At 70.0% G+C, this 230,686-nt stretch carries 186 protein-coding genes, 1 tRNA gene, 4 pseudogenes and 2 riboswitches (2 of these 193 cut by a window edge); of the genes and pseudogenes, 109 read left to right on the top strand and 82 right to left on the bottom strand.

The genetic code is table 11. From position 1 onward, the window contains the following. Positions 1–342: the 3' portion of a hypothetical protein gene (locus OG963_RS17175; RefSeq protein WP_256223412.1), read on the top strand. Its footprint begins 189 nt before the window's first position; the window shows 342 of its 531 coding nt (coding positions 190–531); the start codon falls outside the window, past its left edge; its stop codon occupies positions 340–342. Here OG963_RS17175 and OG963_RS17170 read toward each other — a convergent pair. Continuing rightward, complete coding sequence (locus OG963_RS17170) at positions 284–1,024, bottom strand: hypothetical protein (protein WP_371127897.1); 741 nt, start codon at positions 1,022–1,024, stop codon at positions 284–286. The genes OG963_RS17175 and OG963_RS17170 overlap by 59 nt on opposite strands. Positions 1,025–1,259: 235 nt before the next feature. On the opposite strand from OG963_RS17170, the pseudogene OG963_RS17165 reads away from it, so the two are divergent. Further along, positions 1,260–1,442 (top strand): annotated as a pseudogene (locus OG963_RS17165) (XRE family transcriptional regulator); the annotation flags it as partial. A 21-nt stretch (positions 1,443–1,463) separates the two neighbouring features. Then, positions 1,464–2,619 (top strand): annotated as a pseudogene (locus tag OG963_RS17160) (tyrosine-type recombinase/integrase). Positions 2,620–2,626: 7 nt separating this feature from the next. Here the strand turns inward: OG963_RS17160 and sodN are convergent. Further along, positions 2,627–3,022, bottom strand: coding sequence for a superoxide dismutase, Ni (gene sodN, locus OG963_RS17155; protein WP_030915726.1), 396 nt, complete (start codon positions 3,020–3,022; stop codon positions 2,627–2,629). Between the two features lie 154 nt (positions 3,023–3,176). Between sodN and sodX the strand changes: the two genes are divergently transcribed. Further along, positions 3,177–3,623, top strand: coding sequence for a nickel-type superoxide dismutase maturation protease (gene sodX / locus OG963_RS17150; RefSeq protein ID WP_093929394.1), 447 nt, complete (start codon positions 3,177–3,179; stop codon positions 3,621–3,623). Here the strand turns inward: sodX and OG963_RS17145 are convergent. After that, positions 3,527–4,156: an ABATE domain-containing protein gene (locus OG963_RS17145; RefSeq protein WP_030915729.1), complete on the bottom strand. Its 630-nt coding sequence runs from the start codon at positions 4,154–4,156 to the stop codon at positions 3,527–3,529. The genes sodX and OG963_RS17145 overlap by 97 nt on opposite strands. Before the next feature lie 94 nt (positions 4,157–4,250). On the opposite strand from OG963_RS17145, the gene OG963_RS17140 reads away from it, so the two are divergent. The 3 genes from OG963_RS17140 to OG963_RS17130 all read left to right on the top strand — a co-directional run bounded on the left by OG963_RS17140 (position 4,251) and on the right by OG963_RS17130 (position 6,414). Then, complete coding sequence (locus tag OG963_RS17140; protein ID WP_093772610.1) at positions 4,251–5,012, top strand: trans-aconitate 2-methyltransferase; 762 nt, start codon at positions 4,251–4,253, stop codon at positions 5,010–5,012. 146 nt (positions 5,013–5,158) lie between these two features. Continuing rightward, the gene (locus OG963_RS17135; RefSeq protein ID WP_093772608.1) at positions 5,159–5,647 is read left to right on the top strand and encodes a SigE family RNA polymerase sigma factor; all 489 of its coding nucleotides are present in this window, start codon (positions 5,159–5,161) and stop codon (positions 5,645–5,647) included. Further along, on the top strand, positions 5,644–6,414 hold the full coding sequence (locus OG963_RS17130; protein ID WP_093929393.1) for a hypothetical protein: 771 nt from the start codon (positions 5,644–5,646) through the stop codon (positions 6,412–6,414). The genes OG963_RS17135 and OG963_RS17130 overlap by 4 nt, the downstream gene beginning before the upstream one ends. Before the next feature lie 65 nt (positions 6,415–6,479). Here OG963_RS17130 and OG963_RS17125 read toward each other — a convergent pair whose 3' ends face one another. Genes OG963_RS17125 through OG963_RS17115 form a run of 3 tightly spaced genes read right to left on the bottom strand, consistent with a single transcriptional unit; the run spans position 6,480 to position 9,205 of the window. Next, positions 6,480–7,247, bottom strand: coding sequence for an amino acid ABC transporter ATP-binding protein (locus tag OG963_RS17125; protein ID WP_093772604.1), 768 nt, complete (start codon positions 7,245–7,247; stop codon positions 6,480–6,482). Continuing rightward, positions 7,244–8,191 carry an amino acid ABC transporter permease gene (locus OG963_RS17120; protein ID WP_093772602.1) on the bottom strand — a complete coding sequence of 316 codons (948 nt, stop codon included), beginning with the start codon at positions 8,189–8,191 and terminating at the stop codon, positions 7,244–7,246. Before OG963_RS17120 ends, OG963_RS17125 begins: the two co-directional genes overlap by 4 nt. 48 nt (positions 8,192–8,239) lie before the next feature. Beyond that, positions 8,240–9,205: an ABC transporter substrate-binding protein gene (locus tag OG963_RS17115; protein ID WP_030915741.1), complete on the bottom strand. Its 966-nt coding sequence runs from the start codon at positions 9,203–9,205 to the stop codon at positions 8,240–8,242. A gap of 524 nt (positions 9,206–9,729) precedes the next feature. Between OG963_RS17115 and OG963_RS17110 the strand changes: the two genes are divergently transcribed. From OG963_RS17110 to OG963_RS17095, 4 genes are all read left to right on the top strand, one after another. Further along, complete coding sequence (locus OG963_RS17110; protein ID WP_030915743.1) at positions 9,730–10,941, top strand: NADP-dependent malic enzyme; 1,212 nt, start codon at positions 9,730–9,732, stop codon at positions 10,939–10,941. A gap of 211 nt (positions 10,942–11,152) precedes the next feature. Then, positions 11,153–12,118 carry a zinc-binding dehydrogenase gene (locus tag OG963_RS17105; protein WP_030915745.1) on the top strand — a complete coding sequence of 322 codons (966 nt, stop codon included), beginning with the start codon at positions 11,153–11,155 and terminating at the stop codon, positions 12,116–12,118. 342 nt (positions 12,119–12,460) lie between these two features. Beyond that, positions 12,461–12,670 (top strand): sigma factor-like helix-turn-helix DNA-binding protein, encoded by a 210-nt coding sequence (locus OG963_RS17100; RefSeq protein ID WP_030915748.1) that lies wholly within the window; start codon positions 12,461–12,463, stop codon positions 12,668–12,670. After that, positions 12,670–13,248 (top strand): Clp protease N-terminal domain-containing protein, encoded by a 579-nt coding sequence (locus OG963_RS17095; RefSeq protein ID WP_093929391.1) that lies wholly within the window; start codon positions 12,670–12,672, stop codon positions 13,246–13,248. The genes OG963_RS17100 and OG963_RS17095 overlap by 1 nt, the downstream gene beginning before the upstream one ends. An 85-nt stretch (positions 13,249–13,333) precedes the next feature. Here the strand turns inward: OG963_RS17095 and OG963_RS17090 are convergent, their stop codons facing one another. Together OG963_RS17090 and OG963_RS17085 are read right to left on the bottom strand one after the other, a co-directional pair. Next, positions 13,334–14,350: a helix-turn-helix transcriptional regulator gene (locus tag OG963_RS17090; RefSeq protein WP_319738739.1), complete on the bottom strand. Its 1,017-nt coding sequence runs from the start codon at positions 14,348–14,350 to the stop codon at positions 13,334–13,336. Position 14,351: 1 nt separating this feature from the next. Then, positions 14,352–15,209, bottom strand: coding sequence for a DUF4097 domain-containing protein (locus OG963_RS17085; RefSeq protein WP_371799215.1), 858 nt, complete (start codon positions 15,207–15,209; stop codon positions 14,352–14,354). Positions 15,210–15,362: 153 nt separating this feature from the next. Between OG963_RS17085 and OG963_RS17080 the strand changes: the two genes are divergently transcribed. Then, the gene (locus OG963_RS17080; RefSeq protein ID WP_093772594.1) at positions 15,363–16,208 is read left to right on the top strand and encodes a hypothetical protein; all 846 of its coding nucleotides are present in this window, start codon (positions 15,363–15,365) and stop codon (positions 16,206–16,208) included. Positions 16,209–16,262: 54 nt separating this feature from the next. Here OG963_RS17080 and OG963_RS17075 read toward each other — a convergent pair whose 3' ends face one another. Next, complete coding sequence (locus OG963_RS17075; RefSeq protein WP_007266501.1) at positions 16,263–16,448, bottom strand: DUF6104 family protein; 186 nt, start codon at positions 16,446–16,448, stop codon at positions 16,263–16,265. 164 nt (positions 16,449–16,612) lie between these two features. Here OG963_RS17075 and OG963_RS17070 point away from each other — a divergent pair, with 164 nt between their 5' ends. From OG963_RS17070 to fxsT, 8 genes are all read left to right on the top strand, one after another. After that, the gene (locus tag OG963_RS17070) at positions 16,613–17,194 is read left to right on the top strand and encodes a CU044_2847 family protein (protein WP_093929388.1); all 582 of its coding nucleotides are present in this window, start codon (positions 16,613–16,615) and stop codon (positions 17,192–17,194) included. Continuing rightward, the gene (locus tag OG963_RS17065; RefSeq protein WP_093772590.1) at positions 17,191–19,272 is read left to right on the top strand and encodes a trypsin-like peptidase domain-containing protein; all 2,082 of its coding nucleotides are present in this window, start codon (positions 17,191–17,193) and stop codon (positions 19,270–19,272) included. The genes OG963_RS17070 and OG963_RS17065 overlap by 4 nt, the downstream gene beginning before the upstream one ends. A gap of 118 nt (positions 19,273–19,390) precedes the next feature. Further along, positions 19,391–20,437 carry a MoxR family ATPase gene (locus tag OG963_RS17060; RefSeq protein WP_093772588.1) on the top strand — a complete coding sequence of 349 codons (1,047 nt, stop codon included), beginning with the start codon at positions 19,391–19,393 and terminating at the stop codon, positions 20,435–20,437. Positions 20,438–20,444: 7 nt separating this feature from the next. Next, positions 20,445–23,918 carry an SAV_2336 N-terminal domain-related protein gene (locus OG963_RS17055; protein ID WP_371799214.1) on the top strand — a complete coding sequence of 1,158 codons (3,474 nt, stop codon included), beginning with the start codon at positions 20,445–20,447 and terminating at the stop codon, positions 23,916–23,918. Between the two features lie 99 nt (positions 23,919–24,017). Continuing rightward, positions 24,018–24,221: an FxSxx-COOH cyclophane-containing RiPP peptide gene (gene fxsA / locus OG963_RS17050; protein WP_093772584.1), complete on the top strand. Its 204-nt coding sequence runs from the start codon at positions 24,018–24,020 to the stop codon at positions 24,219–24,221. Positions 24,222–24,506: 285 nt separating this feature from the next. Beyond that, positions 24,507–25,652, top strand: coding sequence for an FxsB family cyclophane-forming radical SAM/SPASM peptide maturase (locus tag OG963_RS17045; protein ID WP_371126361.1), 1,146 nt, complete (start codon positions 24,507–24,509; stop codon positions 25,650–25,652). Then, positions 25,649–27,034 carry an HEXXH motif-containing putative peptide modification protein gene (locus OG963_RS17040; RefSeq protein WP_371799213.1) on the top strand — a complete coding sequence of 462 codons (1,386 nt, stop codon included), beginning with the start codon at positions 25,649–25,651 and terminating at the stop codon, positions 27,032–27,034. The genes OG963_RS17045 and OG963_RS17040 overlap by 4 nt, the downstream gene beginning before the upstream one ends. 90 nt (positions 27,035–27,124) lie before the next feature. Next, entirely contained in the window at positions 27,125–30,118 is a 2,994-nt protein-coding gene (gene fxsT, locus OG963_RS17035) for an FxSxx-COOH system tetratricopeptide repeat protein (protein WP_371799212.1), read from the top strand. 95 nt (positions 30,119–30,213) lie between these two features. Here the strand turns inward: fxsT and OG963_RS17030 are convergent, their stop codons facing one another. From OG963_RS17030 to OG963_RS17015, 4 genes are all read right to left on the bottom strand, one after another. Beyond that, complete coding sequence (locus OG963_RS17030) at positions 30,214–34,044, bottom strand: multifunctional oxoglutarate decarboxylase/oxoglutarate dehydrogenase thiamine pyrophosphate-binding subunit/dihydrolipoyllysine-residue succinyltransferase subunit (protein WP_093773359.1); 3,831 nt, start codon at positions 34,042–34,044, stop codon at positions 30,214–30,216. A 259-nt stretch (positions 34,045–34,303) separates the two neighbouring features. Beyond that, on the bottom strand, positions 34,304–35,380 hold the full coding sequence (locus OG963_RS17025) for a HAMP domain-containing sensor histidine kinase (RefSeq protein WP_030915787.1): 1,077 nt from the start codon (positions 35,378–35,380) through the stop codon (positions 34,304–34,306). Then, positions 35,377–36,114: a response regulator transcription factor gene (locus OG963_RS17020; protein ID WP_006127534.1), complete on the bottom strand. Its 738-nt coding sequence runs from the start codon at positions 36,112–36,114 to the stop codon at positions 35,377–35,379. The genes OG963_RS17025 and OG963_RS17020 overlap by 4 nt, the downstream gene beginning before the upstream one ends. A gap of 235 nt (positions 36,115–36,349) precedes the next feature. Next, on the bottom strand, positions 36,350–37,042 hold the full coding sequence (locus OG963_RS17015) for a hypothetical protein (RefSeq protein WP_093773357.1): 693 nt from the start codon (positions 37,040–37,042) through the stop codon (positions 36,350–36,352). A 606-nt stretch (positions 37,043–37,648) separates the two neighbouring features. On the opposite strand from OG963_RS17015, the gene lon reads away from it, so the two are divergent. After that, complete coding sequence (gene lon, locus OG963_RS17010; RefSeq protein WP_030915793.1) at positions 37,649–40,069, top strand: endopeptidase La; 2,421 nt, start codon at positions 37,649–37,651, stop codon at positions 40,067–40,069. Between the two features lie 373 nt (positions 40,070–40,442). Here lon and OG963_RS17005 read toward each other — a convergent pair whose 3' ends face one another. Beyond that, a complete protein-coding gene (locus OG963_RS17005; RefSeq protein ID WP_093772578.1) occupies positions 40,443–41,291 on the bottom strand; it encodes a lysozyme in 849 nt (282 codons plus the stop codon). Between the two features lie 225 nt (positions 41,292–41,516). Here OG963_RS17005 and OG963_RS17000 point away from each other — a divergent pair, with 225 nt between their 5' ends. Further along, complete coding sequence (locus OG963_RS17000) at positions 41,517–42,014, top strand: MarR family winged helix-turn-helix transcriptional regulator (RefSeq protein WP_371126319.1); 498 nt, start codon at positions 41,517–41,519, stop codon at positions 42,012–42,014. Between the two features lie 122 nt (positions 42,015–42,136). Here OG963_RS17000 and OG963_RS16995 read toward each other — a convergent pair whose 3' ends face one another. Continuing rightward, positions 42,137–42,922 carry a hypothetical protein gene (locus OG963_RS16995; RefSeq protein WP_371799211.1) on the bottom strand — a complete coding sequence of 262 codons (786 nt, stop codon included), beginning with the start codon at positions 42,920–42,922 and terminating at the stop codon, positions 42,137–42,139. A 365-nt stretch (positions 42,923–43,287) separates the two neighbouring features. Here OG963_RS16995 and OG963_RS16990 point away from each other — a divergent pair, with 365 nt between their 5' ends. The 6 genes from OG963_RS16990 (at position 43,288) to OG963_RS16965 (ending at position 50,236) form a co-directional block, all read left to right on the top strand. Beyond that, on the top strand, positions 43,288–46,245 hold the full coding sequence (locus OG963_RS16990; protein WP_371800301.1) for a nitrate- and nitrite sensing domain-containing protein: 2,958 nt from the start codon (positions 43,288–43,290) through the stop codon (positions 46,243–46,245). Then, positions 46,242–46,721 (top strand): roadblock/LC7 domain-containing protein, encoded by a 480-nt coding sequence (locus OG963_RS16985; protein WP_030915812.1) that lies wholly within the window; start codon positions 46,242–46,244, stop codon positions 46,719–46,721. The genes OG963_RS16990 and OG963_RS16985 overlap by 4 nt, the downstream gene beginning before the upstream one ends. Then, entirely contained in the window at positions 46,721–47,131 is a 411-nt protein-coding gene (locus OG963_RS16980; RefSeq protein WP_030915815.1) for a DUF742 domain-containing protein, read from the top strand. Before OG963_RS16985 ends, OG963_RS16980 begins: the two co-directional genes overlap by 1 nt. Then, on the top strand, positions 47,112–47,762 hold the full coding sequence (locus tag OG963_RS16975; RefSeq protein WP_030915818.1) for an ATP/GTP-binding protein: 651 nt from the start codon (positions 47,112–47,114) through the stop codon (positions 47,760–47,762). The genes OG963_RS16980 and OG963_RS16975 overlap by 20 nt, the downstream gene beginning before the upstream one ends. A 43-nt stretch (positions 47,763–47,805) precedes the next feature. Continuing rightward, on the top strand, positions 47,806–49,053 hold the full coding sequence (locus tag OG963_RS16970; protein WP_030915821.1) for a styrene monooxygenase/indole monooxygenase family protein: 1,248 nt from the start codon (positions 47,806–47,808) through the stop codon (positions 49,051–49,053). A 199-nt stretch (positions 49,054–49,252) separates the two neighbouring features. Continuing rightward, a complete protein-coding gene (locus OG963_RS16965) occupies positions 49,253–50,236 on the top strand; it encodes a tetratricopeptide repeat protein (protein ID WP_093929384.1) in 984 nt (327 codons plus the stop codon). A gap of 361 nt (positions 50,237–50,597) precedes the next feature. On the opposite strand, the gene OG963_RS16960 is transcribed toward OG963_RS16965, so the two are convergent. From OG963_RS16960 to OG963_RS16935, 6 genes and pseudogenes are all read right to left on the bottom strand, one after another. Continuing rightward, positions 50,598–51,068 carry a hypothetical protein gene (locus OG963_RS16960; protein ID WP_319738718.1) on the bottom strand — a complete coding sequence of 157 codons (471 nt, stop codon included), beginning with the start codon at positions 51,066–51,068 and terminating at the stop codon, positions 50,598–50,600. Between the two features lie 217 nt (positions 51,069–51,285). Beyond that, positions 51,286–52,458: a C40 family peptidase gene (locus OG963_RS16955; protein WP_256223405.1), complete on the bottom strand. Its 1,173-nt coding sequence runs from the start codon at positions 52,456–52,458 to the stop codon at positions 51,286–51,288. A gap of 146 nt (positions 52,459–52,604) precedes the next feature. Then, positions 52,605–55,295, bottom strand: a complete 2,691-nt coding sequence (locus OG963_RS16950) for a PQQ-binding-like beta-propeller repeat protein (RefSeq protein ID WP_371799210.1) — start codon at positions 55,293–55,295, stop codon at positions 52,605–52,607. A gap of 84 nt (positions 55,296–55,379) precedes the next feature. Further along, the gene (locus OG963_RS16945; RefSeq protein ID WP_030915852.1) at positions 55,380–55,646 is read right to left on the bottom strand and encodes a hypothetical protein; all 267 of its coding nucleotides are present in this window, start codon (positions 55,644–55,646) and stop codon (positions 55,380–55,382) included. Positions 55,647–55,680: 34 nt separating this feature from the next. Then, complete coding sequence (locus tag OG963_RS16940) at positions 55,681–56,433, bottom strand: TetR/AcrR family transcriptional regulator (protein WP_030915855.1); 753 nt, start codon at positions 56,431–56,433, stop codon at positions 55,681–55,683. A gap of 41 nt (positions 56,434–56,474) precedes the next feature. Beyond that, positions 56,475–57,409, bottom strand: a pseudogene (locus OG963_RS16935) (diiron oxygenase). 178 nt (positions 57,410–57,587) lie between these two features. Here OG963_RS16935 and OG963_RS16930 point away from each other — a divergent pair. The 3 genes from OG963_RS16930 to OG963_RS16920 all read left to right on the top strand — a co-directional run bounded on the left by OG963_RS16930 (position 57,588) and on the right by OG963_RS16920 (position 60,673). Continuing rightward, complete coding sequence (locus OG963_RS16930) at positions 57,588–58,691, top strand: ferritin-like domain-containing protein (RefSeq protein ID WP_093772564.1); 1,104 nt, start codon at positions 57,588–57,590, stop codon at positions 58,689–58,691. A 233-nt stretch (positions 58,692–58,924) separates the two neighbouring features. Next, on the top strand, positions 58,925–59,809 hold the full coding sequence (locus tag OG963_RS16925) for an ADP-ribosylglycohydrolase family protein (protein ID WP_371126317.1): 885 nt from the start codon (positions 58,925–58,927) through the stop codon (positions 59,807–59,809). A 54-nt stretch (positions 59,810–59,863) separates the two neighbouring features. Continuing rightward, entirely contained in the window at positions 59,864–60,673 is an 810-nt protein-coding gene (locus OG963_RS16920) for a hypothetical protein (protein WP_371799209.1), read from the top strand. Here the strand turns inward: OG963_RS16920 and OG963_RS16915 are convergent, their stop codons facing one another. From OG963_RS16915 to ligD, 8 genes are all read right to left on the bottom strand, one after another. Further along, positions 60,674–61,153, bottom strand: a complete 480-nt coding sequence (locus OG963_RS16915) for a DUF3291 domain-containing protein (RefSeq protein WP_093772558.1) — start codon at positions 61,151–61,153, stop codon at positions 60,674–60,676. A gap of 86 nt (positions 61,154–61,239) precedes the next feature. After that, positions 61,240–62,697 carry a penicillin-binding transpeptidase domain-containing protein gene (locus OG963_RS16910; RefSeq protein ID WP_371799208.1) on the bottom strand — a complete coding sequence of 486 codons (1,458 nt, stop codon included), beginning with the start codon at positions 62,695–62,697 and terminating at the stop codon, positions 61,240–61,242. Next, on the bottom strand, positions 62,694–64,070 hold the full coding sequence (locus tag OG963_RS16905) for an FtsW/RodA/SpoVE family cell cycle protein (RefSeq protein ID WP_030915874.1): 1,377 nt from the start codon (positions 64,068–64,070) through the stop codon (positions 62,694–62,696). Before OG963_RS16905 ends, OG963_RS16910 begins: the two co-directional genes overlap by 4 nt. A gap of 36 nt (positions 64,071–64,106) precedes the next feature. Next, positions 64,107–65,474, bottom strand: coding sequence for a sensor histidine kinase (locus OG963_RS16900; RefSeq protein WP_319326030.1), 1,368 nt, complete (start codon positions 65,472–65,474; stop codon positions 64,107–64,109). Beyond that, a complete protein-coding gene (locus OG963_RS16895; RefSeq protein WP_093929379.1) occupies positions 65,471–66,235 on the bottom strand; it encodes a hypothetical protein in 765 nt (254 codons plus the stop codon). The genes OG963_RS16900 and OG963_RS16895 overlap by 4 nt, the downstream gene beginning before the upstream one ends. A 113-nt stretch (positions 66,236–66,348) precedes the next feature. Next, complete coding sequence (locus OG963_RS16890; protein ID WP_030915883.1) at positions 66,349–66,663, bottom strand: zinc-ribbon domain-containing protein; 315 nt, start codon at positions 66,661–66,663, stop codon at positions 66,349–66,351. After that, positions 66,660–68,807 carry a HEAT repeat domain-containing protein gene (locus OG963_RS16885; protein WP_371799207.1) on the bottom strand — a complete coding sequence of 716 codons (2,148 nt, stop codon included), beginning with the start codon at positions 68,805–68,807 and terminating at the stop codon, positions 66,660–66,662. The genes OG963_RS16890 and OG963_RS16885 overlap by 4 nt, the downstream gene beginning before the upstream one ends. A gap of 150 nt (positions 68,808–68,957) precedes the next feature. Beyond that, on the bottom strand, positions 68,958–69,854 hold the full coding sequence (gene ligD, locus OG963_RS16880) for a non-homologous end-joining DNA ligase (RefSeq protein WP_093772548.1): 897 nt from the start codon (positions 69,852–69,854) through the stop codon (positions 68,958–68,960). A gap of 90 nt (positions 69,855–69,944) precedes the next feature. Between ligD and OG963_RS16875 the strand changes: the two genes are divergently transcribed. Then, positions 69,945–71,030 (top strand): Ku protein, encoded by a 1,086-nt coding sequence (locus OG963_RS16875; protein ID WP_371799206.1) that lies wholly within the window; start codon positions 69,945–69,947, stop codon positions 71,028–71,030. Positions 71,031–71,103: 73 nt separating this feature from the next. Beyond that, the gene (locus OG963_RS16870; RefSeq protein WP_093929378.1) at positions 71,104–73,791 is read left to right on the top strand and encodes a SpoIIE family protein phosphatase/ATP-binding protein; all 2,688 of its coding nucleotides are present in this window, start codon (positions 71,104–71,106) and stop codon (positions 73,789–73,791) included. 127 nt (positions 73,792–73,918) lie between these two features. Here the strand turns inward: OG963_RS16870 and OG963_RS16865 are convergent, their stop codons facing one another. Together OG963_RS16865 and OG963_RS16860 are read right to left on the bottom strand one after the other, a co-directional pair. Then, positions 73,919–75,862, bottom strand: coding sequence for a protease pro-enzyme activation domain-containing protein (locus OG963_RS16865; RefSeq protein WP_371799205.1), 1,944 nt, complete (start codon positions 75,860–75,862; stop codon positions 73,919–73,921). A gap of 208 nt (positions 75,863–76,070) precedes the next feature. Then, a complete protein-coding gene (locus OG963_RS16860; protein WP_256328073.1) occupies positions 76,071–77,696 on the bottom strand; it encodes a hypothetical protein in 1,626 nt (541 codons plus the stop codon). Positions 77,697–77,839: 143 nt separating this feature from the next. Further along, positions 77,840–77,965: riboswitch (ZMP/ZTP riboswitch) on the top strand. Between the two features lie 14 nt (positions 77,966–77,979). Here OG963_RS16860 and glyA (OG963_RS16855) point away from each other — a divergent pair. Next, on the top strand, positions 77,980–79,278 hold the full coding sequence (gene glyA / locus OG963_RS16855; protein WP_371799204.1) for a serine hydroxymethyltransferase: 1,299 nt from the start codon (positions 77,980–77,982) through the stop codon (positions 79,276–79,278). On the opposite strand, the gene OG963_RS16850 is transcribed toward glyA (OG963_RS16855), so the two are convergent. Continuing rightward, complete coding sequence (locus OG963_RS16850) at positions 79,248–81,362, bottom strand: SpoIIE family protein phosphatase (RefSeq protein ID WP_371799203.1); 2,115 nt, start codon at positions 81,360–81,362, stop codon at positions 79,248–79,250. The genes glyA (OG963_RS16855) and OG963_RS16850 overlap by 31 nt on opposite strands. A gap of 238 nt (positions 81,363–81,600) precedes the next feature. On the opposite strand from OG963_RS16850, the gene OG963_RS16845 reads away from it, so the two are divergent. Then, positions 81,601–81,849 carry a hypothetical protein gene (locus tag OG963_RS16845; protein ID WP_319738704.1) on the top strand — a complete coding sequence of 83 codons (249 nt, stop codon included), beginning with the start codon at positions 81,601–81,603 and terminating at the stop codon, positions 81,847–81,849. A gap of 376 nt (positions 81,850–82,225) precedes the next feature. Here OG963_RS16845 and OG963_RS16840 read toward each other — a convergent pair. Beyond that, positions 82,226–82,297: transfer RNA gene (locus tag OG963_RS16840), tRNA-Arg, on the bottom strand. Positions 82,298–82,470: 173 nt separating this feature from the next. On the opposite strand from OG963_RS16840, the gene OG963_RS16835 reads away from it, so the two are divergent. From OG963_RS16835 to OG963_RS16715, 25 genes are all read left to right on the top strand, one after another. Next, on the top strand, positions 82,471–82,953 hold the full coding sequence (locus tag OG963_RS16835; RefSeq protein ID WP_078852688.1) for a response regulator: 483 nt from the start codon (positions 82,471–82,473) through the stop codon (positions 82,951–82,953). 55 nt (positions 82,954–83,008) lie between these two features. Beyond that, a complete protein-coding gene (gene nrtL / locus OG963_RS16830) occupies positions 83,009–84,073 on the top strand; it encodes an ArgS-related anticodon-binding protein NrtL (RefSeq protein ID WP_093929375.1) in 1,065 nt (354 codons plus the stop codon). A gap of 26 nt (positions 84,074–84,099) precedes the next feature. Continuing rightward, positions 84,100–85,491: a diaminopimelate decarboxylase gene (gene lysA / locus OG963_RS16825; protein WP_030915917.1), complete on the top strand. Its 1,392-nt coding sequence runs from the start codon at positions 84,100–84,102 to the stop codon at positions 85,489–85,491. A gap of 99 nt (positions 85,492–85,590) precedes the next feature. Then, positions 85,591–86,889, top strand: coding sequence for a homoserine dehydrogenase (locus OG963_RS16820; RefSeq protein ID WP_093773347.1), 1,299 nt, complete (start codon positions 85,591–85,593; stop codon positions 86,887–86,889). Positions 86,890–86,895: 6 nt separating this feature from the next. Further along, positions 86,896–87,969 (top strand): threonine synthase, encoded by a 1,074-nt coding sequence (gene thrC / locus OG963_RS16815; protein ID WP_030915921.1) that lies wholly within the window; start codon positions 86,896–86,898, stop codon positions 87,967–87,969. A gap of 255 nt (positions 87,970–88,224) precedes the next feature. After that, entirely contained in the window at positions 88,225–89,142 is a 918-nt protein-coding gene (thrB, locus tag OG963_RS16810; RefSeq protein WP_030915923.1) for a homoserine kinase, read from the top strand. 384 nt (positions 89,143–89,526) lie between these two features. After that, the gene (rho, locus tag OG963_RS16805; RefSeq protein WP_030915924.1) at positions 89,527–91,560 is read left to right on the top strand and encodes a transcription termination factor Rho; all 2,034 of its coding nucleotides are present in this window, start codon (positions 89,527–89,529) and stop codon (positions 91,558–91,560) included. 368 nt (positions 91,561–91,928) lie between these two features. Next, positions 91,929–93,032, top strand: a complete 1,104-nt coding sequence (locus OG963_RS16800; protein ID WP_030915926.1) for an LCP family protein — start codon at positions 91,929–91,931, stop codon at positions 93,030–93,032. Between the two features lie 182 nt (positions 93,033–93,214). Beyond that, positions 93,215–93,439, top strand: coding sequence for a 50S ribosomal protein L31 (gene rpmE / locus OG963_RS16795; protein ID WP_030915942.1), 225 nt, complete (start codon positions 93,215–93,217; stop codon positions 93,437–93,439). A 188-nt stretch (positions 93,440–93,627) separates the two neighbouring features. Next, positions 93,628–94,704: a peptide chain release factor 1 gene (prfA, locus tag OG963_RS16790; RefSeq protein WP_030915945.1), complete on the top strand. Its 1,077-nt coding sequence runs from the start codon at positions 93,628–93,630 to the stop codon at positions 94,702–94,704. A gap of 42 nt (positions 94,705–94,746) precedes the next feature. Next, positions 94,747–95,592: a peptide chain release factor N(5)-glutamine methyltransferase gene (gene prmC / locus OG963_RS16785; RefSeq protein ID WP_030915948.1), complete on the top strand. Its 846-nt coding sequence runs from the start codon at positions 94,747–94,749 to the stop codon at positions 95,590–95,592. Positions 95,593–95,659: 67 nt separating this feature from the next. Then, the gene (locus tag OG963_RS16780; RefSeq protein WP_093772532.1) at positions 95,660–96,307 is read left to right on the top strand and encodes an L-threonylcarbamoyladenylate synthase; all 648 of its coding nucleotides are present in this window, start codon (positions 95,660–95,662) and stop codon (positions 96,305–96,307) included. Further along, positions 96,304–96,945 carry a low molecular weight phosphatase family protein gene (locus tag OG963_RS16775; protein WP_030915954.1) on the top strand — a complete coding sequence of 214 codons (642 nt, stop codon included), beginning with the start codon at positions 96,304–96,306 and terminating at the stop codon, positions 96,943–96,945. The genes OG963_RS16780 and OG963_RS16775 overlap by 4 nt, the downstream gene beginning before the upstream one ends. A gap of 97 nt (positions 96,946–97,042) precedes the next feature. Beyond that, on the top strand, positions 97,043–98,308 hold the full coding sequence (glyA, locus tag OG963_RS16770) for a serine hydroxymethyltransferase (protein ID WP_093772530.1): 1,266 nt from the start codon (positions 97,043–97,045) through the stop codon (positions 98,306–98,308). Positions 98,309–98,400: 92 nt separating this feature from the next. Next, on the top strand, positions 98,401–99,777 hold the full coding sequence (locus OG963_RS16765; RefSeq protein ID WP_093772528.1) for an MraY family glycosyltransferase: 1,377 nt from the start codon (positions 98,401–98,403) through the stop codon (positions 99,775–99,777). A 262-nt stretch (positions 99,778–100,039) separates the two neighbouring features. Further along, a complete protein-coding gene (locus OG963_RS16760) occupies positions 100,040–100,477 on the top strand; it encodes a hypothetical protein (RefSeq protein WP_327422042.1) in 438 nt (145 codons plus the stop codon). Between the two features lie 225 nt (positions 100,478–100,702). Further along, complete coding sequence (gene atpB, locus OG963_RS16755) at positions 100,703–101,530, top strand: F0F1 ATP synthase subunit A (protein ID WP_030915972.1); 828 nt, start codon at positions 100,703–100,705, stop codon at positions 101,528–101,530. Between the two features lie 74 nt (positions 101,531–101,604). Then, positions 101,605–101,835 (top strand): ATP synthase F0 subunit C, encoded by a 231-nt coding sequence (gene atpE, locus OG963_RS16750; protein WP_030915976.1) that lies wholly within the window; start codon positions 101,605–101,607, stop codon positions 101,833–101,835. 51 nt (positions 101,836–101,886) lie between these two features. Then, positions 101,887–102,420 carry a F0F1 ATP synthase subunit B gene (locus tag OG963_RS16745; protein ID WP_371126360.1) on the top strand — a complete coding sequence of 178 codons (534 nt, stop codon included), beginning with the start codon at positions 101,887–101,889 and terminating at the stop codon, positions 102,418–102,420. Continuing rightward, the gene (locus tag OG963_RS16740) at positions 102,417–103,232 is read left to right on the top strand and encodes a F0F1 ATP synthase subunit delta (RefSeq protein WP_093772526.1); all 816 of its coding nucleotides are present in this window, start codon (positions 102,417–102,419) and stop codon (positions 103,230–103,232) included. Before OG963_RS16745 ends, OG963_RS16740 begins: the two co-directional genes overlap by 4 nt. Positions 103,233–103,365: 133 nt before the next feature. Continuing rightward, entirely contained in the window at positions 103,366–104,937 is a 1,572-nt protein-coding gene (atpA, locus tag OG963_RS16735) for a F0F1 ATP synthase subunit alpha (protein ID WP_030915983.1), read from the top strand. A 3-nt stretch (positions 104,938–104,940) separates the two neighbouring features. Then, on the top strand, positions 104,941–105,855 hold the full coding sequence (locus OG963_RS16730; protein ID WP_093772524.1) for a F0F1 ATP synthase subunit gamma: 915 nt from the start codon (positions 104,941–104,943) through the stop codon (positions 105,853–105,855). After that, positions 105,855–107,297 carry a F0F1 ATP synthase subunit beta gene (gene atpD, locus OG963_RS16725; RefSeq protein WP_030915987.1) on the top strand — a complete coding sequence of 481 codons (1,443 nt, stop codon included), beginning with the start codon at positions 105,855–105,857 and terminating at the stop codon, positions 107,295–107,297. The genes OG963_RS16730 and atpD overlap by 1 nt, the downstream gene beginning before the upstream one ends. A 110-nt stretch (positions 107,298–107,407) precedes the next feature. Beyond that, positions 107,408–107,782: a F0F1 ATP synthase subunit epsilon gene (locus OG963_RS16720; RefSeq protein WP_030915989.1), complete on the top strand. Its 375-nt coding sequence runs from the start codon at positions 107,408–107,410 to the stop codon at positions 107,780–107,782. 137 nt (positions 107,783–107,919) lie between these two features. Beyond that, positions 107,920–108,366, top strand: a complete 447-nt coding sequence (locus OG963_RS16715; RefSeq protein ID WP_093773345.1) for a DUF2550 domain-containing protein — start codon at positions 107,920–107,922, stop codon at positions 108,364–108,366. Positions 108,367–108,548: 182 nt separating this feature from the next. Here the strand turns inward: OG963_RS16715 and OG963_RS16710 are convergent, their stop codons facing one another. Together OG963_RS16710 and OG963_RS16705 are read right to left on the bottom strand one after the other, a co-directional pair. After that, positions 108,549–110,420, bottom strand: a complete 1,872-nt coding sequence (locus OG963_RS16710; RefSeq protein ID WP_030915994.1) for a glycoside hydrolase family 18 chitinase — start codon at positions 110,418–110,420, stop codon at positions 108,549–108,551. Positions 110,421–110,739: 319 nt separating this feature from the next. Next, a complete protein-coding gene (locus OG963_RS16705; RefSeq protein ID WP_093772522.1) occupies positions 110,740–111,312 on the bottom strand; it encodes a cob(I)yrinic acid a,c-diamide adenosyltransferase in 573 nt (190 codons plus the stop codon). 302 nt (positions 111,313–111,614) lie between these two features. Between OG963_RS16705 and OG963_RS16700 the strand changes: the two genes are divergently transcribed. The 3 genes from OG963_RS16700 (at position 111,615) to OG963_RS16690 (ending at position 115,726) form a co-directional block, all read left to right on the top strand. Beyond that, positions 111,615–112,463, top strand: coding sequence for a 3-hydroxyacyl-CoA dehydrogenase family protein (locus OG963_RS16700; protein ID WP_371799202.1), 849 nt, complete (start codon positions 111,615–111,617; stop codon positions 112,461–112,463). A gap of 226 nt (positions 112,464–112,689) precedes the next feature. Beyond that, positions 112,690–113,013: an STAS domain-containing protein gene (locus tag OG963_RS16695; RefSeq protein WP_030916001.1), complete on the top strand. Its 324-nt coding sequence runs from the start codon at positions 112,690–112,692 to the stop codon at positions 113,011–113,013. Between the two features lie 232 nt (positions 113,014–113,245). Next, complete coding sequence (locus tag OG963_RS16690; RefSeq protein ID WP_371799201.1) at positions 113,246–115,726, top strand: ATP-binding protein; 2,481 nt, start codon at positions 113,246–113,248, stop codon at positions 115,724–115,726. Positions 115,727–115,815: 89 nt separating this feature from the next. On the opposite strand, the gene nucS is transcribed toward OG963_RS16690, so the two are convergent. Beyond that, entirely contained in the window at positions 115,816–116,487 is a 672-nt protein-coding gene (gene nucS, locus OG963_RS16685; protein ID WP_030916012.1) for an endonuclease NucS, read from the bottom strand. A 271-nt stretch (positions 116,488–116,758) separates the two neighbouring features. On the opposite strand from nucS, the gene OG963_RS16680 reads away from it, so the two are divergent. Beyond that, the gene (locus OG963_RS16680) at positions 116,759–117,151 is read left to right on the top strand and encodes an SCO5389 family protein (RefSeq protein WP_030916014.1); all 393 of its coding nucleotides are present in this window, start codon (positions 116,759–116,761) and stop codon (positions 117,149–117,151) included. A 78-nt stretch (positions 117,152–117,229) separates the two neighbouring features. Here OG963_RS16680 and OG963_RS16675 read toward each other — a convergent pair whose 3' ends face one another. After that, positions 117,230–118,282: an LLM class flavin-dependent oxidoreductase gene (locus tag OG963_RS16675; RefSeq protein WP_093772518.1), complete on the bottom strand. Its 1,053-nt coding sequence runs from the start codon at positions 118,280–118,282 to the stop codon at positions 117,230–117,232. A 211-nt stretch (positions 118,283–118,493) separates the two neighbouring features. On the opposite strand from OG963_RS16675, the gene OG963_RS16670 reads away from it, so the two are divergent. Next, a complete protein-coding gene (locus OG963_RS16670) occupies positions 118,494–118,823 on the top strand; it encodes a hypothetical protein (protein WP_030916018.1) in 330 nt (109 codons plus the stop codon). 26 nt (positions 118,824–118,849) lie between these two features. Here the strand turns inward: OG963_RS16670 and OG963_RS16665 are convergent, their stop codons facing one another. From OG963_RS16665 to mce, 7 genes are all read right to left on the bottom strand, one after another. Then, positions 118,850–119,743, bottom strand: coding sequence for an ABC transporter permease subunit (locus OG963_RS16665; protein ID WP_093929370.1), 894 nt, complete (start codon positions 119,741–119,743; stop codon positions 118,850–118,852). Then, positions 119,740–120,891 (bottom strand): ABC transporter ATP-binding protein, encoded by a 1,152-nt coding sequence (locus OG963_RS16660; RefSeq protein ID WP_371799200.1) that lies wholly within the window; start codon positions 120,889–120,891, stop codon positions 119,740–119,742. Before OG963_RS16660 ends, OG963_RS16665 begins: the two co-directional genes overlap by 4 nt. Before the next feature lie 191 nt (positions 120,892–121,082). Beyond that, positions 121,083–121,862, bottom strand: coding sequence for an ABC transporter permease subunit (locus tag OG963_RS16655; protein WP_030916033.1), 780 nt, complete (start codon positions 121,860–121,862; stop codon positions 121,083–121,085). 5 nt (positions 121,863–121,867) lie between these two features. Then, complete coding sequence (locus OG963_RS16650; RefSeq protein WP_093772512.1) at positions 121,868–122,866, bottom strand: ATP-binding cassette domain-containing protein; 999 nt, start codon at positions 122,864–122,866, stop codon at positions 121,868–121,870. Between the two features lie 86 nt (positions 122,867–122,952). Continuing rightward, positions 122,953–123,891 (bottom strand): cellulose-binding protein, encoded by a 939-nt coding sequence (locus OG963_RS16645; protein ID WP_371799199.1) that lies wholly within the window; start codon positions 123,889–123,891, stop codon positions 122,953–122,955. Positions 123,892–124,076: 185 nt separating this feature from the next. Continuing rightward, positions 124,077–127,868, bottom strand: a complete 3,792-nt coding sequence (gene scy / locus OG963_RS16640; protein WP_093772508.1) for a polarized growth protein Scy — start codon at positions 127,866–127,868, stop codon at positions 124,077–124,079. A gap of 165 nt (positions 127,869–128,033) precedes the next feature. Next, on the bottom strand, positions 128,034–128,462 hold the full coding sequence (gene mce / locus OG963_RS16635; protein WP_030916038.1) for a methylmalonyl-CoA epimerase: 429 nt from the start codon (positions 128,460–128,462) through the stop codon (positions 128,034–128,036). Between the two features lie 135 nt (positions 128,463–128,597). On the opposite strand from mce, the gene OG963_RS16630 reads away from it, so the two are divergent. Next, positions 128,598–129,800 carry an acetyl-CoA C-acetyltransferase gene (locus OG963_RS16630; protein ID WP_030916039.1) on the top strand — a complete coding sequence of 401 codons (1,203 nt, stop codon included), beginning with the start codon at positions 128,598–128,600 and terminating at the stop codon, positions 129,798–129,800. A 44-nt stretch (positions 129,801–129,844) separates the two neighbouring features. Further along, positions 129,845–130,801 carry a methylmalonyl Co-A mutase-associated GTPase MeaB gene (gene meaB / locus OG963_RS16625; RefSeq protein WP_030916040.1) on the top strand — a complete coding sequence of 319 codons (957 nt, stop codon included), beginning with the start codon at positions 129,845–129,847 and terminating at the stop codon, positions 130,799–130,801. Positions 130,802–131,063: 262 nt separating this feature from the next. On the opposite strand, the gene OG963_RS16620 is transcribed toward meaB, so the two are convergent. Beyond that, positions 131,064–131,558 (bottom strand): PepSY domain-containing protein, encoded by a 495-nt coding sequence (locus tag OG963_RS16620; protein ID WP_093772506.1) that lies wholly within the window; start codon positions 131,556–131,558, stop codon positions 131,064–131,066. A 120-nt stretch (positions 131,559–131,678) separates the two neighbouring features. Between OG963_RS16620 and OG963_RS16615 the strand changes: the two genes are divergently transcribed. Further along, on the top strand, positions 131,679–132,341 hold the full coding sequence (locus OG963_RS16615) for a response regulator transcription factor (protein WP_030916043.1): 663 nt from the start codon (positions 131,679–131,681) through the stop codon (positions 132,339–132,341). Then, complete coding sequence (locus OG963_RS16610) at positions 132,338–133,816, top strand: HAMP domain-containing sensor histidine kinase (protein WP_093929368.1); 1,479 nt, start codon at positions 132,338–132,340, stop codon at positions 133,814–133,816. Before OG963_RS16615 ends, OG963_RS16610 begins: the two co-directional genes overlap by 4 nt. 168 nt (positions 133,817–133,984) lie before the next feature. On the opposite strand, the gene OG963_RS16605 is transcribed toward OG963_RS16610, so the two are convergent. The 4 genes from OG963_RS16605 to OG963_RS16590 form a co-directional block, all read right to left on the bottom strand. Next, a complete protein-coding gene (locus tag OG963_RS16605) occupies positions 133,985–134,461 on the bottom strand; it encodes a MarR family winged helix-turn-helix transcriptional regulator (RefSeq protein ID WP_030971487.1) in 477 nt (158 codons plus the stop codon). A gap of 137 nt (positions 134,462–134,598) precedes the next feature. After that, a complete protein-coding gene (locus OG963_RS16600) occupies positions 134,599–135,381 on the bottom strand; it encodes an AIM24 family protein (protein WP_030916047.1) in 783 nt (260 codons plus the stop codon). Further along, entirely contained in the window at positions 135,378–136,028 is a 651-nt protein-coding gene (locus OG963_RS16595) for an AIM24 family protein (RefSeq protein ID WP_030916049.1), read from the bottom strand. The genes OG963_RS16600 and OG963_RS16595 overlap by 4 nt, the downstream gene beginning before the upstream one ends. Then, a complete protein-coding gene (locus OG963_RS16590; protein ID WP_093772502.1) occupies positions 136,028–136,660 on the bottom strand; it encodes an AIM24 family protein in 633 nt (210 codons plus the stop codon). The genes OG963_RS16595 and OG963_RS16590 overlap by 1 nt, the downstream gene beginning before the upstream one ends. Before the next feature lie 211 nt (positions 136,661–136,871). Between OG963_RS16590 and OG963_RS16585 the strand changes: the two genes are divergently transcribed. Further along, the gene (locus OG963_RS16585) at positions 136,872–137,222 is read left to right on the top strand and encodes a DUF3817 domain-containing protein (protein ID WP_093772501.1); all 351 of its coding nucleotides are present in this window, start codon (positions 136,872–136,874) and stop codon (positions 137,220–137,222) included. After that, entirely contained in the window at positions 137,219–137,512 is a 294-nt protein-coding gene (locus OG963_RS16580; protein WP_093772499.1) for an MTH1187 family thiamine-binding protein, read from the top strand. The genes OG963_RS16585 and OG963_RS16580 overlap by 4 nt, the downstream gene beginning before the upstream one ends. Before the next feature lie 58 nt (positions 137,513–137,570). Here the strand turns inward: OG963_RS16580 and OG963_RS16575 are convergent, their stop codons facing one another. Then, entirely contained in the window at positions 137,571–138,569 is a 999-nt protein-coding gene (locus OG963_RS16575; RefSeq protein ID WP_093772497.1) for a DUF5937 family protein, read from the bottom strand. Positions 138,570–138,642: 73 nt separating this feature from the next. Here OG963_RS16575 and OG963_RS16570 point away from each other — a divergent pair, with 73 nt between their 5' ends. The 4 genes from OG963_RS16570 (at position 138,643) to OG963_RS16555 (ending at position 142,869) form a co-directional block, all read left to right on the top strand. Further along, the gene (locus OG963_RS16570) at positions 138,643–140,133 is read left to right on the top strand and encodes an MFS transporter (protein ID WP_177309199.1); all 1,491 of its coding nucleotides are present in this window, start codon (positions 138,643–138,645) and stop codon (positions 140,131–140,133) included. 10 nt (positions 140,134–140,143) lie between these two features. Continuing rightward, a complete protein-coding gene (locus OG963_RS16565; RefSeq protein WP_030916064.1) occupies positions 140,144–140,653 on the top strand; it encodes a MarR family winged helix-turn-helix transcriptional regulator in 510 nt (169 codons plus the stop codon). A gap of 97 nt (positions 140,654–140,750) precedes the next feature. Then, a complete protein-coding gene (locus OG963_RS16560; RefSeq protein ID WP_030916066.1) occupies positions 140,751–141,083 on the top strand; it encodes a DUF3817 domain-containing protein in 333 nt (110 codons plus the stop codon). 85 nt (positions 141,084–141,168) lie between these two features. Continuing rightward, the gene (locus tag OG963_RS16555) at positions 141,169–142,869 is read left to right on the top strand and encodes a methylmalonyl-CoA mutase (RefSeq protein ID WP_030916069.1); all 1,701 of its coding nucleotides are present in this window, start codon (positions 141,169–141,171) and stop codon (positions 142,867–142,869) included. A 25-nt stretch (positions 142,870–142,894) separates the two neighbouring features. On the opposite strand, the gene OG963_RS16550 is transcribed toward OG963_RS16555, so the two are convergent. Continuing rightward, positions 142,895–143,524, bottom strand: coding sequence for a TetR/AcrR family transcriptional regulator (locus OG963_RS16550; RefSeq protein ID WP_093772495.1), 630 nt, complete (start codon positions 143,522–143,524; stop codon positions 142,895–142,897). 316 nt (positions 143,525–143,840) lie between these two features. Between OG963_RS16550 and OG963_RS16545 the strand changes: the two genes are divergently transcribed. The 4 genes from OG963_RS16545 to OG963_RS16530 all read left to right on the top strand — a co-directional run bounded on the left by OG963_RS16545 (position 143,841) and on the right by OG963_RS16530 (position 147,981). Then, positions 143,841–144,821, top strand: coding sequence for a tetratricopeptide repeat protein (locus tag OG963_RS16545; RefSeq protein ID WP_176902135.1), 981 nt, complete (start codon positions 143,841–143,843; stop codon positions 144,819–144,821). Positions 144,822–145,419: 598 nt separating this feature from the next. Further along, on the top strand, positions 145,420–146,058 hold the full coding sequence (locus OG963_RS16540; protein ID WP_030916080.1) for a DUF6230 family protein: 639 nt from the start codon (positions 145,420–145,422) through the stop codon (positions 146,056–146,058). Between the two features lie 98 nt (positions 146,059–146,156). Beyond that, positions 146,157–146,744, top strand: coding sequence for a DUF6114 domain-containing protein (locus tag OG963_RS16535; RefSeq protein WP_030916084.1), 588 nt, complete (start codon positions 146,157–146,159; stop codon positions 146,742–146,744). Further along, positions 146,734–147,981, top strand: coding sequence for a hypothetical protein (locus OG963_RS16530; protein WP_093929367.1), 1,248 nt, complete (start codon positions 146,734–146,736; stop codon positions 147,979–147,981). Before OG963_RS16535 ends, OG963_RS16530 begins: the two co-directional genes overlap by 11 nt. Positions 147,982–148,080: 99 nt before the next feature. Here OG963_RS16530 and pyk read toward each other — a convergent pair whose 3' ends face one another. The 3 genes from pyk to pta all read right to left on the bottom strand — a co-directional run bounded on the left by pyk (position 148,081) and on the right by pta (position 152,953). Next, positions 148,081–149,511, bottom strand: a complete 1,431-nt coding sequence (pyk, locus tag OG963_RS16525) for a pyruvate kinase (protein WP_030916090.1) — start codon at positions 149,509–149,511, stop codon at positions 148,081–148,083. Between the two features lie 74 nt (positions 149,512–149,585). After that, complete coding sequence (locus OG963_RS16520) at positions 149,586–150,875, bottom strand: acetate kinase (protein ID WP_093772489.1); 1,290 nt, start codon at positions 150,873–150,875, stop codon at positions 149,586–149,588. A 5-nt stretch (positions 150,876–150,880) separates the two neighbouring features. Continuing rightward, a complete protein-coding gene (pta, locus tag OG963_RS16515; RefSeq protein WP_093772487.1) occupies positions 150,881–152,953 on the bottom strand; it encodes a phosphate acetyltransferase in 2,073 nt (690 codons plus the stop codon). A gap of 263 nt (positions 152,954–153,216) precedes the next feature. Between pta and OG963_RS16510 the strand changes: the two genes are divergently transcribed. Then, positions 153,217–154,242 (top strand): ATP-dependent 6-phosphofructokinase, encoded by a 1,026-nt coding sequence (locus OG963_RS16510; RefSeq protein ID WP_030916099.1) that lies wholly within the window; start codon positions 153,217–153,219, stop codon positions 154,240–154,242. A 76-nt stretch (positions 154,243–154,318) separates the two neighbouring features. Here OG963_RS16510 and OG963_RS16505 read toward each other — a convergent pair whose 3' ends face one another. The 6 genes from OG963_RS16505 to OG963_RS16480 form a co-directional block, all read right to left on the bottom strand. Continuing rightward, complete coding sequence (locus OG963_RS16505; RefSeq protein WP_319326066.1) at positions 154,319–154,942, bottom strand: helix-turn-helix transcriptional regulator; 624 nt, start codon at positions 154,940–154,942, stop codon at positions 154,319–154,321. Between the two features lie 151 nt (positions 154,943–155,093). After that, on the bottom strand, positions 155,094–155,942 hold the full coding sequence (locus tag OG963_RS16500) for a carbohydrate ABC transporter permease (protein WP_037821749.1): 849 nt from the start codon (positions 155,940–155,942) through the stop codon (positions 155,094–155,096). Beyond that, positions 155,939–156,829, bottom strand: a complete 891-nt coding sequence (locus OG963_RS16495) for a carbohydrate ABC transporter permease (protein WP_256223398.1) — start codon at positions 156,827–156,829, stop codon at positions 155,939–155,941. Before OG963_RS16495 ends, OG963_RS16500 begins: the two co-directional genes overlap by 4 nt. 50 nt (positions 156,830–156,879) lie before the next feature. Beyond that, positions 156,880–158,241 carry an ABC transporter substrate-binding protein gene (locus OG963_RS16490; protein WP_093772483.1) on the bottom strand — a complete coding sequence of 454 codons (1,362 nt, stop codon included), beginning with the start codon at positions 158,239–158,241 and terminating at the stop codon, positions 156,880–156,882. Positions 158,242–158,415: 174 nt separating this feature from the next. After that, positions 158,416–159,090, bottom strand: coding sequence for a response regulator (locus OG963_RS16485; protein ID WP_093772481.1), 675 nt, complete (start codon positions 159,088–159,090; stop codon positions 158,416–158,418). After that, on the bottom strand, positions 159,087–160,835 hold the full coding sequence (locus tag OG963_RS16480; RefSeq protein ID WP_371799198.1) for an ATP-binding protein: 1,749 nt from the start codon (positions 160,833–160,835) through the stop codon (positions 159,087–159,089). Before OG963_RS16480 ends, OG963_RS16485 begins: the two co-directional genes overlap by 4 nt. Positions 160,836–160,966: 131 nt before the next feature. Between OG963_RS16480 and OG963_RS16475 the strand changes: the two genes are divergently transcribed. After that, the gene (locus OG963_RS16475; protein WP_093772477.1) at positions 160,967–162,331 is read left to right on the top strand and encodes a cation:dicarboxylate symporter family transporter; all 1,365 of its coding nucleotides are present in this window, start codon (positions 160,967–160,969) and stop codon (positions 162,329–162,331) included. 159 nt (positions 162,332–162,490) lie between these two features. Here the strand turns inward: OG963_RS16475 and OG963_RS16470 are convergent, their stop codons facing one another. Next, positions 162,491–163,906: a family 16 glycosylhydrolase gene (locus OG963_RS16470; RefSeq protein WP_093773341.1), complete on the bottom strand. Its 1,416-nt coding sequence runs from the start codon at positions 163,904–163,906 to the stop codon at positions 162,491–162,493. 292 nt (positions 163,907–164,198) lie between these two features. Between OG963_RS16470 and OG963_RS16465 the strand changes: the two genes are divergently transcribed. Both OG963_RS16465 and trxA read left to right on the top strand, forming a co-directional pair. Next, entirely contained in the window at positions 164,199–164,603 is a 405-nt protein-coding gene (locus OG963_RS16465) for a MerR family transcriptional regulator (protein WP_093772475.1), read from the top strand. Between the two features lie 3 nt (positions 164,604–164,606). Continuing rightward, the gene (trxA, locus tag OG963_RS16460; protein ID WP_030931101.1) at positions 164,607–164,948 is read left to right on the top strand and encodes a thioredoxin; all 342 of its coding nucleotides are present in this window, start codon (positions 164,607–164,609) and stop codon (positions 164,946–164,948) included. Between the two features lie 10 nt (positions 164,949–164,958). Here the strand turns inward: trxA and OG963_RS16455 are convergent, their stop codons facing one another. Further along, the gene (locus OG963_RS16455; protein WP_371799197.1) at positions 164,959–165,906 is read right to left on the bottom strand and encodes a TIGR04222 domain-containing membrane protein; all 948 of its coding nucleotides are present in this window, start codon (positions 165,904–165,906) and stop codon (positions 164,959–164,961) included. A 439-nt stretch (positions 165,907–166,345) separates the two neighbouring features. Between OG963_RS16455 and OG963_RS16450 the strand changes: the two genes are divergently transcribed. Beyond that, on the top strand, positions 166,346–168,556 hold the full coding sequence (locus OG963_RS16450; RefSeq protein WP_093772469.1) for a UvrD-helicase domain-containing protein: 2,211 nt from the start codon (positions 166,346–166,348) through the stop codon (positions 168,554–168,556). Here OG963_RS16450 and glgB read toward each other — a convergent pair. From glgB to OG963_RS16430, 4 genes are all read right to left on the bottom strand, one after another. Continuing rightward, a complete protein-coding gene (gene glgB / locus OG963_RS16445; protein WP_093929361.1) occupies positions 168,513–170,960 on the bottom strand; it encodes a 1,4-alpha-glucan branching enzyme in 2,448 nt (815 codons plus the stop codon). The two genes, OG963_RS16450 and glgB, sit on opposite strands and share 44 nt — an antisense overlap. 95 nt (positions 170,961–171,055) lie before the next feature. Next, entirely contained in the window at positions 171,056–172,474 is a 1,419-nt protein-coding gene (locus OG963_RS16440; RefSeq protein ID WP_093772465.1) for a phosphotransferase, read from the bottom strand. Between the two features lie 331 nt (positions 172,475–172,805). Beyond that, on the bottom strand, positions 172,806–174,512 hold the full coding sequence (gene treS, locus OG963_RS16435; RefSeq protein ID WP_093772463.1) for a maltose alpha-D-glucosyltransferase: 1,707 nt from the start codon (positions 174,510–174,512) through the stop codon (positions 172,806–172,808). Beyond that, a complete protein-coding gene (locus tag OG963_RS16430; RefSeq protein WP_319738671.1) occupies positions 174,509–176,572 on the bottom strand; it encodes an alpha-1,4-glucan--maltose-1-phosphate maltosyltransferase in 2,064 nt (687 codons plus the stop codon). The genes treS and OG963_RS16430 overlap by 4 nt, the downstream gene beginning before the upstream one ends. 860 nt (positions 176,573–177,432) lie before the next feature. Between OG963_RS16430 and glgP the strand changes: the two genes are divergently transcribed. Beyond that, on the top strand, positions 177,433–180,036 hold the full coding sequence (gene glgP, locus OG963_RS16425; protein ID WP_177309197.1) for an alpha-glucan family phosphorylase: 2,604 nt from the start codon (positions 177,433–177,435) through the stop codon (positions 180,034–180,036). 201 nt (positions 180,037–180,237) lie between these two features. After that, positions 180,238–181,470: an alginate lyase family protein gene (locus OG963_RS16420; protein WP_093929359.1), complete on the top strand. Its 1,233-nt coding sequence runs from the start codon at positions 180,238–180,240 to the stop codon at positions 181,468–181,470. A gap of 109 nt (positions 181,471–181,579) precedes the next feature. On the opposite strand, the gene OG963_RS16415 is transcribed toward OG963_RS16420, so the two are convergent. The 5 genes from OG963_RS16415 to OG963_RS16395 all read right to left on the bottom strand — a co-directional run bounded on the left by OG963_RS16415 (position 181,580) and on the right by OG963_RS16395 (position 191,712). Beyond that, complete coding sequence (locus OG963_RS16415) at positions 181,580–183,604, bottom strand: M4 family metallopeptidase (RefSeq protein WP_319325931.1); 2,025 nt, start codon at positions 183,602–183,604, stop codon at positions 181,580–181,582. Between the two features lie 471 nt (positions 183,605–184,075). Beyond that, positions 184,076–185,881, bottom strand: coding sequence for an ABC transporter ATP-binding protein (locus tag OG963_RS16410; RefSeq protein ID WP_093772453.1), 1,806 nt, complete (start codon positions 185,879–185,881; stop codon positions 184,076–184,078). Continuing rightward, positions 185,878–187,668 (bottom strand): ABC transporter transmembrane domain-containing protein, encoded by a 1,791-nt coding sequence (locus tag OG963_RS16405; protein WP_371799196.1) that lies wholly within the window; start codon positions 187,666–187,668, stop codon positions 185,878–185,880. Before OG963_RS16405 ends, OG963_RS16410 begins: the two co-directional genes overlap by 4 nt. 61 nt (positions 187,669–187,729) lie before the next feature. Continuing rightward, positions 187,730–189,799, bottom strand: coding sequence for an ABC transporter ATP-binding protein (locus tag OG963_RS16400; protein ID WP_256223396.1), 2,070 nt, complete (start codon positions 189,797–189,799; stop codon positions 187,730–187,732). Further along, on the bottom strand, positions 189,796–191,712 hold the full coding sequence (locus OG963_RS16395; protein WP_371799195.1) for an ABC transporter ATP-binding protein: 1,917 nt from the start codon (positions 191,710–191,712) through the stop codon (positions 189,796–189,798). Before OG963_RS16395 ends, OG963_RS16400 begins: the two co-directional genes overlap by 4 nt. 142 nt (positions 191,713–191,854) lie before the next feature. On the opposite strand from OG963_RS16395, the gene OG963_RS16390 reads away from it, so the two are divergent. From OG963_RS16390 to OG963_RS16375, 4 genes are read left to right on the top strand one after another with little or no spacing between them, the layout of a single operon-like run. Further along, positions 191,855–192,787 carry an ABC transporter ATP-binding protein gene (locus OG963_RS16390; RefSeq protein ID WP_030931056.1) on the top strand — a complete coding sequence of 311 codons (933 nt, stop codon included), beginning with the start codon at positions 191,855–191,857 and terminating at the stop codon, positions 192,785–192,787. A gap of 1 nt (position 192,788) precedes the next feature. Further along, on the top strand, positions 192,789–193,568 hold the full coding sequence (locus OG963_RS16385; protein WP_093772445.1) for an ABC transporter permease: 780 nt from the start codon (positions 192,789–192,791) through the stop codon (positions 193,566–193,568). 30 nt (positions 193,569–193,598) lie between these two features. After that, complete coding sequence (locus OG963_RS16380; protein WP_093772443.1) at positions 193,599–194,879, top strand: sensor histidine kinase; 1,281 nt, start codon at positions 193,599–193,601, stop codon at positions 194,877–194,879. A gap of 53 nt (positions 194,880–194,932) precedes the next feature. Then, positions 194,933–195,583, top strand: coding sequence for a response regulator transcription factor (locus OG963_RS16375; RefSeq protein ID WP_030931050.1), 651 nt, complete (start codon positions 194,933–194,935; stop codon positions 195,581–195,583). A gap of 32 nt (positions 195,584–195,615) precedes the next feature. Here OG963_RS16375 and glgX read toward each other — a convergent pair whose 3' ends face one another. Beyond that, the gene (gene glgX / locus OG963_RS16370; RefSeq protein ID WP_371799194.1) at positions 195,616–197,883 is read right to left on the bottom strand and encodes a glycogen debranching protein GlgX; all 2,268 of its coding nucleotides are present in this window, start codon (positions 197,881–197,883) and stop codon (positions 195,616–195,618) included. A gap of 152 nt (positions 197,884–198,035) precedes the next feature. On the opposite strand from glgX, the gene OG963_RS16365 reads away from it, so the two are divergent. From OG963_RS16365 to OG963_RS16340, 6 genes are all read left to right on the top strand, one after another. Further along, positions 198,036–199,295, top strand: a complete 1,260-nt coding sequence (locus OG963_RS16365) for an Ig-like domain-containing protein (protein WP_371799193.1) — start codon at positions 198,036–198,038, stop codon at positions 199,293–199,295. Between the two features lie 232 nt (positions 199,296–199,527). Continuing rightward, complete coding sequence (locus tag OG963_RS16360) at positions 199,528–200,781, top strand: Ig-like domain-containing protein (protein WP_093772439.1); 1,254 nt, start codon at positions 199,528–199,530, stop codon at positions 200,779–200,781. Between the two features lie 87 nt (positions 200,782–200,868). Further along, the gene (locus OG963_RS16355; RefSeq protein ID WP_093772437.1) at positions 200,869–201,636 is read left to right on the top strand and encodes an enoyl-CoA hydratase/isomerase family protein; all 768 of its coding nucleotides are present in this window, start codon (positions 200,869–200,871) and stop codon (positions 201,634–201,636) included. A 251-nt stretch (positions 201,637–201,887) separates the two neighbouring features. Beyond that, the gene (locus OG963_RS16350; RefSeq protein ID WP_030931035.1) at positions 201,888–202,403 is read left to right on the top strand and encodes an ATP-binding protein; all 516 of its coding nucleotides are present in this window, start codon (positions 201,888–201,890) and stop codon (positions 202,401–202,403) included. A gap of 422 nt (positions 202,404–202,825) precedes the next feature. Next, the gene (locus OG963_RS16345) at positions 202,826–203,662 is read left to right on the top strand and encodes a polysaccharide deacetylase family protein (protein ID WP_093772435.1); all 837 of its coding nucleotides are present in this window, start codon (positions 202,826–202,828) and stop codon (positions 203,660–203,662) included. Then, positions 203,662–204,861: a YncE family protein gene (locus OG963_RS16340; RefSeq protein WP_093772433.1), complete on the top strand. Its 1,200-nt coding sequence runs from the start codon at positions 203,662–203,664 to the stop codon at positions 204,859–204,861. The genes OG963_RS16345 and OG963_RS16340 overlap by 1 nt, the downstream gene beginning before the upstream one ends. 50 nt (positions 204,862–204,911) lie before the next feature. On the opposite strand, the gene OG963_RS16335 is transcribed toward OG963_RS16340, so the two are convergent. Further along, complete coding sequence (locus OG963_RS16335) at positions 204,912–205,553, bottom strand: GNAT family N-acetyltransferase (RefSeq protein WP_030931026.1); 642 nt, start codon at positions 205,551–205,553, stop codon at positions 204,912–204,914. Positions 205,554–205,692: 139 nt separating this feature from the next. Here OG963_RS16335 and OG963_RS16330 point away from each other — a divergent pair, with 139 nt between their 5' ends. After that, positions 205,693–205,908 (top strand): EF-hand domain-containing protein, encoded by a 216-nt coding sequence (locus tag OG963_RS16330; RefSeq protein ID WP_018102550.1) that lies wholly within the window; start codon positions 205,693–205,695, stop codon positions 205,906–205,908. 304 nt (positions 205,909–206,212) lie between these two features. Here the strand turns inward: OG963_RS16330 and OG963_RS16325 are convergent, their stop codons facing one another. The 8 genes and pseudogenes from OG963_RS16325 to OG963_RS16290 form a co-directional block, all read right to left on the bottom strand. Then, complete coding sequence (locus tag OG963_RS16325) at positions 206,213–207,193, bottom strand: terpene synthase family protein (RefSeq protein ID WP_093772431.1); 981 nt, start codon at positions 207,191–207,193, stop codon at positions 206,213–206,215. A 455-nt stretch (positions 207,194–207,648) separates the two neighbouring features. Further along, complete coding sequence (locus OG963_RS16320) at positions 207,649–208,530, bottom strand: peptidase S1 (protein WP_093772429.1); 882 nt, start codon at positions 208,528–208,530, stop codon at positions 207,649–207,651. A gap of 344 nt (positions 208,531–208,874) precedes the next feature. Then, the gene (locus tag OG963_RS16315; RefSeq protein WP_177309196.1) at positions 208,875–211,274 is read right to left on the bottom strand and encodes a SpoIIE family protein phosphatase; all 2,400 of its coding nucleotides are present in this window, start codon (positions 211,272–211,274) and stop codon (positions 208,875–208,877) included. 300 nt (positions 211,275–211,574) lie between these two features. Continuing rightward, complete coding sequence (locus OG963_RS16310) at positions 211,575–212,957, bottom strand: L-serine ammonia-lyase (protein ID WP_030931010.1); 1,383 nt, start codon at positions 212,955–212,957, stop codon at positions 211,575–211,577. A gap of 157 nt (positions 212,958–213,114) precedes the next feature. Next, positions 213,115–214,374, bottom strand: coding sequence for a serine hydroxymethyltransferase (glyA, locus tag OG963_RS16305; RefSeq protein WP_030931007.1), 1,260 nt, complete (start codon positions 214,372–214,374; stop codon positions 213,115–213,117). 20 nt (positions 214,375–214,394) lie between these two features. Continuing rightward, positions 214,395–214,772: a glycine cleavage system protein GcvH gene (gene gcvH / locus OG963_RS16300; protein WP_030931004.1), complete on the bottom strand. Its 378-nt coding sequence runs from the start codon at positions 214,770–214,772 to the stop codon at positions 214,395–214,397. 69 nt (positions 214,773–214,841) lie between these two features. Continuing rightward, positions 214,842–215,957 carry a glycine cleavage system aminomethyltransferase GcvT gene (gene gcvT, locus OG963_RS16295; protein ID WP_093772425.1) on the bottom strand — a complete coding sequence of 372 codons (1,116 nt, stop codon included), beginning with the start codon at positions 215,955–215,957 and terminating at the stop codon, positions 214,842–214,844. 141 nt (positions 215,958–216,098) lie between these two features. Continuing rightward, positions 216,099–216,196, bottom strand: a riboswitch (glycine riboswitch). A gap of 70 nt (positions 216,197–216,266) precedes the next feature. Next, positions 216,267–217,899 (bottom strand): annotated as a pseudogene (locus OG963_RS16290) (IS200/IS605 family accessory protein TnpB-related protein). A 255-nt stretch (positions 217,900–218,154) separates the two neighbouring features. Here OG963_RS16290 and OG963_RS16285 point away from each other — a divergent pair. The 10 genes from OG963_RS16285 to OG963_RS16240 all read left to right on the top strand — a co-directional run bounded on the left by OG963_RS16285 (position 218,155) and on the right by OG963_RS16240 (position 229,226). Continuing rightward, positions 218,155–218,835, top strand: a complete 681-nt coding sequence (locus OG963_RS16285) for an AAA family ATPase (RefSeq protein ID WP_093772423.1) — start codon at positions 218,155–218,157, stop codon at positions 218,833–218,835. Between the two features lie 80 nt (positions 218,836–218,915). Beyond that, positions 218,916–219,686, top strand: a complete 771-nt coding sequence (locus OG963_RS16280; RefSeq protein WP_093772421.1) for an enhanced serine sensitivity protein SseB — start codon at positions 218,916–218,918, stop codon at positions 219,684–219,686. A gap of 186 nt (positions 219,687–219,872) precedes the next feature. Then, positions 219,873–220,655: an enhanced serine sensitivity protein SseB C-terminal domain-containing protein gene (locus OG963_RS16275; protein WP_030930993.1), complete on the top strand. Its 783-nt coding sequence runs from the start codon at positions 219,873–219,875 to the stop codon at positions 220,653–220,655. Between the two features lie 503 nt (positions 220,656–221,158). Continuing rightward, positions 221,159–222,157, top strand: coding sequence for an ABC transporter permease (locus OG963_RS16270; RefSeq protein WP_093772419.1), 999 nt, complete (start codon positions 221,159–221,161; stop codon positions 222,155–222,157). A 57-nt stretch (positions 222,158–222,214) separates the two neighbouring features. Next, positions 222,215–223,972, top strand: a complete 1,758-nt coding sequence (locus tag OG963_RS16265; protein ID WP_093929352.1) for an ABC transporter substrate-binding protein — start codon at positions 222,215–222,217, stop codon at positions 223,970–223,972. A 145-nt stretch (positions 223,973–224,117) separates the two neighbouring features. Beyond that, positions 224,118–225,128 (top strand): ABC transporter permease, encoded by a 1,011-nt coding sequence (locus OG963_RS16260; protein WP_030930984.1) that lies wholly within the window; start codon positions 224,118–224,120, stop codon positions 225,126–225,128. Then, positions 225,125–226,213, top strand: coding sequence for an ABC transporter ATP-binding protein (locus OG963_RS16255; protein WP_030930981.1), 1,089 nt, complete (start codon positions 225,125–225,127; stop codon positions 226,211–226,213). Before OG963_RS16260 ends, OG963_RS16255 begins: the two co-directional genes overlap by 4 nt. A gap of 47 nt (positions 226,214–226,260) precedes the next feature. Further along, the gene (locus tag OG963_RS16250) at positions 226,261–227,601 is read left to right on the top strand and encodes an ABC transporter ATP-binding protein (RefSeq protein ID WP_256223456.1); all 1,341 of its coding nucleotides are present in this window, start codon (positions 226,261–226,263) and stop codon (positions 227,599–227,601) included. An 18-nt stretch (positions 227,602–227,619) separates the two neighbouring features. Continuing rightward, on the top strand, positions 227,620–228,291 hold the full coding sequence (locus OG963_RS16245) for a trimeric intracellular cation channel family protein (RefSeq protein WP_093929351.1): 672 nt from the start codon (positions 227,620–227,622) through the stop codon (positions 228,289–228,291). An 89-nt stretch (positions 228,292–228,380) separates the two neighbouring features. Next, positions 228,381–229,226 carry a thioesterase family protein gene (locus tag OG963_RS16240; RefSeq protein WP_030930970.1) on the top strand — a complete coding sequence of 282 codons (846 nt, stop codon included), beginning with the start codon at positions 228,381–228,383 and terminating at the stop codon, positions 229,224–229,226. 299 nt (positions 229,227–229,525) lie between these two features. On the opposite strand, the gene OG963_RS16235 is transcribed toward OG963_RS16240, so the two are convergent. After that, positions 229,526–230,155 carry a TetR family transcriptional regulator gene (locus OG963_RS16235; protein WP_319738650.1) on the bottom strand — a complete coding sequence of 210 codons (630 nt, stop codon included), beginning with the start codon at positions 230,153–230,155 and terminating at the stop codon, positions 229,526–229,528. Between the two features lie 135 nt (positions 230,156–230,290). Here OG963_RS16235 and OG963_RS16230 point away from each other — a divergent pair, with 135 nt between their 5' ends. Together OG963_RS16230 and OG963_RS16225 are read left to right on the top strand one after the other, a co-directional pair. Next, on the top strand, positions 230,291–230,452 hold the full coding sequence (locus tag OG963_RS16230; protein WP_030930964.1) for a hypothetical protein: 162 nt from the start codon (positions 230,291–230,293) through the stop codon (positions 230,450–230,452). A 57-nt stretch (positions 230,453–230,509) separates the two neighbouring features. After that, a protein-coding gene (locus OG963_RS16225) for a DUF4190 domain-containing protein (protein WP_256223395.1) crosses the window boundary here: on the top strand, positions 230,510–230,686 show its 5' portion. It continues 156 nt past the right edge of the window; the window shows 177 of its 333 coding nt (coding positions 1–177); its start codon is at positions 230,510–230,512; its stop codon lies beyond the right edge, outside the window.

Here is a 230,686-nt window from a genome sequence, read left to right as displayed (position 1 = left end):
TTCGCGGTCGAGGTCGGCGTCCTCGACCGCGCTGTCGCGAAGAGCAAGCAGCGTCGTGACGATGAGATGGATGCGGAAGGCTCGGACGGTCCGGCGGTGCTGAGCCCGGCCGAGCGATCGGTGGCCGACGCAGTGTCGGCGGACGCTTCGTCGTCCGCCGAGTTCGCCCGGTTCATCGCGCAGCGCAATGCCGACGAGCTGATCGTCGAGCAGCTGGAGGCTGACGTGGCGCGGCTCGCGCGCTCGTACGTCAGCCACCCTCTGCTGGAGCTGTACACCGAGATTAGGCAGCTACGGGATGGCATCTTCGGCCTATTGCGCGGGCGTCAACGGCCCCGATAGGCCAGTGACTTGTACGTCTCGGCCTCACGGCTTCCGTCAGACGCGAGGCCAGCTCGCGTGGGGTCAGACCTTCGGGCGATGCCTGCACGAGGGCCAGTGGGTCGAGGGTCTGCTCGACGTAGGAGGTGCCGCGCTCGTGGTTGTGGATCACGGGCAGCGGACCGATCTCCCCGGTCGGGGTCTTGAGGTGGTGGACCTTGACCGCCGGGTCGCCGGCCTCACCGGCGATGAACAGCACGCTGCCCGCGCCGCCGACGAACCAGGTCGAGCCGTACACCCGGTCCAGGACAGGGCGTTGGTCGCGTGGGGCCTCGGCGGTGGACTTGCGCTGGTGGTGCAGCTCCAGGACCTCGGCACTCTCGCGCAGTGCGTGCTGGCGGGCGTTGTTGTATGCGATGGCGGCCTCGTCCTCGGTCAGGCGGCTGACCGCGTCCTTGAGGCTGTCGATCACGATGGCGTCCGCCTTGTGGTGCGCTGCGAGTTCGGCGAGCAGGTGCGGCTCCTTGTCGAGGGTGGTGGGCAGCGGACCGGACCACACGCGCAGCCGGTCACGCAGCATCGGCTCGTCCCTCGGGTTGAGGTGACGGCGCAGGGCTCGGGCGATCTGCGGCGGCCGGTCCAGGGCGAGGTACAGCACGCGCTCGCCCTCGGTCACCGGCAGGTCCAGTACGGCCTCGTACACGCCGAGGCGGGCGAGGACGACCTGGTGGGCGAGCGTGGTCTTGCCGACCCCGGAGGGCCGACGATCATCAGGCTCTCGCCTTTGGCCCAGGCGGTCTGCTCGGACGTACCCAACACGGGGTCGGCCGGCGCACCGGCCTCGGTGACGAAGTCCCACCCGTCGCTCATGTACCGGTCCAGGCGCGAGCCACCTGTCGTGGAGGAACGCTCGCGCTGGGCGCGGACCAAGTCCTCTAGCGTTCTACGAGTCCCGTGACGCCCAGGACCGCCTCCATCGCGCGGTGGTCGCCACCGCCGAGTACATCGAGGCCCACCCCGACGGGTCGAGGGCCATCCATAAGCAGTGCCTCCGCCTCATGGGCGAAGAGCGCGACGCACGCACGCTCACCGAGAACATCGAGGGCGGCTATTACCAGTAACCACCCATAAGGAGAACCGACTTGGCCAACATTCAGAAGCGCCCCAACGGCAAGTGGAGCGTGCCCGCTACCGCGACGTCGACGGCAAGGAGCACGCCCGCCACTTCGACCGCAAACTCGACGCCCAGCGCTGGCTCGACGAGGTGACGACCAGCATGGGTCACCGGCCTGTACGTCGATCCCCGCGCGGGCAAGATCTCCTTCGAGAAGTATGCGACGAAGTGGGAGGGCGAGCAGATAGCCGGTGAGGCCGGGGCCCGAATCACCGACAACGCCCTACGGGTTCACCTCATACCCGCGCTCGGCTCCCACGCGATGTCGTCCCTGCGCCGGACGCACATCCAGGCCCTCTTTAAGCAGCTTTCCGAGCTGCTGGGCCCCGGCAGCGTGCGCAACGTCTACGACGTCCTGGTCCGCGTCATGACGGCCGCTGTCGAGGACAAGGTCATCGCGGCCAGCCCCTGCAAGCGGTCGCGCTTCCGGCCATGCCCGACGAGGAGATCACTCCGCCGACCGTCGCGCAGGTCGGAGCGATGGCCGGCGTCATGCCGCCGTACATCCGCCCGCGATCGTCGTCCTGGCCGGATCGGGCTTGCGCATAGGTGAGTTGCTGGGCCTCAAGGTCTCGGACGTCGACTTCAAGAACGGCACCATCCGCGTCGAGCGGCAGCGACTCCAGTCCGGCCTGATCGGACCGCCCAAGACCAGCAAGTCGCGGCGTACCGTCCCGGTCGGAGAGGTCGTCACCGACGCGCTCCTCGGGCACCTCGCCGCGCGCCCCTCCACGGAGTGGCTGTTCACGATGGAGGAGGGGGAGCCGCTGAACTACCGGCGGTGGAAGACCGAATGGAACTGCGCCCGCAGGGGGCTCCAGGCGGAGGAGAAAGAAGCGGCCGGGCGCGAGGGTCGCAAGCCCGTCACGCTGCCGCACATGGTGACCCACGACCTGCGGCACTTCTACGCCTCCGCGCTGATCGCCGGCGGGGCGAGCGTCAAGCAGGTGCAGCTGGTCCTCGGCCACGCGTCCGCCGTCATCACCCTGCGGATCTACGCGCATCTGTGGCCGGGAGAAGAAGACCGCACCCGGTCCGTGATGGACGCCGTTCTCGGCGGCCTGCGGACCGGGTGCGGACAGGTAGCCGATCTGACCAACGAAACCGCAGGTCAGACGGCCTAACCAGAGATCAAGCCTTCTTGGTCTCCCAGAAGATCTTGTCGATCTGGGCGATGTAGTCCAGCGCCTTCTGGCCCGTCGCCGGGTCGGTGGAGGCCTTCGCGGCCGACAGCGCCTTCAGGGCGTCGTTGACCAGCTGGTGCAGCTCCGGGTACTTCTCGAAGTGCGGGGGCTTGAAGTAGTCGCTCCACAGCACCGAGATGTGGTGCTTCGCGAGCTCGGCGCGCTGCTCCTTGATGACCACCGCGCGGGCCCGGAAGTGCGGGTCCTCGTTGGCCTGGAACTTCTCCTGGACGGCCTTGACGGACTCCGCCTCGATGCGGGCCTGGGCCGGGTCGTACACGCCGCAGGGCAGGTCGCAGTGGGCGCTGACCTTCACCTTGGGGGCAAACAGGCGGGAAAGCATTGAGCTGTCCTTCCTCGTGATCGTCTTCTCAGGTGGGACATTACTCCGTGAGGGACGCGTTTTAGTGGGTGCCCCCATGGGCTTAGGCCAAAAGTCCGGGGTGAGGATGGGACCAGTGGCCGAATGTGCGGAACGGACCGGGGAGGTGCCGGAAATGCCGGAGGGGTCGGAGCTGACACAGGAGCCCGCGCGCGGGCTGGCGGCGCGAGTGCCGTTCCAGGTGGTGGAGGTGACGGGGCCTTCGATGGTGCCCACGCTCCACCACGGGGACTGGCTGCTCGTACAGCACGGGGCGCCCGTGCGGCCGGGTGATGTGGTGATTCTGCGCCATCCGTTCCAGCAGGACCTGTTGGTCGTCAAACGGGCCGTCGAGCGCCGTGCGGGCGGCTGGTGGGTGCTGGGCGACAACACGTTCGCGGGCGGGGACAGCACGGATTACGGGACGGTGCCCGAGGAGCTGGTGCTGGCCAGGGTCCGGGTCCGCTACCGGCCGTTGAGGAAGGATCAGAGGTCGGTGCTCGGGCTGCTGGGCTGGGCGGTGACCACGCTGCGGCCGGTGTCGGCCGTGCGCTCCGCCTCCAGGCGTTTGCGGGCTCGGTAGGCGGCCACGTTGGCGCGGGTCGCGCAGCGGTCCGAGCAGTAGCGCCGGGACCGGTTGGTCGAGGTGTCGAGATAGGCGTTGCGGCACGGCGCCGCCTCGCACAGACCGAGTCGGTCCACGCCGTACGACGTGAGGTGGAAGGCGAGCCCCATCGCCGCGATGGCGGCGTATCCGGCCGTCGCGTTCGACGGGTGGTCGGCCAGGTGCATGTGCCAGTCCGGTTTGCCGTCCTCGTCACGGGTGTCGTGACCGGAGATCTGCGGGCTGACCGGGAACTCCAGCAGCAGCGAGTTCAGCAGGTCGACGGCGAGCGTCTCGTCTCCGCTGTCGGCGGCTTCGAAGACGGCGCGCAGCCGTGCCCGTACCGACCGGAAGCGGGTCACATCCGCGTCGGTGGCACGCCTCGCGGCCTGCGCGTTGACGCCGAACAGCTCGCGGACCGCCTCGACGGAGGTGAGGACGTCCTTGTTGCGGGCCGGCTCCTCGGTGTTGACCAAGCGCACCGCATAGTCCGAGTAATAGGCCAGTTCCACTTGTAGTCCTTACCGGGTCGGTCTAGGGTCGTCGTGCGGGCGATCGAAGTAATAGGCGTTTGCAGTTTCAGGGTATTACATCGGAGGGATTCTCGTGACGGAGACAGCGGCAGGGACCGACTGGCAGGCCTGGCAGCGGAGCTGGGACCGACAGCAGGAGTGGTACATGCCCGACCGCGAGGAGCGGTTCCGGGTGATGCTGGACATGGTCGAGGCCGTGGTGGGGCCCGAACCAAGGGTGCTCGACCTCGCGTGCGGTACGGGAAGTATTACGGACCGGCTGCTCAAGCGGTTCCCCGAGGCCACCGGTACCGGCGTCGACCTCGACCCCGCGCTGCTCGCCATCGCCCGCGGTTCCTTCGCCGGCGACGAGCGCGCCACGTTCGTAACCGCCGATCTCAAGGACCCGGAGTGGGTGGAGCGGCTGCCGCACGACACCTACGACGCCGTCCTCACCGCCACCGCCCTGCACTGGCTGCACAGCGAACCGCTCACCACGCTCTACGGGCAGCTCGCCGGGCTCGTCCGGGACGGCGGGGTGTTCATGAACGCCGACCGCATGATCGACACCGCGACCCCCCGGATCAACGCGGCCGAACGCGCCCACCGGCACGCCGCCATGGACCGCGCCAAGGCCGCGGGCGCCCTCGACTGGGCGGACTGGTGGGCCCTCGCCGCTGAGGACCCGGTCCTCGCCGCACCGACCGCCGAACGGTACAAGATCTACGGCGAGCACGCGGACGGCGACATGCCGTCCGCCCGCTGGCACGCGGAGACGCTGCGGGCGGCGGGTTTCGGCGAGGCACGGGCCGTCTGGGCCTCGCCCTCCGACTCCCTGGTGCTCGCGGTGAAGTAGCGGGCAGCATGCCCGCGACGGGGCGGTACGGACTCCGGTCCGTACCGCCCCGACTTTCTGTCCGGCCGCTGCAACCCGCCGCGCACCCCGGCGCACTGGAAGGGTGAGACGGTCCGCACCCGCGGACCCGGGAAGGGGCGCCGACGATGCGGATCGCTGACGATGCCGCGCTGCACGCCTTCGTCGAAGGCAGGCGTACGGCACTGTTCCGCAGCGCCTATCTGCTCTGCGGCGACCGGCACGAGGCCGAGGACCTGGTCCAGTCGACACTCGTGAAGGTCGTCCTCGGCGGACGGCGGTACGGACGGCTCGACAACATCGAGGCGTACGCGCGCAAGACCCTGGTCAACACCTTCATCGCCGCCCGCCGCCGGTTCTGGCGGCGGGAGCAGGCGTACGGCGAAGTCCCCGACCGGGCGGGCGACTCTCCCGACACGGACACCGGCCTTGCGGTGCGGGCGGCTCTCGCCCGGCTCACGGCCAGACAGCGTGCCGTGCTGGTGCTGCGCTACTGGGAGGACCTGAGCGTCGAGGCCACGGCCGAGCTGCTCGGGATGCGGGAGAACACGGTCAAGAGCCATACGGCTCGGGGGTTGGCGGCGCTGCGCGCCGAGATGGCGGAGGAACTCGTATGAACGACGTCAGGGAGCTGCTGGGGCGGGCCGCCGAGCACGCGGGGCAGCCGGTCATCAGCGTCGAGGTGGTGTACTCCAGGGCCGCCAGGGTGCGCCGGCGGCGCCGGGCCACGGTTGCGGCGGCCGCATTCGCGGTCGTCGCGGCCGGAGCGGTCGCGGTGCCCGGATTCGCGTCGCAGACGAAGCAGGAGCAGAACGCCTCGGTGGGCGCCCCGGCCGAGGCGGCCGGCGACAGCGGCCGGGCGAAGCAACTGGTCAAGCTGTTGCCCAAGGGCGTCGGCCGGGTCGAGCAGGTCTCCCTCGCCGTGATCATCAAACACGCCACCGCAGCCCAGGCGAAGGAGCATCCGGTGGGGCCGCTGGACGGGCAGTACTCCGTTCGCAGGGACGGCGGAGTCGGTTACCTCGTCGTCGACGTCAGGACGGGCAAGCAGGTCCGGCAGAAGTCCGGCGGAGTCGACCCCGCCGTGAACCTCTGCGAGCCCACCAACGGGGAGCCCCGCCCGGCGCAGTGCGTACGCGAAGAGCTCCCGGACGGGCGGATCCTGACGATCTGGAGCGACCCGATGAACTACGGGGGCACGCCCCTGTGGGGGCCCGAGCTCGTCGCCCGGCTCACTCTCAAGGACAGCGGGCTGCTGTCCGTCCGCGACAGCACCGGTCTCAAGAGCGAGCAGGCGCAGGGCCCGCTCCTCAAGACCCCGCCGCTCACCCGTGCGCAGCTGCGCACGCTGATGCTCAGCCCGGAGCTGCTGGCGAAGCAGTAGCCGGGGATGCGGAAGAGGGCGGTACGGACCGGAGTCCGCACCGCCCTCTCGTCATGCCCGTACCGCTACAGCACCTTTGACAGGAACGACTTCGTCCGGTCGTGCTGAGGGTTCGTCAGTACGTCGCGCGGGTGGCCCGCCTCGACCACCACGCCGTCGTCCATGAAGACCAGCGCATCGCCGACCTCACGGGCGAAGCCCATCTCGTGGGTGACGACGATCATCGTCATGCCGTCCTCCGCGAGACCACGCATGACGTCCAGGACGTCGCCGACCAGCTCGGGGTCGAGCGCCGACGTCGGCTCGTCGAAGAGCATCAGCTTCGGCTCCATGGCCAGGGCACGGGCGATGGCCACCCGCTGCTGCTGGCCGCCGGAGAGCTGCGACGGGTAGTTCTTCGCCTTGTCGCCGAGCCCGACCCGGTCCAGGAGCCGCTCCGCGCGGGCCCGGGCGACGGCCTTCGCCTCGCCCTTGACCTGGACGGGTGCCTCCATGACGTTCTCGATGGCCGTCATGTGCGGGAAGAGGTTGAAGCGCTGGAAGACCATGCCGATGTCCCGGCGCTTCAGGGCGACCTCGCTGTCCTTGAGCTCGTAGAGCTTGTCGCCCTTCTGGCGGTAGCCCACCAGCTGCCCGTCGACGTAGAGCCGCCCGGCGTTGATCTGCTCCAGGTGGTTGATGCACCGCAGGAACGTCGACTTGCCGGAACCGGACGGACCGACCAGGCAGAAGACCTCCTGGGGGGCGACCTCCAGGTCGATGCCCTTGAGGACCTCGACGCTGCCGTAGGACTTGTGGACGCCCTCGGCCTTCACCATCGCGTGGGTGCTCATGCGATGCCTCCCTCGGAGCGGGCGGAGCGGCGGCCGAGCGTGGTGCGCAGTCGCTGGAGCGGGGTGGGCGGTAGGGCGCGGGTCGAGCCGCGTGCGTAATACCGCTCCAGGTAGTACTGGCCGATGCTGAAGATCGAGGTCAGCACCAAGTACCAGGCGGCGGCGAGGAAGTACATCTCCACCGGGGACCCCGATGTCTGCCCGATGTCCTGCGCGACCTTGAACAGATCGAGGAATTGCACCGCCGAGACGAGTGAGGTCGTCTTCAGCATGTTGATGACCTCGTTGCCCGTGGGCGGCACGATGACCCGCATCGCCTGCGGGACCACGATCCGGCGCAGGGTCTTGGAGTGGCTCATGCCGAGCGCGTGGGCGGCCTCGGTCTGGCCGTCGTCGACCGCAAGCAGACCGGCGCGGCAGATTTCGGCCATGTACGCGGCCTCGTTGAGCCCGAGCCCCAGCAGCGCCGTCAGCAGCGGCGTCATGAAGCTGGCCCAGTAGTCCTTGTAGAGCGGTCCGAGGTTGATGTACTCGAAGACCAGACCCAGGTTGAACCAGACGAAGAGCTGGACCAGGACCGGCGTGCCGCGGAAGAACCAGATGTAGAACCAGGCGATGGAGCTGGTCACCGGATTCTTGGACATCCGCATCACGGCGAGCAGCAGACCGCCCGCGATACCGATGGCCATGGAGAGCAGGGTCAGCTCGAGGGTCTTCCACACGCCGGTGACGATCCGGTCGTTGAAGAAGTAGTCGGGGATGGTGCCCCAGTTGATCTTGCCCTGCGAGAAGGCGTACACGATCCCCACGAGGAGGGCGATCGCGACGGCTGCGGACACATAACGCCCCGGGTGCCGGACCGGGACGGCCTTGATGGCCTCCGATCCGGCGGCGGGCGGCGGAGTGTCGGCGGGGCCGTCCGTCTTGCTGACGTCAACAGTCACCGATGGTGCCTTTCAGTTCCCCCGTTGAGGAGCGATATGGAACGCGGGTCAGGAGCCACCGTTGATCTTCGCGTCGTGGTTGGCACCGGCCTCGACGCCCCACTTGGCGATGATCTTGTCGTACTCACCGTTCTTGATGATCGCCTGCAGAGCGGCCTGGATGGCATCCCGCAGCTTGTCGTTGCCCTTGGCGAGCGCGATCCCGTACGGGCCTGCCTCGACCTGGTCGCCCACGATCTCGAAGTACTTGCCGTCGCCGGAGTGCTTGACCGAGTACGCGGCGATCGGGAAGTCCGCGGACACCGCGTCGACGCCCTTGGAGCGCATCCGCGTCTCGGCCTCGGGGTTGGTCGGGAAGTCCTCGATCTTCACGGTCTTCTTGCCGGCCGCGGTGCACTTCTTGGCCTGGGCCTTGGCGAGGTCCTGCGAGAAGGTGGCCGTCTGCACGCCGATCGACTTGCCGCAGAGGTCGTCCCACGTCTTGATGCCGTTGTCGGCGCCCTTGTTCGTGTAGATCGAGACACCGGCGGTGAAGTAGTCGACGAAGTCGACGCCCGCGCCGACCTTCTTCTTGGTGTCGCCGTCGATGCCGTTCTGACGGTCCTTGGTGTCCGTCATGGCCGACATGGCGATGTCGTACCGCTTTGCCGCGAGACCGGCGATGAGGTCGGCGAACTTGCCGTTCTGGAACTCGAACGTCACCCCGAGCTGCTTGCCGAGGGCCTCGGCGATGTCCGGGTCGATGCCCACCGTCTTGCCCGAGGCGTCCGTGGATTCGACCGGCGCGTACGCGATGTCGGAGCCGACCATGATCTTGCCCTTGGCCTTGATGTCGGCCGGCAGCAGGTTGGCGAGCGGCGCGGCGGACTTGGAGGAGCCCGTGCTCTTCTTCGTGTCGTCGCTCTTGGTCTGGTCGCCGCAGGCGGTCAGCAGCATGGTGCCGGCGACCGCGATGGCGCAGACCGCTGCAATCCTGGATGTTGCGGCCGTGCGACGGGTGGTGCGTGCGGTCATGATCGGGTTCCTCCGGCAGGTAAGGGTGGAGTTGCCAGGCGGTATGGCACACATCGTCGGATGTCGCCGCCTCGTGCGATTAGGGGCATCTTGCCATTCGGACTAGCCCATTCAGGGTGCCAGTCATGTCAAAATCGGGTAACGGGCGATCCCCGCACCCCAAGAGGCCGGTACATCAAGGCCGGACCTTCCAAGGGGTTTCCTTCTTCCGGCCGGAGAATCTACGGCGTGTCTCACATGCTGGCCCATATTTCGTGTGTTGGCGGACTTGTCCAGATATTCGAATATGAGGCACGTCACCGCGCCGGTATGGACTCGTCCGTGAAGCGGTCCGTCCGGTAAGAAAGACGTTTACACCCCTCATCCGGGGCCCAGGGCGCGTGTGCGGCGCGCCCGCGCGTACGTACCTCCCCCTGCCGGGGCGGGCCAATCGCCCGGCGCAGGGAACGTACGCGGTGCCCGCCCACCCCTCCTCAATCAGGAGTGGCCACCCTCAAACGTTGAAGACTTAAGGGGTCAACACCATGGCAGCGGAGATCGTCAATCCTCGCAGCGACAGCAACACCGACAGCAGCACCGACGAGCCGTTCGATCCGGCCTTCGCGCTTCACCGCGGCGGAAAGATGGCCGTGCAGGCCACCGTCCCCATCCGGGACAAGGACGACCTGTCCCTCGCGTACACGCCCGGCGTCGCCAAGGTGTGCAGCGCCATCGCCGAGAACCCCGAGCTGGTCCACGACTACACCTGGAAGTCGCAGGTCGTCGCCGTCGTGACGGACGGCACCGCGGTGCTCGGACTGGGCGACATCGGCCCCGAGGCGTCCCTTCCGGTGATGGAGGGCAAGGCGATCCTCTTCAAGCAGTTCGGTGGCGTCGACGCCGTGCCGATCGCGCTCGCCACCACCGACGCGGACGAGATCGTCGAGACGGTCGTCCGCCTCGCGCCGTCCTTCGGAGGCGTGAACCTGGAGGACATCTCGGCGCCCCGCTGCTTCGAGATCGAGCGCAAGCTCAAGGAGCGGCTCGACATCCCGGTCTTCCACGACGACCAGCACGGCACCGCCGTCGTGACGCTGGCGGCCCTGCGGAATGCCGCGAAGCTGTCCGGGCGGACCCTCGGCGATCTGCGCGGTGTCATCTCCGGCGCCGGTGCGGCCGGGGTGGCCATCGCGAAGTTCCTGCTGGAGGCGGGGCTCGGGGACGTCGCCGTGGCCGACCGCAAGGGTGTCGTCAGCCGGGACCGTGAGGACCTGACGGACGTCAAGCGCGAGCTCGCGGAGCTCACCAACAGGGCCGGTATCTCCGGCTCGCTGGAGACCGCCCTGGTCGGCGCGGACGTCTTCATCGGTGTGTCCGGCGGTACGGTGCCGGAGTCGGCGGTCGCGTCGATGGCGCCCGGTGCCTTCGTCTTCGCCATGGCCAATCCGGACCCCGAGGTCCACCCCGACATCGCGCACAAGTACGCGGCCGTGGTGGCGACGGGACGCTCCGACTACCCGAACCAGATCAACAACGTGCTGGCGTTCCCGGGCATCTTCGCGGGGGCGCTGCAGGTGCGGGCGTCCCGGATCACGGAGGGCATGAAGCTCGCCGCCGCGAACGCGCTGGCGGATGTCGTGGGTGACGAGCTGGCCGCGGACTACGTGATTCCGTCACCGTTCGACGAGCGGGTCGCTCCGGCCGTGACGGCGGCGGTTGCCGCGGCGGCGCGGGCGGAGGGCGTGGCTCGACGCTGAGATTCGGGGCGGGGCGGGGCCGGGTGCTTGTGGGGCCCGTTCCCCGACCTCGCCCCTTTCCGTGGCAAGGGCCGCCCGGCCCCCGCGCCGCGGACGACGGCGAGGCCGGATCTCCGCCCGCGAAGTTCCGCCGGGGGCGACCTGTACGCGCGGCACGCGTCACACCCGTGATCGCTTACGTCGGCGCGCCCCCCGGCCTATCGTCAAGGCCATGTTCGCCGCCTACGCATCCCGCATCGACCGCGACCAGCCCCTCAACGGCCTTGAGCTGGGCGAGCGCCCCGCCCCCGAGGCGCGTCCCGGCTGGACCACCGTCAACGTCCGCGCCGCCTCCCTCAACCATCACGACCTCTGGTCGCTCCGTGGTGTCGGCCTCGCCGAGGACAAGCTGCCGATGATCCTCGGCTGTGACGCCGCCGGCATCGACGAGGACGGCAACGAGGTCGTTCTGCACTCCGTCATCGGCCAGACCGGGCACGGTGTCGGCCCGAAGGAACCCCGCTCCATCCTCACCGAGCGCTACCAGGGCACGTTCGCCGAGCAGGTCACCGTTCCCAGCTGGAACGTGCTGCCCAAGCCGAAGGAGCTCACCTTCGAGCAGGCCGCCTGTCTGCCGACCGCCTGGCTCACCGCGTACCGGATGCTGTTCACCAACGCCGGTGTACGGCCCGGGGACTCGGTGCTCGTGCAGGGCGCGGGCGGCGGTGTCGCCACCGCCGCGATCGTCCTCGGTCGCGCCGCGGGCCTGCGGGTCTACGCGACCAGTCGTGATGAGGCCAAGCGCAAGCGGGCCGTCGAGCTCGGTGCGATCGAGGCGTACGAGCCGGGCGCGCGGCTGCCGCAGCGTGTCGACGCCGTCATCGAGACCGTCGGCGCCGCAACCTGGTCGCACTCGGTGAAGTCGCTGCGTCCCGGCGGCACCCTGGTCATCTCCGGTGCGACCAGCGGCGACCGGCCCTCGCACGCCGAGCTGACCCGGATCTTCTTCCTGGAGCTGAAGGTCGTCGGTTCGACGATGGGGTCCAAGGACGAGCTGGAGGACCTGCTCGCGTTCTGCGCGACGACCGGTGTGCGGCCCGTCATCGACGAGGTGCTGCCGTTGGACCGGGCCCGTGAAGGGTTCGAACGTCTTGCCGCGGGCGACCAGTTCGGGAAGATCGTGCTCACCGCGTCCTGAGTCCGTCCGCTCTCCCGGCGTGCCCTTGACGGCGCGTCAGTCCTTGGGTGGGGTCTGCGCCGTGCGTAGGGGCGGCGCACCCATGGCGGTTGTCACCTCACCCGTGCCGGCGGCGGGGCCTCTCGCCCCGCCGCCCACGCGCGTCCCCGTCGGTGGTCCGCGACCGCACGTGGCCGAACGTCCTCACGGCCCGACCCTCGCTCGCCGTCTCCGGGAGGGGTCTCGGCGATCTGCGTGCCAAGAGGCCCCGAATCGGGCACCCACCAAATCTCCCGGGACGACTCGCCACTCTCCATGTCAACCACGGTTGACATGGAGAGTGTGTCAACGTAAGTTGACATCATGACCGAAGCAACGGATCTCGCCGCACGTGCGGGCGATCGCGACCCGCGCGTCGGGTTGCGGGCCGTCGTCGCGCTGCGGCGGCTGCTGGAGCAGCTCGAAGCCGTCCAAGTCAGAAGCGCTCGCGTCCAGGGTTGGTCGTGGCAGGAGATCGCCGCCGAACTGGGCGTCAGCCGACAGGCCGTGCACAAGAAGTACGGGAGGAATTGATGTTCGAACGATTCACTGCCGATGCCCGCGCCGTCGTGACCGGAGCAGTGGACCAGGCACGAAGGGCGGGCTCCCGCTCCGTCACCGAGGAGCACATGCTGCTCGCCCTGCTGGATCGGCCGGGCGGCAGCCGGTCCTCCTTCGCCGTCACCGCGCTCGGTCTCGCCGACCGTCGCGCATCGGTGGAGGCGGCGCTCGCCGACGCGGCCCGCCGGGGCGGCCTGACCAAGGCCGATACGGACGCACTCGCCGGTATCGGTATCGACCTGACGGAGATCGTCGCCCGGATCGAAGGTGCCCACGGCGAGGGTGCGCTGGTGGGCGACCGGAAGGACCGCCGGGGGCGGTCGGGGCGACCGTCCTTCGGTCGTGGTGCGAAGACCGTCCTGGAGAAGTCGCTGCGGATCGCGCTCGGACGCGGCGACCGGTTCATCGGTGAGGAGCACATCCTGCTGGCGTTCACCGTCATCCCCGGTGTGGTCGCCGATGTGCTGGCGGAGCACGGGGCGACGCACGGCACGGTGACGCGTGCGCTCTACGGGGACGGGGGAGCGGAGGGGCAGGCAGAGGCGAGCTGAGGGGCGGGAGGGATCGGGGCTTCCTCCGGCCGGTGCGGGTGATCACGAGGTGGCATGACCCGTGCGGCATGCCACCTCGTCCCGCTCACCGGGAGTCGTCCGGGCCCTCGGTGCCGGTGCTCCTGGTGCCGGTGTCCTTCCGCAGCAGTGTGCCGATGTGGGCTGCCGCCGTCGACAGATGGCGGCGGGCCTCCGTCAGCTGGGCCTCCGTGACGCCCTGGTCCCGGGCCGCGTCACGGATGTCGTCGCGGAAGCGGTCCAGCAGGCGGTCCAGGTCACGCGCCGGGTCGCCCGTACCGGCCGTGTCCTTGCCCCATTCGGGATCCGCTTCGGCCGGGTCCGGCTTGATGTACGGGGGCCAGCCGCCCGTCGCGGCGAAACCGCCCAGCCGACCGGTGATCTCCGCCAGCCCTTCCCGTACGCCGGTCGGCCAGTCGCCCCGGGCGAAGTGCTCCTGGACCTGCCGGGCCGCGTTCTGCATCTGCTCGCGTGCCCGCTCCTGGGCCTCCTTGGCCTGGCGGCGGGCCTGCTGAGCCTCCTCGCGGGCGCGGCGCGACTCGTCCTTCGCCCGGCGGGCCTGCTCCTTCCACTCCTGCTTGGCCTTGCGAAGCTCCTCCTTGGCGGTGCGCCACGCCTCGTTGTCGCCGAAGTCACCGAAGTCGCCGAACGGGGATCCCCGTTCGCCCTTCGCGCCGGTCCCGGTGGCGGACGTGTGACGGGTCTCCCCTGCAGCGGCCCGCATCTCGCTGCGCAGCTTGCCCGCCGCGCCGCGCACGTCGTCCCGCATCTCGGCAGCCAGTTCGGAGACCGATTCGCGGATCTCCAGTTCCAGATCGGCCAGTTCGCCGGTGCGGCCCGCCAGCTCGGCGCGGCCCGCGTCGGTGATCGAGTAGACCTTGCGGCCGCCCTCGGTGGCATGCGTGACCAGGCCCTCGGCCTCCAGCTTGGCCAGCCGGGGATAGACCGTGCCGGCCGACGGTGCGTACAGACCCTGGAAGCGTTCCTCCAGGAGCCGGATCACCTCGTAGCCGTGGCGTGGGGCCTCGTCCAGAAGCTTCAGCAGGTAGAGGCGCAGGCGCCCATGGGCGAATACGGGGGGCATGTCAGAGCACCTTTCCGGTCGGCTCGGCGTCGTACGGATCTTCCTCGGCCGGTGGACGGCGGAGCACGGCGATCGATCCCGAGACGGTCGTGGCCTTCAGCGTTCCGGTACCGGCGCCGAGCGTTCCGGTGATCTTCTTCGCCCCCCACTGGCCGCTGACCAGCAGGTCCTCGAAGCCGTTGGAGACGGTGCCGCTCGCCGTACTCGCCTCGACCCTCGCGTCCGCCGGGTGCGGCAGCCGGATCGCCACCTCGCCGGAGACCGTGGTCAGCCGGATGTCCGTGGGCTTCCCGGTCGGGTCCAGGTCCAGCACCATGTCTCCGCTGACCGAATCGGCCCGTACGGAGGCCCCGGCGCCCTCGACGACCGTCAGATCGCCGGAGACCGACTTGAAGCGGAGGTCGCCGGTGACGGCCTGGGCCTCCACATTGCCCGAGACCGTGTCCGCCCGGACCGCCCCGGCCAGGCCGGCAAGCGTGGTGTCGCCGCTGACGCCCCGCACGTCCGTACGCCCCCGGATGCCGGACACGAACGCCCCGGCTCCCACCACGCCGACCTCCACCGTCGACCCGGCCGGCACGGCGAGCGAGACGACCGCGCTGCGGTGCCACCCCTTGCGGTCGAACCACTTCAGGAAGCCGTGCCAGGGCAGGTCCTCGTAGGCGACGGAGAGGGTGCCGCCCTCTTGCGTCACTATGAGCGGCGGGCCCTCGATCCCGGAGACCTCCAGCCGGGCGGTCGGCTCCTCGGTGCCCACGACATTGACCGTGCCGTTGACGATGCGCACATTCAGCGACGTCACCGGTTCGTCGAAGGTCAGCTTCTGAGGCGCGGTGATGGCCCACGTCGACACAGGCATGGATCTGACCTCCCGGGGAACGCGGCGCGACGCAACATATCGCGTCTCTTGCGCAACACGATATATCGCGGATAGGGGAAGTCAAGAGGGATGGGGTGCCGCGGATCGATCAAAGGCCGCCAAATCCGGGCAAATTGCCATACGGTGTGGGGCATGAACGCGACATCATCCGTGGGCGCGCTGCTGCTGTGCCGGGCCGGGCCCGGATCCGTGCGGCCGGTGGCCCATCTGCTGCGCGAGCGGATGCTGCTCGCGCCCGCCGGGGACGAGTGGAGCGTCCTCGTCCCGGAGGGCACGCCCTGGCAGGACAGGCAGGAAAAGCTGAGCGTGGCGGAGGCGGAGGGGGAGCAACCGGTCGACAGTGTGCTGGCCGGCTGGGCCACCGCACTCGCGGTCGGTTCGACCTGGCCGGTGCTCGCGCTGTGGTGGGACGGCGACCGGGCGGGCTACACACTCGCGTCCGGCTTCCGGCGGCCCGTCGGCTACGTCTGGCTGACGGACGGCACCCCGGCCGGGGAGGACGAGGCGATGCGTACGTTCGCCGCCCGGCTCGGCCTCGATCCCGTGATGGACATCCAGCAACTCGAAGCGCTGACCCGGCCCGACCCCGGGGCGGACGCCCGTACCCGGCTGCGCGGGCTGATCGCCGTCCTCGCCCGCATCGGCGTGATGCTCCCGCCGGGCCTCGAACCCGGCGAACCCGCCGACCGGCTGCACACCGCGGCCGACGGCCGGCCCGAAACGCAACGGATCGCGTGGGCGGGCTGGCTCGATGCGGTGAAGCTGGAACTCGACGCGGTCGAGAACAGCGGCCTCGGCCCGTGGGTGCGCGGCCCCAGGGCACGTGCACTCGCCGCGGCCCAGCTCGCCGCGGGTCTCCCGCTCGTCGCCTGGGGGATCGGGCGACGCAGTGGAGGGTGGGCCTTCGCGGGGGCACTGCTGCTCGCGCACGGGACGGCCGGCCTCGCGTACGACCGGATCCGGGACGGCGGACCCTAGTGCCGTGACGGGGTGAAGCTTGCCGACGGGGGCACCAGGGCTCCTCGCGTCGCTCTACTCGTCGTCCTCGTCCTCGTCGTCGAGCCGGGCGAGCCAGGTCGCGAGGCGCTCGACGGGAACCTCGAAGTCGGGGTTGAGATCGACGAAGGTACGCAGCTGCTCGGCGAGCCACTCGAAGGTGACCTCCTCCTCGCCGCGCCGCTTCTCCAGCTCCTCGATGCCACGGTCGGTGAAGTACATGGCGGCAAGTTTAATGCCTGGTGAGCGCCCCCGACCGGGCCCCGCGCGACGATGAGGACGGCCCCTGGAACCGGCGTGCCCCGACCAGGTGTCATGACCGATGTGCCTCGCGTCGGTCACGTACTGCCGTTAGCCTGCGGGGAGTTCAGGGAACGGGGGGTGCCATGAGCGACAGCGAGGCCCGTATCACGCGCATCGAGCTGCCGGACGGTACGCCGGTCTGGGCGCGGATCTCCGGGGCCGAGGAACTTCGGCGAACGCCGGCCGGCAGCGGCCTGTCCTACACGGACACCGGCTTCTCGGACTTCGCCGACCAGGTGCAGGCCCGGGTGGAGAGCCTGCAGGGGGTGGTGACCGGCGTCGCGCGGTCGCTCGCCGGGCCGCTGCGGGCCGTGCAGCCGGACGAGGTCAGTGTCGAATTCGGCATCGAGCTCACCGCCAAGGCGGGCAAGGTCGTCGGGCTCCTCGCGGACGGGGAGGCCAAGGGCGCCATCAAGGTCACGCTCACCTGGAACGGCGGCGGACCGCCCGTCGATCCGCCGATCACGCCCCAGGTGCCCGCACAGGCCGCCGCACCGGCCGCGCCCCCGATCCCGTCCACGCCACCTGCGGCCCAGGCGCCCCCGGTGCCTTCGGCTCCCCCCGTACAACCGGAGCCCGCGCCCCCGTCGCCGCCCGCCGGGGCACCCGCCGGCGCACCGGCGCATCCCGATGCGGCCGCGGCCGCTGACGGCGGCGGGTCATGACGCAGGAGGCCGGCGGGGGCGCGGAGGGGGGTCCGGGCCAGGCTGAGACCGCGCTCATGGACCTCGTGCGGGACGCCACCGTACGCATCCATCGCCCGGGTGCCGGGTATGCCACTGACGGACCCGGCCAGGGATTCCTGGGAAGCGGCTTCTTCATCGCCCCGAGCTGGGTCCTCACGTGCGCGCATGTGGCCATGCGGGGGGAGGGGCGCGAGGTGAACGTGTTGTTCAGGGCCGATCCGTACAGCGCCGAGCTCACCGAGGTGCCCGGTGTGGTGCTCGCCGCACTGCCCGAGAGCCGGCCCGCCGGGGCCACCGGCTGGCCCGCTCCCGACCTCGCGCTCATCCAGCTCCGGCGGCCCGTCGAACACACCTGTGTGTACGTCACCGAGCGCTCGGAGGCCATGCTCCGCGGCCGCAAGGTCCGCTGCGTGGGCTGGGCGCCCTCGCCGGGCGGCGGGCTGACGACGCTCAGCGGTGACTGCGAGGTGAAGGGCACGTACGGCGGCTGGGCCGACGCCGACCAGCAGATCCGGCTCGACGGGGACTGGCTGGAGCCCGGAATGTCCGGCGGCCCCGTCGTGGACGTGGCCCGGGGCGAGGTGGTCGGCGTGATCAAGTCGCGGCTCGACGACCACCAGGGCGGCACCGCCGTAGGCATCGAGCGGCTGCGCTCCCTGACGGTCCCCGCAGGCCCCGTGGAGACCGAGTCGGACGATACGTACCAGGCCGTCTTCCACGCCCACGACCGCTACCACGCCGACCGGCACAACAGCCCCGCCTCCACCGAGCGGACCTGGGCCGATGTGCAGAGCGACCTGCCCGGGCCGCCCGGCCGGGTGCTCAGCCCCAAGCGGCGGATCGATCTGCTGGGCAGGCTCGCCGAGTTCCCGCCCCCGGTCAGCACCCGCAATCTGCTGGCGCTCCTCGACGGCCTGCCGAACGTCCACGCGCGCGACCTCCGCCCGGCGCCGCGCGGGTGGCGCGACGGCCTCGGCTCGCTGTACGACGCACGCGTCCGCGACCGCGACGCCGCGCTCGAACTCGTCCTGCGCTACTGCATGGGCGTCCTCGCCGCCGACCGCCCCTTCGACGTGCCTTCCACCCGCACCGCCACGAAGTCCCTCTGGGAATGGGTGAAACGGGTCGCCGACGAGGACCTCTCCCGGGATTTCCGGCAGGAACTCGTGCTGCACTGGCGCGCCGTACGGCAGCGCCGGGACCAGGAGCACCAACGGGCCCCCGCCCCGACGAACGAGCCCGCCCGGTACGGCGAACGCGCCTTCGTCCTGCTGGAGCTGGAGCCGCGGGGCTGGGAACGGGACCTGTACGACTGGCGGATCGGCGTCGCCCGCCCCACCGGGGAGGTCCTGCCCGTCGCCGAGGACAGCCAGGGCACGGGGCTCGGCGCCCTGCCGGAGCGGCTCGCCGCCCCGCTCGCCGAGGCCTTCAGGCGGTGCGACGAACCGGACAGCCCCGCCGTGCTCCAGGTCGCGGTCGTACCGGCGCTCTTCGGCCTGGACGTCGACGGCTGGCAGGTGACCCCCGACGGGCTGCCGCTCGGCGTCGTACGTCCGGTGGTCGTCCGCCGCTCGGAGCGGGGGCAGCCGACCGATGAACTGGACCGGCTGCGCCGGACCCGCTGGAACAGCACCAGGAACTCCTCGATGCAGGCCGAGGTCGTCGACTGCGAGGACGGGATGGCCGTCCGCGTACCGGAGTTGACGGCGCTGCACGCCCTGGCGCACGAGACCGTGCCGGTGCTCTGCCGGTACGGCGACCGGCCGGGCCCGGAGACCGCGGCCGGACTGGTGCGGGTGCTCGAAGGCGGCTTCGGTGTGGCCCTGTGGCGGCGGACGGGTGAGGCCGACGCGGTCTGTACGGAATTCCACCGGCGCGCGGCCGACACCGTCGCGGAGGTCCGCACCTCCGACCGGTTGCCGCAGAAGATCCACGAATTGAGACAGGGCGTGCGCGCGGGTCGCACGGAGACGTACTGGTCGGACGGTATTGCCCTGTTCTATGACGATCCGCACTATTCTCTGCCCGGCTCGGGTCAGCTCCTGGAGGCGCCGTGAACGGGCGCGCCGGTGCGCCCCTTACGGGGGAGTGCCCGGATCGCTACCGTGAGGCACGGTCGACGGCTGCTGCCCCTCAAAGACGCCTTGGCGGACGAGTGACGACGAGGAACACGCTATGAATGAACCGAGCGAGTGGCTCATCTACCGAGGGGCCGGCGAACCGCACGGGGGTATCGAACAGCTGCCGCCCCCGCCCCCGTGGCGTGACTTCGCGGGCCGCGGCGCCCCGGACTCCGACGACGCGGACGATGACGGTGCGCTCACCGACGGCTCGGCCACCCGACGGCTCGGCGGCCACCGGCACCTCGCCGAACTCCACCGGCCCGGCGCCGAGGAGCTCGAAATGATCAACGCCGCGCTCTATCTGCGTCGTCCGCTGCTGGTCACCGGCAGCCCCGGTGCCGGAAAGAGCACGCTGGCGCACTCCGTCGCCCATGAACTCGGGCTCGGCCGGGTCCTGCGCTGGCCCATCGTCAGCCGCTCCACCCTCCTTGACGGCCTCTACCACTACGACGCGATCGCCAGGCTGCAGGACGTGCAGATCGCCGCGCACAGCGCCGCTACCGGAAGGCCCGGAGCCGACGCGGCGGACAACGTCGGCAGTTATATCCGCCTCGGCCCCCTCGGCACCGCACTGCTGCCCTCCGACCGGCCCCGTGTGCTGCTCATCGACGAGCTCGACAAGAGCGACATCGACCTGCCGAACGACCTCCTGAACGTGCTGGAGGAGGGCGAGTTCGGCATCCCCGAACTGGAGCGGATCGCCGACCGGCTGCCTGACGGGGAGGCCGAGGTGCTGACCGACGACGGCACCAGAGTGACGGTCAAGGACGGCCGGGTGCAGTGCGCGGCCTTCCCGTTCGTCGTGCTCACCAGCAACGGCGAACGCGACTTCCCGGCCCCACTGATGCGCCGCTGCATCCACCTGGAGCTGGGGCGCCCCGACCACCAGCGGCTGGCCACCTTCGTCCGCGCCCATCTCGGCGACGAGGCGGCGCGTTCCGGGGATGATCTCATCGCCCACTTCCTGGAACGGTCACGCAGCGAACTCCTCGCCACCGACCAGTTGTTGAACGCGATCTACCTCACCGACGCCGCTGCCCCGGCCGGCCGGGACCGGCTCGCCGACCTGCTGATCCAGCGACTCGACCGGCCGAGGTGATGAGCTGATGCCCCATGCCGCGGCACGGCATGATCCGGAAGGCGGTCCACTTCCGGGTTCGGAGCCTGGCTCGGAGCCGGAAGGGCGGGCGCCGGAGCCTTACGCGGGAGATCTGCTGCCCGCACTCGTGGCCCGGCTGCGCGAGGCCGGACTCGACCCCGATGCCGAACAGCTCTGCGACGCCCTCTGGCTCGCCCGGTGGACCCGCCGACCCGACGCACCCGAGGGGGAGGAGGAGAGCGGCGTCACCGGTGCGTCCTCACACGGTCGGCTGCCCGGCGAACGGCCGGCCACGCCGTCCGTCCGGCCCGCGAACGCGCATGGCGTCACCACGGACACCGCACCGGTCGACGACGGCGCCGCGCAGGAGGACCCCGGGGACACCGACCACCGCATCTCCCTGTACCCCGTACCGCTGCCGAACGCGGCGGCACAGGACGGCGTGCGCAGCGATGAGGAGGACGGCTTACGCGGCCGTGCGGGCCGCACCGCCACCACCCTCACCCTCGGCGTGCCTGCCGCACCCGCACTCCCCGCGCCCCTCGAACTCCAGCGTGCCTTACGCCCCTTGCAGCGCTACCGCCCCGCCTCGCCCCCCACGCGCCGCGTCCTGGACGAGACGGCCACCGCGGAACTGAGCGCCAGGGCAGGCGGGTTGATCATTCCGGTGTTCCGTGGTGTCTCCCGGGCCGACGCACTCCTGCAGTTCGTCATGGACGCCTCGTCGTCGATGCGCGTCTGGGACCGGATGTTCGGTGAACTCCAACAGGTATTCAGTCAGTTGGGGGCATTCAGAGATGTCCAGGTGCGCTATCTGCACCGCGGGCCCGACGGCTCCTGCGCGGTCAGCCGAAGTCCGGACCCGGCCGCCGCACCACTGAACTCTGCGGACCGGCTCAGCGATCCGACCGGCCGCCGGGTCACCGTACTCGTCAGTGACTGCGCCGGACCGCTCTGGCACAGCGGGCGGGCCCACCGACTGCTGCATCAGCTGGCCCGGCAGGCCCCGACCGCCGTACTGCAGCCGCTGCCGCAGCGCATGTGGAACCGCACCCGACTGCCGGTCACCTACGGCGCGCTCTCCCGTGGCGAAGGGCTCTCCGGCGCCGCCGTGCTGAAAGTCACCGAGGAGGCCGGCGGTGTGCCCACCACCCGTCCCGGCGCCCTCGCCGTCCCCGTACTGCCGCCGGTGGCGGGCGCGCTCGCCGCCTGGGCCAGGCTGCTCTCCGGCACCGGCGCCGGTCGCATCTCCGGAGCGGTCGGCTGGGTCAGGGGAGACCAGCCCGCGGCCCCCGCGCCGCGTCCGGGCGACCGGATGTCGTCGCTCCAGTTGGTCAGCCGCTTCCGTTCGACGGCCTCCCCGGTCGCCGGACAGCTGGCGGTCTATCTCGCCGCGGCCCCGCTCTACCTACCGGTGATGCAACTGGTGCAGCGGACGATGCTGCCCGATTCGGGCCCCTCCGAGCTTGCCGAGGTGCTGCTCAGCGGCCTGCTGTCGCGCAGCAGGGCCGACGTCACGGGCATGGGGCAGTGGTACGAGTTCGCACCCGGTGTCCAGGAGGCGCTGCTCGGACCGCTGGGACGGGATGAGGCACTGCTCGTGCTCAAGCACTGCTCGGAGTACATAGAACAGCGGTTCGGCAAGGGCGGGCCGAACTTTCCCGCGCTGGCGTACGCACAGCTCGGGGAGGGCAGGGGCACCTCCTCGTACGTCACGGACATCGGGCCGCGCACGCACGGCGGCGGCTTCGGCGAGCACGGGGAGAGCGAAGAGGGTGACGAGAGCGGGGAGAGGGGTGGAAGCGGGTCGCGCGTCCCTCACCCCTTCGCCGAGGTCGCGGCCCGCGTACTGGAGCGTTTCATGCCCTTGCCAGAGCAGTTCGCGCTCTACGGCGACCGGCGCGGCCACGGCGCCACCGACCGCACGACGCACACGGCGGTGGAGAGCGCCCGCGCGCTCCTGCGCCATTTCGACACGGACAGCATGGTGCAGTACCTGATCGACGCCGTGCAGCTGCTGCGGGGCGCCACCGAACACGAGGAGCGGCCTGGCGCCGACCCGGAACTCTGGGCCGAGTACGCCCGGTGCGTGCTGCGGCTGTGGGAGGTCCAGGGCGGCAGTGAGCTGCTGCGCGAGGCCGAGCACGCCGCGGAACTCGCCGCCGCGCAGCCCGGGGCGGCACGCGAGCGGGCCGTGCTGGCCAAGGTGCTGCACGCCGCGGCCGACGACCGGCGGCGGCGCGGCGACCGGCGCGGGGCGCTGAATCTCCTGCGCCGCGCCGACGCCGAGTACACGATCGCCTGTGCGGCGGCCGGGCTAGACCCCGCCGAGGCGCTGCGGCTCACCCTGGAGCGGGTGCGGGCGATGGAGGCGCAATGGCGGCTCAGCGGCGACAGCTCCCTGCTGCAGGGGGCGGTGGGCATGCTGGAGGCGTTCGCCGACGTCTGGCCCGATCAGGAGAACCGCCCGATGAGCCTGGCGCTGGCGCACGGCCGCACACTTCTGCATCTGGCCCGGGCGACGGCCGACCCCGAGCAGTCCCGGCTCTACGCGGGACAGGGGGCCCGGTCGCTGCGCAAGGTGCTCTCCGGGGAGGGGGGCGAGCACACCATGGGCGGCGCGCAGACACGCATCCTGCTGGACCTGGTGGACGCCCTGCTGGCCTCGGGCACCGAGCCCGATGAGGCAGCGACCCTGGTCGAGCAGGCACTTGCGACCGTACGCGACCAGCGCACGCGCGCCTTGCTGCAGCTCAGAGCGGGCCGGGTTAGCGCGGCCCGGTACGAGCACACCGGTGACGCGGACGAACTCGGCCTCGCGGCGGAGTGGTTCGGCCGGGCCGCCCGCGGGATGCCGAGGGACTCCCGGGCCCACGCGGATCTGCTCGCCGAATGGGGCGAGATCATGCTGCGTCGTGCCGAACTGCCCGACGGGCGGCCGTACATCGGCACGGCAGTGCGCATCCTGCGCGACTGCCGCACAGAGACCCCTTCGGACAGCGACAGCCAGGCGGACCGGCTGCTCATGCTCGGCCGGGCTCTCATGCTGCGCCACCGGGCCACCGAGGACCGGGTCGATCTGCGGGAGGCCGAGCATCTCTTCGGGCTCGCGGCCCGGGAAGCGCGCGATCCGCTGACCGCCGCCCGGTGTCTGCTGGAACTCGGCCGGTCGCACGTCGACGCGTACCACGTGCTGCGCCGGCCGGCGCGGCTGGACGAGGCGGCCGAGGCGTTCCGGGACGCAGCCGAGTCGGCCCGGACGGCCGCAGCCGAGCGGGAGAATCCGCAACAGTTCCTACAAGCAGTGGAGTTGAGTGCTCAGGCCAACCACTGTCGGGGTATGACGTATGAAGAGGCAGATCGGCCCCGAGCGGCACGTGAGGCCTACCGAGCGGCTGCCCAGGAGTGGCGCACGATGCCGGACGGCGGTGGCGCGGCGGGTGAGGCGACTGCGGCCCGCCTTGCCGAACTTGAACGATGAGCGCACAAAGGCGTGCGTTCGCAACCGGAACACCAGGTGCCTTGCGCCCACGGACGAGCGCAGGGCAGTGAGTCGAGTACGACGTAACCGGGAGCGGTGATGAGCGTGTCCGCACGTAAGGACGAGGCAAGCCCGACACAGGTGCCGGAGCGCGGCACCGGGGTCCTCCCCGACCTGCTGGAGATCGATCTCGAGACGCTGCGCACCGTGGACCATCCGGTCCTCAAGGCGGTGATCGAGGACCTGCGCGGTCGTTCCGAACGGCCGGGGGAGATGCTGTGGGGTTTCCAGAGCGCCCTTTGAACGGTCGGGCCGTACTCCCCGGCAGGGAGACGGACCCGTGCCGGGAGGGCGACCCGACCGGTTTCGGCCGTCCACCCCAGCGAACAGGGCAACCTCGCCAGGGGGGTGTTTGCGGTTCAGCCGGGCCAGAGAGACTCCTCTCGAGGGCGGGGGCCGTCCGGCAGAGCGTGTCGTGGGTCGCACAGCGAGGGGGCCGGCGTGTCTCGACAGACGACCACGCACGCGTCGTCCGACACCGGGCCCGAACGCCACGGCGCGGTGCCCTTCGGGCAGTTCATCGTCAAGATGCACGGCCGCTGCAACCTCGCCTGCCGGTACTGCTACCTGTACGCGGGGCCGGACCGGACCTGGCGTGACCGCCCGGCCGCGGCGCCGGCCGATGTCCTGGAGCACACCGCGTCCCGCATCGCCGAGCACGCCGCAACCCACCGGCTGACCGAGGTGGCCCTCGTACTGCACGGCGGCGAACCCCTGCTGGTCGGCGCCGGACGGCTGGCGGCCTTCACCGACCGGGTACGTGAGGGGCTTCCCGACGGTTGCGTCCTGCACACCACCGTGCAGACCAATGCGACGCTGCTCACCGACGCCGGCATCGCGACCCTGGCCGGCGCCGGCATCCGGGTCGGCATCAGCCTCGACGGAGGTCTGCCCGCCCACAACACCCAGCGCGTCGACCACGCGGGCCGGCCGTCCTGGCCCGCCGCTCTGCGGGGCGCACGCCTCCTCGCCGACCACCATCCCGAGACCTACGCAGGCATCCTCACCGTGGTCGACCTGCAGAGCGATCCCGTCGAGATGTACGCCTCGCTCCTCGACCTCCGCCCGCCCACCCTGGACCTGTTGTTGCCGCACGGGAACTGGTCCGCGCCACCCCCCGGAATGTCCGGCGTCCGGCCGCGGGACGCCACGGCAGCGAGAGTGCGACGGACCGGTGGCCGGCCCACCCCGTACGGCGACTGGCTGTGCGCCGTATTCGACCGCTGGTGGCCGGCCGGACGACGTGAGACCCGGATACGGCTCTTCGAGGAATGTCTCGCGCTGTTGCTCGGGCTGCCGGCCGCGGCCGAGGCCCTCGGCCTCGATCCGCTCAACGCCGTGGTCGTGGAGACCGACGGGGCGATCGAACAGGTCGACTCCCTCAAATCGGCCTACGACACGGCAGCCGCCACCGGACTCGACGTCTTCCGGCACAGCTTCGACCGGGCCCTGCGTCACCCGGGGGTCGCCGCACGTCAGGCGGGCGCCGATGCGCTGGCCGCCACATGCCGTTCCTGCCCGCTGCTCACGGTCTGCGGCGGCGGTCACTACGCCCACCGGTACCGTGCCGGACACGGCTTCATCAACCCCTCCGTCTACTGCGCCGACCTCGACCGGCTGATCCGCCATGTCGCTGCCGGGCTGTCCGACGCGACCGCGGGAGCCCCCGCATGACCTCCGCCGTCCCCGACCGGTTCCTGCGCGAGTTGGGCCGGACCGGAGGAGGGCCCGAGGCACTCGATCTGCTCGTCCGGGACCAGCACACCCGCAGGCTCGCCTCCCTGCGGGCGCTGCTCGACGCCGCCGGTCAGGCGCCCGTGGACGTCTGCCCCGCCGACCGGCTCGATCGGCTCCACACCCACTGGACGCTACTGGCGGCGGCGGAACGAGCCGACCGGGGCGCCGCGCGATCAGTGCTCTTCTATCCGCTGGTGGGCCCATGGGTCCGCGGTTGCCTGTACGGTCTGCTCTCCGGACGGGCCGGGCCGGTGCCGGGGGCCGATCTCTCGCACCTCGGAGCCGTCGCCGCGGCGGCGGCCATCCGGTCCGCGCTGCCCTTCACCACCCGGCTCACTGCCGTCGCCCCCACGCTGCCGCTGCCCACGCTCGGCTCGTTGCGTACGCTCCCGGGCGAGGCCGACCTCCATTTCGACGGAGAGTGGCTGACGGTACGACAGCGGGACGCGACGGACCTCGTCGTCCGATTCGGCGGCAGCGGGGCCGAGTCCGCCGACCCGCGCTGGCTGCCCCTGCTCGCACTTCCGGCCCTGGTGGAAGGCGGTGTCCTCGTGCCGCTCGACGACCTCGACCCCTACCGCACGTCCGGCAGCGGGCAGCGCCGTCACGGTCTCGGCGACGCCGCCCCGCGGGACACCGGGGAACAGAGCGCCTGGGCGGCGTGGTGGTCGCGCGTGACGCCCCTGCTGCACACCGGGGGCGCCCACCGGCTCGCCGAGGCGGCCGCCCTGCTGCGATGTCTGGTCCCCCTCACGCCGCCGCCCGGATCCGGCGGTGCCGGTGACGGGCCCGCCCACTGCAGCGGCACCCGCCGCGAGGCGTTCGGCGCCGTCCTGAGCAGCAGGCCGGTCTCCCCGGCCCTGCTGGCCTCGACGCTCGTGCACGAACTTCAGCACACCAAACTGGCCGCGCTCGCCGCGCTGGTTCCGCTGCACCGTGAGGACTCGACCCCGCGTCACTTCGCGCCCTGGCGACCCGACCCCCGGCCCTTCGACGGGCTGTTCCAGGGCGCGTACGCCCATCTCGCGCTCGCAGACTTCTGGCAGCGGTGTGCGCTCGGCGCGCAGAGCGCCGGGCTGCGCGACCTCGCCTGGACCGAACACACACGCAGCCGGGAACAGACCGGTGCGGTTCTGCCGGTCCTCGCCGGCTCCGGCGCGCTCACGCCGGAGGGAAGGGTCGTCGTCAATGAATTGATCACGCTCTACCACCGTCTGGCGGATTGTCCGCCTCCGGTAGGCCACCTGGCCCGCGCGCGCGCCTATGTGAGCACGGCCCGCGTGATATGGCAGCAGAGGAACGACTCCGGTCGTGTGTGACGGCGGCGCCCGCGTGGCAGTGATTCACCGTCACCGACCTTTCCTGATGATAAGTTAGTAGGGCTTGTAATGATGCAGGGAGACGGCTGAATGCCCCTAGCAGGTAAGCAAGTTGAAGCATCGGGGACGCAATCCGTCACGATCAGTTTCGCCGGATTCAACCGAGCCTGGGCAGCCTGGATCGGGGACCGTCTCGAACGGCGCGGAGTGCATGTCGTCTACCAGCGCTGGGATCCGCAGGACGATGCCACGCTGGAGGAATCGCTCCAGGATCTGATGCTTGCTCCGGGGCGCATCCTCGTCGTCCTCAGCGAGTGGTACTTCCAGCTCGGCCCTCGGAGCCATGACGAGTGGAACAGGGCGCTGCGGAATGTCGTCGCACTCGACCGCGAGCGCTTCGCCGCGGTCTCGCTCACCACGTCCGCGCTGCCTGCCGCCACCTCCGTCTTCGGAGCCGCCGATCTCACCAACGTCGGCGCCGCCGAGGCCGAACGCCGCATGCTGGTCAGCCTCTCCCTGCCCACGGACCCACTGCCAGACCAGGCGGACACCAGGCCCGGGCCGCGCTTCCCGGCGGACACCCCCGAGGTCTGGGGCGGAGTTCCCCGTCGCAACACACGCTTCACCGGACGCGAGCGCTTGTTGGGCGACACGTATCACGCGTTCCAGGGAGCCGGACGCGGTGCCGGCGTCATCACGTTCCACGGGATGTCCGGCGTGGGGAAGACGCAGCTGGCCGCCGAGTACGTCTACCGGTTCGGGTCCGAGTACGACGTGGTCTGGTGGGTACCGGCCGACCGCCGAGCCCTGTATCGCCAGAAACTCGCCGAACTCGCCCCCGAACTCGGTCTGCCCACCGGTGCCGAGTACGGCGAACGGCTCCGGGCGGTCCGCGACTCCCTGCGGCGCGGCGATCCGTATTCCCACTGGCTTCTCGTCCTGGACGGCGCCGACGAGCCCGAGCACATCTGGGACCTGGTGCCGACCGGCCCCGGCCATGTGCTGATCACCTCGCGCAACCCCGAGTGGGGTGAGCACAACAGCAATCTCGTCGAGGTCCCGGTCTACAGCAGGGACGAGTCGGTCTCGTTCATCCGCCGCCGTGCGCCCCGGCTGACCCCTTCCGACGCGGACCGGCTCGCCGAAGCCCTGGAGGATCTGCCCCTCCTGCTCGACCAGACGGCGGGCTGGCTCAACGACTCCGACATGTCGGTCGAGGAGTACATCGAACTCCTGGCCGGGGGCATCGACCAGGACGTGGTCAAGGTGTCCGCGGACTTCCCGCTGGCCTTCCAGACCGCATGGTCGATACTGCTGAACAAGCTCAGGGAGACCGTCCCCGAGTCCGTCGACCTGCTGCGCCTGTGCAGCTTCTTCGCACCCGGTTCGATTCCGGTGCGGCTGCTGAAGGACATGCCCGCCGGCGATCTGCCCGAGCAACTGGCCGGGCTGATGAACGACCCGCTGCTGTGGAACCGTGCCATCAGCCAGCTCCGCCAGTACTCCGTGGTCCGGCTCGAGTCCCACGAGTCCTCCGACGACGAGGTGTCCATCGCAGGGGAATCCGTCTACCTGCACCGCATGGTGCACCAGATCATCGGCAAGGACATGCCGGAGCGGGACCGGGAGGAGTTCGCCGGCGTCGTACGGCGCGCCCTCACGGCGGCGGACCCCGGCCGGCCCATCGACTCCCGGCAGTGGCCCGCCTACGCCGAGATCACACCCCACCTCAAATGGGCCGATGTCCTGCGCAGCACCGATCCTGCCGTGCACACCCTGGTGCTCAACTGCCTGCGCTACATGTACTTCTCCGGGGAGTACCGGGCGGGTATCAAGCTTGCGGGCCGGGCCATGACCGCCTGGAAGGAGTTGCTCGGCGAGACCCACCCGCGGATCTGGGACCTCAGCTACAACTACGCCAACCTGCTGCGGTCCGTGGGCAACTACGCGGAGACCGCAGCCATGGAGCAGGCCGCGGTGGACCATCTGCGCACGGAGCGGGGCGAGAGGGACCTGGAATTCCTCCGGGCCTGCAACGGCCTTGCCGCGGACCTCCGAGGACTCGGCAGGTACGAGGACGCCCTGGAGATGTCCCAGCGGCTGCTGAACTCCTACCGCGAAATCCTCGGCGACGACTCCCGCACCATCACCGCCCAGAACAACCTGGCCATTTCGCTCCGTCTGCTCGGCCGTTACGAGGAATCGCGGGAGCTCAACCGGCGCACCCTGGACAAGCACCGGGACCGCCTGGGCCACCGCCACGGCTGGACGCTGAGCTCCGAGATCAACTACTCGACCGATCTGCGACTCCTGGGCCGGTACGCCGAGGCCGAGTCCCTCCAGACACGCAGCACCCGCATGCACCACATCGTCCTGGGCCAGGACAACCCGCAGACGCTCCTGTCCGAACACAATCTGGCCCTGTGTCTCTACCGAGGTGGCGACCGGGCCGCAGCGGCGTCCCTCTTCACCCGCGTACTCGAGCGCAGCGAACGGGTGCTCGGCGAGGACGACCCCCTCACCATGATGTTCGCGGCCGGACAGAGCTGCTTCGCCCGCGAGCACGCGGACATCGACCAGGCGAGGGCGATAAGCGAACGCGTCGTCGACGGGTACGTACGGATGCTCGGCGAGAACCACCCGTACGTAGCGGGGGTCCGCTCCAACCATGCCCTGATTCTGCGCAACGTCGGAGAGCGCGAACAGGCGCACGTCCTGGGCGAGAACGCGCTCGTGGACATGACGCGCGCCGTCGGTGAGAACCACCCGTGGACCCTCGGCGTCGCCATCAACGCCTCGGCGCTGCGCAACCTCGTGGGTGAGCCGGAGTCCGCGGCGTCCTTGACGGAATCGGTCATCGCACGTGCCGCCGAGGCACTCGGCCGCACGCATCCGCTCAGCCTGTCCGCCCGGATCGCGTACGCGGCGGATCTGCGCGGCACCCGGGACCGGCGCCGGGCCGACAAGGTGGAGAGCGAAGCGCTGGGTGACCTGGTCTCGACGCTGGGTGCGCAGCACGTGCACACGGTCTCGGCGCGTTCGCGCAACCGGCCCTTCTGGGATTTCGAGCCGCAGCTGATCTGACGTCCTGCCGGAGACCGCCGCACCCCGCACACGCCGGAGGGCCCGGCCCCGCGATCACTCGCGGGGCCGGGCCCTCCGGTTCGTACAGTCGCTGATCAGGCCTCGAAGACCTCGGCGACCAGCTGAGCCTGCTCCGCCTGGTGCCGCTTGGCCGAGCCGACCGCCGGGGAGGAGCCGTGCGGCCGCGAGATGCGGCGCAGGCGCTCACCGTGCGGGACGTCGGCGCCGACGGCCAGGTCCAGGTGGTCGATCAGGTTCAGGGCGATGAACGGCCAGGCGCCCTGGTTGGCCGGCTCCTCCTGGGCCCACAGGTACTTCTCGGCGTTCGGGTACTTGGCGATCTCGGCCTGGAGCTCGGCACCCGGCAGCGGGTACAGGCGCTCCAGACGGATGATCGCCGTGTCCGTGACACCGCGCTTCTCGCGCTCGGCCTCCAGGTCGTAGTAGACCTTGCCGGCGCAGAAGACGACCTTGCGAACCGCGTTCGGGTCGACCGAGTCGTCGCCGATCACCGGGCGGAAGCCGCCGGTGGTGAACTCCTCCGCCTTCGACGCCGCCGCCTTGAGACGGAGCATCGACTTCGGGGTGAAGACGATCAGCGGCTTGTGGTGCGGGTTGTGCACCTGCCACCGCAGGAGGTGGAAGTAGTTCGACGGGAGGGTCGGCATGGCGACCGTCATGTTGTCCTGCGCGCACATCTGGAGGAAGCGCTCCGGGCGGGCGGACGAGTGGTCCGGGCCCTGGCCCTCGTAGCCGTGCGGCAGGAGCAGCGTGACGCCGGAGGTCTGGCCCCACTTCTGCTCGGCCGAGGAGATGAACTCGTCGACGACGGTCTGCGCGCCGTTGACGAAGTCACCGAACTGGGCCTCCCAGATGACCAGCGACTCCGGGCGGGCCAGCGAGTAGCCGTACTCGAAGCCCATCGCCGCGTACTCGGAGAGCAGCGAGTCGTAGACGTTGTAACGGGCCTGGTCGTCGGCGAGGTAGAGCAGCGGGGTGTAGTCCTCGCCGGTCACCTGGTCGACGAGGACCGCGTGACGCTGACCGAAGGTGCCGCGGCGGGTGTCCTGGCCGGCGAGCCGGACCGGGGTGCCCTCCATCAGCAGCGAACCGATGGCCAGGGTCTCGCCCATGCCCCAGTCGATCGTGCCGTTCTCCACCGAGGCGGCACGACGCTGCATCTGCGGCATCAGGCGCGGGTGGACCGTGATCCGCTCCGGGATGTTGACCTGGGACTCGGCGATCCGCTTCACGACCTCCTGGGAGACCGCGGTGGTGACGGCGACCGGGAACTCGGCCTGTGCGTCCGGGACATGGGTCTGAGCCGGGTGCGAGGTGGCTTCCCGGACCTCCGCGAAGACCTTCTCCAGCTGGCCCTGGAAGTCCTGGAGCGCCTGCTCGGCCTCTTCCAGCGTGATGTCGCCGCGACCGATGAGCGACTCGGTGTACAGCTTGCGCACCGAGCGCTTCTTGTCGATCAGGGTGTACATCTGCGGGTTGGTGAACTCCGGGTTGTCGCCCTCGTTGTGACCGCGGCGGCGGTAGCAGATGAGGTCGATCACGACGTCCTTGTTGAACGCCTGGCGGAACTCGAAGGCGAGACGGGCCACCCGGACGACGGCCTCGGGGTCGTCACCGTTGACGTGGATGATCGGCGCCTCGATCATGCGTGCCACGTCGGTGGCGTACATGGAGGAACGCGACGACTCCGGGGCGGCGGTGAAGCCGACCTGGTTGTTGATCACCACGTGCACGGTGCCGCCGGTGCGGTAGCCGCGCAGCTGCGACATGTTGAGCGTCTCGGCGACGACGCCCTGGCCCGCGAAGGCCGCGTCGCCGTGGAGCGCGACGGGCAGGACCGTGAAGTCGGTGCCGCCCTTGTTGATGATGTCCTGCTTGGCGCGGGCGATGCCCTCCAGGACCGGGTCGACCGCCTCCAGGTGCGAGGGGTTGGCGGCCAGCGAGACCTTGATCTGCTCGCCGTCCAGACCGGTGAAGGTGCCCTCGGCGCCCAGGTGGTACTTCACGTCGCCGGAGCCGTGCATCGACCGCGGGTCGAGATTGCCCTCGAACTCCCGGAAGATCTGCGCGTACGACTTGCCGACGATGTTCGCCAGGACGTTCAGCCGGCCGCGGTGGGCCATGCCGATGACGACCTCGTCGAGGCGGGCCTCGGCGGCGGAGTCGATGACGGCGTCGAGCAGCGGGATGACGGACTCGCCGCCCTCCAGCGAGAACCGCTTCTGGCCGACGTACTTGGTCTGCAGGAACGTCTCGAACGCCTCGGCGGCGTTGAGGCGGCGCAGGATCCGCAGCTGCTCCTCGCGCTCCGGCTTCGGGCGCGGACGCTCCACCCGGTCCTGGAGCCACTTGCGCTGCTTCGGGTCCTGGATGTGCATGAACTCGATGCCGGTGGTGCGGCAGTACGACTCACGCAGCACACCGAGGATGTCGCGGAGCTTCATCATCGTCTTGCCGGCGAAACCGCCGACCGCGAAGTCCCGCTCCAGGTCCCACAGGGTGAGGCCGTGCTCGGTGATGTCCAGGTCGGGGTGCTTGCGCTGGCGGTACTCCAGGGGGTCGGTGTCGGCCATGACGTGACCGCGGACCCGGTAGGAGTGGATCAGCTCGAAGACCCGCGCGGCCTTGGTGACGTCGTCGTCGTGCGAGGCGTCGATGTCCTTGAGCCAGCGGACCGGCTCGTAGGGGATGCGCAGGGCCTTGAAGATCTCGTCGTAGAACTCGTTCTCGCCGAGCAGCAGCTGGGCCAGGATCCGCAGGAACTCGCCGGAGGCGGCGCCCTGGATGACCCGGTGGTCGTACGTCGAGGTCAGGGTCATGACCTTCGAGATGCCCAGCTTGTTCAGGGTGTCCTGGGAGGTTCCCTGGAACTCCGCCGGGTAGTCCATCGCGCCGACACCCATGATGAGGCCCTGACCGGGCATCAGGCGGGGCACCGAGTGGACGGTGCCGATGCCGCCGGGGTTGGTCAGCGAGGCGGTGACTCCGGTGAAGTCGTCCATGCCGAGCTTGCCGATGCGGGCGCGGCGGACGATGTCCTCGTACGCCTGCCAGAACTCGAAGAAGTTGAGCGTCTCGGCCTTCTTGATGGCCGCGACGACCAGCTGACGGTCGCCGTTCGGCTTCACCAGGTCGATGGCCAGACCGAGGTTGACGTGCTCCGGCTTGACCAGCGTCGGCTTGCCGTCCTTCTCCGCGAAGGAGTAGTTCATCGACGGCATGGCCTTGAGGGCCTGCACCATCGCGTACCCGATGAGGTGCGTGAAGGAGATCTTCCCGCCGCGGGCGCGCTTGAGGTGGTTGTTGATGACGATGCGGTTGTCGAAGAGCAGCTTCACCGGAACGGCGCGGACGGACGTGGCCGTCGGCAGCTCCAGCGAGGCGTTCATGTTCTTCGCAACGGCGGCGGACGGACCGCGCAGCGTCACGTACTCGGGGCCCTCGGCCGCCGTGGTGGCCGGGGCCGCCTTGGCGGGGGCCTTCGCGGCCGGTGCGGCGGGTGCCGCGGGCGCGGCCTTCGCCGGAGCGGCCGGGGCAGCGGGTGCGGCGACCGCGGGAGCCGCCGGGGCGGCGGGTGCGGCGGCCGGAGCCGGAGCCTGGGCCACGGGCTGCGCAGGAGCGGCGTGGTCGGTCTGCGCCGGTGCGGTGGCAGCCGGGGCCGGAGTTACCGCAGCCCCCGCGGCTGCGGCGCCGGGAACGGGCTTGTCCGCCGTGCCGGACGTACCCGGCTTGTAGTCGGCGAAGAAGTCCCACCAGGCGCGATCGACCGAATTGGGATCCTGGAGGTACTGCTGGTAGATCTCGTCGACGAGCCACTCATTGGGGCCGAAAGCGGCAGCCGGGTTTGCACCCGGGCTGGCTTGGTCGGTCGAGATGCTCGAGTTACTGGGGGACTGAGACGACACGGCGGCAACCGCCCTCTTCCGCTTCACAAGGTGATGGACAGCGGAAATCAAGGCTACGCCTCCTTGACCGTTCCATGCAGACCGGGCCGGCCTTCGTCGTGCAAGTCACATCAAAGAGCGGGTTTCGGCGCTGGAAATGGCGGGAAACAAGCGTGGTTCCGCTTCACTCCGGGTACGCGCGGCCGTGGCTACGGCCACGTGGACCATATCCCCTCGTGGGGCGATGCGTAGAACGTGCCCTTCCGGTTCGGGTCCCGCGTCAACTGCGCGGTTGAGAGGTCCCCGGAAGGGTGACCTGGATCCGGCATCCGCGAGCCGATTCGGCCACCCCGATGCGACCGCCGTGCAGATCCACGGCCCAACGGGCGATCGCCAGGCCCAGGCCCGTACCGCCGTCACTGCCCGGACCGTGCGGGGACGCCACCTTGCCGCGGTTGAAGCGCTCGAAGACCCGGTGCCGCTCGGACTCCGGAATGCCCGGACCCTCGTCCAGGACCTCGAGATCCAGCGACTCCGGCAGTGCGCCGCGCCGTGCCCGCACCGTGACCCGGCCGTGCGGCGGGCTGTGCTTGACCGCGTTGTCGATGAGATTGGCCACCACCTGGTGGAGCCGCTCCGCGTCCGCGTGCGCGGTCAGCTCGGGCGGCGACACGTCCAGGTGCAGATGGACGTCCGTGCGGGTGTGGTTCCCGGAACCGGAGGACAGCCGGCGGTGCGAGGCGGCGAGGTTCGCTTCCTTGAGCACGCCCGAGAGATACGGCCACACCTCGAAACGGCGGGCCTTGAGGGTGACCACCCCGTTGTCCAGCCGGGACAGGTCCAGCAGCGTCTCCACCAGCCTGCCGAGCCGCTCCGTCTGTTTCAGCGCCGTGCGCATGGTCTCCGGATCAGCGGCGGAGACCCCGTCCACGACGTTCTCCAGGACGGCTCTCAGCGCCGCGATGGGAGTGCGCAGCTCATGCGAGACATTGGCCACCAGCTCCTTGCGGTGCAGGTCCACGGCCTCCAGATCGTCCGCCATGAGGTTGATCGTCTGGGCCAGATCACCGAGCTCGTCCCGCCGGTCCGCGCCCCGCACCCGTCGGGTGTAGTCGCCGTGCGAGATCGACCGGGCGACTCTCGTCATCTCGTCCAGCGGCGCCGTCAGCCCGTGGGCCACGAACTGGGTGATCAACAGCGTCGCGATCACCGAGAAGACCGTGATGAACCGCAGCTCGGTCCTGGTGCGCACCGCCACCATCAGCAGCCCGGTGGTGATGAACACCGAGACCACGACCAGCGTGCCCAGCTTTGCCTTGATCGAGAAGGGGCGCAGTCCGGAGCCGGGCCGGGTCATGGCGCCGGGGTCTCCAGGGCGTAGCCGACACCGTGCACGGTACGGATCCGCTCCGCGCCGATCTTCCGGCGCAGCGCCTTGATGTGGCTGTCGACGGTACGGGTGCCGGAGGCGTCCGCCCAGTCCCAGACCTCCGCGAGCAGCTGCTCCCGGGAGAGCACCGCGCGCGGCGTGTTGGCCAGGCAGACCAGCAGGTCGAACTCGGTCGGCGTCAGGTGGACGTCCTCCGCGCGGACCCGGACCCGGCGCTGGGCGTGATCGATCTCCAGCTCGCCGAGGCGCAGGATGCCGCTGCGCGGCGTCACCGCGGCCAGCGCCGCGCGCTCGACCCGGCGGAGCAGGACATGCACCCGGGCCGCCAGTTCACGCATGGAGAACGGCTTGGTCATGTAGTCGTCGGCGCCGACACCGAGGCCGACCAGCATGTCGGTCTCGTCGTCCCGGGCGGTCAGCATCAGCACCGGCACCGGCCGCGCGGCCTGAACCCGGCGGCAGACCTCCAGGCCGTCGAAGCCCGGAAGCATGATGTCGAGCACCATCAGGTCGGGCTGCCAGGCCTCGGCCGCGTCGACGGCTGCGGGGCCGTCGAGCGCGGTCTGCACCAGGAAGCCCTCGGCCCGCAGGCGTGCGGAAATGGCGTCGACGATCGTCGCGTCGTCCTCGACCACCAGCACCCGGCGCTGCGCGCCCGGGGTGGCCGCGACACCGTTGTGGGTGGTGTGTGTCTGTTCCATCGCCCCGCCCCTGCCCGTTCTCGCGGGGGTCATTCCCCCGGACGCACGGTCTTCGCTTGTGAATTTCGTGGGTGATCCCGTTTGCCGCTCAGCAGCGTAAAGCCAGCAGGCTGCTCCCGGCTACGCAGGGTGTAACGGCACGGGAACGGGTTGGCCGCAAGCAGGCGGCGGTGTGTCTGTCTTGTGGCGCTTGGCCCCCGGGCGTCCGGGGGCCACGGATGCCCGGCGGGGATCCTCAGCCGTCCCGAAGTGCGAGATGAACCACGTCGGGCACACCACGGGCAACGCGCACCTCTTCCGTCCTTACTCCAATGAATCCGGCATTCTTCAGGGCCTGTTCGAAGGCGGCGGACGGCTGCGCGGACCATACTGCGAGCACCCCGTCCGGGTTGAGCCGTTCGCGGCAGTCCGCCAGACCGGAAGCGGAGTAGAGACTTCCATTGTCCTCGGTGACGGTCCAGTCCGGTCCGTTGTCGATGTCCAGGCACAATGCGTCGTAACGGTCCGTAGTCGTACGCAGATATGTGACGAGGTCCGTCGCCAGGATCGCCGTCCGCGGATCGGCGAGTGCCGCGGCGGAGATCCGGGCCAGTGGCCCGTCCAGGTGCCAGTCGATGATCGCCTGCTCGCGCTCGACCACCGCGATCCGCCCCCAGCGCGGCTCGGCAGCGGCATGCGCCAGCGAGAAGCCGACCCCGAGCCCTCCGACGAGTACTGCGGGATCCGTCCGCCCGGCGGGCAGCGCGGCGAGTGCGGCATCGATCAGCAGCCGTTCGGAGCGCCCGTCCGCGGTGTCCATCAGAAAGCACCCGTTGGCGATGATCTCGAAGTCGTCCCCGCGCTCCCGCAGGACGACCTCCCCGTACGGTCCCTCGCGGCGGTCGAGTGTGACGGAGCTGTGAGCGGTGTGGCGGTCGGCGGTCGGCATGTCCTCGGTCTCCGGTAGGCGGCGGTGGATCCCCACCATCCTCGTCGGACGGCGCGGGCGGAGCCGGAATCGGTGCATCCGGGTGGGGCGCGAGGAACAGAAGGGCAGGTGGCCCGCCCGCCGCTGTCGCACCGGCGCGTGGACGCCGGCGGTTCGGTCAGGGGTGAGCTGCCTTCGGGCCGTGCACCGCGACGCACTCGGCAGTCGGCTTCGGTCCGGCGCGCGGGCCGGCGGCAGCTCCCGGTCGGAGCCGCCGGGAATGGCTGTGCCCCGCGGAATGCTGCCGTACAGGCAGGCGCTGCGCAGTTGCGCGGTGTCGAACGCATCGGTCATCCGGGAGTGCCACGGGGTCGCACGCTGCCGGTACGGGCTCAGTGAGCCTTCACGTCTGATGGTCCCGTCCTCGGTCGGGGCCCCTGTCGTCCACGCGCGTGTCACCCGTGTGGGGCCCTGCCGGCCCTCCGCGCCAGGCGGCGGCGAGGGGGTTTTCGCAGGTGGCGGCGAGGCGGAAGAGAGATCGCTGAGAGCGAACACGGCCCCGGGAACATTAAGGCGCTCAGGAGCATTGAGCCTGCATAGCTCAACTTGAATGCCGAAGGGGAGATCATGGCTACTGAGCCCAACGCGGTCACTCCGCTGACCTTGCCCGTGCTGCCGCTCGACGACGAGGTCGTGCTGCCCGGAATGGTGGTGCCTCTCGACCTGTCCGACACCGATGTGCGGGCCGCCGTGGAGGCCGCGCAGGCAGCCGTCCGGCCGGGTGGCGGCAAGCCCGAGGTGCTGCTCGTGCCGCGGATCGACGGGACGTACACCGGCACGGGTGTGCTCGGTACCGTCGAGCAGGTCGGCCGGCTCTCCGACGGCGACCCCGGTGCGCTCATCCGCGGCCGTGACCGGGTGAGGATCGGCGCCGGGACCACCGGGCCCGGAGCCGCGCTCTGGGTGGAGGGGACACGTGTGGACGTGTCAGTCCCCGAGCCGCTTCCCGGTGTCGCCGCCGAGCTGGTCAAGGAGTACAAGGCCCTGGCCACCAGCTGGCTGAAGAAGCGCGGCGCCTGGCAGGTCGTGGACCGGGTCCAGCAGATCGACGACATCTCCGCGCTCGCCGACAATTCCGGATACTCGCCCTTCCTCACGACCACCCAGAAGGTGCAGCTCCTGGAGACCGCCGACGCGGTCGCCCGGCTGAAGCTCGCCATCCAGTGGCTCGGCGAACACCTCGCCGAACAGGACGTCGCCGAGTCCATCGCGAAGGATGTCCAGGAGGGTGTCGACAAGCAGCAGCGCGAGTTCCTGCTGCGGCGCCAGCTCGAAGCCGTACGCAAGGAGCTGTCCGAGCTCAACGGCGATCCGGAGGACGAGTCCGACGACTACCGGGCGCGCGTCGAGGCCGCCGATCTTCCCGAGCACGTCCGTGAGGCCGCACTCAAGGAGGTCGACAAACTGGAGCGCTCGTCCGACCAGAGCCCCGAGGGTTCCTGGATCCGGACCTGGCTGGACACCGTCCTCGAACTGCCGTGGAACGAGCGCACCGAGGACGCGTACGACATCCGCGCCGCCAAGGAGATCCTCGACGCCGAGCACGCGGGCCTGGAGGACGTGAAGGAGCGGATCACCGAGTACCTCGCCGTGCGCAAGCGCCGCGCCGACCGTGGTCTCGGGGTCGTCGGCGGGCGCCGCGGTGGTGCGGTGCTGGCCCTCGTCGGGCCTCCCGGCGTCGGCAAGACGTCCCTCGGCGAGAGCGTCGCGCACGCCATGGGACGCAAGTTCGTCCGTGTCGCGCTCGGCGGTGTGCGGGACGAGGCGGAGATCCGCGGCCATCGGCGTACCTACGTCGGTGCGCTCCCCGGACGCATCGTCCGCGCCGTCAAGGAGGCCGGTTCCATGAACCCGGTCGTCCTGCTCGACGAGATCGACAAGGTGGGCTCCGACTTCCGCGGCGACCCGGCCGCGGCGCTCCTCGAAGTGCTGGACCCGGCGCAGAACCACACCTTCCGCGACCACTACCTGGAGGTCGAGCTCGACCTCAGCGACGTGGTCTTCCTGGCCACCGCCAACGTCCTGGACGCCATCCCGGAGGCCCTGCTCGACCGCATGGAGCTGGTCAGGCTCGACGGCTACACCGAGGACGAGAAGGTCGTCATCGCCCGGGACCACCTGCTGCCGCGCCAGCTGGAGCGGGCCGGTCTGGAGAAGGACGAGGTGACCCTCGAGGAGTCGGCGCTGCGCAAGCTGGCCGGCGAGTACACCCGCGAGGCGGGCGTCCGCAACCTGGAGCGGGCCGTGGCCCGGCTGCTCCGCAAGGTCGCGGCCCAGCACGAGCTGGGCGACCGGGAGCTCCCGTTCAGCGTCGCCGACGAGGACCTGCGAGGTCTCATCGGACGGCCGCACCACGTTCCCGAGTCCGCCCAGGACCCGGCGGAGCGCCGCACCGCGGTGCCGGGCGTGGCGACCGGGCTCGCGGTGACCGGCGCCGGCGGTGACGTGCTGTTCGTGGAGGCGTCGCTGGCCGATCCGGAGACGGGTGCCGCCGGACTGACCCTGACCGGCCAGCTCGGCGACGTCATGAAGGAGTCCGCGCAGATCGCGCTCAGCTTCCTGCGGTCGCACGGCGCCGAACTGGAACTGCCCGTCGCCGATCTCAAGGACCGGGGAGCGCACATCCACTTCCCGGCGGGCGCGGTCCCCAAGGACGGCCCCAGCGCAGGAATCACGATGACGACGGCACTCGCCTCGCTGCTCTCCGGGCGGCTGGTCCGTACGGATGTGGCGATGACCGGCGAGGTGTCGCTGACCGGACGGGTGCTGCCGATCGGCGGTCTGAAGCAGAAGCTGCTGGCCGCTCACCGTGCCGGGATCACCACCGTGGTGATCCCGAAGCGGAACGAGGCCGATCTGGACGACGTGCCGGCCGAGGTCCTCGACAAGCTGGAGGTCCACCCGGTGACGGATGTCCGTCAGGTGCTGGAGATCGCCCTCGCCCCGGCTTCGGCCAGGGTGGAGGAGAGGATCCCGGCCGCGGCGTGAGCGCCATGGCGTGACGGGCGTGGCATGACGTGCGCGGCCGGTCGGACGGCCCGTACCCCCGAGAGGGCGGTGCGGGCCGTTCCGCATCTCCCCGGGTGCCGGCGGTCTCCAGCCGGCCGGTGGCGGGGCCGTGCTCAGGGGCGGTGGACGGTGCCCGGCGCCGGCTCGGACGGGGCCTCGGCGGGGGGACCGTCACGAAGGTGCAGCCACGCTTCTTCTGTGCGTCGACGCATGCCCGGCGCCGCGGGCGCGGGGCCCTTGTGGATGTGCCCGGTCGGGACGGGCTGCCGGGCCCTGCCGGTGCGGTGGACGCGACCGGGCCCCGGTGACGGGGTGCGTCACCGGGGCCCGGTGGGGCGCTGCGGGGCGGAACTCAGCCGTTGGCGAGTGCCTGTACGCGGTCGAGGGCGCCGTTGAAGTGGTTGTGGTCGCCGACGTACGGGCCGGACGACGTGTACTGCCAGATGGTGTAGTAGCCCCATCCGGCCGGGAGTTCACCGACGGTGGTGTTGTAGCGGGCCACCCAGAGCGGGTTGGTGGCGGCGAAGCCCGCGTTGTTGCCGGTGCAGGCCTGCCACCAGCTGGTCGCGGTGTAGATGACGGCGTCGCGGCCGGTGCGTGACTTGTACGTGTTCACGAAGTCGCGGATCCAGGAGACCATGGCGGCCGCGGTCTTGCCGTAGCACTGGTCGCCGTACGGGTTCCACTCGATGTCGAGGACGCCCGGCAGCGTCCTGCCGTCCCGCGACCAGCCGCCCCCGTGGTCCACGAAGTAGTTGGCCTGGGTGGCACCGCTCGTGGTGTCCGGGGTGGCGAAGTGGTACGCGCCGCGGATCATGCCGACGTTGTACGAGCCGTTGTACTGCTGCGCGAAGTACGGGTTCGTGTAGTACGTGCCTTCGGTGGCCTTGGTGTAGGCCCACCGGACACCGCTGTTCCAGAGCGTCGCCCAGTCGACGTTGCCCTGGTGACTGCTGACGTCCACGCCTTCGGTCTGCACGGCGCGCGTGTCACGCGGCAGGCCGCCCTGACCGTCATGGGCGATGACGCCCATGCCCATCGTGGCCGACCCGCGGGCGGGTGTGGTGGTGGCGGTGGGGGAGTCGGCCGCAGTGGCCGCACCGGGCAGGGTGAGCAGAAGCGAGAGTGCTGCGAGAAGGGTTCCCAACGCCGCGAAGCGTGTGCGGCGGGTCGTTCCGGATCCGGATCTGTGCACGGGCATTGCGTGCCTCCGAGGTCTCGGTGGGGGGATCTGCCGACCCAGGGGAGCGGCTCGACGCACCCCTGCGACATGCGATGGTGTGAACATGTCAGGAAGGACGCTACGCACGTAGACCCGTGCGGCGGAAGGGGGCCTGGGCGCTGCCGTTGGTCTACGCCTGCGAAATACTGGCGGAGCTGCGGCGATGACCGGCGGTGAAAGAAACTTTCAGCGGCAGGAAAGCTCATGAGGGGTGTTGACGTGCACGGGAGCGGAAGCGGTAGTGAACCCGGCGCGACCGGGGCAACTGGTGTGGACCACGAATTCCTGGCACTGGAGCGGGAGTTGGCGGTCTTCCTGCGCCGGGCGCGGTCGAGCTCCGGCGAAATGGCGCGCGAGGTCCACCCCGACCTGGAGTCCGCGGCGTACGGACTCCTCGTGCAACTGGAGTCGGCGGGCCGGCAGCGGGCCACCGATCTCGCGGCGTACTTCGGGGTCGGCAAGGCGACCATGAGCCGTCAACTGCGCGCCCTGGAGGACCTCGGACTGGTGGCGCGCGAACCCGATCCGGCCGACGGGCGGGCCTTCCTCGTCCATCTCACCGACGAGGGACTGGCGCGTTACCGCAGCGTCCGCGACGCCCGCCGTGAGCGGTACGTACGCAAGCTCGCCGACTGGGACCGGGCCGAGGTGGCGGAACTGGCCCGGCTGCTGCACCACTTGAACACCCGCGCCGAGGAGTGACTCGAGCCGGTCCCGACCTCGACCGGCCGGGCGGTCCCGGGTGCTCCCGGACCCCGCCCCAGGGAGATCGCCCACCGGAGGGTGCCCTTCAGCCTCCCGGACCGGCCCCGTACCCGGGCGACCTACAGCACCGCGTAGACCGCCGTGGCGTCGTCGTGCGTCTTGCTGCGCCGCAGATGTGCGCGCTCGGTGTCCGCGTCCTCCAGTGCCCTGACCCGGTCGATCAGCCCCTGTGTGCCCTCCTTGTGGAGCACCCCGAGGCAGGCCGCCCAGTCCCCTTCGCGGAACATCTCGGTCCAGCGGCTCGCCCCGTCCGTCAGCGCGGCCAGCGCCCGTACCTCGGCGCGCGGTGTCCGCCCGGTCACGGCACGGGCGGACACCGAGGGGTCGGCGGCGGCGGTGAAGAAGCCGCCTTCCTTGTTGCGTACCCGTGCGTCGGCGATCGCCTCGGTGGTCAGGGAGCCCGGAGGCAGCCGATCGAGCCGGTCGTCGAGCAGCGCGCGTACCGAGCTGTCCGTCGACTCGACCAGCAGCACCGAGTCGGAGAGCACCAGGTGTTCGATCTCGCGTTCGTCCCAACGCGCCATCACGACGGTCGCCTGAGGTGTACGCACGTGAGAAAGGTCACAGGAGGAGCAGTGCGCGTCGGCGGTGCGCCGGATGGACTCGGCGAGGACCTCCGTGAGGGGCAGATCCCGTCGCGAACCCGACAGTTCGACCAGGGAGCCGCCCAGTCGAGCGGTGAACCACGGGACGGAGTGCACACAACCGTCGTCCCCCTGCGGCGGAGTGACGCCGTCGAGCAGGACCAGCGTCCCGCCCTGGCCGGAGGCGGGAAGTGCGGTGGCCGCCCAGTCCTCGTTGGGGCGCTCGGGGCTACCGGGGACGGTGGTGAGTTCGATACGCATACGGCAAGTCTGCACGACGCCTTCACCGACCCTGCACGAGTGCGGTGTTGGACCGTACGGGCAGGTCAGCAGCCCCTCTTGAGCGGAAGGAACCGCTCCGAGCGGCGTGCGGGCGGGCATCCTGCCAAAGGCTGAGCGGAAGTTCCAGCCCACGGTCCACGTGTGCACGACGACGCGCGTGGGGAGACTTGTTCGTCAACTCTGGAGTGATGTTCACTCGTTCAGGTGGCGGAGCGGTCGATGCGCACCCCCCTCTCAAAAGCACTGGAATGGTCAGAAGCCGTACCAGGCGGTCGGGGTGCCGTTCCATATGACCGAGCGTCACCTCTGCTTCAAGGGTGGACGAGTCAAGATTGCGAGCACCGGTGCAGAAGAAGCGGCCTCGGAGCAAGGGCAGCAAGCGAAGCGGTTCCGGGGCGACACCTCTGCCGCCGGCCGAAGGTGAGCCCACCCGGCGCACCGTACGCGTACGCAGTCGGCTGGTCGCCGGCGTCGCGGTCGTCGGAATCACCGTCATCGCCGCGGGCGCGCCCGCGGCGCTCGGTGCCTCCTCCGAACTGAACGAGTCCCAGCGGTTGGTCACGCTCGCCGAGCTGAATCAGCAGGCGGTGGCGCTCGCGCACGCTCTCGCGGACGAGCGCGACGAGGTCACCGCCTACATCGCGAGCGGCCGGGACGAGAAGTCCGGCCCGAAGAGCGACGGACCCAGCAGCCGCAGCGCGCGCGTCGACCAGCAGGTCGACGAGATCCGCGACACGGCTCCCGCCGCGCTGCGCCGCGACCTCTCCACGATCCCCTCGCTACGGCGTACCGCGCTCACCGGCAAGGGCTCGGCGCTCGCGGCCCACCAGGCGTACTCCGAGGTCATCGCCAAGCTGCAGGACGTCGCCGACGAACTGGCCGAGAAGACTCCGCCGCGCGCGTCCGAGGCCACTCGTGCGCCCCTCGCCCTAGGCCAGGCGGCCGAGCAGGCCTCCGCCACCCGCGGGCTGTTGACCGCCGCGCTGTCGGTGCCCCGCGAAGTGCCCACCACCCCGCAGATCGACCCGTTCACCGGGCTGCCCGTGCAGTCCCAGGACGAGGGCCCGAGCGAGGACGACCGCAACCGTGACGAGCTGAGCGCCGCGGCCCAGCAGGCCAGGGTCCGGGAACTCGCCGCGCTCGCGGACTTCGACCAGGCCGCGGGCTCCACCGCCCGCGAGAAGCTCTCCTCCACCGTCACCGGACCCGAGGTCAACAGCGCGGAGAAGTACCTCGCCGCGCTCACGGACCGCCCCGAGCTGTCGGACTCCGACCAGCAGGTCAACCGGCAGAAGGTCGAGGCGGCACTCTCCGCCCGCATCGACCGGATGCGCAGCGTCGAGTCCGCACTCGGCACCGCCCGCATCCAGCGACTGGAGCAGCTGCGTGACGACGACGTCACCGCGCTCGAACTGCACATCGCGCTGCTCGGTGGCTGTCTGCTGATCGCAGTCGGCGTCTCCACCGCCGTGGCCCGCACGCTCACCCAGCCGCTCGCCGTCCTGCGGATCGGTGCCGCCCGCCTCGCCGCGGAGCCCGGCACCGCCGAGCCGGTCCGCTACACCGGCCGCAACGACGAGTTCGCCCAGGTCGTACGGAACCTCAACGCTCTGCACGGCAAGCTGCAGGGACTGCTCCACGAGTTCAACGGCCGGTTCGCGAACCTGGAGAAGGAGCGCGGCGAGCTCGTCGCCGGTCACGAGGCCCTGTCCGTCCAGCGCGCCGAACTCCAGGTCCGCACCGCCGACCTGGCCGCCCAGCTGGAGCGGCTGAAGAACACGGTCCACCACACATTCGTCAACCTCTCGCTCCGCACCCTCGGCCTCGTCGAACGCCAGCTCGGTGTCATCGAGAGCCTGGAGGAGCGCGAGCAGGACCCGGAGCGGCTCGCCACCCTCTTCAAGCTCGACCACATGGCGACGGTCATGCGCCGCCACAGCGAGAACATGCTGGTTCTCGCGGGCGCCGAGCACGGTCACGGGCACTCCGGCCCGATCCCGCTGGTCGACGTCCTGAGGGCGGCCGTCAGTGAGATCGAGCGGTACGAGCGGGTCACCATCCAGTCGCTGCCGCCGCACGCCCAGATCGCCGGCTTCGCCGCCGACGACCTCAGCCACCTGGTCGCCGAACTCCTCGAGAACGCGACCTCCTTCTCGCCGCCCGACTCCCATGTCCAGCTCTCCGGCTGGCTGCTGGAGTCCGGCGAGGTGATGCTCTCCATTCAGGACGAGGGCATCGGGATGTCGTCCGTACGGATGGGCGAGCTCAATGCCCGGCTGGCGGACCCGGCGTCGTTCGAGGCGAGTCGGCAGAGCGCGGACGGAGCGGGCCTCGGCCTTCAGGTGACGTCGCTGCTGGCGGGTCGCCACGGGGTCCGGGTCCAGCTGCGCGAACAGAAGGGCAGCGGCGTGACGGCGGTCGTCGTGCTGCCGCAGGCACTGCTGCCGAAGGCGCCGCCGACCGCCACCCCGCCGCCGGTGCGGGTGCCGGGGGATGCGCCCGCGCTGAACCTGCCGGGCTCGGTGGCCGAGGCCAACTCCAACTCCCTGCCGGGCCGGACGCTCGCGCTGTCCGGTGATCCGCTGATCGCCGCGGCCGAGCAGTCGATCCGCGACGCGGGAGCGGAGACCGGCGCCGAGCCGGTGCCCGCGCCTGAGCCGGTTGCGGCCGAGCCGGTTGCAACCGAGCCGGTGCCCGCACCTGAGCCGGTCGTGAACGAGCCGTTCGCACCTGAGCCGTTCGCCGCCGAGACCGAGGCCGAGACCACGATGCAGGTCCGGCTCCCGGAGTTCCGGGACGCCCCGCCCGCCCCTACGGCCCCGGTGGCCTCCGACCCGTACACCATCGGCCCCGACCGTCACGAGCGCACCGCGGACGAGGGCCAGGATCCCTTCGTCGCTCCCGCCCCGGTCGTCACCACCGTCGCGGAGGCCTTTCCCGGCCCCCGGCAGCCGGAACCACAGCAGCAACCGCAGAGCGAACGCATCACCGACAAGGGGCTGCCCAAGCGCACCCCCAAGGTCGTGAAGCCCACCTCCGCCCCTGCCGCCGAGCGCAAGGGCAGCCTGGACAAGGAAGCGCTGCGCCGTCGCCTCGGCGGCTTCCATCAGGGCGCGAAGGACGGCCGCCGCGATGTCGAGGCGGAGATCGCCGAAGGCGTCGGCAGTGCCGTCGGCGCCGGCCCTGCCCTCGGCGTCGACCGGAGCGAACGCACCGCACAGAGCGACCACACCGAGCTGGCAGACCGTTCCGGCGGTCGAACCGATGACACGGGGGACACAGTCGAGGAGGCACGCAGTTGACTGCGCCCAGCACATTCGGGCTGAGTACCGAGGCCCGGAACCTTCACTGGTTGCTGAGCAATCTCGTCGAGGAGGTGCCAGGGGTCCACTCGGTCACGGTCGTCTCGTCCGACGGACTGATGCTTCTCTCCTCCGACCCCGGCCACCACGCAGCCAGAGCGACGGGCCGGCAGGACGGCCCCAGGGGCTCCAGCGCCGACCTCGCGACCATCGTCTCCGGCATCGGATCCCTCACCATCGGTGCCGCGAAGCTGATGGACAGCGGTGGCGTCAAGCAGACCATGGTCGCCATGGACGAGGGCAGCGTCTTCGTCATGTCGATCAGCGACGGATCCCTGCTCGGCGTACATGCCACCCCCGACTGCGACATGAGCGTCATCGCGTACCACATGGCGCTCTTCGTCGGCCGTGCCGGACATGTACTCACCCCCGAACTCCGCAGTGAACTGCGCAAATCGATGGAGAGCGCCCAGTGATGCCCGCTGCTGAACCCGCCCGCAGGCTCCCCGTCCGCGGTTCCGACCGACGGCCTGCCAGGGTCCGCCCGTACTCGCTCACCGGCGGCCGCACCCGCTTCGGCCACGTCCTCCTCGTCGAGACGTTCGTGGCCGCGCTCGAAGCGCCCGATGAGCGCCGCGAGCTCACCAACGGCAGTCTCACCACGCGCGTGATGCCGGAGCTCCAGGCCATTGTCGAAATCTGCCGCCGCATGCGTACGGTCGCGGAGATCTCGGCCCTGTTGAAGATGCCGCTCGGCGTGGTCCGAGTGCTGCTCAGCGACTTGGCCGACCAGGGAAAGATCCGTGTGTACGGGACCGGTCACGGCACCGGCCAGCCCGACCGCGCACTGCTCGAAAGGGTGCTGAATGGACTCCGCCGTCTCTGACTCGCTGCTGTCCGCCCCCCGTCAGCCGGGACCGGAGGACCAGACCGAAGAGTCACTGCAGGCATGGCAGCTGGACCACACCAGGGCCCCCATAGCCACGAAGATCGTGGTCGCGGGCGGGTTCGGGGTCGGCAAGACGACCTTCGTGGGGTCGGTCTCCGAGATCACCCCGCTGCAGACCGAAGCGCTGATGACCCAGGCCAGCGAGGAGACCGACGATCTCACCGCGACGCCCGACAAGGTCACCACGACCGTCGCGATGGACTTCGGCCGTCTCACCCTCGACGACGACCTCGTGCTGTACGTGTTCGGTACACCCGGACAGCAGCGCTTCTGGTTCATGTGGGACGACCTGGTGCGCGGCGCGATCGGAGCGGTCGTGCTCGCCGACACCCGGCGGCTGTCCGACTGCTTTCCCGCGCTCGACTACTTCGAGAGCTGCGGACTGCCGTACATCGTGGCCGTCAACCACTTCGAGGGAACACCCGGATTCGAGCCGGAGGACGTCAGGGAGGCCCTGACCATACCCCTGCACGTACCCGTTGTGATCATGGACGCGCGTAACAGGATCACGGTCGTCGAGTCGCTGCTGGCCCTTGTGGGCCACGCTCTTGACGCCACACCCGCGTAGACACACCACGCGCACGTACACGTACACGTAACGGAGAACCTCGATGCGGAAGATACTCATAGTCGGAGCCGGCCAGTCCGGTCTCCAGCTCGCCCTCGGACTGCAGTCCAGCGGGTACGAAGTCACCCTGATGTCCAACCGCACGGCCGACGAGATCCGGTCCGGCCGGGTCATGTCGACGCAGTGCATGTTCGACACCGCGTTGCAGCACGAGCGCGACCTCCAGCTCAACTTCTGGGAGTCCCAGGCCCCGCGCATCGAGGGCCTCGGCGTCTCGGTCGCCGCTCCCGACTCCTCGCGCGCCATCGACTGGGTCGGCAAGCTGGACGGCTTCGCCCAGTCCGTCGACCAGCGCGTGAAGATGGCCGGCTGGATGGAGACGTTCGCCCAGCGCGGCGGACAGCTCGTCATCCACGGTGCGGCCGTCTCCGACCTCGACTACTTCTCCCGCACCTACGACCTGGTGATGGTCTCCGCGGGCAAGGGTGAGCTGGTCTCCATGTTCGGCCGGGACGCGTCCCGTTCGCCGTTCGACGCCCCGCAGCGCGCACTGGCCGTCGCGTACGTCCACGGCATGGGCCCGCGCCCGGAGCACCCCGAGTTCGACGCGGTCCGCTGCAACCTGGTCCCGGGCGTCGGCGAGCTCTTCGTGATGCCGACCCTGACCACGTCCGGCCGGGCCGACATCCTGTTCTGGGAGGGCGTCCCGGGTGGTCCGCTGGACGTGTTCCAGGGCATCAAGGACCCCTCCGAGCACCTCGCCAAGACGCTGGAGCTCATGGAGCAGTTCACGCCGTGGGAGTACGCCCGTGCCACCAAGGTCGAACTGACGGACGCCAACGGCACCCTGGCGGGCCGTTATGCCCCGACCGTCCGCAAGCCGATCGGCCGCCTGCCCGGCGGCGGTCTGGTGCTCGGCGTGGCGGACGTGGTCGTCGCCAACGACCCGATCACCGGTCAGGGCTCCAACTCGGCCTCCAAGTGCGCCGACGCGTACCTCCGGTCGATCATCGAGCACGGCGACCGTCCGTTCGACGCGGACTGGATGCAGTCCACCTTCGACCGCTACTGGGACACCGCGCAGCACGTCGTGAAGTGGACGAACGCCATGCTCGGCGTACCGCCGGAGCACGTGCTGAACCTGATCGGCGCCGCCGGCCAGCTCCAGCCGGTGGCCGACCGCTTCGCCAACGGGTTCGACAACCCTGCGGACTTCGACAATTTCTTCTTCGACCCGGAGAAGACGAACGCGTACCTGGCTCAGGTCTCCGGCGCCGCATCGGCCGCCTGACCAGCGAAGCAGCGGGTGGCGTCGGTCGACGTCGGTGGCTGTGGGCCGTCCTCGGACGGCCCACAGACGCCCCGAAGGGACCACTCGGCCGTCGAGCGGCACCGGGTGCACCCATGGTCGGCGTCACTCACGGATCACTGACGGCCTCCGCGCAGGCGGAACGGTCCGCAGAACCCTTGGCCATGGATATTCTCTGGCGATGTCGAATCAGTCAGTGACAGCGGGACTCGCTCTCGCCGGTGTGATGGCGCACTGCGGCGGAAGCCCGGTCGGCGCCGTGAAGTTCCTGGCGGGGGCGATAGCCTCAGCTCCGGCGGCCCCGGAGCCCCATGCGGCCCTCGCCGAGTTGTGGCGGGACCGTCGCTCGGAGCTCAAGGAGGGCCTCGAAGGGGACGGCTCCTTGAGCGCTGTGCTGGCACAGGCGTACTTCCTGTTCCTCGACGGGGACATGGACGACGCGGTGATGTCCCTCGGTTCGGTCACGGGGGCTCGGCCCGACGTGGCATGGGGCACCGTCCCCTGGTTCGGCGATGCGCGGTTCCTCGGCGCGGTGAGTGCCGAGGCGTTGGCGGAGGCGTGTCTGCGGACGCTGGACTACGGCCACGACCTGGACACCGACGCGATGCGCGAGCGGTTCACGCCGTGGTTCCATGCCATCGACGTGGTGTCCGAACGGAGTCCCGTGCCGGAGTCGTTGGCCGCCATGGCCCGATTGCCCCGTGCCTGCGGCCGCTACGAGCTGGCCTTCGCCCTGTGCGACCGCGGCGATGCCGTCGATCGGGTCATGTGGACCGCGGCCGCCCGTGCCGGCACCTGGCGTGCGATGGGCGACCTGGACCGGGCTGCGGAGTCCTTCGAAGACGCCCTGGCCCTGGACCCTGCCAACTGGTCCCTCTGTCTGGACCTTGCCGACGTGCGCGCCGAGCAGGGCGATTTCGCCGCCGCCGTGGGTCTCGTCGACCAGGGCCTGCGACACGAACCGGGGGAAGTCTCCCTGCGCGCGGCGGGTGCCGCCTATCGCACGCGCCTGTCCGGCTCGTCCGACGATCTGCGGGCCCTGATCGTCCTGGCTCCGGAGCTCGCGAGCGCCTCCTACCGGGACCTGCTGATCGACTACGCGTGCGCGGGGCCGGGGTTGCCTGACGAGCTCGTGGCCAAGGCCCGCCGTATCCGCGAGAACTGAACACGCGACACCCCGGGGCTGATCTCAGCACGGAGTGCAGCGAAGAGGGCCCCGGGACGATCTCCCCGGGGCCCATGCCGAGTGCACGCAGCAGGACCCGGACCTGCAGCCTTCTGATCCGTAGGCGGGTGCGCGCATGGATCACGCGGCCTGTCACAGCCGTGTCGCCCGGGCGGTTCCGGAACACGTCGCGGGTGTCGATCCTCCCGTCGGACGGTCGCAGATGTTCGGCGCTCCGACCGGCTCCGCCTTCCCCCGCAAGCGCCGGTGACAGCTGATCGGCCCGGCCGGGGACAAGCCGGCGACCGCCCCTTACGCTGCTCCCGTGGACTCCACCGAGAGGGCACCGGCTGTGGCCCGGTCACGGGCACGGCTCGCGAGCTCCGTCGCCGCTTTCCTCGTTCTTTCGCCCTTCGTGGCGTGGCTGTTCGCACTGGCAGGCCTTGTTCCGGCGGGCGCGTCCGTCGTCTGCGCTCTGACCGGCGGACTCGCAGGGGCCGTCCTGCTGCCCGAGCTGTGCCAGGAAACCGGGTTGGTCCGTTGTTCGATGTCTCGTGTGATCGCGCGAACGCTGACCGGTGAGCGTTCCGTGGATCTCACGCGCATCAGAGATGTCCGACTGCTCACCGGCTTCGGCTACGGCGGTACGTTTCGCGCTGTCGTGGTGCGTGACAGAAGCGGTGCGCGCGTCGGCCTCACCACGCTCAGAAGCCAGCGGGCTCTGGCGCGAGCGCTGCAAAACGCCCGCGGTGACGCGCGAGGTGGGCCACGCGTCAGTCGGGCTGCGCGCGCTCATCTCGGTCTCGGGGCGCGACACCATCGCACGATCCACACCGTGATCATTTTTCTCGTCCTGACGATCTCCGTCCCTCTCTACATGGGGCTTGTCCTCAGACTCGCCGAATTGCAGTGAGCCGGGCTTCCTCGCGACGCAGCGGAGCGCCGAGCCCTGAGTCGCCTCGAAGAGGGCGGCGGCCGTTCGGGCGGCAGCGCTCGCGTTCGACGGGCCGAATCCTGGCGGTGCTCACGTGACGAACCTGGAGCTCGGCCTACGCGTCGCCGGGGGCGGACGACGCGCTGTACCCCGTGTCCGAGCCGTCCGACGCGTGCCGGGGCAGCTCCGGTCGCTCGTACGTGCGCAGCGACGCGTCCTCCGGATCCGGTCGCACGGCACCGAGCATCGGGTTCGACGCCACCGGTGAGACCTTCACCCGGGTCCCCGGCCGGGGCGCCTGCACCACCAGACCGTTGCCGATGTACATCGCCACGTGCGTGGCCTTCGGGAAGTAGATCACCAGGTCACCCGGACGCAGCGTGTTCAGCCGTACCTTCCGAAGGCGCCGCCACTGTTCCTGCGAGGTCCGCGGAATGGGTCGGCCCGCGGTCGCCCAGGCCCGTGAGGTGAGCCCCGAGCAGTCGAACGACCCCGGCCCTTCCGCGCCCCACACATACGGCTTGCCGACCTGCCCGATCGCGTACTTCACCGCCTCGCCGCCCGCCTCGGACGGCTGCCGGGACGAGGACAACGCGCCCGAGGCGATCAGCGCGCCCTGGGCCTTCTCCGTGGCCTGCTGCTCCAGCCGGGACATCTGGGCGATCTTTTCGGCCGAGAGGGTGGCCAGCAGCTTCTCGACGTTCCGCAGCCGCGCCCGAACGGTGTCGCGCTGCCTCTTCTGCCGCGCCGCCAGCACCCGCTGTCTGTCTCGTACCTTGCGGGCTGCGGTGGCCAGGCCGTCGGCGTGTTTCGCTGCGTCGGTGAGCCGTTTCACGGTCGCGGCCCGGCCGGCGGCCACCCGTTGGATCACATGCCCCTGGTCCAGGGCGTGCTCGGGATCGCGGGCCAGCAACAGCTGTGCGTACGAGGAGAAGCCGGACCGCCCCTGGTACTGCTCACGGGCCAGCCGCCCCGCTTCGTCGTGGCTGCGGGACAGTGCGAGCCTGGCCGCGGCGAGGGCGGAACCGAGCCGTTTCGCCTCGGCGGTCCGTTTCTTCAGCTCGGCCACGGTCCCGTTGTACGTCTCGGTGGCTTCCTCCGCCTGCCGGTACAGCGTGCGCATCTCGGTCAGCAGCTCGGCGATGCTCTTGGTGGAGCCGGGGCCCTTGCCGGTGGCCACGTCCGAGGGACCGGGGTCCGGTGCCACGGGGGCGGCAACGGCGGGGGAGGCCATGACGAGAGCGGCGAGCGCCGCGGAGCAGACAGTGCGCAGGACCGTGCCTGACACGGAATCACCTCCGATGACGGGGCGATCGCGTGACTACCCCATGAGTGAGCGCGACAGGTCCATACGGTCACCGGGTGTCCGGTGATGCAAGAACCCCGCGGCGTGGCGGCCGCGGGGTTCCCTCGGAAGGCCGGTGTCCCGCAGGCTCACGCCACCGGGAACGCGTAGAAGATCCGTTCGCGCTGGACCACAGCGGTTTTTCCGAAGGCCATCACCCGGTACGGAGCGGTGACTGTGGCCCCGTTCGGATCCTGCACGCCGATGTCCTGGAACTTCCACAGCCGTCGCCCGTCCGCCGCCGCGAACGCGGTGACCTGCGCCCCTCCGGCCGCCAGCAGGGTCTTGCCGGAGAGACTGACGGTGACGGCGGGGGCGGCGCCGCCGGGCGCCGCCTCCGTGGACCGCCGCCAGCGCAGCTTTCCGGTAACCCGGTCGACCACGCCGACCTCCTGGTTGCGGTTGGTGGTGTGCAGGAGCGTTCCGGCCGGTACCGGGGTCCCGAACACGGAGCCGGCGGTGCCGTTCAGGGTCCACTCCGGCTTGCCGCCGGGCATCTCGAACGACTGGAGGTCGTCGCCCACCGCCGCGTAGAGCAGACCCCGGTCGTCGCCGACGGCCGCCCCGTCCGGCGCGACCCTGCCGAACGACTTGGTCCACAGCAGCTTCCCGCTCTCGCGGTCGAAGCAGCGGAAGACAGCCTTGCCCTTCGCGGCCTTGACGTCTCCCGGAGCGAGCGTCGCGCTCGTCTGGCGTACGACGATGTCGTCCGGCCGCAGGGCGATCAACCGGTAGGCGGGGGCGGCCGATTCACGTCCGGTGGGTACGGAGGTCCGCCACACCTCCTTGCGCTGCACGACGTCGTACGCGAACAGGAACGACACGACGGCCTGGGTGTCCTTGCCGGGCTTCCTGCCCTTCTTCGGCTTCTTGGCCTTCACGGTGACCTTGTGGGAGCCGGTGAACCAGATGACCGGCCCGGACCGGCCGACGATGTCCGACACGGTCAGATACGGCGTGTCCTCGAACCCGTCCTCGTACGCCACCCGGTGGGTGACCTGTCCGTTCCGGGCCGACAGCCAGAGGAACTCGGACGGCCCGGCGACGAAGCAGAGATCCTCGCCGGCGGGCAGGGCCGCCTGTCCCTTGGCTCCGTCCGCACACTCCCAGACGCGGTGGCCGGAGCGCAGATCGATCCCGGTGGCCTGTGTGTCGCCGGTCAGGACGAGCAGTCGGTCGAGCCAGAGGGCGGCGGTGAGCGGCGCGGGCTCGGCGTCGGGATGCGTGTACACCCAACGCGGCTGCGGCGGCTGCCCGGCCACGGTGGGGCGCGTGGGGGCCGGGGCGGCTTTGGCGTCGTCCTGGTCCTCGGAACCGCCGGACCTGAAGGCGAGTACGGCCCCGCCCCCGACGACGAGCCCGGCAGCACCCGCGACGCCACCGACGAGCAGGGTGCGACGATCGAGGGAGGGGGCTGCGGAAGCGGGAGCGTCGGGCGGGCCGGCAGGGGGAGGGGAGGCAGGGGGAGCGGTGGGGGTGGTTGCCGGGGCGGTCGATGCGGGGGCGGCCGGTGTCGGAGCGGCCGGCGTCGTGGGAGCGGGAAGAGGCCGTGGCACGAGCGGTGCGACAGGTGGCAGACCCGTGGGCAGCTCGGCCGGAGGTCCGCTGCGCTCCCGCGGGATCGACAGCTGGGTGGTCGGCCGGTCGGGCTCCGGCGCACGGGGGCTGCCGACACTGCCGATGCGGGTGGTCCGGACGTCGTCATCCCTGGTGGCGGGGGTGTCGGGCCGGGCGTCGGCGGGTCCGTCGGGGGCCGCGTCGGCGGAGTCATGGTCGAGGGGGCCGAGCAGACTGTGGGTCGGCGAGTCGACAGGGGTTCCGGTGGCGGAGTCGGCCGCACCGTCATCCGGATCCGCCGCCAACTTTCTTACGTGTCCGGCCTGTTCCATGATCAGCCGTGACAGCGGATCCGGCAGCCAGCCGCCCTTGGCCAGGGCCGCCGCACCCTCCAGTGCCAGTTCCGCCGCCACCGCGCCCGCGGTCGGCCGGTCGGCCGGGTCCTTGGCCAGGCAGCGCGCGATCAGGCCGCGCAGTTCCTCCGGGACCGCGTCCAGTTCCGGTTCGGTACGGGCGATCCGGTCGGCGGCCTCCGCCGCCGGCCCGTCGGCGAGCGGGGTCGTCCCGGTCGCCGCGTACGCCAGCAGCAGCCCGAGCACGAAGAGGTCGGAGGCCGGTCCGGCCTCCTTGCCCTCGACCTGTTCCGGGGTGAGATAGCCGAGCCGTACGGACAGCTGCCCGCCCGCCCGGGCCTCCGCGTCGGCTGCCGCGCCCAGGGGGCCGAAGGCGGTGAGCCGGGGCCCGTCCTCGGCCAGCAGCACCGTCCTGGGGGCGAGCCCTTCCAGTACGGCCCCGGTGGCGTGCACCCGGGAGAGGGTTTCGGCGATGCCCGCGCCCAGTATCCGCACCGCACGCTCGGGGAGGGGGCCCGCGAAGTCGATCGCGTCGGCGAGCGTCAGCGCCGGCACGTACGTCGCGGCCGTCCACAGGTGCTCGTCCGCGGGGCCGTCCGCGTCCTCGTCCCGGTGATCTGCCGTACGGGTGACGATCTGTGGCTGGACCCAGCCACCCGCCAGCCGGTCCGCCGTGCGTGCCTCCGCCTCGAAGCGGCGGCGGAAGGCGGGGAGCGCGGCGAGTTCGGGGCGGGCCGCGGTGATCACGACGGTGTCGTCGAGGGCGGGGTCGTGCGCGAGGTACTGCACGGCGCTCGCGGTCTCGCGGAACCGCGCCACCACGGTGTACGGACCGAAGCGGCGTGGATCGTCCTGACGCAGCGCCTCCATGGCGCACCCCCTTGTGACCGGTCTCGTGACCATGGATCCGTCGATCTTAGAGGGTCCGGTGCGCGCAGCCGGGATGCGCGCGGGTCAGTTCGGTTTCGACCAGGGCCACTTGGGAGTGTGGCGCTCGCGGCCCTCGGGCGCGTATTCGTACACCCAGCCGCGCTGCACACCCAGCCGCTTGGAGTATCCGGCCGGGACCCGCCGGTAGGTGTACACGGTGGCCGGTCCGCCGTCGGCATCCGGCACCGGGACCTCGTACCACTTGGGCGGATGGCCGGTCGCGCCGACGAGGACGGGCAGGACCCGCCCGTCCAGCGGGCCGCCCCTGAAGGTGGTGTTCTCACTTCTCACGCCCCCAGTCTGACCCAGGGGCGTGTTCCGGTACTCAGTCCGGTGGCAGCAGGTGCGCCGCTTCGGCGATCACCGGGACGAGCCGGGCGGCCAGCCGTCCGGCCGGGCCGTCGGCGGTCTCCAGCGCCAGCAGCTCCGCCACGACGGATGCAGTCTCCCGGTCCGTCGCCGCGGTGGCGGCGAGCAGGGTGATCAGCTGGTCGACCAGCCAGGCGCGCAGATCGTCCGCCGGAGGCTGCTTCTCCTCGTCCAGCCAGATCAGCGAGGCCGCCTCGACGGCCGCGATCCAGGTGCGCACCATCATCCGCAGCCGGGGGCCCGGTGCCTGCGTGTCTCCGCGGCCGAGGTGGAGCAGGATCTGTTCGGCCGCCGCCCGCCGCACCTCGTCGACGATCGCCGTCGTCCGGGACGTCTCCGCGACGCTGCCACCGCGCAGCAGCGCGCTGAACCCGGTGTCGTGCTCGTCGACGAAGGCGAGATAGCGGCCGAGCACCCGCGCCACCCGTTCGGTGGGCGGGCCCACGGGCGGCTCGGTGAAGCACAGCTCCAGTTCGTCGGCGGCGGACCGGAGCGCAGCCTCGTACAACTGCTGCCTCCCACCGGGGAAGTATCGGTAGACGAGAGGGCGGGAGACTCCGGCCGCCGCCGCGACCTCGTCGAGCGAGACCTCGTCGGGAGCCCGGTGCGCGAAGAGGGTGAGCGCCGCACCGAGGAGTTGCGTGCGGCGCTCCTCGACGCTGAGCCTTTGGTACGCGCGGTTCGGCGGGGCTGCGGCAGCGGAGGTCATACCTCGAAGCGTAAGCGGTCCCCTCGGCGCGGGGAGCCGGGTCAGGCCAGCAGGCCCGAGCTCTTCCACAGCCTGCGGCCGACCCCGTTCAGCACACCGATGTCGTCGAGGAAGTCCGTCAGCCGCTTCGCGCCGGTCTGCATGACCTCCGTACGGTGGCCGCTCGCCTTCACCTGGGCGACGGCCTCGCGGCGGTCGAGGCCGACGTTCTCGTACACCTGCGGGTTGACGAAGCAGACGGAGAAGACGCGTGCCGCCTCCCCGCAGCTCAGCCGGGTGAACTCACGCTCCCAGCGAGGTGCGGTGACCATCTGCCGGCGCAGCTCCTCGCGGGCGTAGCGGACATGCCGCGCCTCCTCGACCACATGGATCCGGGTCACGCCGCGCACCAGAGTCTGGACGCGCTCGTCCGGGAACGTCAGCCGCTGCATCCAGTCGAGGATCTCCTCGCCGAGCAGGGTCGCGGCGAACGATCCGGGCGTGTGGACACCGTCTTCAGCACCCGTGCGAGGTTGTGATAGACGCGCGGAACGGGGTAGTTGGGTGCCTGGCCCCACTGGATCATGCGGCCGAACATCATCGAGTGCCGGCACTCGTCGGCTATCTCGGTGAGTGCGTAGCGGACATGATTGCTGGTCACGGGCTTGTCGTAGATGTGCCGGACCAGCAGCTGCATCAGGATGATCTCGAACCAGATGCCGAGCGAGGCCAGCGAAGCCGCCTCGTGCCGGGCGAGGTCCATCCGCTGCTCCTCGGACATCTTCCGCCACAGCGGGGTGTCGTAGAGCGAGACGAGCTCGGGCGGCCAGAACCACTTGCCGTCCTCGACGGCCGCATCCCAGTCGAGCTCGGTGTCCGGGTCGAAGGAGTGCTTGGCCGAGGACTCCAGGAGGCGTTCGGCGATCTGCTCGCGGTCCCGGAGCGGGCCGAGTGCGTCGCGAAGCGTCTGCACGTCGCGTTCGGTCACTGTCGTCATGGCTGAGGGCACCTCACACGTGGGTTACCAGCGGTCACTTCTTATGAGACTGCTTGTCAGCAAGGCCGTCAATCCCTTGCGCACGACTTGTTGACCCGGCGTCTACCAACGTGTGAACCTGCCAACTGACGTAACCGCCACGGAACTTATCGAACCATGCGAGGCGAAGGAGCCGTCCGTGTCGACACACGACCTCTACACCACCGCCCCCGAGGAACCGCTGTGGCAGGTGCCCGCCTCCGGCGCCGCCCGCTTCAGCTGGGAGTACGACGACGGCCGCGAGCGCCTCCTCGCCCTCTACCAGAAGGGCAAGGACAAGCAGTGGGACGGCAACAAGCGCATCGACTGGAGCCTGGAGGTCGACCCCGCCGACCCGCTCGGCACCCCGGACGAGGCGCTCACGCTGTACGGCACACCGCACTGGGCGAAGATGACCGAGAAGGACCGGGGGGAGCTGCGCAAGCACTACACCTCCTGGCAGTTCAGCCAGTTCCTCCATGGCGAGCAGGGCGCCATGATCTGTGCGGCCAGGATCGTGGAGTCGGTCCCCGATCTGGACGCGAAGTTCTACTCCGCGACCCAGACCATGGACGAGGCCCGGCACGCGGAGATCTACGGCAGGTTCCTGCACGAGAAGGTCGGGATGCTCTACCCGGTCAACGACAACCTGCAGGGCCTGCTGGGCGACACCCTGCGCGACTCGCGCTGGGACATGCCGTACCTCGGCATGCAGGTCCTCATCGAGGGGCTCGCCCTCGCCGCCTTCGGCATGATCCGCGACACCACGACCAAGCCGTTGCCCAAGCAGATCCTCGCGTACGTCATGCAGGACGAGGCCCGCCATGTCGCCTTCGGACGAATGGCGCTGCGCGACTACTACAAGCAGCTGAGCGACGCCGAACTGCGCGAACGCGAGGAGTTCGTCATCGAGGGCTGCTACCTGATGCGGGACCGGCTCAGCGGTGTCGAGGTGCTGCAGAACTTCGGCGTGGGCAAGCAGGAGGCCAAGGAGCTCTCCGAGCACTCGGAGTATCTGCAGCTCTTCCGCAAGCTGCTGTTCAGCCGGATAGTCCCGTGCGTCAAGGACATAGGACTGTGGGGCGAAAGGCTCCAGAAGGCCTACGTCGACATGGGCGTCTTCGAGCTCGGCGACTCCAACCTGGACCTGCTGATGGCCCAGGACGAGGAGATCGCCGAACAGCTGGACCGAGACCGGTTCGCGGCGGAGGAACAGGCCCGCGTGGCGGAGGTCGAGGACGCGATAGCGGACGGCTCGGCGTAGGCGGCCCACCACCAGGCCCTCGAGCGGCCGGCGTCCGGAGGCCGGCCGCGGGACCGCCCACCGGTCACTCCCCGTACCGGCGCCTGCGGCAGTGCGGCGGGCGTCTTGGCGACGCCCTCGGCGGTGACGCGCGGATGTCGGGGCACAGTTCCTCGAGATCTCGGGCCGGACGCCGGCCGTTCGCGTCCATGAGGGATGTACACCCGCTCCCGCCGGGCGCCAGGATGGCCCTCATGACGCCCCCGCGCGCAGACCTGGCGGCCGCCCGCCGAAGCCTCGAAGGACTCTCACTCGGTGATGCCTTCGGGGAGCGATGGTTCCCGCTCTTCCGCTCGCCCCAGCAGGCCCGTGACGAGATCCGCGCCCGTCGCGCACCCGCCGAACCGGTCTGGCACTGGACCGACGACACGGCGATGGCCCGCGCCCTGCAGCGCGTCCTCGACGACCACGGCGAGGTCGACCAGGACCGGCTCGCCACCTGCTTCGCCCTCACGTACGACATCGACCCGGCCCGCGGTTACGGCCACGGCATGCACATCCTGCTGCCCGAGCTGCTCACCGCACCGGCCGACTGGCGTACCCTCGCGCCCGACCTGTTCGAGGGCGGCAGCCTCGGTAACGGCGCCGCCATGCGGGTCGCACCGCTCGGCGCCCGGTTCCACGCGGACCTCGACCATGTAGCCAGGCAGGCGCAGTTGTCGGCCGAGGTCACCCACGCCCACCCGCAGGGCATCGCGGGCGCGGTGGCCGTGGCCGTCGCCGCCGCACTGCAGGTGCGGGGCGGGTTCACGTTGACGGCGGTCGCCGACCGTACGCCCGAAGGACCGGTACGGGACGGGATCCGGCGTGCCGCGGCCGTGCCGTTCACCACCGAACCGTGGAAGGCGGCCGATCTGCTCGGCAACGGCCAGCGCATCCGGGCCGACGACACGGTCCCGTTCGCGCTGTGGACCGCGGCCCGGCATGCGGGCGATCTGGAAGCGGCCCTCTGGGCCACCGCCGAGGGCTTCGGCGACGTCGACACGACCTGCGCCATCACCGGCGGAGTCGTCGCCGCGGCCACCGGCGTCGACGGAGTGCCGGCCCGGTGGCTGCGCAGTCGTGAGCCGCTGAGCTGAGACGGCCACCCTGTGTCGAATCGGCGTTCGCATGAGTGACGTAACTTGGGCGCCATGACCATGCCGCCGCCGCAGCCGCCGCAGGGCCCGTACGGGCCGCCTCAGCCTCCGCACCCGCAGCACAACCCGTATGCCCAGCAGCCCCCGTACGGCTATCCGCAGCAACTGCCGCCGCAAGGGCCCTGGGGGCAGCCGGGGATGCCCGGCCTGCCCGGCGCCCGGCCGCCGAGGAAGAAGCGGACCGGCATGGTCATCGGGATCGCCGCCGCCGCACTGGTGGCGGTCGGCGCCCTCGGCTACACCGCCTTCCAGCTGGTCGGGGCCGGGAAATCGGTCGTGGGTGGCTTCCCCGAGGCCGAATACCGGCTGACCGTGCCGAAGAAGCTGCTGGACGAGGAGTACACGCTCGCCGAGGACACGTCGTCGACCGACGGCAAGGAGGTCGAGGAGGTCCCTGACCCCAGCGTCCGTGATGTGAAGGCCGTCGTCACCCGGTACGCCTCCGCCGAGGACGGCGTTCTGGTCATCTCCGGTATGTGGGGCCGGATCAGGATGCCGGAGTTCACCCGGGACAAGATCCTGGAAGGGGCCGCGGGAGAGAAGGGGATGACCGTCGTCGTACCCGCCAGGGAGTTCACGCCCGACGGATACGACATCACGGTGGCCTGTCAGGTCGTGACGTCGAAGGACGCCGGAACGACCAGCACCATTCCCATGTGCGCCTGGGGCGACGACAACACGGCGGCCTTCGTCGGCCTGGTCACTCCCAAGATCGCGGTCCAGGACCCGAAGAGCGTGGACCTGGAGCAGGCGGCGGCGGACACGGCCCAGGTCAGGGCCGAGTCGCGCAGGCCGATCGGCTGATCAGCCCGCTGCGGCGGTCGGGGCCGGGAAGACGGTCCGCAGGGTGAACGCCCGCTCCGTCGGTCCGTGCTCGCGCAGATGCCGCAGACGCTCCTCGGCGTCCTGCACCGTCGGGCGTTCACCGGCCGGCACCCACCACAGGGCGGTCATCGCCTCCGCCACCCGCTCGAACCACTCGCGCCGCCGGGCGAGGAGCTCGCGGTGCTGCCCCTGGTACATGAAGGCCGTCAGGGCGTCCCTGTCCCGCCACACCGACATGTTCACGATCAGCCAGGAGTCGCCGAAGACCGGTACGTCGGTGGCGTTCCCGGTCTCGCTCCGGAGCCGCCAGATGAAGCCGGCGGCTCGGTCGGCGACCGCGTTGACCGGATCGAGAGCGTCGACGAAGTCCTTCAACTCGGTGGAGTCCAGCGGGAATCTGAGTCGGGCGATGTTCACCTGCGCGAGTTCGTGGCCGGGCTGCGGCGCGAGAGATGTCATGGCCGCACAGTAATCAGCGCGCTCCGCGCCGCACGGACCGTTCCGCGCCGCGAGACGACCCGGTCCGCAACCGTGCAGTCGTACCTTCAGCCCCGCAGCGCCGCCTCCATGACGGACCTGGCGATCGGAGCCGCGCTCCCGCCCCCGCTGATGTCCGCCCGCTTCGCGGCGGCGTCCTCGACGACGACCGCGACGGCGACCGCCGGCTGCCCCGAGTCCGGGGACTCGGCCCAGGAGATGAACCAGGCGTACGGCATACCGGTGTTGTCGATGCCGTGCTGCGCGGTGCCGGTCTTGCCACCCACCGTCACCCCGTAGATCGCACCGTTCGACCCGGTGCCCCGCTCCACGACGTCGACCATCATCCGCTGCAGCTGCGACGCCGTACGCGGGCTCATCGCCTGGTGGTACGAGCGGGTGGTGTTCTGACGGACGGTGGTGCCGCCCTTGGTGGTCGTACGGTCGACCAGGTACGGGTACTTGAGCTCCCCGCCGTTCGCCACGGCCGATGCCACCATCGCCATCTGCAGGGGCGTCGCCGTCGTGTCGTACTGCCCGATCGACGACAGGGCCAGCTGGTCGTCGCTCATGTCGGTGTCGAAGTTGCTCTTCGCCACCCCGGACGGGATCTTCAGCCCGGTGTCGTTGAAGCCGAACTTCCGCACCGCTTCCACCATCCCGTCCAGCCCCACCTGCACCCCCAGATGGGCCATCACGGTGTTGCACGACACCCGGATCGCCTCGGCGAGCGACGCCTCCTCACAGCCGCGCGCCTCGTTGGGGAGCGTGGTGCTGGTCCCGGGCAGCACATAGGGGGACGGGGTGTCGGTGTAGGCGTCGGGGTCCTTGACCACGTCCGCGTCGAGCGCGGCCGCAGCTGTCACGATCTTGAAGGTGGAACCCGGCGGATAGGTCTGCCGGATCGCCCTGTTCAGCATCGGCTGGTTCCTGTCCGCGTTGAGCTGCCGCCAGGCGTCGGTGACCGAGGAACCGGTGCCGGAGAGCCGCCCCGGATCGTACGAGGGGGTCGAGACCAGAGCGAGGATCTTGCCGGTCGACGGCTCGAGGGCGGCGACCGCGCCCCGCCGGTTGCCCAGCCCGTCGTACGCGGCGCGTTGCGTCGAGTCCTTGATGGTGGTGACGACGTCGCCCGCGGGCTGCTGGCTGCGAGTGATCTCGTTCCACAGGGGGACCGGGGCGAGCATCGGGTCGGTGCCGGAGAGGATGCCGTCCTCGGCGTTCTCGATCAGCGTCGTGCCGTACGTCTGCGAGGCATAGCCGGTCACCGGTGCGTACAACGGGCCGTTGGTGTACGTGCGCTCGTAGCTGAGCTGCTCGCCGGTGTTCCGGGAGCCGGTGACGGACCTCTTGCCGACCATGATGTCGCCGCGCGGCTGGTCGTAACGGACGATCGTCCGGCGGCGGTTGGCGGGGTTGCCGTCGAGTTCGTCGGCCTGGAAGACCTGGATGCGGGCGGCGTTCAGCAGGAGCGCCATGAGCAGCAGCAGACAGAACGCGGCGGCCCGCCGGATGTAGCGGATCACGACTGCTCCTCCGCGACCGGTGCGACGACCCCGGTCTCCACCTGGTCGGGGTGCGGTCTGCGGGCGACGTCGCTGACACGGATGAGCAGCGCCACGATGATCCAGTTGGTGACGACGGACGAACCGCCCTGGGCGAGGAACGGCATCGCCATGCCCGTCAGCGGGATCAGCCCCATCACACCGCCCGCGATGACGAACACCTGGAGGGCCAGGATCGAGGCGAGCCCGATCGACAGCAGCCGCCCGAAGGGGTCGCGCAGGGCGAGGCCGGCCCGATAGCCGCGGGCGACGAGCAGCGCGTACAGGAGGAAGACCGCCGTCAGCCCGGACAGCCCGAGCTCCTCGCCCGCCGTCGCCAGGATGAAGTCGGACTTGGCGGCGAAGCCGATGAGGATGGAGTGGCCGAGACCGAGCCCGGCACCGAGCATCCCGCCCGCGGCGAACGCGAACAGCGACTGGGCGAGCTGGCTGGGCCCGCGGCCCGCGGCGATGGTGGCGAACGGATCGAGCCAGTCCTGCACCCGGCTGTGCACATGCGGTTCGAAGGAGCCGACGACGAAGGCGCCGACGGCGGCGAGCAGCAGTCCCACCGCGATCCAGCCGGTCCGGCCGGTCGCCACGTACAACATGATCACGAAGAGGCCGAAGAAGAGGAGCGAGGTGCCCAGGTCGCGTTCGAGGACCAGCACGCAGACGCTGAGCAGCCAGATCGCCACGATCGGGCCGAGCACACGGCCGGTGGGGAGCTGGAGCCGCCAGAACTTGCGGCCGGTGTAGGCGAGGGCGTTGCGGTTCGCGGCGAGATACGCCGCGAAGAAGACGGCGAGCAGAATCTTGGCGAACTCGCCGGGCTGGAAGGAGAATCCGCCGACCCGGATCCAGATCTTGGCGCCGTTCACGGCCGGGAAGAAGATCGGCACGATCATCAGGACGAGGGCGGCGGCGACCGAGAGGTACGCGTACCGCTGGAGCACCCGGTGGTCGCGGAGGAAGACGACGACCACGGTGAAGAACGCGACACCGAGCGTCGACCAGATCAGCTGGGTGGGTGCGGCCTGGTCCTTGGGCGTCTCCAGATCGAGCCGGTAGATCAGTACCAGGCCGAGACCGTTGAGCAGCACGGCGATGGGGAGCAGCAGCGGATCGGCGAACGGGGCGCGGAAGCGGACGGCAAGGTGCGCGAGGAGGGCGAGCAACCCCAGGCCGGCGCCGTAACCGGCGACATCGGGAGGGACCGCGTCGTTGCGCGCGAGACCGACGGCGGCGTAGCCGTAGACGGAGATGAGGACCGCCCCGATGAGGAGCGAGAGCTCGACCCCGCGCCGCTTGGGCAGGCGTAGCTCGGGCGGGGGTGCGTCCGGCGTTGCGGTCATGCCCCGCAACGTAGCAAGAGGTGGACCTTATTTCCCTTATGTCGCTTCGGCCTGGCCGTCGCCGGTCGGCCCGTCGCCTCCGGCCCGGCTGCCGTTGCCCTTCCGGCCGGCCGGTTCGTCCTCGTCGAACCGCACGTACTCCGGGAGCGTCAGCCGAGCCTCCGCCCCGCCGTCCTCCGCATTGACGAGGACGAGTTCGGCGCCGATGACGGCCGACTGTCCGACGGCGATGGTCAGTCCGAGCCCGTGGCCCTTGCCGCCGCCCTCGGTGCGGAACCGCTGCGGACCGCCGGTCAGCAGATAGTCCGGGAAGCCCGGGCCGTGATCGCGTACGGTCACCATCGGCCCGTCGACCGTCAGGACCACCGGCGGGCGGCCGTGCTTGTGTGCGTTGGTGATCAGATTGCCGAGGACCCGTTCCAGCCGGCGTCTGTCCGTCTCGACCCGCACGTTCCTCACCGCGTTGCCGGCTTCCGCTCCCACGACGCGGATCTCGGTCGCCGTGCCCGACGCGCGCACCACCCGTTCGGCGAGCGGCGCCAGTTCGTGCACGGCGAGATCGACCTCCTCGGTACGGGCGTCGAGGCGGGAGATCTCCAGCAGATCCTCCGTCAGCGCCCGCATGGTGCGGACCCGGTTCCGCACCAGCTCGGCCGGCCGGCCGGCCGGCAGCAGTTCGGCGGCGGCCGAGAGACCGGTCAGCGGGGTGCGCAGCTCGTGCGCCACATCGGCGGTGAAGCGCTGTTCGGCCAGCAGTTTGCGCTGGAGCGTGGACGCCATCGTGTCCAACGCGCCGGCGACGATCGCCACCTCGTCCTGCGGGCGCGAAGGGTCCGCCGTACAGGGGTCGTCGACGCGGGCGTCGAGATCGCCCGCGCTGATCCGGCGGGCCACCCGGGCGGTCTGGTGCAGCCGCCGGGTGACCCGGCTGACGGCGAACGCGCCGATCAGCAGCGTGACGGCGATCGCCAGCAGCGAGGAGCCGACGATCGCCCGGTCGAGGCGTTCGATGGTGCGGGCGCTCACGCTGTAGTCGATCTCGGTGGCGAGCGCACGGCCGTCGGCCGGGCCCGCGGCCCACATGGCCGCCCGGCCGTGGGCGTCCGCCTCGACGGTGCCCCGGCGCCCGCTCACGGCCAGGTCACGCAGGGAGGCGGGCAGACCGGCCGGGTCGATACCGGAATCCGGCGGGAGCACCTCGCCCGCCTCGTACGCCCTGGTCGCGTCCGCCAGCCGGGCGAGTGCCTTGTCGCGGGCCTCGCTGACGGTCTCCCGGGTCACAGCGGTATGCACCAGTACACCGAGCAGTGCGGCGAGGGCGCAGCACATCACGGTGATGAACACCGCGGCCTTCCAGGTGAGCGTCGCGGTCCAGGCGGGCGTATGCGGTCTCCGTCGCCTCATCGCCGCCCCTCGGAGACGGCGGGCGACGGCGACGTCGCGGTCGGCTCAGGACTGGGCTCCACGCTCGGCGGGGCGGTGGGCTCCGCCTCCTGGGCCTTCCGCAGGATCTCGTCCTGCGTCGGCAGCATCGCGTGCTGCCGGCCGTCCCAGGACCACACCGTCCGGTACTCGTACCCGGTGATCGCCGAAGGCACCCGCATGATCACATCCCGGCCGGCCAGCTCCACGCTGATCACCGCGTCCGAGACGGCCATGATCCGGGTCAGCGCGCCCGAGTGCGCCATGTAGACCCGGACGGAGAGCCGCCCGTCGCTCCGACGTACGCCGAGCACCATGTCGTCCCTGCCCACGCCCGTCAGATCGCGGTAGTACGGCTGCAGGACCGGGCAGGCGTCGGGCGCGGTGCGGCACGCGGTGATCCTCCGCACCGTGTCGGCGGGAAGTTCGTCCGAACCGCTGGACCGGCTGGTGGTGGCCATCAGGTCGGCCTGCACCACGGCGACCGGGTCCAGCGCACGCACGTCGTCGTGCGGGACGGTGATTCCGGGGATGCGCGCCGTCGCACCCTCGCCGTAGTCGTACGGAGCGGCGGAGGCGGGCGGCAGCTGGGGCCAGAGCCGGGCGGGTCCGATGGCGGTCGGGGCCGGTCCGGCGCTCCGCAGCCGGCCGCCGTCGGTGCCGCAGCCGGCCAGCAGCGCGGCGCCGACGGCGGACACGAGGGCCGCCGTCGCGCTGCGCGTCACCCGGCGCTGCGGGCACATCGCTCGCTCCCTTCCAGGTCGTCCGGTCCATGAGTCCGCAGACCCGTGATGCATCGACCTTATTCGGAAGGAAGTTCTTTATGTCTGTTTGCTTCCGGTGAAGAGGTAGTTGTTCAGTGCTGGTAGGGGTTCTGCCCGTCCTGCGCGTACCCCGGCTGCTGCGTCTGCCCGAACGGGTTGCCGTCCTGTGCCGCCACGTGCTGCGCCAGCAGCTGCTCGGCCTGCTCCTTCGGGATCTTCTGCTCGCCGCCGCAGAACGTGCACTGCGTCGCGTACTTCGTCGAGAACGGGAACAGCGGCACGAAGAACAGCGTGAACTTCGTGACCCGCTTGCGCAGCGTGTGCGCGGCCGGGTTGCCGCACCAGCCGCAGACAAGCGTCAGGACGGCCAGTTGATAGAGATAGCCTCGCGTACCAAAGATGATCACGTTGTGGGCCCCTTCCCCGTGTTCCCCGGGAGCGCTCGCCGGCAGAGTGCCAGCAGCTTTTCGTCCTCGTATGTGTCGTGGCTGCCGTACCCGCCGTCCATCGCGTTGTGACGGCGGACGGAGGCGAGTTCGGCACGCAGCACGTGTGCCGCATCCGACCCTGCACCAGCAGTACCCATCCGCGCCAGGCATTCGGCCACCCGGACCCTGACATGGCGATTCTTCTCCCAGGCAGCCAGCATGACCGGCACGGACCCCTCGGTCCGGCCGGACACCTCCCACAGCGCGATCGCCGCATCCACCCGCAGCCACAGCTCGTCGTGCGACAGCAGGGCCCGCAACCATGGCGCTGTCGCTTCCGCCCGGGCCCCCAGTCCGCCCAGCGCGGTCACCGCCGACCGCCGCTCGTGCGCATGCTCGGCCCGGAGCCCCTCGATCAGCACCGGCAGCACGGCCTCCGCATCCCCGTCGACCGCCCACAGCGCCTGTGCGGCCTCCGTCGCCGCCGCGGTCCCGGGGCGGCGAATCAGCGCCCGCAGCTCCGGTACGGCGCAGTGCGCGGCGGAGCCGAACGAGCCGAGCGCCCGCAGCGCCGACGTCCGCAACCACTCCCCGCGATACTCCGGCGCACCGCGCAGCACCCGCAGCACCTCCGGTGCGGCCTCGCCCGCCCGCAGCGCGGTCAGCCCGAAGAGCAGCGGATTCGCCCGGTCGTACGCCCCCTCGTCGAGAGCGATCTCGCCGAGCCTGCGGCGCAGCACCCCGGCCAGCGGCGCCGCCGCCGCCCCCAGATGTCCGATGGCGAACCCCACGTCATGCGGCACCTCGGGACGCTCCAGGGCGGCGGCCAGCGCGGGCAGGGCACGGGGGTCACCCAGCCGGGCCAGCGCCTTCACCGTGCTGCCGAGCCCCGGCGGTCCGCTCGCCCAATCCTTCACCCAGGCCCCGGGGTCCGCCGCCACCCGCGCCGCCAGCGCGTCCGCGGCCGGCGCGGCGAGCCCGAAGAGCTCCTCCAGCACATGCGAGGCGGCCTCGGTCAGTTTCGGCTCGGGGGAAGCGAGCTGTTCGCCGACGAGCCGGACGAGCTCCTCGTACGAGCCCCGCCAGGCCCGTATCAGCCCGGCGCTCATCCGCACCGCGTCGATCCGCTGCCGCAGGTCGGGGCTGCGCAGCTGATCGGTCAGCAGCGCCGTCCGGTCGGCGACCCGGTCGTCGAGTCCGACATGCAGTGTCCGCAGCAGATCCGCCGTCCAGGGGGCGGTACGCCCCGCGGACTCGGCGGCGGACAGCGCCCGCAGCTGACCCACCAGGGTCACCGGCGCGACTCGCTCCTCGGTGGCATCGGCGGCCGGCCCCGGATCGTCCCCCGGCCCGGCGGTGACCACCGGATCCGCCCCGTCGGCTGCGCCGGCCGGATCCGCGCGCAGCCGGCGCAGCAGTCCCGCCACCACCCGTACGACATCGCCCGGCAGTGCTTCCGGCGCGCACCTGGCCAGCTGCGCGAGGGCGGCCAGCCGCAGCCCCGGCGCGTACGACTCCGCGGCGAGCCGGCTCAGCCAGTCGGCCGCCTGTCCGGCCAGCGGGCTGTGCCGCAGCGCGACGCGCCCGGCGGCCTCCACGAGCGCGAGCCGTACCTCCTCGTCCGGCTCCACCGGCAGCCGCTCCCGCAGCAGGGCGAGGACCCGCACCGGGTGGCCGTGCAGTGTGGCGAGCGCCAGCGGCGCGGCGAGTCGTACCCCCGGGTCCTCGTCGGCGATCAGCTCGAAGAACACCCCGGCGCCGGCGGTGACGGCGGCGGCGGCCATCGCGTAGTTGGCCGCGCCCTGGATCTCCTCCTCGTCGAGCTCCTCCTCGTCGTCCTCGTCCAGATCGATGCCACCGATGCTGGTGAGCAGCTCGACGATGCTGCCGCGGTCCTGGATGCCCGGATCCGCGACCAGCTCGAAGAGAAACGGGATGCAGGCGAGTGTGCAGGCGTACACATCGCCCTGGTGGTGCACGGCCCCGTACATGCCGTCCAGCGCTCCCTCGCGCTCCGCCGGATCGCCGGACGCCAGCCCCCGCAGCAGCCCGGGCACATCGTCGGCAGGCCCGTACGCATGCTCCATCGAGGCCCATTCGACCTCGTCGATCCCCGCGAACACTCCATCGCCTCCCCACGTGACCTCACGAAGCAGTGTCTGGGCAGAGTGTGCACCACGGCCCGGACAATCCACCCGCCACATGCAGCCTTTTGCCCGCACGGACGCCGACGGCGGCCTGCACGGCTGCTGACCAGGCCCGACGGACTCCGTTCAGGGGACGGCAGGCAGCGGCCGGGCCCGGTCCGGATCGGTCAGCGGGGCGAGCAGGTCCCCGTACCGCTCCAGCCGCCCGCCCATGTCGGCGGCCAGAAAGACCAGCTCGGCGGGGGTCCGGCAGTCCTCGATCTCCGCCCAGGTGACGGGCGCGGAGGCGGTCGGCTCGGCTCTGGCGCGCAAGGTGTAAGGAGTGGCGGTGGTCTTCGCCGCCGCGTTCTGACTGAAGTCGACGAACACCTTTCCCGGCCGCAGCGCCCGTGTCATCCGGTGCACCACCAGGTCCGGATGATCCTGCTCAGCCTCCACCGCCAGCCGTTTCGCGTACGCCGACACCCGATCGGCGGGTGTGGGCTCGAGCGGTACGAGAAGATGCAGCCCCTTCGATCCCGAGGTCTTCCCGTATGCGGACAACCCGTCCGCCGCCAGCCGCTCGCGCAGCCACAGCGCCACCCGACAGCACTCCACGACGGTTGCCGGAGCCCCCGGATCGAGGTCGAACACCATCCGGTCGGCGATGCCCGGAGCATCGGCCTGCCACTGCGGTGTATGGAACTCCACCACCAGGTTCGCGGCCCACATCAGCGACGCCAGATCCTGTACGACCACCTGCCGGTTCTGCTGTGCCGCATGCCGCGGCACCTCGGCGATCCGTACCCAGGACGGGGTGCCGGGCGGCGGGTTCTTGGTGAAGAACCGCTGCCCGTCCGGCCCGTCCGGATAGCGCAGGAAGGACACCGGCCGGTTGTGCAGATGCGCGAGCAGGGCGTCGGCCGCCGTGACCGCGTAGTAGTGGAGCACCTCGCCCTTGGTGGTCCCGGTGGCCGGATACAGCACCTTGTCGAGGTTGCTGAGCGCCAGGCGCCGCCCCTCCACCTCCGTGATCGGCGTCATACGATAAGAATCACATGATTCCGGGATCTTGAGGAATCAATCGCCATCTATCGATACCTGTCGAAATCTTCAGGGACACAGGGGTGAACGGTGAGGTCCATTTGGAACGGCGCGATCTCCTTCGGGCTGGTCAGCATCCCGATCAAGCTGGTCAACGCCACGGAGAGCCACTCGATCTCCTTCCGCCAGATCCACCTCGCCGACGGCGGCCGGATCCGCTACCGGAAGGTCTGTGAACTCGACGAGCAGGAGGTGACGGCCGCCGAGATCGGCAAGGCGTACGAGGACGCCGACGGCACGATGATCCCGATCACCGACGAGGACCTGGCCTCGCTCCCGCTTCCCACCGCCAAGACGATCGAGATCGTCGCATTCGTGTCGGCCACCGAGATCGACCCGCTCCAGATGGACGCGGCGTACTACCTCTCCGCCAACGGAGTCCCGGCGGCCAAGCCGTACACCCTGCTGCGCGAGGCCCTGAAGCGGAGCCGGAAGGTCGCGGTGGCCAAGTACGCACTGCGCGGCCGTGAACGGCTCGGCATGCTGCGCGTGGTCGACGACGTGATCGCCATGCACGGCCTGCTCTGGCCCGACGAGATCCGTGCCACCGACGGCGTGGCCCCGGAGTCCGACGTCACGGTCCGTGACGCCGAACTCGATCTGGCCGACGCCCTGATGGCCACCCTCGGTGAGGTCGACATGGACACGCTCCATGACGACTATCGCGAGGCGGTGGAGACCCTCATCGCCTCGAAGGCCTCCGGCGAGGCGTTGCAGCCCGCCGCCTCCGGCGAGCCCGGCGGCGGCAAGGTGCTCGACCTGATCGCGGCGCTGGAGAACAGCGTCCGGGCGGCGAAGGAAGCTCGCGGCGAGGAGCCGGGAGAGGCGGAGGGCGCCCCGGTGGCCAAGGTCACCTCACTCGCAGGACGCAAGAAGAGCGGCGGAACCGGGGCGAAGAAGAAGGCTGCCTCCGCGGCCAAGAGCACCGGACGGAAGGCCGCCGGGAAGAAGACGACGCCGGGCAGAACGCCCGCCAAGAAGACCACGGCACGGTCGGCGACGAAGTCGGCCACGAAGAAGACGACAGCGAACACGGCCGCAAAGACAGCGAAGTCGGCAACGGGCGCGAAGCCGGCGGCCAGGAAGGCATCTCCCAAGAAGCGCGCCTCGGCCTGACGGTTGGTCGATGAAAATCGGACGAAAGTGACCCAATGGGCACGCACTGCTGGAAAGTGTTAGAAATGGCGCCATGGTCGACCATTCCGACCGATCCCGGAGCAGATCGGTTCGGTCACTGAGCGGCAGGCGTCCGCGAAGCGTAGCCCGGCAGGTGTTCGTCCTGCAGGCGGTGGTCATTGTCCTGCTCGTGGCGGGCGCGGTTCTTGCGCTGGTCCTCCAGTCGTTTCACGACGCCGAGATCGAGGCGGAGCGCCGCTCGGTGGCGGCAGCGGAGTCGTTCGCACACTCTCCGGGGATCGTGGACGTGCTGAAATCTCCCGATCCCTCGAAAGTGCTGCAGCCGCTCACCGAGGAGGCGCGGAAGCTGGCCGGGGTCGACTTCATCGTGGTGACGGACACCCACGGGATTCGCTACACACACCCCCGACCGGAGCTCATCGGGAAGAAATTCGTCGGCAACATCAAACCCTCGCTGGAGGGCGAGGTCCACGTGGAGGACGTCCAAGGCCCCCTCGGCCACGAGGTCCAGGCGATCGTCCCCGTCACCGCTCCCGACCACTCGGTCGTGGGCCTGGTGTCCGCAGGCCTCAGGGTCAAGAACGTCGCCAACACGGTCAGCAGGCAGCTGGTGGTCATCTTTGCCAGCGGTGCCGCCGCGCTCGCCCTGGCCACGGGCGGGGCCGCGCTGGTGGCCAAGCGGTTGCGCAGGCAGACCCACGGGCTCGATCCCGCCCAGATGACACGTATGTACGAGCACCATGACGCGGTGCTGCACTCCGTCCGCGAAGGAGTGCTCATCGTCGGACGCGACGGTCGGCTGCTGCTGGCGAACGACGAGGCCGAACGGCTGCTCGATCTGCCCCCCGATGCCCAGGGACGCCGGGTCGAGGAACTGGAGAGCCTCGACCCGGCCACGGCGGAGCTGCTCGTCTCCGGTCGCGTGGCCACGGACGAGGTGTACCTGGCCGGGGACCGGATGCTGGTGGTGAACCAGCGGCGCACGGACCACAACGGAGGCTCTCTGGGAACGGTGGCCACCCTGCGCGACTCCACCCAGCTCCTGGCGCTGTCGGGCAAGGTGGATGCGGCGAACGAGCGCCTCAGGCTGCTGTACGACGCGGGGCTGGGCATCGGCACCACTCTCGACGTGGCGCGCACGGCCGAGGAGCTGGCCGAGATGTCCGTCCCCCGTTTCGCGGACTTCGTCACCGTCGACCTCGCCAACGCCGTCCTGCTCGGCGAGGAGCCCACCGGAACGGCCGCAGACATGTGCCGCGTGGCCGTCAGCGGTATCCGCAACGACCACCCGCTCTACCCGCGCGGCGAGCTCATCACCTTCCTTCCCTCCACGCCCCAGGCTCGTGGATTCGCCACCGGCCGGTCGGTGGTGGTGCCCGACCTGGCCTCCGCGCCCGGCTGGCGTGCTCAGGACCCGGAACGCACGGACGACGTCATCGCGTACGGGATCCACTCACTCCTCACGACGCCGCTCCAGGCACGGGGCGTGGTTCTCGGCATGGCCAACTTCTGGCGCTCGCGGGAAGCCGGAAAGTTCGACGAGGAGGACCGGTCACTCGCCGAGGAGCTGGTCGCCCGCGCCGCGGTCAGCATCGACAACGCCCGCCGGTACGCCCGCGAACACGCCCTGGCGGTCATGTTGCAGCGCAGCCTGCTGCCGCGCGCTCTGCCCGAGCAGAACGCCCTGGATGTAGCCCACCGCTATCTGCCCGCTCAGTCGGGAGTCAGCGGTGACTGGTTCGACGTGATCCCGCTGTCGGGCAACCGCGTCGCCCTCGTCGTCGGTGATGTGGTCGGCCATGGACTGCATGCCGCCGCGACCATGGGGCGGCTCCGCACCGCGGTGCACAACTTCTCCACGCTCGATCTGCCGCCCGACGAGCTCCTCGGCCACCTCGACGATCTCGTCGACCGCATCGACAGGGAAGAGGGGACCACGGACGTCGGTGTCGGGGTCGTGGGAGCGACCTGCCTGTATGCGATCTACGATCCCGTCTCCCGGCACTGCACCATGGCCCGCGCCGGGCATCACCTCCCCGCGCTGGTCCAGCCCGACGGCAGAGTGGAGTTCCCCGACCTTCCTGCCGGGCCGCCACTGGGACTCGGCGGCATGCCGTTCAAGACGGCCGAACTGGATCTGGCCGTGGGTGCTCAGCTGGTCCTCTACACCGACGGGCTGATCGAGGACCGCACCCGGGACATCGACGTGGGGATGGAGCTGCTCCGCCAGGCTCTGGCCCATGTCGGCCGATCGCCGGAACAACACTGCGGGGCGGTGCTCGACGCACTCCTTCCCGCCCAGGCCCAGGACGACGTGGCACTGCTCATCGCCCGCACCCGCGCGCTCTCCCCCGACCAGATCGCCGAGTGGGACGTCCCGCTCGACCCCGCCGCGGTGGCCGGGATACGCGCCGCGGTCGCCGAGAGGCTCGACGAATGGGATCTGTCGGAGCTGGCGTTCACCACGGAGCTGATACTCAGCGAGCTGATCACCAACGCCATCCGCCACGCCTCCGCGCCGATCCGGGTGCGGCTTCTGCGTGACCGCAACCTGATCTGCGAGGTGTCCGACGGCAGCAGCACCTCACCCCATCTGAGGTACGCGGCTACGACGGACGAGGGAGGCCGTGGTCTGTTCCTCGTCTCGCAGATCGCCGAGCACTGGGGCACGCGGTACACCCCTGAAGGCAAGGTCATCTGGGCGCAGCAGCCGCTGCCCGGAGCCACGGACAGTCCTTGAGGGACTCAGCGGCGTGATCACGACCTCCGTGAAGGAGCGCAGCTGTCGAGGTCGGTACGCACGCACTGCTGCCCCGGGGCCGGAGCCCCGGGGCAGCAGTCCTACGCGTCGATCCCGCGCGTCGGTGTCAGCGGTACGAGTTGATGTAGCCGGCCGCCGGAGTCCCGACACCCGTCACGTCGTCGTACCCCTTGACCGCCTTGAGCGACGCGTCCTTGCCGAGGCTCCGTACCGACGTCAGCAGACCGTCCGCCGCGTCGAAGCCGTTGGTGAAGTCGACCCGGGCCACCGCGAGGTCACGGCCTGCGCCGAGCGGGTGGTCGGTGACGTCGTGGTACTTCGACGAGCCGTACCGGGCATAGATCGCCGGGTTGGCGAAGCCGATCGGCCGGCCGTGCCGGGCCTGCTGCGCGAGGGCCTGGACACCCGCGATGACCGGGGCGGCCAGTGACGTACCGCCGATGCGGTACTCGTCGTAGCCGAGCGAGCTGTCGGGCAGCGTCTGGGTCTGGCCGACCAGGAAGCCGGTGTTCGGGTCGGCGACCGCCGCGATGTCCGGGGCGGTACGCATCCGGCGCTTGCCGTTCGCCTGCGCGAGCGCGTCCGGGACGATTCCGCGCTGGTAGGAGGGCTGCTTCACGGTCGAGCTGGTGCCACCGCCCGCGCCCGAGGTGTAGGCGCCGGGGAACTCGGTCCAGCTCTTGCCGTCGTCCGCGAGGGATGCCTTGAGCGTGCCCCAGCCGGTCTCCCACTGGTACGCGTCGTGCTTGCCGACGGCCAGCGAGGTGCCGCCGACCGACGTCACCCAGGCGGAGTTGGACGGGACGTCGATCTGCTTCGTCCCGGTGGACGCGACGTTGTCACCCGCGTCACCGGAGGAGAAGTAGAAGCCGATGCCCTCGACCGCGCCCATCTTGAACACCTGGTCGTACGCGGCCGCGACGTCCGGGGTCTCGTTGGCCTCGATGTCGCCCCAGGAGTTGGAGACGATGTCGGCCAGCCGGTGGTCGACGACCTTGTTGAGCGAGTCCAGCAGGTCGGCGTCGTAGCAGGAGGCACCGCCCACGTACACGATGTCGGCGGCGGGCGCGACCGCGTGCACGGCCTCGACGTCGAGGGTCTCCTCGCCGTACCAGCCGGACGCCCCGCACTCCTCGGTCTTCGTGTAGTCGGCCGGCAGCACCTGGCGGAGCTGTCCGCTGCGGTACGGGGCGTCGCCGTTGCGCCTGGCGTATTCGGAGGCGTCCTTCGCGATGGTCGGCGAGGCGTACGCGTCGGTGATCGCGACGGTCACGCCCTTGCCGGTCCAGCTGCCCGCACCGTACGCGGCACGCAGCTGCTTGCCCGTGTAGCCCTTGACCGCGTACGGCACCTTGGCCCCGTACGCGCTCGGCAGCGACCCCGCGGTCTTCGAGCCGTAGTAGGAGGAGAAGGGGCCCGCGTTGCGGAACACCGCGTCCGGCGGAGGCAGCGTCTCGTCGTGGCTCGACTTGTGCGGCGCGTTGTCCAGACCGGAGACCGCCAGCACCGAGTCGCTCAGCCCGGCCGGCACGGAGGCCGTCGAGGACGGGGCGTGATAGGTCCGGCTGCCCTTGCGGTAGTTGCGCAGCTGGGTGCTGAACGCCTTCTCGGCCGCGGCGACATCGCCGGTGGCGGAGACGTAGTGCTGGTTGGCACCGGTGACGGTCAGACCGTTCGACTTCAGCCACTGGCTGACCTGGTCGATCTGCTGCTGGGTCGCCCCGAACCGGGCCTGCGCCTCCGCGGCGCTCAGATACTTCCCGTACGCGGAGGAGCTCGGGTCGGACACGGCGGCGGCGTAGGCGGCCAGCCCCTTCGCGTCCCGCCCGGCGAGATGGACCCGGACACTCACCTTGCCGCTGTCGGCCGTGGCACCCTGGTCGGCCTGGGCGGTCGCCCAGGCCGGCTTGGTGCCCTGCAGTGCGTCGCGGCCGCCGGGCGCGGAGTCCGCACTGGCGGACGGTATGCCGAGGGCGAGTGCACCGGCGAGCAGCGGCAGTGTCGCTGCCATGCTCAGCCCGGCGCGACGTCTGGCGCGGCTGATTCTCATGTAACCCCCTGCGATGTGGTTCTTCGCGTCTGGAGCATGTGCCGGATGATGTGCACATGTAATCCGCCACTCTGGCGAGGAACCCTTTACGTAAGGGGCATGCATTCACCAAGAAACTGTCAAGAGGCGTTGGAAAAGGGGCAGTTCAAGTCGATTGGAGAAGGAATGCACCTGTCGGGAGCCGGTCGTCCCGATATCGGCGTCCGGTTCACCGAGAGGTGGACGCGGGGGAGAGGCTGATCGGATCGGACGGTGAGGGCAGGCCGAGCCCGTACGGACTCTCGACGACGTACGTACAACTCGTGTACGTGTAGCCGGGCTTGATGCGCGACCCGGACGAGTAGCTGTCCACGTTCGCGCTCGCGCCCGTGCCGTGCTTGTACAGGAAGTGGTACTCGCCCGCCGGCAGCTGCAACCGCACCTTCGGATAGCTCCTGCCGCCCGCCTTGCAGGCGAGCATCGACCCGGACACCTCCGTCCCGTACCGCTTGCAACTGCCGCACGCCTTGAGCGTGACGCTGCCGGTGACCGGGCCGGTGTAGAGGATCTCGACACCGCTCGGGGCGTCGTTGCTGATGACGAGTTCCATCCGGGAGCCGCCCGGACGCCCGGCCGGCGGCAGCCGCCTGCCCGCCGCCGGCCGGTCGGCGGCGATCTCCGCGGCGATGGCGATGTCCCGGGCCCGAGCCCTGCGCCTGTCCTTCCTGTAGGTGGTGGCGAACTCCGTCAGGGTCTTCCGCGCCTCGGTGAACTGCTTCTTCCTGAACTGGTCCACCCCGCAGGCGTACGCACCGTTCTCGATCCCCCGGTCGGCCTCCCCGGCGCGAGCGGAGACCGACTTCTCCGGCATCGACGCCACGCCGGCCCGGAGCCCGCGCAGCGTCTCGGTGGCCGAGCAGGGGCTGTTCCCGCTCACCGCCCGGGCCTGCTCCGAGATCTTCTTGGAGACAGCCGGACCCACCTTTCCGGCCTGCTCCGAACCGGGGAACGTGCGCAGCAGCTCGGCCAGCTCGCCACCCGACGACCCCACCGCGGGTCCACCCAGCCTCGACACCCCGCACTCGTACAGCGAGGTGGCGAGCGGACCGTCGGGCCAGCCGGCGAGGTCGCCCAGCAGCTCGGGGTCGATCGACTCGGGCACGGTCCGCAGGTACGTCAGCGGCGCGACGGCCTCGCAGTGCCTGCCCTGCCGGTACGGCGCGGCGACCGCCGCGTAGTACGCCTTCAGCCGCTCCGGTACGAGCTTCCCCGCCCTCGACCCCGCGTGCTCCTCACCGAGATCGCGGTAGACGGCAAGGGCGGAACGGTAATCGGCCCGGGCGGCATCGAAGCTCCGGCCCGAGGCGGCCCGCACGGTCCGGTCGCTCTCGCCCAGCCGGTCGAGCAGCATCTGCTCGACGGCCTCGTCCTGCGCGGAGCCGTAGAACACCACGCCACCCGCCGGTGCCGCCAGCAGCACCAGACCGGCCCCGGCCGCCACCACCGGCCGCCACGAACCTCCGACGGCGGTACGCCGCGCGATCCGCGCCCCGTCCAAGGCGGCCGCCACCAGCGCGAGCACATACCCGACGACCGCACCCGTGGCCACACCGTCGGGGTCGGCGGGCAGCGCCGCGAGCAGCAGCACACCCGTCACCACCCAGCACAGAACGGCTCTGAACCACCGCCCCGTCAGGGCATAGCCGAGCCCGAGACCGGTGAGATTGAGCAACCCGGCGGCCACGGCACGCAGTGCGGCGCCCGGTGGCGGCGGCCCCACGGTGGGCGGACGGGAAGGCGGCGGCGGTACCGGAGGAACCGAGCCCGGCCGGAAGGCCTGATCGTCCCAACTCATCCCGGCCCCCCAACCGTTGGGCACGGCACCCCAGACCGCACCCGGCTTCACCACCATCCTCGCCACCACGAACTGTGTCAATCGGGCGAATTCGACCCGGATCCGCCCGGTATCCACCCTGGATCCCTCATCCGTCGGTAAACTCGAGGCGTCGCGACTGGCGCGCACCCCGACAGGGGTGCTCCGTGGAATCGACCACGAGGAAGCGGCACACTCCGGGCCTGCCCGGAGGCGTTACCGCCGGAGAGCCGTCCGCCTGGGCATCCGGGTCCACGCCGCAGCAATGCGCCAGACCCGGGAGAACCCTGTGACGACACCCGAGAACCGCCGCCCCGCCCTGACTGCCACCGACCCGGAACTCGCCGCCCTCATCAGCGCGGAGGAACGGCTGCAGGCCGACACCCTGCGCCTGATCCCCAGTGAGAACTACGTCTCCGCAGCGGTTCTGGAGGCCTCCGGCACGGTCCTCCAGAACAAGTACTCCGAGGGCTACCCCGGCAAGCGGTACTACGAGGGCCAGCAGGTCATCGACCAGGTGGAGACGGTCGCCGTCGAACGGGCCACGTCCCTGTTCCGCATGGACCACGCCAATGTGCAGCCGTACTCCGGCTCGCCCGCCAACCTCGCCGTCTACCTGGCCTTCCTCGAGCCCGGTGACACCGTCCTCGGCATGTCGCTGCCGATGGGTGGTCACCTCACGCACGGCTGGGGCGTCTCGGCGACCGGGACCTGGTTCCGCGGGGTGCAGTACGGCGTCCGGCGCGACACCGGCCGGATCGACCTGGACGAGGTCCGCGACCTGGCCCGCGCCGAGCGTCCCAAGGTGATCTTCTGCGGCGGCACCGCCGTTCCCCGGACGATCGACTTCGCAGGCTTCGCCGAGATCGCCCACGAGGTCGGCGCGGTCCTCGTCGCCGACATCGCCCACATCGCCGGCCTGATCGCGGGCGGCGCCCACCCCTCACCCGCCCCGCACGCCGACGTGGTCTCCACCACCACGCACAAGACCCTGCGAGGCCCGCGCGGCGCGATGCTCCTGAGCCGGGCGGAACACGCCCGTGCCATCGATCGCGCCGTCTTCCCCGGCCTCCAGGGCGGCCCGCACAACCAGACGACGGCAGCGATCGCGGTAGCGCTCAAGGAAGCCGCGACCCCCGACTTCGGCGCCTACGCCCACCAGGTGGTCGCGAACGCCCGCGTCCTCGGCGAGGAGCTGGCGTCCCGTGGCTTCGACCTGGTCTCCGGCGGCACGGACAACCACCTTCTGCTGATCGACCTCACCGGGAAGGAGGTGCCCGGCAAGATCGCGGCGAAGGCCCTGGACCGGGCGGGGATCGTCGTCAACTACAACGCGGTCCCCTACGACCCCCGCAAGCCCTTCGATCCGTCCGGCATCCGCATCGGCACCCCGGCCCTGACCTCACGCGGAATCCCCGCGTCCGAGATGGGCACGGTCGCGGAGTGGATCGCCCGGGTGGTGGAGGCGGCGCGTACGGACGACGAGGCCACGGTCACCAAGGTGCGCGCCGACGTGAAGATCCTGATGGACACCTACCCGGCGCCGGGACTGCCGGTGGGCTGAGGGTCTCCGGGCTCCGCGGCGGGCAGCCGGGCGATGAGCAGGGCCACGTCGTCGTGGTCGCCCGGCCGGCGCAGCGCCCGCAGGAGCAGGTCGCAGGTGTCCTCAAGATCGCGGTGCGGACCCGAGAGCAGGGACAGCAGGAGGTCCAGCCGATCGTCGATGGCCTGGTCGCGGGTTTCGACCAGGCCATCCGTGTACAGGACCAGCTGGTCACCGGGGGTGAGGCCGAGGCGGGTGGTGCTGAAGGGGACCCCGCCCACGCCGAGCGGTGCGCCGGTGGGCAGCTCGAGCAGTTCGGGGGTGCGGCCCGGTCGCATGAGGACCGGTGGCAGGTGCCCGGCCAGCGAGATGTCGCACGTGCTGTCGTGGGGGTTGAACACGGCGTAGACGCAGGTGGCGATGGTGTGCTCGATGCCGGCGGTGGCCCGGTCGAGATTGTGCAGGACGTCGGCGGGATCGAGGTCGAGCTGCGTCAGCGTGCGGGTGGCGGTGCGCAGCTGGCCCATGGTGGCGGCGGCGTCGATGCCGCTGCCCATGACATCGCCGATGACCAGTGCGGTCTTGTCGTCCGCCAGTGGGATGACGTCGAACCAGTCGCCGCCGATCTCACTGGTGGCACCGGCGGGCTGGTAGCGGGTGGTGATCTTCAGACCCATCTGGTCGGCCGGCCGTTGGGGCAGCAGGCTGCGCTGCAGGGTCAGGGCGGCGTGCCGCTGGCTCTGGAACAGGCGCGCGTTGTCGATGCACACCGCCGCGCGGGCAGCCAGCTCCCCGGCCAGGACGACATCGTCCTCGTCGAAGGGCCTCGGGTTGTCGGCCCGCATGAGGCCCACGGCGCCGATCACCTCGCCACGGGCGATCAGCGGGACCGCGAGGTAGCAGTGCACCCCGGCCGCGGACAGCAGCGCAGCGCATTCGTCGTTCCGGGCGACGCGGCGCAGATCCTGGGCGGTCACATCGGTCTTGAGGACGGGCCGGCGGGTGTTGACGGACTGGGTGATCAGACGGTTGGCGTCGTACTGGGCGTAGTCGCCTGCGGGATCGACGGCGCTGGTGGCCACGGTGGGGTGGGCCGCCACCACCGCCAGCGCCCTGAACCGTGCCGCGCCGACCGCGTCTCCGCTGCTGCGGTGGCCGTGCAGGATGCTGTCCAGCACGTCCACCGTGGCCACGTCGGCCACCTGTGGCACACAGACCTCGGCCAACTCCCGGGCGGTCCGCTGCAGGTCGAGGGTGGTGCCGACCCGCACCGACGCGTCGGCGACCAGAGCCAGCCGGTGCCGCGCCCGGGCGGCGTCGGTGGCCGACCGGTGCTGCTCGGTGACGTCCACCACCGAGGTGGCGAGTCCGAGCACCTGCCCGCCAGGGTCCTCCAGCCGGTAGAAGGACACCGACCAGGCGTGGTCCTGGTTGGTGTCGTCCGGGGCGCGTCCGACGACGAACCGGTCCAGCAGCGGTGTGCCGGTGGCCAGGACCCGGCGCATGTCCGACTCGATGGAATCCTCGTTCGCGAAGGGCAGCGCCTCGCTGACGGCGCGCCCGACCTGCTCGTCGGCGGGCAGACCGTCGACGCGTGCCAGCACCGGGTTGACCAGCACGTACCGCAGCTCGGTGTCCATGACCCCAAGGCCGATCGGTGACTGGGAGACGAGCCGTATCGACAGTGCCAGATCCCGCTCCACACGCTGCAGCGTCGCCTGGTCCGTGGCGATGCCCAGCGCGTAGTAGCCGCCGTGGTCGTCCTGCAGCCGCATGTTGCGAAATTCCACCAACCGCGTGCTGCCGTCACGGTGCAGGACCGGGAAACTGCCCGCCCAGCGCTGTCCGCTCTCCATCACCCGGGCGAACAGTTCGATCACCGTCTCCAGGTGCTGTTCATCCACCAGCAGCCGGCCCGCGAACGTCCCCAGCGCCTCCTCGGCGGTGTAGCCGAACAGCTCCTCGGCCTGCGGGCTCCAGAAGACGATCCGTCCGCTGTCATCGAGTACCACCGCGGCCAGGCTCAGCAGATCCAGCAGCCCACTCGGCGCGGATGCCGCACCTGGCAGCCCCAGCCCTGCCAGGAACGCATCGGTCGTACTCATCCCCGGGCACCCCTTCCGCTCGCCTCCAGGGCGGCAGCTCCGTCCGGCCGAGCCCGTACTACTCCCTTCGCCTCGCTGCGGCCCCTCCATTGTCTCTTCGAACCCGATACCCAGCACTCCACCGCCGATGTGCGGTCGTGGATGCGATGAAGCGGAAGACGATCGTCGACACACCGCATCAGCCGAGCAAGCGCCGTCCCCGGCCCGTATCCGACAGCAGGCCATCCGATCCGGCGTCATGCCTGGTCAGAGAGTCTGCCGGACCCCCGAACCGCCGTGCCTCCGGCAGGGGCGGGCGGCCGAGGACGGCCGGTCCTTCGCCGACGAGAGCGACGGAGCACCCGGCTCCGTCAACTACTGGCGGGTACGGCAGGAAGCCCGTCCCTACGCGCTGCGGCAGGACCGATTCGCCGCCGGCCCACCGGCCGTGCGACTCGCCCGAGGTGGTGCACCGTCGGTCCGGGCTGCGGCGACCATGACCAGCTGAACGATCGGAGGATCGAGCGGTCCATGGGCCGGGGTGAGGATGTCGGCGCACCGGTGGCGGCGTGCATTGGCTTCGGGCGGTCGGCAGGCCTTGGCCTCCAAGCAGCCCGGCGGGTCCCGCTGCAAGCTGGACACGGGACAACTCCGGGTACTGGACGCCGGTCCTGCCGCCTTTGGCGAGCCGCTGCTCGGATGGTGAGGCGGTATGGCTCGGGCGTTGGGCTGGTGTCGGCGGCGGGCCTCGGAAAACCACTCGCCACTCACTCGCGATCAGTGACACACAACGACGAAGGGTCGGACCCAGTGAGACTGGGTCCGACCCTTCGTACTTGGCACGTTGCCTGGTCAGCGGGTTGATCACGCTGTCCGGACTGCGGTGCCCCCGGCAGGATTCGAACCTGCGCACCCGGCTCCGGAGGCCGATGCTCTATCCCCTGAGCTACGGGGGCGTGTCACTGTGTTGCTCTGCGACGGGTGAAACACTACCAGCTTCCGCGGGGTGTCCGTGAACAGGTATTTCCACTCGGTCACCGTGCGCGTCGCGTGGGCCGCCATGCCCTCCGCCGTATCGTCCGCCGGGCCGTCCGTGCGCCACTCGGCCGCCACCCGTCCGGGGCCGGAAATGGGCAAAACCCGGACGCAGCCCCTACGTCCCGCCTACTCTCGGAGTGTGTCAGGGGCGTGCGGCCGCGTGCTTGTTGTTGACGACAACAAGGTCATCCGGCAGTTGATCAGGGTCAATCTCGAGCTTGAGGGCTTCGAGGTCGTGACCGCGGCCGATGGTGTCGAGTGCCTGGATCTGGTGCATCGGGTCTGTCCCGATGTGATCACCCTCGATGTGGTCATGCCCCGGCTCGACGGCCTGCAGACCGCCACTCGCCTGCGCTCCGATCCGCGGACCCGACATCTGCCCGTCGCCATCGTCAGCGCCTGTACTCAGTACGAGGTTGACAACGGTGTCGCGGCGGGCGTCGACGCTTTCCTGGCGAAGCCCTTCGAGCCGAGCGAGCTGGTACGGCTCGTGCGGCAGTTGGCGAACAGAGAGGACCCGCCGTCGCTCGACGGCAGACAAAGCGCCGGGAAGGCCGAGAGCGCCGCGGGCTGACCGCATGGCGAAACCGGGTCGCGGAGCGCCCCCCTTCCTCCCATACGCTTGTCCCGTGACCCCCGCCGAGCTCTCCAGGACCGTGCTGCGCGCCGTGCGTCGCGCGGTCGACGAGGAAGCCTTGCGCGTGGCCGTGCCCGCGCGCGTGCGGGTGGAGCGGACACGGCCCGGCGGTGATGGGGACTACGCCTGTGCCGTCGCGCTCCAGCTGGCCGGGGCCGCCGCGCGGCCGGCCCGGGAGGTCGCCGAGATCCTGCGGGACCGGGTCGCCGGAGCGCCCGGGATCGGGCGGGTCGAGATCACCGGTCCCGGATTCCTGAACTTCACGCTCGACGCGTCGGCGGATGCCCGGGTGCGCGACGCACTCGTCCACGATGTGCTGGCGCGAGGGGCCCGGTACGGACACGGGGACACGCTCGCCGGGGACATCCTGCAGTTGAGCCATGCTCGCGAGGTCCGGGCCGCGGTCACCGCCCACGCGCTGCGCAGCATCGCGCGCACCCAGGGCGCGCTGGTACGCACTTGCTGCGACGGGTCGCCCGACCCGGACTGGGCACGGCTGGGGGTCGACATCGACGCCCCGGGGGAGCCGGCCGCGTCGCCCACCGTCGTCCGGCCTCTTCCCGCCGGTGCCGTCGCTCGCGAGCTGCTGGAGCGGCTCGGACCCGATGCGGTCCGGTGGGGGCTGCTGCGGCCGGCCGGGCATGACCGGGCTCCGCTCGACGGCGAGCTGCTCGTACAGAGCTCCGGCAATCCGCTGTTCCTCGTCCGCTACGCCCACTCCCGGGCCCGTGCGCTCACCCGCGGCGCCACGCTCCTCGGATTCGACAGCTCCTACGACGAGGATGTCGACGCACCCGCACTGCTGCGCGCTCTGGCCGACTACCCCGAGGCCCTCGCCGCCGCCGCCCGCCACCGCGCGCCCGACCGGCTCGCCCGGCATCTCGAAGACGTCGCGCACGCCTTCTTCGACTTCCAGGACGCCGCTTCCCCGCTGCCCGTCGGTGACGAGAAACCCTCGGCCGCCCACCGCTCCCGGCTGGCCGTTGCCGAAGCCGCCGGGACGGTGCTCGCCGGCGGCCTGTCCCTGCTCGGTATCAGCGCACCCGAACACCTCTGAGAGATCCGAGAGAGCAGAGCAACACCATGAGCCGATCCGCACACCCCGCCGGTCCCCGTCACGCCGACGTCCTGACCGAGGGTCACTACACAGCCCCGCCCGCCGACCTGAACGCCCTCGACGAGAAGGTCTGGGCCCGCACCGTCTCCCGCAACGACGACGGCGCGGTGACCGTCGGCGGGATCGAAGTGACCCGGCTGGCCGAGGAATTCGGCACGCCCGCCTACTTCCTCGACGAGAGCGACTTCCGCGCCCGCTGCCGTGCCTGGGCCGACGCGTTCGGACCGGGCGCCGACGTCTTCTACGCCGGCAAGGCGTTCCTGTCGCGGGCCGTCGTGCGGTGGCTCAAGGAGGAGGGGCTCAACCTCGACGTCTGCTCCGGCGGCGAGCTGACCACCGCGCTCGATGCCGGCATGCCCGCCGAGCGCATCGCCTTCCACGGCAACAACAAGACCGTCGCCGAGATCGAGCGGGCCGTCCAGGCCGGTGTCGGGCGGATCGTGCTCGACTCGTTCCAGGAGATCGTCCGCGTGTCGCACATCGCGCAGCGGCTCGGGAAGCGGCAGCGTGTCCAGATCCGGGTGACGGTCGGCGTCGAGGCGCACACCCACGAATTCATCGCCACCGCCCACGAGGACCAGAAGTTCGGCATCGCGCTGGCCGGAGGGCAGGCCGCCGAGGCGGTGCGCCGGGCGCTCACGCTCGACGGGCTCGAGCTCATCGGCATCCACTCGCACATCGGCTCGCAGATCTTCGACATGGCCGGCTTCGAGGTCTCCGCCCGCCGGGTGGTCCAGCTCCTCGCCGAGGTGCGTGACGAGCACGGTGTCGAGCTGCCGGAGATCGACCTCGGAGGTGGTCTGGGTATCGCGTACACCTCCGACGACGACCCGCGCGAGCCGCACGAGATCGCCAAGGCGCTCGGCGACATCGTGACCCGCGAGTGCGAGGCGGCCGGGCTCGCCACCCCGCGGATCTCGGTCGAGCCGGGGCGCGCCATCGTCGGACCCACCGCGTTCACGCTGTACGAGGTCGGCACCATCAAGCACCTCGAAGGACTGCGCACCTACGTCAGTGTCGACGGCGGCATGTCGGACAACATCCGCACCGCGCTGTACGACGCCGAGTACAGCGTCGCGCTCGTCTCGCGCCGCTCCGACGCCGAACCGATGCTCGTACGTGTCGTCGGCAAGCACTGCGAGAGCGGTGACATCGTGGTCAAGGACGCGTTCCTGCCGTCCGACCTCGCGCCCGGCGACCTGATCGCCGTGCCCGCCACCGGCGCCTACTGCCGCTCCATGGCGAGCAATTACAACCACGCGCTGCGCCCGCCCGTCGTCGCCGTGCGCGACGGAGAGGCGCGGGTGATCGTCCGGCGCGAGACGGAGGAAGATCTCCTGCGTCTCGATGTCGGCTGATGAAATAGATGTCTCAGGATCCGGACGGGTGACAGAAACTCCCGTCCGGTGAGTGAGACTGGTCCACACATGAGCATGCTTGAGAAACGAGGTCGGATGATGCGTACGCGTCCGCTGAAGGTGGCGCTGCTGGGCTGTGGAGTGGTCGGCTCAGAGGTGGCGCGCATCATGACGACGCACGCCGACGACCTCGCCGCGCGCATCGGCGCGCCTGTCGAGCTCGCCGGTGTCGCCGTCCGCCGACTCGCGAAGGCGCGCGAGGGCATCGACCCCGCGCTGATCACCACCGATGCGACCGCCCTGGTCAAACGGGGCGACATCGACGTCGTCATCGAGGTCATCGGCGGCATCGAGCCGGCCCGCGCACTCATCACCACCGCCTTCGAGCACGGCGCGAGTGTCGTCTCCGCCAACAAGGCGCTGCTCGCCGAGGACGGCGCCGCTCTGCACGCCGCCGCCGAGCAGTACGGCCGGGACCTCTATTACGAGGCTGCCGTGGCCGGTGCCATCCCGCTCGTGCGGCCGCTGCGCGAGTCCCTCGTCGGTGACAAGGTCAACCGGGTGCTGGGCATCGTCAACGGCACGACCAACTTCATCCTCGACAAGATGGACACCAGCGGCGCGGGCTACTCCGAAGCGCTCGACGAGGCCACCGCCCTCGGGTACGCCGAGGCCGACCCGACCGCCGACGTCGAGGGCTTCGACGCCGCCGCCAAGGCCGCGATCCTCGCCGGAATCGCCTTCCACACCCGGGTGAGGATCGGCGAGGTGCACCGCGAGGGCATCACCGAGGTCACCGCTGCCGACATCGCGTCGGCCCGCCGCATGGGCTGCACCGTCAAACTCCTCGCCATCTGCGAGCGCGCCGCCGACGGCCGGTCCGTCACCGCGCGCGTGCACCCGGCGATGATCCCGCTCAGCCACCCGCTGGCCTCCGTCCGTGAGGCGTACAACGCGGTCTTCGTCGAGGCGGAGGCCGCCGGGCAGCTGATGTTCTACGGCCCCGGCGCGGGCGGTTCCCCGACGGCCTCCGCGGTCCTCGGCGACCTGGTCGCGGTCTGCCGCAACAAGCTCAACGAGGCCACCGGTCCCGGTGAGTCCGCGTACACGCGTCTGCCGGTCAGCCCCATGGGCGAGGTCGTCACGCGGTACCACATCAGTCTCGACGTGGCCGACAAGCCTGGCGTGCTCGCCCAGGTCGCGACGGTCTTCGCCGAACAGGGCGTATCCATCGATACGGTCCGCCAGCAAGGTCGCCAGGACGGAGGCGGCGAGGCATCTCTCGTCGTCGTCACCCACCGCGCGCCCGACGCCGCCCTTTCGGCGACCGTCGAGGCGCTGCGCAAGCTCGACACCGTGCGCGGTGTCGCCAGCATCATGCGTGTTGAAGGGGAGTAAGGACCCATGACCAGCAAGGGCACCCATCAGTGGCGCGGCATCATCGAGGAGTACCGGGACCGTCTTCCGGTCACGAGCACGACGCCGGTCGTCACGCTTCGTGAGGGTGGCACGCCGCTCGTTCCCGCTCAGGTCCTCTCCGAGCGCACGGGCTGCGAGGTGCACCTCAAGGTGGAGGGCGCCAACCCCACCGGGTCCTTCAAGGACCGCGGTATGACGATGGCGATCACCCGGGCCAAGGAGGAGGGCGCCAAGGCCGTCATCTGCGCCTCCACCGGCAACACCTCCGCCTCCGCCGCCGCGTACGCGGTGCGGGCGGGCATGGTCTGCGCCGTCCTCGTACCGCAGGGCAAGATCGCGCTCGGCAAGATGGGTCAGGCCCTCGTCCACGGCGCCAAGATCCTCCAGGTCGACGGCAACTTCGACGACTGCCTGACGCTGGCCCGCTCGCTGTCGGACAACTACCCGGTGGCGCTGGTCAATTCGGTCAATCCGGTCCGTATCGAGGGTCAGAAGACCGCGGCGTTCGAGATCGTCGACGCACTCGGTGACGCCCCCGACATACATGTCCTCCCGGTCGGCAACGCGGGCAACATCACCGCGTACTGGAAGGGTTACACGGAGTACGCCGCGGACGCCATGTCGACGCACAAGCCCCGCATGTGGGGTTTCCAGGCCTCGGGTTCCGCGCCCATCGTCCGCGGCGAGATCGTCAAGGACCCGTCGACCATCGCCACCGCGATCCGGATCGGCAACCCGGCCTCCTGGCAGTACGCGCTGGACGCGCGCGACGCGTCCGGCGGCTTCATCGACGAGGTGACGGACCGTCAAATTCTGTCCGCCTACCGCCTGTTGGCCTCTCAGGAGGGTGTCTTCGTCGAGCCCGCATCGGCGGCATCGGTCGCCGGTCTGCTCAAGGCCGCCGAAGAGGGCAAGGTCGACCCCGGCCAGAAGATCGTCTGCACGGTCACCGGCAACGGCCTGAAGGACCCCGACTGGGCCGTCGCGGGCGCCCCGCAGCCCGTCACCGTGCCGGTCGACGCCGCCGCCGCCGCGGAGAAGCTGGGCCTCGCGCAGTAAAGACATCGGCAGCTCAACCGCCCCTTTTCGGGGCGGAGAGCGCATAGGAGGCGTGCGACACGCATCGTGCGCCTCCTGTGCGCCCTATGTCGCGACAGAACCTTCCTTCGATAAGCTGTAGTCAACCCGCCCCGCCGCAATCGCCGCGGTGTTGCCTTCGTGGCCGTCGGGTTCTCCACAGGCTTACGAAATATCCACCGCCACAATCCCCGCCGTAACAATCCCCACTGCCTCACAAGGAGAGTCGTCGAAGCGATGGCCGGTCCCGCCTTCCGAGCCGCCGCCGTCCGGGTGCGCGTCCCCGCTACCAGCGCCAACCTGGGCCCGGGCTTCGACGCCCTCGGCCTGTCGCTGGGGCTGTACGACGACGTCGTCGTGCGTGTCGCCGACTCCGGCCTGCACATCGACATCGCCGGCGAGGGTGCCGACACCCTGCCCCGCGACGAGAGCCACCTCCTCGTGCGCTCCCTGCGTACGGCCTTCGACCTGCTCGGCGGACAGCCCCGCGGCCTGGAGATCGTCTGCGCCAACCGCATCCCGCACGGACGTGGCCTCGGCTCCTCCTCCGCGGCCATCTGCGCCGGCATCGTCGCGGCCCGCGCTGTGACGACCGGTGGCGATGCCCGGCTCGACGACGCGGCGCTGCTGGAACTCGCCACCGAGATCGAGGGTCACCCCGACAATGTCGCGGCATGCCTGCTCGGCGGCTTCACGCTGGCCTGGATGGACGGCGGGTCCGCCCGTGCGATCAGGATGGATCCCTCGGATTCCATCGTTCCGGTGGTTTTCGTCCCCGGCAAGCCGGTGCTCACCGAGACCGCCCGCGGACTGCTGCCGCGCACCGTCCCGCACGTCGACGCCGCGTTCAACGCGGGCCGCGCGGCCCTCCTCGTCGAGGCCGTGACCCGCCGCCCCGAACTGCTGCTGGCCGCGACCGAGGACCGGCTGCACCAGGAATACCGCGCTCCCGCAATGGCCGAGAGCGTGGAACTTGTGAACCGACTGCGCGCCGACGGCGTCCCTGCAGTCATCTCCGGTGCCGGGCCGACCGTGCTCGCGCTGGCCGAGGACGGTGCGGCCGACAAGGTCGCACGGCTGGCGGGCGGGGGATGGGCGGCCAACCGGCTCACTCTCGACGCCTCGGGTGCGAGTGTGCTGCCGCTCGCCCCGTAGCGAGAAGTGATTGCCGGTGAGTGAGAGGGGGAATGTTTGTTGGAGCCGGTAGTGTTAACCTCAAGTCTGCAATCGACGTCTATGTGGCGCGTTGCTTCGTGTCCCTTTCCGGGGCCACCATTTCTTCCGAGAGCCTCCCCAACTGCCTGAGCAGCCTGCCTGAGCAGTTTCGAGCACGCTCCGGAACCGGCACGACACCCCTCGCTCGTCCAGGAGTGGGCCGAGCAGGGGGATGCTCGCGTCGGACCCTTGCACATTCATCTCTCCGCCGTACCCGGCGGACCACCGCCCCGGCACGGTCCGCAAGATCCAAAGACCGCAGTCGGACAGCACAACCGGTCGCCGAGCCAGAAGGCCGACGTCCGCTCCAGGGAAGGACCCTTCGTGAGCGACACCACCGATCTGATGGGCGTGACTGCCGACAAGACCGTCGACAGCTCCGCGCCCGCCGAAGGTGCTGCCACTGGCACCACCGCACGGCGCCGCCGCTCCGGCACCGGCCTCGATGGCATGGTCCTGGCCGAGCTGCAGCAGGTCGCGTCCGGCCTCGGCATCAAGGGCACTGCGCGGATGCGCAAGAGCCAGCTGATCGAGGTCATCAAGGAGGCGCAGGGCGGAAGCGCTGCGCCCAAGGCTGCCGCAGCGCCCGCCGCCGCGGACGCCGAGACCAAGCCGAAGCGCCGCGCCACCTCCAAGGCGCGCACGGGGGACGAGTCCGCCGCCGCGCCCGCCGAGAAGGCCACGGCCCAGCAGCAGATCGACATCCCCGGTCAGCCGGCCAGCGACGACCAGCCCACGGGTGAGCGCCGTCGGCGCCGTGCGACCGCGCAGGCGGGCAGCCCGGACGTCAAGGCGGAGCCCAAGGCCGAGGCCAAGGTGGAGACGCAGGCCGAGCCGAAGGGCGACGACCGCGCCGAGGCGAAGGCCGAAGCCGCCGTGGACACCGCCGAGGGCCGCCGCGGCGACCGCGGTCAGCGCGGCGACCGCGGTGAGCGTGGCGACCGCGGCGACCGCCGTGACCGTCAGCGCGACCGCCGCGGCAAGGGTGACGAGCAGGGCGGTGGCCAGGGCCAGCAGGGCGGCCAGCGCCAGCAGCGCCAGGGCGGCCAGGGTCAGGGCCAGGGTCAGGGCCAGCAGGGTGGCGGCGGACCGCAGGACGACGGTTACGACGACGAGGCAGGCGGCCGCCGCGGTCGCCGTGGCCGCTACCGCGACCGCCGTGGCCGTCGTGGCCGCGACGACTTCGCGAGTGACGCGCCGCCGGTCTCCGACGACGACGTCCTGATCCCCGTCGCGGGCATCCTGGACATCCTCGACAACTACGCGTTCATCCGGACCTCCGGCTACCTGCCGGGCCCGAACGACGTGTACGTCTCGCTCGCCCAGGTCCGCAAGAACGGCCTGCGCAAGGGTGACCACGTCACCGGTGCGGTGCGCCAGCCCAAGGACGGCGAGCGCCGCGAGAAGTTCAACGCGCTGGTCCGCCTCGACTCGGTCAACGGCATGGCCCCGGAAAGCGGCCGCGGCCGTCCGGAGTTCCAGAAGCTGACCCCGCTGTACCCGCAGGACCGGCTCCGTCTGGAGACCGACTCCAACGTCCTGACGACGCGGATCATCGACCTGGTCGCACCGATCGGCAAGGGCCAGCGTGGCCTGATCGTGGCCCCGCCGAAGACCGGCAAGACCATGATCCTGCAGGCGATCGCCAACGCGATCACCGTCAACAGCCCCGAGTGCCACCTGATGGTCGTCCTGGTCGACGAGCGTCCGGAAGAGGTCACCGACATGCAGCGGTCGGTGAAGGGCGAGGTCATCTCCTCGACCTTCGACCGTCCCGCCGAGGACCACACCACCGTCGCCGAGCTGGCCATCGAGCGCGCCAAGCGTCTCGTCGAGCTGGGTCACGACGTGGTCGTCCTGCTGGACTCGATCACCCGCCTCGGCCGTGCGTACAACCTCGCGGCCCCGGCATCCGGTCGCATCCTGTCCGGTGGTGTCGACTCGACCGCGCTGTACCCGCCGAAGCGGTTCTTCGGCGCCGCGCGCAACATCGAGGACGGCGGCTCGCTGACCATCCTGGCCACCGCGCTCGTCGAGACCGGCTCGCGCATGGACGAGGTGATCTTCGAGGAGTTCAAGGGCACCGGCAACATGGAGCTCAAGCTCGACCGGAAGCTCTCGGACAAGCGCATCTTCCCGGCGGTGGACGTCGACGCGTCCAGCACCCGTAAGGAAGAAATCCTGCTCGGCAGCGACGAGTTGGCGATTGTCTGGAAGCTGCGCCGGGTGCTGCACGCACTCGACCAGCAGCAGGCGATCGAGCTGCTCCTGGACCGGATGAAGAAGACCCAGTCCAACGCGGAGTTCCTGCTCCAGATCCAGAAGACGACGCCCGCTCCGGGCAACGGCAACGACTGACGTCGTACCGCACAGGCAGTCGTCACAGGGCCGCCCCCGTCACCTCGGTGACGGGGGCGGCCCTGTTCCGGTGCATCGATTTCCGGCCTTTCGGCGGATCCGCCCGATCCGAGACCTTCGCCACACGGCGACCATCCCGTCACGGACCCCGGCGATGCCTGCAGCGGGCAAGAAACCGCAGGTGAGCGCGGGATCACCGGCCGTTCCCCACCGTGGTGCGCGGCTTCCGTCCTCACCCGGTCACGACAGGGCGCTGTGCAACCCTTTTTCGAGCCACCACGTCGTACTCATAGCGACAAAGCGACATGACCGGTGCCCGAACACCACTGCAGGGGGTAGCCGGGGGCAGGTGAGGATCGAGGAGACGGATGACCGGGCAGAACGGGAGCAACGGCCGAATACGCGGCACCGGCAGGCGCCGGAAGGAGCCGTCCCGCCGCCGCAGGGCGACGGTCGTAGCCGCCTGGACCGTGGCCGGCGTGGTCGTGGTGGGCGGTACGGGTCTGGGGTACGCGTACTTCAAGCTCAACGGGAATCTCAAGGCCGTCGACATCAACGCCGCGCTCGGCAAGAACCGTCCGGCCGATGTCGACAACGGCTCGCAGGACATCCTCGTCCTCGGCTCCGATTCCCGCTCAGGCGCGAACTCCGAGTACGGCAGGGACGAGGGCACCGCCCGTTCGGACACCGCGATGGTCGTGCACCTCAATCAGGGCCACCGGACCGCGAGCGTCGTCTCCATTCCGCGCGACACCCTCGTCACCCGCCCCGACTGCACGAGCGACACCAGCGGCGAGACCGTACCGGGCCAGCAGCGCGCGATGTTCAACACGGCGTACGAGGTCGGCGGACCGGCCTGTGCGGTCAAGACCGTCGAGTCGATGTCCGGCATCCGCATGGACCACTACCTCGAAGTCGACTTCACCGGCTTCAAGAAGCTCATCGACCAGCTGGGCGGCGTCGAGATCACCACTACGCAGGCGATCAACGACTCCAAGAGCCATCTGAATCTGACGCCCGGCACCCACACCCTCGACGGAGAGCAGTCGCTCGGCCTGGTCCGCACCCGCAAGAGCGTCGGCGACGGCAGCGACCTCGGCCGCATCCAGCTCCAGCAGGCCTTCATCAAGGCGTTGATGGAACAGGCGAAGACCGTGGGGGTGTTCTCCGACCCGAAGACGCTCTTCGGTCTCGCGGACACGGCGACGAAGGCCATCACCACAGACTCCGACCTGGGTTCGGTGAAGGAGCTCACGGGCTTCGCCAACGGCCTCAAGGGGCTCGGTTCGAAGAACGTCCACATGGTCACGCTGCCCGTGCAGTACGACCCGGCCGACCCCAACCGCGTCGTACCGCTGGAGAAGTCCGCACAGCAGGTATGGGCCGCCCTCAAGCAGGACAAGCCGATCCCCGCCTCCGCCATCGAGAAGTCGGCCGGCGACAAGGGCGGTGCGGGCCAGGTCGTCCGCTAGGGACACCCGCGTCCGGTGACCCGGCATGCGCGGAACGTTCCGGAACGCTCGGGAATAGTTGCGGCGCGCCCCCGGTTTTGGGAGATACGGCCGGTCCTGGCAGACTGGTACGTCGGCCCCGGTTCACGGATGCGCAAATCCGCGCGTACGACCCGGCGCCCTCCCGAACCTAGGAGACACCCTTGAAGCGCGACATCCACCCCGAGTACGTCGAGACGCAGGTCAGCTGCACCTGTGGCGCGTCGTTCACCACCCGGTCCACCATCGACGGCGGCGCCATCCGTGCCGACGTCTGCTCCGAGTGCCACCCGTTCTACACGGGCAAGCAGAAGATCCTCGACACCGGTGGCCGTGTGGCCCGCTTCGAGGCCCGCTTCGGCAAGGCTGCAGGCTCCGCCAGCAAGTAGCGAGCCCTTGCGCCGGTTCTCGACGCCCTCTTCCCGGGGGCGCCGAGACCGGCGTTTTTTTCCGGCCGGGGGGTACGGGCCCGTCCCCGTCCCCCGTCCGGACAGCAGCCCACCGTCCAGCAGGCACGTCGAAGTCACTTCCCCGAGCTCTCGATGAGCAGGGGATACCCCACACCCAGGAGCCCCCGATGTTCGAGGCGGTCGAGGAACTGATCGGCGAACAGGCCGATCTTGAGAAGAAGCTCGCGGATCCCGCGGTCCACGCCGACCAGGCCAACGCGCGCAAGCTCAACAAGCGCTACGCCGAGCTGACCCCGATCGTCGGTACGTACCTCTCCTGGAAGCAGGCCGGGGACGACATCGAGACCGCCCGCGAGCTCGCGGCGGAAGACCCCGACTTCGCGGCCGAGGTGAAGGACCTGGAGAAGCAGCGCGAGGAGCTCACCGAGAAGCTCCGCCTCCTCCTGGTCCCGCGCGACCCCAGTGACGACAAGGACGTGCTCCTGGAGATCAAGGCGGGCGCGGGCGGCGACGAGTCCGCCCTGTTCGCCGGCGATCTGCTGCGCATGTATCTGCGGTACGCCGAGCGCGTCGGCTGGAAGACCGAGATCATCGACTCCACCGAGTCCGAGCTCGGCGGGTACAAGGACGTCCAGGTCGCCGTGAAGACCAAGGGCGGCAACGGCGCCACCGAGCCCGGCCAGGGCGTGTGGGCCCGGATGAAGTACGAGGGCGGCGTGCACCGCGTGCAGCGGGTGCCGTCCACCGAGTCCCAGGGCCGTATCCACACCTCGGCAGCCGGTGTGCTCGTCACGCCCGAGGCGGAGGAGGTCGACGTCGAGATCCACGCCAACGATCTCCGTATCGACGTCTACCGCTCCTCGGGCCCCGGCGGCCAGTCCGTCAACACGACGGACTCCGCCGTCCGAATCACGCACCTGCCGACCGGTGTCGTCGCCTCCTGCCAGAACGAGAAGAGCCAGCTCCAGAACAAGGAGCAGGCGATGCGTATCCTGCGGTCGCGACTGCTTGCCGCGGCTCAGGAGGCGGCCGAGCAGGAAGCCTCGGACGTCCGGCGCAGCCAGGTGCGTACCGTCGACCGTTCCGAGAAGATCCGTACCTACAACTTCCCGGAAAACCGGATCTCGGACCACCGCGTCGGATTCAAGGCGTACAACTTGGACCAGGTGCTCGACGGTGAACTGGACGCGGTCATCCAGGCCTGCGTCGACGCCGACTCCGCCGCCAAGCTCGCCGCCGCATGAGCAACACCCCGCCCCGCCCGTGAAACCGTACGGAGAACCGCGATGAACCTGCTGCTCGCCGAGGTGGCCCAGGCCACCCAGCGGCTGGCCGACGCCGGTGTACCCTCACCGCGATTCGACGCGGAGGAACTCGCCGCGTTCGTGCACGGCGTCAAGCGGGGCGAGCTGCACAATGTGCCGGACGCGGACTTCGACGCCCGGTACTGGGAGGCCGTCGCCCGCCGCGAGGCCCGCGAGCCGCTCCAGCACATCACCGGTCGCGCCTTCTTCCGCTACCTGGAGCTCCAGGTGGGCCCGGGCGTCTTCGTCCCCCGCCCGGAGACCGAATCGGTCGTCGGCTGGGCGATAGACGCCGTCCGCGCGATGGACGTCGTCGAGCCGATGATCGTCGACCTCTGTACCGGATCGGGCGCCATCGCCCTCGCGATGGCCCAGGAGGTGCCGCGCTCGCGCGTGCACGCCGTGGAGCTGTCCGAGGAGGCCCTCACCTGGACGCGGAAGAACGCCGAGGGGTCCAGGGTCACCGTGCACCGCGGAGACGCCCTGACGGCCCTTCCCGAGCTCGACGGCCAGGTCGACCTGGTCATCTCCAACCCGCCGTACATCCCGCTCACCGAGTGGGAGTACGTGGCACCCGAGGCCCGTGACCACGATCCGGAGATGGCGCTCTTCTCCGGCGAGGACGGCCTCGACACCATCCGCGGCATCGAACGCACCGCACACCGGCTGCTGCGTCCCGGCGGTCTCGTCGTCATCGAGCACGCCGACACCCAGGGCGGTCAGGTGCCGTGGATCTTCACCGAGGAGCGGGGCTGGGCCGACGCGGCCGACCACCCCGACCTGAACGGGCGGCCCCGGTTCGCCACGGCCCGCAAGGCCATGCCGTGACCGGCGCCCCGCACCCGAACGCACACCCGCACGACCCGTACCCGTACACGCTTGAGGAGGCCGGCTGATGGCACGGCGATACGACTGCAACGACGCGACCGACCGTACGACGGGTCTGCGCGAAGCCGCGTCCGCCGTGCGCCGCGGCGAACTGGTCGTGCTGCCCACCGACACCGTGTACGGGATCGGTGCGGACGCCTTCAGCTCCGAGGGCGTCGCCGACCTGCTCGACGCCAAGGGCCGCGGGCGCAACATGCCCACCCCTGTCCTGATCGGCTCCCCGAACACCCTGCACGGCCTGGTCACGGACTTCTCCGAGCAGGCGTGGGAGCTCGTCGACGCCTTCTGGCCCGGCGCCCTCACACTCGTCGCGAAGCACCAGCCGTCGCTCCAGTGGGACCTCGGTGACACCCGTGGCACCGTCGCCGTCCGGATGCCGCTGCACCCGGTGGCCATCGAGCTGCTCACCGAGGTCGGTCCGATGGCCGTCTCCAGCGCCAACCTCACCGGACACCCGGCTCCTGAGGACTGCGACGCCGCCCAGGAGATGCTCGGCGACTCCGTCTCCGTCTACCTCGACGGCGGCCCGACCCCCGGCATCGTGCCGTCCTCCATCGTCGACGTCACCGGCAAGGTGCCGGTACTGCTGCGCGCCGGTGCGCTCTCCGTCGAGGAACTCCGCAAGGTGGTACCAGACCTCGAGGTGGCCAATTGACCGCCCCTGAGGGGCGTGGCATAGCGGGGCGGACCGACACTTTCCGCATCCTCCACGTCAGCACCGGCAACGTCTGCCGCTCGCCGATCACCGAGCGGCTGACCCGCCATGCCCTGGTGGACCGCCTCGGCGATCCGCTCAGCGGCGGCCTGATCGTGGAGAGCGCCGGCACCTGGGGGCACGAAGGCGCCCCCATGGAAGCCAACGCCGAGATCGTCCTGGCCGACTTCGGCGCCGACGCCACCGGCTTCGTCGGCCGCGAACTGCTCGACGAGCACGTGATCCGGGCCGACCTCGTCCTCACCGCCACCCGCGACCACCGCGCCCAGGTGATCTCGATGGGTCACTCGGCCGGCCTGAGGACGTTCACCCTCAAGGAATTCACCCGGCTGGTCCGGGCCATAGACCCCGCGACGCTGCCCGACCCGCGCGACGAGGGTGTCGTCGAACGCGCCCGCGCGCTGGTCCGTGCGGCAGCCGCGCTGCGCGGCTGGCTGCTGGCCCCCACCGCCGAGGCCGACGAGGTCTACGACCCGTACGGCGCCCCGATCACGTTCTTCCGCTCCGTCGGCGACGAGATCAACCAGGCACTCGAGCCGGTGGTCACCGCACTGACGGGTGTACCGGCCCCGCACTGACGCGTCCGGGGGCAGCGCGCAGCGGGCAGCGAGCCGGGTACTGGCCTACCTTGGATCTGACGCCAGCGCACCCCCACCCCAGGCCCGGAGCCGTCAGATGTCGGTCACCACCCCCGCCGCACCCTCCTCCGCCCACGTCACCGACCTGCCACAGGACTTCGCAGCCCTGATCCGGGAGGACCCGGAGATCGCCGATGTGCTGCTGGGGGAGCTGAACCGGCAGTCGAGCACCCTGCAGCTGATCGCCGCCGAGAACTTCACCTCGCCCGCGGTCCTTGCCGCCCTCGGCTCACCGCTCGCGAACAAGTACGCCGAGGGGTACCCCGGCGCCCGCCACCACGCCGGCTGCGAAATGGCCGACGCCGCCGAATTCATCGCCGTCCAGCGGGCCACCACGCTCTTCGGTGCCGAGCACGCCAACGTCCAGTCGCACTCCGGCTCCTCGGCCGTCCTCGCGGCGTACGCGGCGCTGCTGCGCCCCGGCGACACCGTCCTCGCGATGGGACTCCCGTACGGCGGACACCTCACCCACGGCTCGCCGGCCAACTTCTCCGGCCGCTGGTTCGAGTTCATCGGCTACGGGGTCGACTCCGACAGCGGTCTGATCGACTACGAGCAGGTGCGCACCCTGGCCCGCACCCACCGGCCCAAGGCGATCGTCAGCGGATCGATCTCGTACCCCCGTCACCCCGACTACGAGGTGTTCCGTGAGATCGCCGACGAGGTCGGCGCGTATCTGATCGCCGATGCCGCGCATCCGATGGGGCTGATCGCAGGGGGCGCCGCGCCCAGTCCCGTCCCGTACGCCGATGTGGTGTGCGCCACCACGCACAAGGTGCTGCGCGGGCCGCGTGGCGGCATGATCCTGTGCGGCGCGGAGCTTGCGGAGCGGATCGACCGGGCCGTCTTTCCCTTCACCCAGGGCGGGGCGCAGATGCACACGGTCGCGGCCAAGGCGGTGGCGTTCGGGGAGGCGGCGACACCGGCGTTCACGGGGTACGCCCACCAGGTGGTGGCCCATGCGCGGGTGCTGGCGGCCGGTCTGGAGGCCGAGGGCTTCGAGGTGACCACCGGTGGCACGGACACCCATCTGATCGTCGCGGACCCGGCGCCGCTCGGCGTCGACGGCCGCACCGCCCGCGAGCGGCTCGCGGCCGCGGGCATGGTGCTGGACACCTGCGCGCTGCCGTACGGGGACGCCCGCGGCATCAGACTCGGCACCGCCGCGGTCACCACCCAGGGCATGGGCGACGCCGACATGGCGCGGATCGCGGTGCTCTTCGGGGCGGCCGTACGTGAGGAAGGCGACGTCCGTGCGGAGGTACGGGAACTGGCAGGGAAATATCCCCCCTATCCGGGGTAGACGTGGCTCGTGCAACCATCAGCCGTACCTCCGTGTCCTCAACCATGAGGCCGACGTAGTTAAGGTGTGGGCTGAGATGGCCGGCGATATCTGTGGGGCAGCCCGTGCGTGATTACTTGCTGACACTGTGTGTCACGGCCGCGGTGACCTATCTGCTGACCGGTCCGGTGCGGAAGTTCGCGATCGCGGTCGGGGCGATGCCCGCGATCCGTGCGCGTGACGTCCACCGGGAACCGACACCGCGGCTCGGTGGCATCGCCATGTTCGGCGGGCTGTGCGCCGGACTGATCGTCGCGGACCATCTCTACAACCTCGACGGCGTCTTCCAGCTCTCCAACGAGCCTCGGGCGCTGCTCTCCGGCGCCGCCCTGATCTGGCTGATCGGAGTCCTCGACGACAAGTTCGAGATCGATGCGCTGATCAAGCTCGGCGGGCAGATGATCGCCGCCGCGGTCATGGTCATCCAGGGTCTGACGATCCTCTGGCTGCCGATCCCCGGCATCGGCACCGTCGCCCTCACCCAGTGGCAGGGGACGCTGCTCACCGTCGCGCTGGTCGTCATCACGATCAACGCGGTCAACTTCGTCGACGGCCTGGACGGCCTGGCGGCCGGGATGGTGTGCATCGCCTCCGCAGCGTCGTTCCTCTACACGTACCGGCTCTGGTACGGGCACATGATCGAGGCGGCCGCCCCCGCGACGCTGTTCACCGCGATCCTGATGGGCATGTGCCTCGGCTTCCTGCCGCACAACATGCACCCCGCCCGGATCTTCATGGGCGACTCCGGATCGATGCTGATCGGTCTCGTGCTGGCGGCGGGCGCGATCTCCGTCACGGGCCAGGTCGACCCGGACGCGATGAAGCTCTTCGCGGGCAGTGAGCGCGAGGCCACCCATGCGATGCTGCCGGTCTTCATCCCGCTGCTGCTGCCGCTGACGATCATCGCGATCCCGGCCGCCGACCTGGTGCTGGCGATCGTGCGGCGTACCTGGAACGGTCAGTCGCCGTTCGCGGCGGACCGCGGCCATCTGCACCACCGGCTGCTGGAGATCGGCCATTCGCACAGCAGGGCCGTGCTGATCATGTACTTCTGGTCCGCTCTCATCGCCTTCGGGACGGTCGGCTACTCCGTGCACTCGGCGTCGCTGTGGATCGTGCTGGTCATCGTGGGGCTGAGCGCGGTGGGCCTGGTCCTGCTGCTGATGCCTCGCTTCACCCCGCGCGCACCGCGCTGGGCGGAGCGTTTCGTGCCGCCTCGTTACCGCCGCCGGGGCGAGGAGCCCGGTGCGGGGCCCTCATCCGCGTACGGGACCCAACAGGAGCCCGAGGAAGCGCAGATGAGGCAGGACGAGGGCGAGCACCAGGAGCGGCGCCCGGTCGTCGCGGGCGTCTCAGGCGTCAACGGAGCGACCGCGATCGGCCCCCGTTCGCGTCTCCCGGAGAGGCACAAAGCCGATACGGCCCGCTAACGATTCGGGCACCGAAGGGCATTACCAGACAAAGCATTGAGTTGTCTTGCTCACACGCGCGGGTTAACTCTCATGTGTGACAGCGACCACACTTTCTTGGTAAAGACCTCATCAAATAGTTTGTGATACCGTTCACTAAGCCCGGTGACGGAGCCGAAGGAGCCTGGTGAGACGCTCCATCAGCCCGAGGTATCGACCCGAACCGGGCCTACGCTCGTCCATGACGACACACTGCCCACCCCCTGCAAGCGGAGCTGCCGCCATGCCGTCCAACGACGTCCGGACTCTCCTTCAAGCCGCCGTACCCACCGCTGTCGCCGGCGCTGTTGCCGCCGCCGTCAGCGGTGGCGTCGCCGGCGGCAAGGGAGCCCTGGGCGCGGTCGTTGCGACGATCGTGGTCATCCTCTTCATGGGGATCGGCCTCATGGTCCTGCAACGGACCGCGAGGTCCCTGCCGCACTTGTTCCAGGCGATGGGGCTGATGCTGTATACAGCCCAGCTCCTGCTGCTGTTCATCTTTGTTGCCGCATTCAAGAACACGACGCTGTTCAACCCGAAGGCCTTCGCGATCACGCTGGTTGCGACGACTCTCGTGTGGATCGGCGCACAGGCGCGTGCGCACATGAAGGCCAAGATCCTTTACGTCGAGCCCGAGTCCCACCAGGGCGACAAGCCCAAAAACACGGGCTCGCAGACGTGAAAGGTAGGGGCGGAATAAGTGCACGTTCCGGACCCTGCTATCGTCCGGTTCCAACTGCGGCACTGCGGGCGCGGGCATGTGAGCTGACGCCTGCTCGATCGCGAGGCTCAATGCCTGACTGCCGCTCACACATCCGTAACACCAGTCCAGTGCCGAACCGCGGCTGCGCGCCGCGCCGACACAACGAGGTTGCCGTACCTATGCGCCACGCTGAAGGAGCCCGCGGTGAGTGCTGACCCGACACAGGTGCTCGCCTTCGAGACCGATTGCCACATCTTCCAGAACGACGGTTGTGGCTTCCCGGCACCCGGCTTGCACTCGTTCCTGTTCGAGCCCCTCTGGGGCGACGCGGACAGCAACCTGTACTTCAACAAGCCGATGCTGCTGGCCCTGCTCGGCTCGATCATCGTCGTCGGTTTCTTCTGGGCCGCCTTCCGCAAGCCGAAGGTCGTCCCGGGCAAGCTGCAGATGGTTGCCGAGAGCGGCTACGACTTCATCCGTCGCGGCATCGTCTACGAGACGATCGGCAAGCGTGAGGGCGAGAAGTACGTCCCGCTCGTTGTCTCGCTGTTCTTCTTCGTCTGGATGATGAACCTCTGGTCGATCATCCCGGTCGCGCAGTTCCCGGTGACGTCGATCATCGCGTACCCGATCGTCCTGGCCCTGATCGTGTACGTCCTGTGGGTCAGCCTGACCTTCAAGCGTCACGGCTTCGTCGGCGCCTTCAAGAACTTCACCGGATACGACAAGTCGCTCGGCCCGGTGCTTCCGCTGGCCATGCTCATCGAGTTCTTCTCGAACCTGCTGGTCCGCCCCTTCACCCACGCGGTCCGACTCTTCGCGAACATGTTTGCAGGCCACACGCTGCTGCTGCTGTTCACGATCGCCAGCTGGTACCTGCTCAACGGCATCGGGATCGCCTACGCGGGCGTCTCCTTTGTGATGGTCATCGTGATGACCGCGTTCGAGCTCTTCATTCAGGCGCTGCAGGCGTACGTCTTCGTACTCCTGACCTGCACCTTCATCCAGGGCGCGCTCGCCAAGCACCACTGAGCATCTCGCGCTCCGACCCTTATTCGTCCGGTGGCCAACCCCCACCGGTCCGTGAAAGAGAAGGAAGAACTGGCATGTCCCAGACCCTTGCTGCCGTCAGCGGCTCCCTCGGCTCCATCGGTTACGGCCTCGCCGCCATCGGCCCCGGCGTCGGCGTCGGCATCATCTTCGGTAACGGCACCCAGGCTCTCGCCCGTCAGCCCGAGGCTGCCGGTCTCATCCGCGCCAACCAGATTCTCGGCTTCGCCTTCTGTGAGGCGCTCGCCCTCATCGGTCTGGTCATGCCGTTCGTCTACGGCCAGTGATCTTCGGATCCACGACCAGCCCACTAGACGAAAGGCAATGACGTGAGCCAGATGCTTACGGTCGCGGCTGAGATGGAAAACCCTCTCGTCCCGCCGATCCCCGAGCTCGTCATCGGCCTCATCGCCTTCCTCATCGTCTTCGGCTTCCTCGCCAAGAAGCTCCTCCCGAACATCAACAAGGTTCTGGACGAGCGCCGCGAGGCCATCGAAGGCGGTATCGAAAAGGCCGATGCGGCCCAGACCGAGGCCCAGAGCGTTCTTGAGCAGTACAAGGCTCAGCTCGCCGAGGCCCGTCACGAGGCCGCGCGCCTGCGCCAGGAGGCGCAGGAGCAGGGCGCCGTGATCCTGCAGGAGATGCGGGCGGAAGGCCAGCGGCAGCGCGAGGAGATCATCGCTGCCGGCCACGCCCAGATCGAGGCCGACCGCAAGGCTGCGGCCGCTGCGCTGCGTCAGGACGTGGGCAAGCTCGCCACCGACCTGGCCGGCAAGCTCGTCGGCGAGTCCCTCGAGGACCACGCCCGGCAGAGCGGCACCGTCGACCGTTTCCTCGACGAGCTCGAGGCGAAGGCCGAGGCTGTCCGATGAACGGCGCGAGCCGCGAGGCACTGGCTGCCGCACGTGAGCGTCTCGACGCGCTGACCGACAGCACGTCGGTCGACGTGGCGAAGCTCGCCGAGGAGCTGGCCGCCGTCACGGCGCTGCTCCAGCGCGAGGTCTCACTGCGGCGGGTCCTGACCGACCCGTCGCAGGCCGGTGAGGCCAAGGCGGAGCTGGCCGGACGGCTGCTGCGCGGTCAGGTGGGCGGCGAGACCGTCGACCTGATCTCCGGCATGGTCCGCTCCCGCTGGTCGCAGTCGCGTGACCTGGTCGACTCGGTCGAGGAGCTGGCGAACACCGCAGACCTCACCGCCGCCCAGCGCAGCGGAGACCTCGACGACGTCGAGGACGAGCTGTTCCGGTTCGGCCGGATCGTGGCTTCCGACAGGGAGCTGCGCGCCGCGCTCACCAACCGGTCCGCGTCCACCGCCGCCAAGGGCGAGCTGCTGCGCAGCCTGCTCGGCGGCAAGGCGCGGCCCGTCACCGAGCGCGTCATCGTGCGGCTTGTGACCCAGCCCCGGGGACGTAGCCTGGAAGCGGGACTCGAGTCCCTCTCCAAGCTTGCCGCGGAGCGCCGGGACCGCATGGTCGCCGTGGTCACGTCGGCAGTGCCGCTGAGTGATCAGCAGAAGCAGCGCCTCGGTGCCGCACTGGCGAAGATCTACGGTCGGCCGATGCACCTGAATCTCGATGTGGACCCGACGGTCCTCGGCGGGATCGCGGTGCGGGTCGGTGACGAGTTGATCAACGGCACCATCGCGGAGCGCCTCGACGAGGCGACCCGTCGCATGGCCGGCTGACACAGCGCAGCAACAGAACAAGCAAGACCAGCGGCCCGGTTGGGCCGTGCAGAAATTGCAGAAGATTCCTGGGGGTCGGCCCCCAGACCCCCTTAAGAAACTTCGGGCCCAACAAGGAGAGCAGGGAACCCAGATGGCGGAGCTCACGATCCGGCCGGAGGAGATCCGGGACGCGCTGGAGAACTTTGTCCAGTCGTACAAGCCGGACGCGGCCTCGCGCGAGGAGGTCGGTACGGTCAGCGTTGCCGGCGACGGCATCGCGAAGGTCGAGGGCCTTCCCTCGGCCATGGCGAACGAGCTGCTGAAGTTCGAGGACGGAACCCTCGGTCTCGCCCTCAACCTCGAGGAGCGCGAGATCGGTGCGATCGTCCTCGGCGAGTTCAGCGGAATCGAGGAGGGCCAGCCGGTGCAGCGCACCGGTGAGGTGCTCTCCGTCGGCGTCGGCGAGGGCTACCTCGGCCGCGTCGTCGACCCGCTCGGCAACCCGATCGACGGTCTCGGCGAGATCGCGACCGACAGCCGCCGCGCCCTCGAGCTGCAGGCCCCTGGCGTCATGGTCCGTAAGTCGGTGCACGAGCCGATGCAGACCGGCTACAAGGCCGTCGACGCCATGGTGCCGATCGGCCGCGGCCAGCGTCAGCTGATCATTGGTGACCGTCAGACGGGTAAGACCGCTCTGGCCGTCGACACGATCATCAACCAGCGCGACAACTGGCGCTCGGGCGACGTGAACAAGCAGGTGCGCTGCATCTACGTCGCCATCGGTCAGAAGGGCTCCACCATCGCCTCCGTGCGCGGTGCCCTCGAAGAGGCCGGCGCGCTCGAGTACACGACCATCGTCGCCGCCCCGGCGTCCGACCCGGCCGGCTTCAAGTACCTGGCGCCGTACACCGGTTCGGCCATCGGTCAGCACTGGATGTACCAGGGCAAGCACGTCCTGATCATCTTCGACGACCTTTCGAAGCAGGCCGACGCCTACCGCGCCGTGTCGCTGCTGCTGCGCCGTCCGCCGGGCCGTGAGGCCTACCCGGGCGACGTCTTCTACCTCCACTCGCGTCTGCTGGAGCGCTGCGCGAAGCTCTCCGACGAGATGGGTGCCGGTTCGATGACGGGCCTCCCGATCGTCGAGACCAAGGCGAACGACGTGTCGGCGTTCATTCCGACCAACGTCATCTCCATCACCGACGGTCAGTGCTTCCTGGAGTCCGACCTGTTCAACGCCGGCCAGCGTCCGGCCCTGAACGTCGGTATCTCGGTCTCCCGTGTCGGTGGTTCCGCCCAGCACAAGGCCATGAAGCAGGTCTCCGGCCGTCTCCGTGTGGACCTCGCCCAGTTCCGTGAGCTGGAGGCGTTCGCCGCCTTCGGTTCCGACCTGGACGCGGCCTCGAAGGCGTCGCTGGAGCGCGGTAAGCGCATGGTCGAGCTGCTGAAGCAGGGCCAGTACCAGCCGATGCCCGTCGAGGAGCAGGTCGTCTCCGTCTGGGCCGGTACCACCGGCAAGATGGACGACGTCCCGGTCGAGGACATCCGTCGCTTCGAGAGCGAGCTGCTGGAGTACCTGCGCCGCGAGCGCAAGGACCTCCTGACCAGCATCGCCGAGGGCGGCAAGATGTCCGACGACACGCTGCAGTCGATCGCCGACGCGATCGTCGCCTTCAAGCAGCAGTTCGAGACCTCGGACGGCAAGCTCCTGGGCGAGGGCTGATCGATGGGCGCTCAGCTTCGCGTTTACAAGCGCCGCATTCGCTCCGTCACCGCCACGAAGAAGATCACCAAGGCGATGGAGATGATCGCCGCTTCGCGCATCGTCAAGGCGCAGCGTCAGGTGGCGGCGTCGACGCCGTACGCGACCGAGCTCACCCGTGCGGTGACCGCGGTGGCGACCGGCTCCACCACCAAGCACCCGCTGACCACCGAGGCCGACGCTCCGGCGCGGGCCGCGATCCTGCTCATCACGAGCGACCGCGGTCTGGCCGGCGGTTACTCCGCCAACGCCATCAAGGCGGCGGAGCGACTGACCGAGCGTCTGCGCGGTGAGGGCAAGGAGGTCGTCACGTATGTGATCGGCCGCAAGGGTGTCGCCTACTACGGCTTCCGTGAGCGCAAGATCGCGGACTCGTGGACGGGCTTCACCGACAGCCCGACGTACGCGGATGCGAAGCGGGCTGCGGCCCCGCTGATCGAAGCGGTCACCCAGGAGACCGCCGAGGGCGGCGTGGACGAGCTGCACATCGTCTTCACGGAGTTCGTGTCGATGATGACGCAGAACCCGGTGGACGGCCGGATGCTGCCGCTCAGCCTCGACACGACGAAGGAAGAAGGGGGCAAGGGAGAGATCCTGCCGCTCTTCGACTTCGAGCCGTCGGCGGAGGACGTCCTCGACGCCCTGCTTCCGCGGTACGTCGAGAGCCGGATCTACAACGCGCTGCTGCAGGCCGCTGCTTCCGAGCACGCTGCCCGCCGCCGCGCGATGAAGTCGGCCACCGACAACGCCGGAGACCTCATCAAGAGCCTCTCCCGGCTTGCCAACGCGGCCCGCCAGGCCGAAATCACCCAGGAAATCAGCGAGATCGTCGGTGGTGCCAGTGCACTGGCCGACGCGACCGCGGGGAGTGACAAGTAATGACGACCACAGTTGAGACGGCCGTTGCCACGGGCCGCGTCGCCCGGGTCATCGGCCCGGTCGTCGACGTGGAGTTCCCCGTCGACGCAATGCCGGAGATCTACAACGCGCTGACCGTCCAGGTGGCCGACCCGGCCGAGGACGGCAAGCTCAAGAAGCTGACGCTCGAGGTCGCCCAGCACCTCGGCGACGGCCTGGTCCGCGCGATCTCGATGCAGCCCACCGACGGTCTGGTCCGCCAGGCCCCGGTGACCGACACGGGCGCGGGCATCACGGTGCCGGTCGGCGATGTCACCAAGGGCAAGGTGTTCAACACCCTCGGTGAGATCCTGAACAAGCCGGAGGCCGAGTCCGAGGTCACCGAGCGCTGGCCGATCCACCGCAAGGCGCCCAGCTTCGACCAGCTCGAGTCCAAGACCGAGATGTTCGAGACCGGCGTCAAGGTCATCGACCTTCTCACCCCGTACGTCAAGGGTGGAAAGATCGGTCTGTTCGGTGGTGCCGGTGTCGGCAAGACCGTTCTGATCCAGGAAATGATCTACCGCGTCGCCAACAACCACGACGGTGTGTCGGTGTTCGCGGGCGTCGGTGAGCGCACCCGTGAGGGCAACGACCTCATCGAGGAAATGGCCGAGTCGGGCGTCATCGACAAGACCGCCCTTGTCTTCGGTCAGATGGACGAGCCCCCGGGCACCCGTCTGCGCGTCGCGCTCGCCGGTCTGACCATGGCGGAGTACTTCCGCGATGTGCAGAAGCAGGACGTGCTCTTCTTCATCGACAACATCTTCCGTTACACCCAGGCCGGCTCCGAGGTCTCCACGCTGCTCGGCCGTATGCCGTCCGCAGTGGGTTACCAGCCGAACCTGGCTGACGAGATGGGTCTGCTGCAGGAGCGCATCACGTCGACCCGCGGTCACTCGATCACCTCGATGCAGGCGATCTACGTCCCCGCGGACGACCTGACCGACCCGGCGCCGGCGACCACCTTCGCGCACCTGGACGCGACGACCGTTCTGTCGCGTCCGATCTCGGAGAAGGGCATCTACCCGGCGGTCGACCCGCTGGACTCGACGTCCCGCATCCTGGACCCGCGCTACATCGCGGCGGACCACTACGAGGCCGCCATGCGTGTCAAGGGGATCCTCCAGAAGTACAAGGACCTCCAGGACATCATCGCGATCCTCGGTATCGACGAGCTGGGCGAGGAGGACAAGCTCGTTGTCCACCGTGCCCGTCGTGTCGAGCGCTTCCTGTCGCAGAACACCCACGTCGCCAAGCAGTTCACCGGCGTGGACGGTTCGGACGTGCCGCTCGACGAGTCGATCGCCGCGTTCAACGCGATCTGCGACGGTGAGTACGACCACTTCCCGGAGCAGGCGTTCTTCATGTGCGGTGGCATCGAGGACCTCAAGGCCAACGCCAAGGAGCTCGGCGTCTCCTGAGCCCATGGCTCACCGAGGGGGGCGGGTGCGTCCCGTCCCCCTCACCACGCCCCGTAGAATTGACCCAACACCCGGCTCCAACGGCCGGGTGGTGACCCGAGGAGCCACTCTTGGCTGCTGAGCTGCACGTCGAGCTGGTCGCCGCGGACCGCAGTGTCTGGTCCGGCGAGGCCACCCTGGTCGTCGCGCGTACCACGTCCGGCGACATCGGCGTCATGCCCGGTCACCAGCCGCTTCTCGGTGTGCTGGAGTCGGGCCCGGTGACGATCCGTACGAGCGAGGGCCCAACCGTAGTCGCGGCTGTGCACGGCGGTTTCATCTCGTTCGCGGACGACAAGCTGTCGCTGCTGGCGGAGATCGCCGAGCTGGCGGACGAGATCGATGTCCAGCGCGCCGAGCGTGCGCTGGAGCGTGCGAAGTCGGAGACGGACGGTGCCGCCGAGCGTCGCGCCGATGTCCGACTCCGCGCGGTGGCGGTGCGGTAAGCACCCCGCCGAATGTCTTTACCCTCAGCCGCGGCCCGAACTGGAGCTCTCCAGACCGTGCCGCGGCTGAGGCGATGCAGGTGCAGGTGCAGTCCGGGCGGTATCCGTTACTCGACGATGCGAGGAGGTCGGTGGAGATGGTCCTCGCTTTGTGGGTGTGCGGCCTGGTCGTCGTACTGGTCGCGGTGGGTCTCTTCGTCTTCGGCCTGCGCCGGCGGCTGATTCAGCGCTCCGGCGGGACGTTCGACTGCAGCGTGCGGTGGAATGTGCCGGACGAGCCCGATCTCTCGGGCAAGGGCTGGGTGTACGGCGTCGCCCGGTACAGCGGCGACAGGATCGACTGGTTCCGGGTCTTCTCCTACGCTCCGCGGCCCCGCCGGGTTCTCGAGCGTTCCGCGATCGAGGTGGTCGCCCGGCGGCTGCCCGAGGGCGAGGAGGAGCTGGCGCTGCTCTCCGATGCCGTGGTGCTCGGCTGTCTCCACCGTGAGACCCGCCTGGAGCTCGCGATGAGCGAGGACGCCCTCACCGGATTTCTCGCCTGGCTGGAGGCGGCTCCGCCCGGCCAGCGGGTCAATGTCGCCTGAGACGAGGCCTCGTCGGTGCAGGGTCTTCCCGGATGAAGTCCGGGAAGGGTGAACGTGGCCCGAGGGCCCGTACGTACCGGCAGGACCACGGACACGACGAAGAACCGGGGAGACAGGGGGCGGACCTGTCTCCCCGGCTGCTTTTCGGGGTTGAGCGCTGTGTTGTACGAGGACCGCGGTGACTACCTCAGGCCGCTGTCGATCGCGCTGACGAGTTCACCGTTGCTGGTGTCCCCGCTGAACTCCCAGAAGAACGCGCCCTTGAGGCCCTGGTTCTTCACGTAGGTCATCTTGCCGGCGATGGTGGCGGGGGTGTCGTAGCTCCACCAGTTGCTGCCGCACTTGGCGTAGGCGGTGCCGGCGATCGTGCCGGTGGCCGGGCAACTGGTCTTGAGCAGCTTGTAGTCCTCGATGCCCTGCTCGTACTTGCCGGGGGCGGGGCCGGTCGCCGTGCCGCCCGGGGTGGCCTGGGTGACGCCGGTCCAGCCGCGCCCGTAGAAGCCGATGCCGAGGTTCAGCTTGCTGCCCGCGATGCCCTTGCTCTTGAGCTTGGTGATCGCGGCGTCGCTGTTGTAGCCGTCCAGCGGGATGCCGCTGTACGAGGTGAGCGGGGAGTGCGGGGCGGTCGGGCCGTCCGCGTCGAAGGCGCCGAAGAAGTCGTACGTCATCACGTTGTACCAGTCGACGTACTGTGCCGCGCCCGCGTAGTCGGCCGCGTCGATCTTGCCGCCCGACGAGGCGTCGGCGGTGATGGCCGCGGTGACCAGGTTGGAGCTGCCGAACTTCGCCCGCAGCGCGGAGACCACGGTCTTGAACGCGGAGGGGCCGCTGCTGTCACAGGACAGACCACAGGCGTTGGGGTACTCCCAGTCGATGTCGATGCCGTCGAAGACATCGGCCCAGCGCGGGTCCTCGACCAGGTTGTAGCAGGAGTTGGCGAAGGCGGTGGGGTTCTGCGCGGCCTGGGTGAAGCCGCCGGACCAGGTCCAGCCGCCGAAGGACCAGATGACCTTGAGCCCCGGGTGCTTCTTCTTCAGCTCGCGCAACTGGTTGATGTTGCCGGCCACCGGCTGGTCCCAGGTGTCGGCGGTGCCGTCGACGCTGGACGCCGCGTCGTAGGTCTTCTGGTAGGCGGCGTAGGCGTCGCCGATCGCGCACTGGCCGCCGGCGACGTTGCCGAAGGAGTAGTTGATGTGCGTGATCTTGGCGGCGCTTCCGCTGGTCTCCAGGTTCTTGACGTGGTAGTTGCGGTCGTAGACGCCCCACTCGGTGAAGTAGCCGAGCTTGACCTTGCTGCCGGGGTCGGGGTTTCCGCCGCCGCCCGTGGTGTGGACGGACACCGAGCCGCTGACCGGGCCCGTCTGGTCGGCGGTGTCGCGCGCCTGGATCGTGTACGAGTAGTCGCTGCCGGCGGTCAGCCCGCTGTCGGTGTAGGTCAGGCCGGTGACCGTGGCGACCTTGTTGCCGTTGCGCAGCACGTCGTAGTTCTTGACGCCGTTGTCGTCGGTGGCGGCTGTCCAAGTGAGCTTCACACCGGTGTCGGTGATGTTGCTCGCGCCCGGAGTGCCGGGTGCGGAGGGGGCGTTGTCACCGGGGACGCTGCCACCGTCACAGGAGGCGCCGTTCAGCTTGCAGCCGGTGGGGGCACCGGGGCCGGCGCCGTTGAAGCCGAAGCTGACGCTGGCGCCGGGGGCGACCGTACCGTTCCAGCCGACGTTCTTGGCGGTCCAGTGGGTTCCGGAGCTGGTGACAGTGGCGTCCCAGGCGGACGTGACCGACGTGCCGGAGGGGAAGTCCCACTCGATGGCCCAGGAACTGAGGGCGGTGGTACCGGTGTTCTTCACCGTCCACTGCCCCTCGAAGCCGGTGCCCCAGTCGGACTTCTTGACGTATGTGGCGGTCGCCGAGGTGGCGGCCTGCGCAGGGGAGGCCAGTCCGACCATTGCGGCGAGGGGGAGCAGCAGTGCGGTGAGGCCTGCCATCGCCTTGGTACGGGTGGTGGTGGCCAGGCCGAATCTGAATCTGGTTCGGCGTAGGGGGGTCTCGGTGCTCAACGGTGCTCCTCGGGTGAGGTCCGGACAAACGGGGGTGGTCCGTGGACTGCAACCCTGCGCCGCCCTGAGCCCGCTTTGTCATGGCGCGCTCACCGCAGTGTGTTCGGTGAGGTTAGGAAGGTCTGGACCAATCGTCAAGAGGTCTGGACCAAAGATCGGAAGTAAACCTCAGAAGCTCAACTCCTGTACCATAACCGTCGCTTGGGGCGGTCGCGCGGCCCGGGTGTCCCCGCAGCCGGCCGACGCGCCCTTCGGGGGAGCGCAACGGGGCCGTCCGGCGGCCGAGGACATCTGCCGATCCGGCGGCCCCCTCCTCTTCCTACCGCTCGCCGCCCGGCACCCACAGCACGTCGCCGACTTCCTTGTTCGCCGTCCTCGCCAGGATGAACAGGAGGTCCGAGAGGCGGTTGAGGTAGGTCGCCGTCAGCGCGTTCATCACGTCGCCGTGCACCTCCAGTGCCGCCCAGGTGGACCGCTCGGCGCGCCGGACCACCGTGCAGGCCTGGTGGAGCAGTGCCGCCCCCGGCGTACCGCCCGGCAGGATGAAGCTCCGCAGCTTCTCCAGTTCCTCCAGGAAGTGGTCGCAGTCCGCCTCCAGCCTGTCGACGTAGACCTGCTCGACCCGCAACGGCGGATACTTCGGCTTCTCGGCGACCGGCGTCGACAGATCCGCGCCCACGTCGAACAGGTCGTTCTGCACGCGGACGAGGACCTTCACGACCTCCTCCGGCAACTGGCCGAGCGCGATCGCCGTACCGATGACGGCGTTGGCCTCATTGGTGTCCGCGTACGCCGAGATCCGCAGATCGGTCTTGGCGGTGCGGCTCATGTCGCCGAGGGCGGTGGTGCCCTGGTCGCCGGTTCGGGTGTAGATGCGCGTCAGATTGACCATGCGGCCGAGCCTATCCGGGCCCGTTCCCGCTCCGGCGGTCCGGAACGCGGGCGGGCGCGCACGGCATGAGGACTTCACGGCTTGCTCGGCGGCGGGGCGCTCAACTGCGCGCGGTGCGCCACCGAATGACGTGTGCCGGTGTGATGTCCGTCATGTGAGACGTGACGCGTATCTCTTCACCGCCCCAGCGCGCCCCACGGGTACTAATCTCCGCCGGAGAGCATGTGAACAAGCGTTACGAATACGTCCGTGGAGCCGACGTGGGCGTCGGCCGTCGAGGATTGACACAAAGGGGTGCGAACGTGGCCAGGAAGCTCGCCGTCATCGGGGCCGGACTCATGGGGGCCGGTATCGCGCAGGTCTCCGCCCAGGCGGGCTGGGACGTCGTGCTGCGTGATGTCACCGACGAGGCCCTGGCCCGCGGGTGCGACGGCATCAAGGCCTCGTACGACAAGTTCGTCTCCAAGGGCAAGCTGGAGGCGGCCGACGCCGAAGCCGCGCTGGCCCGCATCACCACGACCACCGACCTCGACGCGGTCGCCGACGCGGATGTCGTCGTCGAGGCCGTCTTCGAGAAGCTCGAGGTCAAGCACGAGATCTTCCGGGCCCTCGACAAGATCGTGCGGGACGACGCCGTCCTCGCCTCGAACACCTCCGCCATCCCGATCACCAAGATCGCGGCCGTCACGGAGCGCCCGGAGCGCGTCGTCGGTGTGCACTTCTTCTCGCCGGTCCCGATGATGCAGCTCTGCGAGCTGGTGCGCGGCTACAAGACGAGCGACGAAACGCTCGCCACCGCACGGGAGTTCGCCGAGTCCGTCGGCAAGACCTGCATCGTCGTCAACCGTGACGTCGCCGGCTTCGTCACCACCCGGCTGATCTCGGCGCTGGTCGTCGAGGCGGCCAAGCTGTACGAGTCGGGCGTCGCCACGGCCGAGGACATCGACATCGCCTGCAAGCTGGGCTTCGGTCACGCCATGGGCCCGCTCGCGACGGCGGACCTCACCGGTGTCGACATCCTGCTGCACGCCACGTCCAACATCTACACCGAGTCGCAGGACGAGAAGTTCGCCGCACCCGAGCTGATGCGCCGGATGGTCGATGCAGGTGACATCGGCCGCAAGAGCGGGCAGGGCTTCTACACCTACTGATCGTTCTCGGCCCCCGGGTGCTTGATCTGCCGTCGATCACGCCCGGGGGAGACGGGGGTAAGTCCCCGGCTGCGGTGGTCCTTGAGCGGGCCGTTGTCACTCCACGGAGTGAATTCGGTATCGGTTCGCTTACAGACGGAAACTTCCCTGTCGTTGTCGCAGTCAGTTGTGACAGAGACAGAAACAGACAGACGACCGTGCCATGGAGCATTTCCGGGGAGCGCATATGCACATCAGGGGCGACCACGCCGAGCTGGTCGTCGGGGGCCGCCTCGACGTCCGAAGCGCGGCGGACGCCCGTACGGTCCTGCATTCGGCCCTCGACGACGGGGTCGGCGACCTGATTCTCGACCTGACCGAGCTGGATTCCTGGGACGCCACCGGTCTCGGTGTCATCATGGGTGCGCACCGCCGGGCCGGGCGGGCCGGACGGCGGTTGGTGCTCCGTGGTGTGCCGCCACAGATGCAGCGCCTGCTGGTGGCGACGAGACTGCACCGCATTCTGGCGATCGAAGGCGGAATCGCGGCGGATTCCCTGCCGCGGGTCTAGCGCGGGCATGGCGGCGCTCGTCCACCCGTACGAACCCACACAATCCTCACCGGACCGTGATGTCCTGGACGGCGCGGCACCCCGATGGTTCGTAGATACTGTGCGAAGGTTTAGGGTTCGGCCGTCCACCGATTGACGGATCCCACGTGGCGGACACCGGACCAGAAGCGACAGCAGGGCGTGCAAGGCCGGGAGGGGCAACCGTGCGCGACGCGTCTGGGGGGGTTTGGCGATGGACCCGACACACCGGGGGCCGGAAGTTTTCGGCCATGACAACGACGGCTACGGCGAGGACACCGGCCGACGACGGTCCCGCGACCCGTTGAGTACCGAATTCGGCCAGCAGCCGCAGCAGCAGGCTCGCGTCGTACAGCTCTTCCCCGGCGACTTCCTGCTCACGGTCAACCCGGTCGACGGCAGTGAGGTCGAACTGTGCCCCCCGGGGGAGCAGCCCGCCGCTCCGGTCCGCCGCACCCCCGCCGAGCGCACCGACCGCGAGCGTGCGGCCGCACCCCCCGTACCGCCGGGACCCCCCTCGCCCCAACTGCCGCTCCTGGAGCGCGCGGAGGAGCGTGAGCGGCTGGTGCGTCTGCTGGCGCGCGGCCGCTCGGTGCGGCTCACCGGTCCGGCCGGATCCGGACGGACCGCGCTGCTGAACGCCGTCGCAGGCGACTGCGCGGACCTCGCTCCGGACGGAGTCGTGCGGCTCTCCGGCCACAAGCGCACCGCCACCGACCTGTTGTACGGGCTGTACGAGGCGGTCCTGGACGCGCCGCTGCTGCGTCCCGACCGCGCCGCCCTGCTCGAACAGGTCCGGGGCATCGGCGCCGTCGTCGTCGTCGACGACCTGGAGTTCGGCGGGGCCGCGCTGGAGGAGCTGCTCGACGCGACGCCGGAGTGCGCGTTCCTGCTCGCCGCGACACCCGACATCGCCGCACCCACCGCCGACTCGCACCTCGAGGAGGTCTTCCTCGCCGGGCTGGGCCGCAGTGCCTCGGTCGACCTGCTGGAACAGGTCGTCGAGCGGTCGCTCACCGAGGACGAGGCGAACTGGGCGGGCGACCTCTGGTTCGAGTCCGAAGGGCTGCCGCTGCGCTTCGTCCAGGCCGGCGCCCTGCTGCGCCAGCGCGACATGCTGCGCACCGACCCCACCGCGTACGACGAGCACGGCTACTTCGACGGCCGGCCCGTCGACGATTCCTTCGACGCCTTCGGCCAGGACGCCGACGGCCACGACGTAGCGCTGCCCAGCCTCGGTGAGGGGGCCGCGCCCGCCGCGCTGCTCGCCTCCCGGCTCAGCGGGCCCGCGCGCGACACCCTGCACTTCGCGGTCGCGCTCGGCGGCGAGGTGCCGCACCAGGCGCATCTGCCGGCGCTCGTGGGGGACACCCACGCCGATGCCGCGCTCGGCGAGCTGGCCGGCTGCGGACTGCTCTCCCCGGCCGGTTCCCGCTACCGGCTGGCCGCAGGTGTCCTCGCCCAGCTGGAGGCCGCCGGATACGGCGAGGACGCGGCCGACCGGGCCCGTACGGCGGCCCAGCACTACGCCTGGTGGTCCGGGCACCCCTCGGTCACCCCTGCCCGCGCGGTGGCCGAGGCCGACGCGATCATCGCGGCCATGACCCAGCTGGTCCCCGGCGACGGGGCCGGACAGGTCAGCGCAGCCGTGCTGCTGGCCCGCAGCGCCGCCCCCGCCTTCGCCGCCGGGCTGCACTGGAGCGGCTGGGAGAAGGCCCTGCGGCTCGGCCAGGAGGCTGCCAGGATCGCCGGTGAGGTCGCCGAAGAGGCCTACTTCCACCACGAGTTGGGCGTCCTCGCGCTCTGTACCGGCAATCTCGACCGGGCCAGGGCCGAGCTGGAGGCCTCGATCGGTATGCGCGGCGCGCTCGCCGACAAGTCCGGGGCGGTGGCCGGACGACGCGCGCTCGCCCTGGTCTCCGACCGCTCCGGCGGACAGGTGCCCGGCAGCCGCCCGTCCGGCGAGGAGGTGCCGGCCGCGCGGTACGAGGTGTCGACGCGCCCGCCCGTCGCCGTACCGGTGAGCGGGCCGAAGGCCGCGCCACGTAGGTCCGAGGACGAAACCGCGCTGATATCCCGGGTCGTCCCGGCGGCAGGAACCGGTGCGTCCGGCGGCCGCAAGGCGGCGGTGCTGGGCGGCGCCCGGCGCAATCTCGTCGCGGCGGGCGCGGGCGTCGCACTGGCCGCTGTGCTCGGCACGGTCGTGACGCTCGGCATGACGTCCAGCAGCGACGCCCGGGACGGCGGCAGCGTCACGACCGAGCAGCCCGCCGACGAGGGCGACCTCGACGGCGGCCTGCCGGCCGACGAGCCGGCGGACGCCTCGACACCGGGCAAGGGCTCGTCGAGCGGGAGTCCCTCGTCGCCGAGCCCGTCCGGCAGTCGTATCACCCCGAGCGGCAGCGGTGCGCCGTCCACAGGATCCAGTGGGCCGAGCGACAGCCCGTCGTCGTCGGGCAGGCCGTCGACCGGGAAGCCCAGCACACCCGGCAAGCCCACCAAGACGCCGACCAAGACCCCTACGAACACTCCGACCACACCCACGCCGACCCCGACCCCGACGGACCCGACGGACACTCCGAGCCCGACCGAGACGCCGCCCGATCCGACCACGCCGGACACGTCCGTCTCGGCGAGCGGCCCGTCGTCGACGACGAGCGAGTCCGGTACCACGGTGGAGCCGACGGTGGCCTGAGACGGAACCCGTACGGACAGGCACCCGTACGCGCAAGGCCCCGGACCGCCGCTGTGCGGTCCGGGGCCTTGCGTATGCGAGGGACGGCGTCAGAACAGCCGCAGCTTGTCGTCCTCGATGCCGCGCATGGCGTCGTAGTCGAGGACCACGCAACCGATTCCCCGGTCCGTCGCCAGCACCCGGGCCTGCGGCTTGATCTCCTGCGCCGCGAAGACGCCCTTCACCGGGGCGAGATGGGGATCGCGGTTGAGCAGTTCCAGGTAGCGGGTCAGCTGCTCCACACCGTCGATGTCACCGCGGCGCTTGAGCTCGACGGCGACTGTCCTCCCATCGGCGTCGCGGCACAGGATGTCGACCGGACCGATGGCAGTGGGGTACTCGCGGCGGATCAGGGTGTAGCCCTCGCCGAGGATTTCGATCCGGTCGGCGAGCAGCTCCTGCAGGTGCGCTTCCACGCCGTCCTTGATGAGGCCGGGATCGACGCCCAGCTCGTGCGACGAGTCGTGGAGGATCTCCTCCATCGTGATGATCAATTTCTCGCCCGCTTTGTTCACCACGGTCCAGACGCCTTCGGTGTCGTCGGCGCCCTCCTTCAGTGTGCAGGGCGGTGACATCCAGTTGAGGGGTTTGTACGCCCTGTCGTCGGCGTGGATCGAGACGCTCCCGTCCGCCTTGACCAGGATGAGACGGGGAGCGGAGGGCAGGTGGGCCGTGAGCCGGCCCGCGTAGTCCACGGAGCAGCGGGCGATGACGAGACGCATGGTCGGCAACGCTACTCGACGACGGGTGCTCCACGCGATTCTCCCTCGGGCAACCCACCACCACCGCCTGTCACAGCCCTGCCCGCCCGCGGGCTTGCCCCTCTTTGCGCACCTTCGTTATTGGCCGGTTGTGTTCCCAATCTCCTGGTGCGGCCCGGACTGCGCCCTTACCGTGGAAGCAGGAGGTCGCCGTGTGTGTACGCTGCGTCGCCGTCCTCCTTCCCTGCCCGTAAGGCCCCGGCCGTCCGCCGGGGTCGCGAGAGGAGAACCCATGTCGCTCGACGTCTCACCGGCGCTGTTGGAACAGGCCGAGCGAGGCGAGGTCGACGAAGCCGACTTCGTCGACTGCGTCCGGACCTCCCTGCCCTTCGCATGGGAGATGATCAGCTCTCTGGTGGCCCAGCTGAAGGTCGACGGCGGAGAGTTCGCCGACAACCAGACGCCGCCGCCGGACGAGCAGGCACGTGGTCAGCTGTTGCGTGCGCTCGCGAGTGATGCGATACGCGGTGCGCTGCAGCGGCACTTCGGAGTGCGCCTGGCATTCCAGAACTGCCACCGCGTCGCGGTGTTCCCGCTGGACGCCTCGGTCGACGAGCGGTTGGCCCGATTCACCTCGGTGAGAGGTCAGTTGCTCAACCAGTCGCCCGAACTACGGGACTGCTGAACGCTTCTGCTGCCGCTCCGGGCCGCGGGAGGTGCAACTGGCTCCGGGGCGGCAGCTCCCCGTACTCATTACGGGTGTTCATGTCAGGAGTGGCAGTACCTCGGTGCCCAGCCGCGCTACGTTCTCCTCCGTGGCCGCGAGATCCCCCGAACCCTCCGCCAGGAGCGCGAACCTGGTGATGCCCGTCCGCTCGGCGGTGGCGGCGAGCCGGTCGGCCGCGAGCCGGGGCGGGCCCACCGGATGAAGACCGCACAGCAACTCCGTGTACGCGACCGGATCGCGCATCACCCGGTGCCTGCCGTCGACCGTCACATGGGCGTCGAGCCCCTGCCGCAGCCAGCCCGGCATCGCCTTCACGAGTGTCTCCACGGCCTCCTCGCGCCGGTCCGCGATCTGGGCGACGCCCGCGGACACATGGCCCGCGTCCCGGACGCTCTCCGGCGAACGGCCGGCGGCGAGGGCGGTGGAGCGCCACAGAGCGACCATCTCGGCTTTCTCCTCGTCCCCGCAGTGCATGCCGAGGAGCATCGGCAGGCCGTTCTCCGCGGCGAGTTTCACGCTCTTCGGCGAGGTGCACGCGACGATCACCTCGGGGCCGCCCGGCCTCTGCGCGGTGTCCTCGCGGTGCTCGTCGAGCAGTTCGTCGGCGCGGGGGACCACCGCGACCTCGCGGAAGCCGAATCGCTCCCCACGGCCCGCCACACGCGGTTTGCTCAGCCAGTCGAGCAGCAGCTCCAGCGACTCGGGGAAGTCCTTCTCGTACGCCTTCAGACCCCCTCCGAACACCTCCAGATCCACCCAGGGGCCGCCCCGTCCCACGCCGAGGGAGAACCTGCCGCCGCTGGTGAGATGGAGCAGCGCGGCCTGCTCTCCCAGTGCCACCGGATGCTGGGACGGCAGCACGCTCACCGCCGTGCCGACCCGGATTCTGCGGGTGCGGCCGAGCAGCAGCGCGGCCAGGGTGACGGCGGACGGGCAGACCCCGTACGGCACGAAATGATGCTCGGCCAGCCAGACCGAATCGAGTCCGGATTCCTCCGCGACCTCGGTGGACCGGATCGCGCGATGCAGCGCTTCACCCGGCCCCTGGCCCGGAAACTGGGCTGCCAGTACAAACGTTCCCACGCGCATCGCCAATTGCCTCCTTGCGGCCGACGCGGCTCTCCCCTATAGGCAACAACGTCTGACACGTGCCAAAGGCACGGTCCACGGCGAAGTTGTTGCGATTTTCCGGTAACCCGGTCCGGTCCCGGTCCCGTTCCCGGGCCACCTGGACGCCTGCCCCGTCCGAATGGCCCTACGCTGGACGGGAAACTGCCCGGCCCGCCCAGTGAGGTGTCACGTGTCCCCGCGCCGCAACCGCCCCCGAGGCGGCGAGAGTCCCACCGACAGCGCGAGCGAGGCGGGCGAGCGGTACGGCGGGGGTGGGCGCGCAGAGGAGTGGCAGGGCGAGCAGTGGTCGGTCCGCCCGGTGAGCGGGGCGAGCGCGGCGGGCAAGCGGTATCGCTGCCCGGGTTGCGACCAGGAGATCCCGTCCGGTGTTCCGCATCTCGTGGCCTGGTCCGAGTACGGCGGGATCGACGACCGCAGGCACTGGCACAAGGCCTGCTGGAATGCGAAGGACCGCCGCACCACAAGGGTGCAGCGGTCCAGGAACGCGCCGCGCTACTGAGCTGAGCTGAGCCGGCCGGTGACCGGTCAGACGTCGCGCCGGTCCAGCGAGACATGGGCGCCGATCATGGCCACGGCCGTGACACCGAGCATGATCCAGAGCGGCTCCCAGCCGGACGGCCCCGACGACGCGACGGACGCGTCGTAGAACGCGCCGAGCTGGCTGGGGATCGAGTACTCGAAGAGTGCCTGCTGCACGTCGGCGAGCGACTCCGCGAACATGAACATGGCCAGCACGAGCGGCAGCAGGACGACGGCGATCATGATCGTGATCGCGCCGGCGGAGTGCCGGATGAGGGCGCCCACCGCGAGCGACAGCAGCCCCAGCGTCGCGATGTAGAGGCCGACGCCGACCGTGGCGCGCAGCCAGTCGCCGCCGGTCGGCTCCACACCGCCCAGCATGGCCGTCTGCAGCACCGCGACGAGCGCGGTCGTCACGGTCGTGATGACGAAGGTGAGCAGGAAGAAGACGATTGCCTTCGCGGTCAGCACCCGGCCGCGGCTGGGGCAGGCCGTCAGCGTCGTACGGATCATGCCCGTGCCGTACTCGGAGGCGATGGTCATCACGCCGAGCGTGATCACGCAGATCGAACCGAGGAGCACCCCGAAGAAGCCGAGGCTGAGTACGGGGGTGTTGCCGAGCTCGGAACCGGACGCGTTGACGGCGATCGCCGAGAGCAGTCCGATGCCGAGCAGCAGCACGATCATGATGCCGAGCGTCCACATCGTGGAGCGCACGGAACGGATCTTGGTCCATTCGGAGGCGAGCGCGTCACCGAGGGTGGCACGCCGCTGCGGGATCGGTGAGGCGTAGAGGCCGGCTGGTGCCCCCTGCCAGTTCTGCTGCGGGGCCGGGGGCTGCTGCGGATACTGCTGCGCCTGCTGCTGGTACGGCGCCTGCGGGGTCGGCGGCGTTGTCATCGGGCGTCCTCGCTGGTGTCGCGCTGGGTCGGGTCTGCGGAGCCGGCGGCGGGCACGGCCGGGGCGGCTGCCGCCGGGGCGGGCACGGCCGGGGGGGCCACGGGGGGCGCGGTGTACGGGTTCTGTCCGGGCGGCGGCGGGGCGTACCAGCCTTGCTGCGGCACGTCCTGGACGGGCGGCTGTGCGTACCCGCCGCCCATCACGGGCTGCTGCAGTCCGGCCCGCTGGTCCGCCGTCGAGCGGTAGTCCACGGCGCCCTGCGTCATTCGCATGTACGCCTCCTCCAGCGAGGCCTGGTGCGGCGAGAGCTCCCACAGCCGGACGTCCGACTCGTGCGCGAGATCGCTGATCCGCGAAAGCTGCAGACCGGTGACGCGCAGCGCCCCGTCCGGCTCCGACATGACCCGGCCACCCGACTCGGTGAGCGACGCGGTCAGCTTCTCCCGCAGCTCCGGCTGCGCGTCCGGGACCCGCACCCGGGCGAAATCGGCCGAGTTGGCGGAGATGAAGTCCTTGACGCTCATGTCGGCGAGCAGCTGCCCGCGGCCGATCACGATCAGGTGGTCGGCGGTGAGCGCCATCTCGCTCATCAGGTGGCTGGAGACGAAGACCGTGCGCCCTTCGGAGGCGAGCATCTTCATCAGGTTGCGGACCCAGAGGATGCCCTCGGGGTCGAGACCGTTGACCGGCTCGTCGAAGAGCAGGACCTGCGGGTCGCCGAGCAGTGCGGCCGCGATCCCGAGCCGCTGCCCCATACCCAGCGAGAACCCCTTGGAGCGCTTCCTGGCGACGTCCTGCAGACCCACGACGCCGAGCACCTCGTCGACCCGGGCAGCCGGAATGCCGGCGAGCTGGGCGAGCGAGAGCAGGTGATTGCGGGCGCTGCGGCCACCGTGCACCGCCTTGGCGTCCAGCAGCGCACCCACCTGGCGCGGGGCGTTCGGCAGGCTGCGGAAGGCGTGACCACCGATCGTCACATGGCCCGCTGTCGGACGGTCCAGGCCGAGCATCATGCGCATGGTGGTGGACTTGCCCGACCCGTTGGGACCGAGGAATCCGGTGACGGCACCCGGCCGCACCTGGAAGGAAAGGTTGTACACGGCCGTCTTCGCGCCGTAGCGCTTGGTCAGGCCGACTGCCTCGATCATGCTCCAGCCCCATCGACTTATCTGTCGTCGGGGCCCAGGCCGACCGGCCGCACGCCCCCCGTAAGAGTTAGGAGGATATCCAGGCCTTGACGGTTCCGGCCAAGCCGTTGCGGGGGTGCGTCACCCACGTATCGCACCGGACCGGATCTCTTCCTCCTGCTTCCTTCCGCTTCCTCCCGCTTCCTCCGGGATCACGCGTCGCGCTTCTTGAGTACGAGATAGCCGCCGATCAGCGCGGCCACCACCCACGCCACCAGGATGCCGAGCCCACCCCACGGTCCGTACGGGGCCGGGTCGCTGCGCATGGCGTCCGGGACCACCTGCATGATCTTGGAGCCGGCCCGGTCGGGGAAGTAGCGGGCCACGTCCTTGGCGCCCGGGACCGCCGACAGGATCTGGGTGACCAGGAAGAAGAACGGCATCAGGATGCCCAGCGCCAGCATCGAGCTGCGCAGCATCGTGGCCACGCCCATGGAGAAGATCGCGATCAGGCCCATGTAGATGCCACCGCCGAAGACCGCGCGCAGGACGTTGTCCGCACCGATGTCCGTCCGGTGGTCGCCGAGTAGGGCCTGGCCGAGGAAGAAGGTGACGAAGCTGGTGGCGAGGCCGACCACCAGGGCGAGGACACCGGCGACCGCGATCTTGCTGAAGAGGAACGAACCGCGCTGCGGTACGGCGGCCAGCGAGGTACGGATCATGCCGGAGCTGTACTCCGTACCGACCACCAGGACACCGAACACGACCATCGCCAGCTGACCGAGGATCATGCCGGAGAAGCTGAGGAAGGTCGGGTCGAAGGTGGCCCTCTCCGGCGCGGGGAGGTCGTCGAACTGGGCGTTCATCAGTGCGCAGAGTGCCGCGCTCATCGCCACGGTGACGACGAACGCGGCGATCAGGGTCCAGGTGGTCGAGGAGACCGTACGGATCTTGGTCCACTCGGAGTTCAGGACCGCGGGTACCGATGCCATCGTCGTCACGCCCCCTTTCCGGGGCCGGGGGTGCCGGACTGCAGGTTCCACTGCTCGCCCCACTGCGGGCCCGCGAGCGCCGGTGGCGGCCCGGCGTGGTCGGCGTGGGCGTGGTACTCCACGGAGTCCGCCGTCATCTGCATGAACGCTTCTTCCAGCGAGGCCCGCTGGGAGCTCAGCTCATGCAGCACGATCTGGTGCTGCGCGGCCAGGTCGCCGAGCTGTTCGCTCGTGGCGCCGTCGATCTCCAGTACGCCGCTCCCCGATTCGACCGCGATGATGCCCGCCTCGTGCAGCACGTCGCGCAGCCGTTCCTGCTGCGGGGAGCGCATCCGTACGTAGCTGCGCGAGTTCTGGTGGATGAAGTCGGCCATCGAGGTGTCGGCGAGCAGTCGGCCCTGACCGATAACGATCAAGTGTTCCGCGGTGAGAGCCATTTCGCTCATCAGATGCGAGGAGACGAAGATCGTCCGGCCTTCCGCCGCGAGTGTCTTCATCAGATTGCGAATCCAGTGAATTCCCTCGGGGTCCAGACCATTGACGGGTTCGTCGAACATCAGGATCTCGGGATCACCGAGCAGCGCGGCCGCGATTCCGAGCCGCTGCCCCATACCGAGAGAGAACGACTTGGACTTCTTCTTCGCCACCGCGCTCAGGCCGACGGTGTCGAGAACTTCCGGGACGCGGCTCTCCGGGATGCGATTGCTCTGTGCGAGACAGAGCAGATTGTTGTACGCGCTGCGGCCGCCGTGCATCGACTTGGCGTCGAGCAGCGCGCCGATGTGCTTCAGGGGTTCCGACAGCTCGCGGTAGTGCTTGCCGTCGATCCGCACCGATCCGCTCGTGGGGTTGTCGAGATCGAGCATCATCCGCATGGTGGTGGACTTGCCCGCCCCGTTCGGGCCCAGAAAACCCGTCACCACTCCAGGCCTGACCTGGCATGAGAGGTGGTCGACGGCAACCTTGTTACCGAAGCGCTTGGTGAGACCGTCCAGCTCGATCATGCGCTCACGCTAGAACGGGCGCGCGCCCGGCGCCACCACAAGGGCGGAACCGGGCGCGCAAAGGGTACAGCTGAGGTACAGCGGGATCAGCGGGTCTGCTGAGCCGGGACCCCACGGGTGACGGGCTCGTCGTCCACCGGCGAACCGGCGGCGGCCACCGCGGCACCGGTCAGCGTCGCCAGCATCTCGCGGACGTTGGTCAGCTGCGCGTTGATCGAGTCGCGGCGGTTGGTGAGCGCCGCCAGCTCGCGCTCCGATTCGCTGCGGATCCGGTCGGCCTTCGCGTTCGCGTCGGCCACGATGTCCTCGGCCTGGCGCTGTGCGGTCTCCACCGTCTGGCGGGCCCGGCGCTCGGCGTCCGTACGGAGCTTCTCGGCCTCCAGGCGGAGCTGCTCGGCGCGGTGCTCGATCTCGGCGAGGCGCTTCTCGGCCTTGGCCTGACGGGACGCGAGGTCGCGTTCCGACTGGTCGCGGCGCTTGGCCAGGTTGGTCTCGAAGTCCGCGGCGGCCTGGGCGGCCTTGGCGCGGGTCTCCTCGAAGAGGGCGTCCGCCTCCTCGCGCTTCTGCGCCGCGTCCTTCTGGGCCTCGGTGCGCAGCGAGCCGGCCTCACCCTTGGCCTTCTCGACGATGCGTACGCCCTCGTCCTCGGCCTTCGCCTTGCGCTCGGCGGCGAACGACTCGGCGTCGTTGCGCACCTGCTGGGCGGCCGACTCGGCGAGCTCGCGGTGCTGCTCGGCGGCGCGACGGGCCTCCTCGCGCAGGTCCTTCGCCTCCTCCTCGGCGAGGCGGAGGATCTTCTCCACGCGCGCACCGAGACCGGCGTACGACGGCTCCGCGTCGTTCACCTGGGCCTGGGCGTTCTGCGTTTCGAGGTGCAGTTCCTCGATGCGCTTTTCCAGAGACGTGATGCGGGTCAGAGCCCTATCACGGTCGGCGACGAGCTTGGTAATGCGGTCATCCACCTGACCGCGGTCGTAACCACGCCGCACGAGCTCGAAGCCGAAGGGGGAGGAAGGGTCACTCATGGGGTTCCTGTCGAAGTAAGACCGGTGAGGTGATAGGGGGAATCCTAGGGGCCCGAGCGGCGTGTCATCGAGTGGATGCCCGTTTGATCTGGAGAATGACACCCCTTTTGAGTGGCTAACCCCCCGAACCCTTGCCACTCGGAGGGGCGAACCTCCTTGTCGAAGCATGTGACTCGACCGGGTGACTACCCCTCGGACGACTTGCCACTCGATCGTGTGCCGGCCGAGGCCCCGGCTTTGACGCCGCCCGTGGAACCGCCGCCCGCACCCTTGCCGCCCGGTGCCTCGAAGGACTCCAACGCCTCCAGGACGTCCTGGACACGGGAGATCTCCGTGTTGATGTCCTCGCGCCGACGCACCAGGACATCCAGCTCGCGACGGCCCTCGTCGACCGTCTTCTTCGCCTCCTGCTCGGCGTCGGCGCGCAGCTTCTCGGCCTCGCGGACCATGCTGGCCTTCTTCTGCTCGGCCTCCTTCAGCAGCGACTCGGCCCGTTTCACCGCGGCGATCCGGACCTTGCTCGCCTCCGAATTCGCGTCCGCCAGCAACTCCTTGGCCTTCGCCGCAGCCTCTTCGCGCTGCTCCGTCGCCGCCTTCATCAGCTTGTCGACGCGCTCGCCCGCCGTCTTCATCTGCTCGGAGGTCTCGCGCCGAGCCCGGTCGTGCAGCTCCTCGATCTCGCTCTCCAGACGGGCCCGGAGCTCCTCGGCCCGCTCCCGTATGGCGGTGGCGTCCCGACGGGCGCCGACCAGGAGCTCGTCCGCGTCCGTACGGGCCCGCTCCACCAGGGAGTTGCCCTCGACGGTCGCGTCCGCGGTGATCCGCACGGCCTCCTTGCGGGCCGCGCCGACCATCGTGTCGGCCTGCTTCTCGGCCTCGGTGGCGGCGCGCAGCGCCTCCTCCTGGGCCTTGTTGACGAGCTGGTCGGCCTGCTCGGCGGCATCGGCACGGCGCTTGGCCGCCGCCTCGCGCGCCTCGTCGAGGAGCCGGTCCGCCTCCTCGCGGGCCTCCCCGCGCATCTGCTCGGCCGCCGCCTCCGCGTCGGCGCGCACCCGCTCCGACTCCTCGCGGGTACGGGCCGCGTGTTCCTGGGCCGAGCCGACGGTGGCTGCCGCCTCCGCACGCAGTCGCTCCGCCTCGTTGGTGGCGTCGCCGACGAGCTCGGTCGCCTGCTGCGTCGCCTCGGTGAGGATCCGCTCGGCCTCGCCCGTCGACTCGCCCACCAGCCGGTCGACCTGGGCCGCGGCGTCCGAACGCATCCGGTTGGCGTCCTCGCGGGCCTCCGCGCGGCTGCGCGCGGCGTCCTGCTCGGCCGCCGCCAGCGCGTCCGACGCCTCGGTACGCATCCGCTGGCTGTACTCCGCGGTGTCCGTGCGCAGGCGCTCCGACTCGGTGATCGCGTCGCTGACGGTCCGCTCGGCCATCGACTTCGCGGCCTCGGACTCCTCCTGGGCCTCCCGGCGGATACGCGCCGAGTCCTCGCCGGCCCGCTCCCGCTCGGCGTACGCGTCGGCGCGGACCCGGTCCGCCTCCTCCTGCGCCTCGGACTTCGTCCGCTCCGCGACGTGCTCGGCGGTGGAACGCAGCCCGGCGATCTCCGCCTCGGCCTGCTCCTGGAGCCCGGAGACCGAATCCCGTACCTGCTGGGCGGTCTGCTCGGCGGCGGAGACCATCTCGGTCGCCCGGGCGTCCGCCTCGCCGACCAGCCGCTGGGCCTCGGCCTGCGCCTCCTCGACCCGCTTGCGGGCGGAGGCGAGGAGCTCCTCGCTCTGCTCGCGGGCCCGCTCGCGCTCCTGGGTGGCCTCCGTGCGCGCGGCGTCGAGGGTCTCCTCGGCCTCGCGACGGCGCCGGTTCGCCTCCTCCTGGGCGGCGGCCAGTGCCTCGGCGGCCTCGGTGCCGACCCGCTCGGCCGCGGCCGCGGCCTCGGACCGCACCCGGTCGGCGCTCTCCTGTGCCTCGGTCCTGAGCCGCTCCGCCTCGGCGGCCGCCTCGCTGCGCAGCCGTACGGCGACGGCCTCGCCTTCCGCGCGGGACCGCGACGCGTCCGCCGCCGCCTCGTCGCGCAGCCGCTCGGCCTCGGTCTCGGACTGCTCCTGCAGGGTGCGCAGCCGCTCGGCGGCCTCGGCACGCAGCCGCTCGGACTCCTCGTTCGTCTCGCGCCGGATCCGCTCCGCCTCGGCGCGCGCGTCCGTGAGCGCCTGTTCGGCGGTGGTGACCCGGGTCTCGGCCTCGGTGTGCAGCCGGATCAGCTCGTCGGCCGCCTCGGCGTGCCGGGCCGCGACCGCGCGCTCGGTCTCCTCACGGAGCTCCGCCGCCGCCTGCTCGGCCGCGGTCGTGGTGGACTCCGCCTGCTCCTCGGACTCGGTACGCAGCCGCTCGGCCTCTGCGCGGGCCCGCTCCAAGGCCTCCTCGGCCTGCTTGCGCAGCACCGTGGCGCGCTCGATCGCCTCGGCACGGACCCGTTCGCTCTCGGTGCCCGCGGCGTTCCGCAGCTCCTCCGCGTCCGCCTTCGCCTTGGACAGCAGTTCCTCGGCGGTCTTCGCGCCCTCCTCGATCTGCTGGACGGCCTCGCGGCGGGCCTCGCCGCGGATCCGCTCGCCCTCGGCGACCGCCTCGGAGCGCAGTTGCTCGGCCTCGCCGCGCAGCCTGCGCGCCTCCTCCTGCAGCTCGACCGTCTTGGCCCGGTACTCCTTGGTGTCGTCCTTGGCCGCGCCCTTGAGCTGGTCGGCCTGCTCCGCCGCCTCGCCGCGCAGCCGGTCCGCCTCGGCCTCCGCCTCGTGGCGGATCCGCTCGGCCTCCTCGCTCGCCGCCCGGGTGGTGGACTTCGCGTCCTCGGACGCCTTGGTCAGCACCTCCTCGGCGGTCCTGGCCGCCTTGGCGAGCTGGGCCGCGGTGTCCTCGGCGGCCGCTGTGCGGGCCTTCTCGCTCGCCTCGGACGTGAGCCGCTCAGCCTCGGCGCGGGCGTCGGCGAGCGCCTGCTCGGCCTCCGCCTTCAGCGCCTCGGCGTCCTTCGTGGCCTCGCCGACCAGCCGGGCGATCTCCGACTTTGCCGTGCGGGTGCGCTGCTCGTTCTGCGACTCGGCGCCGGCCAGCCGCTTGACCGCGGCCTCCTTCGCCTCCGTGAGGACCTTCTCGGCCTCCAGGCGGGCCTCGCGCAGCTGCGTCTCGGCCTCCTGCATGCGCTGCTCGGCGGCCCGGTTCAGCTCGGCGGTCTGCTGCCGGGTCTGCTCGGTCTCCGCGTTCGTCGACGTACGCAGCTGCTCGGCGTGGCTGGTGGCCTCCTGCGCCTGGTTGGACGCGGCGTTGAGCAGCCGCTCGGCGTCCTTGCGGGCGCGCAGCAGGATCGTCTCGGCCTCGGCGCGGGCGGACTCCGCCTCGGAGCCGAGCCGCTGCCGGGTCTCGTCCGCGAGCCGGACGGCCTCGGCGCGGGCGGCGGCCATGGACTGCTCGGCCTCGGCCCGCGACTCGTCGAGCAGCCGGCGGGCCTGGGACTCGGTCCGTGCCCGCAGCTGCTCGGCCCAGGCGACGTTCTCGTTGACGTGCGACTCGACGGTCTGGCGGCGCTCCGCGAGCTCCTGGTCGAGCTGCTGACGCCGCTGCACGGCCTCGTTGTGCAGCTCGGCCTGCAGCCGCGCCTGGTGTTCGGCGTGCTCCTGCAGGATCCGCTGCGTCTGCGCCCGGGCGTCACGGAGCTCGCGCTCGGCGTCGGTCCGCAGCTGCTCAGCCTGGATCTGGGCATTACGGAGCAGCTGTTCGGCCTGGTAGCCGATGTCCGCGCTGTCGTACGCGGGACGGGTCGCGAGATTGCGCCGAGCCTCATGCAGCTTGGCGCGCAAGACCTCGACCTGGTAACCGAGGTCCTCGGCGTGCTGGACGGCCTTCTCCCGGTCGGTCTTCAGCCGATCCATCTCGGCTTCGAACCGCGAGAGGTGGTCGTCGTCAGCTCGGTGGCTCTCCTGGCGTTCGTAGCCCCGCACTGCGCGGTCCCATCCGTCCCCTGGTCGCAACTCTCCAAACGAGTACCGTTCGCCGGCGAACGGTCCCCCGGGGAATGGTGACAGATCAACGGCTGGGGACGCGGCGCGGCCCCGACCCGGCCCCGGCCCGGAATCGCCCACTCTACCGGGCCAGGTATCCGGAGGTCAGTGCTCCGCTGCGGACGTGACCAGTTCGGTGAGGACGCCGTGGCAGTCCTTGGGGTGCAGAAAGGTGATCCGGGACCCCATCGACCCGGTCCTGGGCTCGTCGTACAGCACCCGGACGCCCTTGGAACGGATGTCCGCGGCGTCCGCGTCGACGTCCGCGGTGCCGAAGGCGATGTGGTGGACCCCCTCGCCGTTCTTGGCCAGCCATTTACCGACGGCCGAGTCCTCGCGAGTGGGTTCGAGCAACTGGAGGTACGAGGCACCGCCGTCCGAGGTCTCATTGATCTTGAGCATGGCCTCCCGCACGCCCTGCTCCTCGTTGACCTCGGAGTGGAACACTTCGAAGCCATAGGTCGAGCGGTAGAACTCGACAGTCCTGTCGAGGTCGAAACAGGCGATCCCGATGTGGTCGATTCGCGTCAGCATGGACAACAGTGGAGCGCCCAACCGATGGTTACGCAACGTGCGCGCGATCACACCCGCTGCCGGATGACGGGCGGGGTACCGCTCAGTACATTCGAGTAAACCCTCGTTCACATCTAATCCAAGGGGCCGTGCCTCATGTCTGGAACGACCGGTACCACCTCAGTGATCGTCGCGGGCGCCCGTACGCCCATGGGGCGTCTTCTCGGCTCCCTGAAGAGCTTCTCCGCAGCCGACCTCGGAGGCTTCGCCATCAAGGCGGCGCTGGACCGGGCCGGCATCGGCGGCGACCAGGTCGAGTACGTGATCATGGGCCAGGTGCTCCAGGCCGGGGCCGGGCAGATCCCGGCACGCCAGGCCGCGGTCAAGGCCGGCATCCCGATGAACGTTCCGGCACTCACCGTCAACAAGGTGTGTCTGTCCGGGCTCGACGCCATCGCGCTGGCCGACCAGCTGATCCGCGCCGGCGAGTTCGACGTCGTGGTCGCCGGTGGCCAGGAGTCCATGACCAACGCCCCGCACCTGCTCCCGAAGTCCCGCGAGGGCTACAAGTACGGCGCGATCGAGATGCTCGACTCGATGGCGTACGACGGTCTGACCGACGCGTACGAGAACATCCCGATGGGTGAATCCACCGAGAAGCACAACACCCGTCTCGGTCTGAACCGCCTGGACCAGGACGCGATCGGCGCCCTCTCCCACCAGCGCGCCGCCGCCGCCCAGAAGAACGGTCTCTTCGAGGCCGAGATCACCCCGGTCGAGATCCCGCAGCGCAAGGGCGACCCGGTCCTCTTCTCCAAGGACGAGGGCATCCGCGCCGAGACGACCGTCGAGTCCCTCGGCAAGCTGCGCCCGGCCTTCACCAAGGACGGCACGATCACCGCCGGTACCTCCTCGCAGATCTCCGACGGCGCCGCGGCGGTCGTCGTGATGAGCAAGGCCAAGGCCGAGGAGCTGGGCCTGGACTGGATCGCCGAGATCGGCGCACACGGCAATGTGGCGGGCCCGGACAACTCGCTGCAGTCGCAGCCGTCCAACGCGATCAAGCACGCGCTGAAGAAGGACGGCCTCGCCGTCGAGGACCTCGACCTCATCGAGATCAACGAGGCGTTCGCGGCCGTCGCCGTCCAGTCGATGAAGGACCTCGGCGTCTCCCCGGAAAAGGTGAACGTCAACGGCGGAGCGATCGCGCTGGGTCACCCGATCGGGATGTCCGGCGCGCGTGTGGTGCTGCACCTGGCGCTGGAGCTGAAGAGGCGTGGCGGCGGCACGGGTGCGGCAGCGCTGTGCGGCGGTGGCGGCCAGGGCGATGCGCTGATCATTCGCGTGCCGGGCAAGTAGTAGTCGTACGTACGCAGCTGCAGAGCGAACCGAACGGAGCGGTAATGGTGGACGTCCCCACCCTGGTCGAGCAGGCCCGTGAGGGCCGGCCGCGGGCCGTGGCCCGGCTCATCTCGCTGGTGGAGGGGGCGTCGCCGCAGCTGCGCGAGGTGATGGCGGCCCTCGCGCCGCTGGCCGGGAACGCGTACGTCGTCGGCCTGACCGGTTCGCCCGGTGTCGGCAAGTCGACCTCCACGTCCGCGCTCGTCTCGGCGTACCGGCGGGCCGGCAAGCGCGTCGGTGTGCTGGCTGTCGACCCGTCGTCGCCGTTCTCCGGGGGTGCGCTCCTCGGCGACCGCGTCCGGATGTCGGAGCACGCCTCCGACCCCGGCGTCTACATCCGTTCCATGGCCACCCGCGGACATCTCGGCGGCCTCGCCTGGTCGGCGCCGCAGGCGATCCGGGTGCTGGACGCGGCCGGCTGCGACGTGATCCTGGTGGAGACGGTCGGCGTCGGCCAGTCGGAGGTGGAGATCGCCTCCCAGGCCGACACCTCCGTGGTCCTGCTCGCCCCGGGCATGGGCGACGGCATCCAGGCGGCGAAGGCCGGAATCCTGGAGATCGGCGATGTGTACGTCGTCAACAAGGCCGACCGTGACGGTGCGGACGCCACCGCGCGTGAGCTCAACCACATGCTGGGCCTCGGGGAGTCCCGGGGGCCCGGCGACTGGCGGCCGCCGATCGTGAAGACGGTCGCCGCCCGGGGCGAGGGCATCGACGAGGTCGTCGAGGCGCTGGAGAAGCACCGGGCGTGGATGGAGGAGCACGGCGTCCTCGCCGAGCGGCGGGCGGCGCGCGCGGCCCGCGAGGTCGAGACGATCGCGGTCACCAGACTCCGCGAACGCATCGACGACCTCCACGGCGACCGCCGCCTGGACTCCCTGGCCGAACGCATCGTGGCGGGCCGCCTGGACCCGTACACCGCGGCGGACGAACTGGTGGCGGGAATCACCGGGGCCTGACACCCGGGGCGGCGGGCGGCGTGCGGGCCGCCTTCCGCCCGGGGCGGTGTGCGCCGAGGACGCGTCGATGGCGGGCGGCGTCCGCAGACAGCTCGCCGGAGTCGTACGACCTGTAGGCCGAGGGAGACGCCAACAGCAGGAGTGTGAGGCTCCGCTCCGGCCGGCCCATGGGGGAGGGCCGAGCCGGAGCTGGTCGCGCGGGACGACGTGGTGTTCTTCCGACTTCGCCGACGGGACGGCGCTGTCGGGCTGCGGGGCCTGATCAGTCGTCGTCGCGGTCGTCGTGCCGGTCGTCCCCGCGGTGGTCGTCCCCGTGCCGGTCGTGCCCGCGGCGGTCGTCGTCCGAGTGGTCGGGGGTGACCGCGGCGGTCCTGGCGTCCACGTCGAGCTCGTGGTGCCTGCCGTCCTTGCCGTTGATCTCGATCTCCCAGTGCGGGGCTCCTCCGCTCCGGTCGGCGTCGTCGAGCTCGATCGAGGTGACCGTGCCCGGCGCCGAGCGCAGAGCGGCGTCGATCGCGGCGGAGCGCGTGACAGGGGTCGGCCGTGTCGTGTGCCGGCCGCGGTCGTCGGCGGTGTCGTCGTCGGAAGTGTGCCTGCCGAGCACCTTGTTGTCGTCGTCGGAGGTGTGCTTGCCGAGTACCTTCGCGCTGTCGTGGCTGTCCCGGCCGCTGTCGTCGGCGAAGGCGGCGGCCGTGGCGGTCCCGCCGCCGATGAGTACGGCCGCGGTGACGGCGGCGATGGCGATCCTGTGCTTCATGAGGGTTCCTCCCGATGTGGGTTGCCCGTGTGCAACGTGAACCACCGTGGCGCACCGATGCTGAACGCAGCCTGAAGCGACCTGAAGCCGTCTTCAGGTTCCGTTTGCCACTCTGTGCGTATGCGTCTGTTGATAGTGGAGGACGAGAAGCGGCTGGCGAGGTCCCTGGCCGGGGGACTCACCGCCGAGGGCTTCGCCGTGGACGTCGTGCACGACGGCCTCGAAGGGCTGCACCGGGCGGGTGAGGGGGCGTACGACCTCGTCGTGCTCGACATCATGCTGCCGGGGATGAACGGCTACCGGGTCTGCGCCGCCCTGCGCGCCGCCGGCCACGAGGTGCCGATCCTGATGCTGACGGCGAAGGACGGGGAGTACGACGAGGCGGAGGGGCTGGACACCGGCGCCGACGACTATCTGACCAAGCCGTTCTCGTACGTGGTGCTGGTCGCCCGGATCCGGGCACTGTTGCGGCGCCGGGGCGGCGGTTCCGCCTCGCCCGTGCTCACCGTCGGCGCACTGCGGATGGACACCGCCGCCCGCCGCGTCCACCTGGGCGGTGACGAAGTCACGCTCACGGCCAAGGAGTTCGCCGTGCTGGAGCAGCTGGCCCTGCGGGCGGGGCAGGTGGTCAGCAAGGCGGACATCCTGGAACACGTCTGGGACTTCGCGTACGACGGGGACCCGAACATCGTCGAGGTGTACGTGAGCGCGCTGCGGCGCAAGCTCTCCGCCGCGGCCATCCGCACGGTGCGCGGCGCCGGCTACCGGCTGGAGGCGCTGTGAGATCCGTGCGGGCCAGGGCAGCGCTCGGGGCCACGGTGGTGGTCGCGGTCGCTCTGATCGGCGCCGGGCTCGCCGTGCTCCTCGTCCTGCGCGCCAATCTCACCGACCAGGCGGGCCTCCAGGCGGAGGTGGCGGCCCGTGAGGTCGCCGGACAGCTGGCCCTCGATGTGCCGGTCCACCAGCTGGACCTGCCCGACGCGGAGGAGCACCCGGTCCAGGTGATCGACGAGGACGGGCGGCTGGTGGCCGTGTCCGACGACCTGGTGGCGATCACCGGCACGGGCACGGACCGGGTCAAGCCCCAGGTGTCCGCCCTGCCGACGAGTGCCGGCACCGACGACGACGGCGGAGGCGACCGGCACGGGGGCGAGGACCGGGGCGACGACGACGCGAACGTCGGCATTCCCGCCCGTGGCGAAGTCTCCACCGACGACCCGGACTTCACCAACGGCGCCGCCACCGTCGACGGCGACAGGGCCGACTACCGCTTCGCCTCGGTCTCCGCGACCACCGGCGCCGGTGTGACCCTGACCGTCCACGCGGGCGCCCCGCTCGCCACCGAACAGAGAGCGGTGGGCAGCGTGCGCCGCGCGATGCTGATCGGCCTGCCCGTCATGCTGCTGATCGTCGCCGCGGTGACCTGGCTGATGACACGGCGCGCGCTGCGGCCCGTCGAGGGCATCCGGGCGGAGATGTCCGCGATCACGGCGTCCGAGGATCTGTCCCGGCGGGTGCCCGAGCCCGGTTCGCGCGACGAGATCGCCCGGCTGGCCCGTACCACCAACGAGACCCTGACCGCGCTGGAGGCCTCGGTCGACCGTCAGCGGCGCTTCGTCGCGGACGCCTCGCACGAGCTGCGCAGCCCGATCGCGTCCCTGCGCACACAGTTGGAGGTGGGCGCGGCCCATCCGGAGCTGCTGGACGTGCCCGGCGCGGTCACGGACACCGTCCGGCTCCAGGCGCTGGCAGCCGATCTGTTGCTGCTGGCCCGGCTGGACGCGGGGGAGCGGCCGGGGAGCACCCGGCTGGACATCGGCGCGCTCGTCCACGAGGAGGTCTCGCAGCGCACCGGCGACCGGATCCCGGTGGCGGTGTCCGTACCGCCGTCGCAGCCCCTCGAAGTCACCGGCTCGCGTAGTCAGTTGGCGCGAATCATCGGCAATCTGCTGGACAACGCGGAGCGTCACGCGGAGAGTTCGGTCGCCGTCTCGGTGCGCACGGAACGTGGCGGCGTGGTGGTCGCGGTCGGCGACGACGGGCCGGGCGTCCCCGAGCCCGAGCGTGAGCGGATCTTCGAACGCTTCGTGCGCCTGGACGACGCCCGCAGCCGCGACGAGGGCGGCGCGGGCCTGGGCCTCGCCATAGCGAGAGACGTGGCCCGCCGGCATCAGGGCACCCTGACGGTCACCCGATCTCCGGAAGGTGGTGCCCGTTTCGAACTACGCCTGCCGGCAAGGCCGGATCCGGGCAATTGAGGGCAACGCCGGTCCTGCCGGCGAGCGCATCCCCGCCCGGCCGATCCCCGCCCGCCCGGACGCATTCCGGCCCGCCCGGCGATCGGCGGATCAGGCCTGTCCGGCGACCGAGGGCGGAGTCGCCGCGCCCGTGCCACGGCGCACCCCCACCCGCGTGCCCCCGCCGCGCTACGGCTTGCCCCGCCGCCCCCGCAGATGATCCGCAACCGGCGTCAGCGCCGCATGCAGGTCCGCCAGTGCTTCGGGCGTCAGCAGGTCCATGAAGTGTTTGCGCACTGAAGCGACGTGGTGCGGTGCGACCTTGTGCATCGTCTCCGCACCTGTCTCCGTGAGCACCGCGAACAGCCCACGCCGGTCGGACTCGCAGTTCTCCCGGCGGACCAGCCCGGCCGACTCCATCCGCGTGATCTGGTGCGAGAGCCGGCTCTTGGACTGCAGAGTGGCTGCGGCGAGGTCGCTCATCCGCATGCGCTGGCCGTCCGACTCCGAGAGGTTGACCAGGATTTCGTAGTCGTTCATGGTCAGGTCGAACGGCTGGAGATCCTTCTCCAGCTGATGCATCAGCAGTCTGCTGACGTCCAGGTGGGTGCGCCAGGCGCACTGCTCCGCGTCGCTCAGCCAGCGGGTGGCCGTCTCGGTCTCCATGTATGGATTCTACCTAAGAAGTTGAAATCTGGACGAAGTAGACTGGGTGTGATGTCCGGCACCCGCCCGGGGACCGGCGCAGGAGCCCGGTCCGGGCTGGGCGCAGACGTTCGACGTCACACTCCGCAGACTACCGTTCACAAACCGAAGCGGCGTTGGAGGTCCCCCAGCTGCCCGGGCAGACGGGGGGTGGAGCCGGGTTGACCTGCACCCGGTGAGTGCTGTCCGCCGCCCGGCACCCCGGCCTGCTGCGGAGTCAGCCCCGTCGCCTGTTCGGGCATCAGGACCTCCGTCGACTGGAGCAGTACCGTACCGGCGCCGACGAACTCGAACTGGTGCTCCTCGCCCGACGTCCCGCCGATTCCGGTAAGCGATCTGAGCCCGCCCATCACACCCGTCATGTAGCCGTGGTCGTAGTGGTGGCACGGCGAGGGGCAGTCGGCCCAGCCCACCAGTGCCTGCGGATCGACCCGCAGTGGCGGCTCCATGAAGACCACCGGACCGTTGGACGCGGCCACGAACTTCCCCGTACCGATCAGCGTGAGGAAGCCGGGCACGATCGACTGCTTGAGCGCCAGCGTCGGCTGGTACGCGAGGAGGTTGCCGGAACGGATCGTCAGGTTCCCGTCCTCCAGGTCGTACGAGTTCACGTCGAACGCCCGGTCGGCGAGCAGCATCTTGCCGCTGCCCTCGGCCACCACCCAGTCGCTCGCGTGCAGCGGCGAGTGGAAGCTCGTACGGATCAGCCGCTCGAAGCGGCCGTGGCCGATGCCGTTGAACTCGATCCGCCCGTAGTAGGCGATCATCTTGCCCTTCTGCAGGAACCACTGGCTCCCCTTGAGCTCCACGCAGAAGGTGTACGCGTTGACGTTGTCGTCCGACGGCAGTGTCATCGGATCGAAGATCACGGGCGTGCTCACAGCTTCTCCTCCGACGCCTGGACGTACACCGCGCCACTTCCGCTGAGCTCCAGCTGGAACGCCTCGCCGGAGCCGCGCCCCACCATGTCGCGCCAGCCGAGCGCGGTGGAGAGCTTGTTGCGTACGTCACCGTGGTGCGCGACATACGCCTGCGGGTCCACATGCACCTCGCGGCCCGGGGTGATCGGCAGCTCGATAACCCCGCCGTGCGCCATCACCGCGACCGCGCCATGGCCCTTCAGCGTCGTGGTGAACAGACCCTGCCCGGTCACCTGACCGCGCACCATGCCCATGACCCCGCCCTGCGCCCCCATGAACATCGTGCCCTGCTGCAACGTCCCGTCGAAGGCGAGCAGCCGGTCGGCCTCCACGTAGAGGGTGTCGCCGGCCAGGTTGATCACCTGGATGTGGTGGCCGCCGTGGCCGAACATCACCGTGCCGCTGCCCTCGACCGTCATCAGCGGGGTCGCCTCGTTGGCCACCCGCCGGCCGATCATCGACATCAGGCCGCCCTGGCCGCCCTGGATGTTCGGGGTGAACGACACCTCGCCGCGGTACGCGAGCATCGCGCCGCGCTGGCTGAACATCTTCTGGCCGGGGACCACCGTCGCCTCGACCATCTTCGAGTTGATCTCGCGGAACGGCATCAGACATCGCCCCCGATGGTGTTCCGCTCGCTCGGCTGCACGTAGACGAGGCCCTCGCCCTCGAACCGGATCTGGAACGACTCGCCCGAGCCCTCGCCCATCAGCGTCCGGAAGTTCACCCCGGACTGGAAGTGCTGCTGGAGGTTGCCCTGGTGGGCGATGTACGCGCCGGGATCGACGAACAGCGGGTACTGAGCCGTCACCCGCAGCACCACGGCCGAGCCGTCCGACATGATCGCCGCCTGCCCGGTGCCCTCGACCGTGGTGGTGAACAGGCCGTTGCCGGTCGCCCCGCCGCGCAGCCCGGTGAAGGTGGTGCCGGTGCGCAGCCCGGCGTCGGTGCAGAGCAGATTGCTCGCCTCCACATAGAGCTTCTCGCCGCGCAGCGACACCAGATTGATCTCGCTCGCGCGGTCGGCGAAGTAGCAGGTGCCCTGTCCTGTCACTTCCATCACGGTCATCTGCTCGCCGGTCAGCCGGCGGGTCACCATGCCGCGGATCCCCTCACCGCCGCCGGACATCTTCTTGAACGCCATCCGGCCGTCGTACGCGACCATCGAGCCGTTCTTCGCCCTGACGGCGTCGCCGGTGAGATCGACGGCGAGCGTCTTGCTGCCTTGGAGTCGGAACATTGCCACGGGGTGACGTTAGCGGCCCGGACCAGGGCCCGGACAGGGTCCATGGACCTATCCGGCCCCTGAATCGACCCTGATATGCGCCGAAAAGTGCCCAGCGGCGCGCCCTGCCCCCCGCCCCCGGGGCATGTGGGGCGCGATGTCACAATGGGGGACGCTTGTGCCTGTATTCACAAGCCGTCGCGACCCTCCCACCGAAGGTGCCCTCGTGGACATCAAGACCGCCACCGCCCTGCACCGGCTGCGCCTCATCTCGATTCCCGAGGCGCTCTCCTTCCCGGCGCTGATCATCTTTGGCTCGATCCTCAGCCGTGTCTCGGACATCGACTACCTGATGATGCCGCTCGGCATGCTGCACGGCGTCCTCTTCGTGATCTATGCCGTCCTGCTGCTGGACGTCTGGTCCAAGACCAAGTGGCCGCTCAAGCGCGTCGCCTTCTTCTTCCTGCTGGCGCTGCTCCCGTTCGGCGGTCTGTACGGCGACAAGGTGCTGAAGCGCTACGAGGCCGACGGCGTCATCGCCGCCCGCGCCCGCCGGGAAGGCGTGGTCCAGGCATGATCGTCGCCTTCTCCGTCAGCCCGCTGGGCGTCGGCGAGGACGTCGGTGAGTACGTCGCCGACGCCGTCCGAGTCGTCCGCGACTCCGGACTGCCCAACCGTACGGACGCCATGTTCACCTCCATCGAGGGTGAGTGGGACGAGGTAATGGACGTCGTCAAGCGGGCCGTCGCGGCCGTCGAGGCCCGCGCCGGACGTGTCTCCCTCGTACTGAAGGCCGATATCCGCCCCGGCGTCACGGACGGCCTGACCTCCAAGGTCGAGACGGTCGAGCGGTACCTCGCGGGCTGACAGCGGCCCGCCGCACCACCTGGCGGACCCCCGCGCCGTACGGCGCGGGGGTCCGCCGTCACCCGGTGTCCGCGCCGGACGTCACCGCGAGTGCGATCCCGAGGGGCGTGCGCTCGTACAGCACCTGATGTCCGTACCGCCGTGACGTCAGCAGTCCCGTTGCCCGCAGCACCGAGAGATGGGCCGATACGGAGGACGGCGCGAGGCCCAGCCGGTGGGCGAGCGCGCTCGTCCCGGCCGGTTCGTCGAGTGCGCACAGCACGTCGGCCCGCGCCCGGCCGAGCAGCCGGGCGAGCGCCTGCGGCGTACGGTCGGCGGGCTCCGTCCACAGCCCGCCGATCCCACGCGCGGGATAGATCACCGCGGGCAGCCAGGGCGGTTCGTATCCGCTGACCACATCCGGCCAGGCGAACACGCTCGGCATCAGGACGAGGCCCTGCCCGCCGAGCACCCGGGAGTGCCGGCCTCTCATCCCGACCAGCGTGAGGGTCGAGTCCGTCCATCTGAGCTGGGGACTGAGCTCACCGAGCAGCCGCGCGAAGCCGACCTCGGCCAGCCGGCGCGAGTGGTAGGCGATGTCCGCCTCCAGCAACGCGCGCAACCGCGGCCAGTCCGGCTCGACCAGGGTCCGCCAGGCCTGTTCCAGCAGTGCGGACAGCTCGTGCAGCGCCCGGGCGGGATCGGCGAGCAGCGCCTGCCCGGCAGGGGAGTCCAGCGCACCCGGCTGGTCGGCGAGCGTCAGGGCCAGGTCCTCGCGGATGAGCCCGGGATCGATGGCGCGTACGCCGGCGATCTCCTCCTCGAACGAGGCGTAGGGCCCCAGCGGCGGCGGGCAGAGGAAGTCCGGGTTGTGTCCGCCCTCCGGCATCAACGACCACAGCGGCCCGAGGTCGAGACCCGCGGCGGCGTCCTGGATGCGCCGCAGCCACGGCTGGTGGTAATCGTGCCGCCCGGGGTGCCGAAGCGTGCGCACCGCGGCCTGGGTCTCCCAGAGCGGGGAGAGCGCGAACCGGCAGCGAAGCAGATCGTTCTCGTCGAGATGCAGATGGAACGGCATGGGCGGCCTCACGAAGATTCGGCGTCAGCCGAAAGTCTACGGAGCGGGGCCCCCGGTCCTCCAAGCTGCGGTCATGCCGAGCAACAGCCCCTCTCCGGCGGGCGGCCCCCGCGACGCGGCGGACACCCCGCACGGTCCGACGCGCCCACGCGACCCGTCAGCCGCGCCCCGCGCCGCGACCGCCCATCACGCCGAAGCGGTGCAGGTCTCGGCCCCTTCCCCGGAGCGCGCCGACCTCATTGACCCGAAGCCGTCGCCCGCGCTCCGGGACCGGGCGCCCGCCGCGTCCCCCGAGCCCACCCCTCGCGGTTACCGTGCCGTCTTCGCCGTGCGGGAGTTCCGCGCCGTCTTCGCCGCCCATCTGCTCTCCCTCCTCGGCGTCGTGGTCAGCGAGCTCGCGCTCACCGTCCTCGTCTACGACCTCACCGGCTCGCCCCTGCTCAGCGCCCTCACGTTCGCGCTCGGCTTCCTGCCGTACCTCGTCGGCGGCACCCTCTTCGCAGGCGTCGCCGACCGCTACCCGGCCCGCCGGGTTCTCGTCACCTGCGATCTGGTCTGCGCGGGCTGCGTCGCCGTCATGGTGCTGCCGGGCACCCCGGTCGGCGGGCTCCTCGCGCTGCGCTGTCTCGTCGCCTCCGTGTCGCCCGTCTTCACCGGGACGCGGATGGCCGCGCTCACCGACATCCTCGGCGAGGGCGACCTCTATGTGCTGGGCCGCTCGCTGCTGCGGATCGTCTCGCAGAGCGCGCTGCTGATCGGCTTCGGCGTGGGCGGTGTGCTGCTTGCGGCACTGTCCGCGCGCGGGGCGATCACGATCACCGTCGGGACGTTCCTCTGCTCGGCGGCCCTGCTCCGCTTCGGCACCCGCGACCGGCCCGCCAGGAACGGCGGTGACCGCGGCGGCGCGCTGCTCAAGGAATCGCTGGCCGGGGCCCGCGTCGTCCTCGCCGACCGCAGAATCCGCGCGCTGATGCTGCTCTTCTGGGTACCCGCGCTGTTCGTCGTCGCACCGGAGGCTCTCGCCGCCCCGTACGCGGACGAGATCGGCCTCGGCCCGGCGGCCCTGGGGCTGCTGATGTGCGCGATGCCGGTCGGGCACATCGCCGCCGAGCTGTACGCAGGCGCCGTGCTGGCCCCGCGCATCCGCTCCCGGATCGTGCTGCCGGTCGCCGCCGCCGGGCTGCTGCCGCTCCTGCTGTACGGGCTCCGCCCCGGCATGGTGCTGACCCTCGTGGCGCTCGCGCTGGCCGGGGTGGGGGCGGCGTACATCATCGGCCTCGACCAGTGGTTCGTCGACGCCGTCCCGGAGGAGCTGCGGGGCCGGGCCATGACCTTGCTCACCGCGGGACTGATGACGGTCCAGGGCATCGGCATGGCCCTCGCCGGCCTTGCAGCCGAGTTCCTCCCGGTGCACCGGGTGGTCGCCGGCTCCGGGGCGATCGGCGTCGTCTGCACCCTTCTGCTGGTCCGTGAGGTCAGCAGAACCGCACGCGCGACCGCACCTGCGGACGGTAGCCGGACCGAAGTGCGAGACGGGGCTGACCAGCATATGACCAGTGGGTAAGGTCGGTGCCGTGCCGAAGCCCCTCAGTCTCCCGTTCGATCCCATCGCCCGCGCCGACGAACTCTGGCAGCAGCGCTGGGGTCCGGTCCCCGCGATGGGGGCGATCACCTCGATCATGCGTGCGCAGCAGATCCTGCTCGCCGAGGTCGACGCGGTCGTCAAACCGTACGGGCTGACCTTCGCGCGGTACGAGGCGCTGGTGCTGCTCACCTTCTCCAAGGCGGGCGAGCTGCCGATGTCCAAGATCGGCGAGCGGCTGATGGTCCATCCCACCTCCGTGACGAACACGGTGGACCGGCTGGTCAGGTCCGGTCTGGTGGCCAAGCGTCCCAACCCGAACGACGGTCGCGGCACGCTCGCCTCCATCACCGGGAAGGGCCGCGAGGTGGTCGAGGCGGCCACCCGGGACCTGGTGGACATGGAGTTCGGGCTCGGGGCGTACGACGCCGAGGAGTGCGGGGAGATCTTCGCCATGCTGCGTCCGCTGCGGATCGCGGCCCACGACTTCGAAGAGAAATAGCGTCTTCTTTCGAGTCGGGCCGGGTTCCCGGGGTCCGGCAGCCACGACCCCCGGCCCGCTTCAAGATCCCCCCGGCTGCCCGGTTACGCTCGTTGCCATGAAACGCAGCGTGCTGACCCGGTACCGGGTGATGGCCTACGTCACCGCCGTCATGTTGCTGGTGCTCTGCACCTGCATGGTCTTCAAGTACGGCTTCGACACCGGTGAGGGGCTGACGCTCGTCGTCTCCCAGATCCATGGTGTGCTGTACATCATCTACCTGATCTTCGCCTTCGACCTGGGCTCCAAGGCGAAGTGGCCGATGGGCAAGCTCCTCTGGGTGCTGATCTCCGGCACGATCCCGACCGCCGCGTTCTTCGTCGAGCGCAAGGTCGTGCAGGAGATCGAGCCGCTGGTCGCGGACGGCTCCCCGGTCACCGCGAAGGTCTGACCCGGCCCCACCCGAACCGCCCCGCGCAAAGCGCCGGGCGGTTTGTCATCGACATTTACTAGGACGTCCTAGTAAATTGGGTTCCATGGACGCTGACGCGATCGAGGAAGGCCGCCGACGCTGGCAGGCCCGTTACGACAAGGCCCGCAAGCGTGACGCGGACTTCACCACGCTCTCCGGGGATCCGGTCGAGCCCGCGTACGGGCCCCGCCCCGGGGACACCTACGAGGGTTTCGAGCGGATCGGCTGGCCGGGCGAGTACCCGTTCACCCGGGGTCTCTATCCGACCGGCTACCGCGGCCGCACCTGGACCATCCGCCAGTTCGCCGGCTTCGGCAACGCCGAGCAGACCAACGAGCGGTACAAGATGATCCTCGCCGCGGGCGGCGGCGGGCTCAGCGTGGCCTTCGACATGCCGACGCTGATGGGCCGCGACTCCGACGAGCCGCGCTCGCTCGGCGAGGTCGGGCACTGCGGTGTCGCCATCGACTCCGCCGCCGACATGGAGGTCCTCTTCAAGGACATCCCGCTCGGCGACGTCACGACGTCCATGACGATCAGCGGCCCCGCGGTCCCCGTCTTCTGCATGTACCTGGTCGCCGCGGAGCGCCAGGGCGTCGACCCTGGGGTGCTCAACGGCACGCTCCAGACCGACATCTTCAAGGAGTACATCGCGCAGAAGGAGTGGCTCTTCCAGCCCGAGCCCCATCTGCGTCTGATCGGCGACCTGATGGAGCACTGCGCCGCCGCCATCCCCGCGTACAAGCCGCTCTCGGTCTCCGGCTACCACATCCGCGAGGCCGGGGCGACGGCCGCGCAGGAGCTCGCGTACACCCTCGCCGACGGCTTCGGCTACGTGGAGCTCGGCCTCTCCCGCGGGCTCGACGTCGACACCTTCGCCCCCGGGCTCTCCTTCTTCTTCGACGCGCACCTCGACTTCTTCGAGGAGATCGCCAAGTTCCGCGCGGCCCGCCGGATCTGGGCCCGTTGGATGAAGGAGGTGTACGGGGCGAAGACCGACAAGGCGCAGTGGCTCCGCTTCCACACCCAGACCGCCGGGGTCTCCCTCACCGCCCAGCAGCCGTACAACAACGTCGTACGGACCGCGGTCGAGGCCCTGTCCGCCGTCCTCGGTGGCACCAACTCGCTGCACACCAACGCCCTCGACGAGACCCTCGCCCTCCCGTCCGAGCAGGCCGCCGAGATCGCGCTGCGCACCCAGCAGGTGCTGATGGAGGAGACCGGTGTCGCCAATGTGGCGGACCCGCTCGGCGGCTCCTGGTACGTCGAGCAGCTCACCGACCGGATCGAGGCCGACGCCGAGAAGATCTTCGACCAGATCAAGGAGCGCGGCACCAGGGCGCACCCGGACGGGCAGCACCCCATCGGGCCGATGACCTCCGGCATCCTGCGCGGCATCGAGGACGGCTGGTTCACCGGCGAGATCGCCGAGTCCGCCTTCCGGTACCAGCAGTCGCTGGAGAAGGGCGACAAGCGGGTCGTGGGCGTCAATGTCCACCACGGCTCGGTCACGGGCGACCTGGAGATCCTGCGGGTCAGCCACGAGGTCGAGCGCGAGCAGGTCCGCGAGCTCGTCGGCCGCAAGGCCGCCCGTGACGACGCCCGGGTGCGCGCCTCACTGGACGCGATGCTGGCCGCCGCCCGTGACGGCTCGAACATGATCGGGCCGATGCTCGACGCGGTACGGGCCGAGGCGACGCTCGGTGAGATCTGCGGGGTCCTGCGGGACGAGTGGGGCACATACACCGAGCCGCCCGGCTTCTGACGGGGGCGCGGCCAAGGGGCGCGCGCTACGTGGCGGCCGCCGCGCCCAGCCCCGAGAGCAGCAGAACCGTGAAGCGCCGGGCCCAGTCCTCGTCGACGGGCTCGGCGCTCACGAGCGCCCGGTGCACGACCGCACCGGCGATCACGTCGAAGATCAGGTCGGCCGTCATGGCGGCCGTCGCCTCGTCCGCCTCGACGGGCAATTCGCCGCGCTGCTGTGCCCGTTGCCGTCCCAGCAGTACGAGTCGCTTCTGCCGGTCGACGATCGAGTCGCGGATCCGGGCCCGCAGCGCCTCGTCGCGGGTCGACTCGGCGACGACGGCCATCAGCGCTGTCCTGGTCTCCGGCCGCTCGAGCAACCCGGCGAACTGCAGCACCACACCCTGCACATCGGCCGACAGGCTGCCCAGATCAGGCAGTTCCAGCTCGTCGAAGAGGACCGCGACGGCGTCCACGACCAGTTCGTTCTTTCCGGCCCAGCGGCGGTAGAGGGTCGTCTTGGCTACCCCGGCCCGTGTGGCCACATCACCCATCGTCAGCTTCGACCAGCCGAGGTCGACCAGCGAGGCCCGGCAGGCCTCCAGGATCGCTTCATCGGCCGCAGCGCTGCGCGGTCGTCCCGTTCGAGCGGGTTTGGGGTGGCTGTGGCTCAGCATCTCGTGACCATACCCGCCGGTAGCGATAACAAGCCGTTCCCGTTCGTCGTGAGACAGATCACCGAACACTCTTGTGCACCAGGGGTGCGGGCCAGTTACGCTACGGGTCGTAGCGTAAGGACGACGGCCATGCCGTTGCTGCGCCACGAGCGAACGACAGCCACATGCGCCGGGTGGGGACCCGGCGGAAAAAAGGGCCCGCCAGGGCCCTCGGGCCGTGGATGTCCGTGCGCCCCGCACACCGGCGGGAGCCACGGACGGATGCGGTTACCGGATCGCTTTCCGGAACGGCGTGCCAAGGGGGGAGGATGTACGTATGCAGCCTAGGAACATGTCCATGAGCGGCGTCGTCGACCTCGCCGCGGTGAAGGCGGCCGGCGAGGCCAAGGTGAAGGCGGAGCAGGCCCGTGCCGAGGCCGCCCGGCAGGGCGGCGGCGCCGCCGTGCCTCCGTCCGCCCTGGTGATCGATGTCGATGAGGCGGGCTTCGAGCGCGACGTTCTCCAGCGCTCCGCCGAGGTCCCCGTCGTCATCGACTTCTGGGCCGAGTGGTGCGAGCCGTGCAAGCAGTTGGGGCCGCTCCTGGAGCGTCTGGCCCGGGAGTACAACGGCCGCTTCCTGCTGGCCAAGGTCGACGTCGACGCCAACCAGATGCTGATGCAGCAGTTCGGTATCCAGGGCATTCCGGCGGTCTTCGCCGTCGTCGCCGGGCAGGCCCTCCCGCTCTTCCAGGGCGCGGCCCCGGAGGCCCAGATCCGGCAGACCCTGGACCAGCTGATCCAGGTCGGCGAGGAGCGGTTCGGCCTCACCGGGATCGCGGTCGACGCGGCCGCGGACGGCCCGGAGGGGGCCGAGCAGGGCCCGGCCGAGGTGCCGGCCGGTCCGTACGACGCGCTGCTCGAAGCGGCGGTCCAGGCGCTGGACGCCAACGACTTCGCAGGCGCCGTGCAGGCGTACAAGAACGTGCTCTCCGACGACCCGGCCAACACCGAGGCCAAGCTGGGTCTCGCTCAGGCCGAACTGCTCTCCCGGGTGCGGGACATGGACCCGCAGCAGGTCCGCAACGACGCCGCCGAGAAGCCGGGCGATGTGGCGGCGCAGATCGCCGCCGCCGATCTGGACCTGGTCGGCGGACATGTCGAGGACGCCTTCGGGCGGCTCGTCGAGACCGTGCGCCGCAATTTCGGCGACGAGCGGGACGCGGCGCGACTGCGCCTCCTCGAGCTGTTCGAGGTGATCGGCCCGGAGGACCCGCGCGTCGTCGCCGCACGCACGGCGCTGGCCCGGGTCCTGTTCTGATGTGACAACGCGGCCGTGGTGCCCCGCGGGCGCCACGGCCGTTTTTCGCGGTCGAGCGACAAGACCCGCCTCTGCTTTACCAAATCTTGATAAAAGCTCGGGCTGTTACTCGCAGTAAATCGCACGTTTGGATCTGTCCGCTTACGGACCTCCATCTCCCCTTTTCTCCATGCGCCCTGCACCACCCTGTGTGGCCGGTCGATGTCACCCGGTTGTGCATCGGTTATCGGGCCGTTACTAGCGAGTAACGATCCCCCTTGTGTCGCGGGCGCGAATGGACCACGATCGGCCACGCTCGGTCCAATGACGCCAGCCCGACCGCCAGTCGGCGCGGCGGCCGAATTGGGTCCCCACCGAGTCGGTCGGCGGCAGTGGCGCCGGCTGCGGACAGGGGGGTTCCTGCTGACCGGCAGGGCCTGTCCGAAGAGGTTGCGCGAACGCGTGGCCAGTGGTTGTCGCTCGGGGGTGATCGCCAGTGATTCGGACGCGGTTCACGCCTCCGGTTCCGGCGCTCCCCTTCCCGAGGACGTAGCACTTCTCCCATCCCAGGACGGGCCAGGCCCGGACCGGAGATGTACGTCCGAGAAGGAGGAAAGTCATGGAGTCCCAAGTTCGTGGCGGGACCAGATGGAAGCGGTTCGCTCTCGTCATGGTGCCGAGCGTCGCCCTGACGGCGGCGGTGGGTGTATCCCTTGCACAGGGTGCGCTGGCCGCTTCGTTCAGCGTCTCCGGCCAGTCGTTCAAGGTGACGGCTGAGCACCTGGACGGCAAGGGCTTCTCGCAGTACGGCGGTATAGACGCCGGCTACGCGGAGCTCAAGGGTGACAAGAAGACCCTGCACCCGGTCGCGATCTCGTCGTTCAAGTCGGCCGACATCACGGGCATGTGCCAGTCCGTTGTCACGCCGGACATCCCGCTCCTCGGGTCCGTCAGCCTCCAGCTGAAGGCCGGCGGCGGCGGTACCCCGGTTCACGCCGAGAACCTGTACCTCGACGTTGCGGATCTGGACGCCGACGCCACGTTCACCAACATCGACATCGGTGTTGCGGCGAAGGACGCCAACAAGGGTCCGAAGATCAAGGAAGGCGAGAACGTCAACGAGAACGGTTTCGCCCAGCAGGCGGACCGTGCGGTTCTCGACAACGTGAAGCAGAAGGCGTGGGCGACCACCGCCGGCACCTTCAAGCTCAGCGGCCTGAGCATGCGCCTCTACAACGGCGTCAAGGAGTGCTACTAAGCACTCCGCCCGGGTGGGCGGGGAAGCGTGAAGCTGCCCCGCCTGCCCGTCTCCCACTCTCTTTTCACAGCAATACCGGTTCCAGGGAGCTGTTTTCCATGAGCGCCGAGACCACAGGTTCCCGCGACTTCGCCTACTGGCGGCTGCGGTTCCGTGCCTGGCGGCACACCCGGCCGTTCTGGGCCGGCCTGCTCACCGCACTCGGTGGGGCGCCGATCGCGTACTTCCCGTACGCCAATCTCAAGCTCGGCCACCTCACGCTGGCCATGGCGACCACCGCGGGTGCGGGCTCACTGATCATCGGTGTACTGCTGGTCACGCTCGGTCTGACCATGTGGTACCACCAAATTGTCCGGGTGTTCGCCGGTGTCGCCTCGATCCTTCTGGCGCTGGTCTCCATTCCGGTGTCCAACCTCGGCGGTTTCGTGGTCGGGTTCCTGCTCGCCCTGATCGGCGGCTGCCTCGCCCTGTCCTGGGCCCCGGGCACGCCCACAGGTGAGCAGCCGGCCAAGCACGCGGCCGGACGTTCCCCGAAGGGCCCGGAAACTCCTGAGGGTTCGGCGCCTTCCGGCACGGAACCTCAGTTCGGCGCCGGACCTACGTACAGCCCGGGTCCCGCTCCGTGGAGCGACGACAGCACGAACGGAAAAGTTGAAGCCAACGGCGGGAGGAACAGTGCGGGGTGACGAGACGCAGCTGAACTCGACCGGAGGCGAGGTTTTCCGGAGCAGAAGCGGGCCGCGTCACGCGGCCCCCAGGAAGTCACTGCTGACGAAGCTGCACATACCCGCGGGCAAGGCCTTCGCTCTCGCCGCGATGCCGACGGCGGTCTTTGTCGGGATGGGGCTCACCCCCAAGCTTGCGCTGGCCGACGACGCGACGGACATCCCGTTCGCGCCGGGCCCCTGCGTGACCCGTTCCGACGAGCCGAGCGAGTCTCCGGAGCCGTCGGCCTCGGAGACGAAGTCCCCGTCGCCGTCCGCCAGTGAGACCACCGGCGACAGCGGCTCGGACCAGGGCGACGGGGCGACCCCGAAGCCTTCGGCGACCTCGTCGTCGAGCGGCACGTCGAATTCGTCGAGCGACGAGTCCGCCGCGACGCCGAGCGCCTCCCCGTCGCCCACGGCGACGAAGAACGCGCTGGACCCGCTGGGCGTCGGCGACGCGCTCAAGGGCCTCCTCGGGGGATCGGACCAGGAGACGGCGAGCCCGTCCCCGAGCGCCACCACCGCTTCCCCGAAGCCGTCCGACACCGCGACCAAGTCGACCGACAACCCCGTCGGCAAGGTCACGGACACCGTCGGCAAGACCGCCGACGCCATCCGTGACGCGGCGGGCAAGGCGGGCAAGACGGTCGAGGAGCTCGACGAGGGGGTCAAGGGCCTCGACCCCGTGAAGGACCTGGACATCCCGGACGGCGCCAAGGAGCGCTTCCCGTGCCCCACCGCCGACCCCAAGGCGCTGGCCGCGGCCGACCTGGAGCAGGGCATCCCCCGGCTGCCGAACCAGCCGTGGATCCTGGAGAGTTCGCTGCTCACCCTGAGCGGGCTCGACTACAAGGGCATCGTCGAGGTGGAGAAGGGCGACGGCACCACCAAGAAGGTGCTCAAGTTCACCGCCTCGTCCGTCGACATCAAGGACCTGCACCAGCTGACGGAGGGGCCGAACGGCACCACCGGTCATGTCCAGGCGCGGAAGGGCTCCACGTCCACCATCCGCAACGGCACGGTGACGATGTACACGGAGGAGCTGAAGGGCAACCTCTTCGGCCTCATCCCGATCACGTTCAGCCCCCAGACCCCGCCGCCGGTGAACGTACCGTTCGCGTTCTTCACCAATGTGAAGGTCACCCAGGCCGGCCAGTTCGGCGGCACGCTCACGGTGCCTGGGCTGCACAACTACTTCACCGGCGGCAACGGCTAGCGCCGGTGGATCCAGGACCCGTTCGGGAGCCGCACAGGACCGTGGCCCGCACCCCCTTCGAAGGGGATGCGGGCCACGGTCCTGTGCGGGGCGAACGCGTCAGTCGCGGGCGCCGCCGCCCACGTGATGCACGCGGACCATGTTGGTGGTGCCGGGGACGCCGGGGGGCGAACCGGCCGTGATGACCATCGTGTCGCCGGCGTTGTAGCGGCTCAGCTTCAGCAGCTCCGCGTCGACCAGGTCCACCATGGCGTCGGTGTTGTCCACGTGCGGGACGACGTGCGCCTCGACGCCCCAGCTCAGCGCGAGTTGGTTGCGGGTGGACTCGTCGGTGGTGAAGGCCAGGATCGGCTGTGCGGCGCGGTAGCGGGAGAGCCGGCGGGCCGTGTCACCGGACTTGGTGAAGGCGACCAGTGCCTTGCCGTCCAGGAAGTCCGCGATCTCGCAGGCCGCGCGGGCCACCGAACCACCCTGGGTACGGGGCTTCTTGCCCGGCACCAGTGGCTGCAGACCCTTGGAGAGCAGCTCCTCCTCGGCTGCGACGACGATCTTCGACATCGTCTTGACCGTCTCGATCGGATACGCGCCGACGCTGGACTCGGCGGACAGCATGACCGCGTCCGCACCGTCCAGGATCGCGTTCGCGACGTCGGACGCCTCGGCGCGGGTCGGCCGCGAGTTGGTGATCATCGACTCCATCATCTGGGTCGCCACGATCACCGGCTTGGCGTTCCGTCGGCAGAGCTCCACCAGGCGCTTCTGCACCATCGGGACCTTCTCCAGGGGGTATTCGACGGCCAGGTCGCCACGGGCGACCATGACACCGTCGAACGCCATGACGACGCCCTCCATGTGCTCGACGGCCTGCGGCTTCTCCACCTTGGCGATGACGGGGACCCGGCGGCCCTCCTCGTCCATCACCTTGTGGACGTCCTTGACGTCGCTGGCGTCCCGCACGAAGGAGAGCGCGACCAGGTCGCAGCCCATCCGCAGGGCGAACCGGAGGTCCTCCACGTCCTTCTCGGACAGGGCAGGGACGTTCACCGCGGCACCGGGCAGGTTGATGCCCTTGTGGTCGGAGATGACCCCGCCCTCGATGACGATGCTCCTGACCCGGGGGCCGTCGACCGAGACGACCTTCAGCTCGACGTTGCCGTCGTTGATCAGGATCGGGTCACCCTTGGCGACGTCGCTCGGCAGACCCTTGTAGGTCGTACCGCAGATCGACTTGTCACCGGGGACGTCCTCGGTGGTGATGGTGAACTCGTCCCCACGGACCAGTTCGACGGGGCCCTCGGCGAACTTCGCCAGGCGGATCTTCGGGCCCTGGAGGTCGGCGAGCACGCCCACCGCCCGGCCCGTCTCGGCGGCCGCCTTGCGGACGCGGTCGTAACGGCCCTGGTGTTCCTCGTGGGAGCCGTGGCTGAAGTTGAAACGGGCCACGCTCATGCCGGCCTCGATCAGAGCGACGAGCTGCTCATGGGAGTCGACGGCGGGACCGAGGGTGCAGACGATTTTGGAACGGCGCATGAGGCGGATCCTATCGGTTTGTTTCACTGCGGAATATTCCGTCTGGTGGAAGATACAAAGGGGCGCGGGGGTGCTCAGTTGTCGACCTGTCCGACCGGCATTTCCTGTCCGGCCGATTCGGCCCGTCCGACCAGTGCGAAGGTCTGGTCGGCGATCTCCAGCTCCTCGTCCGTCGGCACCACGGCGACCGCGACCCGCGCGTAGTTGGGCGAGATCAGCCTCGGTTCACCGGACCGAACGGCGTTGAGACCGGCGTCCACCACCAGGCCGAGCTCCTCCAGACCGGCGATCGCAGCCTCCCGTACGGGCGCCGAGTTCTCCCCGACCCCCGCCGTGAACACCACAGCATCCACTCGCCCGAGGACCGCCGAATAGGCGCCGATGTACTTCTTCAGCCGGTGCACGTAGATGTCGAACGCCAGGGCAGCCCGCTCGTCGCCCTCGTCGATCCGGCGGCGGATCTCCCGCATGTCGTTGTCCCCGCAGAGCCCGACCAGTCCGCTCTTCTTGTTCAGCAGGACGTCGATCTCGTCGGTGGACATGCCTGCCACCCGCTTCAGATGGAAGGTGACCGCCGGGTCGATGTCCCCGGACCGCGTCCCCATCACCAGCCCCTCCAGCGGGGTCAGTCCCATCGACGTCTCCACGCACCGGCCGCCCGCCACCGCCGAGGCCGAGGCGCCGTTGCCCAGGTGCAGCACGATGACATTGACCTCCTCGGTGGTGCGTCCCAGCAGCTCGGCGGCCTTGCGGGAGACGTACGCGTGCGAAGTGCCGTGGAAGCCGTACCGACGGATCCGGTGCGCGTCGGCGGTCTCCACGTCGATCGCGTACCGCGCCGCGTACTCCGGCATCGTCGTGTGGAACGCGGTGTCGAAGACGGCCACCTGCGGCAGGTCGGGGCGCATCGCCTGGGCGGTACGGATGCCGGTGATGTTCGCCGGGTTGTGCAGCGGCGCCACCGGGACGAGCCGCTCGATCTCCTTCAGCACCTCGTCGGTGACGACGGTGGGCTCGGTGAACCGCAGTCCGCCGTGCACCACCCGGTGGCCGATCGCCGCCAGTTCGGGGGAGTCCAGGCCGAGCCCGTCGGCGGCCAGCTCCTCGGCCGCCGCCTTCAGCGCGGCCGCGTGGTCGGCGATCCGGCCGGTGCGCTCCCGTGTCTCGGCGTCGCCCCCGGTCAGCGGGGTGTGCAGCAGACGGGAGGTCGTCTCGCCGATCCGCTCGACCAGGCCGATCGCGAGCCGGGAGCGGTCGTTCATGTCGAGGAGCTGGTACTTCACCGACGAGGAGCCGGAGTTGAGGACGAGTACACGACGGGCCTGCACGGCGGCGGAACCTTTCTTCGTGGGGGTGGTGGTCATGGCGTTCACTCCTGGGCCTGCGCCTGGATCGCCGTGATGGCCACGGTGTTGACGATGTCCTGGACCAGCGCACCGCGCGACAGGTCGTTGACGGGCTTGCGGAGCCCCTGGAGCACCGGCCCCACAGCCACGGCGCCCGCCGAGCGCTGCACGGCCTTGTACGTGTTGTTGCCGGTGTTCAGGTCCGGGAAGATCAGCACGGTCGCCTGCCCCGCCACCTCCGAACCGGGCAGCTTGGTCGCGGCCACGCTCGGCTCGACCGCCGCGTCGTACTGGATCGGGCCCTCGATCCTGAGGTCCGGCCGGCTCTCGCGCACCCGGTCCGTGGCCTGGCGCACCTTGTCGACGTCGGCCCCCGTGCCCGAGGTGCCCGTCGAGTAGGAGAGCATCGCGATCCGCGGCTCCACACCGAAGCGGGCGGCCGTGGCGGCGGACTGGGCGGCGATGTCCGCGAGCTGCTCCGCGTCCGGGTCCGGGTTGACCGCGCAGTCGCCGTACACCAGGACCTTGTCGGCGAGGCACATGAAGAAGACGGACGACACGATCGACGCGTCCGCCCGGGTCTTGATGATCTCGAAGGCGGGGCGGATCGTCGCCGCGGTGGAGTGCACGGCCCCGGAGACCATTCCGTCGGCCAGGCCCTCCTGGACCATCAGGGTGCCGAAGTAGTTCACGTCCGAGACGACGTCGTAGGCCAGCTCCACCGTGACCCCGCGGTGCGCGCGTAGCTGTGCGTACCGCTCCGCGAACGTCTGGCGCAGCTCGGAGGTCTGCGGGTCGATCAGCTGGGTGTCGGCAAGATCGATGCCGAGGTCGGCCGCCTTCTTCCGGATGACGTCCAGGTCGCCGAGGAGGGTGAGGTCGCAGACGTCACGGCGCAGCAGTACATCGGCGGCGCGCAGCACCCGCTCCTCGGCGCCCTCCGGCAGCACCACCCGACGCCGGTCCGCGCGGGCCTGCTCCAGCAGCTCGTGCTCGAACATCATCGGCGTGACGCGGCCGCTGCGGGCCACCGAGATCCGGTCCAGCAGGGCGGCGGTGTCCACATGGCGCTCGAAGAGGCCGAGTGCGGTCTCCGCCTTGCGAGGCGTCGCCGCGTTCAACTTGCCCTCCAGTGTGAAGAGTTCGGCCGCTGTGGGGAAAGAACCGCCGGCCACCGACACGACCGGGGTGCCCGGTGCGAGCCGTGCGGCCAGCTTGAGTATCTCCTCGCCGGGGCGCTCGTCCAGCGTCAGCAGCAGACCCGCGATGGGTGGCGTGCCGGCGCTGTGCGCGGCCAGTGCACCGACCACCAGATCCGCCCGGTCCCCGGGCGTGACCACCAGGCAGCCGGGCGTCAGCGCGTTCAGGAGGTTCGGCAGCATCGCACCGCCGAAGACGAAGTCCAGCGCGTCCCGGGCCAGCCCCGCGTCGTCGCCCAGCAGTACGGTGCCGCCGAGCGCCGCGGTGATCTGGGCGACGGTCGGCGCGGACAGTGCGGCGTCGTCCGGCAGGACCGAGCACGGCACGGGCAGCCGCGCCGTCATCCGCTCGGCGATGACCTCGCGGTCCTCGGCCGCCACCCGGTTCACCACCATCTCGAGGACGTCGCAGCCCAGACCCGCGTACGCCCGGTAGGCATTGCGCGTCTCGGCCCGCACGGACTCCGCGTCCTGTCCCTTCCCGCCGACCACCACGATCACCGAGGCGCCGAACTCATTGGCCAGCCGGGCGTTGAGCGCCAGCTCGTCGGGGAGCTGCGTGGCAGCGAAGTCGGTGCCGAGGACCAGTACCACCTCGTACATCCGGGCCACCCGATGGAAGCGGTCGACGAGCCGCGAGACCAGTTCGTCGGTACCCTTCTCCGCCTGCAGCGCGGACGCCTCCGCATAGTCCAGGCCATAGACCGACGACGGGTCCTGGGCGAGCCGGTAGCGGGCCCGCAGCAACTCGAACAGCCGGTCGGGGCTGTCGTGGACCAGCGGCCGGAACACCCCGACCCGGTCCACCTGACGCGTCAGGAGCTCCATGACTCCCAGATCGACGACCTGGCGGCCGTCTCCCCGGTCGATCCCTGTCACGTACACGCTGCGCGTCACGCATGCTCTCCCGTCGTTCTGGATGTTTGGTGTGGTATCGACCGTTTTGACGATACCTGCGGGTGCGGACCGGCCGCCCCCGGGGCGAAAGCCCCTGTTCCGGGGCGCTGCACACGCCCTGCAGCGGTCGGATGCCGCGCCCCGGACAGGCCGAGAGCGCGAGGTCCGGAGCTGACGTGGGACAATCGTTGTGGCTCACGGTACGGGGGATTCCGCAGTCGCCCCCGAAATGCACGGCACTAACGAGCAGGAGATACGGCACGATGCGCATCGGAGTTCTCACCGCAGGCGGCGATTGCCCAGGTCTGAACGCAGTGATCCGGTCGGTCGTGCACCGCGCCGTCGTGGGTCACGGCGATGAAGTCATCGGGTTCGAGGACGGCTTCAAGGGACTCCTCGACGGCCACTTCCGCCCCCTCGATCTCAACGCGGTCAGCGGCATCCTCGCGCACGGCGGCACCATTCTCGGCTCGGCCCGGCTGGAGCGTGACCGGCTCCGCGAAGCCGCCGAGAACTGTGACGAGCTGAGCCGCCGTTACGGCATCGACGTGCTGATCCCGATCGGCGGGGAGGGCACCCTCACCGCGGCCCGGATGCTGTCGGACGCCGGGATGCCCGTCGTCGGCGTCCCGAAGACCATCGACAACGACATCTCGTCCACCGACCGCACCTTCGGCTTCGACACGGCGGTGGGCGTCGCCACCGAGGCCATAGACCGTCTCAAGACCACGGCCGAATCGCACCAGCGGGTCATGGTCGTCGAGGTGATGGGCCGGCACGCGGGATGGATCGCCCTGGAGTCCGGCATGGCGGGCGGTGCGCACGGCATCTGTCTGCCCGAGCGGCCGTTCGAGGTCGCGGACCTGGTCAAGATGGTCGAGGAGCGCTTCGCCCGCGGCAAGAAGTTCGCGGTCATCTGCGTCGCCGAGGGCGCGCACCCGGTCGAGGGATCGATGCCGTACGCCAAGGGTGAGATCGACCAGTTCGGCCACGAGCGCTTCCAGGGCATCGGCAACCGGCTCGCGGTCGAGCTGGAGACCCGCCTCGGCAAGGAGGCGCGGCCGGTCATTCTCGGCCACGTCCAGCGCGGTGGCACGCCGACCGCGTACGACCGGGTGCTCGCGACCCGCTTCGGCTGGCACGCGGTCGAGGCGGCGCACCGGGGTGACTTCGGCCGGATGACGGCGCTGCGCGGCAACGACATCATGATGGTGCCGCTGGCCGACGCGATCACACAGCTGAAGACGGTGCCGAAGGACCGGATGTACGAGGCGGAATCGGTGTTCTGACCGGCGCGTCCGACTCTCCGCAGGGGGGCCGGCCTCCAGGGTCGGCCCGCCGAGGGCCGGGCCGGTCGCGCAGCCTTCAGGCCCCCGCCGTCCCCCAGAACCGCGCCACGATCCCGTCCAGGAACACCCGACCCGCCTCCCCGTCCGAGCCCGCCCGCTCCGGACCCCCCGCGCTCCAGCTCAGCGTCGACACCATCAGCGCCTGGTAGTCGGAGTGCAGCTGTTCCAGCACGTCCTGCAGCCGCCGCCGCTCCAGCGGCACCAGCTTCGCCACCGGCCGGGTGTACGCCTGCCAGCGCGTTGTCACCGCGCTGCGCAGCAGCTCCCCGAGCTCCTCGTTCCGCCCGGTCGCCGTCACGAAGTCGGCCGCCGTCAGCTCCAACGCCTCGCTGAGCGCCGCGGACTGGCGTTCGTTGCCGCGCCAGCGTCCCGAATCCTCCATCCGCTGGTACGCGGAGACGGCCAGCCCCAGCAGCCGCGCCAGCTCGTCCACGGCCAGACCGCGGGCCACCCGGTGTTCGCGCAGGGTGCGGGCGGCGGTCAGCAGATCACCCGGCGCGCACCACAGCACTCCGGCCAGCGCCGTGAGTTCCTTCTCGCCGGGCAGCGCGAGACCACGCTCCCAGGCGGCGACGGTGTCCGCGCTGATCCGGAGTCCGTACTGGGCGCCGAGGCCGTACGCGACATGACCGGGCGCCATCCCCAGGGCCTCGCGCAGTCGGCGCGCGGCGAGGGCGTTGAAGGGCGGGGTGGAGTGCACGGCCCCACCGTAGGAGCCGGGACCCGGCCTGACTACGGTGTGTTCGACCGAGATCACGGTTCGTAGGAACGTACTGGCCCGCGTTGCACGCTCATCCCTTGACCGCGCCGCCCAGGGCGAATCCGCCGCCCAGGCGGCGCGAGATCAGGATGTACAGCAGCAGCACCGGCGTCGAGTACAGGATCGAGAACGCCGCCAGCTGCCCGTAGACCACCGATCCGTAGTTGCCGAAAAAGGTGAAGATCGAGACGGAGGCCGGGAGTTGCTCGGGGGAGAGCAGCAGCATGAAGGGGACGAAGAAGTTCCCCCACAGCATGATGAAGGTGTAGATCGTCACCACGCCCACCCCCGGCCCCATCAGTGGCAGCACCACCCGGACCAGCGTCTGCGTCGTCGACGCCCCGTCCGTCCAGGCCGCCTCCTCCAGCACCTTCGGCACGCCGTCCATGAAGTTCTTCATCAGCCAGATGGCGAACGGAAGCTGGGCGGTGGCGAGGAAGAGCGCCGTCCCGTACATCGTGTCGATCAGATCGACCTGTACGAAGAGCCCGTACACCGGCACCATGATCGCGGTGATCGGCAGACATGTCGTGAACAGGATCGTCAGCAGATACGGGCGGGTCAGGCGCGAGCGGTGGCGGGAGAGCGGATACGCGGCCAGCGCCGCGCACACCACGGTCAGCAGCGTCGCACTGCCGCACAGCAGCAGACTGTTGAGCATCGGTGTGAAGGTGATCTCGTCGGTGAGGACCGCGTCGAAGTTCTCCAGAGTCGGTGACGTCGGCGGTCGCACCCGAAGATCGGCGCTGCCGTCCAGCGAGGCGAACAGCAGCCACACCAGCGGCAGCGCGAACGCCACCGCGACCAGCAGCAGCGCCCCGTCGGACGCCAGCCGCGCCCGGGTGCGCCGGGACGTCGTCACGCCTTTCACGCCCGTCACACCTCCACCTTCATCAGCCGCAGATAGACGATCGAGAACAGGGATCCAACCAGAAGCAGCAGCAGCGCCACCGCCGTCCCGTAGCCGATCAGACTGTTCACGAACGCCTGGTCGTACATGAACACCGGGAGCGTCTGGCTGCGGTTGCCCGGCCCGCCGCGGGTCATCGCCCAGATCAGTCCGAACACGGAGAGCGTGGACAAGGTGTTGAGCATCAGATTGGTGCCGATGGAGCGGCGGATCATGGGCAGCGTGATGTGCCACAGCCGGAGCGGCCCGCTCGCCCCGTCGACCTCGGCGGCTTCCGTGATGTCCTGAGGGATCTCGGCCAGCGCCGCCGAGTAGATCAGCATCGAGAACGCCGTGCCGCGCCACACGTTGGCGAACGACACTGCCAGGATCGGCAGCGTGAACAGCCAGTTCTGGGCCGGCAGATGGAGCTGGTCCAGGATCGCGTTCAAAGTGCCCTCACGGCGGAAGAACGCGTACAGCAGGAAGGCCGCGACGATCTCCGGCAGGACCCAGGCCGTGATGACCAGCGCCCCGGTGACCGTACGCACCGGACGGGACGCGGCCCGCATCAGACCCGCGAGCGCCAGTCCCAGCGTGTTCTGTCCGACGATCGACGACAGGAAGGTGAAGGTGAGCGTCAGCTGGACGGCGTTACGGAAGTTGTCGTCGGCGAACGCCCGTCGGAAGTTGGCGAAGCCGACGAAGTCGGAGCTCGACGATCCGGTCAGCTGGGTGTTGGTGAAGGCGATCCATACGCAGTAGCCGATGGGGCCGGCGAGGAAGAGCAGCAGCAGCGCGGTGGCGGGGGCGATCGGCAGCCACCGCCCCGCCTGCCGCCACGACCCCGCACGCCGCCGCGACCCTGCCTGCTGCAACGACCCCGCCCGCCGCGATCGCAGGGGTCCGGCTTTCGACGCGGCGCCGCTCACTTCGTGACGACCGCGCCGTCGACGAGGGTCTTCAGCTGCTCGTCGTACTCCTTCGCCGCCGACTCCGGTGATCCGTCACCCGTGGTCACCTTCTCCATCGCCTCACCGATGGCCGTCGACACCTGCGGGTAGACGGGCAGAGCGGGACGGTAATGGGTGTACTGGACGAGGCCGGTGAAGAACTCGATGCCGGGCATCGACTTCAGATACGCCGGATCCTTCGCCACGTCCTCGCGCACCGCGATCTGCGCACCCACCACATCCCACTTCGACGCGTTCTGCGGGGTCTGCATCGTCTTGACGAACTCCCAGGCCAGATCCGGGTTCTTGGCCTTCTGCGGGATCGCCCAGGTCCAGCCGCCCGACATGGACACCTTCCCGGGCGCCTGGCCGTTCTGGGTGGGCATCGGGGTCTGGGCGAGTTCCGTCTTCCACTCGGGCCACGCCTTCGGGCCTTCGTTGATCCAGTTCTGGCCCATCCAGGAGCCGTCCAGCGAGATGGCCAGCTTGCCCTCGGGGAACCACTCGGTGGCCACGTGCGTACCGACGTTGGGGTCGAGGGCGTCGGACGGATCAGGGCCGAGCTTCTCCCCGTACACCGTCCCCACGAAGCCGAGCGCGTCGCGGAAGCCCTGCCCGCCGGCCACCCACTTCTTGGCGCCGGGGTCGTAGAGCGGGTCGTCGCCGGTCCCGTACAGCAGCATCTCGAAGCCCTGCATCACCGCGGCCTCGCCCGGAGCCTTGCCCGTGTACACGTTCAGCGGGATGACGCCGGGGACCTTCTTCTTGATCGCGCGGGCCGCGTCCAGGACTTCTTCCCAGTTCTTCGGCTGCCAGTCCGTCGGCAGCCCCGCCTTGGCGAAGATCTTCTTGTTGTACCAGAGCCCGCGGGTGTCGGTGCCGTCCGGGACGCCGTACGTCTTGCCGTCCTCGGCCTTCGCGGCGGCCTTGGCCGTGTCCACGAACTGGCTCCAGGTGTCCCACTTCGCGAGATACGCGTCCAGCGGTCGCAGATAGCCGGCCTTGATGTCGGAGTTGATCCGGAAGGTGTCCTCGTAGACCAGATCAGGTGCCGTCTTCGGGGAGCGCATCATCTGCTGCACCTTGGTGGCGTAGTCGTTGTCCGCCGCCTGAATCGGTATCAACTTGATCTTCTTGCCGGGGTGTTCCTTCTCGAACTGCTTCTTCACCGACTCGATATAGGCGTCCTTGAACCGGATCTTGTTGTCCGTGGAACGGTTGTACGCGACCTTCACGGTGTCCGGATCACTGCCGGAACCGGAGGAGCAGGCGGTCAGCGAGCCGGCAGCCAGAACGGCGACTGCGGCGGCGAGGATCAGTGGGGCGGTGGGGCGCACGGGCACGACCTCCTCATAGCCACGGGGGGCTGAGACCGTGACCGTAGGACCGGCCCGTCGACAAGGTCAATCCCCGTGCGGGAAGCGCTTGTTGTGGGCGCGACGTACGGGTGGAAATGCAGCTGGATGTACGGACGGGCGTCAGCACGGCCGGGCGCACCGAAGGGCGTACGGTCAGCGCGTCTCGGCCACCCACCGGTAGTGCAGCTCCGGCCGTCCGATCTGCCCGTACTGCGGACTGCGGACGGCGCGGCCCACCGTCACCAGGTGCTCCAGGTAGCGGCGTGCGGTGATCCGCGAGATGCCCAGCTCCACGCCCGTCGCGGCTGCGGTCACCCCGTTCGGGGAGGCCCGCAGCGCGCGGGTCACCGCCTCCAGCGTCGGGCCGCTCAGCCCCTTGGGCAGTCGGGACGGCTGCGGAGCCCGGAGCGCGCCGAGCGCCCGGTCCACCTCGTCCTGGCCGCTCGCCTCACCGGCCGCCGCGCGGAACTCGGCGTAGCGCATGAGGCGGTCGCGCAGGGTGGCGAAGGTGAACGGCTTCAGCACGTACTGGACGACGCCGAGCGACACCCCTTCCCGGACCACCGCCAGATCACGCGCCGACGTCACGGCGATGACATCCGCCGTGTGCCCGGCGGCGCGCAGCGACCGCAGCAGCTGCAGACCGTGTCCATCGGGCAGATACAGGTCCAGGAGCAGCAGATCGACCTGGGTACGGTCCAGCGCCCGTACCGCCTCCGCGCGCGAATGCGCGACGGCGGCCACGGTGAAGCCCGGGACCCGGCCGACGTACAGCCGGTGGGCGTCGGCGGCCACGGGATCGTCCTCGACGACCAGCACCTGGATCACGGGGTGCGCTCCTTCGGCGTGTGCTGCTGCCTGGGCGAGGGCGACAGCGGGAGCCGGGCGGTGAACTCCGCGCCGCCGTCCGGACCTCCGCTCAGCACGACCGTCCCGCCGGCCCGGTGCACGGCCTGCTGCACGAGGGCCAGCCCGAGCCCACGACCGGCACCGTGCGTCGACCAGCCGCGACGGAACACCTCGGCGGCGACGTCCGGATCGACTCCGGACCCGGTGTCCGCGACCCGCAGCAGCAGCTCACGGTCGTCGGCGAGCGCGGTGACGGTGACCCGCGCACGGCCGGCGCGGCGCGGTGCCGAGCCGCGCTGGGCGGGCACGGCGGCGGAGTCCGCCGCCACCCCGGATCCGGGCACGGTCCCCGCACCGGAGGGGACAACCGCGCCGGGCGGCGGGGCCGTCGCCGCCTCGGACGCCGCATCCACCGCGTTGTCGATCAGATTTCCGAGGATCGTCACCAGATCGCGCTGCGGCAGCGTCGCGGGCAGCGCGCCGTCGTCGATCACGCTGTCGTCCGCGAGCACCAGCTCCACCCCCCGCTCGTTCGCCTGCGCCGCCTTGCCCAGCAACAGCGCCGCCAGCACGGGTTCGGCGACGGCACCGACGACCCGGTCGGTGAGGACCTGTGCCAGCTCCAGCTCCGCCGTCGCGAAGCCGACCGCCTCCTCCACCCGGCCGAGCTCGATCAGCGAGACGACCGTGTGCAGCCGGTTCGCCGCCTCGTGCGCCTGGGAGCGAAGCGCCTGGGTGAACCCGCGCTCCGAGTCCAACTCGCCGGACAGCGCCTGGAGTTCCGTGTGGTCGCGAAGGGTCACGACCGTACCGCGCTGCTCGCCGCCCACCACCGGACGGGTGTTGACCACGATCACCCGGTCCGCCGTCAGATGCAGCTCGTCGACCCGCTCCTCGGAGGCCAGCAGCGCCCCGGTCAGCGGCGCCGGAAGTTCCAGTTCGGCCACCCGGCGCCCGACCGCACCCGGCGGCAGCCCGAGCAGCTCCCGGCCCGCATCGTTGACCAGCGCGATCCTGCGCTGTCCGTCGAGCATCAGCAGCCCCTCGCGCACCGCGTGCAGGGTGGCCTGGTGGTAGTCGTGCATCCGGCTCAGCTCGGCGGCGTTCATTCCGTGCGTGTGGCGCCGAAGCCGGGCGTTGATCACATACGTGCCGATGCCGCCGAGGGTGAGTGCCCCGCCCGCCGCGAGCCCCAGCGCACCGAGCTGCGCCCGCACCTGCGAGGAGACCCGCTCGACCGTGATGCCCGCACTGACCAGGCCGGTGATCCTGCCGCCGTCCCGGACCGGGGTGACGACCCGGATCGAGGGGCCGAGTGTGCCGGTGTACGTCTCCGCGAACGTCTCGCCGCGCAGCGCCCTGGCCGTGTGGCCGAGGAACGTCTCCCCGATCCGGTCCTCGTCGGGGTGGGTCCAGCGGATTCGCTCCGGGCTCATGATCGTGACGAAGGCGATCCCGGTGTCCTTGCGGACCTTCTCGGCGTACGGCTGGAGCACGGCGGTCGGGTCCGGGGTGCGGATCGCCTCCCGTACGGACGGTGAATCGGCCACCGCCAGTGCCGCCGCCCTGACCTGCCGGGTCGCGGTCTCCTCCGCCTGCTCGCTCCCGGAGACGTACGCGAAGAAAGCGCACCCCGCCACCACGGCCGCAACCAGCACGACCTGCATCGCGAAGAGCTGACCGGCCAGGCTGCGGGGACGGGTACGGGGGCGTGGGAGACGCATGCTCACAGTCTGCCTGGCCGAAAACATATGAACTAAATGCACGTAACGGTGACGGCCGTCACACGGGGCGGGATATTCGCCGGGACCCCCAGGGACGGGGGGACGGACAGGGACGAGCCGAGGAGAACCCCGTGGGAGTGCCAGCCGCCAGGCGGGACCGTACGCATTATCTGTATCTCGCCGTGATCGGCGCTGTGGCGCTCGGCATCCTGGTGGGCTTCGTGGCCCCCGGATTCGCCGTCGAGCTGAAGCCGATCGGTACCGGCTTCGTGAACCTCATCAAGATGATGATCTCGCCGATCATCTTCTGCACGATCGTGCTGGGCGTCGGCTCGGTCCGCAAGGCCGCCAAGGTCGGCGCGGTGGGCGGGCTCGCCCTCGGCTACTTCCTGGTGATGTCGACGGTGGCCCTCGCCATCGGCCTGCTCGTCGGCAACATCCTGGAGCCCGGCCAGGGCCTCCACCTCACCGAAGCGGTGCGCGCCGCCGGTGAGAAGCAGGCGGCCGGTGCGAGCGAGTCCACCGTGGACTTCCTGCTGGGGATCATCCCGACGACGATGGTCTCCGCCTTCACCGAGGGCGAAGTGCTCCAGACCCTGCTCGTCGCCCTGCTCGCGGGCTTCGCGCTCCAGGCCATGGGCTCCGTCGGTGAACCGGTCCTGCGCGGCATCGGCCACATCCAGCGACTCGTCTTCCGCGTCCTCGCCATGATCATGTGGGCGGCCCCGGTCGGCGCGTTCGGCGCGATGGCGGCCGTGGTCGGCGAGACCGGCGTCGACGCGCTGAAGTCCCTCGCGATCATCATGGTCGGCTTCTACATCACCTGCGCGATCTTCGTCTTCGTGGTGCTCGGCACGATCCTGCGGGTGGTCGCCGGGGTGAATCTGCTGCTCCTGCTGAAGTACCTGGGCCGCGAGTTCCTGCTGATCCTCTCCACTTCGTCGTCGGAGTCCGCGCTGCCGCGGCTCATCGCGAAGATGGAGCACCTGGGCGTCAGCAAGTCCGTCGCGGGCATCACGGTGCCCACCGGCTACTCGTTCAACCTCGACGGCACCGCCATCTATCTGACGATGTCCTCGCTCTTCATCGCCAACGCGATGGGTGACCCGCTGAGCGCGGGGGAGCAGGTCTCCCTGCTGCTCTTCATGATCGTCGCCTCGAAGGGTGCGGCGGGCGTCACCGGCGCGGGCCTCGCCACTCTGGCGGGCGGCCTGCAGTCCCACCGCCCCGGACTGGTCGACGGCGTCGGCCTGATCGTCGGCATCGACCGCTTCATGAGCGAGGCCCGCGCCCTGACGAACTTCGCGGGCAACGCGGTCGCCACGGTGCTGGTCGGCACCTGGACCAAGGAGATCGACAGGGAACGGGTCGACCAGGTGCTGGCCGGCGCCATCCCGTTCGACGAGAAGACGCTCACCCAGGACGATCCGCACGGTGCGACGGACGTTCCCGAGCCCAGGGACGGCGGGGCGGCGGACGTGACGGCGAAGGTCTAGTCACCTGCACGAGGCGGGGCCGGTACGGGAATGTCCGTACCGGCCCCGCCCATGTGATGCTCCCGCGTCGTCGACGACATGGCGCGGCCGGCGGCGAGCAGGGCACACGCGACGGAAGGCCCTGTCAGTCATCCGTGCAGGGGATCGCGCTCCGCTCCGTCAGCCGAAGGGGATGTGCACGACGGACCGGTTGCCGATGCCGACCGTGCTGGAGCCGTTGCCGATGGCGTTCCAGATCTCCACCCTGACCTTGCCGTTCACCAGATCGCCCTGGCTCCCGGTCGAGGCCATGAGCCCCTTGCCCTGCGTGTAGTGCTCGTAGCCGGGGACGGGGTCGGTGGGGAAGTAGTTGTACGTCTCCGTGCGGTCCCAGGTCCCGTCGCCCGTACGGTCATAGCTCACCCGCACCTGCTGTCCGTTGGCGACGGTCGTCCCAGCGTCGACGAACAGGTCGAACCGGGTGGCCCCGCCGTCGTACGTCCGGGTGATGCCCGAGGCGGTGAAGGTCTGCGGGCTGTGCGGGGTGCCGTCGTAGTTGGCGCCGCCCGCCGAGGCGAGGGTCACGACCGAGCCGGACGCCTCGGCCGCACCGAGACCGCCACCGGAGCGGAGCGCGAGGTCGGAGGAGCCGGACGGCGGGTCGGTCGGGCCCGGGGGATCGGTCGGGTCGGTGCCGCCCCCGCCGCCCCTGGTCCAGACGCCGACGTAGTCGACGAGCATGGGGCGGCCCGGGACGGTCTCCGTGGTGGGGGTGCTGCCGCCCAGCGCGTCGGGGAACGCGCCGCCGATCGCGAGGTTGAGAAGAATGAAATACCCCGCGTGTTCGGTCATGTTGGCCCAGGTGCCGGCGTCCAGCTGGCTCTGGGAGACGGAGTGGAACTGTTGGCCATCCACGTACCAGCGCAGCGCGTTGGGGGTGACGGAGCGGTCCCACTCGAACGTGTACGTGTGGAACGCCGACTGGCAACTGGAGCCGGGGCAGGCCCGGTTGTTGGCGATGCCGCTGGTCTCGTTGCACGGACCGCCCGGGTTGACGCCGCAGTGCAGCACACCCCAGACGGAGTTGATCCCGTTGACGTTCTCCATGATGTCGAACTCGCCTATGCCCGGCCAGTTCCAGTAGTTGCCACGGTACGGGGAGCCGAGCGCCCAGAAGGCGGGCCAGTAGCCGAGCGCCGCGTTCCCGGTGACGTTCGGCATCTGTATCCGGCTCTCGATGCGCAAGGTGCCGCCCGCCGGGGCCTTGAAGTCGGAGCGCGTGGTCTCGACCCGGCCGGAGGTCCAGTTGCCCGCACCGTCCCGAAGCGGCGTGATCCGAAGGTTGCCGTTGCCGTCGAGGCTGAGGTTGTCGGGGCTGGCGGTGTAGTTCTGGATCTCACCCGTGCCCCAGTTGGCGGGGCCGCCCGGGTAGGCGTGGCCGGTGTCGATCAGCCAGTTCGCGGCCGAGGGGAGGGAGCGGTCGGCGCCGTTGAAGTCGTCGCTCCATTTCAGGTCCCAGCCGGGCGCCGGAGGGACGGCGCCGCGTGCGGACCCGGAGCCGAGGACAGTGGCCAGTCCGGCCAGCACCAGGGCCATCACGGTCAGCGCGGCGAGTGCGGTGGTGCGTCTGCGGCGAGTGGAGGTGGGGGAGTGAGCGGGCAGGTGGATGCGGCTCGCGTTCAAGGAACACCTCTCCGGTGGGGGTGGGGGAACGGGACGAGGTACCGGTCTTGAGAGCGCTCTCACGCTTTTTGTAGGTGCACGCGGGAGGGGCGTCAATGGCGATGCGCTCTTAACTTCTTGAATGTAAAAGGCAGTTGAAGGAATGCATGGGGGAGGGGAGCCCCGCGCTTGCCTTGACGTCCGCGTCAACCCTTACGGTCGAAGCATGCGAATCGGGGAGCTGGCCGAGCGGGCCGGGACGACGACGCGGACTCTGCGCTACTACGAGTCACGCGGGCTGCTGCCTGCGCGGCGGGCCGTGAACGGGTACCGCACGTACGACGAGGACGATCTGCGTCTGCTGCAGCAGATCCGGACCCTGCAGGACTTCGGGTTCGACCTGGAGGAGACCCGGCCGTTCGTCGAGTGCCTGCGCGCCGGCCACCCGGCCGGTGACGCCTGCCCCGCCTCGCTCGCCGTCTACCGGCGCAAGCTCGGCGAGCTCGACTCGCTCATCGAGCAGCTCCGGTCGGTCCGCGCCCAGGTGGGCGCAGAGCTCGCGAGGGCCGAGCTGGAGGCCGCTGCCGAGCTTCCAGGCGGCCCGGAACCACGTTGTGAACTGGGAGGATGACAGATGATTCATGCAGAGGGCGTGGCCGAGGTCACCGACGTCACCTTCGACGGTGAGGTGCTGGGGGCCGAGCTCCCGGTACTGGTCGAGTTCACCGCCGACTGGTGCGGACCCTGCCGCCAGCTCGCCCCGGTGCTCAGCGCGATCGCCGCCGAGGAGGCCGGACGCATCAAGATCGTTCAGATCGACGTGGACGCCAACCCGGACATCACGAGCCGCTACGCGGTGCTGTCGATGCCGACCCTGATGGTCTTCCGGTCCGGCGAACCCGTGAAGTCGATGGTCGGGGCCCGGCCCAAGCGCAGGCTCCTGCAGGAACTGGAGGACGTGCTCGAGAAGGTGTGAGCCACGACGCTCAGTAGTTTCCGCCGCCACAGCTGCTGCTGCCACCGCCGCAGCTGTGGTGGTGACCTCCTCCGTCGTACGAGGAACCGTGGGAGCCGTACGAGTCGTGGGAGCTGCCGGATCCGTAGGAGCTGTGGTCACTGCCGATGCCGCCGCTGTCCGGGCTCCGGTCGTCGTCCGGATCCAGCGCCTTTCCGTACTTGATCAGCATCCGGCCCACCGACGGCAGACGGCCCCCGGCCCCGTCCCGACGCCGAAAGCGCCGGCGCTCACCCGGCAGCGCGCTGCGCCCGTCGAACACCACGGCCCCGAGCGCGGCCGATGCCCACAGCTCGCCGGTGCGTATCGCTGCGAGGCGGCGACGGCCCGCCGGGGTCAGCGGACCCCGCGCCGGGCACAGCGCCCGCACGGCCAGACAGCAGAGTGCCACCGCGATGAACGGTGCCGCCTGCCGCAGCCCCTGCGGGACGGCCAAGGCGGCCAGGACCACTGTCCCGCACACCACGACGACCAGGCCACGCGCGGCGTACAGACGGGCCCGGGCGCGTGGCGGGGTCATCAGCAGACCGTACGAGACGAGCCGGTCGCCGATCTCGCGTACGGCCCCGGCCCGCACCGCCCGTACCCGCAGCAGAGTCGGGGTCGTGGAGCCGGAGGTCCGCCACTTCTCGACCACGGCATGCTCCACCGGATGCTCGGGTTCCGTCCACGGCTCGGGCAACCGCAGCCGCCCACCCGATCCGATCACGACGTTGTTGTCACTGCCCCACAGGGTGTGGAGCGCCGCCTCCACCACCCGCTCCGGTCCGCCCGCCAGGAACGCCGCATCGTACGGACCCAACCCGGGCGCGCTCTCCCGGCGCCGCCACGGCAGCAGCCGCCGACCGGAGAGGGCCAGGCAGGCGGTGGCAGCGGCCAGTGCGGTCGCGGCGTCGACGAGCGTGAGTGCGGTCCACATGGCAGCCCCCGGTCCGGACGTGTTCCGGATGAATGTGCGTATGCGAGGGGTATCTCCGTGTGAAGCACGGCCAATCCGAACCAGCCTGATTTCAGAGCTTTTTCTGAGCTTGTTCCGAGCGTGCTTCCCCCGCGCTCGCGGTCCGGGCCGTCGATCGCACGCGAGCGCCCGACTCCGGGCGCGCGTGACTCCGGGGCGATGCCGGCGACGCCGCCTTGCGGCGGGACCCCTCGTCCGGCTGCGCGCCGTGCTCGATGCGACGGGCGCACGCGCCCTGCCGAGCGTCTCCCGGAGACAAACAAAAACCCCGGTCCGAATTGACGGCCGGGGCATTTCTTCGCCTATATTGAATAGTTCCGTGTGTGCATGCGACGCAATACGCGGAGAACTTCAATAAAGGTACCCTATCGCGCCAGGAGCTGAATTGTCAACCGAGGAAATGCGGCAGGAACAGCAATTCGTCTCCCTCGCCCACGAGCGGCTCGACCAGCTCCGGGAAGCGGCCGAAGCCGCCATGCGCACCACGATCGCGCAGCTCAGCACCGGTCGACAGGCGCGGGTGGAGCGCGATATCGGCGTCGCCGAGCACTCCGCCTCACTTGCTTCGCTGAATGCCGCCGGCACGGGACTGTGTTTCGGACGGATCGACAGCCGCGACGGAGTCACTCACCACATCGGGCGCATCGGAATCCGGCGGGACGACGCCGAGCGGACCCCGTTGCTGATCGACTGGCGGGCTCCTGTCGCGCGGCCGTTCTATCTCGCGACCGGATATGAACCGATGGGACTGCGTCGCAGGAGGCACATCACCACGCAGGGGAGCACGGTCACGGGGTTGCACGACGAGATCATGGATCTCGCCGACACCACCCGCACCGGATACGAGTCGCACGACGCCGACGAGGTGCTGCTCGCCGCGCTGAACACTGCCCGCACGGGCCGGATGGGCGACATCGTCTCGACCATCCAGGCCGAACAGGACCACATCATCCGCGCGCCGCAGCGCGGGGTGCTCGTCGTCGAGGGAGGGCCGGGCACCGGGAAGACCGCGGTCGCGCTGCACCGGGCCGCGTATCTGCTGTACGCACACCGCGAGCAGCTCGCCAAGCGGGCCGTGCTGATCGTCGGTCCCAACCCGGCCTTCCTCGGCTACATCGGTGACGTACTGCCCTCGCTCGGTGAGACCGGCGTACTGCTGTCGACGGTCGGCGAACTGTTCCCCGGCGTCCACGCCACCGGCACCGACAGCCCTGCGGCCGCCGCCGTGAAGGGCAGGGCGGACATGGCCGGCGTACTGGCCGAGGCGGTACGGGACCGGCAGCAGGTGCCCGAGAAGGGCGAGCCGATCGTCATCGCGCACGACGACGGGGAACTGATCCTCGACTGGGACATGGCGGTCGAAGCGCGGCACAAGGCACGCGAGACCGGGCTGCCGCACAATCTCGCCCTGCCCACCTTCGCCTTCCGGATCATCGACGATCTCACCACGCAGCTCGCCGACCGCATCGGCGCCGACCCCTACGGCGGCCCGAACTTCCTCGGCCCCGACGACATCGCGCAGCTCGGCAAGGGCATCGCCGCCAGCGCGGAGGTGCACGCCGCCATCACCTCCCTGTGGCCCCCGCTCACCCCGCAGGAGTTCCTCGCCGGCTATCTGGAGGAGCCCACGCATCTCGCCGAGGACGACGCCGAGCTGCTCCGGCGCGCGGAGAAGGCCGCCTGGACACCTGCCGATGTGCCCCTCCTCGACGAGGCCGCCGAGCTCCTCGGTACGGACGACTCCGCCGCCCGGGCCGCCGCCGAGGCCGAGCGGGCCCGCCAGATCGCCTACGCGCAGGGCGTCCTCGACGTCTCGTACGCCTCCCGTACCTACGAGTTCGAGGACAAGGAGGACATCGACGAGGACGCCTCCGAGGTCCTCGCGGCGCACGACATCATCGACGCCGAACGGTTCGCCGAGCGTCAGGAGGAGGCCGACCACCGCAGCGCCGCCGAGCGCGCCGCCGCCGACCGGACCTGGACGTTCGGGCACATCATCGTCGACGAGGCGCAGGAGCTGTCGGCCATGGCCTGGCGGCTGCTGATGCGCCGCAGCCCGACCCGCTCGATGACCCTGGTCGGCGACCCGGCCCAGACCGGCGACCTGGCAGGCTGCGACTCCTGGCAGGAGATCCTCGCGCCGTACGTCCAGGACCGCTGGCAGCTGGCCCGGCTCGGGGTCAACTACCGTACGCCCGCCGAGATCATGGAGTACGCGGCCGAGCGACGCCGGGCCACCGACCCCGCCTTCGAACCTCCGCGCTCCATCCGCTCCACCGGTGCACGGCCCTGGGAGCGCACTCTGCCGCTCGCCGACGTGGCCGGGCTCGCCCGGGCGGAGGCCCCGGCGGATGGCAGGCTCGCGGTCATCGCCCCGCGCGAGCTCCACGCGGAACTCACCGGACTCGGCGACGGGCCGCTGGATCTGCACCGGCCCGTCGTCCTGCTCGACCCACGCCAGGCCAAGGGCCTGGAGTTCGACACGGTTCTCGTCGTCGCGCCCGCGCTGATGACCCCCAACGATCTCTATGTGGCGCTGACCCGGGCCACCCAGCGGCTCGGGATCATCACACCGGCTTCAGCCACACCGTCGCCAGTGGCGGCAGAGTGAACTGGACGCTCGTGCGGTGACCATGGGCGGCGACGGACTCCGGTTTCAGCGGATCCGGGTTGAGGACGTCCCCGCCGCCGAACCGTGCCGCGTCCGTGTTGAGCACCTCCGCCCAGGCGGACACGGACGACGGCACGCCCAGCCGGTACTCGTGGCGGACCACCGGCGAGAAGTTCGACACCGCGAGCAGCGGCGCACCGTCCGCGTCGAAACGAAGGAAGGCGAAGACATTGTCCTCGGCGGCTCCGCCGTCGACCCAGGCGAAGCCCTCGGGGACGGTGTCCCGTTGCCACAGCGCCGGTGTCGCCGTGTACACCGCGTTCAGCTCACGCACCAGGTCCCGGACGCCCCGGTGGTCAGCCTCCGCCGCGTACGAGGGATCGAGCAGCCACCAGTCCGGGCCGTGGCCCTCCGACCACTCGGCGCCCTGGGCGAACTCCTGCCCCATGAACAACAGCTGCTTGCCCGGATGCGCCCACATGAAGCCGAGATACGCCCGGTGGTTGGCGCGCTGCTGCCACCAGTCGCCGGGCATCTTCGACACCAGCGCCCGCTTGCCGTGCACCACCTCGTCGTGCGAGATCGGCAGCACGTAGTTCTCGCTGTAGGCGTACACCATCGAGAAGGTCATCTCGTTGTGGTGGTACTTGCGGTGCACCGGCTCCTTCGAGACGTACTCCAGGGAGTCGTGCATCCAGCCCATGTTCCACTTCAGCCCGAAGCCGAGCCCGCCGAAACCGCCGGGGCCGACATGGTGGGTGGCGCGTGTGACGCCGTCCCAGGCGGTGGACTCCTCGGCGATGGTGACGACGCCGGGATTACGCCGGTACACGGTGGCGTTCATCTCCTGGAGGAAGGCGACAGCATCCAGGTTCTCCCGGCCGCCGTGCTCGTTCGGAGACCATCCCCCGTCCTCGCGCGAGTAGTCGAGGTAGAGCATCGAGGCGACGGCGTCGACCCGCAGCCCGTCGATGTGGAACTCCTCGCACCAGTACGTGGCGTTGGCGACCAGGAAGTTGCGCACCTCCGTGCGGCCGAAGTCGAACTCGAGCGTGCCCCAGTCGGGATGTGCGGCGCGTGCCGGGTCCGAGTGCTCGTACAGCGGGCGGCCGTCGAACTCGGCGAGCGCCCAGTCGTCGCGTGGGAAGTGCGCGGGCACCCAGTCGACGATGACACCGATGCCGGACCGGTGCAGCGCGTCGATCAGATACCGGAAGTCGTCAGGGGTGCCCATGCGCGAGGTCGGGGCGAAGAAGCCGGTGACCTGATAGCCCCAGGAGCCGCCGAAGGGGTGCTCGGAGACAGGCATCAGCTCCACATGTGTGAAACCCAGCTCCCTCACATAGGCGGGAAGTTGCTCGGCGAGCCGGCGGTACGTGAGTCCCGGCCGCCAGGACGGCAGATGTACCTCGTACACGGACAACGGCGCTTCGTGCACGGGAACGTCCCCGCGGTGCGCCATCCACTCCTGGTCCTGCCACTCATGGTGCGAGGCCGTCACTACCGAGGCATTGGCGGGCGGGACCTCGGTGCGGCGGGCCATCGGGTCGGCGCGCACGGTGTGCGTACCGTCCGGGCGGCAGATGTCGAACTTGTAGAGCGCACCCTCGCCGATCGCGGGGAGGAACAGCTCCCAGACACCGCTGGAGCCGAGCGAACGCATCGGGAAGCCCGTGCCGTCCCAGTAGTTGAAGTCCCCGATGATCCGCACACCGCGGGCATTGGGCGCCCAGACGGTGAACCGCGTACCGGCGACACCCTGGTGCTCCATGGGCTGTGCGCCGAGGGCGGTCCACAGCTCCTCGTGCCGTCCCTCGCCGATCAGATGCAGATCGAGATCGCCGAGCGCGGGCAGGAAGCGGTACGGATCATGGACCTCGATCTCGTTGTCCGCGTAGCCGACCAGGAGTTGGTACTCGGGGACGGACGGCACCGGCAGCAGACCGGAGAAGAAGCCGTCGCCGTCGTCGTGCAGCTCGGTCCGCAGCCCCTTGGCGAGCACGGTCACCGATCGCGCGTACGGGCGGAGCACCCGGATCGCCACTCCGCCGCGGACCATGTGCGCGCCGAGCAGGTCGTGCGGGGCATGGTGCTCACCGGCGAGCAGCCGTCCCCGGTCGGCGTCGTCGAGAGCCCGCACCGGCCGGACACCGCGACCGCCGCCACGCCGTGGCCGTGGGGCGGAGGCGTCGGTCCGCTTCTCCGCCGTCTTCTTCCGCTTGGCCGGGGAGGTCGCCGAGCCCACGGGCGCCGAGGGTGCCGCGGCGCCCGTGGGGGCTGAGACTGCCGGCTGGGCCGCTGGGGCCGCTGGGGCCGGCTGGACCGCTGGGGTCGGCTCGGCAGCGGGCGCGGACGGGGTCGTGGTGGGATCGGGCGCTTTGCGGGGCGGCTTGCGGGCGGTCACAGGGACAGCCTCCTCGAGGGGTGTTGGTGAGGCAGGAATCAGGTGGCCCGGGCAGGGAAGAAGCCGCCCGGCCGAAGAAGGCACTCCGCGGGGCATCAGTCGACGGCGGCGGCCAGGCGGTGGATCGCGGCCATCGGGACCGGCAGCCAGTCGGGCCGGTGCCGGGCCTCGTACAGCACCTCGTACACCGCCTTGTCGGTCTCGTGGGCCCGCAACAACTCCGGTTCGCTGCGCGGATCGACGCCCGCGGCCTCCGCGTACCCGTCGCAGTACGCCGCTCGGCAGCGGGCCGCCCACTCGGCGTTCCAGGGCCGGTGCGAGCGGGCCGCGTAGTCGAAGGAGCGGAGCATGCCCGCGATGTCGCGCACCGGCGGCTGCGGACGCCGGCGTTCCAGGAGGGGGCGCGCCGGTTCGCCCTCGAAGTCGATCAGTGACCAGAATCCGTCGGCCGCGCGCAGCGTCTGGCCGAGATGAAGGTCGCCGTGGACGCGCTGTGCGGCCCAGCTGCGGCCCTTGTGACCCAGCGCGGCAACGGCGTCGAACGCGGTGCGCAGCCCGGGGACGTAGGGCACGAGAGCCGGAACGGCTTGGGCGGCCGCCTCCAGCCGCTGCAGCATTCCGGCGGCGAGATGCTCGGTCTGGGCGCTGCCCAGCACGGGTGTCGGCAGGGCGGTGGCGAGCGCCGTGTGCACCTCGGCCGTGGCCCGCCCCAGGGCTCGGGCCTCGCGCGTGAAGTCATGGCCCGAGCCCAGCGCGCGCAGCGCCAGTTGCCAGCCGTCCTCCGCGCCGCGCAGGAACGGCTGGAGAACGCCGAGGGTGAGGGGCTCGGGGGCCGTCGCCTCGAACCAGGCGACGGGTTCCGGCACCCGCCCACAGCCCTCCCGGGAGAGAGCGAGCGGCAGTTCCAGATCCGGGTTGGTGCCGGGGAAGACCCGGCGGAAGATCTTGAAGATGTAGGCGTTGCCGAAAACGAGGGAGGAGTTGGACTGTTCGGTGTCGAGCACGCGGGGGGTGAGCCCGGCAGGGATGGGGGCGGCGCCCCGGTCGAAGCGGAGGGTGCCGAGGGTGCCGGGGGTACGGAGCCGTTCCAGCAGGAGTTCGGCGAGGCGCGGATCGTGCAGCCCCTCGTAGACCGTCCGGCCGGCCAGCGGACCGCCCGCCACATGGCCGATGAGGGCCGGGGCGAGCCGTGGCGGCAGCGTGGACCGTACCCCGAGCAGCATCTGGTAGCAGTCGTCGGGCGACTGGGCGGGCAGGGACGGCTGGTGGACCCGGATCAACAGATGGAGCAGCCCCGGCCCCGTCCCGGGGCCGGTCCCCTGGTCGAGCCCGGTGGCATCGGCGTCCACCGGCAGTATTTCGGTCGCCGAGACAAGGGAGAAGGCCGTGACCGGCCGCCCCTTGCCCGCGAACCACCGCTGCCGGGGCAGCCATTCGTGCAGCAGCGGGGCGAGTGACGGGAGCAGGGCTGTGCTGTTCGCGAGGGCGACCCGAGTGGATGCAGCCTCCGACATGGCATCGCGTCCTTTCCCCGGGCACACCACAGGATGCGAAGAGTGTCCCGGATTGCGGCAATAGCTGTCCGGCTGTGCGGGACGTGTCGGGTCAGGATGGTCCGTACGGACTCGACGTGAGGACCTCGAAAAGGCACGAGGCCCCCGGAAGGACTCCCGAACGACTCCGGGGGAGCCGCCCCGAAGGGCCCCGAAGTTCCGTAACCGCCTGAAGAGCCCTGAAGAACCCCGAAGAGCCCTGAAGAGCCCTGAAGAGCTCGATGTGGGGGAGAGTGCCCCGTGCGGGGCGGCGGAAACCGCCCCGCGGTCAGCGGTGGAAATTGACGCCGTATCAGCTCGGCGGCACGTCCTTCCGCAACCTGAACCAGTAGAAACCGTGCCCGGCGAGAGTCAGCAGGTAGGGCCACTGACCGATCGCAGGGAACCGCACCCCACCGATCAGCTCCACCGGATGACGCCCGTTGAACAACCGCAGATCGAGCTCCGTCGGCTGCGCGAACCGCGAGAAGTTGTGCACGCACAGGACGAGATCGTCCTTGTACTCACGGGTGAAGGCGAGCACGGCGGGGTTCGACGACGGCAGTTCGCTGTACGAGCCGAGTCCGAACGCCCGGTTCTGCTTGCGGATCTCGATCATCCGCCGTGTCCAGTGCAGCAGCGACGACGGCGAGGCCATCGACGCCTCGACATTGGTCACTTGGTAGCCGTAGACCGGGTCCATGATCGTGGGGAGATAGAGGCGGCCCGGATCGCTGGAGGAGAATCCCGCGTTCCGGTCCGGCGTCCACTGCATCGGGGTCCGCACGGCATCCCGGTCGCCCAGCCAGATGTTGTCGCCCATCCCGATCTCGTCCCCGTAGTAGAGAATCGGGGAACCCGGCAAGGACAGGAGCAGTGCCGTGAACAGCTCGATCTGGTTGCGGTCGTTGTCCAGCAGGGGCGCGAGCCGCCGCCGGATGCCGATGTTGGCCCGCATCCGGGGATCCTTGGCGTACTCCGCGTACATGTAGTCGCGCTCTTCGTCCGTGACCATCTCGAGCGTGAGCTCGTCGTGGTTGCGCAGGAAGATTCCCCACTGACAGCCGGACGGGATCTCCGGGGTCTTCGCCAGGATTTCGGAGACCGGGTAGCGGCTCTCGCGCCGTACGGCCATGAAGATCCGCGGCATCACCGGGAAGTGGAAGGCCATATGGCATTCGTCGCCGCCGGCCGGGAAGTCGCCGAAGTAGTCGACGACGTCTTCCGGCCACTGGTTGGCCTCGGCGAGCAGCACGGTGTCCGGGTAGTGCGCGTCGATCTCCTTGCGGAGCCGCTTGAGGAACTGGTGGGTCTCCGGGAGGTTCTCGCAGTTGGTGCCCTCCCGCTGGTAGAGGTACGGCACGGCGTCGACGCGGAAGCCGTCGATCCCGAGGTCCAGCCAGAAGCGGAGTGCGGAGATGATCTCCTCCTGCACCGCCGGGTTCTCGTAGTTGAGATCGGGCTGGTGCGAGAAGAACCGGTGCCAGTAGTACTGCTTGCGCACCGGGTCGAAGGTCCAGTTGGAGGTCTCGGTGTCGACGAAGATGACCCGGGCGTCCTGGAACTGCTTGTCGTCGTCGGCCCAGACGTAGTAGTCGCCGTACGGGCCGTCGGGGTCGCTGCGGGACTGCTGGAACCAGTCGTGCTGATCGCTCGTGTGGTTCATGACGAAGTCGATGATCACGCGCATGCCGCGCTGGTGCGCGGCATCGACGAACTCCACGAAGTCGGCGAGATCGCCGAACTCCGGCAGTACCGCGGTGTAGTCGGAGACGTCGTAGCCGCCGTCGCGCAGCGGCGACTTGAAGAACGGTGGCAGCCAGAGGCAGTCGACGCCGAGCCACTGCAGGTAGTCCAACTTGGCGGTGAGACCCTTGAGGTCGCCGATGCCGTCACCGTTGGAGTCCTGGAAGGACCGGACGAGGACTTCGTAGAAGACTGCGCGCTTGAACCAGTCGGGATCGCGGTCCTTGGCGGGGGTGTCCTCGAACTTGTCGTGGACAGGCTCATTGACGATCATGGTGTGGGTGACCCTCCGGTCGGCGGGGACGGTCGCAGGACGACGACGTGCGCGGGCGTGACGCCCGGCTCTAGGCGCACATAGAAGTTCCTGCCCCAGTGATAGGTGTGGCCGGTGAGCTCGTCGCGCACCGGCACGGTCTCGTGCCAGTCGAGGCCGAGTTGCGGCATGTCCAACGAGACCGTGGCCTCCTGGGTGTGGTGAGGGTCGAGGTTGACGACCACCAGAACGATGTTCGAACCCGAGCGCTTGCTGTACACGATCAGCGCGTCGTTGTCGGCGCCGTGGAAGTGCACGTCGCGCAGCTGCTGCAGGGCGGGGTGGCGGCGCCTGATCCGGTTGAGCGAGGTGATCAGCGGAGCCAGGGAACGGCCCTCGCGCTCCGCCGACTCCCAGTCCCTGGGCCGGATTTCGTACTTCTCCGAGTTCAGGTACTCCTCACTGCCGGCCCGTACCGGGGTGTTCTCGCACAGCTCGTACCCCGCATACACGCCCCAGCTCGGCGAGAGCGTCGCGGCGAGCACGGCCCGGGCCTCGAAGGCCGGGCGCCCGCCGTCCTGGAGATAGCCCGGCAGGATGTCCGGAGTGTTCACGAAGAAGTTGGGCCGCATGTAGGAGGCCGCGTCGCCGGACAGCTCGGTGACGTACTCCGTGAGCTCGTGCTTGGTGTTGCGCCAGGTGAAGTAAGTGTACGACTGCTGGAAACCGACCGTCGCGAGCGTGTGCATCATCGCGGGGCGGGTGAACGCCTCGGCCAGGAAGATCACATCGGGATCGGTGCGATTGATGTCGGCGATCACCTTCTCCCAGAAGACCACCGGCTTGGTGTGCGGATTGTCGACGCGGAAGATCCGTACGCCGTGGTCCATCCAGAACCGGAGGATGCGGAGGGTCTCCGCGACCAGGCCGCGCAGATCCTTGTCGAAGGCGATCGGATAGATGTCCTGATACTTCTTGGGCGGGTTCTCGGCGTAGGCGATGGTGCCGTCCGGGCGGTGGTGGAACCACTCGGGGTGCGCCTCCACCCATGGGTGGTCGGGGGAGCACTGGAGCGCGAAGTCCAGCGCGATCTCCATGCGTAGGGTGCGGGCGGTCTCGACGAAGTGGTCGAAGTCGTCGAGCGTGCCGAGCTCGGGGTGCACCGCGTCGTGCCCGCCCTCGGCCGAACCGATCGCCCACGGCACCCCGACATCGTGAGCGCCGGGGGACAGCGAATTGTTGGGGCCCTTGCGGTGGGTGGTTCCGATGGGGTGGATGGGCGGGAGATAGACGACGTCGAACCCCATGGCGGCGACGGCGGGAAGCCGCTCGGCAGCGGTACGGAACGTGCCGCTGATGACCCTTCCCTGTTGCTCCTCCGCCCTGGCCGAAGCCTTCCCCGCCCGCCCCTTGCTGGCGGCCTTGGTCGCCTTCACCGGCTCCGCCGGTTCGGTCCTGGCCCCCTCGGACCGGGGGAACAGCTCGTACCAGGAACCGAACAGGGCCCGCCGGCGCTCGACGACGAGGGGGAGCGGTCGGGCCGCGGTGACCAGCTCGCGCAGCGGGTGGCGGGCGAGAGCGGCGGTGGCCTCGGGAGCGAGCGCGGCGGCGAGCCGGGCGGCGGCCGGACGGGACTCGTCACGAAGCGCGTCGGCCGCGGCCAGCACCGCCTCGCGTCCGTCCCGTTTGGGCACGCCCTCGGCGGCCCGTTCGTACAGCGCGGCGCCCTCGGCGAGGACGAGCGCGGAGTCGATACCGGCCGGGATCTTGATCTGGGCATGCTGGCGCCAGGTGGTCACCGGATCGCTCCAGGCCTCGACCGTGTACGTCCAGCGCCCTTCGGAATCGGGGGTGACATCGGCGCCCCAGCGGTCGGAGCCGGGGGCGAGCTCGCGCATCGGTGTCCACGGGCCGGTTCGTCCGCTCGGATCCCGCAGAACCGCATTGGCGGCGACCGCGTCATGACCTTCACGGAACACGGTGGCCGTGACCTGGAAGGTCTCACCGGCAACGGCCTTCGCGGGCCTTCTGCCGCAGTCGACGAGCGGGCGGACGTCGAGTACGGGAATACGACCGATCATGGAATCACCTGGGGACTGGAGCTCGGGCTGCACGGGGCGCGGCGAGGCCGGGAAGGGCTGAGCGAGTACGCCGCGACTGTGGGGGTCCGTCCTTTCTAGCTGCTCCGTTGTCGGCTGATGGGGTGTGAGCATGGCCGCTCCTGTCCGCGTTCACTCGAATGGCACTCGAATGGCTGGGGCACGGGTGTGGTGTACGGGTGGGGGCCGGATGCACACCGGTCCCGTACGCACTGCGTACGAGCCGCTGCTGGATCGCAGATGATCCGCATTCGGGCGGTATTCGGGCTGTGTACCGCAGAAGCCTTCCCACCGTTCTCGGGGGGCCAATCCGGTGGTTTGTTAACTACTCGGGCGTAGCTGTGAAGGTCTGAATGCGCCGGGCTCCGTCCCTGATGACGGGCCGGCACGGCCGGCCTCGCCGGTACTCGGGCGGGCCGTGCCGGGCGTCGTCGTGCCCGTCCCATGAGCCGAAACCTCCTCCTCGACGTGGAACTCGCCGCACGGAGTCGCGCCGGTGGTCGGCCGGTCCACCCCCCGACCCCGTACGTGCCACACGGCAGCCTTCCTTGTGGGATGAGGTGCCACAAGGCCACCCGAGGGGGTGGAATCGGCCATAACCCCCGTGGCGGATGTGCAGCGATTTGCTCCGAGAGGGCAGTGATACGGAGGGGATCCATGCCCGCGGGGCGTCGGCCGGGGGCGTGGCCGGGGTGGGCGGCTCACCGGGCGTCGCATGCTGTGAGCCGGTCGCGCGCCGTGGTTTCGCAGTACGGTGCACCGCTACCGTCGAGGGTGACGGAGAGGGCGCACACCGTGGTGCGTCCCCTCGGATTCGTACGTCCCCTGTAAAGGTGGAATACGTGAAGGCCATTCGTCGATTCACCGTGCGCCCCGTCCTCCCCGATCCCCTTCAACCGCTCAGCGACCTCGCCCGCAACCTGCGCTGGTCCTGGCACACCGAGACACGTGAGCTCTTCCAGGCCGTCGCCCCGGAGGGCAGCCGGGCGGCGGACTCCGACCCTGTGGGTCTGCTCGGTACCGTCTCCGCCGGGCGGCTCGCCGAGCTGGCCCGGGACGAGCAGTTCCTGCACCGGCTCAGCGAGGTGTCCGGCGCCCTCCAGGACTATCTGGACGGTCCCAGGTGGTACCAGGAGCAGCAGGCGCAGGGCACGGAACTGCCCGCCGCCGTGGCGTACTTCTCGCCCGAGTTCGGAGTGGCCGCAGCCCTTCCCCAGTACTCCGGCGGACTCGGCATCCTTGCCGGGGACCATCTGAAGGCCGCCAGCGACCTGGGCGTACCCCTCGTCGGGGTGGGGCTGCTCTACCGGCACGGCTACTTCCGCCAGAGCCTGTCACGCGAAGGATGGCAGCAGGAGCACTATCCCGTCCTCGACCCGAACGAACTGCCGCTCACCCTGTTGCGCGAGGCCGACGGAACACCGAGCCAAGTGGTACTGGCCCTCCCCGGCGGCCGCTCGCTCCACGCCCGCATCTGGCAGGCCCAGGTCGGCCGCATCCCGCTGCTCCTGCTCGACTCCGACGTGGAGGAGAACGCGCCCGGCGAGCGCGATGTCACCGACCGGCTGTACGGCGGCGGCAGTGAGCACCGTCTGCTCCAGGAGATGCTGCTCGGCATCGGCGGGGTACGGGCCGTACGGACCTACTGCCGGCTCACCGGGCACCCCGAGCCGGAGGTGTTCCACACCAACGAGGGGCACGCCGGTTTCCTCGGGCTGGAACGCATTCGTGAACTCTCCGGCACCGGGCTGGATTTCGACTCCTCGGTCGAGGCGGTGCGGGCCGGCACGGTCTTCACCACCCACACCCCGGTGCCGGCCGGAATCGACCGCTTCGACCGGGAGCTCGTCGCCCGCCACTTCGGCGACGACGGTGAACTGGCGGGCGTGGGCGTCGAGCGGATCCTGCAACTCGGTATGGAGACCTATCCCGGCGGTGAGCCCGGCCTTTTCAACATGGCGGTCATGGGCCTGCGACTGGCCCAGCGTGCCAACGGTGTCTCCACCCTGCACGGCGCGGTCAGCCGGAAGATGTTCGCGGGGCTGTGGCCGGGATTCGACGCTGCGGAGGTGCCGATCACCTCGGTGACCAACGGCGTGCACGCGCCCACCTGGGTCGCGCCCGAGATCTTCGAACTCCGGGACCGGTACGGGGGAACGCCGGGACGCTGGGACGCGGCGGCCGGGATCCCGGACCGGGAGATCTGGGACCTGCGGCGGAACCTGCGCGAACAGCTGGTGACCGAGGTGCGCAAGAGGCTCTCCGCCTCGTGGCGGACACGGGGCGCCGAGCCGGCCGAACTCGGCTGGATCGACGGTGTGCTGGACCCGGACGTACTGACCATCGGCTTCGCCCGCCGCGTGCCCTCGTACAAGCGGCTGACCCTGATGCTGCGCGACCGTCACCGGCTGATGGAACTGCTGCTCCACCCGACCCGGCCGATTCAGATCGTCGTCGCGGGCAAGGCACACCCTGCCGACGACAGCGGCAAGCGGCTGGTCCAGGAGCTGGTGCGGTTCTCCGACGACCCCAGGGTCCGCCATCGCATCGTCTTCCTGCCCGACTACGGGATGGCGATGGCACAGAAGCTCTACCCGGGCTGCGACGTCTGGCTCAACAACCCGCTGCGCCCGCTGGAGGCGTGCGGGACGAGCGGGATGAAGGCCGCCCTCAACGGCTGTCTCAATCTGTCGGTGCTCGACGGCTGGTGGGACGAGTGGTTCGAACCGGACTTCGGTTGGGCGATCCCGACCGCGGACGGGTCCGCCATGGACGAGGACCGGCGCGACGAGCTGGAGGCGAATGCTCTCTACGAACTGATCGAGGAGCGGGTCGCACCACGCTTCTACGACCGGGGCGCCGAAGGGCTGCCCGAACGCTGGGTGGAGATGGTCCGTCGCACGGTGGGCTCGCTCGGGCCCAAGGTTCTGGCGGGACGCATGGTGCGTGAGTACGTGGAGCGGTTGTACGCACCGGCCGCGCAGGCCCACCGCTCCCTGGACGCCGCCACGGCGCGGGAACTCGCGGACTGGAAGGCCCGGGTCCGTGCGGCCTGGCCGCGGGTCGCCGTCGATCACGTGGAGGCCGTGGCGCCGAGCGCCGCGGGCAGCTCGGCCGAGCTGGGGTCCACGCTGGCGCTGCGGGTCCGGATCGCCCTCGGAGCACTGGAGCCGGACGATGTGGAGGTGCAGGCGGTGGCCGGGCGGGTCGACTCCGCCGACGCGATCTCGGACACCCAGGTCTTCCCGCTGAAGCCGACCGGCGGTCAGGACCTGGAGGGCCGCTGGTTGTACGAGGGCCCGCTCGCCCTCGACCGCACCGGGCCCTACGGCTACACCGTGCGGGTACTTCCGGCCCACCCGTTGCTCGCGACCAGCGCGGAACTGGGCCTGGTCGCCCTGCCGACGGAAGCGACGGGAGACGGTGCGGGCGTACTGATGCGCTGATGACCCGACCCCTGGGGCCCGGCACCCGCGTGGTGCCGGGCTCCTTCGTTCTCTGAACGCAATGCCTTGACGTGTCCATGGGATGCATTTAGGTTCCTCACTCATTGCAGAGTTCACAACTCGACTCGATGTTCATATCTGTGAACTTAACTGCTCCCGAAGAGAGTTGCTGAACCTCCTCCGCACCGGAAGGCACCCCACATGCGTACCGGATCCATCGGGCGCGGCCTCGGCCTCGCCACAGCACTGGCCGCCCTGCTCACCGCGGTCTTCATGGCCCCGGCCTCGGCGAACAGAGCCGCACCCGCCGACGGCCCGCAAGCGGTGAAGGCCGACACGGCCGCGGCCCCGGCCTCCTTCACCCACCCCGGCGTCCTCGTCAGCCGCCCCCAGCTCGACTTCGTCCGCGGCAAGGTGCAGGCCGGAGCCCAGCCCTGGAAGAGCGCGTACGACCAGATGCTGGCCAGCAAGTACGCCTCGCTCACCCGCACCGCAAAGCCGCGCGCCATCGTGGAGTGCGGCTCGTACTCCAACCCCAACTACGGCTGCACCGACGAACGCGAAGACGCGATAGCCGCCTACACCCTCGCGCTGGCCTGGTACATCACTCAGGACAGCCGCTACGCCCAGAAGTCCATCGAGATCATGGACGCCTGGTCGGCCGTGATCCAGGACCACACCAACAGCAACGCCCCGCTTCAGACCGGCTGGGCCGGCTCCTCCTGGCCCCGGGCCGCCGAGATCATCAAGTACACGTACAGCAGCTGGCCGAACTCCGGCCGCTTCGCCACCATGCTGCGCAACGTCTACCTCCCCAAGGTCATCAACGGCTCCAACAGCAACGGGAACTGGGAACTGAGCATGACCGAGGCCGCGATCGGCATCGCGGTCTTCCTCGAGGACCGCACCGCATACGACAAGGCCGTCACGAAGTTCCGCGGACGTGTCCCCGCGTACATCTACATCGCCGCCGACGGCGCCCTGCCGAAGACCGCACCGGGCAGCGGCCTCGACACGCGCGACAAGATCATCGGCTACTGGCAGGGACAGTCCACCTTCATGGACGGTCTCTCCCAGGAGACCTGCCGCGATCTCACCCACACCGGCTACGGCATCTCCGCCATCTCCCACATCGCCGAGACAAGCCGTATCCAGGGCCAGGACCTCTACCCCGAGATCGCGGAGCGCCTGCGCCACGCACTGGGCCTGCATGCCAAGTACCAGCTGGGTGCTGCAGTCCCGTCGACGCTGTGCGGCGGCACGCTCAAGGACAACCTCGGTCCGATCACCGAGGTGGGATTCAACGCCCTGCACAACCGGATGGGCATCGCCATGACCAACACCCAGACCCTCACCGAACAGCAGAGGCCGGCCGGATCGAACAACCTGTTCGTCGCCTGGGAGACGCTGACGCACGCGAACAACCCCAACTGACCCGCATCCAGGAGCAAGCCGCTCCGTGGAACGGCGAAACCGCCCGGGAGGAAGGAGAGTTCCTCCCGGGCGGTTCCGCTCATCGACTGCCCTGAACGTGCCGCTCGGTTCAGAAGGTCAGCTTGAAGCTGTTGATCGTGCCGGTGTCCTGCGAGGCGACGTCCTGGACCTTCAGCTTCCAGGTGCCGTTGGCGACCTCGGACGACGCGTTGACGGTGTAGGTCGTCTGGACGTTGTCCGCCGAGTCGCTGCCCGAGGAGTTCTTCAGCCGGTAGGCCGTGCCGTCCGGGGCCACGAGGTCGATGACGAGGTCACCGCGCCAGGTGTGGGTGATGTCCACCCCGACCTGGAGGGTGCTGGGCGCGTTGCCCGTGACGCCGGTGACGTTGACCGAGCTGGTGACGGCCGCGCCGTTGTCCGGGATGGCGACGTGGGTGGTGTTCTGGAAGACGGTGCCGGTGCCTCCGCCACCGGAGCGCGAGCCGACGTTGACGCCGGCCCAGGCGTCGGCCACCGCCTTGTACTCGGCGCTGGTCGTGCCGTACAGCTCACCGGCCGCGGCGAGGGTGCCGGTTCGGGCCGCCGCGTAGTTCGTCGTGGAGCTGAACTTGGTGGTGAGCGCCTTGAACCAGATCAGTGCGGCCTTGTCGCGGCCGATGCCGGTGACCGGCAGGCCGTCGGACGTCGGGGAGTTGTACGAGACGCCGTTGATGGTCTTGGCGCCGCTGCCCTCGGAGAGGAGGTAGAAGAAGTGGTTCGCGGGACCTGAGGAGTAGTGGACGTCCACTCCGCCGATGCCGGAGTACCAGGCGTCCTTGGACGCACCGTCCTTGCTCGGCTTGTCCATGTAGCGCAGCGGGGTGCCGTCGCCGTTGATGTCGATCTTCTCGCCGACCAGGTAGTCACCCTTGTCGGTGGCGTTGTTGGAGTAGAACTCGACCGCGGCGGCCATGATGTCGCTGGTCGCCTCGTTGAGACCACCGGACTCGCCGCTGTAGACCAGGCCGGCGGTGGCGGAGGTGACACCGTGCGTCATCTCGTGCGCGGCCACGTCCAGTGAGGTCAGCGGTGCGGCGTTGCCGCTGCCGTCCCCGTAGGTCATGCAGAAGCAGCTGTCGTCCCAGAAGGCGTTGACGTAGTTGTTGCCGTAGTGGACGCGGGAGTACGCGCCGACGCCGTCGCCCCGGATACCGGTGCGGCCCTGCACGTTCTTGTAGTAGTCCCAGGTCTCGGCCGCGCCGTAGTGCGCGTCCGCCGCCGCCGTCTCGACGTTCGTCGGACTTCCGTTGCCCCAGACGTCGTCGGAGCCGGAGAAGAGCGTCCCGGTGCCGGACGTGCCGTGGTTCAGGTTGTACGTCTTGTGGTTGCCGCGCGTCGTGTCGGTCAGCGTGTACGACGGTGCGGTACCGAGCGTGACCTGGCCGCTGTACTGGGTGTTGCCGGTGCCGGTCTCGATGGCCTGCCACTCGTAGAGCTTCGCCCCGGTGGACGCGTCGGTGATGACGTGCAGCTCGTTGGGGGTGCCGTCGTCCTGGAGCCCGCCGACGACGGTCTCGTAGGCGAGCTGCGGCTTGCCCTGGGCCATCCAGACCACCTTGCGCGGTGCCCGGTCGGCGACGGTCTTCTTGGAGCCGGCGGCCTTGGCCGCACCGAGAGCCTGCGACTCGGCCTTGGCCGGGGCGACATCGGCGGCGGTGCCGACGGCCTTCAGCTGTGCGGAGGAGGCCTTGGACGCCTTCGTGACGCTCTCGGTCTCACCTGCCTTGGACTCCTGGACGACCAGGTCCCCACCGAGGACCGGAAGTCCGTCGAAGGTCCGCTCGTAACGCGTGTGCGTGGTGCCGTCGTTGTCCTGGACGACATCGCGGACGACGAGCTTCTCCTGAGAGCCGAGACCGAGCTCCTTGGCCGTGGCCGCCTTGCTCGCGTTGGCCTCGCGGATCAGCTCGGCGCGCTGGGAGGGAGAGAGCTGCTTGGCCAGTGCCCCGTGATTGACACGGGTCGCGGCCGGGGCGGCAGCGGCACCGTCGGGCGCGGCAGCTGCCGTGCCCGTCTGGATTCCGGCGGCGAGGAGGGCTGCTGCGGCTATCAGAGCGCCGGTCGCGGTGGCGCGACGGCTGGGCGTGGATCTCACGCGGACTCCTTCTGCGAGGGGGGTACCGGCGGCTGGGTGAGCCGTCCGGGCAGAGCAAGCAGTGCGCAGAACGGGGGAAGAGTGTCAGTAGATGGACGTCTCTGTCAGGACCGCGTCAACAAGTTGGCCAGAATTCGTCCGTTGCCGGAAACGTCATGTTCGTTAAGCGGACGTTTCACCGATCATCACCGCGACGCCATCCGGGGTCCGGGTGCAGGCCTGATTCGAAGAACGATCGAAGTCGAGCCCGCATACGTCGTGTTCGCACGGCGAGCCGGGTACGAGGTAGCGGCCGTCAGTCGAAATGGCCTCGAACTGTGGCTCGTTCCGAACCGTCCGCGGCCGGGACGTTCGCGGAACGCTGACCGACACAACCGCCACCGGGCGCGGGACGCCCGGCGGCGCGGTCATGGCGGCAGCCGCCGTCGCTCTCTCCGTGCCTTGTCGGCAAGGACCGCCTGAGCGACATGTTCACGACGACGGCGAATGGGGCCGGTCGGCATGCCAGGAACGCCAGAGTGCGGCGTAGGCGCCGTCGGCGGCCACCAGATCGTCATGGGCGCCGAGTTCGGCGATCCGGCCGTCCTCCATGACGGCCACCCGGTCCGCGTCATGAGCCGTCTGCAGGCGGTGCGCGATGGCGATGACGGTCCTGCCCTCGAGGACGGCGGCCAGCGCTCGCTCGGTGTGCCGTGCGGTCCTCGGGTCCAGGAGCGCGGTGGCCTCGTCGAGGATCAACGTGTGGGGGTCGGCCAGCACGACACGTGCCAGCGCGAGTTGCTGGGCCTGCGCGCCGTCCGGGCGGTGTCCGGCATCGCCCAGATCGGTGTCCAGGCCGTCCGGGAGCTCGCCGGCCCACTCGGCGCCGACGGCGGCGAGCGCCGCACGCAGTTCGGCGTCGGTGGCCGACGGCGCCGCGATCCGCAGGTTGTCCCGGACCGTGCCGAGGAACACATGGTGCTCCTGGGTGACGAGGACGACCTGGCGGCGCAACCGGTCGGACGTCAGGCCGGCCACCGGTACCCCGCCCACCGTCACCGATCCGGTGCGCGGCACGTCCACGCCGGCCAGCAGCCTGCCCAGGGTGGTCTTGCCTGCGCCGGACGGGCCGACGATGGCCAGGTGCTCGCCGGGCCGGACCGTCAGATCGACTCCGTGCAGGACGTCGGCGTCGTCGCCCCCGCCACCGTAGGCGTAGTGCACACCGGTCACCGCGATCCGGTCGTCCGCCGGTGTGCGGGAACGGACCGAGGGCACGTGCGGTACCACCCCGATCCCCTCGACCCTGGCGAACGACGCACTGCTGCTCTGCAGTTGTTCGACCCGCTGCAGGATGGTGTCCAGCGGCTGGGAGAGCTGCCGCAGATACAGGGCCGAGGCGACCACCGCGCCCAGGCTCATGGCGCCGTGGCCGTGCAGCACACCACCGATCAGCAGGACACCGGCTACGGGAACCACATAGGAGATGTCCACGGCAGGGAAGAGCACACTGCGCAGGAACAGCGTGCGGGTCCGGGTGCGCCGGCATTCCTCGATCGCCCGGTGACATGCGTCGATACGGCTCTGCTGCAGCCCGAGCGCCTCGACGGTGCGGGCGCCCGCGGCGGTGGCCGCCAACTGCTCAGCCAGTGCCGAGTTGGCGGCGCCCTCGGCGAGGTAGGCGGTGAGCGCCCGGCGCAGGTACCAGCGGACGGCGAACCAGATGCCCAGCAGCCCGAGCACGCCGCAGGCACCGAGCAAGGGGTTGAGCACGAAGACGGCCCCGAGGATGAACAGCGCCTGGACCGCGGCGATCAGCACATCGGGGCCCACGTCGCGGAGGGTGGTGCCGACCGCCGCGACATCCGCGGTGCCGCGGGTCGTCAGGTCACCCGGGCCTGCTCGCTCGACCACCGAGGCGGGCAGCGCCAGTGCGCGGTCGGCGAACTGCTCGCGGACGCGCGCCAGAGTCCGTTCGCCGAATCGGTGTCCGACCAGGCCGGCGTAGCGGGCCAGCAGGAGCTGTGCCAGGGCGAAGACCAGGATGGTGAGCGCGAGCCGGTCCACGGTGCCGGCTCCGCCGCCTGCCCTGACCGCGTCGATGACCCGCCCGAGCAGCCACGGGGCGACGAGTCCGGCACCGGCGGCCAGCGCGTTGAGCGCGAGCAGCGCGGCGAAGGCGCGGCCGTCCTGCCGGACCAGCCGGACCGCCGCCCGACGGATCCGGAACGGTTCGGCGACCGGCAGAGCGCCGGACGGCCGGGACTCTGCCGGGGCAGCGGACGAAGAGGCGGTCATGAGGTGGCCTCCCGGGGCGCGGAGCCGCCGCCGTCGCCCACGGGGACGGAGTCGTCGTCGTCCGCCCCACGGGACACCAGCAGGCGATAACCGGGTTGTCCGTCCAGCAGGTCCCGATGGGAGCCGACGGCCGCGACGGAGCCGTCGACCAGGTAGTACACGGTGTCGGCCCGGTCCAGCACGAGAGGGGAGGTGGTGGTGACGACCGTGGTGCGGCTGGACCGTGCCGTACGCAGCCGGGACGCCATGACTGCCTCGGTGTGAGCATCGACGGCCGAGGTCGGCTCGACCGCCAGGAGAATCTCGGGTTCGGCCAGCAGGGCCCGGGCGAGACGGACACGCTGCCGCTGGCCACCGGAGAGATTGCGGCCCTGGGCGTCGACGAAGGAGCCGAGGCCGTCGGGCAGGCCGCGGACGATGTCCTGGGCCACGGCAGCGTGGACGGCCCGGCGGAGCGCCTCGTCGTCCCGGTCCCGGCTGCCGGAGACGACATCGCGCAGCGTGCCGGCGAACAGGTCGGCCTCGTTGTCCGCGACGAGGATCCGCGCGCGGACCTGGGCCGGATCGATCTCGTCGAGGCGTGCGGTGCCCCAGGTCGCTGCCGACGCGGCAAAGCCGCCGAGACGGTCGATCACCGTCGCGGAGTCCGACGGCCGGGCGCCGACCAGAGCGGTCAGCGTTCCGGGGACCACCTCCACCCCGGACTCAGGATCGTGGAGGACGGAGGGCGAATCGGGCCCGTTCAGAAGTGGTGCAGATGCCTCCCGGACCGTCGAGTCGGGTTCCAGGGACAGGAAGCGGATGACTCTGCGCGCGGCGACCAGACCGCGACTGACGTCGTAGCCGCCCTCGATGAAGAAGGAGACAGGCACGACGAGAACCGCCGTATAGCCGTACACCGCGACAAGTTCGCCGACGGTGAGCTCGCCCTGCGCGGCCATCCGGGCCGCCAGCCAGGTCACAGCACCGAGGAACAGGGTGGGAAGACCGACGCCGAGGGCCTGGATCCAGCTGGTCACCGCCCCGACCCGATAGCCCTCCGCCTGCAGCTCCTGCGAACCGCGCCGGTAGCGTTCGGCGTAGACGTCCTTGCCGCCGATGCCGTTGAGGACACGCAGACCGCCGGCGATGTCGGCGAAACGGGCGGCGAGGCTGCCCTGCCGGTCGCGGTACGCCGACTCGGCTCCCTGAAGCCGGCCCAGCAGCGGGCCGACCAGCACCGCCAGCAGCGGCACGCCCAGCAGCGCCACCGCGGCGAGCAGCGGCGAGACGGTCAACAGAAGTGCGGCCACGACGGCATAGGACAGGACGGCGCCGACTCCGGGCCCGGTGACGGTCAGCGTATCGGCGATCCTGGCGACGTCACCGAACCCGATGGTGACGATCTCGCCGGCCGTGGCCCGGCGTGGCAGCGCCGCGCCCAGCCTGGTCGCGTGGGCGACCACCACCCGCACCGTACGGAAGGCGCCGTCGAGCCGCACCCTGGTCATCGTGCGGTGCCGCATGATGGCCAGCCAGGCGTTGAGCACCCCGACACCCACCAGCGCCGCGACCCAGCCGGCCAGCGCCGAGCGGCCCCCCGCCCGCAGCCCGTCGTCGATGGCGCGCGACAGCAGGTACGGCGGCAGGGTCAGGCAGATCATCCAGGAGCTGCCGAGCAGGGCCCCGGCGACGACGCGGCGCCATTGACGGGTGACCAGCCACCACAGATACCGCCCGGGGCCGCGGAGGTCCGGGGTCTCCCGGTCCGCATACGGGCCGACCGGGTGATCCACGGGCTCAGTCATGTACGCACCCTAGACCGCCGCCGGGGGAGGCCGACGGGGAGACCAACACCCGCGGTCGGTCTCATGCCAGGCTCTCCCGCCAGGCGCGGTGGAGCCCCGCGAACCGCCCTGTCCCGCCGATGAGTTCGGACGGGAAACCGTCCTCCACGATTCGGCCGTGCTCCATGACCAGCACCCGGTCCGCGATCTCCACGGTCGACAGCCGGTGGGCGATCACCACCGCCGTGCGGCCGTGCAGCACCGTGTCCATGGCGCGCTGCACCGCCCGTTCGCCGGGGATGTCGAGGGAGCTCGTCGCCTCGTCGAGAATCAGCACCGCGGGGTCGGCGAGCAGGGCGCGGGCGAAGGCGACCAACTGGCGCTGGCCGGCCGAGATCCGCCCGCCCCTCTTCCGTACGTCCGTGTCGTACCCGTCGGGCAGGCTGCTGATGAAGTCGTGCGCTCCGATCGCCTTCGCCGCCTGCTCGATCTCCTCGGGCGTGGCGTCCGGGCGGCCGATGGCGATGTTCTCGGCGACCGTCCCGGAGAACAGGAACGCTTCCTGGGTCACCATCACCACACCGCGCCGCAGTTCGGGTGTGGCGAGGTCCCGCAGATCGGTCCCGTCCAACAGCACCCGGCCGTCGGTCGGGTCGTAGAACCGGGCCAGCAGTTTCGCGAGCGTCGACTTCCCGGCGCCCGTCGAACCGACCACGGCCACCGTCTGCCCCGCCGGGATCGTCAGGTCGAAGCGCGGCAGCACTTCGCCGCCCGTTCGGTAGGCGAAGCTCACCGAGTCGAAGACGACGTCGCGGCCCGGCTGCCCACCCGTGCGGGCGGGCAGCTCCCGCGGGTTCGCGGCCTCCGGCACGGTGGGGGTCTGGGCCAGCAGGCCTGCGATCTTCTGCAGTGAAGCCGCAGCCGACTGATAGGAGTTGAGGAACATGCCGAGCCGGTCGATCGGGTCGTACAGCCGTCGCAGATAGAGCACGGCCGCCGCGAGCACGCCGAGTGCGAGAGCACCGGAGGCGACTCGGTACGCACCCCACAGCACGATCCCGGCGACCGCCGTGTTGGCGACCAGCCGGGACCCGACGACGTAGCGCGCCATCTCCAGCAGCGCGTCGCCGTTGGTCCGGCAGTGCCGCTGGTTGAGCCCGTCGAACTCGGAGTCGTTGGTGCGCTCGCGACGGAAGGCCTGGACGGGACGGATTCCGTTCATCGTCTCCGCGAACTTCACGATGACCGCCGCGATCGCCGTGGACCGCGCAGCGAAGATCACACCGGCCCGCCGCTGGTAGAGCCGCACCAGCGCATACAGCGGTACGAAGGAGAGGACGGCGACGGCACCGAGATCGAAGTCCAGCCACAGGAGCATCAGTGAGATGGACACGAAGGAGAGCACCACGCCGATGAGTTCCTGCAGACCCTCGCTGAGCAGCTCCCGCAGCGACTCCACATCCGTGGTGGACCGGGAGATCAGCCGGCCCGAGGTGTAGCGCTCATGGAAGTCCACACTGAGCGCCTGCGCATGGCGGAAGATCCGCCCACGGAGATCGAGCAGCACGTCCTGGTTGATCCGGGCGGAGGCCTGGATGAACGCGTACTGCATGCTTCCCGCGGCCGCCGAACACAGTGCGTATCCGATGGCCACGGCGATCAACGGCCCGTAGTCGTCGTCCCGGAACGCCGGCACGCCGCTGTCGATGGCGTACGCGACGAGCAGTGGGCCGGCCTGGACGGCTACCTGCTGGATCAGCAGGAACAGCGCGGCCACCACCACCCGGCTCCTGAGCGGGCCGAGCAGGGACACCAGCAGGGTGCGGGTGGCTCGGTGAGGCGTGGGCAGGTCGTCCCGGTCGAAGGGGTCACCGGTCCCGGCCCCGGCGTCGACGGCGGAGTCGGGTTGCGGATCGGTGGCCTGAGCCGTCGTCCGCGGGCCGCCGCGCCCGGTACCTGTGCCCGCACCCGTGCCCTTCAGGTCGCGGACCTTGATCTCGGTGGCCGCCGTCGTGGCCGCCACCGTGGTGGTGCCCGCGCCGGAGCTCGCAACCGGGTGTGTCGTCGCGGCCGTCGATTCCGGGCCGGGCCCGGGGCGGTTCCCGTCGTCGCCGTCCGTCCCTGTGGGACACCCTGTCGTCGCATCGGTCATCGGGCACTGCCCTCCTCGGCAGGGACGTCCATGGCACGCATGCCGGCGTCGGACATGTATGCGGTACTCGCGTCCGCGGCGGTCGTGTCGTCGGTGAGTTCAGCGGCCACCGAGCTTCCGGCGCCGGACATCAGCCAGGCGTACTCGGCGTTGCTGCGCAGCAGTTCCTGGTGGGTGCCGACCGCGCTGATCCGGCCCTCCGACAGGAGCGCCACCCGGTCGGCGAGCATCACCGTGGACGGCCGGTGTGCGACCACCACGGCCGTGGTCGATTCCAGAACGCGCCGCAGCGCCCCCTCCACCAACGCCTCCGTATGCACATCCAGAGCCGAGAGCGGGTCGTCGAGCACCAGGAAGCGCGGCTTTCCGACGACGGCGCGGGCCAGTGCCAGGCGCTGCCGCTGACCTCCGGAGAGGCTGAGACCCTGCTCGCCGACCTGGGTGTCGAGGCCGTGCGGCAGGTCGTAGACGAAGTCGGCCTGCGCGATCGACAGCGCCCGCCGCAGCTCCTCCTCGCCGGCACCCTCGGCGCCCATGAGAACGTTGTCGCCGACGCTCGCAGAGAAGAGTGTCGGCTCCTCGAACGCCACGGACACCAGCTCACGCAGCCGTTCGCGCGGCAGGGTGGTGATGTCGGTACCGTCCAGCGTGATCCGCCCGGCGGTGACGTCGTGAAGTCGCGGTACGAGCGCGGTGAGCGTCGTCTTCCCGGATCCGGTGGCCCCGACCAGGGCCATCGTCTCGCCGGGGCGGATCCGTAGATCGATCCGGGTGAGTACGGGTACGGACCCGGCCGCTGCGTCCGGGTAGCGGAACTCGACGCCTTCGAAGACCATCCCGCCGTCCGCGGAGGAGTCCACGGCAGACTCCGGGAACGACTTCGCGGACGGCTCCTCGTTCGGCTCCCCGACCGTCTCACGCTCCTCCGCCACGTCCATCACCTCGAAGAACCGCTCGGTCGCCGTGGCCGACTCCTGGCTCATCGCCAGCAGGAAGCCGATCGACTCGACCGGCCACCGCAGCGCCAGCGCCGTCGACAGGAACGCGACGAGCGTGCCCGCCGACAGTCCGCCGTCCGCGACCTGGATCGTGCCGAGCACCAGCGCCGCCCCGATCGCCAGCTCGGGGATGGTGGTGATGAACGCCCAGATGCCGGCCAGCAGCCGTGCCTTGTCGAGCTCCGTGCCGCGCAGCCGCTGCGAGAGGCCGCGGAAGGCCAGGGCCTGGCTGCGGTGCCGGCCGAAACCCTTGATGATGCGGATGCCGAGCACGCTCTCCTCGACCACCGTCGTCAGATCGCCGACCTGGTCCTGGGCCTTGCGCGCCACCACCGCGTACTTCGTCTCGAAGACCGAGCAGAGGATCATCAGCGGCACCACCGGAGCCAGCAGCACCAATCCCAGTGTCCACTGCTGCACCAGCAGAATGATGAAACCGGCCACGATCGTGGTGGCGTTGACCAGCAGGAACGTCAGCGGAAAGGCCAGGAACATGCGCAGCAGCATCAGATCCGTGGTGCCGCGCGACAGCAGCTGACCCGATGGCCAACGGTCGTGGAAGGCCACCGGCAGCCGCTGCAGATGCCGGTACAGGTCGGCCCGCATCGACGCCTCGACGCCCGCCAGCGGGCGTGCCACCAACCATCGCCGCAGCCCGAAGAGCAGCGCCTCGACGATGCCCAGCAACAGCAGGTAGAGCGCGCCGAGCCAGACCCCGCCCGGATCGTGGTGCGCGACCGGGCCGTCCACGATCCACTTCAGTACGAGAGGTATCACCAGGCCGAGGCACGAGGCGACGACCGCCACGGCAGCCGCGCCGAACAGGCGGATCCGTACAGGCTTCACGTAAGGCCACAGCCGCAGCAGGGAGTGGGCGGCGGACCGGTGCTTGGGCTCTACATGGTTTTCGGGCATCAGGGGCGAGCCTACGGTTCACCACTGACATCCCTCATCTGGTTTTCCTCGCAGTCGTACCCGCCATCAACCGATCGGCTGATGCCGTTTCCAGCGCGACGGACGATGCCGCGCGGGCCCGCTCGGCAGGACCCTCGTACCCATGGCCATCATCGAAGTGAACGGGGTGCGCAAGGCCTACGCCGGGCGCCCCGCGGTGGACGGAGTGACCTTCGCCGTCGACGAGGGGGAGATCTTCGGGATCCTCGGCCCCAACGGCGCGGGCAAGACCACGACCGTCGAATGCGTGGAAGGACTACGCGTCCCCGACGCAGGCACGGTCCGGGTCGCCGGACTCGACCCCGTCGCCGACCACGGGCCGGTGACCCGACTGCTGGGAGCCCAGCTCCAGGAGAGCGAGCTGCAGGCCAAGCTCACCGTGCGCGAGGCGCTGGAGCTGCACAGCGCCTTCCATCCGAACCCCGCCGACTGGCGGGCCCTGGCCGAACGGCTCGGTCTCCACACGAAGCTCACCACCCGGTTCGCCAAGCTGTCGGGCGGTCAGAAGCAGCGACTGTCCATCGCCCTCGCGCTGGTCGGCAACCCGCGGGTCGTGGTGCTCGACGAGCTCACCACCGGACTCGACCCACGGGCCCGTCGCGACACCTGGCGACTGATCGAGGAGGTACGGGACAGCGGCGTGACCGTCCTTCTCGTGACCCACTTCATGGAGGAGGCCCAGCGGCTCTGCGACCGGGTCGCCGTGATCGACAAGGGGAAGGTCGTCGCCCTCGACACCCCGTCCGGCCTGATCAGCAGAGCCGGTAGCACCACCGCCATCTCCTTCACCCCCTCGCAGCCCCTCGCCACCGGCGATCTTGCGGAACTCCCCGGAGCGGCGTCGGCCGAGCAGAAGGGGGGCCGGATCGTCATCAACGGCACCGACGAGACCGTCAACGCGGTGATCTCGCTGCTGGCCCGGCACCGCATCACCGCACACCAACTGCGCGTCAGCGAAGCGACCTTGGACGATGCCTTCCTCGACCTCACCGAGACAGAGCCAGAACCCGAAGCGGACAAGGAAACGGCGGTCTGAGATGCCCACCACCTCCCTCACATCGACCTCTCCGGCCTCCGGCAGCCCCTCTGCCGCCGTCCTCAGGTGCGAGACCCGGCTCTTCCTCCGCGAGCCCGGCAGTCTCTTCTGGATCCTCGTGTTTCCCACCGTCCTGATGACGATCCTCGGGCTGGTCCCGTCCTTCCGTCATCCCGACGACGCCCTCGGCGGCCGCCGCGTCATCGACCTGTACGTGCCGGTGGCCGTACTGCTCGCCATGATCATGGCCGGGCTGCAGGCCATGCCGCCCGTCCTCACGGGCTATCGCGAACGAGGCATCCTGCGCCGTATGTCGACCACTCCGGTGCGGCCGTCCGCCCTGCTCACCGCGCAGATCGCGCTCCACGGCGCCGCCGCGCTGGGCTCGGCCGTGCTGGTCGTCGCCGTCGGCCGCATCGCCTTCGACGTGCGGCTGCCCGGTCAGCCCGTCGGCTATCTGCTGGCCCTGCTCCTGGCGACCGCGAGCGTTCTCTCCCTCGGGGCCGTGGTCAGCGCACTCTCCGCCACCACCAAGGTCTCCGCCGCGGTCGGCTCGGTCGTCTACCTCGCGATGATGTTCACGGCGGGGGTCTGGGTACCCGTCCAGGCGATGCCGGGCACCCTCCGCCGGATCGTCCAGTGCACCCCGTTCGGCGCGGCCTCCCAAGCACTGGACAGAGCGGCCTCCGGCGGCTGGCCGAGCTGGACGCATCTGGGGGTGATGGCCCTGTGGACCGCCCTGCTGGCTGCAGCGGCGACCCGTTGGTTCCGGTGGGAGTGACGCGGCCGGGGGCAGGGGCAGACTGACCTCATGGGAACGGGGCGCACCGGCCGGAGCACCGCAGCGGTCACGACGGCCGAGCAGGGGTGGGAACAGTTCTTCCGGTACGGGCCGTACGGTCTGCTCGGGCTGGCCACCGTCGTCTCGGCGATGTCCGCCGACCTCATCATGAGCCGTACCGGGACGTACGTGGCCGGGGCGCTGGTCCCGGTGGCGCTGATGCTCCAGCTCTGGTGGAGCCGGATCCGGCACCGGCCCGCCGGGCGGTCGTGGGCGTCGGTCTACTTCGTGGTGCGCACCGTCCTCGCCTTCGTGCTGACCTGGACCAACCCGTTCTTCTCCATGTTCGCTCTCCTCGGCTACTTCGACGCGGCGCGCCTCCTCTCCAGGCGGACCGCACGCGTCGGGATGCTGGCCACCGCCGTCACCATGGCGGGCTCCCAGTGCGGCAGCGGTTTCCCACCGGACACACTGATGAACTGGACGGCCTTCGGCATCCTGCTGGCCCTGCACAGCACCCTCGTCCTCGTCTTCGCGCAGCTCGACACCCGGCAGGCCGAGCAGGCCCGTACCCAGCTCCACACCATCGACGAACTGGAGTCCGCCAACGCCCGTCTCGAACAGGCCCTGGCGGAGAACGCCGGCCTGCATGCCCAACTCCTCGTCCAGGCCCGCGAGGCGGGGGTCGCCGACGAGCGGAGCCGGCTCGCCGCGGAGATCCACGACACGATCGCCCAGGGGCTGACCGGCATCATCGCCCAGCTCCAGGTGGTCACCTCCACCGCCGAGTCCGATCCTGCGCTGGCCCGCGTACACCTCGACCGCGCCGCCGCGCTCGCCCGCCACAGCCTCGGCGAGGCACGCCGGTCCGTGAGCAATCTGGTCCCCGCCGCACTGGCCCACGACGACCTCCCCGAGGCGCTCGGGAAGACCGTCGCGAGCTGGGCGGAACGTACGGGTGTACGCGCCGAGTGCACGGTCACCGGCACCGCCGAGCCGCTGCACGACGAGGTCGGCGCCACCCTGCTCCGGATCGCGGAGGAAGCCCTCGCCAACGTCGGTCGTCACTCCAGGGCCACCCGGGTCGGCGTCACGCTCTCTTTCATGGGCGACGAAGTCACCCTGGACGTACGGGACGACGGTTGCGGCTTCGACCCGGTCGCCCTGCCGCCGTACCGGGGCTCGGACGGTTTCGGCCTCGGCGGCATGCGGGCCCGCGCCGAACGCATGGCGGGAACCGTCGTGGTGGAGTCGGAACCGGGCAACGGAGCGGCGGTCTGCGCCCGCGTGCCCCTGGTTCCTCAGCGATGAACACCGCACATCCGGGTAACGCGGATCCGAGCAGCGCGTACGGTGGAACCGCCATGGCTGACGGAACCGCACGGACCATCACCCTCATCGTCGTCGACGACCACCCCGTCGTACGGGACGGTCTGCGCGGCATGTTCGAGTCGGCCCCGGGCTTCGCGGTCCTCGGCGAGGCCGCCGACGGCGTCGAGGGAGTCGATCTCGCCGCCCGCCTGGATCCCGATGTCGTCCTGATGGACCTGCGGATGCCGGGCGGTGGCGGAGTCGCGGCAATCGCCGAACTCACCCGGCGCGGTGCCCGCTCCAAGGTGCTCGTCCTCACCACGTACGACACCGACTCCGACACCCTTCAGGCGATCGAGGCGGGAGCCACCGGATACCTGCTCAAGGACGCGCCCCGCGACGAGCTGTTCACCGCGGTCCGCGCCGCCGCCGACGGCCGCACCGTGCTGTCGCCCGCGGTCGCCTCCCGGCTGGTCAGCCGGGTGCGCATGCCCGTGGGCGCCGCCGACCAGTCGCTGTCCGCACGCGAGCGCCAGGTGCTCGAACTCGTCGCCAAGGGCACCTCCAACCGGGAGATCGCCGCCGAACTGTTCATCAGCGAGGCAACGGTGAAGACCCACCTCACGCACATCTTCGGCAAGCTGGGCGCCAAGGACCGTGCCGCGGCCGTCGCGGTCGCCTACGACCGCGGCATCCTCGGCTGAGCTGCCCCCGCCACCCGCCCCATCGCCCCCTCTCACTCCCTGACGCGCAGCAGCAGCACCGCCCTCGCCGGTACCGTCAGTACCTCGTTGCCCCGGTGCACCGTCGCCGGCGCGGTCGACTGGTCCTCCCGCGAGGTGTCCAGCACCAGTTCGTACGCCTGCGCCCACGGCGGCCCGGGCAGCCGGAATCCGATCGGGCGGTCGGCAGCGTGCAGGATCGCCAGGAAGCTGTCGTCGGTGACCTGCTCGCCGCGCGCGTCCCGGCCGGGGATGTCGCGCCCGGAGAGATAGAGACCGACCGTCGCGGCCGGTGCGTACCAGTCCGTCTCCGTCATCTCCTTGCCCTGCCGGGTGAACCACGCCAGATCCCGCAGCCCGTCCGCGGCCTGCGCCCGGCCGGAGAAGAACGCCCGGCGGCGCAGCACCGGATGAGTGTGGCGCAGCGTGAGCAGCCGGGCCGTCAGCTCGGTCAGTTCCCGCCACTGGGGCTGGTCGAGCAGGGACCAGTCCAGCCAGCTCACCTCGTTGTCCTGGCAGTACGCGTTGTTGTTGCCGCCCTGAGTCCGGCCCATCTCGTCGCCCGCGACCAGCATCGGCACCCCGGTCGACAGCAGCAGTGTGGTGATCAGATTGCGCAGCTGGCGGCGGCGCAGCGCGTTGATGCCGGGGTCGTCGGTGCTGCCCTCGGCGCCGCAGTTCCAGGCCCGGTTGTCCGACGTGCCGTCCCGGTTGCCCTCTCCGTTGGCCTCGTTGTGCTTCTGTTCGTAACTGACCAGATCGCGCAGGGTGAAACCGTCGTGCGCGGTGATGAAGTTGACCGAGGCGTACGGCCGCCGGCCGCCCCATGCGTAGAGATCGCTGGATCCGGTCAGCCGGTAGCCCAGATCCCGCACGTCGGGCAGGGCGCCGCGCCAGAAGTCCCGCACGGCGTCCCGGTAGCGGTCGTTCCACTCGGTCCACAGCGGCGGGAACGCACCCACCTGGTAGCCGCCGTTGCCGACGTCCCACGGCTCGGCGATCAGCTTCACCCGGCGCAGCACCGGGTCCTGGGCGATCACCGCGAGGAACGGGGACAGCATGTCGACGTCGTGCATCGAGCGGGCCAGCGCCGCCGCCAGATCGAAGCGGAAGCCGTCGACGCCCATCTCCGTGACCCAGTACCGCAGCGAGTCCGTGATCAGCCGCAGCACGTGGGGCTGCACCACGTGCAGGGTGTTGCCGCACCCGGTGTAGTCGGCGTATCTGCGGGCGTCGGACTGGAGCCGGTAGTAGCCGCGGTTGTCGATGCCGCGCAGCGACAGCATCGGCCCCAGCTCGCTCGCCTCCGCCGTGTGGTTGTAGACCACGTCGAGGATCACCTCGATCCCGGCGTCGTGCAGCGCCCGCACCATCCGTTTGAACTCGCCGACCTGCTGGCCTCCCGTACCGCTCGCCGAGTAGTCCGCGTGCGGGGCGAAGTAGCCGATCGAGTTGTAGCCCCAGTAGTTGTGCAGCCCGCGCCGGAGCAGATGGTCCTCATGGGCGAACTGATGGACCGGCAGCAGTTCCACCGCCGTCACCCCGAGCCGCCGCAGATGGCCGATGGCCGCCGGATGAGCGAGACCGGCGTACGTGCCGCGCAGCTCCTCGGGGATCCCCGGGTGCAGTTTGGTGAATCCGCGCACATGCAGCTCGTAGATGACGGAGTCCGCCCAGGGGGTCTTGGGCCGCCGGTCCTCGGCCCAGTCGTCGTCGTCGTGGACGACGACACCCTTGGGCACGAACGGAGCGGAGTCCCGTTCGTCGCGCACGGTGTCGGCGACGTGCTGCTGCGGCCAGTCCCTCACATGGCCGTACACCTCGGCCGGCAGGGTGAACGAGCCGTCCACGGCCCGTGCGTACGGATCGAGGAGCAGCTTCGCCGCATTCCACCGGGCGCCCGTCCACGGGTCCCAGCGGCCGTGCACCCGGTAGCCGTACCGCTGACCCGGCCGCACGCCCGGCACGAAGCCGTGCCAGACCTCATGGGTCAGCTCGGTCAGCGGAAGGCGCGTCTCGCCCCCCTCCTCGTCGAAGAGGCAGAGCTCGACAGCCTCGGCGCCGGCCGCCCAGAGCGCGAAGTTGGTGCCCGCCACCCCGTCGGGCCCCACCCGGAAGCGGGCCCCGAGCGGCATCGGCGCACCGGGCCACACGGCCGGCTGCCGCTGCCCGCCGGAGGGGACCGGCCCGCTCGCCGGGCCGGTCCCCGCCTCTTCCGCTGTCCGCTCCACCGCCTCCCTGACCGACCCTGGCACTGTCTCCTGCTCGGCTGCGCTCGACACTCTCAGCCTCCCGCGGCTCGTCCGGACCCGGCACCGAAGAGGAGCGCACGGCGTCCCGGCCGTGGCTCCTCGAGTGTGGTCCTCCCTCTGTTCTGCCCAGGGCAGGGCCCGCACTCACGTTTCCCTCCGGCCGCTCCGGTCGTTGGGGGAGCGTGAACCACAACGCGAAGAGGGCAGGAGCGAGCCCGGCCACCGTTCTGACATGGGCAGGACTGCTCGCCGTACTGGCCGTACTGACAGGTTGCACCGACTCGGAACCATTCATCAGCGGGAAGCCGGGATCGTCGCCGTACGCGATCAGGATCACCCCGCAGGACGGGGCCAGGGACATCAGGCCGGACGCCCGGGTCGAGGTGAAGGTGTCCGACGGGCGGCTGGAGCACGTCAAGGTGACGCAGATCGAGGTCGCGGAGCAGCCCGTGGACGCAGATCGGAGCAAGGACGCAGGACAGCGCGAGATGCGGGGGCTGATCTCGCAGGACGGCCTCTCCTGGACCCCGCGCGGCGCCTCGGGCAGGCTCCGCCTGGCCGCCAGGTACAGCGTCGACGTCGTGGCCCTGGACGGTGCGGGGCGCCGCTCGGCCCGGCACTCCACCTTCACCACCACGGTCCCCCAGCACCGATTCACCAGTCGCTTCGAGCCGGACGAGCGGTCGACCGTCGGCACCGGCATGATCGTTTCCTTCCGCTTCGACCGCGTCATCAAGAACCGTGCGGCGGTGCAGCGGGCGATCCGGGTCACCGCCGAGCCTGCGGTCGAGGTGGTGGGGCACTGGTTCGGCGGCGCCCGGCTGGACTTCCGGCCGGCCGCCTACTGGAAGCCGGGCACCGAGGTCACTGTCGCGGTGGCGCTGCACGATGTGGAGGGCGCACCCGGTGTGTTCGGCACCCAGCGGAAGACGGTCACCTTCGTGGTGGGCCGCTCGCAGGTGTCCAGGGTGGACGTGGCCGACCACACCATGGAGGTGCGCCGCGACGGCCGGCTGCTGTCCAAGGTCCCGATCACGGCGGGCGCCCGGGCCACGAGCACGTACAACGGGAAGATGGTGGTCACCGAGATGCAGAAGGTGACCCGGATGGACGGCCGGACCGTCGGCTTCGGCGGTGAGTACGACATCAAGGACGTTCCGCATGCCGTGCGGATCACCGACTCCGGCACTTTCGTGCACGGCAACTACTGGGCGGGCGGTGGCGTCTTCGGTTCGGCGAACGTCAGCCACGGCTGTGTCGGGCTGCAGGATGTGAAGGGCGGCGGCGGGAACACCCCGGCGGGTTGGTTCTTCGACCGGACGATCGTCGGGGACGTGGTCGAGGTCGTCAACTCCGAGGACAAGAAGGTCGCTCCGGACAACGGTCTGGGCGGCTGGAATCTGAACTGGATCCAGTGGAAGGCGGGCTCCGCGCTCCGCTGACCCCGGATCGGCCGGACTCGCACCGGACACCCCCGCGCAGCGCTTCGAACCGTGTGTCACCTGGGGAAGTTCCACTCCAACTTGGGACTGAACGGTGACATCCGAGAGGGGATCTCCCCACGGTCGGTGTGGTTATCTTTCGCTGAGCGCGCATGAGCAGCGCGCGGGGGTGGGAGCCTGCGGGCTCCCTGGGCCTTGGCGGGGCCAGGCCGTGTGAGGGGAGACGACCACATTGAACGGGCAGCCGATATCGGGGACATCGGTCAGGACGAACGGCGGGCGGCGTGGTCGGGGGGCCACCGGACTGCTGGCTCTGGTGCTGGGGGCGCTGCTGCTGCTGGTGACGGCATGCGGCGGGGGGGACACCGACGCCGGGAGCAAGGGCAAGAACACCGGCGGGAGCAAGAGTGAGGACACGACCGCCTCGCAGGCGGTGGTGACCGTCGCACCGAAGGACGGTGCCGACTCCGTCGCCACCAGCGGGGCGCTGAAGATCTCCGCCGATCAGGGCAAGCTGACCACGGTCAAGGTGGCCGACCCGAAGGGCGCCGAGGTCGAGGGCAAGATCGCGGCGGACGGTACGAGCTGGGAGCCCGAGCAGCACCTGGCCGCGGCGACGAAGTACAGCGTCCACGCGGTCGCCAAGGACTCCAAGGGCCGTCAGTCGGCGAAGGACACCACTTTCACCACCCTGGTCCCGAAGAACACCTTCATCGGGCAGTACACGCCGGAGGACGGCTCCACGGTGGGCGTCGGCATGCCGGTCTCGATCCACTTCACACGTGGCATCACCGACCCGGACGCCGTCGAGAAGGCGATCGAGGTGACGGCGGAGCCCTCCGTTCCTGTCGAGGGCCACTGGTTCGGCAACGACCGTCTCGACTTCCGCCCCGAGAACTACTGGGCGGCGGGCACCAAGGTGACCGTGAAGCTCAACCTCGACGGGGTCGAGGGACGCCCGGGGGTCTACGGCAAGCAGGCCAAGACGATCGCGTTCACCATCGGCCGCAGCCAGGTCAGCACCGTCGACGCGAGCACGCACCGCATGAAGGTCGTCCGCGACGGCAAGGAGATCAGGAACATCCCGATCTCCGCGGGCGCCCCGGCGACCACCACGTACAACGGACAGATGGTCATCAGCGAGAAGCTCAAGGTGACCCGGATGAACGGTGACACCGTCGGCTTCGGCGGCGAGTACGACATCAAGGACGTGCCGAACGCGATGCGGCTGTCCACGTCGGGCACGTTCATCCACGGCAACTACTGGGGCGGGCCCGGCGTGTTCGGCTCGACCAACACCAGTCACGGCTGCGTCGGTCTGCAGGACGTACGCGGTGGCTGGAGCAAGACGACCCCGGCGGCGTGGTTCTTCAACCACTCGCTCATCGGCGACGTCGTCGTCGTGAAGAAGTCCCAGGACAAGACGATCCAGCCGGACAACGGTCTCAACGGCTGGAACATGAGCTGGGCGGAGTGGACCAAGTAGTTCCCGACGTACGACACGACGGCGGGCCCGGTGCTGTGACCAACAGCACCGGGCCCGCCGTCGTTAGCGCCGGTTAACCTGCCTCCCATGACCGTAACCCTCGAAGCAAGCGACGGCGTCGGCACGATCCGGCTGGACCGTCCGCCCATGAACGCCCTGGACGTCGCCACCCAGGACCGGCTGCGTGAACTCGCCGAGGAGGCGACCCGGCGCGACGATGTGCGCGCCGTCGTCCTCTACGGCGGCGAGAAGGTGTTCGCGGCGGGCGCGGACATCAAGGAGATGCAGGCGATGGACCACACGGCGATGGTCGTACGGTCCAAGGCGCTGCAGGACTCCTTCACCGCGGTGGCCCGGATCCCCAAGCCGGTCGTCGCCGCGGTCACCGGCTATGCGCTCGGTGGTGGCTGCGAACTGGCGCTCTGCGCCGACTTCCGGATCGCCGCCGACAACGCCAAGCTGGGCCAGCCCGAGATCATGCTCGGTCTGATCCCCGGCGCGGGCGGCACCCAGCGGCTGGCCCGGCTGGTCGGCCCGTCCAAGGCCAAGGACCTGATCTTCACCGGCCGCCATGTGAAGGCCGAGGAGGCCCTGACGATCGGTCTGGTGGACCGGGTGGTGCCGGCGGCCGAGGTGTACGAGCAGGCGCATGCCTGGGCGGCGCGGCTGGCCAAGGGACCCGCCCTGGCGCTGCGCGCCGCGAAGGAGTCCATCGACGCGGGGCTGGAGACCGACATCGACACCGGGCTCACGATCGAGCGGAACTGGTTCGCCGGTCTGTTCGCCACGGAGGACCGTGAGCGCGGTATGCGCAGCTTTGTCGAAGAGGGGCCGGGCAAGGCCAAGTTCCTCTGACCGAAGGTCAGTTGGGCACAGACGGCCGTGGGTTCATCCGTGTGGGCGGATTAGCTGAGCCTTAAGGCAACCTTAAGGCTCAGCGCTTCGGTGACCGGGGCAATCCCGTTCGGACGGCACATACGTGCAGGTCGGAGAGGGTGTCGAGTGGCGCATTCTGCCGCTGGCATATGCCTACCGACCTGCACGGAATGCCTTCTTCCGGGGGAGGGATTCCCCAGGAACGGCCCCGGAGCGCCCGCCGTGCGGCCATGATGGTGTGCATGGCGGGCCTGGAGGGTGTGGAACAGCCGCGACAGCGCGGCGGTGCGACTGCGGCACGCTGGATGTCGGCTGTCGAGGACGAACAGGCGTTCAAGGCGCTGGAGTTGTTCGGAAATCCGACGGAGGGCGAGGTCCGGCTGCCGTCCCGTCCGGAGTCCGCGGCGACCGCTCGCCGGCTCACCTCGTGCGTGGTGCTTCGGCAGTGGGCGCTTTCCCCGCAGACCGCCGAGCATGCCGTTCTGCTCGTTTCGGAACTCGTCGGCAACGCGGTACGGCACACCGGCGCCCGCATCTTCGGGCTCCGGATGCTGCGCCGCCGCGGCTGGATCAGGATCGAGGTGCGCGACCCCTCGCGCGGACTGCCGTGCCTCATGCCGGTCCAGGAGATGGACATCAGCGGCCGCGGTCTCTTCCTCGTCGACAAGCTCTCCGACCGGTGGGGGGTGGATCTGCTGCCGCGCGGCAAGACCACCTGGTTCGAGATGCGGATCTCCGACCGCTGAGCCGGCCGGGCCCGCCGGGCCCCGCCTTCTCCTGTCCGTCCGGACGATGCACAGAAGCCCCCGGTCTGCCGTGGTGCGGCGCCTCGGGGGCTTCTGTGTGGGGACCGTGAAATGGGGGGTGTGTTCACGGCCGCGTAGGACGACCTGGCCCGGGTCAATGGGGGTCGTGGAACCGACTATGGCAGATGGGCGACCGCGGAGCCAAAAGCGCTAATCTGCCGAAACTGTCTATATCTGGACATTTCTACAGTGAATCACAGGTGTGATGGGTCACTGGCCTGGCAATGCATGAATGACTATGTGGTTCCACGGGTGATTCATCGACCATCCAGGTTGCTTGCGGCATGCTCCCGGCCTCCCTGAATCACTATGAATGGGGTCAATTTTCATCTTCCTGGCATTGCGCCCCTACTGTTCTGCCCATGAACGCCTCCGGGACATCGGTGCACCGCCGCAGCGCTCTGCGTTCGGGCGCAGGCGCGGCCCTGGCGGGCGCCTTCGCGACCGGATGTACGGAGGGACACGACGCCGGCGGCACTTCCACGAAGACCTCTGCCGGGACGCCCACGAACGCCTCCGCGCAGGCCACCGGCAAGAGCGACGCGGGCGGGCGGCCCCCGGCTCCGCGACCCGCGCCCGCCCCGCACCGCTTCCCCGGGCAGCCGGTCCAGATCGACCACGGCCCCCGCAACCGCCCGCGCGTCGCGCTGACCTTCCACGGCCAGGGCGACCCGGCCGTGGCCCGGGCCGTGCTCGCAGAGGCGGAACGCGCTCACGCCCGGGTCACCGTCCTCGCCGTCGGCAGCTGGCTCGACGAGCATCCCGACATGGCCCGCCGGATCCTCGACGGAGGGCACGACCTCGGCAACCACACCCAGAGTCATGCCGACATCTCGGCGATGGGCGAAGCGGCGGCGTACGCGGAGATCACCGGCTGCGCCCAGCGGCTGCGCCGGCTCACCGGTTCCATCGGCACCTGGTTCCGGCCCTCGCGCAGCCGGTACGCCACCCCGCTCGTCCAGCGACTCGCGCGCAGGGCGGGCTACCCGCACGTCCTCTCGTACGACGTGGACTCCCTCGACTTCACCTCTCCGGGCGCGGCGGCCGTCACCCGCAAGGTCACCGGGGAGATCCGCAACGGATCGGTGGTGAGCCTGCACTTCGGCTACGCGGACACGGTTGCCGCGCTGCCTGTCCTCCTCAGCGAAATCGACCGCCGTCAACTGCGTGCGGTGACGACTACGGAGCTGCTGACCTGATGCTTCACTCCACCAAGCGCACCGCGGCCCTGCTCGGGGGCGTCCTCGTCGCCGTCCTCGTGGGCTGTGGTACCCCCGCCGAGAAGGGGAAGGCCGAGGCCGGTGGCACCGAGGCCGCCGCGCCGCGCGTCGTCCCGGACAACCCCACCCCGGAGCGCGTCCCCCCGACCGGACTCGCGGGGATGCCGCCGGTGCTCGATCCCAAGGACGTGTACGCGGCCGACCGGGCCGGAATGATGTCACCGGTCGTCAAGAACTTCCCGGCGCGCGTGTACGTACCCAACACCAGGTCCGACACCGTCTCGGTCATCGACCCGAAGACGTACAAGGTCATCGAGACCATCCCGGTCGGCCACCAGCCGCAGCACGTCGTCCCGTCCTGGGACCTGAAGACGCTCTGGGTCAACAACGACCTCGGCGACAGCCTCACGGCCATCGACCCGGCCACCGGGAAGGCCGGCCGGACGGTCGCGGTCTCCGACCCGTACAACCTGTACTTCACGCCGAACGGCAAGTACGCCGTCGTGATGGCCTCGATGGACCGGCAGCTGGTCTTCCGTGACGCGCACACCATGAAGACGGCCAGGACCGTGCCGGTCGACTGCGCGGGCGTCAATCACGCCGACTTCTCCACGGACGGCCGGTACTTCATCGTCTCCTGCGAGTTCTCCGGCGAACTCCTCAAGGTCGACACAGCCGGGATGAAGGTGATCGGCCGGCAGAAGCTGCCGCTCAAGGGCGCGATGCCGCAGGACGTGAAGCTGTCGCCGGACGGCGGGACGTTCTACATCGCGGACATGATCGCGAACGGCATCTGGGTGCTGGACGGGCAGAAGTTCGACAGACCGAAACTGCTGCGTACCGGCAAGGGTGCCCACGGTCTGTACGTCAGCCGCGACTCCAAGCAGATGTACGTCACCAACCGTGGTGAAGGCAGCATCTCCCTCTTCGACTTCGCGAAGAGGAAACTGACGAAGAAGTGGCACCTGCCGAACGGCGGCAGCCCCGACATGGGTGGCGTCTCGGCGGACGGCAAGGTCCTCTGGCTGTCCGGGCGTTACAACGCCGAGGTGTACGCGATCGACACGGCCACCGGCAGGCAGCTCGCCCGGATCCCGGTGGGCAGCGGGCCTCATGGACTCGCCGTCTATCCGCAGCCCGGCCGTTACTCGCTCGGTCACACCGGAGTCTTCCGCTGATCGCCCGGCCATCCCGGCATCGTCCGTCCATCCGCCGAGGGCCCCGCGGGTCAGCCCGCGATCAGCAGGGCCTCCGAGCCGACCGGCCGGTAGCCCGCCGCCTGGAACGTCCGCACACTGCGGGCGTTCCCCGGCGACTGCTGCGCCCACACCACCGTGTCCGGCACCAACTGCCGGGCCGCTCGCGCCAGCCGCTCCCCGAGCCGTCGGCCGCGCGCCTCCTCGGCCACCTCGATCGCCGTCTCCCAGCGTCCGGCGACCCCACGGCCCAGAATCAGCACACCGCCGTCGGTGGCCCAGACCCGCACCTCGTCGCGGTACTTCATGGCCCTTGCCACCCGCGGATGTTCCGGGTCCTCGATCTCCCGGAGCCCGATGTCCGGGTCCCCCGGCAGCGCGCCCGCGACCGTCAGCAGATCGATGGTGTTCATGTGCCGTCCGGTACGGGCGAGCAGCGCGCCCAGGAAGTACGGGTTCATTGTCGCGGCGAGCGGATCACCGGGGGTGGCGGCCAGTGTGGCCCGTACCCATGCCGGATCCTCGTCGGTGAACACCACCGAGTGCGCGGTGAAGGCCAGCACCCCGGCGTCCCGTGCGTTCGGCTGCGCCACCACCGTCGTGCCCCCGTCCGGCGGGGGGAACCGTCCGTGCGCGGCAGCTGTCAGGGTCTGAGCCAGTGCGTCCTTCGTCAAGCGTCCCACTCCCCGGTCCGGACCCCGCCCGCCGTCCGCGGACACCTCACCCATGATGGACGACCGGCCGCCGCGATCCGCGCCGGTCGCGCCCGTTAATCTGGCCCCCGTCAGTTAGGCATGATGAAGGGGCGGAACAGTGGCGGACATCGAGTCGGCGCGCAAGGCTTTCGAGCGGTACGACCTGAACGGCGACGGGCTGATATCCGCCGCCGAGTACAAGAGCGTGATGGCTCAGCTGGGTGACCCCTACGTCACCGAGCCGGTGGCCCAGGCCGTCATCAACTCCCACGACGCGAACGGTGACGGTCTGCTCACCTTCGACGAGTTCTGGGCTGCCCAGAACAAGGGCTGACCGCCGGGAGGACCCCCGGCCTGGTCGGCCGGGGGCCGCCGGACGCGTAACCGCTCAGCTTTCCGGACCGAACACGTCCGCCCGGGCGGGCGACCCGCCGGAAGAGATCAGGGAATCTGCCCGCCCGCAGCGGCGCACATCCTTGGCCGGCCGGGCGCCGGTTCGGCGTGCACTGCCGCCGGCGGGCGCCGGTGACGTATACCGGCGCCCCTGGACGACCGCCGCGGCGAGGGCCTTCTCTCGGATGAGGCCGGAATCAGGGCGGTCCGGATCCGGCCTGGCCCGGAACCCGGCTCCCGGCCGGTCAGGCGGCGAAGTTCCGGGACAGGGAGTGCTGTTCGTCGACCTCCATCAGGTCGGGTCGGGTGTACCGCTCCGCCCGTGCGTGGTAGTCGAAGTCTCCGCGGACGAGCCCTCGATAGTCCTGGACACAGCGTTCGAGGGCGGCGCGTGCCGGGCCGTCGATGCGTGCGGCCTCTATCTCCTCGACGAGTTCCTTTTCCGCTCGCTGCACCCGGTCGGCGATCCTCGCCAGCCATATCCCGGCCTCTTCGACGGCCTCCTGCAGTGTGCCGCCGCGGTCCCGCTGAATGAGCCGGACAGTGTTGTGCTCGTAACCGAGCACGGCTTCTTTCTCAAATGAACAGATGTCGTTGCAGAGTCCCGAGTGATCGGCCACCGCATTGCGCAGTGCGATGTACGCGGGAAGGGAGCGGGCGGATTCCGGGAGATCTATTCCGGCAGTGATTTCGTGCAGGTCGAGGAACGGCTGCATGGCCACCGAGTCGCGGCGGTGCTTCACGAAGTCGGCGGTGCTCGGCACATGGCCCGCGGCCCGGTCGACGGCCTCCGCGTAGTACGTCCACAGCCAGCCGACCGTGTCCCGGCGGAACTGCCGGACCCAGCGCAGCGACCGCCCCTCGCAGGTCCGCATCATCAGACCGTCGAGAGCGTGCTCCATGGGGCCGTTCGGCGCGCTGGTCCCGTCGAGCACGTCCACCAGCCGGGCGATGGCTTCCTCGCACAGGTGCGGGTCACGGCCGGCCGGGCCGTCGTCGAACTCGTCGTCCACCAGGAACGCCCAGAAGAGCCACTGGCAGAAGAGATCGAGGTGTTCCTGCGAGGCCGCCGGGAATATCAGGGATATCCAGAGCTCCGGGCGCGTCCGGATCATCTTCTTCTGAGCCACCGGGGACAGGACGAGATCGTTTTCGGCCGCCCACTCCCAGGCGGATTGTTTGGTTGTCTGAATGCCTGGATTGCAGCCCGTGCTCTCGAATGGCATATGGAATTCTGGAAGCGTGATTTTGCTCATGGTGCCCCTCGTCTGAACGTTGCGAACAGGGAATGGGAATGAGTCGCTTTCACGAATCAGTGCAGGCGCGCGGGCGATCGATTCCGGGAGAGCTCATCGCTGTCCTCTTTCCTCGGTCGGGGCCGGGGCCTCGGAGCCGGGCCGGTCGGCCACTGCGGCGGACCGCATACGGACAGCGATCGCGTCACCACTCGTCACATCCAGTGAACCCTGAGAGAGCGGTGGATGGAAGCAGTTCGTGACCGAAACTGCTTGATCGCCATGAACGCCTGCTCACTTATGAGCAGTTGGTGAACTGTTGGGTCGAGCGACTCGCCGACCGGGGTGTCGGGTCCGGCCGGATCGCCCAGGAGCCGTCCCCGCCACGACAGGCAGGTGGGAGTGCCCTCGTCCGGACAACCCCGAGCCCGGACGAGGGCCAGGGATCAGGACAGGGCGAGCTCGGTGACGTTGTCGTCCTCGTGGACCCAGGCGGCGGTCAGGCTGCCGTCCTTCACGTATGCCCTGCCGTTGCCCTTGAGGACGCCGATGCGGTCGCCGGAGAGGGCGATCTGAATGACGTTGTCCGCCTCGTGAGCCCATGCGGCGCTGAGACGGCCGTCCTTCACGTACGCCTTGCCGTTGTCCTTGAGGATGCCGATGCGGTCGCCGGAGAGCTCGAGCTGGATGACGTCGCTGCCCTCCCTCGCATACGTGGCCTTGAGGCTGCCGTCCTTCACATACGCCCTGCCGTCGCCGGTGAACACCCCGATGCGGTCGCCCGCCAGGTCGATGTCGACGATGTCGCCGCCCTCGTAGGCCCAGGCGGCGTTGAGACGGCCGTCCTTCACGAACGCGTCGCCGTTGGCCTGGACGATGCCGATGCGGTCGCCGGCCAGCTCCAGCTCCTTCACCTTGGCGGCTTCGTGGACCCAGGCGGCGGTCAGGCCGCCGTCCTTCACGTAGGCGTCGCCGTTGTCCTTGAGGACGCCGATACGGTTGCCGGAGAGCGCGATCTGCTTGACGTTCGAGGCTTCCTTGACCCAGCCGGCGTTGAGGCCGCCGTCCTTCACGTACGCGTCGCCGTTGCCCTTGAGGACCCCGATGCGGTCGCCGGAGAGCGCGATCTGTTTGATGCTGGTGCTCTCCAGGGTCCAGATGGCACTGAGGCCGCCCTCCTTGACGTGCGCGTCGCCGTCGGACTGCACCGTTCCGATGCGGTTGCCGCCGTTGCCCGAGACCGTTCCGGGCGCCGCCGTGGCGGATCCGGCCCCGATGAGACCGGCGACGGTCAGCGCAGCGGCGACGGCGAGCATTCTGGATTTCATTGATGGTTCTCCATCGAGTCGGCCGGGGAACCACGGGACGGTCCCCGAAGCGGAATTTCTCGCAAGATCAACGACCGGCGCGGAGAGATGATGTGCACTGTCACCCGGTCAGACGGCGTGCGCCGGGCGTACATGCCGCGGGCAGCGGGCGATCCGCGGGGCCGGGCTGTTCCGCATGCCCGGGCACCCGGCGGATGCGGGCCGGGCGGCGGATACCGACCGGGCAGGACGAGTTGCCGGACCGGACCGCGGGAGGTCGCCGGCCGGGGAGCACCTGGCCGACCCGGCCGGGAGACACGGGGCACCGGGCATCCCGGCCCCCGGCCGGCGTCAGGGCCGACGGTTCAGGGAAGGGCCTGTTCCGCCCAGATGGTCTTTCCTCGGGCGGTGAAGCGGGTACCCCAGCGGCCGGCCAGTTGCGCGACGAGGTACAGGCCGCGGCCACCTTCGTCGGCGAGATCCGCCTGGCGCAGGTGGGGGGCTGTGCTGCTGTCGTCGGTGACTTCGCAGATGAGGGTCCGGTCCCGGATCAGACGTTGCCGGACGGGGCCCGTGGCGTAGCGGATGGCGTTGGTGACCAGCTCGCTCACCAACAGTTGCGTGGTGAAGTCGAGTTCCTGCAGTCCCCAGGTGGCCAGTTGCCGGCTGGTGAGGCTGCGGGCGTTGCTGACGACGGAAGGGTCGTTGGGCAGGGTCCAGGACGCGACCTGGTCGGCGGCGAGGGCGCGGGTGCGGGCCAGGAGCAGGACGACGTCGTTGTCGGGCGTGAGGGGGTGCTGCGCCCGGATGATGGCGTCGCAGGTGTCCTGGAGTGCGGGGAGCGGGCTGCCCAGGACGCGGCGCAGTCGGGTCAGGCCCTGTTGCGGATCGCTGTCGTGCGTCGCGATGAGGCTGCTGGTGAACAGGGCGAGGGTGCTGCCCTCGGGGATCTCCAGCTCGCTCGATCCGTAGGGCGGACGGCCGCTTCCCAGCGCCGGTCCGGCAGGAACGTCGGGTATGGCGACCGCTCCCTGGGGCGACGCGATGACGGGGGCGGGGTGGCCGGCGCGTGCCAGCGTGCAGCGCCGGGAGATCGGGTCGTAGACCGCGTACACACATGTCGCGCCGATCGCCTGTTCGCGCGTCGGGTGTGTGCGGGCCGAGGGCGCACCGCGGCCGGCGGCGCCCGTCACCAGGTCGTCGAGGTCTGCGAGCAGTTCGTCGGGGGCCAGGTCCTGGGCGGCCAGGGTGTTGATGGCGGTGCGCAGTTGGCCCATGGCGGCGGCGGCATGCATGCCGTGTCCCGGCACGTGTCCGACGACGAGGGCCACGCGCGCCCCGGACAACGGGATCACGTCGTACCAGTCTCCTGCGGCGGCGGACACGTGGTGCAGGGCGACTTCGACGGCGTTCTGGGCAGGGAGGTCCTGCGGCAGCAGGCTGGAGCGCAGGATGAGGGCGGCGGTGCGTTCACGGGTGTACCGGCGCGCGTTGTCGATGCACAGGGCGGCCCGGGCGCCGAGATCCGCCGTGAGGGCGAGGATGCCCTCGTCGAACGGGTCCGGTGCGGCGGTCCGGTAGAAGCTGGCCAGGCCGAGGACGACCCCGCGGGCGGTGAGGGGTACGACCATGAGCGAATGGGCCCCGGTCCGGCGGATCAGCTCGGCACGCCGGGCGTCGTGCACGGCCCACTCGTCGTCGATCTCCAGGCGCTGCACGAGGCGGGGCCGCAGATCGGCGAGGCAGTCCTGGAAGAACCGCGGATACGACAGGTTGACCTCTCCGACACGGTAGGCGACCGATGCGTGTTCCCCTTCGGTGGATTTGAAGGCCGCACGTCGCAGCACGGCGTGGGAGCTCACCGGACCGGGTTGCGGAGTCTTCCCCTCCAGCACTTCGTCGAGGATGTCCACGACGGCGATGTCGGCCAGGCTCGGCACCGCGACCCCGACCAGTTCCTCGCACGTCCTCCACATGTCCAAGGTGGTGCCGATCCGGGTGCTCGCGTCGAGGAGCAGGTCCAGGCCCGCGCGGGCCCGATACCGCTCGGAGATGTCGGTCGATGCCGCCAGCAGGCCGAGCACGCCGCCGGCGCGGTCCTGCAGACGGTAGAGCGAGACGGAATAGATGTGCTCGTGATCGGGGTCGGAGGGGGGCCGCCCGGCATGCTCGACGTCGATCACGGGCCGGCCCGTGTCCAGGACCTCCCGCAGCATCCGCTCCAGTGCGTCGTCGACCAGACCCGGCGCCACCTCGCGGACCGGCCGGCCGATGACCTCGTCACCCAGCAGACCGCGCACACCCGGCGCGGCGGTGTTGAACCGCATGAGCCGCAGATCGGGATCAAGGACCTGCAGGCCGAGCGGGGACTGGGTCAGTACCGCGCGCAATACCGCGCTGTCGATACTCGGCCCGCCGAAACACCCCGCCGGGGTCAGAAGCACGGACCACCACACGGCATCACCCTCACCGACCATGGGCCACACCTGGATGCCGACCGCGAGCCCCCGCCCGGACCGGTGACGGACGGCCGGCTCACCGGCGGACTTCGTCACCTCGGATGCCCCTCGATCCGTGTGCTCACCGGGCCCGGTCAGCAGGACCGACACCCGGCGCCCCAGCACCTCCTCGGCCGAGTAGCCGAGCAACGCCTGCGCCTGCGAGCTCCACTCGACCACGACCCCGTGGTCGTCCACCACCAGCCGTGCGCCCTGAGCCGCAACCGACCCGTCCTGGCAACCGGCGGGGTCATCACGTGTGCTCATCCGTGCCAGTGCCTCCTTACGGACAACACCTCGGCGCACCCCGGCCACGCCCGGTCCACTGCACCCGTCGCACCCCACCGGCGTCATCCGCTACCGCAGGGAACGTGGAGTTCCTGGGGCCACCTACCCAATATGCCGTGGCGTCCGGCTCGGCGCAGCGCAGGCAGCCCCCCGCGGGTCCGGAGACCCTTCAGGGGCCTCCGGCTCCGTCCGGGGGACCTTCCGGGGCGATCCGCCGTGCGGGCGGGGAGGCCCCCGGTGGCACTGATGAATGAGAAGCCTCTGGGCAGCGGCCGTTTCTCAGCACTCGATGATGTTCACGGCGAGCCCGCCGCGCGCGGTCTCCTTGTACTTCACGCTCATGTCCGCCCCGGTCTCCTTCATGGTCTTGATGACCTTGTCGAGGGAGACCTTGTGGGTGCCGTCGCCGCGCAGCGCCATCTTCGCCGCAGTGACGGCCTTGACCGCCGCCATGCCGTTGCGCTCGATGCACGGGATCTGGACGAGGCCGCCGACCGGGTCGCAGGTGAGGCCGAGGTTGTGTTCCATGCCGATCTCCGCGGCGTTCTCGACCTGCTCGGCGGAGCCGCCGAGGACCTCGGCGAGGGCGCCCGCAGCCATGGAGCAGGCGGAGCCGACCTCGCCCTGGCAGCCGACCTCGGCGCCGGAGATCGAGGCGTTCTCCTTGAACAGCATGCCGATGGCGCCCGCCGCGAGGAGGAAGCGGACGACGCTGTCCTCCTTCTCGGCCTCGGTGGCGCCGCCTGCCGCGAAGTTCATGTAGTAGTGCAGCACGGCCGGGATGATGCCCGCGGCACCGTTGGTCGGGGCGGTGACGACGCGGCCGCCCGCGGCGTTCTCCTCGTTGACCGCCATCGCGTAGAGGGTGATCCACTCCATCGCGTGGGCCTGCGGGTCGCCCTCGGCGCGCAGCTGGCGTGCGGTGTTCGCGGCGCGGCGGCGGACCTTGAGGCCGCCGGGCAGGATCCCCTCGCGGGACATGCCGCGCGACACGCACGCCTGCATGACGCGCCAGATGTCGAGCAGGCCGGAGCGGATCTCGTCCTCGGTGCGCCACGCGCGCTCGTTCTCCAGCATCAGCGAGGAGATCGACAGTCCGGTGTCCCTCGCGAGCCGTAGCAGTTCGTCGCCGGTGCGGAAGGGGTGCTTGAGGACGGTGTCGTCGAGAACGATCCGGTCCTCGCCCACCGCGTCCTCGTCCACGACGAAGCCGCCGCCGACGGAGTAGTACGTCTTCTCCAGCAGCGGAGCGCCCTCGTGGTCGTACGCGAAGATCGTCATGCCGTTGGCGTGGTACGGCAGTGCCTTGCGGCGGTGCAGGACCAGCTGCTCGTCGGCGTCGAAGTCGATCTCGTGCATGCCGAGGAGGTTGAGCCGCCCGGAGGCACGGATCTCGGCCACCCGGTCGTCGGCGGACTCGACGTCGACGGTACGGGGGGACTCGCCCTCCAGGCCGAGCAGGACGGCCTTGGGCGTGCCGTGGCCGTGTCCGGTGGCACCGAGCGAGCCGAACAGCTCGGCGCGTATCGAGGCGGTGTGGGCGAGCAGGCCCTCGTTCTTCAGCCGGCGCGCGAACATACGGGCCGCGCGCATCGGGCCGACCGTATGGGAGCTGGACGGGCCGATGCCGATCGAGAACAGGTCGAAGACCGAGATGGCCACGGGTGACTCCTAAGGGGTTGGTAGACGTCGTTGTCTGCCGGGTGGTGCGGTACGGACCGGGCAGTCCGAAGAGCAGGGGGGACAAGGGATGGGGCACCGCGCTCACTGTCCAGTGTGCGCGGTGCCCCGCCTCAAACGTACAGAACCGCTTCCCGGACTACTTCAGGCCGGGGTACAGCGGGAACTTCTCGGCCAGCGCGGTGACGCGGGCCTTGAGGTCGTCCGCGTCGTACGAGGGCTTCAGGGCCGACGCGATGATCTCGGCGACCTCGGTGAAGTCCTCGGTCCGGAAGCCGCGGGTGGCCAGGGCCGGCGTACCGATCCGCAGACCCGAGGTGACCATCGGCGGCCGCGGGTCGTTCGGGATGGCGTTGCGGTTGACCGTGATGCCGAGCTCGTGGAGCCGGTCCTCGGCCTGCTGGCCGTCCAGCTCGGAGTTGCGCAGGTCGACGAGGACCAGGTGGACGTCGGTACCGCCGGAGAGGACGGAGACGCCGACCTCGGTGACGTCCGGCTGCACCAGACGGTCGGCGAGGATGCGGGCGCCGTCCAGGGTGCGCTGCTGGCGCTCCTTGAACTCCTCGGTCGCCGCGACCTTGAACGAGACCGCCTTGGCCGCGATCACGTGCTCCAGCGGACCACCCTGCTGACCGGGGAAGACGGCAGAGTTGATCTTCTTGGCGAGCTCCTGCGTCGACAGGATGACGCCACCGCGCGGACCGCCGAGGGTCTTGTGCGTGGTGGTCGTGACGACATGGGCGTGCGGCACCGGGTTGGGGTGCAGACCCGCGGCCACCAGGCCCGCGAAGTGCGCCATGTCGACCATCAGGTACGCGCCGACCTCGTCCGCGATGCGGCGGAAGGCGGCGAAGTCCAGCTGCCGGGGGTACGCCGACCAGCCGGCGACGATCAGCTTCGGCTTGGACTCCTTGGCCAGACGCTCGACCTCGGCCATGTCCACGACGCCGGTGTCGTCCACGTGGTACGGGACCACGTTGTAGAGCTTGCCGGAGAAGTTGATCTTCATGCCGTGGGTCAGGTGACCGCCGTGGGCCAGGTTCAGACCCATGATCGTGTCGCCCGGCTTCAGCAGCGCGAACATCGCGGCGGCGTTGGCCTGCGCACCCGAGTGCGGCTGGACGTTCGCGGCCTCGGCGCCGAACAGGGCCTTGATCCGGTCGATGGCGATCTGCTCGACCACGTCGACGTGCTCGCAGCCGCCGTAGTACCGGCGGCCCGGGTAGCCCTCGGCGTACTTGTTGGTGAGGACGGAGCCCTGGGCCTCCATGACCGCGACCGGAGCGAAGTTCTCCGAGGCGATCATTTCGAGAGTGGACTGCTGACGGTGGAGCTCGGCGTCGACGGCAGCGGCGACGTCCGGGTCCAGCTCGTGGAGGGAGGAGTTGAGAAGCGACATCAGGTGGTCCCTTGGGGTCTTTAGTTGCCGGAGAACTCGGAGTACTCGTCTGCGGAGAGCAGGTCCTTCGGCTCTTCCGTGATGCGTACCTTGAACAGCCAGCCGCCCTCGAAGGGAGCGGAGTTCACCAGCGCCGGGTCGTCCACGACGTCCTGGTTCGCGGCGGTGACCTCGCCGGTCACCGGCGAGTACAGGTCGCTGACGGACTTGGTCGACTCCAGCTCACCGCAGGTCTCGCCCTCGGTCACCGTGTCACCGACCTCGGGGAGCTGGGCGTAGACGACGTCGCCGAGCGCGTTGGCCGCGAACTCGGTGATACCGATCGTGGCCACACCGTCCTCGACGGCCGACAGCCACTCGTGCTCCTTGCTGTAACGCAGCTGCTGGGGGTTGCTCATGACCTGAATTCTCCTGTACGCGGGGGAGTGCTGATGAACGGTGGTCTTACGGGCTGAGACGCGACTACGTCACTTCTGCCGCTTGTAGAACGGCAGGGTCACGACCTCGTACGGCTCGTGGCTGCCGCGGATGTCCACTCCGACGCCCGTGGTCCCGGGCGCGGCGTGCGCGGCGTCCACGTACGCGATGGCGATCGGCTTGCCGAGGGTCGGGGACGGGGCGCCGGAGGTGACCTGGCCGATGACCTCCCCCTCGGCGACGACGGGGAAACCGGCGCGCGGCACCCGGCGGCCCTCGGCGATCAGGCCGACCAGCTTGCGCGGCGGGGCGCTCTCGGCGCGCTCGGCGGCGGCCTCCAGTGCCTTGCGGCCGACGAAGTCGCCCTCCTTCTCGAACTTCACGACCCGGCCCAGACCGGCGTCGAACGGCGTCAGCTCGGTGGTCAGCTCGTGCCCGTACAGCGGCATGCCCGCCTCCAGGCGCAGCGTGTCACGGCAGGACAGACCGCACGGGATGAGGCCGTGCGGGGCGCCCGCCGCGGTGAGGGCCTGCCAGAGCTGCTCGGCGTGCTCGGGGGCGACGAACAGCTCGAAGCCGTCCTCGCCGGTGTAGCCGGTGCGGGCGATCAGCGCGGGCACACCGGCGACGGTGCCGGGCAGCCCCGCGTAGTACTTCAGACCGTCCAGGTCGGCGTCGGTGACCGAGGACAGGATGGCGGGGGACTCGGGGCCCTGGACGGCGATCAGCGCGTACGCGTCGCGGTCGTCGCGCACCGCGGCGTCGAACCCGTCGGCGCGGGCGGTCAGCGCGTCCAGCACGATCTGGGCGTTCCCGGCGTTGGCGACGACCATGTACTCGGTCTCACCGAGGCGGTAGACGATCAGGTCGTCCAGGATCCCACCGTCCTCGGCGCAGATCATCGTGTAGCGGGCGCGGCCGACGGCGACGGTGCCGATGTTGCCGACCAGCGCGAAGTTCAGGAACGCCGCTGCCTGGGGGCCGGTGACGGTGATCTCGCCCATGTGCGACAGGTCGAAGAGGCCGGCCTTCGTGCGCACCGCGTTGTGCTCGTCGCGCTCACTCGCGTACCGCAGCGGCATGTCCCAGCCCGCGAAGTCGGTCATGGTCGCGCCCAGCGAGCGGTGCAGGGCGTCGAGGGCGGTGAGACGGGGGGCGTTGCTCATAGGTGTGGCTCCCAGGGCATGACGACGAGGACGATCCCTCCCCATCTGTCATCGGAACCTGAGAGGTTCGCCGAGAGACCCTGACGGGTTCGGCTTGCACCTTGGGTGGAGCCGCCGAGGCGGCCCGCTTTTCAGATCTGCCTCATCCACGCGGTACGGGGCCTGAGAGATTCAAGGGAGGATCTTGCTCCTTCGGCGCCCGGCACAGTCGATGGCCGGAACTCTCCCGCGCGGATTCAAGCGGCCTTTATGCAGTTGGCGGGGTCATCATCGCACGCATTGCGGAAGAGTGGGGCGTCGGTACCGTTCCTAGCCAGTGTGCGTCAGTGGGTCGTGGACCCACTGCTGCGTGCTGGGCGCATCCCGAGCGGTTTTGGATGCGCTGGGTTCCCGCTTTCGCTTCCCGCTCGGCGGCGGCTCTCCGGGGGGCCGGTCCGTGGTGGGTGGGCGGGTTCCCTCACGTCCCCGGTCGCCTGGTGCGGCCTGGGCGGTCCGAGGCCCCGCACGATCACTCCGGTCGTGTGGGGGCGGTGCCGTCCGACGCCGGATCGGGTGTCCGAGGGCGCGTCTCCCGATCGCGATACCCGCGGCATCGTGACGGGACATCTTCCGGCGCGGGGTGGCCAGCGGTTTCTGCCAGTGCTGGCTACCCCACATGCTGGTGTAGGCGGGGTCGACCGCGACGATCGCAAGGCCCTGTTCTGCGGCCATGGAGACGAGCCGGGCCTTGAGTTTGCCGGTGGGCATGCCGGAGATGAGCTGCCTGAACCGCTTCCTGCTGCCGTGCTTCTCGCGGGTCTTCTCAGGCGTGAAGTCGAGGTCTTCGATGCCGATCGCGGCGACACCGACACGCTGGGCCCAGTTGATCAGACGGGTCAAGGCGTGGCGGATCTGTGCGTCGCGGTGACCGGCGGTCCCGGACAGGTCGTAGCCGAAGCGGTGCGGCTCGCCGGCCGGGTTGCCGTGCCGGTCGAGCCGGTAGGCGGCGAAGTGGTCCGCGTTGCTGTCGACGCCGATCATCCCCCGGGCGCGGGCGGTCTCCAACGGGATCGTCTGCACCACGGGGCGTTGCCAGGATGCGGTGAGGTACCAGCGGCCGCGCTCGACGTCGAGGTGGATGCGGTAGGCCACGGCCCGGTTGGCTTCGATGCGGTCGGCCCAGTCCTGGCCCCGGTGCGCAAATGCGATGTGGGAGGTGAGGGTGTACCGGCCGTGCTGGGTGTTGGCCAGGTGCGCGAGCGGGGCAGGCAGTTTGATGCTGACCTCGCCGTCCGGCGTAACACGGATCGTCTCGTTCCCGAACCGCTTCCCCGACTCACCATCGGCAGCGAGGAACCAGCGTTCCGCTTCCCGGCGTTCCCGCCATTGGTCTTCGGTGAGCTGGGCCTGGGTGAGGTGGTGGCGGGTGTTGAGGAGACGTTTGCCGCCCCGTACCACCCGCACCCGCCCGGCCTGTCGGTCGGCGACGGCAGCGGCGTGGCGGTCTTCCAGTATCGAGGCGGCGGGACTTGCGGAACCACTCACCCTTGGAGCGGTAGCCGCCTGCCGCGCGCTTGGTGCCCTTCTCCCCGATCGGGAGGGACAGGCGGTGCCGCAGCGTCTTGATCCCGGCTTCCAGCTTCTGGATGTCCGCCGCCTGGCAACGGCGGGCCAGCGCCCACTGGTCGTGCGTGGCCTTGGTGATCGCACCCGCGATCCGCGACGACGACAGTGCGGTCAGCTCCCGCTTACGCGCTGCCCAGGTGTCCGCACCGTGCTCCAGACCATCCGCACAGCGAGCCCTGAGATCACCGGAGGCCGGCGCACCCTGATGCGCACCGACCGCACGCAGCACCATCTCGTACTGGGACGTGAGGTGCTTGAGACGGTCCCGGACCGCCACCCCGCAAGGCCCGGGCACCACAAAGGAACCCGCTACCTTCCGCACACCACCTACTAACATCACCCCCTCAAGGCCAGACATCTGGCCCAACGAGCAGCAGCCGCCGAAGGTCACCCATTCGACCCCAGCACCCCCGTTCCCCATCCAGCAAACCCACCGACAGAATTCACTCCCGCTCGCCACCACTCACTTCAGCTCAGTGAACCGACAGCAGCTCACAACCTCGTGAGGGAAACGAACGGTGGGACGGTTGTCTCGCATTGCCTTTTCTTTACACTTCGAGGGCAGGCGTGGTCGACCGACAGGGGGAGGGCAATGACGTTGCAGCGGTACGCGACGACCGCGGGGGTCGCGCACGGCGCGATGGCCGCGCAGCCGGGCACACCTGTCCGGGAAAGGCTCGGCACGCACGCGCCCGTCGTGCGCGATCTGCGCGAGCGCGCCGGGCGCAGTCCGCGCGGCCTGCACTTCGCCGCGGGCGATGTGGTGGTGGTCTCCGGGCTGCCGGGCAGCGGCAAGTCGACGCTCATCCAGCGAGCGGTGAACGTACGGGCCATCGACTCCCAGGACACCCGGGACCGCTGGGCGCGACGAATGCCCCGCTTACTCCCGTACGCCCTCTACCGCCCGCTGGTCCGTGTCGCCCACTACTGGGGGCTCTGGCGCGCGCTGCGCTCCGGTGACCCGGTCGTGGTCCACGACTGCGGCACCCAGGCGTGGGTACGGGGCTGGCTGGCCCGGGACGCGCGACGCCGCGGCCGTGTCCTCCACCTCGTGCTGCTGGACGTCACCGCGCAGGTGGCGAGGGAGGGCCAGCGTGAGCGCGGACGCGGAGTCTCCGGTTACGCCTTCGCCCGGCACCGCAGAGCCGTCGGCAGGCTGCTGCGGGACACCGAGGCCGGCATCCTGCCGCCCGGCTGCTGCTCGGCGGTGCTGCTGGACCGGGAGGCGGCCGGGATGCTGACCCGGATCACATTCGCCGACACCAGCCCCTGAGGGCTGTGCCGCCCGTCGGCGCGGAGGGGCGCGCGGGAGTTACTGTTCTGCGGCAAGCCATGGGGCGAGAAAGGGAAGCAGTGGACATTCCGGCACCGGTCCAGACCCATCCGCAGGGCGGATGGCCGGCCAATGAGCTCGAAGAGGTGCTCGGGGCCTCGCTCGGCAGCCCGGAGGCGGGCGGCCGGCTCGTCGAGGTGCTCGGCCGCAGCCACCTCTGGGTGCCGCTTCCCAACGGCGGCGGTCCCGACGCGCCGTCGCTCGATCTGCCCACGGTGGAGATCGAGGGCGCGGCGTACGTACCTGTCTTCAGCTCCGAACAGCAGTTCCTGAGCTGCGTCGGCACCCATATGTCCTTCACCGTGGCGCCTGCCCGCGAATTCGCCCGCGGACTGCCCCCGCAGCTCGGCATAGCCGTGAACCCGGGTGGCGCCGTCGGCATGCCGCTGCCGCCGCCCGCCGTCGCCGAGCTCTGCCGCGCCGGACGCACCTCTCTGGACGGGCCGGCCAGCGGCGGCCGTGTCCGGCTGTACGAGCCGGACTGGCAGGAGGAGCCCGTCGACTTCCTCGCCGCCGCGGCCGGCGAATTCGAGGAGAGCGGTGTCGTGCTCACCGCCCGCCGCGCGCTGGCCAGCATCGAGGGCGGCGACCCCGTCCTCTTCATAGGTGTCGAGTTCTCGACGTGGGACGGCGCCGGGCGCAACGCCCCGATGGACGCCCTGGGCCGCGCGCTCGGCCGTGTCGAGGTGCCCTGGCCGGTCAACCTGGTCCTGCTGGACGTGGCGCAGGACCCGGTCGCCGACTGGATGCGGGCCAGGGTCCGGCCGTTCTACCAGCGTGAGGGCCGCTGAGCGGCCGGTTGTCCCCTTGCCGTAGCCCGGCGGCCGGTGCGCGACCCGTCGGCCTGTGACGTCAAGTCGGTGTCAGGGACGCCGCTTAAGCTGGTTTGATGGCTAGTGCCTCGGCCACCGTGCCACACCCGTGTGCCCCGGGAGCGGCAGGCCGACACAGTGGATCGAAGAGGGGCGGGACCCAGGGTGAGTGCGTCAGGCACCGCGGCGGCCGGGCAGGTCGAGCACATGCTGCGTCAAGTGACGCCCGGGCGCTACGACGCGTACGAGGCGTTGCTGCGAGCCCTCGCCCAGGACCGGATCTGGATGCTGCTCTGGCACGGCCAGGCCGGATCGCCGGACGCCCAGTACGGGAACATGGAGATCGACGGGCTCGGCTACGCCCCCTGTGTGACCTCGGCCCAGGAACTCGCGGCCAGTGGCTGGAACCGGGCCCATGAGGTGGTCACCGGCGTCGACATCGCCCGCGCCCTCTTCCCCGACCGCTGGGGCATCTGGCTCAACCCGCACGCCCCCGGCGGCGGCGTCGGCATTCCCTGGCTGGATCTGAGACGGATCGCCACCGGCCTCGACCGGATGCCTGCGGGCCCGCTCCGGCTCACCGAGCCGGCCATCGAGATCCCGCAGTTCTACGCACTGCTGTCGCAGAACGCCCATCACACCCCTGCGATCCGCTCGCTGCGCCGCGCCTGGGTGCAGCCTGCGCTGGGTGTCCCGTATCTCGCCATCGGTCTCGATCTCTACGACACGAGTCAGTCCTCCGTCGACACGGTGCGAGCGATGATGCAGCAGTCGATCGGCGCGGTCCCGGACGGGCTTCCCGTCTCGACCGTCGCCATGTCCGACGAGTACGACCCGGTCGCGATGTGGCTGCGCGCCAACGCCCGCCCGTTCTACGACCGCGAGGCACACGCCCAGGCCGGTCCGCCGCCCGCAGCCGGTTCCGCCTACGGGTACCCCTTCGGGTAGCTGAGCCGGAGGCGCCCGGCTTCGTTCCGCCGCGTCCCCGACGGGCAGGCGGGCCCGGTGAGTTGCCCCGGGCCGCGCGCCGACTCAGCCGAAATCGGTTGAGCTACCGGCAAATGACATCACCGAAGCTCAAGTCCGGGCATTTCCTGCCTACCGGAGCATCCGGCGTGTCCAGTGAATCCTGGGGCAACTGGCCGGAAAACAGTGGCGGTTGGAAAGCCTGAAACCGCTCCTGGAACAACGCTGTCCGGATTACGGAACCCTTCTGACCTCATCACGTTTGAGCAAACATTCCCCGTCAGGTCTGGCGGGTGATCGCAGGCGCGTTGAAGACTCCCCGGACAGAGGGATGTCGGATCCGGTGCGGAGCGCTCCGGAACAGCACGCCGTCCCTCGGCACCACCTGAACCACCCGGCAACACGGCAGCAACGGACCGCACCGTCGACCCGGGCGGCCGCCAAGCATCGTCGGCAACCGTCGGCATGGGCAAGCACGAGGGACGATGACCGCACCCATAGAGACCACTGAATCGCAGGCCGGTTCTCAGCCCGAGTCTGTGCTGAAGGGCGTCAAGACCTCACAGATCGAGGGTCGTTCGCTAGGACGGATCGCCTGGAACCGCTTCAAACGCGACAAGGTGGCAGTCGCCGGCGGCATCGTTGTCATCCTGCTCGTGCTGTTGGCCGTGCTCTCCAAGCCGATCCAGGCGATGTTCGGTCTCGACCCCAACGAGTTCCACCAGGACCTGATCGACCCGGCGTTGCTGTCACCCAAGGGCTCCTGGGGCGGCATGAGCTGGGATCATCCGCTCGGTGTCGATCCGCAGTACGGACGCGACATCCTGTCCCGCATCATCGAGGGCTCCTGGGTGTCCCTCCTCGTCGCGGGCGGCGCGACCCTGGTCTCCGTGATCATCGGTGTGATCATGGGCGTCACCGCGGGCTTCTACGGAGGCTGGGCCGACAGCCTCATCAGCCGCACGATGGACGTCTTCCTCGCCTTCCCGCTGCTCCTCTTCGCGATCTCCATCTCGGCCTCGCTCCAGGACGGAGCGTTCGGACTGTCGGGTCTGCCGCTCAGGATCGCGGTGCTGATCTTCGTCATCGGCTTCTTCAGCTGGCCGTACATGGGCCGGATCGTCCGCGCCCAGACGCTCAGCCTGCGCGAGCGGGAGTTCGTGGAGGCGGCCCGAAGCCTGGGCGCCCGCGGCCCGTTCATCCTGCTGCGGGAGCTGCTGCCCAACCTGGTCGCGCCCATCCTGGTCTATTCCACGCTGCTGATCCCGACGAACATCCTCTTCGAGGCGGGGCTCAGCTACCTGGGTGTCGGAATCGCTCCGCCGCAGGCCTCCTGGGGAGGCATGCTCTCCACGGCCGCCGAGATCTATCAGGCCGATCCGCAGTACATGATCGTGCCGGGTCTGGCGATCTTCATCACCGTTCTGGCGTTCAATCTGCTGGGTGACGGGCTTCGTGATGCCCTCGACCCGCGCAGCAAGTAATCCGCGGCACCTGCCAAATCTTCTGCCGCAACCATCGATCGAGGGGGCATTCCTCAGGTGAAGACCAAAAGAGCGACAGCTGCGATCGCCACAGCTGTGGCACTCGCGCTGGGGGCAACCGCCTGTGGCGGTTCGGACAGCGACAGCAAGAGCAAGGGTGGTAGCAGTGGCGCCACCGACGCCGCGCTGACCTCCGTAGTCAACAAATCCGACAAGAAGGGTGGCACGCTCTCCCTCGCACTGTCGGACGAGCCGGACTCCCTCGACCCCGGCAACACGTACTACGGCTGGGTGCAGAACTTCGCGCGCCTCTACGGCCGTACGCTGACCAGCTTCAAGCCGGCCGCCGGCGGCGCCGGTCTGGAGGTCGTCCCGGACCTCGCGGAGTCGCTGGGCAAGCCCAGCGCCGACGCGAAGACGTGGACGTACACCCTGAAGAAGGGCCTGAAGTACGAGGACGGTTCGCCGATCACCTCGAAGGACATCAAGTACGCCATCGAGCGGAGCAACTTCTCGCCCGAGGCGCTGTCTAACGGCCCGACGTACTTCAAGGCGCACCTCATCGGCGGCGACAAGTACAAGGGTCCGTACAAGGACAAGAGCGCGGACGGCATCGCGTCCATCCAGACCCCGGACGACAGCACCATCGTCTTCAAGCTGAAGGACGCCTTCGCGGACTTCGACTACCTCGCGACCTTCTCGCAGACGGCCCCCGTGCCGGCCGCGAAGGACAAGGGCGCCGAGTACGTCCAGCACATCGTGTCGTCGGGCCCGTACAAGTTCGCTTCGTACGAGGAGGGCAAGAGCGCCAGCCTCGTCCGTAACGAGAACTGGGACCCGAAGACGGACCCGATCCGCCCGGCCCTGCCGGACAAGATCAACATCCGCTTCAAGGTCAAGCAGGAGACGGTCGACAACGACCTTCTCGCGGACAACCTCACGGTGGACGCGGCCGGCACCGGTGTCGCCCCGGCGACGCAGCCCAAGGTCCTGACCGACCAGAAGCTCAAGAAGCAGACGGACAACGCGTACGCGGGCGCCACCTCGTACATCGGTCTGAACGTGCACGTGAAGCCGTTCGACAACATCCACTGCCGCAAGGCCGTTCAGTGGGGTATCGACAAGGCATCGGTCCAGGCCGCCCAGGGTGGCGACCCGAAGGGTGACGTCGCGACGACGCTGCTGCCGCCGACCGTCAGTGGCTACAGCAAGTTCGACCTGTACGAGACCGCGGGTCACAAGGGCGACATCGAGAAGGCCAAGGCCGAGCTGAAGGAGTGCGGCCAGCCCAACGGGTTCGAGACCAACATCTCCGCCCGCTCCGACCGTCCGGCCGAGATGTCGATGGTCACCGCGGTCCAGGCGTCCCTGAAGAAGATCGGCGTCACCGCCAACATCAAGACGTTCCCGGGCGGCAAGTACTTCCAGAACTTCGCCGGTAACCCGAGCTACGTCCACGAGCACAAGCTCGGCATGATCATGACCGCGTGGGGCGCCGACTGGCCGACCGGCTTCGGCTTCCTGGACCAGATCATCAACGGCTCGGCCATCAAGCCGACCGGTGGCAACAACGTCCAGGAACTCGACGACCCGGCGATCAACAAGGCGCTCAACGAGGCCATCGCCAACACCGATGACGCCGCCCGTGCGAAGGCCTGGGGCGACATCGACAAGCTGGTCGCTGAGAACGCCTCCGCCGTGCCGCTCGTCTACCGCAAGAACCTGCTGCTGCGTCCGGTCTCCGCGACCAACGTCACGGTCACGCAGGCATACCTCGGCATGTACGACTACCTGCTGATGGGCTCCTCCAAGTAACTGCCGGGCCTGTCCGCCGGGCTGATTCATTCGGGGGGCGACCCCCGTACCCCCGAAAGTTCGAAAGGCAGGTGAAGGTTTCGGTGTCCGCCGGACCGGGTGCTCCTCGGAGCGCCCGGCCGGCGGACACCGCCGCCGGACAGCTGTGGCTGCGTACATCATTCGACGCGTCTTCGGCGCGGTGCTGTTGCTGCTGATCGTCAGCGCAGTCACCTTCGCGATTTTCTTCCTCGTCCCCCGGCTGGCCGGGCAGACGATGGACCAGCTCGCCGCGCAGTATGTGGGCAAGGATGCCAATCCCCAGTCCATTGCCGCGGTCAAGCACAACCTGGGTCTCGACCAGCCGCTCTACACGCAGTACTGGCACTTCATCAAGCAGATCTTCGTCGGTGCCACCTACAACTTCGGCCCCGACGCCTCGCAGTGCCACGCCCCGTGCTTCGGCTACTCCTTCAAGCGTCACGTCGAGGTCTGGCCGCAGCTCACCCAGCGCATCCCGGTGACGCTCTCGCTGGCCGTCGGTGCCGCCGTGATCTGGCTCGTCAGCGGCATCGCCATCGGTGTCGTCTCCGCCCTCAAGCGGGGTTCGCTGCTGGACCGTTTCTTCATGGGTGTCGCCCTGGCCGGCGTCTCCCTCCCGATCTTCTTCACCGGCATGCTGGCGCTCGGCGTCTTCACCGTGCAGTGGCCGATCTGGGAAGGCGTCAACTACGTCGCCTTCACGGATAATCCGGCCGACTGGGCATGGAATCTGCTGATCCCGTGGTGTTCGCTCGCCTTCCTCTACTCCGCGCTCTACGCCCGGCTCACCCGGGCCGGAATGCTGGAGACCATGGGCGAGGACTACATCCGTACGGCGCGCGCCAAGGGCCTCAAGGAGAGCCGGGTCATCGGCAAGCACGGGCTGCGGGCCGCGCTGACCCCCATCGTCACCATCTTCGGCATGGACTTCGGTCTGCTGCTGGGCGGCGCCGTGATCACCGAGACCGTGTTCTCCTTCCCCGGACTCGGCCAGTACGCCGTCAAGAGCGTGCAGGACAACGACCTTCCGATCGTCATGGGTGTGACGCTCGTCGCCGCTTTCTTCATCGTCATCTGCAATCTGCTGGTGGATCTGGTGTACGCCGCCATCGACCCCAGGGTGAGGCTCTCGTGAGTGAGGTTTCCAAGACCGAGGCGCCGGGCGAGCCGGTGGCCGGCCGGCGTTCCGGCGACGACGAGGCCTTCCTCTCCGTACGGGATCTGCGCATCCACTTCCAGACGGACGACGGCCTGGTCAAGTCGGTCGACGGCGTCAGCTTCGATGTGAAGCCGGGGCAGACCCTCGGCATCGTCGGTGAGTCCGGTTCGGGCAAGTCCGTCACGTCGCTCGGCGTGATGGGCCTGCACCGCACGGCCCCCAACGCCCGGATCTCCGGCGAGGTCTGGCTGGACGGCGAGGAACTGATCGGGGCCACCGCCGACCGGGTGCGCGAACTGCGCGGCCGCAAGATGGCGATGATCTTCCAGGACCCGCTCTCCGCGATGCACCCGTACTACTCGGTCGGCGCGCAGATCGTCGAGGCCTACCGGGTCCACAACAAGGTCAGCAAGAAGATCGCCCGTACGCGTGCGATCGAGATGCTCGACCGGGTCGGCATCCCCGAGCCGCACAAGCGGGTCGACGCCTATCCGCACGAGTTCTCCGGTGGTATGCGCCAGCGCGCCATGATCGCGATGGCGCTGGTCAACAACCCCGAGCTGCTGATCGCCGACGAGCCGACCACCGCCCTGGACGTCACCGTCCAGGCGCAGATCCTGGACCTGATCCGGGACCTGCAGAAGGAGTTCGGCTCCGCCGTCATCATGATCACGCACGACCTGGGCGTCGTCGCCGAGATGGCCGACGAGCTGCTGGTGATGTACGGCGGCCGGTGCATCGAGCGCGGTCCCGCCGAGCAGGTCTTCTACCAGGCCCAGCACCCGTACACCTGGGGGCTGCTCACCTCGATGCCGCGCATCGACCGCGAGCAGACCGAACGGCTGATCCCCGTCAAGGGCCAGCCGCCGTCGCTGATCAACATCCCGAGCGGCTGCGCCTTCAACCCGCGCTGCCCGTACGCGGACGTCCCCAAGGGCGACATCACGCGCACCACACGTCCCGAGCTGAAGCTGGTCGGCGACGGGCACTACTCGGCCTGCCACATGGCACCCGAGGAGCGCACCCGGATCTGGACCGAAGAGATTGCGCCGAAGCTGTGAGCGAGGCGAATGAGGTGAGCGACGTGAGCGAGAAGAAGGATCCCATCGTGCTCGACAAGGACGTGACGATCCCGGAGCAGGCCACCGCCCCGCGCGAGCCGCTGCTCAAGGTCGAGGGCCTGGTCAAGCACTTCCCGATCCGCAAGGGTCTGTTCGGCCGGCAGAGCGCCGCGGTCAAGGCCGTCGACGGCATCGACTTCGAGGTGTACCCGGGGGAGACCCTGGGCGTCGTCGGCGAGTCCGGCTGCGGCAAGTCGACCATGGGCCGGCTGATCACCCGGCTGCTTGAGCCGACCGGCGGCAAGGTCGAGTTCGAGGGCCGGGACATCACCCATCTGTCCATGGGGCAGATGCGGCCGATGCGCCGCGACGTCCAGATGATCTTCCAGGACCCGTACTCCTCGCTGAACCCGCGCCACACGATCGGCACGATCGTCAGCGCGCCGTTCAGGCTCCAGGGCGTCGAGCCCGAGGGCGGTCTGAAGAACCACGTCCAGGAGCTGCTGAAGCTGGTCGGGCTCAGCCCCGAGCACTACAACCGCTACCCGCACGAGTTCTCCGGTGGCCAGCGCCAGCGCATCGGCATCGCCCGCGCGCTGGCCCTGCGGCCGAAGCTGGTCGTCGCCGACGAGCCGGTCTCGGCGCTGGACGTGTCGATCCAGGCGCAGGTGGTGAACCTGCTCGACGACCTCCAGGACGAGCTCGGGCTCACGTACGTGATCATCGCGCACGACCTCTCGGTCATCCGCCATGTCTCGGACCGCATCGCCGTGATGTACCTCGGCAAGATCGTCGAGCTCACGGACCGCAAGTCGCTGTACGAGTCGCCCATGCACCCGTACACCAAGGCTCTGATGTCCGCGGTGCCGGTGCCGGACCCGCGGCGGCGTGGGGTGAAGAGCGAGCGGATCCTGCTCAAGGGCGACGTGCCGTCGCCGATCTCGCCGCCGAGCGGCTGCCGCTTCCACACGAGGTGCTGGAAGGCGACGCAGATCTGCAAGACGCAGGAACCCCCGCTGATCGCGCTGAAGACCGGTCACCAGGTGGCCTGCCACCACCCGGAGAACGCGCCGGACCAGGTGCCGGGCGAGAAGGTGCTGGCCGCGGCGCGGGAGGCGGTCGAAGTGGTTTCGGTGACGAAGGCGGCGGCGGCCGAGGTTGCGGAGTCCTCGGAGGACATCGCGCCGACCGAGGTCGCGGAGCCCGCTCAGGTCACCGAGTCCTCGGAGGCCGGCGAGGTGGCTGAGTCGGCCGAGGCCGCGGAAGCCGCGGAACCGGCTGAGGCCTCGGCGTCCGACGACACGACCGACGGCGACGACACCGCCGGGCCGTCCTCGGACGACGCCCCGACGCCGTCCGGGACCTCGGAGGACAGCCCCAAGCAGTAGTACCGGCACAATTGCCCGGTGCTCAACGAACTGTTCACGCCCTCCGTCCAGCATGCGCTCGACATCGTCGGAATTTTTGTCTTCGCGATCTCCGGCGCACTGCTCGCCGTACGCAAGAACTTCGATGTCTTCGGCATCGCGGTACTCGCCGAGGTGACAGCGCTGGGCGGGGGGCTGTTCCGTGATCTGATCATCGGGGCGGTGCCACCCGCCGCCTTCACCGATCTCGGTTACTTCCTCACTCCGCTGCTCGCCGCCGGCCTGGTCTTCTTCCTGCATCCGCACGTCGAGCGGATCCAGGTGGCGGTGAACGTCTTCGACGCGGCGGGCCTGGGGCTGTTCTGTGTCACGGGCACCGTCAAGGCGTACGACTACGGCCTGGGCCTCACCGCTTCGGCGGCCCTCGGCCTGGCCACCGCGGTCGGCGGTGGTGTGCTGCGTGACGTGCTCGCCAACGAGACGCCGTCACTGCTGCGCTGGGACCGCGATCTGTACGCCGTGCCCGCGATGGTCGGCGCAACCATGATCGTGCTGTGCATCCGCTTCGGCGCGATCAATGCCTTCACCAGCGGCACCGCTGTGATCGCCGCCTTCGTCCTGCGGCTGCTGGCGATGCGGTTCCACTGGCGGGCGCCCCGCGCGTACAAGCGATCCTCGGCCGCGGCCGAGGACCGCTCCGCCGCCACCTGACGGGCCCCGGCTCGCGTCGCGATACGCCGACACATCGTCGAATCAAAAAAGCTACCGCTCAGTAATGCAATCGGTGTACCGTGCATCTCATGGCACAGGCAGCTCAGGCACTCATCGGCGACAGCGAGTTCGACAGGGACACCGCTGTCACCCTTCGCGAAGAAGGCGTCTACGACGCCGAACTCTCCGCGGGCTGGACGATCATCCACGCCGTCAACGGCGGATATCTGCTGGCCATGCTCGGCCGCGCGCTCGGCGAGGCCCTGCCGCACCCCGATCCCTTCTCGGTCTCCGCGCACTACCTCACGGCGTCGGTTCCCGGCCCCGCGGTGATCCGGACGCAGGTCGTCCGCACCGGCCGTACCCTCTCCACGGGTCAGGCGTCGCTCTTCCAGTACGCGGAGGACGGCACCGAGGTCGAGCGCATCCGGGTCCTCGGCACGTACGGCGACCTGGACTCCCTCTCCGACGACGTCCGCACGTCGGTGAAGCCGCCGGCCATGGCGCCGATCGAGCAGTGCTTCGGCCCGGGTGACGGCCCGGCGCCCATCCCCGGCAGCTCTGCGATCACCGAGCGGCTCAACATCAAGCTCGACCCGTCGACCGTCGGATGGGCCATCGGCGCCCCGTCCGGCAAGGGCGAGATGCGCGGCTGGTTCGGCCTCGCGGATGGGCGTGACGCCGACCCGTACTCCCTGCTGCTGACCGTCGACGCGCTGCCGCCGACCTCGTTCGAGCTGGGGCTCAAGGGCTGGACGCCGACCATCGAGCTCACCACCCACATCCGCTGCCGCCCGGCCCCCGGCCCGCTGCGCGTCTCCATCACCACCCGCAACCTCGCGGGCGGCTTCCTGGAGGAGGACGCGGACGTCTGGGACAGCGCCGACCGGTTGGTCGCCCAGTCCCGCCAGTTGGCCCGCGCCCCGCGCAGCTGAACCACGCCGCCCGGGCTCCCGGACCGCCTGACGCGCGGGTGCCAGGTGGTCCAGGAGGCCGGACGGTGTGACATTCGACCGGCTGCTGTCGGTCATGCTGCTCTCCGGACCCCGGGCCGGTCCCTTCGGGCATGCCTAGCATTTCGAAGGCTCGCACGCGGCCCCGATGCGGCGCCCGGCTGTGCGCGGGATCGCCGTTCCGCATGCGGGCGGCGGGCGGCGGGTGAGCGTGGCGGCCGGCTCGGCCGGGATGTCCTCCTGTGCGAGATGTCCGGCGCCTCCATGCCCGCGGCCGGTCCCTAGGCGCCGGTGCCGTCCAGCCAGTGGCGTCTGCCGAGGGTGACGAGCCGCAGCCGCCGGCGGGTGACATCGGCCACCTGGGCCTCGCCGGCCGGGCCGGCGTCCAGCATCGCGGATGCCGTGATCACCATGTGGTCGACGTAGAGACCACCCAGCATCAGCAGGTCCTCGTCGCTCCAGCCCCGCGACTCCGGCTCCGCGGCGAGTGCTTCGGCCACCTCCTCGGCGAATAGCCGAAGTTGGGCCGCTATGGCCTCGCGGACCCGGCCGACACCGCCGTGCTGTTCACGGGCGATGAAGCGGAAGTGGGCGGGCTGCTCACGTACATGACGGGTGATCAGCTCGACGCTGCGGTCCAGTCGGGTCTCACTGTCGCCCGTCTCGGCGAGGATCGCGCCGATCACCCCGTGCAGGCTGCCGAGCGCTTCCTCGACGAGTGCCACGCCGAGCGCGGCGGTGTCGTCGAAATGCCGGTAGAAGGCGGTCGGCGTGACGCCCACCGCACGCGTCACCTCACGCAGTCCCAGGCTGCTCAGGCTCTGGTGCTCCAGCAGCTGGAGCGCGGCGTCCAGCAGTGCCTGACGGGTCTTCAGCTTCTGGGTCTGGCGGATGCCGACGGTGTGACTCATGCCATTCAGTAAACAACTGTTCTCCGGACCATGGAAGGGGTGGGCGGGTCTAGACTGATAAGTCAGTGAACACTCGTGCTCTCAAATGATGCGCAGAGCGTCCGAGTGCCCCGAGAACTCGCAGAAAGGCCGAACATGGTCATCCTCGTCGCCGCCCTGCTCCTGCTGGGGGTCGTCCTCGGGGCGGTGGTCCAGATTCCGCTCCCGCTGACCATCGCCCTCGCCGCCGCGATCGGCTGCTGGCTGCTGATCTTCGCCGTCCGTGAGCGGTTGGGCGCGCACCGCCGGTCCCACTGATCCGACCCGTTCCGATCCGACGTTCGAGCCAATGAAAGAGACGAAGGAGCCCGCACCATGACACTCACCGCATTCGCCCGCCGCGCCGGCGCCGGCACGGAAGCCGCCACCGCCGGAGGTGACGCCCCGCTGCCCGTCGGGCGCAGGAAGAGCACCCGGGACGCCGACGGTCTGGCCGTCGCCTCCTTCGTGCTCGGGCTGATCGGCCTGCTTGTGATGAACATCGTGCTCGGC

Origin of the sequence: Streptomyces sp. NBC_01707, assembly GCF_041438805.1 — a bacterium.
Taxonomy (GTDB): Bacteria; Actinomycetota; Actinomycetes; order Streptomycetales; family Streptomycetaceae; genus Streptomyces.
The sequence above is the reverse complement of the archived record's forward strand: the minus strand, read 5'-3'. Positions and strand labels throughout refer to the sequence as shown.

What these genes read in the sequence shown, in the direction of transcription:
- OG963_RS16355 (WP_093772437.1), top strand. Translation starts at nt 200,869, where the DNA reads ATGACCGTAACCCTCGAAGCAAGCGACGGCGTCGGCACGATCCGGCTG.
- sodX (WP_093929394.1), top strand. Translation starts at nt 3,177, where the DNA reads ATGCCGGAGGGGTCGGAGCTGACACAGGAGCCCGCGCGCGGGCTGGCG.
- OG963_RS16395 (WP_371799195.1), bottom strand. Translation starts at nt 191,712, where the DNA reads ATGCCCGAAAACCATGTAGAGCCCAAGCACCGGTCCGCCGCCCACTCC.
- OG963_RS16480 (WP_371799198.1), bottom strand. Translation starts at nt 160,835, where the DNA reads ATGCGTCTCCCACGCCCCCGTACCCGTCCCCGCAGCCTGGCCGGTCAG.
- OG963_RS17065 (WP_093772590.1), top strand. Translation starts at nt 17,191, where the DNA reads ATGACGCAGGAGGCCGGCGGGGGCGCGGAGGGGGGTCCGGGCCAGGCT.
- OG963_RS17095 (WP_093929391.1), top strand. Translation starts at nt 12,670, where the DNA reads ATGTTCGAACGATTCACTGCCGATGCCCGCGCCGTCGTGACCGGAGCA.
- OG963_RS17110 (WP_030915743.1), top strand. Translation starts at nt 9,730, where the DNA reads ATGGCAGCGGAGATCGTCAATCCTCGCAGCGACAGCAACACCGACAGC.
- OG963_RS17130 (WP_093929393.1), top strand. Translation starts at nt 5,644, where the DNA reads ATGAACGACGTCAGGGAGCTGCTGGGGCGGGCCGCCGAGCACGCGGGG.
- OG963_RS16940 (WP_030915855.1), bottom strand. Translation starts at nt 56,433, where the DNA reads ATGACCTCCGCTGCCGCAGCCCCGCCGAACCGCGCGTACCAAAGGCTC.
- OG963_RS17000 (WP_371126319.1), top strand. Translation starts at nt 41,517, where the DNA reads ATGAGGGGTGTTGACGTGCACGGGAGCGGAAGCGGTAGTGAACCCGGC.
- glyA (WP_030931007.1), bottom strand. Translation starts at nt 214,374, where the DNA reads ATGTCGCTTCTCAACTCCTCCCTCCACGAGCTGGACCCGGACGTCGCC.
- OG963_RS16540 (WP_030916080.1), top strand. Translation starts at nt 145,420, where the DNA reads ATGGAGTCCCAAGTTCGTGGCGGGACCAGATGGAAGCGGTTCGCTCTC.
- OG963_RS16615 (WP_030916043.1), top strand. Translation starts at nt 131,679, where the DNA reads ATGCGTCTGTTGATAGTGGAGGACGAGAAGCGGCTGGCGAGGTCCCTG.
- OG963_RS16925 (WP_371126317.1), top strand. Translation starts at nt 58,925, where the DNA reads ATGACGCCCCCGCGCGCAGACCTGGCGGCCGCCCGCCGAAGCCTCGAA.
- OG963_RS16675 (WP_093772518.1), bottom strand. Translation starts at nt 118,282, where the DNA reads ATGCGCGTGGGAACGTTTGTACTGGCAGCCCAGTTTCCGGGCCAGGGG.
- OG963_RS16630 (WP_030916039.1), top strand. Translation starts at nt 128,598, where the DNA reads ATGTCTGGAACGACCGGTACCACCTCAGTGATCGTCGCGGGCGCCCGT.
- OG963_RS17105 (WP_030915745.1), top strand. Translation starts at nt 11,153, where the DNA reads ATGTTCGCCGCCTACGCATCCCGCATCGACCGCGACCAGCCCCTCAAC.
- OG963_RS17045 (WP_371126361.1), top strand. Translation starts at nt 24,507, where the DNA reads ATGCACGGCCGCTGCAACCTCGCCTGCCGGTACTGCTACCTGTACGCG.
- OG963_RS16440 (WP_093772465.1), bottom strand. Translation starts at nt 172,474, where the DNA reads ATGTCGGAGGCTGCATCCACTCGGGTCGCCCTCGCGAACAGCACAGCC.
- gcvH (WP_030931004.1), bottom strand. Translation starts at nt 214,772, where the DNA reads ATGAGCAACCCCCAGCAGCTGCGTTACAGCAAGGAGCACGAGTGGCTG.
- OG963_RS16665 (WP_093929370.1), bottom strand. Translation starts at nt 119,743, where the DNA reads ATGACAACGCCGCCGACCCCGCAGGCGCCGTACCAGCAGCAGGCGCAG.
- trxA (WP_030931101.1), top strand. Translation starts at nt 164,607, where the DNA reads ATGATTCATGCAGAGGGCGTGGCCGAGGTCACCGACGTCACCTTCGAC.
- gcvT (WP_093772425.1), bottom strand. Translation starts at nt 215,957, where the DNA reads ATGAGCAACGCCCCCCGTCTCACCGCCCTCGACGCCCTGCACCGCTCG.
- OG963_RS17015 (WP_093773357.1), bottom strand. Translation starts at nt 37,042, where the DNA reads ATGCCGACCGCCGACCGCCACACCGCTCACAGCTCCGTCACACTCGAC.
- OG963_RS16420 (WP_093929359.1), top strand. Translation starts at nt 180,238, where the DNA reads ATGCGTACCGGATCCATCGGGCGCGGCCTCGGCCTCGCCACAGCACTG.
- OG963_RS16850 (WP_371799203.1), bottom strand. Translation starts at nt 81,362, where the DNA reads ATGAGTACGACCGATGCGTTCCTGGCAGGGCTGGGGCTGCCAGGTGCG.
- OG963_RS17060 (WP_093772588.1), top strand. Translation starts at nt 19,391, where the DNA reads ATGAATGAACCGAGCGAGTGGCTCATCTACCGAGGGGCCGGCGAACCG.
- OG963_RS16405 (WP_371799196.1), bottom strand. Translation starts at nt 187,668, where the DNA reads ATGACTGAGCCCGTGGATCACCCGGTCGGCCCGTATGCGGACCGGGAG.
- nucS (WP_030916012.1), bottom strand. Translation starts at nt 116,487, where the DNA reads ATGCGTCTCGTCATCGCCCGCTGCTCCGTGGACTACGCGGGCCGGCTC.
- glyA (WP_093772530.1), top strand. Translation starts at nt 97,043, where the DNA reads ATGTCGGTCACCACCCCCGCCGCACCCTCCTCCGCCCACGTCACCGAC.
- OG963_RS16385 (WP_093772445.1), top strand. Translation starts at nt 192,789, where the DNA reads ATGCCCACCACCTCCCTCACATCGACCTCTCCGGCCTCCGGCAGCCCC.
- OG963_RS16560 (WP_030916066.1), top strand. Translation starts at nt 140,751, where the DNA reads ATGAAACGCAGCGTGCTGACCCGGTACCGGGTGATGGCCTACGTCACC.
- OG963_RS16995 (WP_371799211.1), bottom strand. Translation starts at nt 42,922, where the DNA reads ATGCGTATCGAACTCACCACCGTCCCCGGTAGCCCCGAGCGCCCCAAC.
- OG963_RS17040 (WP_371799213.1), top strand. Translation starts at nt 25,649, where the DNA reads ATGACCTCCGCCGTCCCCGACCGGTTCCTGCGCGAGTTGGGCCGGACC.
- OG963_RS17100 (WP_030915748.1), top strand. Translation starts at nt 12,461, where the DNA reads ATGACCGAAGCAACGGATCTCGCCGCACGTGCGGGCGATCGCGACCCG.
- sodN (WP_030915726.1), bottom strand. Translation starts at nt 3,022, where the DNA reads ATGCTTTCCCGCCTGTTTGCCCCCAAGGTGAAGGTCAGCGCCCACTGC.
- OG963_RS16555 (WP_030916069.1), top strand. Translation starts at nt 141,169, where the DNA reads ATGGACGCTGACGCGATCGAGGAAGGCCGCCGACGCTGGCAGGCCCGT.
- OG963_RS16680 (WP_030916014.1), top strand. Translation starts at nt 116,759, where the DNA reads ATGTCGCTCGACGTCTCACCGGCGCTGTTGGAACAGGCCGAGCGAGGC.
- OG963_RS16905 (WP_030915874.1), bottom strand. Translation starts at nt 64,070, where the DNA reads ATGACCGCAACGCCGGACGCACCCCCGCCCGAGCTACGCCTGCCCAAG.
- OG963_RS16270 (WP_093772419.1), top strand. Translation starts at nt 221,159, where the DNA reads ATGACCGCACCCATAGAGACCACTGAATCGCAGGCCGGTTCTCAGCCC.
- OG963_RS16965 (WP_093929384.1), top strand. Translation starts at nt 49,253, where the DNA reads ATGTCGAATCAGTCAGTGACAGCGGGACTCGCTCTCGCCGGTGTGATG.
- OG963_RS16465 (WP_093772475.1), top strand. Translation starts at nt 164,199, where the DNA reads ATGCGAATCGGGGAGCTGGCCGAGCGGGCCGGGACGACGACGCGGACT.
- OG963_RS16605 (WP_030971487.1), bottom strand. Translation starts at nt 134,461, where the DNA reads ATGGAGACCGAGACGGCCACCCGCTGGCTGAGCGACGCGGAGCAGTGC.
- mce (WP_030916038.1), bottom strand. Translation starts at nt 128,462, where the DNA reads ATGCTGACGCGAATCGACCACATCGGGATCGCCTGTTTCGACCTCGAC.
- OG963_RS16570 (WP_177309199.1), top strand. Translation starts at nt 138,643, where the DNA reads ATGCCGAGCAACAGCCCCTCTCCGGCGGGCGGCCCCCGCGACGCGGCG.
- OG963_RS16240 (WP_030930970.1), top strand. Translation starts at nt 228,381, where the DNA reads ATGGCACAGGCAGCTCAGGCACTCATCGGCGACAGCGAGTTCGACAGG.
- OG963_RS16285 (WP_093772423.1), top strand. Translation starts at nt 218,155, where the DNA reads ATGACGTTGCAGCGGTACGCGACGACCGCGGGGGTCGCGCACGGCGCG.
- OG963_RS16705 (WP_093772522.1), bottom strand. Translation starts at nt 111,312, where the DNA reads ATGGTCAATCTGACGCGCATCTACACCCGAACCGGCGACCAGGGCACC.
- OG963_RS16655 (WP_030916033.1), bottom strand. Translation starts at nt 121,862, where the DNA reads ATGGCATCGGTACCCGCGGTCCTGAACTCCGAGTGGACCAAGATCCGT.
- OG963_RS16545 (WP_176902135.1), top strand. Translation starts at nt 143,841, where the DNA reads ATGCAGCCTAGGAACATGTCCATGAGCGGCGTCGTCGACCTCGCCGCG.
- fxsT (WP_371799212.1), top strand. Translation starts at nt 27,125, where the DNA reads ATGCCCCTAGCAGGTAAGCAAGTTGAAGCATCGGGGACGCAATCCGTC.
- OG963_RS16740 (WP_093772526.1), top strand. Translation starts at nt 102,417, where the DNA reads ATGAACGGCGCGAGCCGCGAGGCACTGGCTGCCGCACGTGAGCGTCTC.
- OG963_RS16320 (WP_093772429.1), bottom strand. Translation starts at nt 208,530, where the DNA reads ATGAAATCCAGAATGCTCGCCGTCGCCGCTGCGCTGACCGTCGCCGGT.
- OG963_RS16975 (WP_030915818.1), top strand. Translation starts at nt 47,112, where the DNA reads ATGGACTCCGCCGTCTCTGACTCGCTGCTGTCCGCCCCCCGTCAGCCG.
- OG963_RS16315 (WP_177309196.1), bottom strand. Translation starts at nt 211,274, where the DNA reads ATGAGCACACGTGATGACCCCGCCGGTTGCCAGGACGGGTCGGTTGCG.
- lon (WP_030915793.1), top strand. Translation starts at nt 37,649, where the DNA reads ATGGCTACTGAGCCCAACGCGGTCACTCCGCTGACCTTGCCCGTGCTG.
- OG963_RS17005 (WP_093772578.1), bottom strand. Translation starts at nt 41,291, where the DNA reads ATGCCCGTGCACAGATCCGGATCCGGAACGACCCGCCGCACACGCTTC.
- OG963_RS16950 (WP_371799210.1), bottom strand. Translation starts at nt 55,295, where the DNA reads ATGGAGGCGCTGCGTCAGGACGATCCACGCCGCTTCGGTCCGTACACC.
- ligD (WP_093772548.1), bottom strand. Translation starts at nt 69,854, where the DNA reads ATGACGCCGATCACGGAGGTGGAGGGGCGGCGCCTGGCGCTCAGCAAC.
- OG963_RS17135 (WP_093772608.1), top strand. Translation starts at nt 5,159, where the DNA reads ATGCGGATCGCTGACGATGCCGCGCTGCACGCCTTCGTCGAAGGCAGG.
- atpE (WP_030915976.1), top strand. Translation starts at nt 101,605, where the DNA reads ATGTCCCAGACCCTTGCTGCCGTCAGCGGCTCCCTCGGCTCCATCGGT.
- OG963_RS16715 (WP_093773345.1), top strand. Translation starts at nt 107,920, where the DNA reads ATGGTCCTCGCTTTGTGGGTGTGCGGCCTGGTCGTCGTACTGGTCGCG.
- OG963_RS17025 (WP_030915787.1), bottom strand. Translation starts at nt 35,380, where the DNA reads ATGACCCGGCCCGGCTCCGGACTGCGCCCCTTCTCGATCAAGGCAAAG.
- OG963_RS16800 (WP_030915926.1), top strand. Translation starts at nt 91,929, where the DNA reads ATGACCGGGCAGAACGGGAGCAACGGCCGAATACGCGGCACCGGCAGG.
- OG963_RS16455 (WP_371799197.1), bottom strand. Translation starts at nt 165,906, where the DNA reads ATGTGGACCGCACTCACGCTCGTCGACGCCGCGACCGCACTGGCCGCT.
- OG963_RS16400 (WP_256223396.1), bottom strand. Translation starts at nt 189,799, where the DNA reads ATGACCGATGCGACGACAGGGTGTCCCACAGGGACGGACGGCGACGAC.
- OG963_RS16645 (WP_371799199.1), bottom strand. Translation starts at nt 123,891, where the DNA reads ATGAGTGACCCTTCCTCCCCCTTCGGCTTCGAGCTCGTGCGGCGTGGT.
- OG963_RS16230 (WP_030930964.1), top strand. Translation starts at nt 230,291, where the DNA reads ATGGTCATCCTCGTCGCCGCCCTGCTCCTGCTGGGGGTCGTCCTCGGG.
- OG963_RS16505 (WP_319326066.1), bottom strand. Translation starts at nt 154,942, where the DNA reads ATGGCGCCCGGTCATGTCGCGTACGGCCTCGGCGCCCAGTACGGACTC.
- atpA (WP_030915983.1), top strand. Translation starts at nt 103,366, where the DNA reads ATGGCGGAGCTCACGATCCGGCCGGAGGAGATCCGGGACGCGCTGGAG.
- pyk (WP_030916090.1), bottom strand. Translation starts at nt 149,511, where the DNA reads ATGCGCCGTTCCAAAATCGTCTGCACCCTCGGTCCCGCCGTCGACTCC.
- OG963_RS17075 (WP_007266501.1), bottom strand. Translation starts at nt 16,448, where the DNA reads ATGTACTTCACCGACCGTGGCATCGAGGAGCTGGAGAAGCGGCGCGGC.
- thrB (WP_030915923.1), top strand. Translation starts at nt 88,225, where the DNA reads ATGGCCGGTCCCGCCTTCCGAGCCGCCGCCGTCCGGGTGCGCGTCCCC.
- OG963_RS16510 (WP_030916099.1), top strand. Translation starts at nt 153,217, where the DNA reads ATGCGCATCGGAGTTCTCACCGCAGGCGGCGATTGCCCAGGTCTGAAC.
- OG963_RS16375 (WP_030931050.1), top strand. Translation starts at nt 194,933, where the DNA reads ATGGCTGACGGAACCGCACGGACCATCACCCTCATCGTCGTCGACGAC.
- fxsA (WP_093772584.1), top strand. Translation starts at nt 24,018, where the DNA reads ATGAGCGTGTCCGCACGTAAGGACGAGGCAAGCCCGACACAGGTGCCG.
- OG963_RS16730 (WP_093772524.1), top strand. Translation starts at nt 104,941, where the DNA reads ATGGGCGCTCAGCTTCGCGTTTACAAGCGCCGCATTCGCTCCGTCACC.
- OG963_RS16915 (WP_093772558.1), bottom strand. Translation starts at nt 61,153, where the DNA reads ATGACATCTCTCGCGCCGCAGCCCGGCCACGAACTCGCGCAGGTGAAC.
- treS (WP_093772463.1), bottom strand. Translation starts at nt 174,512, where the DNA reads ATGATCGTCAATGAGCCTGTCCACGACAAGTTCGAGGACACCCCCGCC.
- atpD (WP_030915987.1), top strand. Translation starts at nt 105,855, where the DNA reads ATGACGACCACAGTTGAGACGGCCGTTGCCACGGGCCGCGTCGCCCGG.
- OG963_RS16870 (WP_093929378.1), top strand. Translation starts at nt 71,104, where the DNA reads ATGGTCGACCATTCCGACCGATCCCGGAGCAGATCGGTTCGGTCACTG.
- OG963_RS16345 (WP_093772435.1), top strand. Translation starts at nt 202,826, where the DNA reads ATGAACGCCTCCGGGACATCGGTGCACCGCCGCAGCGCTCTGCGTTCG.
- thrC (WP_030915921.1), top strand. Translation starts at nt 86,896, where the DNA reads ATGACCAGCAAGGGCACCCATCAGTGGCGCGGCATCATCGAGGAGTAC.
- OG963_RS16860 (WP_256328073.1), bottom strand. Translation starts at nt 77,696, where the DNA reads ATGAGTTGGGACGATCAGGCCTTCCGGCCGGGCTCGGTTCCTCCGGTA.
- OG963_RS16595 (WP_030916049.1), bottom strand. Translation starts at nt 136,028, where the DNA reads ATGCCGTTCCGCGAGATCAACTCGAAGATGGTCGAGGCGACGGTGGTC.
- OG963_RS16865 (WP_371799205.1), bottom strand. Translation starts at nt 75,862, where the DNA reads ATGAGAATCAGCCGCGCCAGACGTCGCGCCGGGCTGAGCATGGCAGCG.
- OG963_RS16650 (WP_093772512.1), bottom strand. Translation starts at nt 122,866, where the DNA reads ATGATCGAGCTGGACGGTCTCACCAAGCGCTTCGGTAACAAGGTTGCC.
- OG963_RS16450 (WP_093772469.1), top strand. Translation starts at nt 166,346, where the DNA reads ATGCGGCAGGAACAGCAATTCGTCTCCCTCGCCCACGAGCGGCTCGAC.
- OG963_RS16970 (WP_030915821.1), top strand. Translation starts at nt 47,806, where the DNA reads ATGCGGAAGATACTCATAGTCGGAGCCGGCCAGTCCGGTCTCCAGCTC.
- OG963_RS16410 (WP_093772453.1), bottom strand. Translation starts at nt 185,881, where the DNA reads ATGACCGCCTCTTCGTCCGCTGCCCCGGCAGAGTCCCGGCCGTCCGGC.
- OG963_RS16340 (WP_093772433.1), top strand. Translation starts at nt 203,662, where the DNA reads ATGCTTCACTCCACCAAGCGCACCGCGGCCCTGCTCGGGGGCGTCCTC.
- OG963_RS16380 (WP_093772443.1), top strand. Translation starts at nt 193,599, where the DNA reads ATGGGAACGGGGCGCACCGGCCGGAGCACCGCAGCGGTCACGACGGCC.
- lysA (WP_030915917.1), top strand. Translation starts at nt 84,100, where the DNA reads ATGAGCCGATCCGCACACCCCGCCGGTCCCCGTCACGCCGACGTCCTG.
- OG963_RS16620 (WP_093772506.1), bottom strand. Translation starts at nt 131,558, where the DNA reads ATGAAGCACAGGATCGCCATCGCCGCCGTCACCGCGGCCGTACTCATC.
- OG963_RS17070 (WP_093929388.1), top strand. Translation starts at nt 16,613, where the DNA reads ATGAGCGACAGCGAGGCCCGTATCACGCGCATCGAGCTGCCGGACGGT.
- OG963_RS16390 (WP_030931056.1), top strand. Translation starts at nt 191,855, where the DNA reads ATGGCCATCATCGAAGTGAACGGGGTGCGCAAGGCCTACGCCGGGCGC.
- OG963_RS17115 (WP_030915741.1), bottom strand. Translation starts at nt 9,205, where the DNA reads ATGACCGCACGCACCACCCGTCGCACGGCCGCAACATCCAGGATTGCA.
- OG963_RS17090 (WP_319738739.1), bottom strand. Translation starts at nt 14,350, where the DNA reads ATGCCCCCCGTATTCGCCCATGGGCGCCTGCGCCTCTACCTGCTGAAG.
- OG963_RS17055 (WP_371799214.1), top strand. Translation starts at nt 20,445, where the DNA reads ATGCCCCATGCCGCGGCACGGCATGATCCGGAAGGCGGTCCACTTCCG.
- glyA (WP_371799204.1), top strand. Translation starts at nt 77,980, where the DNA reads ATGCGCCAGACCCGGGAGAACCCTGTGACGACACCCGAGAACCGCCGC.
- meaB (WP_030916040.1), top strand. Translation starts at nt 129,845, where the DNA reads ATGGTGGACGTCCCCACCCTGGTCGAGCAGGCCCGTGAGGGCCGGCCG.
- OG963_RS16820 (WP_093773347.1), top strand. Translation starts at nt 85,591, where the DNA reads ATGCGTACGCGTCCGCTGAAGGTGGCGCTGCTGGGCTGTGGAGTGGTC.
- OG963_RS16325 (WP_093772431.1), bottom strand. Translation starts at nt 207,193, where the DNA reads ATGCCATTCGAGAGCACGGGCTGCAATCCAGGCATTCAGACAACCAAA.
- OG963_RS16430 (WP_319738671.1), bottom strand. Translation starts at nt 176,572, where the DNA reads ATGATCGGTCGTATTCCCGTACTCGACGTCCGCCCGCTCGTCGACTGC.
- prfA (WP_030915945.1), top strand. Translation starts at nt 93,628, where the DNA reads ATGTTCGAGGCGGTCGAGGAACTGATCGGCGAACAGGCCGATCTTGAG.
- OG963_RS16760 (WP_327422042.1), top strand. Translation starts at nt 100,040, where the DNA reads ATGCCGTCCAACGACGTCCGGACTCTCCTTCAAGCCGCCGTACCCACC.
- OG963_RS16895 (WP_093929379.1), bottom strand. Translation starts at nt 66,235, where the DNA reads ATGTGCCCGCAGCGCCGGGTGACGCGCAGCGCGACGGCGGCCCTCGTG.
- OG963_RS16235 (WP_319738650.1), bottom strand. Translation starts at nt 230,155, where the DNA reads ATGAGTCACACCGTCGGCATCCGCCAGACCCAGAAGCTGAAGACCCGT.
- OG963_RS17125 (WP_093772604.1), bottom strand. Translation starts at nt 7,247, where the DNA reads ATGAGCACCCACGCGATGGTGAAGGCCGAGGGCGTCCACAAGTCCTAC.
- OG963_RS16780 (WP_093772532.1), top strand. Translation starts at nt 95,660, where the DNA reads ATGGCACGGCGATACGACTGCAACGACGCGACCGACCGTACGACGGGT.
- OG963_RS16550 (WP_093772495.1), bottom strand. Translation starts at nt 143,524, where the DNA reads ATGCTGAGCCACAGCCACCCCAAACCCGCTCGAACGGGACGACCGCGC.
- OG963_RS16695 (WP_030916001.1), top strand. Translation starts at nt 112,690, where the DNA reads ATGCACATCAGGGGCGACCACGCCGAGCTGGTCGTCGGGGGCCGCCTC.
- OG963_RS16520 (WP_093772489.1), bottom strand. Translation starts at nt 150,875, where the DNA reads ATGACCACCACCCCCACGAAGAAAGGTTCCGCCGCCGTGCAGGCCCGT.
- OG963_RS17020 (WP_006127534.1), bottom strand. Translation starts at nt 36,114, where the DNA reads ATGGAACAGACACACACCACCCACAACGGTGTCGCGGCCACCCCGGGC.
- OG963_RS16350 (WP_030931035.1), top strand. Translation starts at nt 201,888, where the DNA reads ATGATGGTGTGCATGGCGGGCCTGGAGGGTGTGGAACAGCCGCGACAG.
- OG963_RS17085 (WP_371799215.1), bottom strand. Translation starts at nt 15,209, where the DNA reads ATGCCTGTGTCGACGTGGGCCATCACCGCGCCTCAGAAGCTGACCTTC.
- prmC (WP_030915948.1), top strand. Translation starts at nt 94,747, where the DNA reads ATGAACCTGCTGCTCGCCGAGGTGGCCCAGGCCACCCAGCGGCTGGCC.
- OG963_RS16470 (WP_093773341.1), bottom strand. Translation starts at nt 163,906, where the DNA reads ATGGCCCTGGTGCTGGCCGGACTGGCCACTGTCCTCGGCTCCGGGTCC.
- OG963_RS16980 (WP_030915815.1), top strand. Translation starts at nt 46,721, where the DNA reads ATGCCCGCTGCTGAACCCGCCCGCAGGCTCCCCGTCCGCGGTTCCGAC.
- OG963_RS16845 (WP_319738704.1), top strand. Translation starts at nt 81,601, where the DNA reads ATGCCTGGTCAGAGAGTCTGCCGGACCCCCGAACCGCCGTGCCTCCGG.
- OG963_RS16575 (WP_093772497.1), bottom strand. Translation starts at nt 138,569, where the DNA reads ATGCCGTTCCATCTGCATCTCGACGAGAACGATCTGCTTCGCTGCCGG.
- OG963_RS16535 (WP_030916084.1), top strand. Translation starts at nt 146,157, where the DNA reads ATGAGCGCCGAGACCACAGGTTCCCGCGACTTCGCCTACTGGCGGCTG.
- OG963_RS17080 (WP_093772594.1), top strand. Translation starts at nt 15,363, where the DNA reads ATGAACGCGACATCATCCGTGGGCGCGCTGCTGCTGTGCCGGGCCGGG.
- OG963_RS16580 (WP_093772499.1), top strand. Translation starts at nt 137,219, where the DNA reads ATGATCGTCGCCTTCTCCGTCAGCCCGCTGGGCGTCGGCGAGGACGTC.
- OG963_RS16690 (WP_371799201.1), top strand. Translation starts at nt 113,246, where the DNA reads ATGGACCCGACACACCGGGGGCCGGAAGTTTTCGGCCATGACAACGAC.
- OG963_RS16590 (WP_093772502.1), bottom strand. Translation starts at nt 136,660, where the DNA reads ATGTTCCGACTCCAAGGCAGCAAGACGCTCGCCGTCGATCTCACCGGC.
- OG963_RS16835 (WP_078852688.1), top strand. Translation starts at nt 82,471, where the DNA reads ATGGGCAAAACCCGGACGCAGCCCCTACGTCCCGCCTACTCTCGGAGT.
- OG963_RS16920 (WP_371799209.1), top strand. Translation starts at nt 59,864, where the DNA reads ATGACCATGCCGCCGCCGCAGCCGCCGCAGGGCCCGTACGGGCCGCCT.
- OG963_RS16900 (WP_319326030.1), bottom strand. Translation starts at nt 65,474, where the DNA reads ATGAGGCGACGGAGACCGCATACGCCCGCCTGGACCGCGACGCTCACC.
- OG963_RS16660 (WP_371799200.1), bottom strand. Translation starts at nt 120,891, where the DNA reads ATGATCGAGGCAGTCGGCCTGACCAAGCGCTACGGCGCGAAGACGGCC.
- OG963_RS16745 (WP_371126360.1), top strand. Translation starts at nt 101,887, where the DNA reads ATGCTTACGGTCGCGGCTGAGATGGAAAACCCTCTCGTCCCGCCGATC.